Origin of the sequence: Burkholderia sp. 22PA0106 (assembly GCF_047497155.1) — a bacterium.
Taxonomy (GTDB): domain Bacteria; phylum Pseudomonadota; class Gammaproteobacteria; order Burkholderiales; family Burkholderiaceae; genus Burkholderia.
Map to the genome: position 1 here is coordinate 4,106,710 of NZ_CP163163.1, position 223,404 is coordinate 4,330,113.

The 223,404-nt window shown below is 65.6% G+C and carries 214 protein-coding genes, 7 tRNA genes, 3 rRNA genes, 1 pseudogene and 1 riboswitch (1 of these 226 only partly in view); of the genes and pseudogenes, 164 read left to right on the forward strand and 61 right to left on the reverse strand.

From position 1 onward, the window contains the following. The 5 genes from AB4850_RS33325 to AB4850_RS33345 form a co-directional block, all read left to right on the forward strand. Positions 1–504 carry the 3' end of an OFA family MFS transporter gene (locus AB4850_RS33325; RefSeq protein ID WP_414443642.1) on the forward strand. It extends 900 nt beyond the left edge of the window, so the window shows 504 of its 1,404 coding nt (coding positions 901–1,404); its start codon lies beyond the left edge, outside the window; it ends in the stop codon at positions 502–504. Positions 505–517: 13 nt separating this feature from the next. After that, positions 518–658: an MFS transporter small subunit gene (locus tag AB4850_RS33330; RefSeq protein WP_414443643.1), complete on the forward strand. Its 141-nt coding sequence runs from the start codon at positions 518–520 to the stop codon at positions 656–658. A gap of 149 nt (positions 659–807) precedes the next feature. After that, positions 808–1,023, forward strand: coding sequence for a hypothetical protein (locus AB4850_RS33335; protein WP_414443644.1), 216 nt, complete (start codon positions 808–810; stop codon positions 1,021–1,023). Positions 1,024–1,171: 148 nt separating this feature from the next. Continuing rightward, positions 1,172–2,041 (forward strand): NAD(P)-dependent oxidoreductase, encoded by an 870-nt coding sequence (locus AB4850_RS33340; RefSeq protein WP_414443645.1) that lies wholly within the window; start codon positions 1,172–1,174, stop codon positions 2,039–2,041. A gap of 109 nt (positions 2,042–2,150) precedes the next feature. Continuing rightward, entirely contained in the window at positions 2,151–2,795 is a 645-nt protein-coding gene (locus AB4850_RS33345; protein ID WP_414443646.1) for a LysE family translocator, read from the forward strand. Positions 2,796–3,229: 434 nt separating this feature from the next. Here AB4850_RS33345 and AB4850_RS33350 read toward each other — a convergent pair whose 3' ends face one another. The 5 genes from AB4850_RS33350 to AB4850_RS33370 form a co-directional block, all read right to left on the reverse strand. Continuing rightward, the gene (locus AB4850_RS33350) at positions 3,230–4,066 is read right to left on the reverse strand and encodes an OmpW/AlkL family protein (RefSeq protein ID WP_414443647.1); all 837 of its coding nucleotides are present in this window, start codon (positions 4,064–4,066) and stop codon (positions 3,230–3,232) included. Between the two features lie 16 nt (positions 4,067–4,082). Continuing rightward, positions 4,083–5,339 carry a DUF2957 domain-containing protein gene (locus AB4850_RS33355; protein WP_414443648.1) on the reverse strand — a complete coding sequence of 419 codons (1,257 nt, stop codon included), beginning with the start codon at positions 5,337–5,339 and terminating at the stop codon, positions 4,083–4,085. Positions 5,340–6,347: 1,008 nt separating this feature from the next. Then, complete coding sequence (gene argC / locus AB4850_RS33360; RefSeq protein ID WP_414443649.1) at positions 6,348–7,295, reverse strand: N-acetyl-gamma-glutamyl-phosphate reductase; 948 nt, start codon at positions 7,293–7,295, stop codon at positions 6,348–6,350. A gap of 180 nt (positions 7,296–7,475) precedes the next feature. Then, positions 7,476–8,087, reverse strand: coding sequence for a YbhB/YbcL family Raf kinase inhibitor-like protein (locus tag AB4850_RS33365; protein WP_414443650.1), 612 nt, complete (start codon positions 8,085–8,087; stop codon positions 7,476–7,478). Positions 8,088–8,273: 186 nt separating this feature from the next. Next, positions 8,274–8,960, reverse strand: coding sequence for an orotate phosphoribosyltransferase (locus tag AB4850_RS33370; protein ID WP_206126309.1), 687 nt, complete (start codon positions 8,958–8,960; stop codon positions 8,274–8,276). A gap of 504 nt (positions 8,961–9,464) precedes the next feature. Between AB4850_RS33370 and AB4850_RS33375 the strand changes: the two genes are divergently transcribed. Continuing rightward, complete coding sequence (locus tag AB4850_RS33375) at positions 9,465–11,741, forward strand: NADP-dependent malic enzyme (protein ID WP_414443651.1); 2,277 nt, start codon at positions 9,465–9,467, stop codon at positions 11,739–11,741. 126 nt (positions 11,742–11,867) lie between these two features. Here the strand turns inward: AB4850_RS33375 and AB4850_RS33380 are convergent, their stop codons facing one another. Then, positions 11,868–15,455 carry an indolepyruvate ferredoxin oxidoreductase family protein gene (locus AB4850_RS33380; protein WP_414443652.1) on the reverse strand — a complete coding sequence of 1,196 codons (3,588 nt, stop codon included), beginning with the start codon at positions 15,453–15,455 and terminating at the stop codon, positions 11,868–11,870. Positions 15,456–15,768: 313 nt separating this feature from the next. Here AB4850_RS33380 and AB4850_RS33385 point away from each other — a divergent pair, with 313 nt between their 5' ends. Beyond that, positions 15,769–15,966, forward strand: coding sequence for a hypothetical protein (locus AB4850_RS33385; RefSeq protein ID WP_414443653.1), 198 nt, complete (start codon positions 15,769–15,771; stop codon positions 15,964–15,966). A 137-nt stretch (positions 15,967–16,103) separates the two neighbouring features. Here the strand turns inward: AB4850_RS33385 and hppD are convergent, their stop codons facing one another. After that, positions 16,104–17,201: a 4-hydroxyphenylpyruvate dioxygenase gene (hppD, locus tag AB4850_RS33390; RefSeq protein WP_414443654.1), complete on the reverse strand. Its 1,098-nt coding sequence runs from the start codon at positions 17,199–17,201 to the stop codon at positions 16,104–16,106. A gap of 160 nt (positions 17,202–17,361) precedes the next feature. Between hppD and AB4850_RS33395 the strand changes: the two genes are divergently transcribed. Beyond that, positions 17,362–17,859 carry an Lrp/AsnC family transcriptional regulator gene (locus AB4850_RS33395; RefSeq protein WP_414443655.1) on the forward strand — a complete coding sequence of 166 codons (498 nt, stop codon included), beginning with the start codon at positions 17,362–17,364 and terminating at the stop codon, positions 17,857–17,859. 93 nt (positions 17,860–17,952) lie between these two features. Here AB4850_RS33395 and AB4850_RS33400 read toward each other — a convergent pair whose 3' ends face one another. The 8 genes from AB4850_RS33400 to paaA all read right to left on the reverse strand — a co-directional run bounded on the left by AB4850_RS33400 (position 17,953) and on the right by paaA (position 24,315). Continuing rightward, positions 17,953–18,600 carry a GNAT family N-acetyltransferase gene (locus AB4850_RS33400; RefSeq protein WP_414443656.1) on the reverse strand — a complete coding sequence of 216 codons (648 nt, stop codon included), beginning with the start codon at positions 18,598–18,600 and terminating at the stop codon, positions 17,953–17,955. Between the two features lie 218 nt (positions 18,601–18,818). Further along, on the reverse strand, positions 18,819–19,424 hold the full coding sequence (locus AB4850_RS33405; protein ID WP_414443657.1) for a TetR/AcrR family transcriptional regulator: 606 nt from the start codon (positions 19,422–19,424) through the stop codon (positions 18,819–18,821). Between the two features lie 82 nt (positions 19,425–19,506). Beyond that, positions 19,507–20,352 (reverse strand): DUF1835 domain-containing protein, encoded by an 846-nt coding sequence (locus tag AB4850_RS33410; RefSeq protein ID WP_414443658.1) that lies wholly within the window; start codon positions 20,350–20,352, stop codon positions 19,507–19,509. 155 nt (positions 20,353–20,507) lie between these two features. Continuing rightward, a complete protein-coding gene (gene paaE, locus AB4850_RS33415) occupies positions 20,508–21,596 on the reverse strand; it encodes a 1,2-phenylacetyl-CoA epoxidase subunit PaaE (RefSeq protein WP_414443659.1) in 1,089 nt (362 codons plus the stop codon). A 2-nt stretch (positions 21,597–21,598) separates the two neighbouring features. Continuing rightward, positions 21,599–22,174, reverse strand: a complete 576-nt coding sequence (gene paaD / locus AB4850_RS33420) for a 1,2-phenylacetyl-CoA epoxidase subunit PaaD (protein WP_414443660.1) — start codon at positions 22,172–22,174, stop codon at positions 21,599–21,601. 2 nt (positions 22,175–22,176) lie between these two features. Beyond that, positions 22,177–22,983, reverse strand: a complete 807-nt coding sequence (gene paaC / locus AB4850_RS33425) for a 1,2-phenylacetyl-CoA epoxidase subunit PaaC (RefSeq protein WP_414443661.1) — start codon at positions 22,981–22,983, stop codon at positions 22,177–22,179. A 5-nt stretch (positions 22,984–22,988) separates the two neighbouring features. Further along, positions 22,989–23,273, reverse strand: a complete 285-nt coding sequence (gene paaB / locus AB4850_RS33430; protein ID WP_414443662.1) for a 1,2-phenylacetyl-CoA epoxidase subunit PaaB — start codon at positions 23,271–23,273, stop codon at positions 22,989–22,991. A 37-nt stretch (positions 23,274–23,310) separates the two neighbouring features. Further along, positions 23,311–24,315, reverse strand: a complete 1,005-nt coding sequence (paaA, locus tag AB4850_RS33435) for a 1,2-phenylacetyl-CoA epoxidase subunit PaaA (RefSeq protein WP_414443663.1) — start codon at positions 24,313–24,315, stop codon at positions 23,311–23,313. A 167-nt stretch (positions 24,316–24,482) separates the two neighbouring features. On the opposite strand from paaA, the gene AB4850_RS33440 reads away from it, so the two are divergent. From AB4850_RS33440 to rpoC, 20 genes are all read left to right on the forward strand, one after another. Further along, positions 24,483–25,763, forward strand: a complete 1,281-nt coding sequence (locus AB4850_RS33440) for an SGNH/GDSL hydrolase family protein (RefSeq protein ID WP_414443664.1) — start codon at positions 24,483–24,485, stop codon at positions 25,761–25,763. 210 nt (positions 25,764–25,973) lie between these two features. Then, positions 25,974–26,126, forward strand: a complete 153-nt coding sequence (locus AB4850_RS33445) for a hypothetical protein (protein WP_414440956.1) — start codon at positions 25,974–25,976, stop codon at positions 26,124–26,126. Between the two features lie 147 nt (positions 26,127–26,273). After that, positions 26,274–27,804, forward strand: a 16S ribosomal RNA gene (locus tag AB4850_RS33450). A 64-nt stretch (positions 27,805–27,868) separates the two neighbouring features. Then, a tRNA-Ile gene (locus tag AB4850_RS33455) sits at positions 27,869–27,945 on the forward strand. Positions 27,946–27,981: 36 nt separating this feature from the next. Next, positions 27,982–28,057: transfer RNA gene (locus AB4850_RS33460), tRNA-Ala, on the forward strand. A gap of 308 nt (positions 28,058–28,365) precedes the next feature. Further along, a 23S ribosomal RNA gene (locus AB4850_RS33465) occupies positions 28,366–31,245 on the forward strand. Positions 31,246–31,438: 193 nt separating this feature from the next. Beyond that, positions 31,439–31,552: ribosomal RNA gene (gene rrf, locus AB4850_RS33470) — 5S ribosomal RNA — on the forward strand. Together the 16S, 23S and 5S rRNA genes with 2 tRNA genes alongside form the textbook arrangement of a ribosomal RNA operon. Before the next feature lie 641 nt (positions 31,553–32,193). Then, a tRNA-Tyr gene (locus tag AB4850_RS33475) sits at positions 32,194–32,279 on the forward strand. A 38-nt stretch (positions 32,280–32,317) separates the two neighbouring features. Continuing rightward, positions 32,318–32,391 (forward strand) — tRNA-Gly (locus tag AB4850_RS33480). A gap of 26 nt (positions 32,392–32,417) precedes the next feature. Continuing rightward, a tRNA-Thr gene (locus AB4850_RS33485) sits at positions 32,418–32,492 on the forward strand. Between the two features lie 62 nt (positions 32,493–32,554). Next, positions 32,555–33,745 carry an elongation factor Tu gene (gene tuf / locus AB4850_RS33490; protein WP_414443665.1) on the forward strand — a complete coding sequence of 397 codons (1,191 nt, stop codon included), beginning with the start codon at positions 32,555–32,557 and terminating at the stop codon, positions 33,743–33,745. Positions 33,746–33,802: 57 nt separating this feature from the next. Continuing rightward, positions 33,803–33,878 (forward strand) — tRNA-Trp (locus AB4850_RS33495). Between the two features lie 39 nt (positions 33,879–33,917). Further along, a complete protein-coding gene (gene secE / locus AB4850_RS33500) occupies positions 33,918–34,298 on the forward strand; it encodes a preprotein translocase subunit SecE (protein WP_414443666.1) in 381 nt (126 codons plus the stop codon). A gap of 1 nt (position 34,299) precedes the next feature. Further along, on the forward strand, positions 34,300–34,857 hold the full coding sequence (gene nusG / locus AB4850_RS33505; RefSeq protein WP_414443667.1) for a transcription termination/antitermination protein NusG: 558 nt from the start codon (positions 34,300–34,302) through the stop codon (positions 34,855–34,857). Between the two features lie 144 nt (positions 34,858–35,001). Then, positions 35,002–35,433 (forward strand): 50S ribosomal protein L11, encoded by a 432-nt coding sequence (gene rplK / locus AB4850_RS33510; RefSeq protein ID WP_414443668.1) that lies wholly within the window; start codon positions 35,002–35,004, stop codon positions 35,431–35,433. Continuing rightward, on the forward strand, positions 35,434–36,135 hold the full coding sequence (rplA, locus tag AB4850_RS33515) for a 50S ribosomal protein L1 (RefSeq protein WP_414443669.1): 702 nt from the start codon (positions 35,434–35,436) through the stop codon (positions 36,133–36,135). 296 nt (positions 36,136–36,431) lie between these two features. Beyond that, positions 36,432–36,929, forward strand: coding sequence for a 50S ribosomal protein L10 (gene rplJ, locus AB4850_RS33520; RefSeq protein ID WP_414443670.1), 498 nt, complete (start codon positions 36,432–36,434; stop codon positions 36,927–36,929). 54 nt (positions 36,930–36,983) lie between these two features. After that, positions 36,984–37,355 carry a 50S ribosomal protein L7/L12 gene (gene rplL, locus AB4850_RS33525; protein WP_414443671.1) on the forward strand — a complete coding sequence of 124 codons (372 nt, stop codon included), beginning with the start codon at positions 36,984–36,986 and terminating at the stop codon, positions 37,353–37,355. A 375-nt stretch (positions 37,356–37,730) separates the two neighbouring features. Continuing rightward, positions 37,731–41,840 carry a DNA-directed RNA polymerase subunit beta gene (gene rpoB, locus AB4850_RS33530; protein ID WP_414443672.1) on the forward strand — a complete coding sequence of 1,370 codons (4,110 nt, stop codon included), beginning with the start codon at positions 37,731–37,733 and terminating at the stop codon, positions 41,838–41,840. A gap of 21 nt (positions 41,841–41,861) precedes the next feature. After that, positions 41,862–46,124, forward strand: a complete 4,263-nt coding sequence (gene rpoC, locus AB4850_RS33535; protein WP_414443673.1) for a DNA-directed RNA polymerase subunit beta' — start codon at positions 41,862–41,864, stop codon at positions 46,122–46,124. 103 nt (positions 46,125–46,227) lie between these two features. On the opposite strand, the gene AB4850_RS33540 is transcribed toward rpoC, so the two are convergent. Beyond that, a complete protein-coding gene (locus AB4850_RS33540) occupies positions 46,228–47,187 on the reverse strand; it encodes a LysR family transcriptional regulator (protein WP_414443674.1) in 960 nt (319 codons plus the stop codon). 191 nt (positions 47,188–47,378) lie between these two features. Here AB4850_RS33540 and AB4850_RS33545 point away from each other — a divergent pair, with 191 nt between their 5' ends. The 7 genes from AB4850_RS33545 to AB4850_RS33575 all read left to right on the forward strand — a co-directional run bounded on the left by AB4850_RS33545 (position 47,379) and on the right by AB4850_RS33575 (position 55,728). Further along, on the forward strand, positions 47,379–48,692 hold the full coding sequence (locus AB4850_RS33545) for an MFS transporter (protein ID WP_414443675.1): 1,314 nt from the start codon (positions 47,379–47,381) through the stop codon (positions 48,690–48,692). Between the two features lie 77 nt (positions 48,693–48,769). After that, positions 48,770–50,002, forward strand: a complete 1,233-nt coding sequence (locus AB4850_RS33550) for a Zn-dependent hydrolase (protein ID WP_414443676.1) — start codon at positions 48,770–48,772, stop codon at positions 50,000–50,002. 37 nt (positions 50,003–50,039) lie between these two features. Beyond that, on the forward strand, positions 50,040–51,065 hold the full coding sequence (locus tag AB4850_RS33555; protein ID WP_414443677.1) for a histone deacetylase family protein: 1,026 nt from the start codon (positions 50,040–50,042) through the stop codon (positions 51,063–51,065). A gap of 286 nt (positions 51,066–51,351) precedes the next feature. After that, complete coding sequence (locus AB4850_RS33560) at positions 51,352–52,530, forward strand: porin (RefSeq protein ID WP_414443678.1); 1,179 nt, start codon at positions 51,352–51,354, stop codon at positions 52,528–52,530. Positions 52,531–52,678: 148 nt separating this feature from the next. Beyond that, positions 52,679–54,007: an MFS transporter gene (locus tag AB4850_RS33565; RefSeq protein ID WP_414443679.1), complete on the forward strand. Its 1,329-nt coding sequence runs from the start codon at positions 52,679–52,681 to the stop codon at positions 54,005–54,007. Between the two features lie 28 nt (positions 54,008–54,035). Beyond that, a complete protein-coding gene (locus AB4850_RS33570) occupies positions 54,036–54,806 on the forward strand; it encodes a class II aldolase/adducin family protein (protein WP_414443680.1) in 771 nt (256 codons plus the stop codon). 1 nt (position 54,807) lies between these two features. After that, positions 54,808–55,728, forward strand: coding sequence for a 2-hydroxyacid dehydrogenase (locus AB4850_RS33575; protein WP_414443681.1), 921 nt, complete (start codon positions 54,808–54,810; stop codon positions 55,726–55,728). A gap of 32 nt (positions 55,729–55,760) precedes the next feature. On the opposite strand, the gene AB4850_RS33580 is transcribed toward AB4850_RS33575, so the two are convergent. After that, on the reverse strand, positions 55,761–56,720 hold the full coding sequence (locus tag AB4850_RS33580; protein ID WP_414443682.1) for a LysR family transcriptional regulator: 960 nt from the start codon (positions 56,718–56,720) through the stop codon (positions 55,761–55,763). A 204-nt stretch (positions 56,721–56,924) separates the two neighbouring features. Here AB4850_RS33580 and AB4850_RS33585 point away from each other — a divergent pair, with 204 nt between their 5' ends. The 37 genes from AB4850_RS33585 (at position 56,925) to dsbD (ending at position 81,260) form a co-directional block, all read left to right on the forward strand. Next, positions 56,925–57,488 (forward strand): hypothetical protein, encoded by a 564-nt coding sequence (locus AB4850_RS33585; RefSeq protein ID WP_414443683.1) that lies wholly within the window; start codon positions 56,925–56,927, stop codon positions 57,486–57,488. Positions 57,489–57,513: 25 nt separating this feature from the next. Further along, entirely contained in the window at positions 57,514–59,361 is a 1,848-nt protein-coding gene (gene recQ, locus AB4850_RS33590) for a DNA helicase RecQ (RefSeq protein WP_414443684.1), read from the forward strand. Between the two features lie 291 nt (positions 59,362–59,652). Beyond that, entirely contained in the window at positions 59,653–60,036 is a 384-nt protein-coding gene (rpsL, locus tag AB4850_RS33595; RefSeq protein ID WP_206125750.1) for a 30S ribosomal protein S12, read from the forward strand. A gap of 173 nt (positions 60,037–60,209) precedes the next feature. Beyond that, complete coding sequence (gene rpsG / locus AB4850_RS33600; RefSeq protein ID WP_006477195.1) at positions 60,210–60,680, forward strand: 30S ribosomal protein S7; 471 nt, start codon at positions 60,210–60,212, stop codon at positions 60,678–60,680. Positions 60,681–60,797: 117 nt separating this feature from the next. Then, a complete protein-coding gene (fusA, locus tag AB4850_RS33605; protein ID WP_414443685.1) occupies positions 60,798–62,900 on the forward strand; it encodes an elongation factor G in 2,103 nt (700 codons plus the stop codon). A 40-nt stretch (positions 62,901–62,940) separates the two neighbouring features. Beyond that, positions 62,941–64,131 (forward strand): elongation factor Tu, encoded by a 1,191-nt coding sequence (gene tuf, locus AB4850_RS33610; protein WP_414443665.1) that lies wholly within the window; start codon positions 62,941–62,943, stop codon positions 64,129–64,131. 132 nt (positions 64,132–64,263) lie between these two features. Beyond that, positions 64,264–64,575 carry a 30S ribosomal protein S10 gene (gene rpsJ / locus AB4850_RS33615; protein ID WP_206125752.1) on the forward strand — a complete coding sequence of 104 codons (312 nt, stop codon included), beginning with the start codon at positions 64,264–64,266 and terminating at the stop codon, positions 64,573–64,575. 186 nt (positions 64,576–64,761) lie between these two features. Beyond that, the gene (gene rplC / locus AB4850_RS33620) at positions 64,762–65,412 is read left to right on the forward strand and encodes a 50S ribosomal protein L3 (RefSeq protein WP_414443686.1); all 651 of its coding nucleotides are present in this window, start codon (positions 64,762–64,764) and stop codon (positions 65,410–65,412) included. Then, positions 65,412–66,032 carry a 50S ribosomal protein L4 gene (gene rplD / locus AB4850_RS33625; RefSeq protein WP_206125754.1) on the forward strand — a complete coding sequence of 207 codons (621 nt, stop codon included), beginning with the start codon at positions 65,412–65,414 and terminating at the stop codon, positions 66,030–66,032. The genes rplC and rplD overlap by 1 nt, the downstream gene beginning before the upstream one ends. Then, on the forward strand, positions 66,029–66,343 hold the full coding sequence (rplW, locus tag AB4850_RS33630) for a 50S ribosomal protein L23 (RefSeq protein ID WP_206125755.1): 315 nt from the start codon (positions 66,029–66,031) through the stop codon (positions 66,341–66,343). Before rplD ends, rplW begins: the two co-directional genes overlap by 4 nt. Positions 66,344–66,345: 2 nt before the next feature. Further along, a complete protein-coding gene (gene rplB / locus AB4850_RS33635; RefSeq protein WP_414443687.1) occupies positions 66,346–67,173 on the forward strand; it encodes a 50S ribosomal protein L2 in 828 nt (275 codons plus the stop codon). A 10-nt stretch (positions 67,174–67,183) separates the two neighbouring features. Continuing rightward, positions 67,184–67,459 (forward strand): 30S ribosomal protein S19, encoded by a 276-nt coding sequence (gene rpsS, locus AB4850_RS33640; RefSeq protein WP_042623627.1) that lies wholly within the window; start codon positions 67,184–67,186, stop codon positions 67,457–67,459. 12 nt (positions 67,460–67,471) lie between these two features. Then, entirely contained in the window at positions 67,472–67,801 is a 330-nt protein-coding gene (gene rplV, locus AB4850_RS33645) for a 50S ribosomal protein L22 (RefSeq protein WP_206125757.1), read from the forward strand. A gap of 11 nt (positions 67,802–67,812) precedes the next feature. Beyond that, positions 67,813–68,613, forward strand: coding sequence for a 30S ribosomal protein S3 (rpsC, locus tag AB4850_RS33650; RefSeq protein ID WP_414443688.1), 801 nt, complete (start codon positions 67,813–67,815; stop codon positions 68,611–68,613). Positions 68,614–68,615: 2 nt separating this feature from the next. Next, a complete protein-coding gene (gene rplP / locus AB4850_RS33655; protein WP_013696371.1) occupies positions 68,616–69,032 on the forward strand; it encodes a 50S ribosomal protein L16 in 417 nt (138 codons plus the stop codon). A 9-nt stretch (positions 69,033–69,041) separates the two neighbouring features. Further along, on the forward strand, positions 69,042–69,236 hold the full coding sequence (gene rpmC, locus AB4850_RS33660) for a 50S ribosomal protein L29 (RefSeq protein ID WP_004199856.1): 195 nt from the start codon (positions 69,042–69,044) through the stop codon (positions 69,234–69,236). Then, entirely contained in the window at positions 69,233–69,505 is a 273-nt protein-coding gene (gene rpsQ, locus AB4850_RS33665; protein WP_414443689.1) for a 30S ribosomal protein S17, read from the forward strand. The genes rpmC and rpsQ overlap by 4 nt, the downstream gene beginning before the upstream one ends. 304 nt (positions 69,506–69,809) lie before the next feature. Further along, complete coding sequence (rplN, locus tag AB4850_RS33670) at positions 69,810–70,178, forward strand: 50S ribosomal protein L14 (RefSeq protein WP_206125760.1); 369 nt, start codon at positions 69,810–69,812, stop codon at positions 70,176–70,178. Positions 70,179–70,187: 9 nt separating this feature from the next. After that, entirely contained in the window at positions 70,188–70,493 is a 306-nt protein-coding gene (gene rplX, locus AB4850_RS33675; RefSeq protein ID WP_414443690.1) for a 50S ribosomal protein L24, read from the forward strand. Positions 70,494–70,506: 13 nt separating this feature from the next. Further along, positions 70,507–71,046, forward strand: a complete 540-nt coding sequence (gene rplE, locus AB4850_RS33680) for a 50S ribosomal protein L5 (protein WP_206125762.1) — start codon at positions 70,507–70,509, stop codon at positions 71,044–71,046. A 7-nt stretch (positions 71,047–71,053) separates the two neighbouring features. Then, positions 71,054–71,359: a 30S ribosomal protein S14 gene (rpsN, locus tag AB4850_RS33685; protein WP_414443691.1), complete on the forward strand. Its 306-nt coding sequence runs from the start codon at positions 71,054–71,056 to the stop codon at positions 71,357–71,359. A 14-nt stretch (positions 71,360–71,373) separates the two neighbouring features. Further along, a complete protein-coding gene (gene rpsH / locus AB4850_RS33690) occupies positions 71,374–71,769 on the forward strand; it encodes a 30S ribosomal protein S8 (RefSeq protein ID WP_206125764.1) in 396 nt (131 codons plus the stop codon). 15 nt (positions 71,770–71,784) lie between these two features. Then, positions 71,785–72,315 (forward strand): 50S ribosomal protein L6, encoded by a 531-nt coding sequence (gene rplF / locus AB4850_RS33695; RefSeq protein ID WP_414443692.1) that lies wholly within the window; start codon positions 71,785–71,787, stop codon positions 72,313–72,315. A gap of 12 nt (positions 72,316–72,327) precedes the next feature. After that, positions 72,328–72,693, forward strand: coding sequence for a 50S ribosomal protein L18 (gene rplR / locus AB4850_RS33700; RefSeq protein WP_206125766.1), 366 nt, complete (start codon positions 72,328–72,330; stop codon positions 72,691–72,693). A gap of 13 nt (positions 72,694–72,706) precedes the next feature. Continuing rightward, entirely contained in the window at positions 72,707–73,225 is a 519-nt protein-coding gene (gene rpsE / locus AB4850_RS33705; protein ID WP_206125780.1) for a 30S ribosomal protein S5, read from the forward strand. Positions 73,226–73,237: 12 nt separating this feature from the next. After that, complete coding sequence (rpmD, locus tag AB4850_RS33710) at positions 73,238–73,420, forward strand: 50S ribosomal protein L30 (RefSeq protein WP_028199571.1); 183 nt, start codon at positions 73,238–73,240, stop codon at positions 73,418–73,420. A 27-nt stretch (positions 73,421–73,447) separates the two neighbouring features. Continuing rightward, positions 73,448–73,882: a 50S ribosomal protein L15 gene (gene rplO / locus AB4850_RS33715; protein WP_206125767.1), complete on the forward strand. Its 435-nt coding sequence runs from the start codon at positions 73,448–73,450 to the stop codon at positions 73,880–73,882. A 43-nt stretch (positions 73,883–73,925) separates the two neighbouring features. Next, positions 73,926–75,272: a preprotein translocase subunit SecY gene (gene secY / locus AB4850_RS33720; RefSeq protein WP_414443693.1), complete on the forward strand. Its 1,347-nt coding sequence runs from the start codon at positions 73,926–73,928 to the stop codon at positions 75,270–75,272. A gap of 6 nt (positions 75,273–75,278) precedes the next feature. Next, positions 75,279–75,497: a translation initiation factor IF-1 gene (gene infA / locus AB4850_RS33725; RefSeq protein ID WP_012734373.1), complete on the forward strand. Its 219-nt coding sequence runs from the start codon at positions 75,279–75,281 to the stop codon at positions 75,495–75,497. 20 nt (positions 75,498–75,517) lie between these two features. After that, the gene (gene rpmJ, locus AB4850_RS33730; RefSeq protein ID WP_004199844.1) at positions 75,518–75,634 is read left to right on the forward strand and encodes a 50S ribosomal protein L36; all 117 of its coding nucleotides are present in this window, start codon (positions 75,518–75,520) and stop codon (positions 75,632–75,634) included. A 36-nt stretch (positions 75,635–75,670) separates the two neighbouring features. Then, positions 75,671–76,036, forward strand: a complete 366-nt coding sequence (gene rpsM, locus AB4850_RS33735; RefSeq protein ID WP_013696382.1) for a 30S ribosomal protein S13 — start codon at positions 75,671–75,673, stop codon at positions 76,034–76,036. 23 nt (positions 76,037–76,059) lie between these two features. Next, positions 76,060–76,461 (forward strand): 30S ribosomal protein S11, encoded by a 402-nt coding sequence (gene rpsK, locus AB4850_RS33740; RefSeq protein ID WP_012734376.1) that lies wholly within the window; start codon positions 76,060–76,062, stop codon positions 76,459–76,461. A 148-nt stretch (positions 76,462–76,609) separates the two neighbouring features. Beyond that, entirely contained in the window at positions 76,610–77,233 is a 624-nt protein-coding gene (gene rpsD, locus AB4850_RS33745; protein WP_414443694.1) for a 30S ribosomal protein S4, read from the forward strand. A 122-nt stretch (positions 77,234–77,355) separates the two neighbouring features. Continuing rightward, the gene (locus AB4850_RS33750) at positions 77,356–78,333 is read left to right on the forward strand and encodes a DNA-directed RNA polymerase subunit alpha (RefSeq protein ID WP_414443695.1); all 978 of its coding nucleotides are present in this window, start codon (positions 77,356–77,358) and stop codon (positions 78,331–78,333) included. A 143-nt stretch (positions 78,334–78,476) separates the two neighbouring features. Then, positions 78,477–78,869, forward strand: a complete 393-nt coding sequence (gene rplQ, locus AB4850_RS33755) for a 50S ribosomal protein L17 (RefSeq protein WP_414443696.1) — start codon at positions 78,477–78,479, stop codon at positions 78,867–78,869. 143 nt (positions 78,870–79,012) lie between these two features. Beyond that, complete coding sequence (gene cutA / locus AB4850_RS33760; protein ID WP_414443697.1) at positions 79,013–79,339, forward strand: divalent-cation tolerance protein CutA; 327 nt, start codon at positions 79,013–79,015, stop codon at positions 79,337–79,339. Then, positions 79,332–81,260, forward strand: coding sequence for a protein-disulfide reductase DsbD (dsbD, locus tag AB4850_RS33765; protein WP_414443698.1), 1,929 nt, complete (start codon positions 79,332–79,334; stop codon positions 81,258–81,260). The genes cutA and dsbD overlap by 8 nt, the downstream gene beginning before the upstream one ends. 103 nt (positions 81,261–81,363) lie before the next feature. On the opposite strand, the gene hemB is transcribed toward dsbD, so the two are convergent. Together hemB and yihA are read right to left on the reverse strand one after the other, a co-directional pair. Next, on the reverse strand, positions 81,364–82,362 hold the full coding sequence (hemB, locus tag AB4850_RS33770; RefSeq protein WP_414443699.1) for a porphobilinogen synthase: 999 nt from the start codon (positions 82,360–82,362) through the stop codon (positions 81,364–81,366). Positions 82,363–82,605: 243 nt separating this feature from the next. Beyond that, positions 82,606–83,265 (reverse strand): ribosome biogenesis GTP-binding protein YihA/YsxC, encoded by a 660-nt coding sequence (yihA, locus tag AB4850_RS33775; protein ID WP_414445685.1) that lies wholly within the window; start codon positions 83,263–83,265, stop codon positions 82,606–82,608. A 249-nt stretch (positions 83,266–83,514) separates the two neighbouring features. Here yihA and AB4850_RS33780 point away from each other — a divergent pair, with 249 nt between their 5' ends. The 5 genes and pseudogenes from AB4850_RS33780 (at position 83,515) to msrQ (ending at position 89,525) form a co-directional block, all read left to right on the forward strand. Beyond that, entirely contained in the window at positions 83,515–84,162 is a 648-nt protein-coding gene (locus tag AB4850_RS33780) for a c-type cytochrome (RefSeq protein WP_414443700.1), read from the forward strand. Positions 84,163–84,285: 123 nt separating this feature from the next. Beyond that, positions 84,286–86,466, forward strand: coding sequence for a cytochrome c biogenesis protein ResB (locus tag AB4850_RS33785; RefSeq protein WP_414443701.1), 2,181 nt, complete (start codon positions 84,286–84,288; stop codon positions 86,464–86,466). Positions 86,467–86,470: 4 nt separating this feature from the next. Then, a pseudogene (ccsB, locus tag AB4850_RS33790) lies at positions 86,471–87,663 on the forward strand (c-type cytochrome biogenesis protein CcsB). A 160-nt stretch (positions 87,664–87,823) separates the two neighbouring features. Continuing rightward, positions 87,824–88,825 (forward strand): protein-methionine-sulfoxide reductase catalytic subunit MsrP, encoded by a 1,002-nt coding sequence (gene msrP / locus AB4850_RS33795; protein WP_414443702.1) that lies wholly within the window; start codon positions 87,824–87,826, stop codon positions 88,823–88,825. A gap of 10 nt (positions 88,826–88,835) precedes the next feature. Continuing rightward, complete coding sequence (msrQ, locus tag AB4850_RS33800) at positions 88,836–89,525, forward strand: protein-methionine-sulfoxide reductase heme-binding subunit MsrQ (protein WP_414443703.1); 690 nt, start codon at positions 88,836–88,838, stop codon at positions 89,523–89,525. A gap of 130 nt (positions 89,526–89,655) precedes the next feature. Here msrQ and lysA read toward each other — a convergent pair whose 3' ends face one another. Next, positions 89,656–90,927 carry a diaminopimelate decarboxylase gene (gene lysA / locus AB4850_RS33805; RefSeq protein ID WP_414443704.1) on the reverse strand — a complete coding sequence of 424 codons (1,272 nt, stop codon included), beginning with the start codon at positions 90,925–90,927 and terminating at the stop codon, positions 89,656–89,658. 6 nt (positions 90,928–90,933) lie between these two features. Continuing rightward, positions 90,934–91,194 carry an LPS translocon maturation chaperone LptM gene (lptM, locus tag AB4850_RS33810; RefSeq protein WP_414443705.1) on the reverse strand — a complete coding sequence of 87 codons (261 nt, stop codon included), beginning with the start codon at positions 91,192–91,194 and terminating at the stop codon, positions 90,934–90,936. A 36-nt stretch (positions 91,195–91,230) separates the two neighbouring features. Between lptM and cyaY the strand changes: the two genes are divergently transcribed. After that, a complete protein-coding gene (gene cyaY, locus AB4850_RS33815; protein WP_414443706.1) occupies positions 91,231–91,557 on the forward strand; it encodes an iron donor protein CyaY in 327 nt (108 codons plus the stop codon). 104 nt (positions 91,558–91,661) lie between these two features. On the opposite strand, the gene AB4850_RS33820 is transcribed toward cyaY, so the two are convergent. Beyond that, entirely contained in the window at positions 91,662–94,154 is a 2,493-nt protein-coding gene (locus AB4850_RS33820) for a penicillin-binding protein 1A (protein ID WP_414443707.1), read from the reverse strand. Positions 94,155–94,337: 183 nt separating this feature from the next. Here AB4850_RS33820 and pilM point away from each other — a divergent pair, with 183 nt between their 5' ends. From pilM to ugpQ, 12 genes are all read left to right on the forward strand, one after another. Then, positions 94,338–95,288, forward strand: a complete 951-nt coding sequence (gene pilM / locus AB4850_RS33825) for a pilus assembly protein PilM (protein WP_414443708.1) — start codon at positions 94,338–94,340, stop codon at positions 95,286–95,288. Next, on the forward strand, positions 95,285–95,974 hold the full coding sequence (locus AB4850_RS33830; protein ID WP_414443709.1) for a pilus assembly protein PilN: 690 nt from the start codon (positions 95,285–95,287) through the stop codon (positions 95,972–95,974). The genes pilM and AB4850_RS33830 overlap by 4 nt, the downstream gene beginning before the upstream one ends. 104 nt (positions 95,975–96,078) lie before the next feature. After that, the gene (locus tag AB4850_RS33835; RefSeq protein ID WP_414443710.1) at positions 96,079–96,846 is read left to right on the forward strand and encodes a hypothetical protein; all 768 of its coding nucleotides are present in this window, start codon (positions 96,079–96,081) and stop codon (positions 96,844–96,846) included. Continuing rightward, complete coding sequence (locus AB4850_RS33840; protein WP_414443711.1) at positions 96,843–98,651, forward strand: type IV pilus secretin PilQ; 1,809 nt, start codon at positions 96,843–96,845, stop codon at positions 98,649–98,651. The genes AB4850_RS33835 and AB4850_RS33840 overlap by 4 nt, the downstream gene beginning before the upstream one ends. Positions 98,652–98,665: 14 nt before the next feature. After that, positions 98,666–99,220, forward strand: a complete 555-nt coding sequence (locus AB4850_RS33845) for a shikimate kinase (protein WP_414445686.1) — start codon at positions 98,666–98,668, stop codon at positions 99,218–99,220. Next, positions 99,217–100,296 carry a 3-dehydroquinate synthase gene (aroB, locus tag AB4850_RS33850; protein WP_414443712.1) on the forward strand — a complete coding sequence of 360 codons (1,080 nt, stop codon included), beginning with the start codon at positions 99,217–99,219 and terminating at the stop codon, positions 100,294–100,296. Before AB4850_RS33845 ends, aroB begins: the two co-directional genes overlap by 4 nt. A gap of 42 nt (positions 100,297–100,338) precedes the next feature. Further along, on the forward strand, positions 100,339–101,562 hold the full coding sequence (locus tag AB4850_RS33855) for a deoxyguanosinetriphosphate triphosphohydrolase (protein ID WP_414443713.1): 1,224 nt from the start codon (positions 100,339–100,341) through the stop codon (positions 101,560–101,562). Positions 101,563–101,639: 77 nt separating this feature from the next. Continuing rightward, positions 101,640–102,965, forward strand: coding sequence for a sn-glycerol-3-phosphate ABC transporter substrate-binding protein UgpB (gene ugpB / locus AB4850_RS33860; protein ID WP_414443714.1), 1,326 nt, complete (start codon positions 101,640–101,642; stop codon positions 102,963–102,965). Between the two features lie 85 nt (positions 102,966–103,050). After that, positions 103,051–103,935: a sn-glycerol-3-phosphate ABC transporter permease UgpA gene (ugpA, locus tag AB4850_RS33865; RefSeq protein WP_414443715.1), complete on the forward strand. Its 885-nt coding sequence runs from the start codon at positions 103,051–103,053 to the stop codon at positions 103,933–103,935. Then, the gene (gene ugpE, locus AB4850_RS33870; protein WP_414443716.1) at positions 103,932–104,777 is read left to right on the forward strand and encodes a sn-glycerol-3-phosphate ABC transporter permease UgpE; all 846 of its coding nucleotides are present in this window, start codon (positions 103,932–103,934) and stop codon (positions 104,775–104,777) included. The genes ugpA and ugpE overlap by 4 nt, the downstream gene beginning before the upstream one ends. A 25-nt stretch (positions 104,778–104,802) precedes the next feature. Beyond that, complete coding sequence (locus tag AB4850_RS33875) at positions 104,803–105,888, forward strand: sn-glycerol-3-phosphate import ATP-binding protein UgpC (RefSeq protein WP_414443717.1); 1,086 nt, start codon at positions 104,803–104,805, stop codon at positions 105,886–105,888. Between the two features lie 38 nt (positions 105,889–105,926). Then, positions 105,927–106,703: a glycerophosphodiester phosphodiesterase gene (gene ugpQ / locus AB4850_RS33880; protein WP_414443718.1), complete on the forward strand. Its 777-nt coding sequence runs from the start codon at positions 105,927–105,929 to the stop codon at positions 106,701–106,703. Positions 106,704–106,960: 257 nt separating this feature from the next. On the opposite strand, the gene AB4850_RS33885 is transcribed toward ugpQ, so the two are convergent. Next, positions 106,961–107,692: an OmpW/AlkL family protein gene (locus AB4850_RS33885; RefSeq protein WP_414443719.1), complete on the reverse strand. Its 732-nt coding sequence runs from the start codon at positions 107,690–107,692 to the stop codon at positions 106,961–106,963. A gap of 194 nt (positions 107,693–107,886) precedes the next feature. Between AB4850_RS33885 and AB4850_RS33890 the strand changes: the two genes are divergently transcribed. The 3 genes from AB4850_RS33890 (at position 107,887) to AB4850_RS33900 (ending at position 115,157) form a co-directional block, all read left to right on the forward strand. Further along, positions 107,887–108,612 (forward strand): transposase, encoded by a 726-nt coding sequence (locus AB4850_RS33890; RefSeq protein WP_414443720.1) that lies wholly within the window; start codon positions 107,887–107,889, stop codon positions 108,610–108,612. A 282-nt stretch (positions 108,613–108,894) separates the two neighbouring features. Then, positions 108,895–113,598, forward strand: coding sequence for a glutamate synthase-related protein (locus AB4850_RS33895; RefSeq protein WP_414443721.1), 4,704 nt, complete (start codon positions 108,895–108,897; stop codon positions 113,596–113,598). Between the two features lie 92 nt (positions 113,599–113,690). Then, positions 113,691–115,157 carry a glutamate synthase subunit beta gene (locus AB4850_RS33900; protein ID WP_414443722.1) on the forward strand — a complete coding sequence of 489 codons (1,467 nt, stop codon included), beginning with the start codon at positions 113,691–113,693 and terminating at the stop codon, positions 115,155–115,157. A 96-nt stretch (positions 115,158–115,253) separates the two neighbouring features. Here the strand turns inward: AB4850_RS33900 and AB4850_RS33905 are convergent, their stop codons facing one another. Continuing rightward, on the reverse strand, positions 115,254–117,005 hold the full coding sequence (locus tag AB4850_RS33905) for an ABC transporter ATP-binding protein/permease (RefSeq protein WP_414443723.1): 1,752 nt from the start codon (positions 117,003–117,005) through the stop codon (positions 115,254–115,256). A gap of 281 nt (positions 117,006–117,286) precedes the next feature. Further along, positions 117,287–117,419: riboswitch (TPP riboswitch) on the forward strand. 244 nt (positions 117,420–117,663) lie between these two features. Between AB4850_RS33905 and AB4850_RS33910 the strand changes: the two genes are divergently transcribed. The 25 genes from AB4850_RS33910 to AB4850_RS34030 all read left to right on the forward strand — a co-directional run bounded on the left by AB4850_RS33910 (position 117,664) and on the right by AB4850_RS34030 (position 137,344). Next, positions 117,664–118,806 (forward strand): FAD-dependent oxidoreductase, encoded by a 1,143-nt coding sequence (locus AB4850_RS33910; RefSeq protein WP_414443724.1) that lies wholly within the window; start codon positions 117,664–117,666, stop codon positions 118,804–118,806. Positions 118,807–118,836: 30 nt separating this feature from the next. Then, entirely contained in the window at positions 118,837–119,034 is a 198-nt protein-coding gene (gene thiS / locus AB4850_RS33915; protein WP_206131798.1) for a sulfur carrier protein ThiS, read from the forward strand. 26 nt (positions 119,035–119,060) lie between these two features. Beyond that, positions 119,061–119,876 (forward strand): thiazole synthase, encoded by an 816-nt coding sequence (locus tag AB4850_RS33920; RefSeq protein WP_414443725.1) that lies wholly within the window; start codon positions 119,061–119,063, stop codon positions 119,874–119,876. Continuing rightward, complete coding sequence (gene thiE / locus AB4850_RS33925; RefSeq protein ID WP_414443726.1) at positions 119,873–120,997, forward strand: thiamine phosphate synthase; 1,125 nt, start codon at positions 119,873–119,875, stop codon at positions 120,995–120,997. Before AB4850_RS33920 ends, thiE begins: the two co-directional genes overlap by 4 nt. A 299-nt stretch (positions 120,998–121,296) precedes the next feature. After that, the gene (locus tag AB4850_RS33930; RefSeq protein ID WP_414443727.1) at positions 121,297–122,115 is read left to right on the forward strand and encodes an ABC transporter ATP-binding protein; all 819 of its coding nucleotides are present in this window, start codon (positions 121,297–121,299) and stop codon (positions 122,113–122,115) included. Continuing rightward, a complete protein-coding gene (gene mlaE / locus AB4850_RS33935) occupies positions 122,112–122,879 on the forward strand; it encodes a lipid asymmetry maintenance ABC transporter permease subunit MlaE (protein WP_414443728.1) in 768 nt (255 codons plus the stop codon). The genes AB4850_RS33930 and mlaE overlap by 4 nt, the downstream gene beginning before the upstream one ends. Before the next feature lie 16 nt (positions 122,880–122,895). Continuing rightward, positions 122,896–123,411, forward strand: a complete 516-nt coding sequence (gene mlaD, locus AB4850_RS33940) for an outer membrane lipid asymmetry maintenance protein MlaD (RefSeq protein ID WP_414443729.1) — start codon at positions 122,896–122,898, stop codon at positions 123,409–123,411. A 55-nt stretch (positions 123,412–123,466) separates the two neighbouring features. Continuing rightward, the gene (locus tag AB4850_RS33945; protein WP_414443730.1) at positions 123,467–124,477 is read left to right on the forward strand and encodes a VacJ family lipoprotein; all 1,011 of its coding nucleotides are present in this window, start codon (positions 123,467–123,469) and stop codon (positions 124,475–124,477) included. A 108-nt stretch (positions 124,478–124,585) separates the two neighbouring features. Beyond that, complete coding sequence (locus tag AB4850_RS33950; protein ID WP_414443731.1) at positions 124,586–125,212, forward strand: phospholipid-binding protein MlaC; 627 nt, start codon at positions 124,586–124,588, stop codon at positions 125,210–125,212. Next, positions 125,209–125,478: a lipid asymmetry maintenance protein MlaB gene (locus AB4850_RS33955; RefSeq protein WP_414443732.1), complete on the forward strand. Its 270-nt coding sequence runs from the start codon at positions 125,209–125,211 to the stop codon at positions 125,476–125,478. Before AB4850_RS33950 ends, AB4850_RS33955 begins: the two co-directional genes overlap by 4 nt. A gap of 195 nt (positions 125,479–125,673) precedes the next feature. Further along, complete coding sequence (locus AB4850_RS33960) at positions 125,674–126,600, forward strand: ABC transporter ATP-binding protein (RefSeq protein WP_414443733.1); 927 nt, start codon at positions 125,674–125,676, stop codon at positions 126,598–126,600. After that, entirely contained in the window at positions 126,597–127,352 is a 756-nt protein-coding gene (locus AB4850_RS33965) for an ABC transporter permease (RefSeq protein ID WP_414443734.1), read from the forward strand. Before AB4850_RS33960 ends, AB4850_RS33965 begins: the two co-directional genes overlap by 4 nt. Positions 127,353–127,372: 20 nt before the next feature. Then, positions 127,373–127,612 carry a BolA family protein gene (locus AB4850_RS33970; RefSeq protein WP_206126242.1) on the forward strand — a complete coding sequence of 80 codons (240 nt, stop codon included), beginning with the start codon at positions 127,373–127,375 and terminating at the stop codon, positions 127,610–127,612. Positions 127,613–127,628: 16 nt separating this feature from the next. Continuing rightward, on the forward strand, positions 127,629–128,975 hold the full coding sequence (gene murA, locus AB4850_RS33975) for a UDP-N-acetylglucosamine 1-carboxyvinyltransferase (RefSeq protein ID WP_414443735.1): 1,347 nt from the start codon (positions 127,629–127,631) through the stop codon (positions 128,973–128,975). Further along, complete coding sequence (gene hisG / locus AB4850_RS33980; protein WP_414443736.1) at positions 128,972–129,628, forward strand: ATP phosphoribosyltransferase; 657 nt, start codon at positions 128,972–128,974, stop codon at positions 129,626–129,628. Before murA ends, hisG begins: the two co-directional genes overlap by 4 nt. A gap of 41 nt (positions 129,629–129,669) precedes the next feature. Continuing rightward, complete coding sequence (gene hisD / locus AB4850_RS33985; protein ID WP_414443737.1) at positions 129,670–130,998, forward strand: histidinol dehydrogenase; 1,329 nt, start codon at positions 129,670–129,672, stop codon at positions 130,996–130,998. Positions 130,999–131,222: 224 nt separating this feature from the next. Further along, the gene (hisC, locus tag AB4850_RS33990) at positions 131,223–132,293 is read left to right on the forward strand and encodes a histidinol-phosphate transaminase (protein ID WP_414443738.1); all 1,071 of its coding nucleotides are present in this window, start codon (positions 131,223–131,225) and stop codon (positions 132,291–132,293) included. A gap of 61 nt (positions 132,294–132,354) precedes the next feature. Beyond that, positions 132,355–132,942 carry an imidazoleglycerol-phosphate dehydratase HisB gene (hisB, locus tag AB4850_RS33995; RefSeq protein WP_414443739.1) on the forward strand — a complete coding sequence of 196 codons (588 nt, stop codon included), beginning with the start codon at positions 132,355–132,357 and terminating at the stop codon, positions 132,940–132,942. A 98-nt stretch (positions 132,943–133,040) separates the two neighbouring features. Then, positions 133,041–133,661 (forward strand): MarC family protein, encoded by a 621-nt coding sequence (locus AB4850_RS34000; protein WP_414443740.1) that lies wholly within the window; start codon positions 133,041–133,043, stop codon positions 133,659–133,661. Continuing rightward, positions 133,658–134,299, forward strand: coding sequence for an imidazole glycerol phosphate synthase subunit HisH (gene hisH, locus AB4850_RS34005; protein ID WP_414443741.1), 642 nt, complete (start codon positions 133,658–133,660; stop codon positions 134,297–134,299). Before AB4850_RS34000 ends, hisH begins: the two co-directional genes overlap by 4 nt. Before the next feature lie 172 nt (positions 134,300–134,471). Further along, the gene (gene hisA, locus AB4850_RS34010; protein WP_414443742.1) at positions 134,472–135,227 is read left to right on the forward strand and encodes a 1-(5-phosphoribosyl)-5-[(5-phosphoribosylamino)methylideneamino]imidazole-4-carboxamide isomerase; all 756 of its coding nucleotides are present in this window, start codon (positions 134,472–134,474) and stop codon (positions 135,225–135,227) included. A gap of 100 nt (positions 135,228–135,327) precedes the next feature. After that, positions 135,328–136,104 (forward strand): imidazole glycerol phosphate synthase subunit HisF, encoded by a 777-nt coding sequence (gene hisF, locus AB4850_RS34015; protein WP_414443743.1) that lies wholly within the window; start codon positions 135,328–135,330, stop codon positions 136,102–136,104. After that, on the forward strand, positions 136,101–136,523 hold the full coding sequence (gene hisI / locus AB4850_RS34020; RefSeq protein WP_414443744.1) for a phosphoribosyl-AMP cyclohydrolase: 423 nt from the start codon (positions 136,101–136,103) through the stop codon (positions 136,521–136,523). Before hisF ends, hisI begins: the two co-directional genes overlap by 4 nt. Next, entirely contained in the window at positions 136,520–136,888 is a 369-nt protein-coding gene (locus AB4850_RS34025; RefSeq protein ID WP_206126231.1) for a phosphoribosyl-ATP diphosphatase, read from the forward strand. Before hisI ends, AB4850_RS34025 begins: the two co-directional genes overlap by 4 nt. A gap of 48 nt (positions 136,889–136,936) precedes the next feature. Then, positions 136,937–137,344 carry a DUF4870 family protein gene (locus AB4850_RS34030; RefSeq protein WP_414443745.1) on the forward strand — a complete coding sequence of 136 codons (408 nt, stop codon included), beginning with the start codon at positions 136,937–136,939 and terminating at the stop codon, positions 137,342–137,344. A 67-nt stretch (positions 137,345–137,411) separates the two neighbouring features. Here the strand turns inward: AB4850_RS34030 and AB4850_RS34035 are convergent, their stop codons facing one another. Next, a complete protein-coding gene (locus AB4850_RS34035) occupies positions 137,412–137,660 on the reverse strand; it encodes a hypothetical protein (protein ID WP_414443746.1) in 249 nt (82 codons plus the stop codon). Between AB4850_RS34035 and tatA the strand changes: the two genes are divergently transcribed. Genes tatA through tatC form a run of 3 tightly spaced genes read left to right on the forward strand, consistent with a single transcriptional unit; the run spans position 137,659 to position 139,277 of the window. Beyond that, complete coding sequence (gene tatA, locus AB4850_RS34040; protein WP_414443747.1) at positions 137,659–137,892, forward strand: Sec-independent protein translocase subunit TatA; 234 nt, start codon at positions 137,659–137,661, stop codon at positions 137,890–137,892. The genes AB4850_RS34035 and tatA overlap by 2 nt on opposite strands. A gap of 24 nt (positions 137,893–137,916) precedes the next feature. Next, complete coding sequence (gene tatB, locus AB4850_RS34045; RefSeq protein WP_414443748.1) at positions 137,917–138,450, forward strand: Sec-independent protein translocase protein TatB; 534 nt, start codon at positions 137,917–137,919, stop codon at positions 138,448–138,450. A gap of 44 nt (positions 138,451–138,494) precedes the next feature. Beyond that, positions 138,495–139,277: a twin-arginine translocase subunit TatC gene (tatC, locus tag AB4850_RS34050; RefSeq protein WP_414443749.1), complete on the forward strand. Its 783-nt coding sequence runs from the start codon at positions 138,495–138,497 to the stop codon at positions 139,275–139,277. Between the two features lie 64 nt (positions 139,278–139,341). Here tatC and AB4850_RS34055 read toward each other — a convergent pair whose 3' ends face one another. Further along, the gene (locus tag AB4850_RS34055) at positions 139,342–140,550 is read right to left on the reverse strand and encodes a Do family serine endopeptidase (protein WP_414443750.1); all 1,209 of its coding nucleotides are present in this window, start codon (positions 140,548–140,550) and stop codon (positions 139,342–139,344) included. Between the two features lie 22 nt (positions 140,551–140,572). Here AB4850_RS34055 and AB4850_RS34060 point away from each other — a divergent pair, with 22 nt between their 5' ends. The 14 genes from AB4850_RS34060 (at position 140,573) to AB4850_RS34125 (ending at position 153,277) form a co-directional block, all read left to right on the forward strand. Next, positions 140,573–141,319, forward strand: coding sequence for a Nif3-like dinuclear metal center hexameric protein (locus AB4850_RS34060; protein WP_414443751.1), 747 nt, complete (start codon positions 140,573–140,575; stop codon positions 141,317–141,319). A 218-nt stretch (positions 141,320–141,537) separates the two neighbouring features. Then, positions 141,538–142,158, forward strand: a complete 621-nt coding sequence (gene petA / locus AB4850_RS34065) for a ubiquinol-cytochrome c reductase iron-sulfur subunit (protein WP_414443752.1) — start codon at positions 141,538–141,540, stop codon at positions 142,156–142,158. Further along, complete coding sequence (locus tag AB4850_RS34070; RefSeq protein WP_414443753.1) at positions 142,158–143,540, forward strand: cytochrome b; 1,383 nt, start codon at positions 142,158–142,160, stop codon at positions 143,538–143,540. Before petA ends, AB4850_RS34070 begins: the two co-directional genes overlap by 1 nt. A 31-nt stretch (positions 143,541–143,571) precedes the next feature. Continuing rightward, the gene (locus AB4850_RS34075; protein ID WP_414445687.1) at positions 143,572–144,321 is read left to right on the forward strand and encodes a cytochrome c1; all 750 of its coding nucleotides are present in this window, start codon (positions 143,572–143,574) and stop codon (positions 144,319–144,321) included. A gap of 95 nt (positions 144,322–144,416) precedes the next feature. After that, on the forward strand, positions 144,417–145,028 hold the full coding sequence (locus AB4850_RS34080; RefSeq protein ID WP_012734444.1) for a glutathione S-transferase N-terminal domain-containing protein: 612 nt from the start codon (positions 144,417–144,419) through the stop codon (positions 145,026–145,028). Between the two features lie 75 nt (positions 145,029–145,103). After that, a complete protein-coding gene (locus AB4850_RS34085) occupies positions 145,104–145,616 on the forward strand; it encodes a ClpXP protease specificity-enhancing factor (RefSeq protein WP_414443754.1) in 513 nt (170 codons plus the stop codon). 18 nt (positions 145,617–145,634) lie between these two features. Continuing rightward, positions 145,635–145,710 (forward strand) — tRNA-Thr (locus AB4850_RS34090). Between the two features lie 398 nt (positions 145,711–146,108). Continuing rightward, on the forward strand, positions 146,109–147,215 hold the full coding sequence (locus AB4850_RS34095; RefSeq protein WP_414443755.1) for a toxic anion resistance protein: 1,107 nt from the start codon (positions 146,109–146,111) through the stop codon (positions 147,213–147,215). Between the two features lie 10 nt (positions 147,216–147,225). Beyond that, on the forward strand, positions 147,226–147,969 hold the full coding sequence (locus AB4850_RS34100; protein ID WP_414443756.1) for a VWA domain-containing protein: 744 nt from the start codon (positions 147,226–147,228) through the stop codon (positions 147,967–147,969). 45 nt (positions 147,970–148,014) lie between these two features. After that, positions 148,015–149,028: a DUF475 domain-containing protein gene (locus AB4850_RS34105; protein ID WP_414443757.1), complete on the forward strand. Its 1,014-nt coding sequence runs from the start codon at positions 148,015–148,017 to the stop codon at positions 149,026–149,028. Positions 149,029–149,109: 81 nt separating this feature from the next. After that, positions 149,110–149,766 (forward strand): TerD family protein, encoded by a 657-nt coding sequence (locus AB4850_RS34110; RefSeq protein ID WP_414443758.1) that lies wholly within the window; start codon positions 149,110–149,112, stop codon positions 149,764–149,766. Positions 149,767–149,817: 51 nt separating this feature from the next. Beyond that, positions 149,818–150,879: a hypothetical protein gene (locus AB4850_RS34115; RefSeq protein WP_414443759.1), complete on the forward strand. Its 1,062-nt coding sequence runs from the start codon at positions 149,818–149,820 to the stop codon at positions 150,877–150,879. 390 nt (positions 150,880–151,269) lie between these two features. Beyond that, positions 151,270–151,713: an inner membrane protein YiaA gene (gene yiaA / locus AB4850_RS34120; protein ID WP_414443760.1), complete on the forward strand. Its 444-nt coding sequence runs from the start codon at positions 151,270–151,272 to the stop codon at positions 151,711–151,713. Between the two features lie 355 nt (positions 151,714–152,068). Continuing rightward, positions 152,069–153,277, forward strand: coding sequence for a GGDEF domain-containing protein (locus tag AB4850_RS34125; protein ID WP_414443761.1), 1,209 nt, complete (start codon positions 152,069–152,071; stop codon positions 153,275–153,277). Between the two features lie 35 nt (positions 153,278–153,312). Here the strand turns inward: AB4850_RS34125 and icmH are convergent, their stop codons facing one another. The 3 genes from icmH to tssJ all read right to left on the reverse strand — a co-directional run bounded on the left by icmH (position 153,313) and on the right by tssJ (position 156,161). After that, a complete protein-coding gene (icmH, locus tag AB4850_RS34130) occupies positions 153,313–154,098 on the reverse strand; it encodes a type IVB secretion system protein IcmH/DotU (protein ID WP_414443762.1) in 786 nt (261 codons plus the stop codon). Continuing rightward, complete coding sequence (gene tssK, locus AB4850_RS34135) at positions 154,095–155,441, reverse strand: type VI secretion system baseplate subunit TssK (protein ID WP_414443763.1); 1,347 nt, start codon at positions 155,439–155,441, stop codon at positions 154,095–154,097. Before tssK ends, icmH begins: the two co-directional genes overlap by 4 nt. A 102-nt stretch (positions 155,442–155,543) precedes the next feature. Then, positions 155,544–156,161 (reverse strand): type VI secretion system lipoprotein TssJ, encoded by a 618-nt coding sequence (gene tssJ, locus AB4850_RS34140; protein ID WP_414443764.1) that lies wholly within the window; start codon positions 156,159–156,161, stop codon positions 155,544–155,546. Between the two features lie 376 nt (positions 156,162–156,537). Here tssJ and AB4850_RS34145 point away from each other — a divergent pair, with 376 nt between their 5' ends. The 9 genes from AB4850_RS34145 to tssA all read left to right on the forward strand — a co-directional run bounded on the left by AB4850_RS34145 (position 156,538) and on the right by tssA (position 167,383). Then, positions 156,538–157,182, forward strand: a complete 645-nt coding sequence (locus tag AB4850_RS34145; RefSeq protein ID WP_414443765.1) for a tetratricopeptide repeat protein — start codon at positions 156,538–156,540, stop codon at positions 157,180–157,182. Positions 157,183–157,218: 36 nt separating this feature from the next. After that, the gene (gene tssB / locus AB4850_RS34150; RefSeq protein ID WP_414443766.1) at positions 157,219–157,740 is read left to right on the forward strand and encodes a type VI secretion system contractile sheath small subunit; all 522 of its coding nucleotides are present in this window, start codon (positions 157,219–157,221) and stop codon (positions 157,738–157,740) included. Between the two features lie 15 nt (positions 157,741–157,755). After that, a complete protein-coding gene (gene tssC / locus AB4850_RS34155; protein ID WP_414443767.1) occupies positions 157,756–159,243 on the forward strand; it encodes a type VI secretion system contractile sheath large subunit in 1,488 nt (495 codons plus the stop codon). A gap of 78 nt (positions 159,244–159,321) precedes the next feature. Then, positions 159,322–159,825: an Hcp family type VI secretion system effector gene (locus AB4850_RS34160; RefSeq protein ID WP_206126209.1), complete on the forward strand. Its 504-nt coding sequence runs from the start codon at positions 159,322–159,324 to the stop codon at positions 159,823–159,825. A 69-nt stretch (positions 159,826–159,894) separates the two neighbouring features. Next, complete coding sequence (tssE, locus tag AB4850_RS34165; protein ID WP_414443768.1) at positions 159,895–160,377, forward strand: type VI secretion system baseplate subunit TssE; 483 nt, start codon at positions 159,895–159,897, stop codon at positions 160,375–160,377. 110 nt (positions 160,378–160,487) lie between these two features. After that, positions 160,488–162,326 (forward strand): type VI secretion system baseplate subunit TssF, encoded by a 1,839-nt coding sequence (tssF, locus tag AB4850_RS34170; RefSeq protein ID WP_414443769.1) that lies wholly within the window; start codon positions 160,488–160,490, stop codon positions 162,324–162,326. Beyond that, complete coding sequence (tssG, locus tag AB4850_RS34175; RefSeq protein WP_414443770.1) at positions 162,290–163,387, forward strand: type VI secretion system baseplate subunit TssG; 1,098 nt, start codon at positions 162,290–162,292, stop codon at positions 163,385–163,387. The genes tssF and tssG overlap by 37 nt, the downstream gene beginning before the upstream one ends. A gap of 73 nt (positions 163,388–163,460) precedes the next feature. After that, a complete protein-coding gene (gene tssH / locus AB4850_RS34180; protein ID WP_414443771.1) occupies positions 163,461–166,148 on the forward strand; it encodes a type VI secretion system ATPase TssH in 2,688 nt (895 codons plus the stop codon). A gap of 92 nt (positions 166,149–166,240) precedes the next feature. Further along, positions 166,241–167,383, forward strand: coding sequence for a type VI secretion system protein TssA (tssA, locus tag AB4850_RS34185; protein WP_414443772.1), 1,143 nt, complete (start codon positions 166,241–166,243; stop codon positions 167,381–167,383). 104 nt (positions 167,384–167,487) lie between these two features. On the opposite strand, the gene AB4850_RS34190 is transcribed toward tssA, so the two are convergent. From AB4850_RS34190 to AB4850_RS34205, 4 genes are all read right to left on the reverse strand, one after another. Continuing rightward, positions 167,488–168,528, reverse strand: a complete 1,041-nt coding sequence (locus tag AB4850_RS34190; RefSeq protein ID WP_414443773.1) for an OmpA family protein — start codon at positions 168,526–168,528, stop codon at positions 167,488–167,490. Between the two features lie 4 nt (positions 168,529–168,532). After that, a complete protein-coding gene (gene tagF, locus AB4850_RS34195) occupies positions 168,533–169,525 on the reverse strand; it encodes a type VI secretion system-associated protein TagF (RefSeq protein WP_414443774.1) in 993 nt (330 codons plus the stop codon). Continuing rightward, entirely contained in the window at positions 169,522–173,394 is a 3,873-nt protein-coding gene (gene tssM / locus AB4850_RS34200) for a type VI secretion system membrane subunit TssM (protein WP_414443775.1), read from the reverse strand. The genes tagF and tssM overlap by 4 nt, the downstream gene beginning before the upstream one ends. A 267-nt stretch (positions 173,395–173,661) precedes the next feature. Then, positions 173,662–174,513 carry a M15 family metallopeptidase gene (locus AB4850_RS34205; protein WP_414443776.1) on the reverse strand — a complete coding sequence of 284 codons (852 nt, stop codon included), beginning with the start codon at positions 174,511–174,513 and terminating at the stop codon, positions 173,662–173,664. Between the two features lie 123 nt (positions 174,514–174,636). Between AB4850_RS34205 and AB4850_RS34210 the strand changes: the two genes are divergently transcribed. Then, positions 174,637–175,704 carry a phage tail protein gene (locus AB4850_RS34210; RefSeq protein ID WP_414443777.1) on the forward strand — a complete coding sequence of 356 codons (1,068 nt, stop codon included), beginning with the start codon at positions 174,637–174,639 and terminating at the stop codon, positions 175,702–175,704. A gap of 536 nt (positions 175,705–176,240) precedes the next feature. Further along, positions 176,241–177,272: a transporter gene (locus AB4850_RS34215; protein ID WP_414443778.1), complete on the forward strand. Its 1,032-nt coding sequence runs from the start codon at positions 176,241–176,243 to the stop codon at positions 177,270–177,272. Between the two features lie 255 nt (positions 177,273–177,527). On the opposite strand, the gene AB4850_RS34220 is transcribed toward AB4850_RS34215, so the two are convergent. Then, on the reverse strand, positions 177,528–177,680 hold the full coding sequence (locus AB4850_RS34220) for a DUF1427 family protein (RefSeq protein WP_206128650.1): 153 nt from the start codon (positions 177,678–177,680) through the stop codon (positions 177,528–177,530). A gap of 32 nt (positions 177,681–177,712) precedes the next feature. Next, a complete protein-coding gene (locus AB4850_RS34225; RefSeq protein WP_414443779.1) occupies positions 177,713–178,690 on the reverse strand; it encodes a quinone oxidoreductase family protein in 978 nt (325 codons plus the stop codon). A gap of 181 nt (positions 178,691–178,871) precedes the next feature. On the opposite strand from AB4850_RS34225, the gene AB4850_RS34230 reads away from it, so the two are divergent. The 4 genes from AB4850_RS34230 (at position 178,872) to AB4850_RS34245 (ending at position 182,787) form a co-directional block, all read left to right on the forward strand. Further along, a complete protein-coding gene (locus tag AB4850_RS34230) occupies positions 178,872–179,801 on the forward strand; it encodes a LysR family transcriptional regulator (RefSeq protein ID WP_414443780.1) in 930 nt (309 codons plus the stop codon). 297 nt (positions 179,802–180,098) lie between these two features. Then, positions 180,099–180,590, forward strand: coding sequence for an LEA type 2 family protein (locus AB4850_RS34235; protein WP_414443781.1), 492 nt, complete (start codon positions 180,099–180,101; stop codon positions 180,588–180,590). 129 nt (positions 180,591–180,719) lie between these two features. Next, the gene (locus tag AB4850_RS34240) at positions 180,720–181,847 is read left to right on the forward strand and encodes a methyltransferase (protein ID WP_414443782.1); all 1,128 of its coding nucleotides are present in this window, start codon (positions 180,720–180,722) and stop codon (positions 181,845–181,847) included. A gap of 94 nt (positions 181,848–181,941) precedes the next feature. Then, complete coding sequence (locus AB4850_RS34245; protein ID WP_414443783.1) at positions 181,942–182,787, forward strand: class I SAM-dependent methyltransferase; 846 nt, start codon at positions 181,942–181,944, stop codon at positions 182,785–182,787. A 221-nt stretch (positions 182,788–183,008) separates the two neighbouring features. Here AB4850_RS34245 and AB4850_RS34250 read toward each other — a convergent pair whose 3' ends face one another. After that, complete coding sequence (locus tag AB4850_RS34250) at positions 183,009–183,584, reverse strand: DUF1415 domain-containing protein (RefSeq protein ID WP_414443784.1); 576 nt, start codon at positions 183,582–183,584, stop codon at positions 183,009–183,011. Between the two features lie 291 nt (positions 183,585–183,875). Further along, positions 183,876–184,493: a TetR/AcrR family transcriptional regulator gene (locus AB4850_RS34255; RefSeq protein ID WP_414443785.1), complete on the reverse strand. Its 618-nt coding sequence runs from the start codon at positions 184,491–184,493 to the stop codon at positions 183,876–183,878. A 167-nt stretch (positions 184,494–184,660) separates the two neighbouring features. On the opposite strand from AB4850_RS34255, the gene AB4850_RS34260 reads away from it, so the two are divergent. From AB4850_RS34260 to AB4850_RS34270, 3 genes are all read left to right on the forward strand, one after another. Next, positions 184,661–185,944 (forward strand): MFS transporter, encoded by a 1,284-nt coding sequence (locus AB4850_RS34260; RefSeq protein WP_414443786.1) that lies wholly within the window; start codon positions 184,661–184,663, stop codon positions 185,942–185,944. 173 nt (positions 185,945–186,117) lie between these two features. After that, the gene (locus AB4850_RS34265; protein ID WP_414443787.1) at positions 186,118–186,720 is read left to right on the forward strand and encodes a nitroreductase family protein; all 603 of its coding nucleotides are present in this window, start codon (positions 186,118–186,120) and stop codon (positions 186,718–186,720) included. A 243-nt stretch (positions 186,721–186,963) separates the two neighbouring features. Then, on the forward strand, positions 186,964–188,223 hold the full coding sequence (locus AB4850_RS34270; protein ID WP_414443788.1) for an Hsp70 family protein: 1,260 nt from the start codon (positions 186,964–186,966) through the stop codon (positions 188,221–188,223). A gap of 256 nt (positions 188,224–188,479) precedes the next feature. On the opposite strand, the gene AB4850_RS34275 is transcribed toward AB4850_RS34270, so the two are convergent. Beyond that, positions 188,480–188,683, reverse strand: a complete 204-nt coding sequence (locus tag AB4850_RS34275) for a cold-shock protein (protein WP_206128639.1) — start codon at positions 188,681–188,683, stop codon at positions 188,480–188,482. Positions 188,684–189,116: 433 nt separating this feature from the next. Here AB4850_RS34275 and AB4850_RS34280 point away from each other — a divergent pair, with 433 nt between their 5' ends. Continuing rightward, on the forward strand, positions 189,117–190,715 hold the full coding sequence (locus tag AB4850_RS34280) for an APC family permease (protein ID WP_414443789.1): 1,599 nt from the start codon (positions 189,117–189,119) through the stop codon (positions 190,713–190,715). Between the two features lie 110 nt (positions 190,716–190,825). Here the strand turns inward: AB4850_RS34280 and AB4850_RS34285 are convergent, their stop codons facing one another. The 6 genes from AB4850_RS34285 to hemA form a co-directional block, all read right to left on the reverse strand. Beyond that, positions 190,826–191,617, reverse strand: coding sequence for a DODA-type extradiol aromatic ring-opening family dioxygenase (locus tag AB4850_RS34285; RefSeq protein WP_414443790.1), 792 nt, complete (start codon positions 191,615–191,617; stop codon positions 190,826–190,828). A gap of 170 nt (positions 191,618–191,787) precedes the next feature. Continuing rightward, positions 191,788–192,384: a UbiX family flavin prenyltransferase gene (locus AB4850_RS34290; RefSeq protein ID WP_414443791.1), complete on the reverse strand. Its 597-nt coding sequence runs from the start codon at positions 192,382–192,384 to the stop codon at positions 191,788–191,790. Positions 192,385–192,394: 10 nt separating this feature from the next. Beyond that, positions 192,395–192,706, reverse strand: coding sequence for a Grx4 family monothiol glutaredoxin (gene grxD, locus AB4850_RS34295; RefSeq protein ID WP_414443792.1), 312 nt, complete (start codon positions 192,704–192,706; stop codon positions 192,395–192,397). Positions 192,707–192,807: 101 nt separating this feature from the next. Then, positions 192,808–193,656 carry a peptide chain release factor N(5)-glutamine methyltransferase gene (prmC, locus tag AB4850_RS34300; protein ID WP_414443793.1) on the reverse strand — a complete coding sequence of 283 codons (849 nt, stop codon included), beginning with the start codon at positions 193,654–193,656 and terminating at the stop codon, positions 192,808–192,810. Between the two features lie 20 nt (positions 193,657–193,676). Beyond that, on the reverse strand, positions 193,677–194,759 hold the full coding sequence (prfA, locus tag AB4850_RS34305; RefSeq protein WP_414443794.1) for a peptide chain release factor 1: 1,083 nt from the start codon (positions 194,757–194,759) through the stop codon (positions 193,677–193,679). 94 nt (positions 194,760–194,853) lie between these two features. After that, complete coding sequence (gene hemA, locus AB4850_RS34310) at positions 194,854–196,140, reverse strand: glutamyl-tRNA reductase (protein ID WP_414443795.1); 1,287 nt, start codon at positions 196,138–196,140, stop codon at positions 194,854–194,856. A 595-nt stretch (positions 196,141–196,735) separates the two neighbouring features. Between hemA and AB4850_RS34315 the strand changes: the two genes are divergently transcribed. The 3 genes from AB4850_RS34315 to AB4850_RS34325 are packed head-to-tail and all read left to right on the forward strand — an operon-like array spanning position 196,736 to position 199,461. Next, positions 196,736–196,987 (forward strand): hypothetical protein, encoded by a 252-nt coding sequence (locus AB4850_RS34315; protein WP_414443796.1) that lies wholly within the window; start codon positions 196,736–196,738, stop codon positions 196,985–196,987. 22 nt (positions 196,988–197,009) lie between these two features. Then, positions 197,010–198,824, forward strand: coding sequence for an aminopeptidase P family protein (locus AB4850_RS34320; protein WP_414443797.1), 1,815 nt, complete (start codon positions 197,010–197,012; stop codon positions 198,822–198,824). Between the two features lie 13 nt (positions 198,825–198,837). Further along, positions 198,838–199,461 (forward strand): HAD family hydrolase, encoded by a 624-nt coding sequence (locus AB4850_RS34325; RefSeq protein ID WP_414443798.1) that lies wholly within the window; start codon positions 198,838–198,840, stop codon positions 199,459–199,461. Positions 199,462–199,555: 94 nt separating this feature from the next. Here AB4850_RS34325 and ettA read toward each other — a convergent pair whose 3' ends face one another. The 4 genes from ettA to AB4850_RS34345 form a co-directional block, all read right to left on the reverse strand. Then, a complete protein-coding gene (ettA, locus tag AB4850_RS34330) occupies positions 199,556–201,223 on the reverse strand; it encodes an energy-dependent translational throttle protein EttA (protein WP_414443799.1) in 1,668 nt (555 codons plus the stop codon). A gap of 373 nt (positions 201,224–201,596) precedes the next feature. Beyond that, positions 201,597–202,691, reverse strand: a complete 1,095-nt coding sequence (gene ychF / locus AB4850_RS34335; protein WP_414443800.1) for a redox-regulated ATPase YchF — start codon at positions 202,689–202,691, stop codon at positions 201,597–201,599. A 270-nt stretch (positions 202,692–202,961) separates the two neighbouring features. Then, entirely contained in the window at positions 202,962–203,327 is a 366-nt protein-coding gene (locus AB4850_RS34340) for a hypothetical protein (protein ID WP_414443801.1), read from the reverse strand. A 129-nt stretch (positions 203,328–203,456) separates the two neighbouring features. Beyond that, positions 203,457–203,582 (reverse strand): hypothetical protein, encoded by a 126-nt coding sequence (locus AB4850_RS34345; protein WP_414443802.1) that lies wholly within the window; start codon positions 203,580–203,582, stop codon positions 203,457–203,459. 320 nt (positions 203,583–203,902) lie between these two features. On the opposite strand from AB4850_RS34345, the gene AB4850_RS34350 reads away from it, so the two are divergent. The 4 genes from AB4850_RS34350 to AB4850_RS34365 all read left to right on the forward strand — a co-directional run bounded on the left by AB4850_RS34350 (position 203,903) and on the right by AB4850_RS34365 (position 208,619). Next, on the forward strand, positions 203,903–205,084 hold the full coding sequence (locus AB4850_RS34350) for a UbiH/UbiF family hydroxylase (RefSeq protein WP_414443803.1): 1,182 nt from the start codon (positions 203,903–203,905) through the stop codon (positions 205,082–205,084). A 173-nt stretch (positions 205,085–205,257) separates the two neighbouring features. Beyond that, entirely contained in the window at positions 205,258–205,983 is a 726-nt protein-coding gene (locus tag AB4850_RS34355; RefSeq protein WP_414443804.1) for a DsbC family protein, read from the forward strand. A 105-nt stretch (positions 205,984–206,088) separates the two neighbouring features. Further along, on the forward strand, positions 206,089–207,879 hold the full coding sequence (locus tag AB4850_RS34360; protein ID WP_414443805.1) for a M61 family metallopeptidase: 1,791 nt from the start codon (positions 206,089–206,091) through the stop codon (positions 207,877–207,879). 143 nt (positions 207,880–208,022) lie between these two features. Beyond that, the gene (locus AB4850_RS34365) at positions 208,023–208,619 is read left to right on the forward strand and encodes an FMN-dependent NADH-azoreductase (protein WP_414443806.1); all 597 of its coding nucleotides are present in this window, start codon (positions 208,023–208,025) and stop codon (positions 208,617–208,619) included. Between the two features lie 124 nt (positions 208,620–208,743). Here the strand turns inward: AB4850_RS34365 and AB4850_RS34370 are convergent, their stop codons facing one another. The 9 genes from AB4850_RS34370 to AB4850_RS34410 form a co-directional block, all read right to left on the reverse strand. Further along, the gene (locus tag AB4850_RS34370) at positions 208,744–209,601 is read right to left on the reverse strand and encodes a uracil-DNA glycosylase (protein ID WP_414443807.1); all 858 of its coding nucleotides are present in this window, start codon (positions 209,599–209,601) and stop codon (positions 208,744–208,746) included. 13 nt (positions 209,602–209,614) lie between these two features. Then, positions 209,615–210,253, reverse strand: a complete 639-nt coding sequence (locus tag AB4850_RS34375) for a CYTH domain-containing protein (protein WP_414443808.1) — start codon at positions 210,251–210,253, stop codon at positions 209,615–209,617. 11 nt (positions 210,254–210,264) lie between these two features. Then, positions 210,265–211,050, reverse strand: a complete 786-nt coding sequence (gene trpC / locus AB4850_RS34380) for an indole-3-glycerol phosphate synthase TrpC (RefSeq protein ID WP_414443809.1) — start codon at positions 211,048–211,050, stop codon at positions 210,265–210,267. A gap of 76 nt (positions 211,051–211,126) precedes the next feature. Then, positions 211,127–212,158, reverse strand: a complete 1,032-nt coding sequence (trpD, locus tag AB4850_RS34385) for an anthranilate phosphoribosyltransferase (protein ID WP_414443810.1) — start codon at positions 212,156–212,158, stop codon at positions 211,127–211,129. Positions 212,159–212,169: 11 nt separating this feature from the next. Beyond that, a complete protein-coding gene (locus AB4850_RS34390) occupies positions 212,170–212,760 on the reverse strand; it encodes an anthranilate synthase component II (RefSeq protein ID WP_414443811.1) in 591 nt (196 codons plus the stop codon). Positions 212,761–212,773: 13 nt separating this feature from the next. Beyond that, on the reverse strand, positions 212,774–214,267 hold the full coding sequence (gene trpE, locus AB4850_RS34395; RefSeq protein WP_414443812.1) for an anthranilate synthase component I: 1,494 nt from the start codon (positions 214,265–214,267) through the stop codon (positions 212,774–212,776). 350 nt (positions 214,268–214,617) lie between these two features. Continuing rightward, positions 214,618–215,331, reverse strand: a complete 714-nt coding sequence (locus AB4850_RS34400) for a phosphoglycolate phosphatase (RefSeq protein ID WP_414443813.1) — start codon at positions 215,329–215,331, stop codon at positions 214,618–214,620. A gap of 11 nt (positions 215,332–215,342) precedes the next feature. Beyond that, positions 215,343–216,029, reverse strand: coding sequence for a ribulose-phosphate 3-epimerase (gene rpe / locus AB4850_RS34405; RefSeq protein WP_414443814.1), 687 nt, complete (start codon positions 216,027–216,029; stop codon positions 215,343–215,345). 39 nt (positions 216,030–216,068) lie between these two features. Next, a complete protein-coding gene (locus tag AB4850_RS34410; protein WP_414443815.1) occupies positions 216,069–216,296 on the reverse strand; it encodes a hypothetical protein in 228 nt (75 codons plus the stop codon). Between AB4850_RS34410 and apaG the strand changes: the two genes are divergently transcribed. Both apaG and AB4850_RS34420 read left to right on the forward strand, forming a co-directional pair. Next, a complete protein-coding gene (gene apaG, locus AB4850_RS34415; RefSeq protein ID WP_414443816.1) occupies positions 216,222–216,596 on the forward strand; it encodes a Co2+/Mg2+ efflux protein ApaG in 375 nt (124 codons plus the stop codon). The genes AB4850_RS34410 and apaG overlap by 75 nt on opposite strands. Positions 216,597–216,666: 70 nt before the next feature. Continuing rightward, a complete protein-coding gene (locus tag AB4850_RS34420) occupies positions 216,667–217,896 on the forward strand; it encodes a murein transglycosylase A (RefSeq protein WP_414443817.1) in 1,230 nt (409 codons plus the stop codon). A gap of 60 nt (positions 217,897–217,956) precedes the next feature. On the opposite strand, the gene paaK is transcribed toward AB4850_RS34420, so the two are convergent. From paaK to paaN, 4 genes are all read right to left on the reverse strand, one after another. Further along, a complete protein-coding gene (gene paaK / locus AB4850_RS34425; protein ID WP_414443818.1) occupies positions 217,957–219,252 on the reverse strand; it encodes a phenylacetate--CoA ligase PaaK in 1,296 nt (431 codons plus the stop codon). Positions 219,253–219,301: 49 nt separating this feature from the next. After that, a complete protein-coding gene (gene paaI / locus AB4850_RS34430) occupies positions 219,302–219,769 on the reverse strand; it encodes a hydroxyphenylacetyl-CoA thioesterase PaaI (RefSeq protein WP_414443819.1) in 468 nt (155 codons plus the stop codon). Between the two features lies 1 nt (position 219,770). Further along, the gene (paaG, locus tag AB4850_RS34435) at positions 219,771–220,562 is read right to left on the reverse strand and encodes a 2-(1,2-epoxy-1,2-dihydrophenyl)acetyl-CoA isomerase PaaG (RefSeq protein WP_414443820.1); all 792 of its coding nucleotides are present in this window, start codon (positions 220,560–220,562) and stop codon (positions 219,771–219,773) included. 94 nt (positions 220,563–220,656) lie between these two features. Further along, on the reverse strand, positions 220,657–222,357 hold the full coding sequence (gene paaN, locus AB4850_RS34440; protein ID WP_414443821.1) for a phenylacetic acid degradation protein PaaN: 1,701 nt from the start codon (positions 222,355–222,357) through the stop codon (positions 220,657–220,659). Between the two features lie 134 nt (positions 222,358–222,491). Between paaN and AB4850_RS34445 the strand changes: the two genes are divergently transcribed. Beyond that, positions 222,492–223,268 carry an enoyl-CoA hydratase gene (locus tag AB4850_RS34445; RefSeq protein ID WP_414443822.1) on the forward strand — a complete coding sequence of 259 codons (777 nt, stop codon included), beginning with the start codon at positions 222,492–222,494 and terminating at the stop codon, positions 223,266–223,268. Positions 223,269–223,404: the final 136 nt, after the last annotated feature.

Genomic DNA, 223,404 nt, shown 5'->3' on the forward strand with positions numbered 1-223,404 from the left:
GCCGGCTTCGTCGGCCTGCTGTCGCTGTTCAACATGGGCGGGCGGTTCGTGTGGGCGTCGGCGTCCGACTGGGTCGGCCGCAAGAACACCTACTTCATCTTCTTCGTGCTCGGCGCGGTGCTGTACTACTGCGTGCCGCGTTTCGCGGCGAGCGGCAACATCGCCCTGTTCGTGCTGGCGTATGGCGTGATCCTGTCGATGTACGGCGGCGGCTTCTCGACCGTGCCGGCCTACCTGGCCGACATGTTCGGCACGGCGTTCGTGGGCGGCATCCACGGCCGCCTGCTGACGGCCTGGGCCGCGGCCGGCGTGGCCGGCCCGGTGCTGGTCAACTACATCCGCGCGTACCAGGTGGGCCATGGCGTCGCCAAGGCCGACGCCTACACGATGACGGTGCACCTGATGGCGATCCTGCTGATCGTCGGCTTCTTCTGCAACCTGCTCGTGCGCCGCGTCGCCGATCACCACTACATGACCGACGCGCAGCTCGCGGGCGGCAAATAACGGAAGACCCACGATGACCGATCTCTCGACCCGCAACGACGCCGCGCATGCCACCAACAAGGGGCTGCTCGTGGTGTTCTGGCTGTACGTGCTGGTGCCGCTCGTGTGGGGCGTCGTCAACACGCTGGCGCAGGCGATGAAGCTGTTCCACTGACGCCTGCACGAACGGAAACGACGGCTGCCGAATCAGGGTTTTCGACAGTCAACGCGGCGTGCCGCGCGCACGTTGAACAGACAGCGACGGCGAGGTTTCGGATGCGATCCGCGCCGTTCGTTTCCATTCATTCACGCAGGGGTAGAACCATGAAGAAGCTTCTCGTTTCGCTGGCCGCCGCCACGCTCGCCTTCGGTTCGGCATCGGTGTTCGCGCAGGACGCATCGGCCCCGGCGGCCGCACCGGCCAAGCACGACAAGAGCAAGCCGAAGCACACGCTGAAGAAGCACGGCAGCGCGAAGGGCAAGGCGAAGGCCGCCGCCGCTTCGAGCGCCGGCACCAACGACAAGGGCGCGCAGCAGTAAGCGCTCGCGCCGCGCGCGTAGCGCGGCGGTGGTTCTTCTCACAAGCAGTCCCGTCCGTTCGCGCGGCCGGGACTGTTTCATTTTCGGCGCCGGCAAGGATCGCGCGGCTGTGCTTTACTTCGACGCTCCAGCCACCAAGGAGCGAAGCATGGATATCGGATTTGTCGGTCTCGGCGAGATGGGCGGCGCGATCGCGCTGAACCTGTTGAAGGCGGGGCATCGCGTACGCGTCTGGAACCGTTCGCCGGAGAAGGTCGCGCCGCTGGTCGAGGCGGGCGCCGAACACGCCGGCTCGATCGTGGAGGCGTTCCAGGGCGACGCCGTGTTCTCGATGCTGGCCGACGACGCGGCCGTGCGCGGCGTGTTCGAGGCGAGCCTGCTCGAACATGCGCCGCGCGGCCTGGTGCACGTCAACATGGCCACCATTTCGGTGGCGCTGGCCGAAACGCTGGCGCATGCGCACGCCGAGCGCGGCCTGCATTACGTGGCCGCGCCGGTGCTCGGCCGCCCGAACGTCGCGGCGCTCGGGCAACTGACCATCGTGGCCGCCGGCCCCGCCGAGGCGATCGATCGCGTGCAGCCGGCGTTCGACGTGATCGGCAAGAAGACCTGGCGGCTCGGTTCGCTGCCGCAGCAGGCCAACGCCGTGAAGCTGGCCGCCAATTTCGCGCTGGCCTCGGCGATCGAGACGATGGGCGAGGCCGCGGCGCTGCTGACGGGGCACGGCGTGGCGTTCAGCGACTACCTCGACGTGATCACCAACAGCATCCTGCCGGGGCCGATCTACCAGGGCTACGGCGCGATGATCGCCGAGCGCCGCTACGAGCCGGCGCTGTTCAAGGCCCGGCTCGGCCTGAAGGACGTGCGGCTGGTGATCGAGGCGGCGGAAGCCGTGTCGGTGCCGATGCCGGTGGCCAGCGTGCTGCGCGACAACCTGCTCGACGTGGTCGCGCACGGCGAAGGCGAGCGCGATTTCGCGGTGCTCGGCGAAGTCGCGGCGCGTCGCGCGGGCCGCTGAACATCACGGATCGTCACGGAACGTCACCGCTCGAGCCGGTTCGCCGCGCCCGAAAACCCCGGCATAATGCTGGCCGGTTTTCCTTCAGGCATTTCGGATCGAGGCAACGATGAATTGGCATACGTGGGAGTTGTTCCTGGCGACGATGTTCGTGGTGTCGGCGATTCCCGGCCCGAACATGATGCTGGTGATGTCGCACGGCGCGCGCCACGGCATGCGCCGCACGACGGCGACGATGGCCGGCGCGCTGCTCGCGCTGGTGCTGATGTTCTTCGTCTCGGCGGCCGGGCTCGGCGTGTTCCTGACGGCGTGGCCGCGCATGTTCGATGCGCTGCGCCTGATCGGCGCGGGCTATCTGATCTGGCTCGGCATCAAGGCCTGGCGCGCGCGCGTGGAAGACGCCGCGAACGATCCGGCCGCCGAGGCGGCGCCGCTCACGATCGGCGTGGCCGCCACGCCGGGCGCGCTGTTTCGCAACGGCTTTCTCGTGTCGGGCAGCAATCCGAAGGCGCTGCTGTTCGCGGTGGCGCTGACGCCGCAGTTCATCGACCCGGCCGCGCCGAAGCTGCCGCAGTTCGCGGTGCTGGTGGTCACGCTGGCGGTGTGCGAGGTGGGCTGGTATGTCGTCTATTGCGCGTTCGGCACGCGGATCGGCGCGTCGCTGCGCAGCGCGCGCGTGGTGCGGATCTTCAATCGGCTGACGGGCGGCGTGTTTGTCGGCTTCGGTGCGGCGATGGCGTTGGTGCGTCACTGACGAGGCCGGTGCGGTGCGCGGCAGTCTGCCGCACTGCGTGACGCATCCGGAGGCGTCCCGCCTTCGGGCTCACCGTAAAAACAACAACCCCGGCGTGTGTCGCAAGCCGGGGTTTTTTCTTGCATGCCTTGCCGGGCGTGCATTTCGAGGCATCGAGCCGCATCGGAAACTGCCTCGAAACGCGCCGCGCGCCGGGCGGAGCGCCTGTCGCGACTCCGCAACAACCCGCAAGGGAAAGTCCTTATTTTCTACAAGGAAATGTTGCGATGCCACATCCGCTCGGGTATAGTCGGACCTGTCTCCTCCATGTCTCCTCTGATATGGATTCAGCCCGCCTCTTAGGCGGGCTTTTTTTCGTCCATACGATTCGCCACGGCGGCCCGCTGCCTCCGACGCCCTGCTTCTTCCCGGCTTCCCTTCGATCCGGCCGGCGATCAGAACTTGTACGACACCGCCAGGTAGCTGATGATCGGATTGGCCTTCAGGTCGCTCTTCGATTCCGCCAGCGTGGAGCCGTCGGCCGCCTTGATCGTGACCGTCGAGGTCGTCTTCAACGGGATGTAGGTGACCGATGCGATGAGCCCCCAGTGGTCGTTGATCGCATAGGTCACGCCCGCGTTGAACACCGGCTGCCACGACGACGACGCCTTGGCCGACACCTGCGTGGTGCCCGGCTTGCCCGCGCCCGCGGCGAGAACCGCGCCGAGGTTGTCCTGCGTCTGCTTGATGAAGTTGTTGCTCAGTTGCAGATCGCTGAACCAGTTGTACGACACGCCCACGCCGAGGAACGGCCGGACCTTCGCATTCGCATTCGCGAAGTAGTACTGAAGAATCACGGCCGGGCTCCACTGCCGCACGCTCTTGACGATCGGGTTCACCGCGCCGAGCCCGATGTTCTGCGTGCCGAGCGCGCCGGCCGGCCCGGGCGGCGTGATGGTGCCGTTGCCGCGCACCTTGAACACCGGCGGCACGCCGGCCACCGAGGTCACCGCGATGTGATCGGTCAGGAAGTGGCTGATCGTCAGGCCGACCGTGTCCGCGGTGCTGGTGCGCAGCCCGGTGCCCGGCGAATCGAACTGCGACGGCAGCCGCAGCGGCGTGTTGATCGGCGTCGGCGCGACGCTGGTGTTCAGCGACGTGCTGCTCTGGACCGGCTGGACATGAAACCAGCCCAGCCCGATCACGTTGCTGCCGGCGCTCTGCGCATGGGCCGCGCACGGCCCCAGCGCGGCGGCGCTCGCGGCCGCCGCGCAAAGGAAGGTCTTTTTCACGGCTGGGTCCCCTCGGTTATTGGACGAATGCGCCGATCGTGAAATACGGCGTCGTCGGGTTGTTGTTGTCGAGGAAGCCGAACACGCCGCCCGTGAAGATGAACTTGCCGGTGGCCGTGGTGCTGGTGGCGTCCGTGTGCACCGAGGTGACCGTGCCCGGCGTGGCCTGGCCGAAGTTCAGGTTCAGCGCCGTTGCGAGCGAGGCCTGCGAGGCGTTGAACGGATCGAGCAGCGTGGCCTGGGCGTTGATCAGCGCGGTGGTGCGGTAGTTGAACTGGCTGTCCACGCCGATGTATTCGCCGTTCTGCGAGCCGAGCACGATGTTCGACTGCGGCGACATGATCGAGATGCCCGATTCGTCGTCGGCGGTCAGGCCCGGGATGCCGTTCGCGTCGGGCAGCGGGTTCGGGTTCGCCACGCCGGTGCGGATCATGATCGGCACCAGCTGGTTGCGCAGCTTGCCGACGATGATGTAGCCCTTCGCCTGCGGGCCGGACGGCGCCAGCGTCGGCTTCACCTGCCCCTGGTAGTTGCTGGTCACGAACGCGCCCGAGCCGTCCGGCGCGGCCGTCAGGTTGCCGCCCGGCTGACGGCAGGTGCCGGCGAACTGGCCGGTGGTGTCGCAGCGGGTCCAGGTGCCGTCGGCGTTGATCGTCACCTTGGCGTCGATGGTGGTCGGCGCGAAGTTCTGCGACGGCACTTGCCCGTAGCCGAGCTGGCTGTAGGTGCCGGCCAGGTTCGCGAGATTGGTTTCGATCGCCGAGAAGCCGATGAACGGGTAGTACGGGAACGTCGTATCCGGCACCGCGCCCACGCCGATCACGCCGGCGTACGAGATGCGCGCGCCGGGAATCGTGCCGCCCGCCACGCCGAAGCCCACGAATACGCGGGCCGGACGCGTCGGATCGAGCGTCGCGCCGTTCAACTGGAACGCGCAGTTGTTGAGCTTCTGGGTCGGCAGGCCGGTTTCCTGGGTCAGCGTGCCGGTGGCGGTGCTGCCCGCGCGGGTCGGCGTGACGGTGCCGGTGGTCACCGGAATCGGCGATTCGACATAGGTGATCTGCCAGGTCTTCTTGGTCGTATCGAGTTGCAGCTTGACGAGCTCGCCGTCGCCGCCGCCGCCCGTGTAGACGGTGCTGTAGTCGAGCGTCGACGGGCACAGGCCCGGCTCGGTCGCGGCGAGCGCGGCGGGCGGCTGTTCGTCCCCGCCCCCGCAGGCCGACAACAGCAAAGGCACGGCAAGGGCCGCGGCCAGTACGATATTCCGCTTCATGTTGCTCCTCCAGGATTGTCTTGTTTGGTGGCGGCCAGCTCCCTGTCGGCCGCTTCTTTGCTTGCCCTACCCGTGCGTGTTGCCCCCTGGCCGTGGGTCGGCCGATGGCGTCACGCCCCCGTTGATCCTGTGTGTCGCAGCCGGCCCCTGGGGCCGGCATGCGTGGTGAGCCGCCGCCGTGCGATCGGCGGTCGGCGTGCCGGCTTGCACCGGCGTGATGGGTGCGTCGAGGCGACGGGGCGCGGATCTCGCGCGAAGGTGCGTCGTCGGGAAGCGGGAGAGGCGAGACAGGGCGGCGTGGTCGGCCGGCCGGCGCTCGAAGCGGAGCGACGCGATGCCGGCGCGGCGGTGTGCGCACTGGCGCGGCGCGAGGCAGGCTCGCGCACGTGACGCGCCGTCACCCGCGATCGGGTGCCGTGCGCCGGCCGAGGCCGACGATCGGTCGATCGTCGCGCCCATGGCGGCCGCCAAAGGGGCCGGCACGATGGCCATGGCCGTCCCCTTCCACAAGGCGTGTGACATGCCTGCGTCTCCGGTGTAATTGTGCGATGTAATTTCGCCGCGCCACCTTCGGCTGTCAATTGATGGAATCGTCTAAAAAAGGCGATTGAAACGGGACGCATGCCAAAATCGCCAGTAAAACCAGGCATGTCGAGAGCAATTAAAACGTAAATGGCGTTTGAAAACTCCCTCCAGAGTGCGCGAAATGGCGCATTCGCCGATCGCGGCGATACGTCGTCAGGCTTGCGGCACAAGGCTCGCGCGCGCGAACTCGGGAGTATCCCTATTCGGGATATTCATGATTGGGAAGCAGCGGAAAATCGGCCGATTTTTCAGTGTTTCGAAAGAATGTGAATTCTCGTGAATAGCGGCAGCGCGCGATTCGGGAATGCAATCCGCGATATCCGCCGCATGCGAGAAAATCGCGGACAAGAAAAAACCGGCCGCGCGGGCCGGTTTGTCGAAATGCGGCGGAAATCGCCGCATTGCCTTCGGGCAAGGAGTGCGTCAGCGGTTCAGGCCGGCATCCTCGGCGGTGCCGATGGCCAGGTTCATGCACTGGATCGCCGCGCCCGATGCGCCCTTGCCGAGGTTGTCGAGGCGCGCGACCGTGACGAAGCGCTCGGCGTTGCCGAACACGAACAGATCGACGCGGTTGGTGTCGTTGTTCGCCTGCACGTCGAAGAAGCCGTCGTCGAGGTTCTCGGCCGCATCGTACGGCGCGACGCGCACGAACGCCTCGCCCGCGTAGTACTCGGCGAAGATCCGCTGCACGTCCTGCGGGCCCACGCGCTTGGCCAACTGGCTCGGCGTGAAGTAGGTGGTGACGGCCAGGCCCTTGAAGAACGGGCCGACGATCGGCGTGAAGATCGGCGCGTCGGCCAGGCCCGTGTGGGCGGCCATTTCCGGCAGATGCTTGTGGCCGAGCGCCAGCGCGTAGGCGCGCGGGCTGGCCAGGCGGTCGTTACCGCCGGCCTCGTAGTCGGCGATCATCTTCTTGCCGCCGCCGCTGTAGCCGGTGATCGAATAGCTGTGCGCCGCGAAATCGGCCGCCACCACGCCGGCCTCGACCAGCGGGCGCATCGCCAGCACGAACGCCGAAGCGTGGCAGCCCGGCACCGCGATGCGCTTCGCGCCGCGAATCCGCTCGCGCTGGGCGCGGGTCAGCTCGGGCAGGCCGTAGGCCCAGTCGGCGCTGGTGCGAAACGCCGTGCTGGCGTCGATCAGCACCGTGCGGTCGTTGTCGACCAGCGAGGCCGATTCGCGCGAGGCGACGTCGGGCAGGCACAGGAACGTGACGTCCGAGGCGTTGATCAGGCGCCGGCGCTCCTCCACATCCTTGCGTTTCGCATCGTCGATGCGAAGGATGTCGATATCGCTGCGGGCGGACAGGTATTCGAAGATCTTCAGGCCGGTCGTGCCTTCCTGGCCGTCGACAAAAACTTTCGTGGTCATCTTGCTCTCACGGAATGGGGCGGCCGGCGCGAACGCCGGAAAGCCGCCATTTTAAGACTTCACGGACAGGGCCGTAACCGGTTGCGCCGAAAAAAGCGGCGGCGTTCATCGTGCCTGCGCGGCGTGACGGATTGTTGACGGCGGTGTTCGATGATCGGGCCCTGGCCCGAACGGCCGGCTTCAGCGCTCGTCGGTGACGGTGAGCCGCGCCCAGCCGAGCGTGGAGACGCCGATCTCGTGGTCGAACAGTTGCGCGGGGCGGCCCTGCACGGTGCGCAGGCGGTCGGTGTCGAGCGCGTAGACGGTGATCACGTAGCGGTGCGGCTTGCCGGGCGGCGGGCAGGGGCCGTCGTAGCCGTCGTTGCCGTAGTCGTTGCGGGCTTCGGCCGCGCCGAGCCGGCGCAGTGCGCCGGAGGCGCTGGCGTTGGCGGGCAGGCTGGTGACCGAGGCGGGGATGCCGATCACCGCCCAGTGCCACCAGCCGCGGCCTGGCGCGTCGGGATCGAAGACGGTGATGGCGTAGGCGCGGGTGCCGGGCGGCGGGTTCTGCCAACTGAGTTCGGGGGAGCGGTTCTCGCCGTGGCAGGCGCCCTTGGCGTAGCGCTGCGCGGCGCCGACCCGGCCGCCGTCGCGCAGATCGGTGCTCGACACCGTGAACGGAAGTTGCGCGCCGGGTTGTGCACTGCAGGCCAGCGCGGCGGCCGCCACTGCCAGCGCGCGCAGCGCGTGGCGCTGCCGCCGGTGCCGCTTCTGCCGTTGTTCCAGGCGCTGATGCTGCCGAGCGTCGAGCATGCCGCGATCCTCCCCTCACGTCGGCCGGCGGCGTGCGCCGGCACGTATTGGTGTTGCGACCCTGTGTCAAGGATGAGAGGGAGTCTACCTCGCGGCCGCCTGCGTGCGCATGAAAAAACGCCCGTCACGGGCTAGCGTGACGGGCGTTTCCGGGGGCGAGGCGCGCCGTGCGTGCGGCGCGTTCGCTCAGTCCTTCGGCGAGGTGGCGCCGCCGTGCGCGGCCGACCATTCGGCCGGCGCGTGCAGGAATTTCTCGACCTCGTCGAGCGTCTTGGTTTCGAAGTAGCCCGAGTTCTTCGCGACGCGCAGCACGTCCCACCAGGTGGCGAGCGCGTGCAGGTCGACGTCGATGTCCTTCAGGACCGAGACGCTTTCCTTGAAGATGTTGTAGTGGAACAGCACGAAGCAATGGTTCACTTCGGCGCCGGCGGTGCGCAGCGCGTTGATGAAGTTGATCTTGCTGCGGCTGTCGGTGGTCAGGTCTTCCACCAGCAGGACGCGCGAGCCTTCCTCGAGATGGCCTTCGATCTGCGCGTTGCGGCCGAAACCCTTCGGCTTTTTGCGCACGTACTGCATCGGCAGCATCATGCGGTCGGCGATCCAGGCGGCGAACGGAATGCCGGCGGTTTCACCGCCCGCGACCGCGTCGATCTGCTCGAAGCCGACGTCGCGCAGGATCGTCGCTTCCGCCATCTCCATCAGGCCACGGCGCACGCGCGGATACGAGATCAGCTTGCGGCAGTCGATGTAGACGGGGCTCGCCCAGCCGGACGTGAAGATGAACGGCTTTTCGGCGTTGAAGTGCACCGCCTGCACTTCGAGCAGGATTTTGGCGGTCGTGTCGGAGATCGTTTGACGATCGAAGCCTGTCATGGGCATTCCTTGGGTGTTGAGCGGGAGGGCGGGCGCGGGGCACCGTGGCGCGGCGACGGGTCCGGCCGGGCCAAGCCGGAGAACCGGCAGGCGGCGGAATTTCGCTGCGCGCGTGGGCCGCTATTTTACCCGAATCGGCGGGCCGCCGGACGGCCCGAACGGGGGGCCGAGGCGGGCGCCTGCCGGCGCGCTCGCCAACGTGTCGCCGGGCCTTGCTGCGGCCGTGCGTCGCGCTATGAGGAGTATCCCGGGGGGCAGCCACACACGTGTCGGGCCAGGTGTACACTTAGCGCCCACCAGAATTTGCCGGCACCTTGGTCTCCTTGCCCATCCCGCAAACAGCAGGTTCCACGGCGCGCCGATCCGGCGCGCGACCGCTGACGCCATCGACCATCCCCCTCGATCGTTCCATCCCGGCGCATGCCTGCTGCCGGGTGCCGGCGCAACGTTTCGCACTTCCCATCCTCAACCGTTCCGCCTTTCTCGCACATCAGACGACCCATCATGGATGAACAACTGAAGCAGAGCGCGCTCGCGTATCACCAGAATCCCAAGCCCGGCAAGATCTCGGTCACGCCGACCAAGCCGCTGTCGAACCAGTACGACCTGTCGCTGGCGTATTCGCCGGGCGTCGCGGCCGCCTGCATGGCGATCCACGCCGATCCGCTCGACGCGCAGAAGTACACCTCGCGCGGCAACCTCGTCGGCGTGGTCACCAACGGCACCGCCGTGCTGGGCCTCGGCAACATCGGCCCGCTGGCGTCCAAGCCGGTGATGGAAGGCAAGGGCTGCCTGTTCAAGAAATTCGCCGGCATCGACGTGTTCGACATCGAACTGGCCGAAACCGATCCGGACAAGCTCGTCGAGGCCATCGCGATGCTCGAGCCCACGCTCGGCGGCATCAACCTCGAGGACATCAAGGCGCCCGAGTGCTTCTACATCGAGCAGAAGCTGCGCGAGCGCATGAAGATCCCCGTATTCCACGACGACCAGCACGGCACCGCGATCATCGCCTCGGCCGCGATCCTGAACGGCCTGAAGGTGGTCGGCAAGGATCTGGCGAGCGTCAAGCTGGTGTGCTCGGGCGCGGGTGCGGCGGCGATCGCCTGCCTGGATCTGCTGGTGCACCTCGGCCTGAGCAAGGCCAACGTGCTGGTGACCGATTCGAAGGGCGTGATCTACGAAGGCCGCGGCCAGCTCGATCCGTCCAAGCAGCGCTACGCCGCCACCACCGAGGCCCGCACGCTGGCCGACGCCATCGACGGCGCCGACGTGTTCCTCGGCTGCTCCAGCGCCGGCGTGCTGAAGCCGGAAATGGTGCAGACCATGGGCAGCCAGCCGCTGATCCTGGCGCTGGCCAACCCGGAGCCGGAAATCCGCCCGGAAGCGGCCAAGGCCGTGCGTCCCGATGCCATCGTCGCGACCGGCCGTTCGGATTATCCGAACCAGGTCAACAATGTGCTGTGCTTCCCGTTCATCTTCCGCGGCGCGCTCGACGTCGGCGCCACCACCATCACGGAAGAGATGAAGCTGGCCTGCGTGCGCGCGATCGCCGACCTGGCGCAGGAAACCGATCAAAGCGAGGAAGTCGCCAAGGCCTATGAAGGCCACTCGCTCGAATTCGGTCCGGACTACCTGATTCCGAAGCCGTTCGACCCGCGCCTGATCATCAAGATCGCGCCGGCCGTCGCGCAGGCCGCGATGGATTCGGGCGTGGCCACGCGCCCGATCGCCGACATGGATGCCTACCGCGAGGAACTGGGCACCACCGTCTACCGCACCGGCATGGTCATGCGCCCGGTGTTCACGGCGGCCAAGGCCAAGCAGGCCCGCATCGTGTTCGCCGAGGGCGAGGACGAGCGCGTGCTGCGCGCCGCGCAGGTGGTGCTGCAGGAAAGGATCGCCACGCCGATCATCATCGGCCGTCCGGCCGTGGTGGAAATGCGCCTGAAGAAGATCGGCTCGAAGCTGCGCGCCGGCACCGATTTCGAGATCGTCGATCCCGAGGACGACCCGCGCTACCAGCAGTGCTGGCAGGCCTATCACGAGCTGTGCGCGCGCGAAGGCGTCACGCCGGAGCTCGCGAAGGCCGCGCTGCGCAAGGCGAACACGCTGATCGGCGCGATCCTCGTGCACCTCGGCGACGCCGACGGCATGATCTGCGGCATGATCGACACGTACCACAGCCACCTGAAGTACGTCGATCAGGTGCTGGGTCGCGCGCCGGGCAGCGCGCATCTGGCCGCGATGAACCTGCTGATGCTGCCGGGCCGCAACCTGTTCCTGTGCGATACCTACGTCAACGAGCTGCCGAGCGCCGAGCAACTGGCCGACATGACGATCCAGGCCGCCGCCGAGATCGAGCGCTTCGGCATCACGCCGAAGGCCGCGCTGCTGTCGAGCTCGAACTTCGGCAGCGCCCCGTCGGCCTCGTCGCGCCGCATGGCCGAAGCTCGCCAGCTGATCGCCGAGCGCGCGCCGCAACTGGAAGTGGACGGCGAAATGCACGGCGACGCCGCGCTCTCGGAAGTGATCCGCAAGGCCGCGTTCCCCGGCACCACGCTGACGGGCGAAGCGAACCTGCTGATCATGCCGAACGTGGAAGCCGCCAACATCGCCTACAACCTGCTGAAGATGATCGGCGGCGACGGCGTGACGGTCGGCCCGTTCCTGCTCGGCGCGGCCAAGCCGGTGCACATCCTGACGCCGGCCGCCACCGTGCGCCGTATCGTCAACATGACGGCGGTGGCTGCGGCCAACGTGAACAGCGTCGCGCGTTGAGCTGTGTTTGACCGATGCGCTTGCCGCCTGCAAGGGCGGCAAGCACGATGAAAAACGCCACGGGCCGCAAGGCGCCGTGGCGTTCTTTCATGCCCGCCGCCGTTCAGGCCGGCTTCCGAGCGCCGCTCAGGCGACGTGCCGCGTCGCCGCCTCCGGCCCGTTCCACTGCGCGACCAGCGCCAGCCACTTGCTGCGCACGGCGGCCAGGTTGTGCTCCTTCACGTGGCCGTAGCCGCGAATCCCGTCCGGCAGGTTCGCCAGGTCGAGCGCGAGCGGCAGCCGCTCGGCCGTCAGCTTCGCCAGCACCACGTCGATCAGCGTGACGTACTCGCCGATCAGCGCGCGCTCGGTGCGGCGCTCCTCGGTGCGGCCGAACGGATCGAACGCGGTGCCGCGCAGGCCCTTGCACTTGGCCAGCAGGCGGAACGCCGACAGCATCCACGGCCCGAACGTGCGCTTCACGAGGTGGCCGTGGGCGTCGCGCTTGGCGAGGATCGGCGGCGCGAGGTGGTAGCGCAGCTTCATCGCGCCGTCGAACTGCGCGGCCAGCCGAGCGAGGAACGCCGGGTCCGATTGCAGCCGCGCGACCTCGTATTCGTCCTTGTACGCCATCAGCTTGTAGAGGTTGCGCGCGACCGCTTCGGTCAGCGGCTCCTGCCCCGACGCGCTGCCGTCGAGTGCGCGTTCTGCTGCACGCACGCGTTCGACCACCACCGTATAACGCGCCGCATACGCCGCGTTCTGATAGGCGCTCAGTTGCTCCACGCGCGTCGCGATCAGCGTATCGACGGCCTTCTTCGTGTGCAGCGCGATCACCGTCGCGCCGTTCGGCACGCCGGCGCGCGAGCCGGCCGCGGCCTGGCGCACGCTGGCCAGGTCATGCGCGGCGCGGCGGCCCCAGTCGAACGCGGCGAGGTTTTTCTCGACCTGCACGCCGTTCAGTTCGATCGCGCGCGTGAGCGACGCCAGCGTCAGCGGCAGGCCGCCGCGTTGCCACGCGTAGCCGAGCACGAACGGGTTGGTGTAGATCGTGTCGCCGAGCAGCGCCGCCGCGAACTGGTCCGCATCGACCAGATCGACGCCGTCGCCGGCCGCCGCGCGAATATCCTGCTCCGCGCTCGCGCCCGGGAACGCCCATTTCGGATTCTTGATGAAGTCGGCGGTCGGCGTCTTCGCGCTGTTGACGACCACGCGCGTCGTGCCGTGACGCATGCGCGACGTGCATTCGTCGCTGGCCGTGACGAGCGCGTCGCCGCCGATCACCAGGTCGGCTTCGCCCATCGCGATCCGCGTCGCGTGGATGTCGCCGGGCGCGTGCGCGATCTGCACGTGGCTCATCACGGCGCCGCCCTTCTGCGCGAGGCCGGTCACGTCGAGCACCGTCACGCCCTTGTTCTCGAGGTGCGCGGCCATGCCGATCAGCGCGCCGATCGTCACCACGCCGGTGCCGCCCACGCCGGTCACGAGCACGCCCCAGGCGCGCTCGATGCCGGGCAGCGCCGGTTCCGGCACCGGCGGCAGTGCGTCGGCGTCCACCGTCACGGCCTTCGGCTTCTTCAACTGCGCGCCCTCGACGGTCACGAAGCTCGGGCAGAAGCCCTTGGTGCACGAGAAATCCTTGTTGCAGGTGGATTGGTTGATCTGCCGCTTGGTGCCGAATTCGGTGTCGAGCGGCTCGACCGACAGGCAGTTCGACTGCACCGAGCAATCGCCGCAGCCTTCGCACACGGCTTCGTTGATCACCACCCGCTTGGCCGGATCGGGATACGCGCCGCGCTTGCGGCGGCGGCGCTTCTCGGTGGCGCAGGTCTGGTCGTAGATCAGGATCGAGGTGCCGGCGATCTCGCGCAGTTCGCGCTGCACGGCGTCGAGCTGGTCACGGTGATGGATCGTCACGCCGGGCGCGAGCAGCGAGGTCTTGCCGTCGTATTTCTCGGGCTCGTCGGTGACGATGACGATCTTCGACGCGCCTTCCGCCGCGACCTGATGGGTGATCTGCGGCACCGTCAGCGTGCCGTCCACGGGCTGGCCGCCCGTCATCGCCACCGCGTCGTTGTAGAGGATCTTGTAGGTGATGTTCGCCTTCGACGAGATCGCCGCGCGCACCGCCAGCAGGCCCGAGTGGAAGTAGGTGCCGTCGCCGAGGTTGGCGAATACGTGCTTTTCCTCGGTGAACGGCGCCTGGCCGACCCACGGCACGCCTTCGCCGCCCATCTGGCTGAAGGTGCTGGTGTTGCGGTCCATCCAGACCGTCATGTAGTGGCAGCCGATGCCGGCGATCGCGCGCGAGCCTTCGGGCACCACCGTCGAGGTGTTGTGCGGGCAGCCCGAGCAGAACCACGGCTTGCGTTCGGTGGTCACGTGCGGGCGAGCCAGCGCGGCTTCCTTGGCCTGGATCACGGCGATGCGGGCGGCGATGCGCGCACGCACGTCGGACGGCAGCTCGAACTTGTCGAGCCGCGTGGCGATCGCCTTCGCGATGATGGCCGGCGACAGTTCGTAATGCGCCGGCAGCAGCCAGTTGCCCATCGGCACCGACCATTCGCCGCCCGCGCCGTCCTTCTCGTCGAACTTGCCGAAGATGCGCGGGCGCCGGCTGTCCGGCCAGTTGTACAGCTCTTCCTTGATCTGGTATTCGAGGATCTGGCGCTTTTCCTCGACCACCAGGATTTCGTCGAGGCCCTGCGCGAACTGCTGCACGCCTTGCGCTTCGAGCGGCCAGACGCAGCCGACCTTGTAGAGGCGGATGCCGATCCGCGCGCAGGTCGCGTCGTCGAGGCCGAGGTCGGTCAGCGCCTGGCGCACGTCCAGGTAAGCCTTGCCGGCGGTCATGATGCCGAAGCGCGCCTGCGGCGATTCGATCTCGATGCGGTCGAGCCGGTTGGCGCGCACGTAGGCGAGCGCGGCGTACCACTTGTAGTCGATCATCCGCGCTTCCTGCACCAGCGGCGGATCGGGCCAGCGGATGTTGAGGCCGCCGTCGGGCATGGCGAAATCGTCGGGCAGCACGATGCGCGCGCGATGCGGATCGATATCGACCGAGGCCGACGATTCCACCACGTCGGTCACGCATTTCAGCGACACCCACAGCCCCGAATAGCGGCTCATCGCCCAGCCGTGCAGGCCAAAATCGAGATATTCCTGGACGTTAGAGGGGAACAGCACCGGCAGCCCGCAAGCCTTCAGCAAGTGTTCCGATTGATGCGCGAGGGTGGACGACTTGGCCGCGTGATCGTCGCCGGCCAGCACCAGCACGCCGCCGTGCGGGGCGGAGCCGGCCGAATTGGCGTGCTTGAGCACGTCGCCCGAGCGGTCGACGCCGGGGCCTTTGCCGTACCACATGCCGAACACGCCGTCGTACTTCGCGCCGGGGTACAGGTTGACCTGCTGCGAGCCCCATACGGCGGTCGCGGCGAGATCCTCGTTGAGGCCGGGCTGGAAGACGATGCGGTGGGCGGCCAGGTGCTTCTGGGCTTTCCAGAGCGATTGATCGAGGCCGCCGAGCGGCGAGCCGCGATAGCCGGAAATGAAGCCGGCGGTGTTGAGGCCGGCGGCGCGGTCGCGTTCCTGCTGCAGCATCGGCAGCCGAACGAGCGCCTGGATGCCGCTCATATAGGCGCGGCCACGTTCGAGCGTGTATTTGTCGTCGAGCGTGACCGATTGGAGCGCGGCTTCGAGCGTCGCGCGTTGGCCTGCGTCTAGCGGGGCATTCATATTTGTCTCCTCCACCCGTTTGGGATCACCAAAACTTGTCGGCATCGGCGTCTTGTGGACGCGCTTGCCGGGGCGCCATATTGGCGGGTTTCCGATGATGGTAGCACTGGTGGAAACCCGCCGTTTGTTGCGTGAACTGTTATAAACACACGGCAGAAAGCGCCGCTCGTGCGCGTTACATCATGTAAAAGCATGTAAAGAAGCGGGGCGCGACCGGTCTTTACGTTTAGTCTCTTGCGCTGTCGGCAATGGTCGGGCGCGAACGATCGCCCTGGAATGGAGAGAGCCAGCCGACGATGAACAAGGAGGTTCAATGAACACGCGACATATCCAGAATTTTCTGATGGTGTCCACCGCGTTCTTCGCCATGACGGGGCCGGTGCGCTCGCAGGGTGCAAGTGCGTTGGCTGCGGCAGGCACCCAGATGCTGCAAATCACGCCCGCGGGCGACGCGATCGCGCCAGCCGGCGTGACGGCGACGACGCAGGTGACCGGTGCGCCGAAGGCCTGAGAGAGCGATGGCGCACCGGCGCGCGGCCTGAGCGCTCGTTCGGCAAGGTGCACCGGGCAGCCATCCAGCCATGAAAAAGGGCGGAAATCACATGATTTCCGCCCTTTTTCGTCATGTCGTCGCCTTCTCGCGCGCGATCACGCCTTGTCCTTCACCACGCCGCGGCGGATCTGATCGAGCTCGATCGATTCGAACAGCGCCTTGAAGTTGCCTTCCCCGAAGCCCTGATTGCCCTTGCGCTGGATGATCTCGAAGAAGATCGGGCCGATCTGGTTCTCGGTGAAGATCTGCAGCAGCAGGTCGTCGTGCGCGCCGTCGATCAGGATCTTGCGCCGGCGCAGTTCGTCGAGCGGCTCGCCATGATCCGGCACGCGGCGGTTGACCAGCTCGTAGTACGTATCGATCGTGTCGAGCAGCGTGACTTTGCGGCCGCGCAGCGCGTCCACCGTGCCGTAGATGTCGCCGGTGCCGAGCGCGATGTGCTGAATCCCTTCGCCGCGGTACGCGTCGAGATATTCCTGGATCTGCCCCGGCGTGTCCGAGCCTTCCTCGTTGATCGGAATGCGGATCTTGCCGCACGGCGAGGTCATTGCCTTCGATTTGACGCCCGTTACCTTCCCTTCGATGTCGAAGTAGCGCACTTCGCGGAAGTTGAACAGGCGTTCGTAGAATTCCGCCCATTCGGCCATGCGGCCGCGATGCACGTTGTGCGTCAGGTGATCGATATAGGTCAGGCCGTGGCCGGGCGGGTTCGGCTCCGCACCGGCGATCGGCTCGAAATCGACGTCGTAGATGCCGATATCGCCGATGCTGCCCGGCGTTGCGCCATTCTTGCCGCGCCAGCGATCGACGAAATAGATCAGCGAATCGCCAACGCCCTTGATGGCCGGAATGTTCAGCTCCATCGGCCCGGTCTTGTTGTCGAAGCCCCAGGCGCCGAGGTCGAGCGCGCGGCGGTAAGCCTGTGCGGCGTCCTGCACGCGGAACGCGATCGCGCAGATCGACGGCCCGTGCAGCCGCGCGAAGCGCTGCGCGAACGAATCGGGTTCGGCGTTGACGATGAAGTTGATCTCGCCCTGGCGGTACAGCGTCACGTCCTTGTGGCGATGGCGCGCCACCGCCGTGAAGCCCATCCGCTCGAACAGCTCGCCGAGCGCCTTCGGATCGGGGGCGGTGTACTCGATGAATTCGAAGCCGTCGGTGCCGACGGGGTTCTCCCAGGTTTGGATTTGCACGGTGTCTCCTGATGGCGGATCGCATCGATCGTGGGGCGCGGCAGGACGCCGCATGCAAACCAGTGTAGGCAAGCACGGCGGGCAGTTGCTTGCGAAACAAATCGCGTGTGGCTACGATGGCGCAACTTTCCGGCAATCCATGCCGAAATGGAGGCATGAAATGGCGCGTGTCGAACTGGATGCCATCGATCGGCGCATCCTGGCGATCCTGCAGGAGAACGGCCGGCTATCGAACCAGGAGATCGCCGAGCGCGTGAACCTGTCGCCGAGCCCGTGCCTGCGGCGCATCCGCCGGCTGGAGGAGAGCGGCGTGATTACCGGCTACGTGGCCTTGCTCGATCCAAAGCGGCTCGGCCTCGATCTGCTCGCCTACGTCAGCGTGCGGCTCGAAAAGCGCGGCGGCGTGGCCGCGGCCGGCGATGGCGCCGCCACCCATGCGGATCGTTTCCGCGCGGCGGTGCAGGTGTGGCCGGAGGTGGTGGCCTGCCACGCGATGACGGGCGATCTCGACTATCTGCTGCGCGTGCAGGTGGAGGACATGGCGCATTTCTCGCGCTTCGTGCAGGAGCAGTTGCTGCACCATCCGTCGGTGATCGACGTGAAGACGAGCTTCGCGCTGGAGAGCTTCAAGGAGACGACGGCGCTGCCGATCCGTTGATTGCGCGCCGGCGGCGCCCAAGCGAAACGGGCGGCCCCGGCAATGGGGCCGCCCGTTTTCATGAGGCGATGCGAGCGGACGCTGCCGCGACGTTCAGGCGGCGATCCCGGCCGGCAGCATCGATTCGAAGATTTGCGTCGCACGGCGGGCCTGACGCTTCATCGCGTAATCGAACACGGCGGCCTGCTCCTGCAGCATCTCGGCGATGATCGTCGAGTGATCGGCCGGCGGCAGCGACAGATAGGCATCGGCTTCGCCATACGCATATTCGATGCGCATGCCCGACTTCTTCGCGATATGCATCATCGTCGCGTTGCGCGACAAACAGTGCATGTAGAGCGTGGATACGTGCGTGTTGCGGCTGCGGATCGAGGCGCGCTCGAACAGCTTGGTGCCGACGCCCCGGCCGCGCGCCGATTCGAGCACCGACACGCCGAACTCGGCGGTACGCTTGCCGCCTTCATCGGGCAGATAGGCCAGATGACCGACGCCGACCAGCGCCAGCGTTTGATCGAACACGCCGAACACGGTGTCGCGGCCGAAATCGATGGTGCGCACGTAGTTTTCGAGCACGTGATCCGGCACGATCTGGCCGAAACGCAGCAGGCGATCGTCGCCTTCGAGCAACTTGAAGTGCGTGAGCATCTGCTCACGATCGGTAGAAGCCAGTTCCCGGACGAGAACCGGTGCCTGCCCGACCTGGCCGATCGGGGCGGCGGGGCGGAGAGGGAGCGTATTCATCGTGGGTTCCTCAGAGACCATACAGCCGGTTGTGCAATGCAACAGCATTCTAACCGAACGGTACATATCGATTAAGGGAAAACCCGTATCTCCGCCGAGGGTGACTTCTAAAAATCCTCAACAATCACGCAAAGTGTTTGATTTTGAAGCGATAACGATATGACCCGATCATCTATGCGCCGAATTGGCGCATGTGACCGGGGTGCAACACCGCATGCTCAGGCTTCGCCGCCGAGCCCGCGCTCGATCAGGTCGATCGCCTGCGCGGCGAAATCGCGATAGCCGAGGCGGCCGCCGGGCTTAAGCCACGTGAAGGTCCAGTTGATCATGCCGAACACCATCATCGTCACCGGCGTCTGGTTGTCCTTCGAGACGCGGCCCGGGTAGGCGCGCTCGATCTGGCGCGTGAACGCGGCGACGATGTCGCGCTGGCGGTCGAGCACGATCTGCCGCTGCGTGATTTCGAGGTATTTGACGTCGTTGAGCAGGGCGACGTGGCGGCTGTGCGAGGTTTCGTACTCGGCCAGGAACGCGTGGATCAGCTCGGCGAACGCCTCGCGCTCGGTCAGCCCTCGGCGCTGGCTCGCGCCTTCCACCTCCGCGATGATCAGCATCAGCCGCTTGGTGTAGCGGTCGAGCAGATCGAACAGGATCGCTTCCTTGCTCTCGTAGTAGTGATACAGGCGCGCCTTTGAGGTGCCGCTCGCGGTGGCGAGATCGGTCATCGAGGTGCTCGGGTAGCTCGTTTGCGCGAACTTTTCGGCTGCGAGATCGAGGATCTGCTCGCGTTGGGATTCGTGGTCGGGCGCTCGGGTGCGGGCCATGAGGTCGGTCGGAGAATCTGTGTGAATCGGAGTCGGCCGGGCGAGCGCGTGGCGGGACTGGCGCGCGGCTCGCGGGCGGCCCTCAGCGCGTCAGCGCGGCGGGCGCGGTGGCGCGCAGCGAAAACGAGGCGAGGCGATCGACCTGCGGGGCGTCGGTCGCGGCGTCGCCCGCCAGGTCGCCCAGCTCGATGCGCCCGGCGGCGGCCAGTTCGCGGCAACGCCAGAACGCGACGCTGTCGCTGACGGCCAGGTGGCCGCGGTCGGCGTGGCCGATCACCGCGCCCACCACGCGCGCGGCCGGCTGCCAGTGCTCGGTGGCGTGATCGAACACCAGCGCGTCGATGTCGCTGAAAAGGCCGCTTTTGAACGTGTTGTCGATCCAGTAGCGCAATTCGGCGTTGGCCTGCTTGGCTTCCTGCCATTCGAGCGCGAGCCGGCTGATGCGCAGCACCGAGATCGGCGCGGCCTCGGGCAGCCTGGCGCCGAGCGCCTCGGCCGGGAACAGGCCGGTCGACACGGCGGCTTCGCGGCCGCGCGGATGGGCCGGCGGCGGGAGGTCGTCGGCGCTGAGTCGCACTTCGTTCAGACGCTGCGGCGCGTTGCGCAGATGGTAGGCCACGCGGCGCAGCATCAATTGATCGGCGGCGCTCTGCGCGTGCCAGACCACCACCTGCCCGGCGCCGGCCGCGAGTTCCGACAGCTTGGTCAGTTCGCCTGCCAGCAGCACGGGCCAGTCGAACGCCGGGCCGGGCAGCAGCGCTTCCCAGAACGCGGCGCGTGTTTCGGGGGCATCGTCGATGCCGCGCAGCGGGCCGACGGCCAGATCGTCGAGGAGTTCGACGACGGTATCGTCGCGGCCGGCGGCCGCCAGCGCGGCGCGCAGCGAGTCGGCGGCGGAACCGCCGATGGTGACGTGGAGAGGGCTCATCTGCGTGTGATCAACGAAAAAGGGCCGCTTCCGGAGCGGGTTCGTCGACCCGTCACGAAAAGCGGCCCCTAGTGTAAGCGAGATGCCATGTCGCGAGATACCGCGCCGCGTACGGTATTGCGGCCGGTTCCCAGGCTGCGTTCGTGCGGCCGGCGTCAGCGTTCGTCGAAGCTGACCACCACCTTGTCGCTGACGGGGTGGCACTGGCACGTCAGCACGAAACCGTCGCGCACCTCGTGTTCCTCCAGCGTGTAGTTCTTGTCCATCCGCACCTCGCCCTCGATCACGCGCGCGCGGCAGGTGCAGCAGACGCCGCCCTTGCAGGCATACGGCAGCGCGAGGCCGGCGCGCAGGCCCACGTCCAGCAGGCTCGCGCCCGCGTAGGGCAGGCGCAGCTTGCGGGTCTTGCCGTCGATCACGATCTCGAGCGCGGCGGCCGGCGTGGCGTCGGTGATCTCGACGGCCGGCGCGCCCGCTTGCGGCAATGGCGTGCCGAAGCGCTCCACGTGAATCCGCTCGCGCGCCACGCCGGCCGCGCCGAGCGCCGCCTCGGCTGCGTCCATCATCGGCGCCGGGCCGCAAATGAACGCCTCGTCGATCGACGCGGCCGGCACCAGCGTATCGAGGAACGCCGCGCATCGGGCCTGATCGAGCACGCCATGGAACAGCTCGACGTCCTGCTGCTCGTCGGACAGCACGTGATGCAGCGCGAAGCGCGCCATGAAGCGGTTCTTCAGGTCTTCCAGCGCCTCCGCGAACATGATCGAATCGGCGCTGCGGTTGCCGTAGATCAGCGTAAAGCGGCTGCGCGGCTCCAGTTCGAGCGTCGTGCCGATGATCGCGAGCACCGGCGTGATGCCCGAGCCGCCCGCGAACGCCACGTAATGCCGGCGCTGTTCGGCGTTCAAGTGCGTGAAGAAACGGCCGTCCGGCGTCATCACGTCGAGGGTGTGGCCGGGCTTCAGCGTGTCGAACGCGAAATTCGAAAAGCGCCCGCCGCGCACGCGCTTGATGCCGATGCGCAGCTCGCCGTCGCGCTCGTAATCGGTGGTGCCGACGCAGATCGAATACGAGCGGCGCGTTTCCTCGCCGTCGACCTGCGCCTTCAGCGTGACGAACTGGCCCTGCGTGAAGCGGTAGTGCTCGCGCAGCTCGGGCGGCACCTCGAACGCAACGGTGAGCGCGTCGGCCGTCTCGGGCTGCACGTCGCGGATGCGCAGCGAATGGAATTGCGGAGTCGCCATGTTCAATAGGGCTTGAAGTAGTCGAAGGGTTCGCGGCAATCGAGGCAGCGATACAACGCCTTGCAGGCCGTGGAGCCGAATTGCGCGAGACGGGCGGTGCGGGGCGAGCCGCAGCGGGGGCAGGCGGGTGGCGCGGCCGGCTTCGGCGAGAAGCGGATCACGCGCGCGGCGGGTTGGCTGCCGGGCTCGCCGGAGCCGAAGCCCGCGCTGGTGTTGGCGCTGGTGTTGGCGCCGGCCGGCGGCGCGATGCCGTAGGCGCGCAGCTTGTCGCGCGCTTCGGCGGTGATCCAGTCGGTGGTCCAGGCCGGCGACAGCACCGTGACGATGCGGTGCGGCGGCGCGCCGATCGCGTCGAGCGCCACGCCGATATCCTCGGCGATCTGCGACATCGCCGGGCAGCCCGAGTAGGTCGGCGTGATGACGATCTCGAGCACGCCGTCCGTCGCGCGGCGCACGTCGCGCAGGATGCCGAGTTCGCGGATCGATACCACCGGGATCTCCGGGTCGGGCACGGTGTCGAGCGCGGCGCGGATCGCGGCGAGACCCGCGTCGATCGTCGGGGAAGTCGCGGTGGCCATCGTTACCAGCTCGCGCCCGGATGCTGGCGCGCAAGGCTCTGCATCTGCGCGAGCAGGAAGCCCATGTGTTCGGAGTGCTCGCCGAACTTGCCGGTGGTGACGTGCGCCACCGGCGGTGGCGCGACCAGCGTGGCCTCGGCCAGCGCGGCGTTCACGTCGGCGCGCCAGGCGGCTTCGAGCGTATCGGCCGACGGTGCGATGCCGGCTGCGGCCACGTCGCACTCGACCGGGTCGGTCACGAAGCACTCGTGCGTGTAGGGCAGCAGGTAATCGAGCGCGGCCTGCGCGCGGCGGTGCGATTCGTCGATGCCGTCGCCGAACCGGATCAGCCATTCGCGCGCGTGATGCTCGTGATAGCGCGTTTCCTTGACCGACTTCGCCGCGATCGCGGCCAGTTGCGGATCGGCCGAGCCTTCCAGCGCGGTCCACAGGTGCAGCATCAGCGTCGCATACAGGAAGTTGCGCACGATCGTCACCGCGTAATCGTTGACGGCGTGCGCGGTGCCGGCCAGCGGACCGTAATGCGGCAGTTCCACCAGCGTCAGGTTGGTGAATTCGCGCTCGGCGCGGAAAAACGCGTAATCATCCTCGGTCCGGGTCGTGCCGTTCAGCGCATGTTCGAGATCGGCCGCGTGTGCGTAGAGCAGCCGCGCCTGGCCGATCAGGTCGAGGCTCATGTTGGTCAGCGCGATGTCCTCTTCGAGGATCGGGCCGTGCCCGCACCATTCGGCGTTGCGCTGGCCGAGGATCAGCGCGCTGTCGGCGAGGCGCAGCACGTAGGCGAGGTGGGAAACCGGGTAGGTCGTCATGGCCATTACATGTGGTCGACTTCGTCGGGCAGCGTGTAGAACGTCGGATGGCGGTAGATCTTGTCGCCGGCCGGCTCGAACAGCTCCGCCTTCTGTTTCGGATCGGACGCCGTGATCGCGGCCGACGGCACTACCCAGATGCTCACGCCCTCCTGCCGGCGCGTGTAGACGTCGCGCGCCATGCGCAGCGCCATCGGCGCGTCGGCCGCGTGCAGGCTGCCGCAATGCTTGTGGTCGAGGCCCTGCTTGCTGCGCACGAACACTTCCCAGATCGGCCATTCGGCTTGCATGTCTGTCTCCTCGTTGCTGAATTCGATTGGGGGCGGATCAGGCCGCTTGCCGTTCGGCGCGCCGCGCAACCTTCTCGGCGTGCGCCATCGCCGCTTCGCGCACCCATGCGCCGTCTTCGTGCGCCTTCACGCGCGTGGCGAGGCGTTCGCGGTTGCAGGGGCCGTCGCCGTTGACGACGCGCCAGAACGCATCCCAGTCGATCGCGCCGTAATCGTGATGGCCGCGATCGGCGTTCCATCGGAGGTCGGGATCGGGAAAGCTCACGCCGAGCACGCGCGCCTGCTCGACCGCAGCGTCGACGAACTTCTGACGCAGGTCGTCGTTCGAGATCCGCTTGATCCCCCATTTCGCCGACTGGCTGCTGTGCACCGAATCGGCGTCGCTCGGGCCGAACATCATCAGCACCGGCCACCACCAGCGGTTCACGGCTTGCTGCACCATCTCGCGTTGCGCGTCGGTGCCGGCCATCATCGCGAGCAGGGCGTCGAAGCCCTGGCGCTGATGGAACGACTCCTCCTTGCAGATGCGGATCATGGCGCGCGCGTAGGGGCCGTAGGTGCAGCGGCACAGCGGGATCTGGTTCATGATCGCCGCGCCGTCAACCAGCCAGCCGATCACGCCGACGTCGGCCCAGCTCGGCGTGGGGTAATTGAAGATGCTCGAATATTTGGCCTTGCCCGTGTGCAGCGCGTCGACCAGCGCGTCGCGCGAGACGCCCAGCGTTTCGGCCGCGCTATATAAATAGAGGCCGTGGCCCGCTTCGTCCTGAACCTTCGCCAGCAGGATCGCCTTGCGCTTGAGGCTTGGCGCGCGCGTGATCCAGTTGCCCTCCGGCAACATCCCGACGATCTCGGAGTGCGCGTGTTGAGAGATCTGGCGCACCAGCGTTTTGCGGTAGGCGTCGGGCATCCAGTCTTGCGGCTCGATCTTGCCGTCGGCGGCCATGACCGCGTCGAAGCGGACCTGTTCTGGCGTGACGGCGTCGGCGGGGGGCGCGCCCGGTGATGGCTGGCCGGGGAGGTCGAGGGATTGCGTATACATGGCAAGCGTCTCGTGCAGGGACAAGGTAGGCGAAGTATAAATCAACCGTCCGGTCGGTTAATTAATTTTTTCGGAAGAAGAGACGGCACGGGCCGGTAGGTGGCTTGCGTGTGGCGGCGGCGTTATCGGGCACAATCGGCATCTTTCCTGTCGGGCCTGATCGAATCATGAGTTTTCGTCGCAGTGGGGTGGGGCGTTGTGTGTCGGCCGCAGCTGTCGGTCTTGTATTGGGATGGGCCGGCGCGGCCAACGCGGCCGGCGAGCCTTGGGTGGCGGCCTGGGCCAGCGCCTTGCAGCCGATTCCCGATCTCGCATCGCCGCCGCCGCTCTACAAGACCCCCGACCTCGCGGATCGCACGTTGCGCGAGATCGTCTATCCGAGCGTGAGCGGCAATCAGGTGCGGGTGCGGATCAGCAATGCCTACGGGCGCATGCCGTTGGCGCTCGGCGCGGTACGGATCGCGCGCTCGGCGGGCGGTGCGGCGGTGCGCGAGGCGATGTCGGCCGAGCTGAGTTTCGGCGGGCGGCGCGATCTGGTGCTGGCGCCGGGCGAGGAGCGCGACAGCGATCCTGTCTCGTTGAGCGTCGAGGCCGGCGCGCCTTACGCGATCAGCCTCTACACGCGCGGCGAGCAGAAGATGACGGCCTGGCATCGCATCTCTAACCAGATCAACTATGTGTCCGTGCCTGGGGATCACACTGCAGATGGCAGTGGCGACGCGTTCAAGGTTCATCTGACGCAATCGGCCTGGGTGTCGGAGCTGGCGGTCCTGGGCAACCCGGCGGCGCGGGGCACGATCGTCGCCGTGGGCGATTCCATCACCGACGGCATGCGCTCCAGCCTCAATCGCAACCAGCGCTGGCCGGACGATTTCGTGCGCCGGCTCGGCACGGCGGGTGCGGGCGAGTGGGGTGTCGTCAATCTGGGGATCAGCGGCAACCGGCTGCTCAGCGATTCCGCCTGTTATGGCGTGGCGCTCGAGCGGCGTTTCGAGCGCGACGTGCTCGCGCGCTCCGGCGCGAAGGCGGCGGTGCTGCTGGTCGGCATCAACGACATCAACTTCCAGGCGATGCCGCCGCGTAAGGTGCTCGACTGTGACGCGCCGCATACCAAGGTGGATGCGAGGATGCTGATCGACGGCTACCGCCGCCTGATCGCCAGCGCGCATGCGCGCGGCATCGCGCTGTTCGGCGCGACGCTGACGCCGGCCGCGCTGCCGCCCGAGCGCGAAGCGATCCGCACCGAGGTCAATCATTGGATTCGCACGTCGGGTGCGTTCGATGGCGTGGTGGATTTCGATGCCGCGCTGCGCGACCCGGCCCATCCGCAAGTGCTGCTGCGCCGCTATAACAGTGGCGACGATGTGCACCCGAGCGATGCGGGTTATGCGGCGATGGCCGACGCTGTGCCGATCGACCGCCTGTTGGCTGCCGCGAAGCGGCGTTGAACGACATTCGGGTGCCGTTTTTCATCGCGCCCGAATTTTTTTGCCGGGTTCTTAAAAAAGACTTGCTCGCCTGCCAAAGCTTGCTTAGAATTCGGCCTCTCTCGCGATGACGGAAACGCAGAACGGGAGGGGAAGCCAGGCAGGACAAGGAGAGCGCCGGAATTTGGGCCGCTTCTTTGAACTGGTGAGGAACTCGATCGATGCAGTTTGTTGATCGAAGCGCTGAAAAAAGTAGTTGACGCGCTTCAAAATGTTCTTCATAATCTCGCTTCTCTGCTGCTGAAAACGCAGCGCCGAAACGAAGCCAAGCTTCTCTCGGAAACGCTCTTTAACAATCTACAGCCGATAAGTGTGGACGCTTGATGGAAGCGGTCCTGGTCTCAGGATCAGGTCAGCAAAAGTATCAAGAGTCTCACACAAAAGTAAGTCAGGTTTATGAAGTAATTCGTAATCCTGTCAGCTTTGAGTGAGCGACCGGTTCGAAAGAACCGAAAAACAGTAACAGGTATTGAACTGAAGAGTTTGATCCTGGCTCAGATTGAACGCTGGCGGCATGCCTTACACATGCAAGTCGAACGGCAGCACGGACTTCGGTCTGGTGGCGAGTGGCGAACGGGTGAGTAATACATCGGAACATGTCCTGTAGTGGGGGATAGCCCGGCGAAAGCCGGATTAATACCGCATACGATCTACGGATGAAAGCGGGGGACCTTCGGGCCTCGCGCTATAGGGTTGGCCGATGGCTGATTAGCTAGTTGGTGGGGTAAAGGCCCACCAAGGCGACGATCAGTAGCTGGTCTGAGAGGACGACCAGCCACACTGGGACTGAGACACGGCCCAGACTCCTACGGGAGGCAGCAGTGGGGAATTTTGGACAATGGGCGAAAGCCTGATCCAGCAATGCCGCGTGTGTGAAGAAGGCCTTCGGGTTGTAAAGCACTTTTGTCCGGAAAGAAATCCTTGACTCTAATAAAGCCGAGGGATGACGGTACCGGAAGAATAAGCACCGGCTAACTACGTGCCAGCAGCCGCGGTAATACGTAGGGTGCAAGCGTTAATCGGAATTACTGGGCGTAAAGCGTGCGCAGGCGGTTTGTTAAGACCGATGTGAAATCCCCGGGCTCAACCTGGGAACTGCATTGGTGACTGGCAAGCTAGAGTATGGCAGAGGGGGGTAGAATTCCACGTGTAGCAGTGAAATGCGTAGAGATGTGGAGGAATACCGATGGCGAAGGCAGCCCCCTGGGCCAATACTGACGCTCATGCACGAAAGCGTGGGGAGCAAACAGGATTAGATACCCTGGTAGTCCACGCCCTAAACGATGTCAACTAGTTGTTGGGGATTCATTTCCTTAGTAACGAAGCTAACGCGTGAAGTTGACCGCCTGGGGAGTACGGTCGCAAGATTAAAACTCAAAGGAATTGACGGGGACCCGCACAAGCGGTGGATGATGTGGATTAATTCGATGCAACGCGAAAAACCTTACCTACCCTTGACATGGTCGGAATCCTGGAGAGATCTGGGAGTGCTCGAAAGAGAACCGATACACAGGTGCTGCATGGCTGTCGTCAGCTCGTGTCGTGAGATGTTGGGTTAAGTCCCGCAACGAGCGCAACCCTTGTCCTTAGTTGCTACGCAAGAGCACTCTAAGGAGACTGCCGGTGACAAACCGGAGGAAGGTGGGGATGACGTCAAGTCCTCATGGCCCTTATGGGTAGGGCTTCACACGTCATACAATGGTCGGAACAGAGGGTCGCCAACCCGCGAGGGGGAGCTAATCCCAGAAAACCGATCGTAGTCCGGATCGCACTCTGCAACTCGAGTGCGTGAAGCTGGAATCGCTAGTAATCGCGGATCAGCATGCCGCGGTGAATACGTTCCCGGGTCTTGTACACACCGCCCGTCACACCATGGGAGTGGGTTTTACCAGAAGTGGCTAGTCTAACCGCAAGGAGGACGGTCACCACGGTAGGATTCATGACTGGGGTGAAGTCGTAACAAGGTAGCCGTATCGGAAGGTGCGGCTGGATCACCTCCTTTCTCGAGCTAATACCGCGAAAGTTGAGCGTTCACGCTTATCGGCTGTAAATCAAGACAGACTCAGGGGTCTGTAGCTCAGTTGGTTAGAGCACCGTCTTGATAAGGCGGGGGTCGTTGGTTCGAATCCAACCAGACCCACCACTTAGTCTGGACAGTATCCTTGAGAAGTCTCTGTATGGGGGCATAGCTCAGCTGGGAGAGCACCTGCTTTGCAAGCAGGGGGTCGTCGGTTCGATCCCGTCTGCCTCCACCAATCTTCAATGACAAGCGTTCAGGTCAGCATGACCTGAGGATTTGTCATTGGCGATTGAGCCAGTCAGAGCGATCGGTACACCTTGTGTACTTATCGGCTGTCGTTCTTTAACAATCTAGAAGAAGTAGTAATTTGAATAACGGAAGCGTCTATTTGAGATGGGCGTGAAAGTTATTCGGGTTGTGATTGTATCGATGTATCTCAAGAAGATTCGAACTTAAATGTTCGGCTCAAATTGGAATACGGCACAAATGCGAGAACTCAACCTGTAACGACTGTCAAGCGCAAGCAAGACGGACTCGTTATAGGGTCAAGCGAACAAGTGCATGTGGTGGATGCCTTGGCGATCACAGGCGATGAAGGACGCGGTAGCCTGCGAAAAGCTACGGGGAGCTGGCAAACAAGCTTTGATCCGTAGATGTCCGAATGGGGAAACCCACTCCTTTTGGAGTATCCATAGCTGAATACATAGGCTATGTGAAGCGAACGCGGTGAACTGAAACATCTAAGTAACCGCAGGAAAAGAAATCAACCGAGATTCCCAAAGTAGTGGCGAGCGAAATGGGAAGAGCCTGTACTCTTTATTTGTATTGTTAGTCGAACGCTCTGGAAAGTGCGGCCATAGCAGGTGATAGCCCTGTAGACGAAAACAGTATGAAAGAACTAGGTGTACGACAAGTAGGGCGGGACACGTGAAATCCTGTCTGAAGATGGGGGGACCATCCTCCAAGGCTAAATACTCGTGATCGACCGATAGTGAACCAGTACCGTGAGGGAAAGGCGAAAAGAACCCCGGGAGGGGAGTGAAATAGATCCTGAAACCGCATGCATACAAACAGTCGGAGCCTCGTAAGGGGTGACGGCGTACCTTTTGTATAATGGGTCAGCGACTTACGTTCAGTAGCAAGCTTAACCGAATAGGGCAGGCGTAGCGAAAGCGAGTCCGAATAGGGCGTTCAGTTGCTGGGCGTAGACCCGAAACCAAGTGATCTATCCATGGCCAGGATGAAGGTGCGGTAACACGTACTGGAGGTCCGAACCCACTAACGTTGAAAAGTTAGGGGATGAGCTGTGGATAGGGGTGAAAGGCTAAACAAACTTGGAAATAGCTGGTTCTCTCCGAAAACTATTTAGGTAGTGCCTCGCGTCTCACCTTCGGGGGTAGAGCACTGTCATGGTTGAGGGGTCCATTGCGGATTACCTCGCCATAGCAAACTCCGAATACCGAAGAGTGCAATCGCGGGAGACAGACATCGGGTGCTAACGTCCGGTGTCAAGAGGGAAACAACCCAGACCGCCAGCTAAGGTCCCCAAATATAGCTAAGTGGGAAACGAAGTGGGAAGGCTAAAACAGTCAGGAGGTTGGCTTAGAAGCAGCCATCCTTTAAAGAAAGCGTAATAGCTCACTGATCGAGTCGTCCTGCGCGGAAGATGTAACGGGGCTAAGCTATATACCGAAGCTGCGGATGCACATTTATGTGCATGGTAGGAGAGCGTTCCGTAAGCCTGCGAAGGTGCACTGTAAAGTGTGCTGGAGGTATCGGAAGTGCGAATGCTGACATGAGTAGCGATAAAGGGGGTGAAAGGCCCCCTCGCCGTAAGCCCAAGGTTTCCTACGCAACGTTCATCGGCGTAGGGTGAGTCGGCCCCTAAGGCGAGGCAGAAATGCGTAGCTGATGGGAAGCAGGTCAATATTCCTGCACCATTGTTAAATGCGATGGGGGGACGGATCGCGGAAGGTTGTCCGGGTGTTGGAAGTCCCGGTCGCTGCATTGGAGAAGGTGCTTAGGCAAATCCGGGCACAGAATTCAAGGGTGTGGCGCGAGCTTCTTAGGAAGCGAAGCAATTGGAAGTGGTTCCAAGAAAAGCCTCTAAGCTTCAGTTTAACAGTGACCGTACCGCAAACCGACACAGGTGGGCGAGATGAGTATTCTAAGGCGCTTGAGAGAACTCGGGAGAAGGAACTCGGCAAATTGGTACCGTAACTTCGGGATAAGGTACGCCCTTGTAGCTTGACTGGCCTGCGCCAGAAGGGTGAAAGGGTTGCAATAAACTGGTGGCTGCGACTGTTTAATAAAAACACAGCACTCTGCAAACACGAAAGTGGACGTATAGGGTGTGACGCCTGCCCGGTGCCGGAAGATTAAATGATGGGGTGCAAGCTCTTGATTGAAGTCCCGGTAAACGGCGGCCGTAACTATAACGGTCCTAAGGTAGCGAAATTCCTTGTCGGGTAAGTTCCGACCTGCACGAATGGCGTAACGATGGCCACACTGTCTCCTCCCGAGACTCAGCGAAGTTGAAGTGTTTGTGATGATGCAATCTCCCCGCGGCTAGACGGAAAGACCCCATGAACCTTTACTGTAGCTTTGCATTGGACTTTGAACCGATCTGTGTAGGATAGGTGGGAGGCTATGAAACCGGAACGCTAGTTTCGGTGGAGCCGTCCTTGAAATACCACCCTGGTTTGTTTGAGGTTCTAACCTTGGCCCGTGATCCGGGTCGGGGACAGTGCATGGTAGGCAGTTTGACTGGGGCGGTCTCCTCCCAAAGTGTAACGGAGGAGTACGAAGGTACGCTAGGTACGGTCGGAAATCGTGCTGATAGTGCAATGGCATAAGCGTGCTTAACTGCGAGACCGACAAGTCGAGCAGGTGCGAAAGCAGGTCATAGTGATCCGGTGGTTCTGTATGGAAAGGCCATCGCTCAACGGATAAAAGGTACTCTGGGGATAACAGGCTGATACCGCCCAAGAGTTCATATCGACGGCGGTGTTTGGCACCTCGATGTCGGCTCATCTCATCCTGGGGCTGTAGCCGGTCCCAAGGGTATGGCTGTTCGCCATTTAAAGAGGTACGTGAGCTGGGTTTAAAACGTCGTGAGACAGTTTGGTCCCTATCTGCCGTGGGCGTTGGATATTTGAAGGGGGCTGCTCCTAGTACGAGAGGACCGGAGTGGACGAACCTCTGGTGTACCGGTTGTCACGCCAGTGGCATCGCCGGGTAGCTATGTTCGGAAGAGATAACCGCTGAAAGCATCTAAGCGGGAAACTCGCCTTAAGATGAGATATCCCTGGAGGCTTGACCTCCTTGAAGGGTCGTTCGAGACCAGGACGTTGATAGGTCAGGTGTGTAAGCGCAGTAATGCGTTCAGCTAACTGATACTAATTGCCCGTAAGGCTTGATCCTATAACAAGTCTGCGTCGATAGCTGTGAGTGCTTCAGCACTTACAGATATCCCGTCCTGAACCGCAGGTTCAGGATCTTAAACAGCGCGACAAGTTATACAGCATTGAGTCCTCGTGTGCCGATACACACAACTCATTACTACTTCTTCCAGATTGGATGTGGCGCTCATGCAGCGACGCATCAACCCCTTTAGCCTGATGACCATAGCGAGTCGGTACCACCCCTTCCCATCCCGAACAGGACCGTGAAACGACTCTACGCCGATGATAGTGCGGATTGCCCGTGTGAAAGTAGGTAATCGTCAGGCTTCCCTCTTCAGAACCCCCGCTGCGTATGCAGTGGGGGTTTTGTCTTTTCGGCCGCGGAATGTCGTCCGTATCGCGCGCCTGTCGAGATCCGACTTCTTCGTCGGCAGGTCCCGTAGACCGTACCCTCATGCTCTGCAGCCAGGCCGCTTACCAGGTTCGGAGAGGCCTGGCGGCCACCAACGTTGTGCTTGAGTTGGGACGCCCGCTGGGGCCCGCTGTACGCCATTCAGAACGTCTACGTTGCCCACGGAGCTGCACCCCAGATCTCCGTAATCTCGCGTTCACCGTTTCAATCAGCCTCCGCGCCTTAAACTTTCCGCCAGAACGCATCAGCATCAAAAAAACTTTCGAAAAACACGGTTTACCGCTTGGCTTATTCGTCGTGACCCCTTATGATTCACGTCTTTCCAATTTTCTGCGAAGCTTTCCAGGGATTGGAATGACGGTCTGGGCGGGTTGATTTCCGCTCCGGTCGCCAGGTTTGATGAATCGCGACGCTTTTACAGGGTGTCGAATCACGAAGCGTCAAGCAGGCGGTCGGCATGATATGTCGAGCGCAAGTGCTGCCAACGAGATAAAAAAATCTCCTCAGAGTACTTGACACAAGATCGGCATAGAACCATAATCGTCAGTTCTCTACGGAGGGGTGCCCGAGTGGCTAAAGGGGGCAGACTGTAAATCTGTTGGCTTACGCCTACGTTGGTTCGAATCCAACCTCCTCCACCAGACAAATAGAGCGGTAAAGGGATCGTTAAGTGGCCCGTGCGGGTGTAGCTCAATGGTAGAGCAGAAGCCTTCCAAGCTTACGACGAGGGTTCGATTCCCTTCACCCGCTCCAAGTTCTACGCAGTAAGTACTTGTTTCGCCCATGTGGCTCAGTGGTAGAGCACTCCCTTGGTAAGGGAGAGGTCGGCAGTTCGATCCTGCCCATGGGCACCAGCAGGTTGTCAGTGTCTGTTTGCGCGCCGCGCAATATGTGAAATTCCTTACGGGAGTTGAAAATGGCCAAGGGAAAGTTTGAGCGGACCAAGCCGCACGTCAACGTTGGTACGATCGGTCACGTTGACCACGGCAAGACGACGCTGACGGCAGCAATCACGACGGTGCTGACGAAGAAGTTCGGCGGCGAAGCGAAGGCCTATGACCAGATCGACGCGGCACCGGAAGAAAAGGCGCGCGGCATCACGATCAACACGGCACACGTCGAGTACGAAACGGCTAACCGCCACTACGCACACGTCGACTGCCCCGGCCACGCTGACTATGTGAAGAACATGATCACGGGCGCCGCACAGATGGACGGCGCGATCCTGGTTTGCTCGGCAGCAGATGGCCCGATGCCGCAAACGCGCGAGCACATCCTGCTGGCCCGTCAGGTTGGCGTTCCGTACATCATCGTGTTCCTGAACAAGTGCGACATGGTGGACGACGCAGAACTGCTCGAACTAGTCGAGATGGAAGTTCGCGAACTCCTGTCGAAGTACGACTTCCCGGGCGACGACACGCCGATCGTGAAGGGTTCGGCCAAGCTGGCGCTGGAAGGCGACACGGGCGAGCTGGGCGAAGTGGCGATCATGAACCTGGCCGACGCACTGGACACGTACATTCCGACGCCGGAACGCGCAGTTGACGGCCTGTTCCTGATGCCGGTGGAAGACGTGTTCTCGATCTCGGGTCGCGGCACGGTGGTGACGGGTCGTATCGAACGCGGCATCGTGAAGGTCGGCGAAGAACTCGAAATCGTCGGCATCAAGGACACCGTGAAGACGACCTGCACGGGCGTCGAAATGTTCCGCAAGCTGCTGGACCAAGGTCAAGCAGGCGACAACGTCGGTATCCTGCTGCGCGGCACGAAGCGTGAAGACGTGGAGCGTGGTCAAGTTCTGGCGAAGCCGGGCTCGATCAAGCCGCACACGCACTTCACGGCTGAAGTGTACGTGCTGAGCAAGGACGAAGGCGGCCGTCACACGCCGTTCTTCAACAACTACCGTCCGCAGTTCTACTTCCGTACGACGGACGTGACGGGCTCGATCGAACTGCCGAAGGACAAGGAAATGGTCATGCCGGGCGACAACGTGTCGATCACGGTGAAGCTGATCGCTCCGATCGCCATGGAAGAAGGTCTGCGCTTCGCAATCCGCGAAGGCGGCCGTACCGTCGGCGCCGGCGTCGTTGCAAAGATCCTCGCCTAAGCCAGTTAGTCGTTGATCAATCGCTTTGGGGCTGGAATTGTCCAGCCTCATTGATACAGGGGCATAGCTCAACTGGCAGAGCGTCGGTCTCCAAAACCGAAGGTTGGGGGTTCGATTCCCTCTGCCCCTGCCAAATCGCCACGTTCATACGTGGCATTTGTTTTAAGGTGTTATGGCGAATCCATCCGTCGAAACTGTAAATACCTCCGGCGATAAGCTGATGCTGGGCCTGGGCGTATTGTTGGTCTTGGCCGGATTTGCGGGCTTCTTCCTGCTTGGCGGCAAGGAGTGGTACATCCGCGGCGTCGCGCTGGCAGTGGGAGTCATCGCTGGTGTCGCGGTCGCCCTGATGTCGCTTCCGGGCAAGAATTTCATCGCCTTCGCTAAAGATTCCTACCGGGAAGTGCGCAAGGTCGTTTGGCCGACGCGCAAGGAAGCCACACAAACCACGCTGGTCGTGTTCGGGTTTGTGCTGATCATGGCACTCTTCCTTTGGCTTAGCGATAAGTCGATCGAATGGGTAATTTTCTCGGCCATTCTGGGATGGAAATGATATGAGTGATACTCCGGCATCCCCGAGCGGAAAACGTTGGTACGTCGTGCACGCCTACTCCGGCATGGAGAAGAGCGTGCAGCGCGCGCTTCAAGAGCGTGTTGACCGTGCCGGCATGCAAGACAAGTTTGGCCAGATCCTGGTGCCGACCGAAGAGGTCGTCGAAGTCCGGGGTGGCCACAAGGCAGTGACAGAACGTCGTTTCTTCCCCGGCTACGTGCTGGTGGAAATGGAAATGACGGACGAAACGTGGCACCTCGTCAAGAACACGGCGAAAGTGACCGGTTTTGTCGGTGGTGCACGTAACCGCCCGAGCCCGATTTCCCCGCGCGAAGTCGAAAAGATCATGTCGCAAATGCAGGAAGGCGTGGAAAAGCCGCGCCCGAAGACCCTGTTCGAAGTAGGCGAGATGGTCCGGGTCAAGGAAGGCCCGTTCACCGACTTCAACGGCACCGTCGAAGAAGTGAACTACGAGAAATCGAGAGTGCGCGTGTCGGTCACGATTTTCGGTCGTGCAACGCCGGTCGAGCTCGAGTTCGGTCAGGTCGAAAAAGTTTGAGTTTCAAGTGGGCGGCCTTCGGGCTGCCCACCGTCGCGATTACGGTCCGCATCATTGGCCGTTGAGGAGCGCCAGTAGTCCGCACGGACGAACCCGCGTTATCACTCACCGGACGCCAGCCTGGCGTTCCAACGAGGTTTTCAAATGGCAAAGAAGATTATCGGCTTTATCAAGCTGCAGATCCCTGCAGGTAAAGCCAACCCGTCGCCGCCGGTCGGTCCGGCACTGGGCCAACGCGGCCTGAACATCATGGAGTTCTGCAAGTCGTTCAACGCGCAGACCCAAGGCATGGAACCGGGCCTGCCGGTTCCGGTCGTGATCACGGCATTCGCGGACAAGAGCTTCACGTTCGTGATGAAGACGCCGCCGGCGACCGTCCTGATCAAGAAGGCAGCGAAGATCGACAAGGGTTCGGCCAAGCCGCACACCGACAAGGTCGGTTCGATCACGCGCGCTCAAGCTGAAGAAATCGCAAAGACCAAGATGCCTGACCTCACGGCAGCGGATCTGGACGCAGCAGTTCGCACCATCGCAGGCAGCGCACGCTCGATGGGCATCACCGTGGAGGGCGTGTAAATGGCCAAGATATCGAAGCGCCGTCAGGCATTTGCCGCTAAGGTCGACCGTGAAAAGCTGTACGCGATCGAAGACGCACTGGCACTCGTGAAGGAATGCGCGAGCGCCAAGTTCAACGAATCGATCGACGTGGCAGTCCAGCTCGGCATCGACGCGAAGAAGTCGGACCAAGTGGTCCGCGGTTCGGTCGTGTTGCCGGCAGGTACCGGCAAGTCGGTGCGTGTCGCCGTGTTCGCTCAAGGCGAAAAGGCTGAACAAGCACGTGCCGCCGGCGCTGAAATCGTCGGTATGGAAGACCTGGCAGAGCAGATCAAGGCTGGCCAGATGGATTTCGACATCGTGATCGCTTCGCCGGACACGATGCGTATCGTCGGTACGCTCGGCCAGATCCTCGGCCCGCGCGGCCTGATGCCGAACCCGAAGGTCGGTACGGTTACGCCGGACGTCGCCACCGCGGTGAAGAACGCGAAGGCGGGTCAGGTCCAGTTCCGTGTGGACAAGGGCGGTATCATCCACGCAACGATCGGCCGTGCGTCGTTCGAATCGGCAGCACTGCGCAGCAACCTGTCGGCGCTGATCGAAGCGCTGCAAAAGGCCAAGCCGGCGACCAGCAAGGGTGTGTACCTGCGCAAGGTCGCTCTGTCGAGCACGATGGGCGTCGGCGTTCGCGTCGACCAAGGCTCGATCGCAGCGCAGCAGTAATCGAAGTATTTGGGTCGCTTCGCAGGTGCGAGGCGGCCTGACAAGGGCTTTGGGCGGTTGCCGGGCGCGTGAGCGTCAGGTGACCGGTTATCAAAGACCGTTGGTGGGAGGCAGCAGTCAGGCATCCCTTAATTCAAGCCAACGCAGATGGCGAACCCGAACAAGTTTTGTAGTGGTGAAGCCGATGGTGCGGAGCGATCCGGGCCGGCGGCGGAAATACTCCTGACGACTCGGACGCCGTTGTTGAACGAGGTACGAAAGGCTCGCGCCGATCGTATCGTTTCTGGAGGCTGACCGTGCCGCTTAATAGAGAAGACAAGCAAGCCGTCGTGGCTGAGGTTTCCGCGCAAGTCGCGAAGGCCCAGACCGTTGTGCTGGCTGAGTATCGTGGAATTGCGGTTGGCGATCTGACCAAGCTGCGCGCGCAAGCGCGTGAAAAGCAGGTGTACCTGCGCGTGCTGAAGAACACCCTGGCACGCCGCGCAGTTGAAGGTACGCCGTTTGCTCCGCTGGCAGAGCAGATGACTGGCCCGCTGATCTACGGCATCTCGGAAGATGCAATTGCTGCTGCGAAGGTCGTGAACGACTTCGCCAAGAGCAATGACAAGTTGATCATCAAGGCTGGTTCGTTCGATGGCAAGGTGATGGACAAGGCCGCTGTGCAAGCGCTGGCCACCATCCCGAGCCGCGAAGAACTGCTCTCGAAGCTGCTGTTCGTCATGCAGTCGCCTGTTGCTGGCTTTGCGCGTGCCCTGGCCGCGCTGGCAGAAAAGAAGCAGGCCGAAGCTGCATAACGTCCGCGTCACAGATCGCTGGCTGTATTCGCATTCAATTTAGGAGTATTTCACATGGCAATCGCAAAAGAAGACATCCTGGCAGCAGTCGAAGGCATGACTGTTCTGGAACTGAACGAGCTGGTCAAGGCGTTCGAAGAGAAGTTTGGCGTGTCGGCAGCTGCAGTGGCAGTTGCAGGCCCGGCAGGCGGCGCAGCTGCTGCAGTCGAAGAGAAGACCGAGTTCTCGGTTATCCTGGCTGAAGTCGGCGCCAACAAGGTTTCCGTGATTAAGGCTGTTCGCGAACTGACGGGCCTGGGCCTGAAGGAAGCGAAGGACCTGGTCGACGGCGCACCGAAGCCGGTCAAGGAAGGCGTTGACAAGGCTGCTGCTGACGAAGCCAAGAAGAAGCTGGAAGAAGCAGGCGCAAAGGTCGAAATCAAGTAAGTTTCGATTTGCTGCGCGAAGGCTGGCGGTTTTATACCGCCGGCCTTTTTGTGCTTTGTGGGGACGGTGTTTTGACACTCAATTTCTGTGTCAAGATGGATGGCCCCAGAGGTCAAAGAAAACCGCCGTTACGACATGAGATGCGTGACAGCCGGCGATTTTCTTTGTCTTCTGAAGCGACTGCAGAAGGCAAGTTTGGTCGGGTAGCGGGCAACACAGGCATCCGCTGCCGTCAGCCAGCGGTTGGTAGCGGCCAACCACCAAGCTTCTAGGCTCGAGCCGCCGCACGGCATTCGAGTCTCAGTCGGTGAACACTCGGGTTTGACACGTCCAGGTATCCCGCCTCGATAGCGCCCGTCGTGATTCGGAGATCGTATGCAATATTCCTTCACCGAGAAGAAGCGTATTCGCAAGAGTTTCGCGAAACGCTCCATCGTTCACCAAGTTCCTTTCCTGCTGGCTACTCAGCTTGAATCATTCAGCACGTTTCTGCAAGCCGAAGTGTCTGCAGCACAACGCAAGTCTGAAGGTCTGCAGGCTGCCTTTACGTCGGTCTTTCCGATCGTTTCCCACAACGGTTTCGCACGTCTCGAATTCGTGAGCTATGCGTTGTCGTCGCCGGCATTCAACATCAAGGAATGTCAGCAACGTGGTCTCACCTATTGTTCGGCCCTGCGCGCGAAGGTTCGCCTCGTGCTGCTCGACAAGGAATCGCCGAACAAGCCCGTCGTCAAGGAAGTGAAGGAGCAGGAAGTGTACATGGGCGAAATTCCGCTCATGACGCCGACCGGCTCGTTCGTCATCAACGGTACCGAGCGCGTGATCGTCTCGCAGCTCCACCGTTCGCCCGGCGTGTTCTTCGAACACGACAAGGGCAAGACCCACAGCTCGGGCAAGCTGCTGTTCTCGGCACGGATCATTCCGTACCGCGGCTCGTGGCTCGACTTCGAATTCGACCCGAAGGACATCCTGTACTTCCGCGTCGACCGTCGTCGCAAGATGCCGGTGTCGATCCTGCTGAAGGCCATCGGCCTGACGCCGGAACAGATCCTCGCGAACTTCTTCGTGTTCGACAACTTCACGCTGATGGCCGAAGGCGCACAGATGGAGTTCGTGCCGGAGCGTCTGCGCGGTGAAGTCGCGCGCTTCGACATCTCGGATCGCGAAGGCAAGGTCATCGTCCAGAAGGACAAGCGAATCAACGCGAAGCACATTCGCGATCTCGAAGCCGCCAAGACCACCTTCATCTCGGTGCCGGAAGACTATCTGATCGGCCGCGTGCTGGCGAAGAACGTCGTCGACGGCGATACCGGTGAAGTCATCGCGAACGCGAACGACGAGATCACCGAAACCGTGCTGGACAAGCTGCGCGACGCGAAGATCAAGGACATCCAGACGATCTACACGAACGATCTGGATCAAGGTCCGTACATCTCGTCGACGCTGCGTGTCGACGAAACGGCTGACAGAACGGCCGCGCGTATCGCGATCTACCGCATGATGCGTCCGGGCGAGCCGCCGACGGAAGAAGCCGTCGAGGCGCTGTTCAACCGTCTGTTCTACAGCGAAGACGCCTACGATCTGTCGAAGGTCGGCCGCATGAAGTTCAACCGCCGTGTCGGCCGCGACGAAATCGTCGGCCCGATGACGCTGCTGGACGACGACATCCTCGCGACGATCAAGATCCTGGTCGAGCTGCGCAACGGCAAGGGCGAAGTGGACGATATCGACCACTTGGGCAACCGTCGCGTGCGTTGCGTCGGCGAACTGGCCGAAAACCAGTTCCGCGCCGGCCTCGTGCGTGTCGAACGCGCCGTCAAGGAACGCCTCGGCCAGGCCGAAAGCGAAAACCTGATGCCGCACGACCTGATCAACTCGAAGCCGATTTCGTCGGCAATCCGCGAGTTCTTCGGTTCGTCGCAGCTGTCGCAGTTCATGGACCAGACCAACCCGCTGTCGGAAATCACCCACAAGCGCCGTGTTTCCGCACTGGGCCCGGGCGGTTTGACGCGTGAGCGCGCAGGCTTCGAAGTGCGTGACGTGCACCCGACCCACTATGGCCGTGTGTGCCCGATCGAAACGCCGGAAGGTCCGAACATCGGCCTGATCAACTCGCTGGCGCTGTATGCCCACCTGAACGAATACGGCTTCCTCGAGACGCCGTACCGCAAGGTGACGGACAGCAAGGTGACCGACCAGATCGATTACCTGTCGGCGATCGAAGAAGGCCGTTACGTGATCGCGCAGGCGAACGCATCGGTGGACGAAGTGTCGGGCGAACTGACCGACGAACTCGTCTCGGCGCGTGAAGCCGGCGAAACCATGATGGTCACGCCGGACCGCATCCAGTACATGGACGTGGCGCCGTCGCAGATCGTCTCGGTGGCGGCCTCGCTGATTCCGTTCCTCGAACACGATGACGCGAACCGTGCATTGATGGGTTCGAACATGCAGCGTCAGGCCGTGCCGTGTCTGCGTCCGGAAAAGCCGGTCGTCGGTACGGGCATCGAGCGTACCTGCGCGGTCGACTCGGGCACGACGGTTCAGGCCGAACGCGGCGGTGTGGTCGACTACGTCGACGCAGGCCGTATCGTGATTCGCGTGAACGACGACGAAGCGGTGGCGGGTGAGGTCGGTGTCGACATCTACAACCTCATCAAGTACACGCGTTCGAACCAGAACACGAACATCAACCAGCGTCCGATCGTGAAGATGGGCGACAAGGTTGCGCGTGGCGACGTGGTGGCCGATGGCGCCTCCACCGATCTGGGCGAGCTCGCGCTCGGCCAGAACATGCTGATCGCGTTCATGCCGTGGAACGGCTACAACTTCGAGGATTCGATCCTGATCTCGGAGAAGGTCGTGGCGGACGATCGCTACACGTCGATCCACATCGAAGAGCTGAACGTGGTCGCTCGCGACACCAAGCTCGGACCTGAGGAAATCACGCGCGACATCTCGAACCTGGCGGAAGTCCAGCTGGGTCGTCTCGACGAATCGGGCATCGTCTACATCGGCGCGGAAGTCGAAGCAGGCGACGTGCTGGTCGGCAAGGTCACGCCGAAGGGCGAAACCCAGCTGACGCCGGAAGAAAAGCTGCTGCGCGCGATCTTCGGCGAGAAGGCTTCGGACGTGAAGGATACGTCGCTGCGCGTGCCGTCGGGCATGAGCGGCACGGTGATCGACGTGCAGGTGTTCACGCGCGAAGGCATCGTGCGCGACAAGCGTGCGCAACAGATCATCGACGATGAACTGAAGCGCTATCGCCTCGACCTGAACGACCAGCTGCGCATCGTGGAAGGCGACGCGTTCCAGCGTCTGGCGCGGATGCTCGACGGCAAGGTCGCCAACGGCGGCCCGAAGAAGCTCGTCAAGGGCACCAAGCTCGACCAGGCCTACCTGTCGGATCTCGACCACTATCACTGGTTCGATATTCGTCTGGCCGACGAGGAAGCGGCGGCACAGCTCGAAGCGATCAAGAACTCGATCGAAGAAAAGCGCCACCAGTTCGACCTCGCGTTCGAAGAGAAGCGCAAGAAGCTCACGCAAGGCGACGAACTGCAGCCTGGCGTGCTGAAGATGGTCAAGGTGTACCTGGCGGTCAAGCGTCGCCTGCAGCCTGGCGACAAGATGGCCGGTCGTCACGGTAACAAGGGCGTGGTCTCGAAGATCGTGCCGGTGGAAGACATGCCGTACATGGCGGACGGTCGTCCGGCAGACGTCGTGCTGAACCCGCTGGGCGTGCCGTCGCGGATGAACGTGGGTCAGGTGCTCGAAGTGCATCTGGGCTGGGCCGCGAAGGGTCTCGGCTGGCGAATCGGCGAAATGCTGGCGCGTCAGGCGAAGATCGAAGAGCTGCGTGTGTTCCTGACCAAGATCTACAACGAGTCGGGCCGCGCGGAAGACCTCGAAAGCTTCAGCGACGACGAAATCGTCGAACTGGCGAAGAACCTGCGCGAAGGCGTGCCGTTCGCCACGCCGGTGTTCGACGGTGCGACCGAAGAAGAAATGTCGAAGATGCTCGATCTGGCATACCCGGACGACATCGCGCAGAACCTCGGCATGACGCCTTCGAAGAACCAGGTGCGCCTGTACGACGGCCGCACGGGCGAGGCATTCGAGCGGACCGTGACGGTCGGCTACATGCACTACCTGAAGCTGCACCACTTGGTCGACGACAAGATGCACGCGCGTTCGACCGGCCCGTACTCGCTCGTCACGCAGCAGCCGCTGGGTGGTAAGGCGCAGTTCGGTGGCCAGCGCTTCGGTGAAATGGAAGTGTGGGCACTCGAAGCCTACGGCGCGTCGTACGTGCTGCAGGAAATGCTGACGGTGAAGTCGGACGACGTGAACGGCCGGACGAAGGTGTACGAAAACCTCGTCAAGGGCGACCACGTGATCGACGCGGGCATGCCGGAATCCTTCAACGTGTTGGTGAAGGAAATCCGCTCGCTCGGTATCGACATCGACCTCGACCGCAACTAATCGGACTACGGAGAGAAAGCAATGAAAGCTCTGCTCGATCTATTCAAGCAAGTCCAACAGGAAGAAGTTTTCGACGCGATCAAGATCGGTCTGGCTTCGCCGGACAAGATCCGTTCGTGGTCGTTCGGCGAGGTCAAGAAGCCGGAAACGATCAACTACCGCACGTTCAAGCCGGAGCGGGATGGTCTGTTCTGCGCGAAGATCTTCGGGCCGATCCGCGACTACGAATGCCTGTGCGGCAAGTACAAGCGTCTGAAGCACCGCGGCGTGATCTGCGAGAAGTGCGGCGTCGAAGTGACGCTGGCCAAGGTGCGTCGCGAACGCATGGGCCACATCGAACTGGCCTCGCCGGTCGCGCACATCTGGTTCCTGAAGTCGCTGCCGTCGCGTCTGGGCATGGTGCTCGACATGACGCTGCGCGACATCGAACGCGTGCTGTACTTCGAAGCCTACGTAGTCATCGAACCGGGCATGACGCCGCTGAAGGCGCGGCAGATCATGACCGAAGAGGATTACTACAACAAGGTCGAGGAATACGGTGACGAATTCCGCGCCGAGATGGGCGCGGAAGGCGTGCGCGAACTGCTGCGCGCGATCAACATCGACGAACAGGTCGAGACGCTGCGCACCGAACTGAAGAACACCGGCTCGGAAGCGAAGATCAAGAAGTATGCGAAGCGCCTGAAGGTGCTCGAGGCATTCCAGCGTTCGGGCATCAAGCCCGAGTGGATGATTCTCGAAGTGCTGCCGGTGCTGCCGCCGGAACTGCGTCCGCTGGTGCCGCTGGACGGCGGCCGTTTCGCGACGTCGGACCTGAACGATCTGTATCGCCGCGTGATCAACCGGAACAACCGTCTGAAGCGTCTGCTCGAGCTGAAGGCGCCGGAGATCATCGTCCGCAACGAAAAGCGGATGCTGCAGGAAGCCGTCGATTCGCTGCTCGACAACGGTCGCCGCGGCAAGGCGATGACGGGCGCCAACAAGCGTCCGCTGAAGTCGCTCGCCGACATGATCAAGGGCAAGGGCGGCCGGTTCCGTCAGAACTTGCTGGGCAAGCGCGTCGACTACTCGGGCCGTTCGGTCATCGTGGTCGGCCCGACGCTGAAGCTGCACCAGTGCGGTCTGCCGAAGCTGATGGCGCTCGAACTGTTCAAGCCGTTCATCTTCAACAAGCTCGAAGTGATGGGTGTCGCTACCACCATCAAGGCTGCGAAGAAGGAAGTCGAGAACCAGACGGCCGTGGTGTGGGACATCCTCGAAGAGGTGATCCGCGAACACCCGGTGATGCTGAACCGCGCGCCGACGCTGCACCGTCTGGGCATCCAGGCGTTCGAGCCGGTGCTGATCGAAGGCAAGGCAATCCAGCTGCACCCGCTCGTCTGCGCGGCGTTCAACGCCGACTTCGACGGTGACCAGATGGCCGTGCACGTGCCGCTGTCGCTCGAAGCGCAGATGGAAGCGCGCACGCTGATGCTGGCGTCGAACAACGTCCTGTTCCCGGCCAACGGCGATCCGTCGATCGTGCCGTCGCAGGATATCGTGCTCGGCCTGTATTACGCGACGCGTGAAGCCGTCAACGCCAAGGGCGAAGGCATGACCTTCACGGGCGTGTCGGAAGCGCTGCTGGCGTACGAGAACAAGGAAGTCGAGCTGGCTTCGCGCGTGAACGTGCGGATCACGGAAATGGTCCACAACGAGGACAAGTCGGAAGGCGCACCGCAGTTCGTGCCGAAGATCTCGTTGTACGCCACCACCGTCGGCCGCGCGATCCTGTCGGAAATCCTGCCGGCCGGCCTGCCGTTCTCGGTGCTGAACAAGCCGCTGAAGAAGAAGGAAATCTCGCGACTGATCAACACCGCGTTCCGCAAGTGCGGCCTGCGCGCGACCGTCGTGTTCGCCGATCAACTGATGCAATCGGGCTTCCGTCTCGCGACGCGCGCCGGCATCTCGATCTGCGTGGACGACATGCTCGTGCCGACGCAGAAGGAAGTGATCGTCGGCGACGCCGCGAAGAAGGTGAAGGAATACGACCGTCAGTACATGTCGGGTCTCGTCACCGCGCAGGAACGCTACAACAACGTGGTCGACATCTGGTCGGCGACGTCGGAAGCGGTCGGCAAGGCGATGATGGAGCAGCTCTCGACGGAGCCGGTGGTCGATCGCGACGGCAAGGAAACGCGCCAGGAATCGTTCAACTCGATCTACATGATGGCCGACTCGGGCGCGCGGGGTTCCGCGGTGCAGATTCGTCAGCTGGCCGGTATGCGTGGCCTGATGGCGAAGCCGGACGGCTCGATCATCGAGACGCCGATCACGGCGAACTTCCGCGAAGGCCTGAACGTGTTGCAGTACTTCATCTCGACCCACGGTGCACGTAAGGGTCTGGCCGATACGGCACTGAAGACGGCAAACTCGGGTTACCTGACGCGTCGTCTGGTCGACGTCACGCAGGATCTGGTGGTGGTCGAGAACGACTGCGGCACGTCGAACGGCGTGGCGATGAAGGCGCTGGTGGAAGGCGGTGAAGTGGTCGAGGCGCTGCGCGACCGGATTCTCGGCCGCGTCGCGGTGGCTGACGTCGTCAACCCGGAAACGCAGGAAACGCTGTACGAGAACGGCACGCTGCTCGATGAAACGGCGGTCGAGGAAATCGAACGCCTCGGCATCGACGAAGTGCGCGTGCGCACGCCGCTGACCTGCGAAACGCGTTACGGCCTGTGCGCAGCCTGCTACGGCCGCGACCTGGGCCGCGGCTCGGCGGTGAACGTCGGCGAAGCGGTCGGCGTGATCGCGGCGCAGTCGATCGGCGAACCGGGCACCCAGCTGACCATGCGTACGTTCCACATCGGTGGTGCGGCATCGCGTGCGGCCGTCGCCTCGTCGGTCGAAGCGAAGAGCAACGGTACGGTCCGCTTCACGGCGACCATGCGTTACGTCACCAACGCGAAGGGCGAGCAGATCGTCATTTCGCGTTCGGGCGAAGCCATGATCACCGACGATCTGGGCCGCGAGCGTGAACGTCACAAGATCCCGTACGGCGCGACGCTGCTGCGTCTCGACGGCGACGTGATCAAGGCCGGCACGCAACTGGCTACGTGGGATCCGCTGACGCGTCCGATCATCACCGAGTACGGCGGTACGGTGAAGTTCGAAAACGTCGAGGAAGGCGTGACGGTCGCCAAGCAGATCGACGACGTGACGGGCCTCTCGACGCTCGTCGTGATCGACGTGAAGCGCCGCGGTTCGCAAGCGGCGAAGAGCGTGCGTCCGCAGGTCAAGCTGCTCGACGCGGCTGGCGAGGAAGTGAAGATCCCGAACACCGAGCACTCGGTGCAGATCGGCTTCCAGGTCGGCGCGCTGATCACGGTGAAGGATGGCCAGCAGGTGCAGGTGGGTGAAGTGCTCGCACGTATCCCGACCGAAGCGCAGAAAACGCGTGACATTACCGGCGGTCTGCCGCGTGTCGCGGAACTGTTCGAAGCGCGTTCGCCGAAGGACGCCGGCATTCTGGCGGAAGTCACCGGCACGACGTCGTTCGGCAAGGACACGAAGGGCAAGCAGCGTCTCGTCATCACGGATCTCGAAGGCAATCAGCACGAGTTCCTGATCGCGAAGGAAAAGCAGGTGCTGGTCCACGATGCTCAGGTCGTCAACAAGGGCGAAATGATCGTGGACGGCCCGGCCGATCCGCACGACATCCTGCGTCTGCAGGGTATCGAGGCGCTGTCGCGCTACATCGTCGACGAAGTGCAGGACGTGTACCGTCTGCAGGGTGTGAAGATCAACGACAAGCACATCGAGGTGATCGTTCGCCAGATGCTGCGTCGTGTGCAGATCACCGACAACGGCGATACGCGCTTCATCCTGGGTGAACAGGTCGAGCGTTCGGACATGCTGGACGAAAACGATCGCATGATCGCGGAAGGCAAGCGTCCGGCGTCGTACGACAACATCCTGCTGGGTATCACGAAGGCGTCGCTGTCGACGGATTCGTTCATCTCGGCGGCATCGTTCCAGGAAACGACGCGCGTGCTGACGGAAGCGGCGATCATGGGCAAGCGCGACGATCTGCGTGGCCTGAAGGAAAACGTGATCGTCGGTCGTCTGATCCCGGCCGGTACTGGTCTTGCGTTCCACAAGGCGCGCAAGAACAAGGAAGTGTCGGATCGCGAGCGTTTCGACCAGATCGCGGCGGAAGAAGCCTTCGACTTCGGCATCCCGGAAACCCCGGCTGCCGAAACGCCCGACGCAGTCGAGTCGCAGCAGCACCCGAGCGCGGAGTAAGCGGGAGCGGCACCAAGCCGCTTTCGATGGTCCCCCCATCAGAACCGCCCGGTTTCGACCGGGCGGTTTTTTTTCGCCCGTCGCTTTTGCAACCCGGCCGGCGCTATTTCGCGCCGAGCCGCTCCGCGAACGAATAGCGCCGCATATGGCGCTCCATGCTTTCGAGAAACGCGAGATCGGCCGCGTTCATCTTGCGTTCGCGCTGCCACAGCAGGAACACGTCCACGTCGACCAGCCCCTCGTCGGGCGGCAGCCGCCAGAGCCGTTGCTGGGCCAGGTCGTCGCGCACGATGTGCTCGGGCAGGCAGCCGATGCCGTAGCCCGCGAAGATCAGCCGGCGCACCTCGTCGAGGCTCGGCGAGGACGCGACGATGCGGCCCGTGAAGCCCTTCTGGTCGCGGAACACCGTGAGCGGCGAGAGGCTGTCGCCGAGCTGGTCGCTCGTAAACGACACGAAGTTCTCCGCGAGCAGGTCGTTCATCGTCAGTTGCGACTTGCCGAACAGGCGGTGGTGGCGGCCGCAGAAGATCGCGTAACGCTGCCGCAGGAACGGCCGCATCTCGAGCTTGTCGTGCGGGTTGCGGCACAGGCCGAGGCCGGCCGTCGCCGTCTTCTGCAGCAGCGAGGAAATGATGTCGGACGAGCGCATGACCTCGATCTGCAAATCGATGCGCGGGTAGGTGCGATGGAACTCGGCGAGGAATTCGTCGTAGACGGGCGATTCGATGCGGCTGATGGTCAGCAGGCGGATCGAGCCGGTGATGTCGGCGGTGCGGTCGTCGAGCTCGGAATCGAGCCGCGAGATCGTGCCGTACAGGTCGCCGGCGATCCGGTAGACGGCCTCGCCGGCGGCGGTGGGCGCGAAATACGGGCCGCGGCGCTCGATCAGGCGGTGTTCGAGCGCGTCCTCCAGCCGCTTCAGCGCCTGGCTCACGGCCGGCTGCGTGACGTGCAGGCGCGCGGCGGCGCGGCTCAGGCTGCGCTCCTGCATGATCACGAGGAAGGTGCGCAGCAGGTTCCAGTCGAGACGGTCGTTCAGGAAGCGGGTGAAGTCGGTGCGCATCGCGGTTCCGGGATGGTTGCGATCAAACTATAAGTTTGATTTATGCGCTGAATAATAACTTGAAATTTGACTAATGATTTCTGGCTATCGATAAAGGCGGCGTGCGCGGTGCATCGAACCGCCGCGCACGCCGACCCGTGACAAGCGCGCCCGGGGCCTTCCGGGCCGCCGCCGGCGCATCAGGAGCCAGCATGACCCCCCAATCCGCCAGCACCCGCCAGCCCGCCCGCGCGGCGACCGCCGCGTTCATCGGCACGATGATCGAGTGGTACGACTTCTATATCTACGCCACGGCCGCCGCGCTCGTGTTCGGCGAACTGTATTTCCCGTCGGGAGACCGCTTCGTCAGCACCATGGCGTCGTTCGCGACGTTCGCGGTGGGCTTCTTCGCACGCCCGATCGGCGGCATCATCTTCGGCCATCTCGGCGACCGCATCGGCCGCAAGAAAGCGCTGATGACCACGCTGATGATGATGGGCGCGGCCACCGTGTGCGTCGGGCTGCTGCCCGATTACGCCACGGTCGGCGTGCTCGCGCCGGTACTGCTGGTGTTGCTGCGCGTGGTGCAGGGCATCGCCGTGGGCGGCGAGTGGGGCGGCGCGGTGCTGATGGCCGGCGAACATGCGCCCGAAGGCCGGCGCACGTTTTTCGCGTCGTTCGCGCAACTGGGCAGCCCGGCCGGCCTGATCCTGTCGCTGATCGCGTTTCGCGCCGTCACCTCGATGGACAAGGCCGCGTTCCTGTCCTGGGGCTGGCGCCTGCCGTTCCTCGCCAGCGCGGCGCTGCTGATCGTCGGCATCCTGATCCGGCTCGGCGTGAACGAGTCGCCCGAATTCGCGCGGCTGCGCGAGGCCAAGCGCACCGCCAAGCTGCCGATCGCCGAGGTGTTCCGCTCGGCGTGGGGCCTGGTGCTGCTCGGCATCGGCGCGAACACCATCGGCATCGCCGGCGTGTATTTCACCAACACGTTCATGATCGCGTACACCACGCAGTACGTCGGCGTGACGCGCTCGATGATCCTCGACTGCCTGTTCGTGGTGGCGGTGATCCAGTTGCTGTCGCAGCCGTGCGCGGCGTGGCTCGCCGAGCGCATCGGCGGCGCGCGCTTCCTCAAGCTGGCGGCGTTGCTCGCGATGGCCTCGCCGTATCCGATGTTCGTGCTGGTGCAGCACGGCACGACGGTGTCGATGGTGATCGGCATTGCGCTGGCGGTGATCTGCATGGCCAGCTTCTACTCGGTGATCGCCGGCTTCATCAGCGGCATCTTCCCCACCCATATCCGCTATTCGGCGATCTCGCTCGCCTACCAGGTGTGCGGCGCGATCGCCGGCGGCCTGACGCCGCTGGTCGGCACCTGGCTCGCGCATCGCTATACCGGCCAATGGTGGCCGCTGGCGGTGTTCTACACCTGCCTGGCCGGAATCTCGCTGCTTTGCATCGTCGCGCTCGACGCGCGGCGCGCCGTGAGCCGCGATGCGGCCGAGGCGCTGACGAGCCGCGGCTGACCGGTCCGGCTCGATTTTCCGGGGCTTCCCCGCACCTTCCCGCACGATAAGCAATCCGTGATTGCTCAGGAACACGAATGGAATCGCAACTGAATGTGGACGGCGCCCGCCTCTGGCGCAGCCTGATGGAGATGGCAAAGATCGGCGCGACCGCACGCGGCGGCGTGCGCCGGCTGGCATTGACCGACGAAGACCGGCGCGGGCGCGAGCTGTTCGCGCAATGGTGCCGCGAGGCCGGCATGACGGTGAGCACCGACGCGGTCGGCAACTTGTTCGCGCGGCGCGCCGGTCGCGATCCGGAAGCGGCGCCGGTGCTGGTCGGCAGCCATCTCGACACGCAGCCCGAGGGCGGCCGCTTCGACGGCGTGTACGGCGTGCTGGCCGGCCTCGAACTGGTGCGCGCGCTGAACGACGCGAAGATCGACACGCTTCGCTCGATCGAGATCGTCTCGTGGACCAACGAGGAAGGCGCGCGCTTCACGCCCGCGATGCTCGGCTCGGCCGTGTTCACGGGCGCCACGGCGCTCGATGCGGCGCTGGCCACGCGCGATGCCGACGGCATCGTGCTCGGCGACGCGCTCGACGCCTGCGGCAGCCGCGGCACGCGCGAGCGCGGCGCGGTGGACGCCTACTTCGAGGCGCACATCGAGCAAGGCCCGGTGCTGGAGGCGAACGGCACGACGATCGGCGTGGTGACGGGCGGCCAGGCGATCCGCTGGCTCGACGTGACGGTGACGGGCGTGGCCGCCCACGCCGGCACGACGCCGATGCCGTATCGCAAGGACGCGCTGTTCGCGAGCGCGCAGATGGCGCTCGAACTCGAACGGATCATCGCCGGCTACGCGCCGCGCGGCCTCGCCACGATCGGCCAGACCGCCATCCCGAACGCTTCGCGCAACACCATCGCGGGGCAGGTCGGCTTCACCGTCGACCTGCGCCATCACGACGACACCGAGGTCGATGCGATCGAGCGCGACCTGCGCACGGCGTTCGAGCGTATCGCGGCGCAACGCGGCCTGCGCGTCGAGATCGCCACCTATTGGCGCAGCCCGGCCACGCCGTTCGACGCCGCGTGCGTGGCGCTCGTGCAGCAGGCCACCGATGCGCTCGGCTATTCGAACGAGCGGATCGTCAGCGGCGCGGGGCACGACGCGATCCTGATGGCGCGTCATTACCCCACCGCGATGGTGTTCATTCCCTGCGTCGACGGCCTCTCGCACAACGAAGCCGAAGACGCCTTGCCCGACGACGTGACCGCCGGCGCCAACGTGCTGCTGCACGCCGTGCTCGCGCGCGCCCTGGCGCGCTGATGCGTCACGCGAAGCGGCCCGATATTACGGAGAACCGATGAAAACCTATTTCCATCCCGAACAGTCGCTGCACCATCCGCGCACCTATCTGTCGCGTGGCCAGATGCGCGAGCCGCAGGAAGTGCCCGAGCGCGCGGCGCGGCTCGTCGCGGCCGCCCGCTCGCTCGATTTCGACGTGCTCGAACCGGCCGACCACGGCACCGCGCCGATCGCCGCCGTGCACGACATGAACTACCTGCGTTTCCTCGAAGAGGCGCACCGCAACTGGACCCGCATGCCCGACGATTGGGGCAACGAAGTGATGTCGAACATCTACGTGCGCGAGGGCAATCCGCTGCGCGGCGTGCTGGCCCAGGCGGCGCGCTATCTGGCCGACGGCAGTTGCCCGGTCGGCGAGCATACGTGGCGCTCGGCGTACTGGTCGGCGCAGAGCGCGCTGGCCGCGGCCGACACGGTGAACGGTGGCGCGCGCGAGAGCTGGGCGCTGTGCCGGCCGCCCGGCCATCATGCGCGGCGCGATGCGGCCGGCGGCTTCTGCTATCTGAACAACGCCGCGATCGCCGCGCAATCGCTGCGCGAGCGCTTCGGCCGCGTCGCGATCCTCGATACCGACATGCACCACGGCCAGGGCGTGCAGGAAATCTTCTATGGCCGCGACGACGTGCTCTACATCTCGATCCACGGCGATCCGACCAACTTCTATCCGGTCGTCGCCGGCTACGAGGACGAAGCCGGCAGCGGCGACGGCTACGGCTACAACGTGAACCTGCCGATGCCGCACGGCGCTTCCGAGGCGGTGTTCTTCGAGCGCGTGGACGACGCGCTGCGCGTGCTCAAGCGCTTCCAGCCCGACGCGATCGTGCTGGCGCTCGGCTTCGACATCTATCGCGACGATCCGCAATCGAAGGTGGCCGTCACCACCGAGGGCTTTGGCCGGCTCGGCGGCGCGGTCGGCGCGTTGCAGTTGCCCACCGTGATCGTGCAGGAAGGCGGCTATCACATCGAGAGCCTCGAAGCGAACGCGCGTGCGTTCTTCGGCGGCTTCGGCGAGGCGCGCCGCTGATGGTCGGATAGCAGAACGAAACGTTCACGCACGCTCGGGCGCGGCGCCGGAGGCAGGCTTCTGCTTCCGGCGCCGCGCTTTTTTTGTGCTTGCCGTTTCGCGAGCGCCGTCTTGGCAAGGATGAACGCCATTAATACTGACGATGAGTAAACGGCATTGTACGTAGCGTTATTGGCGCTCGATAACTGACACCCGTGCCGCCGATGCCCGCATCGTCCGTCATGAACTTCGCACTCCCAATCGAATTTCAAATCGAATCTCAACCACACGCGCCATGCGACCCACCATGAAACTCAACAAGCCTTTTTGCCTCGGCGTCGCCCTGCTGGGCGCGACCGCCGCTCACGCGCAAAACTCGGTCACGCTGTACGGGATCGTCGATCAGGGCATCGCCATCAATACCAACGCGGGCGGCGGCCGCCAGTTCGCGCTGACCAGCGGCAACGCGTCGGGCAGCCGCTGGGGCCTGCGCGGTCGCGAGGAGCTGGGCGGCGGGCTGGTTTCGCTGTTCGTGCTCGAAGGCGGCTTCAACGGCTCGACCGGCGCGCTCGGCCAGAACGGCGACCTGTTCGGCCGGCAGCTCTACGTCGGGCTCGGCTCGGCGCGGTTCGGCACCGTGACGGCCGGCCGCCAGTATCTGCCGAACGCCGATATGGTCGGCATCTACACGGCCGGCGAGGATTGGGCGCTGTCGGGCGCGGGCTACGGCGCCCACCCGGGCGATCTCGACGATCTCGACGGATCGTTCCGTGTCAACAACGCGCTGAAGTACGTGTCGCCGGTATGGGCCGGCTTCAATGTGGAAGCGCTCTACAGCTTCGGCGGCGTGGCGGGCAGCACCGCGCGCAACCAGATCTACGGCGTGGGTGTGGGTTACCAGGGCGGCCCGCTGAAGGCCGCCGCCGCCTACACGCTGGCGCGCAACCCGAACTTCTCGCTGTTCGGCAACAAGGCCAACGACAGCGCCACCGGCAGCAACATGGCCAGCCCCGTCTACAGCGGCTATGCGAGCGCTGGCACGCAGCAGATCGTCAATGCGGGCGGCGCCTACACGTTCGGCGCGGCCACCTTCGGCGCGGTGTACAGCAACACGCGCTTCAACAACCTCGGCGCTACCGCCGTGGCCGGCTCCACCACGCAGATGCCGGGCGGCAGCGTGGCGTTCAACACGTTCGAGCTGAATACCAAATACCTGATCACGCCGGCCCTGCAGGTGGCCGCGTCGTACGCGTTCACGCGCAGCAGCAGCGTGAACGGCCACGAGGGTGCGAAGTACGGCCAGCTCGACGTCGGCGTGGATTACTCGCTGTCCAAGCGCACCGACCTGTACGCCGTCGGCATCTATCAGTTGGCGACGGGCACCGATTCGACGGGCCGCAAGGCCGTGGCGGCGGTGGCGTTCGCGACGCCGTCGTCGAACAGCCATCAGCTCGTCACGGTGGCCGGAATCCGGCACCGCTTCTGATGCGGCGCGGAGCATGAACGCGATTCATGCTCCGCATAAGAAATCAGCATTTTACGTAGCGATATTGGCCACCGATAAATGCGCAAAGCCGCGTGGCTTCGGTGCTCCGATGCCCGATGCCATGCGGCGCTCCGACCAAGGATTCCCGATGACTTCCCCCGTTGCTCAACGCCAGCCGGTCCGCGCCGCACTCGCCGCGTTTTTCGGCACGACGATCGAGTTCTACGATTTCTACACCTACGCGACGGCCGCCGCGCTCGTGCTCGGCGACGTGTTCTTCCCGACCCGCGACCCGTTCGTCAGCACGCTGGCGTCGTTCGCGACGTTCGCCGTGGGCTTCGTCGCGCGCCCCTTGAGCGGCGCCGTGTTCGGCCATTGGGGCGATCGCCTCGGCCGCAAGAAGATGCTGATTCTCACGATGTTCCTGATGGGCGTGGCGACCACCGGCATCGGCCTGCTGCCGTCGTACGCTTCGATCGGCGTGGCGGCGCCGGTGATCCTGATCCTGCTGCGCATCCTGCAGGGCATCGCCGTGGGCGGCGAGTGGGGCGGCGCGGTGCTGATGTCGAGCGAGCACGCCGCGCCGGGGCGCAAGACGCTGTTCGCGTCGATTCCGCAGATGGGCAGCCCGGCCGGGCTGTTGCTGTCGCTGATCTCGTTCCGCCTGGTGTCGTCGCTCGATCACGACGCGTTCGTGTCGTGGGGCTGGCGCCTGCCGTTCCTGGCCAGCTTCGTGTTGCTGGTGGTGGGCGTGGTGGTGCGCATGGGCGTGAACGAATCGCCCGAATTCGAGCAGGCCAAACGCGAGAACCGGCGCGTGAAGGCGCCCGTGACCGAAGTGCTGCGCGGCTACTGGAAGCCGATCCTGTACGCGGCCGCGGCCACCACCATCGGCTCGGCCGGCTTTTTCTTCACGAACACGTTCATGATTTCGTACGTCACGAGCTTCCTGAAGATGCCGAAGCCGCTGATCCTCGATTGCCTGTTCGCGGTGACGCTCATCCAGCTCGCTTCGCAACCGGTGTCGGCGCTGCTCGCGCAACGCTTCGGCGACGCCCGCTTCCTGGCCTGCGCCGCGCTGCTGTCGATCTTCACGCCGTACCCGATGTTCGTGCTCGTCAACAGCCAGCAGCCGGTGCTGATCGTGGCCGGCATCGCGCTCGCGGTGGTGGTGCTGTCGGCCGTGTATGCGGTGATCGCCGGCTTCATGACGCGCGCGTTCCCGACCCATCTGCGCTATTCGGGCATCTCGATCGCCTATCAGCTGTGCGCCACCGTGGCCGGCGGCACCACGCCGCTGATCGGCACGGTGGTGGCGCAGCATTACCGCGGCCAGTGGCTGCCGCTGGCGCTGTTCTTCTCGCTGCTGTCGGCCATCTCGCTGGCCGGGATCGTCGCGCTGGCGCGCTATCAGCGGCGCTTCCCGCCGACGCAGCCGGTCCATCCGGCCGCCGCCGGAACCGTTCAGGTTTCCTGATTGTTTTTCTCTTCCTGCAAGCGATTTCATGCACACCGCACCCCATCACATTCCGGACTCCGAATGGACGGCGCGCGTCGAACTGGCCGCGCTGTACCGGCTCGTCGCGCATTTCGGCATGACCGACATGATCGACACGCACATCACCGCGCGCGTGCCCGGCCCCGAGCATCATTTCCTGATCAACCGCTACGGCGTGCTGTTCCATGAAATGCGCGCCTCCGATCTGATCAAGATCGACGGGCAGGGGCGCGTCGTCGAGCCGATCGTCGAGGACGATCCGGCGCGCTATCGCGTCAACGCGGCCGGCTTCACGATCCATTCGGCGATCCATCAGGCGCGGCCCGACTTGCAGTGCGTGATCCACACGCATACGGCGGCCGGCTCGGCCGTGTCGGCGCAGCAGCAAGGCCTGCTGCCGATCAGCCAGCACGCGCTGAAGTTCTACGAGCGGCTTGCGTATCACGACTACGAGGGCATCGCGCTCGATCTGGGCGAGCGCGAGCGGTTGATTTGCGACCTCGGCCCGCACAGCGCGATGATCCTGCGCAATCACGGGCTGCTGGTGGCCGGCCGCTCGGTGCCGGCCGCGTTCCAGAACATCTATTTCCTCGAACTCGCGTGCCAGATCCAGGTGCGCGCGATGGCCGGCGGCGCGGCGTTGAGCCGGCCGTCCGAGGCCGTGTGCCGGCTGGCCGCCGAGCAATTCGACCGCGACGAGGCCGAGGCGATCATCGCGCTGCAATGGCAGGCGGCGTTGCGGCTGATCGACGGCGGCGCCACCGACTACCGAAGCTGACATGACGCGCATCGCCTTTCTCAGCGACGGCTTCGACCTGTCGCCGTTGTTCGCGCCGCTGCGCGAACGCTTGCCGGGGCTGCGCATCGCGGGCGTCGACACCGATCCGCACGACGCCGACATCGCCGTGTGCTGGCGGCCGCCGTCCGCCGCGCTGGCGCGGCTGCCGTCGCTGCGGCTCGTGCACAGCATCGCGGCCGGCGTCGATCACATCCTGGCCGACCCGGCCTTGCCCGCCGTGCCGGTGTGCCGCGTGGTCGATCCGACGCACGCGCAGGGCATGGGCGAATTCGTGATGTGGGCCGTGCTGCATTTTCATCGCGGGCTCGATCGCGTGCTGGCCAACCAGCGCGAGCGCCGCTGGCTGCGCTATCCGCAAGTGGCGGCCGGCGAGCGCAGCGTGGGCGTGATGGGGCTCGGCGTGCTCGGCCAGCATGTGGCGCGACAGCTTGCCGATGCCGGGTTTCGGATGCACGGCTGGTCGCGCGAGCGCAAGACGATCGACGGCGTGGAAACGTTCGGCGCCGATGGGTTCGACGCGTTCCTGGCCGGCAGCGAGTTGCTCGTCTGCCTGTTGCCGCTGACGCCCGAGACGCGCGGCATCGTCGATCGCCGCCTGCTGGCCCGGTTGCCGCGCGGCGCGAAGCTGATCCACGTGGGGCGCGGCGAGCATCTGGTGCCGGCCGACGTGCTGGCCGCGTTGCAGGACGGCACGCTCGGCGGCGCGGTGATCGACGTGTTCGAGCGCGAGCCGCTGCCCGAGGACGATCCGTTCTGGTTTGCGCCGAACCTGATCGTGACGCCGCACATGGCGTCGGTGGCGAGCTTCGAGCGGATCGCAGAGCAGGTCGCCGCCAACGTGCGGCGCTTGCGCGATGGCGCGCCGCTGGCGAATCAGGTGGACGTGCTGCGCGGATATTGAGCGGAGCGTGCGTTGCCGAGGGCGCGCCGGGCTTACTGCGCTGCGTCGTCGGTCTTGCCGCCGCCCTGCGCGAACGCGCGGATTCGCTCGAGAAACACGGCCTCCGCCGCGCGCGGCTTGCGATCGGCCGCCCACAGCAGCATCACGTCGAGGTCGGCCACGCCGTCGGCGGGCGGCAGCCGCATCATGCGGCCTGCTTCCACCTGCGCTTGCCCGACGTGCTCGGGCAGGCTGCCGATGCCGAATCCGGCCACGATCAGTCTCACCATTTCGGCCATGCTGGCCGAGGTCGCCACGATGCGCCCGGCCAGCCCGTGTTGGTCGCGGAACACACTCAGCACCGACAATGACGCGCCAAGCTGATCTCCCGCAAACGATACGAAATTCTCTTCGCGCAGGTCGTCGACGCCCAGCCCCGACTGCCCGAACAGACGATGGCGCCGCCCGCAGAACAGCGCGTAGCGCTGCGGCATGAACAACTGCTGCGCGATCTTCCCGTCGACGTGCCGGTTCAGGCTCAGCGCGGCCGTGGCCGTGTGCTGGAGCAGGGCGCTCGGCACGTCGGCGCTGCGCATCACCTGCACGTCGAGATCGACGTCGGGGTAGTCGCGATGGAAGTCGCCGAGGAAATCGTCGTAGGCCCCCGACTGCACACCGCTGACAGTGATCAGGCGCACCAGCCCCGACACGTAGTGATCGGCCACGCCTTCGTCGCTGGCGAGACGCGAGATGCTGCCGTAGATTTCCTCGGCGATTTCGCGCACCTCGTGGCCGGCGCGCGTGATGTCGATGCGCGGGCCGCTGCGCTGCACGAGCTTGCGGCCGAGCTGCTCCTCGAGCCGCCGCAACGCATGGCTGACGGCCGGTTGCGTGATGTGCAGGTGCGCCGCGGCGCGGCTCACGCTCTGTTCGCGCGCGATCACGAGGAAGGTCCGGAGCAGGTTCCAGTCGAGCCGGTCGTTGAGCAATGCGGCGCGTACGCTGCGAGTCATCGCGGCCTCCGGAAGCGAAAAAATGCCGAATTATAGGGGCGCCGTTTTTGCCTGTGCATCCGTTGTTTCGAGATGGACCGGATGCTATGGTCGCTGCTCGACATCTTTCTGATTCAGGCCGGCGCGCTTGAACCGGCGCCCGCTGGATGATCTTCTGCCTTCACGATCGCGCTCCGGCTGCGCGACTAACCGAGGTAAGTGATCATGCGAAACGATGCGGCGGTCAATCGCGGGATCGGCGTGGCCGGTCTCGTGCTCTGCGTGTTGCTGGCGGTGATGGCCGTGCCGGGCTGGTGGTATCTGCGTCACCACGGTGTTTCCCACGACGCGGTCGTGCGCACGCGCGTGCTGCGCCCCGGGCTGCGGCTCTACGTGGTGCGGCGGCTCGGCCAAGGAGCGTCATCGCCTTTCCTCTACGACTACTACCTGTCCGGGCGCGACCTTGCCCAAGCCGCACTTGGTAGCCTGATGGACCGCCGCGCGCCGTTCCTGATCTCCGACAGCGAGATGGCCGAGATCGGCGTCGATGGCGACGATTCGCTCTGCGTGTCGCTGCGCGGGCATGTCTACGGCTTTGTGAACAAGGTCTCGCTCGATGCTGGCGGCCAGCGCATGGCGATCTCGATTTCGCTGGCCGCACGGCCGCCCGCCGATTCGGCACACGGCGGCGCAACCAGCGCGCCGGCGGTCGAGCAATCCCGTCCGAATGGCCAATCCGGACAAGAAGGCGAGGTCGGGGCGGCTTCTGTCTGTAAAATGCAGCCTTGATTTTTCAAACGATCCCACCTGCCTCATGTCGCGCGCGCTCGAAATCCTGAACGAAGTTTTCGGTTATCCGGCCTTTCGCGGCCAACAGGGCGAGATCGTCGAGCATGTCGCGGGCGGCGGCGACTGCCTCGTGCTGATGCCCACCGGCGGCGGCAAGTCGCTCTGCTACCAGATCCCGGCGCTGGTTCGCCACGAGTCGGGGCAAGGCCCCGGCATCGTCGTCTCGCCGCTGATCGCGCTGATGCACGATCAGGTCGCCGCGCTGACCGAAGTGGGCGTGCGCGCCGCTTACCTGAATTCCACGCTGTCGGGCGCCGAGGCGGCCGCCACCGAGCGCGCGCTGCGCGAGGGCGAACTCGATCTGCTCTACGTGGCGCCCGAGCGGCTGATGACGCCGCGCTTCCTCGATCTGCTCGAACGCACGCGCATCGGCCTGTTCGCGATCGACGAGGCGCATTGCGTATCGCAGTGGGGGCACGATTTCCGGCCCGAATACATCAAGCTGTCGATCCTGCACGAGCGCTTCCCGTACGTGCCGCGCATCGCGCTGACGGCCACCGCCGACGAAATCACGCGCGACGAGATCGTCCAGCGCCTCGCGCTCGACGATGCGCGCGTGTTCGTGTCGAGCTTCGATCGCCCGAACATTCGCTACCGGATCGTCGAAAAGGACAACGCGCGCTCGCAACTGCTCGATTTCATTCGCGCCGAACACACCAATGCCGACGGCACCACCGATGCCGGCGTGGTGTATTGCCTGTCGCGTCGCAAGGTCGAGGAAACGGCCGAGTGGCTCAAGACGCAGGGCGTGCGCGCGCTGCCGTATCACGCCGGCATGGAATTCGAGGTGCGCCAGCGCCATCAGGAGATGTTCCAGCGCGAGGAGGGCATCGTGATGTGCGCGACCATCGCGTTCGGCATGGGCATCGACAAGCCCGATGTGCGCTTCGTGGCCCACCTCGACCTGCCCAAGAGCGTCGAGGGCTATTACCAGGAAACCGGCCGCGCGGGCCGCGATGGCCTGCCCGCGAATGCCTGGATGGCGTATGGCCTGGGCGACGTCGTGCAGCAGCGCAAGATGATCGATGAATCCGAAGCCGACGACGCCCACAAGCGCGTGCAGACGTCCAAGCTCGACGCGCTGCTCGGCCTGTGCGAAACCGCGTCGTGCCGCCGCGTGCGCCTGCTCGGCTATTTCGGCGAAGCGAGCCAGCCCTGCGGCAACTGCGACACCTGCCTCGAGCCGCCCAACACCTGGGACGCCACGCGCGAAGCGCGCATGGCCCTGTCCTGCGTGTTCCGCGCGCAGCGCGCGAGCGGCTTCAACTTCGGCGCGAGCCACCTGATCGAAGTCCTGCGCGGCGCGAAAACGGAAAAAATCCAGCAGCGCGGCCACGATTCGTTGAGCACGTTCGGCATCGGCGCCGAGCTGTCCGAGCCCGAATGGCGCGCGATCTTCCGCCAGCTCGTGGCGTTCGGTTACCTGGCCATCGATCACGGCGGCTTCGGCGCGCTGGTGCTGACCGAGGCGAGCAAGCCGGTGCTCAAGGGCGAGGAAACCGTCACGCTGCGCCGCTACGTCAAGCCCAAGAGCTCGCGCAATGCATCGACGCGCAGCGGCGCGCGCGCCGATCCCACCGCCGGCATGTCCGCGCGCGAACGCGCCTGCTGGGAGCGGCTGCGCACCTGGCGCGCCGAAACCGCCAAGAGCGACGGCGTGCCCGCCTACGTGATCTTTCACGATGCCACCCTGGCCGAGATCGCGCGCAACGCGCCCGAATCCGTCGAGGATCTGCGCCATATCCCCGGCATCGGCGCCCGCAAGCTCGAACGGTTCGGCGACGAGCTCATCGACGTGGTCGAATCTGCGTAAATGCATCGAGCCGAGCCGGTTGCGGTGAGGCGCGATGCTGCATTGCGATCACCGCAGCCGGCCGTCACTGATTCGTCACTTATTGTTGCGTCGGCAAATCACGCAAGCTGTTGACCCGCTTGGGATTTTTGGCTTAAGATGGCGGGTTCCGATTCCCGGTAGGTAAACTCGCGGGCCGACAAGAAGTGGCGGCGGGCGGGGTGTCAGCGGGGCGTCGGATCACCACAGGCATGCCTGCGTCGCTTTGCCCGATGCGAGTGTGCCGGTTTTTGTCATTTTCAGGAATACACAATGCCAACCATCAACCAACTGGTTCGCAAAGGCCGTGAGTCGGAAACGACCAAGAGCAAGAGCCCGGCCTTGCAGAACTGCCCCCAGCGTCGCGGCGTGTGCACTCGCGTGTACACCACGACGCCGAAGAAGCCGAACTCGGCACTCCGTAAGGTCGCCAAGGTTCGTCTGACGAACGGCTTCGAAGTGATTTCGTACATCGGCGGTGAAGGCCACAACCTGCAGGAACACTCGGTTGTGCTGATCCGCGGCGGCCGTGTGAAGGATTTGCCGGGTGTGCGTTACCACATGGTTCGCGGCTCGCTGGATACCCAGGGCGTCAAGGATCGTAAGCAAGCGCGCTCGAAGTACGGCGCGAAGCGTGCAAAGGCCACGAAGAAGTAAGTTGCCTCTGAAAGGTGATCGCCGTCAGGCGGTTAATGCGGTAGTGCCGGATAGCCGGTGCTGTCGAGTAAGTGGTCACCCGGCCAAGCTGGTTAGTCGAACGAGATGAATCGGGTTTGTTGGTGGCCGCGGGGCTGGATTTCAGCTCCAACTGAAAAGTCAAAGGAAGAAACATGCCGCGTCGTCGCGAAGTCCCCAAGCGGGAAGTGTTGCCGGATCCGAAGTTCGGTAACGTTGATGTTGCAAAATTCATGAACATGCTGATGTTGTCCGGCAAGAAGTCGGTCGCGGAACGCATCGTTTATGGCGCTTTCGAACAGATCCAGACCAAGGGTGGCAAGGACCCGCTGGAAGTGTTCACTGTCGCGCTGAACAACGTGAAGCCGGTGGTCGAAGTGAAGAGCCGTCGCGTTGGTGGTGCGAACTATCAGGTTCCGGTCGAAGTGCGCCCGTCGCGTCGTATGGCATTGGCGATGCGTTGGCTGCGTGAGGCTGCGAAGAAGCGTAGCGAGAAGTCGATGGCACTGCGCCTGGCAGGTGAACTCTCCGAAGCGGCCGAAGGCCGCGGCGGCGCGATGAAGAAGCGCGACGAAGTTCACCGGATGGCAGAAGCCAACCGCGCGTTCTCGCACTTCCGCTTCTAAGCGAGAGCGAGACTCAAGCGGTAAAAATCCGGGCGGGTGCGCTGTTTCAGGCGCCTCGCCCGTTTGTGTTGAGGCGTAACGCAACCTTGCGTTGCGTTAACCCATAGAGGATTCAAAGTGGCTCGCAAGACTCCTATCGAGCGCTACCGCAATATCGGTATTAGCGCCCACATCGACGCCGGCAAGACGACGACGACCGAGCGCATCCTGTTTTACACCGGCGTGAACCACAAGATCGGTGAAGTTCACGACGGCGCTGCCACGATGGACTGGATGGAACAGGAACAGGAACGTGGCATCACGATCACGTCCGCTGCTACCACCGCCTTCTGGAAGGGCATGGGCGGCAACTATCCGGAACACCGCATCAACATCATCGACACCCCGGGTCACGTCGACTTCACGATTGAAGTCGAGCGCTCGATGCGCGTGCTCGACGGTGCGTGCATGGTGTACTGCGCGGTGGGTGGCGTTCAGCCGCAGTCGGAAACCGTGTGGCGTCAGGCCAACAAGTACAAGGTTCCGCGTCTGGCGTTCGTCAACAAGATGGACCGTACCGGCGCGAACTTCTTCAAGGTCTACGACCAGCTCCGTCTGCGCCTGAAGGCGAACCCGGTTCCGGTCGTGGTGCCGATCGGCGCGGAAGAAGGCTTCAAGGGCGTGGTCGATCTGCTGAAGATGAAGGCGATCGTTTGGGACGAAGCGTCCCAGGGCACGAAGTTCGACTACGTCGACATCCCGGCTGAACTTGCTGAAACGTGCAAGGAATGGCGCGAAAAGATGGTCGAAGCGGCTGCCGAAGCCAATGAAGACCTGATGAACAAGTACCTGGAAGAAGGCGATCTGCCGGAAGCCGACATCGTCAAGGCGCTGCGCGACCGTACGATCGCCTGCGAAATCCAGCCGATGCTGTGCGGTACCGCGTTCAAGAACAAGGGCGTGCAGCGCATGCTCGACGCCGTGATCGATTTCCTGCCGTCGCCGATCGACATTCCCCCGGTCACGGGCGAACTCGACAATGGCGACAAGGTCGAACGCGTGGCGTCGGACGAAGAGAAGTTCTCGTCGCTGGCATTCAAGATCATGACCGACCCGTTCGTCGGCCAGCTGATCTTCTTCCGTGTGTACTCGGGCATCGTGAATTCGGGCGACACGCTGCTGAACTCGACCAAGGGAAAGAAGGAACGCCTGGGCCGGATTCTGCAGATGCACGCGAACCAGCGCGAGGAAATCAAGGAAGTCCGTGCAGGCGACATCGCTGCAGCGGTCGGCCTGAAGGACGCGACCACGGGCGACACGCTGTGCGATCCGCAGCACCCGATCATCCTGGAACGCATGGTGTTCCCGGAGCCGGTGATCTCGCAGGCCGTCGAGCCGAAGACGAAGCCGGACCAGGAAAAGATGGGCCTGGCGCTGAACCGCCTGGCACAGGAAGATCCGTCGTTCCGCGTCCAGACGGACGAAGAATCGGGCCAAACCATCATTTCGGGCATGGGCGAGCTCCACCTCGAAATTCTGGTGGACCGCATGCGTCGTGAATTCGGCGTGGAAGCCACGGTCGGCAAGCCGCAAGTTGCCTACCGCGAAACCATCCGTGCAACGGCGAAGGACGTCGACGGCAAGTTCGTCAAGCAGTCGGGTGGTCGCGGCCAGTACGGTCACGCAACCATCACGCTCGAGCCGAACGAGCAGGGCAAGGGCTACGAGTTCTTCGACGAGATCAAGGGTGGTGTGATTCCGCGTGAATACATCCCGGCGGTCGACAAGGGTATCCAGGACACGCTGAAGGCCGGCGTGCTGGCTGGCTTCCCGGTCGTCGACGTGAAGGTGCACCTGACGTTCGGTTCGTACCACGATGTTGACTCGAACGAAAACGCGTTCCGCATGGCCGGTTCGATGGCGTTCAAGGAAGCAATGCGCCGTGCGAGCCCGGTCGTGCTGGAGCCGATGATGGCGGTTGAAGTCGAAACGCCGGAAGACTACATGGGCAACGTGATGGGCGACCTGTCGGGCCGTCGCGGTATCGTCCAGGGCATGGAAGACATGGTGGGCGGCGGCAAGATCGTGCGCGCCGAAGTGCCGCTGTCGGAAATGTTCGGCTACTCGACGTCGCTGCGTTCGCTGACCCAAGGTCGCGCCACGTACACGATGGAGTTCAAGCACTACTCCGAAGCGCCGCGCAACGTCGCCGAAGCGATCATCAGCGCAAAGTCGAAGTAAGTCGTCTCCTCCAAACATTCATTTTTGAAAGAAGAGAATCATGGCAAAAGGTAAATTTGAGCGGACCAAGCCGCACGTCAACGTTGGTACGATCGGTCACGTCGACCACGGCAAGACGACGCTGACGGCAGCAATCACGACGGTGCTGACGAAGAAGTTCGGCGGCGAAGCGAAGGCCTACGACCAGATCGACGCGGCACCGGAAGAAAAGGCGCGCGGCATCACGATCAACACGGCACACGTCGAGTACGAAACGGCTAACCGCCACTACGCACACGTCGACTGCCCGGGCCACGCTGACTATGTGAAGAACATGATCACGGGCGCCGCACAGATGGACGGCGCGATCCTGGTTTGCTCGGCAGCAGACGGCCCGATGCCGCAAACGCGCGAGCACATCCTGCTGGCCCGTCAGGTTGGCGTTCCGTACATCATCGTGTTCCTGAACAAGTGCGACATGGTGGACGACGCAGAACTGCTCGAACTGGTCGAGATGGAAGTTCGCGAACTCCTGTCGAAGTACGACTTCCCGGGCGACGACACGCCGATCGTGAAGGGTTCGGCCAAGCTGGCGCTGGAAGGCGACACGGGCGAGCTGGGCGAAGTGGCGATCATGAACCTGGCCGACGCACTGGACACGTACATCCCGACGCCGGAACGCGCAGTTGACGGCCTGTTCCTGATGCCGGTGGAAGACGTGTTCTCGATCTCGGGCCGCGGCACGGTGGTGACGGGTCGTATCGAACGCGGCATCGTGAAGGTCGGCGAAGAACTCGAAATCGTCGGCATCAAGGACACCGTGAAGACGACCTGCACGGGCGTCGAAATGTTCCGCAAGCTGCTGGACCAAGGTCAAGCAGGCGACAACGTCGGTATCCTGCTGCGCGGCACGAAGCGTGAAGACGTGGAGCGTGGTCAAGTTCTGGCGAAGCCGGGCTCGATCAAGCCGCACACGCACTTCACGGCTGAAGTGTACGTGCTGAGCAAGGACGAAGGCGGCCGTCACACGCCGTTCTTCAACAACTACCGTCCGCAGTTCTACTTCCGTACGACGGACGTGACGGGCTCGATCGAACTGCCGAAGGATAAGGAAATGGTCATGCCGGGCGACAACGTGTCGATCACGGTGAAGCTGATCGCTCCGATCGCCATGGAAGAAGGTCTGCGCTTCGCAATCCGCGAAGGCGGCCGTACCGTCGGCGCCGGCGTCGTTGCAAAGATCCTCGCCTAAACGCGTCGGTCTGGTTTTGGTGTAATATGCAGCGCCCGGGAACGGGTGCTCCCTCTCCGGGAGCACCCGTTCCTACGTTCTTTTTTGTGATCTGGCGATGCAACATCGCCTCGCTCTTTTCAAGGAATTGTCATGGCTCAACAAAAAATCCGCATTCGCCTGAAGGCTTTCGACTATCGCTTGATCGATCAGTCGGCTGCCGAAATCGTCGACACCGCGAAGCGGACCGGCGCAATCGTCCGTGGCCCGGTGCCGCTGCCGACGCGCATTCAGCGTTTCGACATCCTCCGCTCGCCGCACGTCAACAAGACGTCGCGTGACCAGCTCGAAATCCGTACGCACCAGCGCCTGATGGACATCGTCGATCCGACCGACAAGACGGTTGACGCGCTGATGAAGCTCGACCTGCCGGCAGGCGTCGACGTCGAAATCAAGCTGCAGTAAGGCTTTCGGCGGATCCGGCCCCGGCCGGAAGCGCTAAGTCATTGATTGCTTGCGAAAAACGAAAAGCTTGGCTATAATGCTTGGCTTTTCGCGCATTTGCGTAAAAGCCTGCGTACCTGCCGTTCCGGCAAGCGCGGCGTTTTGTAAATTAGCCCCGACCAATCGCAGTCGGGAATGGAGAAAACGATGAGCCTTGGACTCGTAGGTCGCAAGGTTGGCATGACCCGTATTTTCACGGCTGAAGGGGATTCGATTCCCGTCACCGTGCTGGACGTGTCGGACAACCGCGTGACGCAGATCAAGACTGTTGAAACCGACGGCTACACGGCTGTTCAGGTTGCATTCGGCTCCCGTCGTGCATCGCGCGTGACGAAGCCGCTGGCAGGTCATCTCGCCAAAGCTGGCGTAGAAGCTGGTGAAGTTCTCAAGGAATTCCGTATCGATGCGACCAAGGCAGCCGAGCTGTCGAACGGCGCCATCGTCGGTCCCGATCTCTTCGAAGTAGGCCAGAAGGTCGACGTGCAAGGCGTGTCGATCGGTAAGGGCTACGCCGGTACGATCAAGCGTTATAACTTCGCTTCGGGTCGCGCATCCCACGGTAACTCGCGTTCGCACAACGTTCCGGGTTCCATCGGTATGGCGCAGGATCCGGGTCGTGTGTTCCCGGGCAAGCGCATGACGGGCCACATGGGTGACGACACGGTTACGGTTCAAAACCTCGAAATCGCACGTATCGACGCAGAGCGCAAGCTGCTGCTCGTGAAGGGTGCCATTCCGGGTGCGAAGGGCGGCAAAGTCTTCGTGACGCCGGCCGTCAAGGCCAAGGGAGCGAAATAATGGAACTCAAGCTCCTGAATGAAAATGGTCAGGAAGGTGCAGTCGTCAACGCATCGGACGCAGTGTTCGGTCGTGACTACAACGAAGCACTGATCCACCAGGTCGTCGTTGCTTACCAGGCGAACGCTCGCCAGGGTAACCGCGCGCAGAAGGATCGTGAGCAAGTCAAGCACACGACCAAGAAGCCGTGGCGCCAGAAGGGTACGGGCCGTGCTCGTGCCGGTATGTCGTCGAGCCCGCTGTGGCGCGGCGGTGGCCGTATTTTCCCGAATTCGCCGGAAGAAAACTTCTCGCACAAGGTCAACAAGAAGATGCACCGCGCAGGTCTGCGCTCCATCTTCTCGCAACTTGCCCGCGAAGGCCGTCTGTCGGTCGTTGAAGAGTTCACGCTCGAAGCGCCGAAGACCAAGCTGCTGGCCGAGAAGTTCAAGGCCATGGGCCTGGAGTCCGTGCTCGTGATCACGGACACCGTCGAAGAAAACCTGTACCTCGCGTCGCGCAACCTGCCGAATGTGGCAGTTGTCGAGCCGCGTTACGCCGACCCGCTGTCGCTGATCTACTTCAAGAAGATCCTGGTCACGAAGGCTGCGGTCGCCCAGATCGAGGAGTTGCTGTCATGAGCGAGATTCGCAAAAACGATCATCGTTTGATGCAGGTCCTGCTCGCGCCGGTAGTCTCGGAAAAGGCGACGCTGGTTGCAGACAAGAACGAGCAAGTTGTGTTCGAAGTCGCACCGGATGCCACGAAGCAGGAAGTGAAGGCCGCGGTCGAGCTGCTGTTCAAGGTGGAAGTCAATTCCGTCAACATGCTGGTCCAGAAGGGCAAGCAGAAGCGTTTCGGCCGTTCGATGGGCCGTCGCAAAGACGTGAAGAAGGCGTATGTCTGCCTGAAGCCCGGCCAGGAAATCAACTTTGAAGCGGAGGCCAAGTAATCATGGCAATCGTTAAAGTTAAGCCGACTTCGCCGGGTCGCCGTGCGATGGTCAAGGTGGTCAACAAGGATCTGCACAAGGGTAAGCCGTTCGCGGCCCTGCTCGACTCGCAGAGCGTGACCGCTGGCCGTAACAACAACGGCCGCATCACCACCCGCCACAAGGGCGGTGGTCATAAGCAACAGTACCGTATCGTCGATTTCCGTCGCAACAAGGACGGCATCCCGGCGAAGGTCGAACGTCTCGAGTATGACCCGAACCGTAGCGCGAACATCGCGCTGGTTCTGTACGCAGACGGCGAGCGTCGCTACATCATCGCGCCGAAGGGCGTGACGGTTGGCCAGCAGCTCCTGTCGGGTTCGGAAGCGCCGATCCGTGCAGGCAACACGCTGCCGATCCGCAACATTCCGGTCGGTACGACGATCCACTGCATCGAGATGCTGCCGGGCAAGGGTGCGCAAATCGCGCGTTCGGCCGGCACGTCGGCCATGCTGCTGGCGCGCGAAGGCGTCTACGCGCAGGTTCGTCTGCGTTCGGGCGAAATCCGCCGCGTGCACATCGAGTGCCGCGCAACGATCGGTGAAGTGGGCAACGAAGAACATAGCCTGCGTCAGATCGGTAAGGCCGGTGCAAATCGTTGGCGCGGTATCCGCCCGACGGTCCGTGGTGTCGCGATGAACCCGATCGATCACCCGCACGGTGGTGGTGAAGGCAAGACCGCGGCAGGCCGCGATCCGGTTAGCCCGTGGGGCACGCCGGCGAAGGGCTTCCGTACGCGTAGCAACAAGCGCACGACGACGATGATCGTCCAGCGCCGTCATAAGCGCTAAGGAGTAGGCAATGGCACGTTCTGTTAAAAAAGGTCCGTTCTGCGACGCCCATTTGCTGAAGAAAGTTGAGGCAGCTGCAGCTACGCGCGACAAGAAGCCGATCAAGACCTGGTCGCGTCGCTCGACGATTCTCCCGGATTTCATTGGTCTGACGATCGCCGTGCATAACGGCCGTCAACACGTACCGGTGTACATCTCGGAAAACATGGTCGGCCACAAGCTTGGCGAGTTCGCACTGACCCGGACGTTCAAGGGTCACGCGGCCGACAAGAAGGCCAAGAAATAAGGGGCAATCAAGATGGAAGTGAAAGCAATTCATCGCGGTGCCCGCATTTCGGCGCAGAAGACGCGCCTGGTGGCTGACCAGATCCGCGGTTTGCCGGTGGACAAGGCACTGAACGTTCTGACGTTCTCGCCGAAGAAAGCCGCCGGCATCGTGAAGAAGGTCGTTTTGTCGGCCATCGCCAATGCGGAGCACAACGAAGGCGCGGATATCGACGAGCTCAAGATCAAGAGCATCCTCGTCGACAAGGCAGCGTCGCTGAAGCGTTTTACCGCGCGCGCCAAAGGCCGCGGTAACCGCATCGAGAAGCAATCCTGTCACATCACTGTGACGGTCGGGAATTAAGGGGTCGCACGATGGGACAGAAAATTCATCCGACTGGCTTCCGTTTGGCCGTCAGCCGCAATTGGGCTTCGCGTTGGTACGCGAACAACAACAATTTCGCGGCGATGCTGCAGGAAGACATCGGCGTCCGTGAGTATCTGAAGAAGAAGCTGAAGAACGCTTCGGTCGGTCGCGTCGTCATCGAGCGCCCGGCGAAGAACGCACGGATCACGATTTACAGCTCGCGTCCGGGCGTCGTCATCGGCAAGAAGGGTGAGGACATCGAGCAACTGAAGGCAGAACTGCAACGCCGCATGGGCGTTCCGGTTCACGTCAACATCGAGGAAATCCGCAAGCCGGAAACCGATGCTCAGTTGATCGCCGACTCGATCACGCAACAGCTCGAGCGTCGGATCATGTTCCGCCGCGCGATGAAGCGTGCGATGCAAAACGCCATGCGTCTGGGTGCCCAAGGCATCAAGATCATGAGCGCGGGCCGTTTGAACGGCATCGAAATCGCACGTACGGAGTGGTACCGCGAAGGCCGCGTGCCCCTGCACACGCTGCGTGCCGACATCGACTACGCGACCTCGGAAGCGAAGACGACCTACGGCATCATCGGCGTCAAGGTGTGGGTGTACAAGGGCGATACGCTGGGCCGCAACGACGCGCCGGTGGTCGAGGAAGTGACGGAAGACAAGCGTCCGCGCCGTAACGCGCGTCCGGGCGATCGTCGTCCGCGCCGTGACGGTGAAGGCGGTGGTCCGGGTGCCCGTCGTGGCGCTCCGCGTCGCGCTGCAGGCAAGCCGGAAGACGGCAAGACTGGAGAATAACGATGCTGCAACCGAAACGCAGAAAGTATCGTAAAGAGCAGAAGGGTCGCAACACCGGTATCGCGACGCGCGGCAACGCCGTCTCGTTCGGTGAATTCGGCCTGAAGGCTATCGGTCGCGGCCGTCTGACCGCGCGTCAGATCGAAGCGGCGCGTCGTGCCATGACGCGTCACATCAAGCGTGGCGGCCGTATCTGGATTCGCATTTTCCCGGACAAGCCGATTTCGCAGAAGCCGGCCGAAGTACGGATGGGTAACGGTAAGGGTAACCCTGAGTACTACGTCGCCGAGATTCAGCCGGGCAAGATGCTGTATGAAATGGATGGCGTAACCGAAGAACTGGCACGCGAAGCGTTCCGTCTGGCTGCAGCGAAGCTGCCGCTGAAGACGGCGTTCATCGTTCGTCAGCTCGGCGCCTAAGGAGAAAATATGAAGGCTTCCGAACTTCTCCAGAAAGATCAGGCAGCGCTCAACAAGGAGCTGTCGGATCTGCTTAAGGCGCAATTCGGCCTGCGCATGCAACTCGCGACCCAGCAGCTCACGAACACGAGCCAGCTGAAGAAGGTGCGTCGCGACATCGCTCGTGTGCGGACCGTCCTGACTCAGAAGGCGAACCAGAAATGAACGATAGCGTAAAAACCTCGCTCAAGCGGACGCTCGTCGGTCGGGTTGTCAGCAACAAGATGGATAAAACCGTCACGGTGCTGATCGAAAACCGCGTCAAGCATCCGATCTACGGCAAGTACGTTGTGCGCTCGAAGAAGTATCACGCGCACGACGAGGCTAACACCTACAACGAAGGCGATCTCGTCGAGATCCAGGAAACGCGTCCTCTCTCGAAGACGAAGGCCTGGACGGTGTCGCGCCTGGTCGAAGCAGCCCGCGTCATCTAAGCGGGAGGGCCGAAAGGCCCACAAGCAGTAGCAGTGCTTGAAGTCGCAAAGTTTTTGCTTGCGTGGCCGGGATTATTTGTTATAATCCCGGTCTTCCCTCTGTATGGGAGCCCCGTCGCGGGCAAAGTCTCGGTGGGGGAAGCGGGCTGACGTCCTGTCAGTTCGATAGATTCACCGATTTGCGATGGCGGGTTTCGTTTGCCGTCGCTGCTGTTCAAACCCAAGCAGCCGATTGGCTGACGGGACCAAGACTGACCGTATGCCTCATGGTGGGGTATCCGGATTAAGTTGGGAAAGATAAACCATGATCCAGACCGAATCTCGGCTTGAAGTGGCCGACAACACGGGTGCACGCGAAGTTCTGTGCATCAAGGTGCTCGGCGGCTCGAAGCGTCGTTATGCCAGCATTGGCGACATCATCAAGGTGACCGTCAAGGAAGCAACGCCGCGCGGGCGCGTGAAGAAAGGCGAAATCTACAACGCCGTGGTGGTTCGCACCGCCAAGGGCGTACGTCGTCAAGACGGTTCGCTGATCAAGTTCGACGGCAACGCCGCTGTGCTTTTGAACAACAAGCTCGAGCCGATCGGCACCCGTATTTTCGGGCCGGTCACGCGTGAGCTGCGTAGCGAACGATTCATGAAGATCGTTTCGCTGGCGCCGGAAGTGCTGTAAGGAGTCGCGATGAATAAGATTCGCAAGGGTGACGAAATCATCGTCATCACCGGCAAGGACAAGGGCAAGCGCGGTGTCGTGCTGGCCGTCGGTGCCGAACATGTCACTGTCGAAGGTATCAACCTCGTCAAGAAGCATGTGAAGCCGAACCCGATGAAGGGTACGACGGGTGGCGTGGAAGCGAAGACGATGCCGCTGAACATTTCGAACGTCGCATTGGTCGACGCGAACGGCAAGGCTTCGCGTGTTGGCATCAAGGTCGAAGAAGGCAAGAAGGTCCGCTTTCTGAAGACGACTGGTGCCGTGCTGGCCTGACCGGAGTATAGAAATGGCACGTTTTCAAGAGTTTTACAAAGAAACGGTAGTTCCCGGCCTGGTCGAGAAGTTCGGCTACAAGTCGATCATGGAAGTGCCGCGCATCACCAAGATCACCCTGAACATGGGCCTTGGCGAAGCGATCGCTGACAAGAAGATCATCGAGAACGCCGTTGGCGATCTGACGAAGATCGCTGGTCAGAAGCCCGTTGTGACGAAGGCTCGCAAGGCAATTGCGGGCTTCAAGATCCGTCAAGGCTATCCGATCGGTGCGATGGTGACGCTGCGTGGTCGTGCGATGTACGAATTCCTCGATCGTTTCGTGACGGTTGCCCTGCCCCGCGTGCGCGATTTCCGCGGCGTGTCGGGTCGTGCATTCGACGGCCGTGGCAATTACAACATCGGTGTGAAAGAGCAGATCATTTTCCCCGAAATCGATTACGACAAGATCGACGCGCTGCGTGGGCTGAACATCAGCATCACGACGACCGCGAAGACCGACGACGAAGCGAAGGCACTGCTCGCCAGCTTCAAGTTCCCGTTCAGAAACTGAGGTTACCGTGGCTAAACTGGCACTGATCGAACGTGAAAAGAAGCGTGCTCGCCTGGCAGCAAAGTTCGCACCGAAGCGTGCGGCACTGAAGGCAGTCATCGACGACGCGAGCAAGTCGGACGAAGAGCGCTACACCGCACGTCTCGAACTGCAACAACTGCCCCGCAATTCGAACCCGACCCGCAAGCGTAACCGCTGTGCGATTACGGGCCGTCCGCGTGGCACGTTCCGTAAATTCGGCCTCGCGCGTAACAAGATTCGTGAAATCGCTTTCCGCGGCGAGATTCCTGGCCTGACCAAGGCGAGCTGGTAATAGGAGAAACGTAAATGAGCATGAGTGATCCTATCGCCGATATGCTGACTCGCATCCGCAACGCGCAGATGGTCGAGAAGGTGTCGGTGGCAATGCCCTCGTCGAAAGTCAAGATCGCGATCGCCCAAGTCCTGAAGGACGAAGGCTATATCGATGATTTCGCGATCAAGACCGAAGGCGCGAAGGCAGAACTGAATATTGCACTGAAGTACTACGCTGGCCGCCCGGTCATCGAACGCCTTGAGCGCGTTTCGAAGCCTGGCCTGCGCGTGTACCGCGGTCGCAATGACATCCCTCAGGTCATGAATGGCCTGGGTGTGGCAATCGTGTCGACGCCCAAGGGCGTGATGACTGATCGCAAGGCGCGCGCTACTGGCGTCGGCGGCGAAGTCATCTGCTACGTCGCTTAATCGAGGAGAAAGAATATGTCTCGAGTAGGTAAAAGCCCGATCGCGCTGCAAGGCGCCGAGGTGACGTTGGCAAACGGCTCCATCACCGTGAAGGGTCCGTTGGGCACGATCGCGCAAGTGGTGAATCCGCTTGTGACGGTGGTGAACAACGACGGCACGCTGAACCTGGCGCCGGTCGACGAAAGCCGCGAAGCAAATGCACTGTCGGGCACGATGCGCGCGATTATCGCGAACATGGTGCAAGGCGTGACCAAGGGTTTCGAGCGCAAGCTGACGCTGGTTGGCGTTGGTTATCGTGCGCAGGCGCAAGGCGACAAGCTGAACCTGTCGCTGGGTTTCTCGCACCCGGTGGTGCACCAGATGCCGGAAGGCATCAAGGCTGAAACCCCGACGCAAACCGAAATCGTGATCAAGGGGATCAACAAGCAACAAGTCGGTCAAGTAGCTGCGGAAGTTCGCGGTTACCGTCCGCCGGAGCCCTACAAGGGCAAGGGCGTGCGCTATTCCGACGAGGTTGTGATCCTCAAAGAAACGAAGAAGAAGTAAGGGTGCGCAATCATGGATAAGACTCAATCTCGCCTGCGCCGCGCTCGCCAGACGCGTATCAAGATCGCTGAGCTGCAGGTCGCGCGTCTCGCCGTGCATCGCACGAATTCGCACATCTACGCTCAAGTGTTCTCGCCGTGCGGCACCAAGGTGGTTGCCAGTGCGTCGACGCTCGAAGCCGAAGTGCGTGCGCAGCTGGCTGATCTGTCGGGCAAGGGCGGCAACGTCAATGCAGCGACTCTGATCGGTCAGCGTATCGCCGAGAAGGCCAAGGCCGCCGGCATCGAATCCGTCGCCTTTGACCGCTCGGGCTTCCGCTACCATGGCCGCGTGAAGGCGCTGGCTGATGCAGCTCGCGAAGCTGGGCTCAAGTTCTAAGGAAGAATTCGTCATGGCAAAGATGCAAGCGAAAGTTCAGGCCGACGAGCGCGACGACGGCCTTCGCGAAAAAATGATTTCGGTCAATCGCGTGACCAAGGTTGTGAAGGGTGGCCGTATTCTCGGCTTCGCCGCACTGACCGTGGTTGGCGACGGTGATGGCCGCGTCGGCATGGGCAAGGGCAAGGCGAAGGAAGTGCCGGTTGCTGTCCAGAAGGCAATGGAGCAGGCTCGCCGCAACATGTTCAAGGTGCCGTTGAAGAACGGTACGCTGCAACATGAAGTGCACGGCAAGCACGGCGCATCCGCTGTCCTCCTCGCTCCGGCGAAGGATGGTACGGGCGTGATCGCTGGTGGTCCGATGCGTGCCGTGTTCGACGTGATGGGCGTGCAAAACGTCGTCGCGAAGAGCCATGGCTCGACGAACCCGTACAACCTGGTTCGTGCAACGCTCGACGGCCTGCGCAAGCAGTCGACGCCGGCTGACATTGCTGCCAAGCGCGGCAAGTCCGTCGAAGAAATTTTGGGCTAAGCGGTGGTCACCATGTCTGATAAAACTGTCAAGGTTCAGCTCGTCAAGAGCCTGATTGGGACCCGCGAAACTCACCGTGCCACCGTGCGTGGCCTGGGTCTGCGTCGCCTCAACTCGGTCAGCGAGCTGCAGGATACGCCGGCGGTGCGCGGCATGATCAACAAGGTTTCGTACCTTGTTAAGGTCATCGGCTAAGCGCCGACTACCGATCTAGGAGTTGATATGGAATTGAATAACCTGAAGCCGGCAGAAGGCGCGAAGCATGCTAAGCGTCGCGTCGGCCGCGGCATCGGTTCCGGCCTCGGTAAGACGGCCGGCCGTGGTCACAAGGGTCAGAAATCGCGTTCGGGCGGTTTCCACAAGGTTGGCTTCGAAGGCGGTCAAATGCCGCTGCAACGTCGTCTGCCGAAGCGCGGCTTCACGTCGCTGACGAAGGAATTCGTCGGTGAAGTGCGTCTGGGCGACCTCGAGAAGCTGCCGGTCGACGAGATCGATCTGCTCGCACTGAAGCAAGCCGGCCTGGTCGGCGAGCTGACGAAGAGCGCAAAGATCATCGCCACGGGCGAACTGAAGCGCAAGATTGTCGTGAAGGGTCTCGGTGCGACGAAGTCGGCGCGCGCAGCGATCGAAGCGGCTGGCGGTTCGTTTGCCGAGTAACGCACTCACGTGCCGTTACTAGCATCTGCATCGGAGAAGATACTTGGCTAACAGCCCGAGTCTCGCAAAACCCGGTCGTAGCACGGCGAAGTTCGGCGATCTGCGCCGGCGAGCAATGTTCTTGCTCCTGGCGTTGCTCGTCTATCGCGTCGGCGCGCACATCCCGGTTCCGGGTATCGATCCGGATCAACTGGCGAAGCTGTTCCAGAGCCAGTCAGGCGGCATCCTGGGCATGTTCAACATGTTCTCGGGTGGTGCGTTGTCCCGCTTTACGATCTTCGCGCTGGGGATCATGCCGTACATCTCCGCGTCGATCATCATGCAGTTGCTGGCGATCGTCTCGCCGCAGCTCGAGGCGCTGAAGAAGGAAGGGCAGGCGGGGCAACGGAAGATCACGCAGTACACGCGTGTCTTTACCGTCGTTCTGGCTACGTTCCAGGCCTTCGGCATCGCGGCTGCGCTGGGCAATCAGCCGGGGCTCGTGATCGATCCGGGCGTGTTGTTCCGTCTCACGACGGTCGTCACGCTGGTGACCGGCACGATGTTCCTGATGTGGCTCGGTGAGCAGATCACGGAACGCGGTCTGGGCAACGGTATTTCGATCATCATCTTCGGCGGTATCGCATCGGGGCTTCCGAACTCGGTGGGTTCGCTGTTCGATCTGGTGAGCACGGGCGCAATGGGTTATGCGTCGGCGATCATCATCGTCGTGCTGATCGCTGCGGTGACTTACCTGGTCGTGTTCATCGAACGCGGTCAGCGCAAGATCCTCGTGAATTACGCGAAGCGTCAGGTAGGCAACAAGATTTACGGTGGGCAGTCGTCGCACCTGCCGCTGAAGTTGAACATGTCGGGCGTGATTCCGCCGATCTTCGCATCGTCGATCATCCTGTTCCCGGCAACGATCCTGAGCTGGTTCAGTTCGGGTGAGCACAAGGGCTGGCTTTCCGACACGCTGCATAATGTGGCGGAAGCGCTGAAGCCGGGTCAGCCGGTGTATGTGCTGTTGTACACGCTGGCGATCGTGTTTTTCTGCTTCTTCTACACCGCACTGGTGTTCAACAGCAGGGAAACGGCGGATAACCTGAAGAAAAGCGGCGCGTTTGTTCCGGGTATCCGTCCGGGCGACCAAACCGCGCGATATATCGACCGCATCCTCACGCGTCTGACGCTGGCCGGTGCGATCTACATCGTCTTCGTGTGTCTGCTCCCGGAATTTCTGGTGCTGCGTTGGAATGTACCGTTTTATTTTGGTGGAACGTCGCTGCTGATCATTGTCGTCGTCACGATGGACTTCATGGCGCAGGTGCAGTCGTACGTTATGTCGCAACAGTATGAGTCGCTGCTCAAGAAAGCCAATTTCAAGGGCGGCAACATTCCAGTGCGTTGAACGATCATGGCCAAAGACGATGTGATCCAGATGCAGGGTGAGGTGGTTGAAAACCTTCCCAATGCTACCTTCCGTGTGAAGCTGGAAAACGGCCATGTCGTACTGGGGCATATCTCGGGCAAGATGCGGATGCATTACATCCGTATCCTTCCGGGCGACAAGGTGACGGTTGAATTGACGCCTTACGATCTGTCGCGTGCGCGGATCGTGTTCCGGGCGAAGTGATTTGTAAAAAGGGTAATATCATGAAAGTGATGGCATCGGTTAAGCGCATTTGCCGCAATTGCAAGATCATCAAGCGTAAAGGCGTTGTTCGCGTGATCTGCAGCTCGGACCCGCGCCATAAACAGCGTCAAGGCTGATTGCGCTTGTTTGCGCTTTTTGTTTGAGGAAAAACAATGGCTCGTATCGCAGGGGTTAACATCCCGAATCACCAGCATACCGAGATCGGCCTGACGGCGATTTTCGGTGTCGGCCGCACGCGCGCTCGCAGCATTTGCGTCGCAGCAGGCGTCGAATTCTCGAAGAAGGTCAAAGACCTGAACGACGCAGACCTCGAAAAGCTGCGTGAAGAAGTGGGCAAGTTTGTCGTCGAAGGCGATCTGCGCCGTGAAGTGACGATGAACATCAAGCGCCTGATGGACCTCGGTTGCTACCGCGGCGTCCGCCATCGCAAGGGTCTGCCGATGCGTGGCCAGCGTACGCGTACGAATGCACGTACCCGTAAGGGTCCGCGCCGCGCCGCTCAAGCGCTGAAGAAATAAGCTGACAGTTACAGGAAAACGTCATGGCTAAGGCTTCCAATAACGCGGCTCAACGCGTTCGCAAGAAGGTTAAGAAGAACGTCGCGGAAGGTGTGGTTCACGTCCACGCTTCGTTCAACAACACGATCATCACGATCACCGATCGTCAGGGCAACGCCCTGGCGTGGGCGACGTCGGGCGGCCAAGGCTTCAAGGGCTCGCGCAAGTCGACCCCCTTCGCAGCGCAGGTTGCCGCCGAGTCGGCAGGCCGTGTCGCGATGGAATACGGCGTGAAGAACCTCGAAGTGCGTATCAAGGGCCCGGGCCCGGGTCGTGAGTCGGCAGTGCGTGCACTGCATGGCCTCGGCATCAAGATCACGGCGATTTCCGACGTGACCCCGATCCCGCACAACGGCTGCCGTCCGCCGAAGCGCCGCCGCATCTAAGGATGCCAGGTGCAGCCTGTCGTCGCCTCAGGGCGGCTACGGGCAACGTAGTTGATTGCGTTGATTGACTAAGTCCACCGTTCGGCCCAAAGGGCACGAACTAGCGCGGTTGTTGCAGCCGCGTGAAGCTAGATAGAGGAAACACAAAGTGGCACGTTATACCGGCCCCAAGGCCAAGCTGTCCCGCCGCGAAGGCACCGATCTGTTCCTGAAGAGCGCGCGCCGCTCGCTCGCCGACAAGTGCAAGCTTGACAGCAAGCCGGGTCAGCACGGCCGCACCTCGGGTGCGCGTACGTCCGACTACGGTACGCAGCTGCGTGAAAAGCAGAAGGTCAAGCGCATTTACGGTGTGCTGGAGCGCCAGTTCCGCCGTTACTTCGCCGATGCCGATCGTCGCAAGGGCAACACGGGTGAAAACCTGCTGCAACTGCTCGAATCGCGCCTGGACAACGTCGTGTACCGCATGGGCTTCGGCTCGACTCGCGCAGAAGCACGCCAGCTCGTGGGCCACAAGGCCATCACGGTGAACGGCGTCGTGTCGAACATTCCGTCGCTGCAAGTCAAGGCTGGCGACGTCATCTCGATCCGCGAAAAGTCGAAGAAGCAAGCGCGTATCGTCGAAGCGCTGTCGCTGGCTGAACAAGGCGGCATGCCGAGCTGGGTCGCGGTCGACGCGAAGAAGTTCGAAGGCACGTTCAAGCAAGTGCCGGAACGCGCTGAAATTGCAGGCGACATCAACGAAAGCCTGATCGTCGAATTGTATTCGCGTTAATCGGATTGATAGCCGAGGTACCCTGCTTGCGAAGCGCCGGCAGGGCCTCGGCTCTTCATTTTCAGGTGTTACCGGTCAGCCTTATCGGTGTAACGAGCCGAGGGTATTGAAAAGGAAAACCTATGCAAACCAGTTTGTTGAAACCCAAGATCATCGCCGTGGAATCGCTTGGCGAGAACCATGCGAGAGTGGTCATGGAGCCGTTCGAACGCGGCTATGGCCATACCTTGGGCAATGCGCTCCGTCGCGTGCTGCTGTCATCGATGATCGGCTATGCGCCGACCGAGGTGACGATCGCCGGCGTGGTGCACGAGTATTCGACGCTTGATGGTGTGCAAGAGGATGTCGTCAACCTGCTGCTGAACCTGAAGGGCGTGGTGTTCAAGCTGCACAACCGCGACGAAGTCACGGTGACGCTGCGCAAGGATGGCGAAGGGATCGTGACGGCCGGCGACATCGAACTCGCGCATGACTGCGAGATCATCAACCCGGAACACGTGATCGCTCACTTGACGAAGGGCGGCAAGCTCGACGTTCAGATCAAGATCGAGAAGGGCCGCGGCTATGTGCCGGGCAACGTGCGTCGTTATGGCGAAGACTCCGCGAAGATCATCGGCCGCATCGTGCTCGACGCATCGTTCTCGCCGGTTCGCCGCGTCAGCTACTCGGTCGAAAGCGCCCGTGTCGAACAGCGTACCGACCTCGACAAGCTCGTGATGAACATCGAAACGAGCGGCGTGATCACCCCGGAAGAAGCGATCCGCCAGTCGGCTCGCATCCTGGTCGATCAGCTGTCGGTGTTCGCTGCACTGGAAGGCACGGAAACGGCAGCGGAAGCACCGTCGCGTGCGCCGCAGATCGATCCGATCCTGCTGCGTCCGGTGGACGATCTCGAACTGACGGTTCGTTCCGCGAACTGCCTGAAGGCCGAGAACATCTACTACATCGGCGACCTGATCCAGCGTACGGAAAACGAGCTGCTGAAGACGCCGAACCTGGGCCGCAAGTCGCTGAACGAGATCAAGGAAGTCCTCGCTTCGCGTGGCCTGACGCTCGGCATGAAGCTCGAAAACTGGCCGCCGGCTGGTCTCGACAAGTAATCGCACGACAGTCATAGCGTCGTCATCTAGTCAAGACGCGGATTTTCCTTTAGAATCCGCGTCTTGCTTTTTTCTACCGGCCCGTGCGCCCTTGAGGCGCGATAGAAGAGCTGGATCAAAACTTTGAATCAAGGAAACTGAAAATGCGTCACCGTCATGGTTTGCGGAAACTGAACCGCACGAGCAGCCACCGTCTGGCAATGCTCCGTAACATGTCCAATTCGCTGATCGAGCACGAAGTCATCAAGACCACGCTGCCGAAGGCCAAGGAACTGCGCAAGGTTGTCGAGCCCCTCATCACGCTGGGCAAGAAGCCGTCGCTGGCAAACCGTCGTCTGGCGTTCAACCGCCTGCGCGATCGTGACTCGGTCACGAAGCTGTTCGAAGTGCTGGGCCCGCGTTTCTCGACCCGCCCGGGCGGCTACCTGCGTATCCTGAAGTTCGGCTTCCGCGTTGGCGATAACGCGCCGATGGCACTGGTCGAATTGCTCGACCGTCCGGAAGTCTCGGAAGAGAACATCCAGGAAACGGAATAAGTTTTATCCGTTGTCCCAAAAAGCCAGGCCGATGCCTGGCTTTTTTGTTGCCTGGCGCTTTGTAAGTCGCGCAGCGCACCGAGCGCGCAATGCCTGGGCCTGCGTTAGGATAGGGCGTTTTGCGAATGCCGCAGGAGACGTCGATGGTGATCGTTCTGATGATGACGACCGTGCCCGATGAGGCCACGGCCCGCTCGCTCGCCGATGGCGCGCTGGGCGGCCGGCTCGCGGCCTGCGTGTCGGAACTCGGCACGATCCGCTCGAGTTACCACTGGCAGGGCAAGATCGAATCCGCGGAGGAGATCCAGTTGTTGTTCAAGACGAGTGCCCAGCGCTCGCTCGAGCTCGAACGCTTCATCGCGTCCCATCATCCCTACGAGACGCCCGAAATCGTCTCGTGGCAGGCCACCGCATCCGACGCCTATGGCGCCTGGGTGGCGGCCGAAACTCAACGTCTGTTCCATGTCTGATCGTCAATTTACGGCCACCGGGTGGCGCCTGCTGCTCGCCGGTTTTGCCCTGTTTGCGGCGCTGTTCGGCCTGTCGTCGGCCGCGCGCGCCGATGCCGATTTCCTCGATCCTTCGGTCGCGTTCCGCTTCAGTTCGAGCGAAGCGCCGGGGCAGGTCGATCTGCACTTCAAGATCGCGGACGGCTACTACATGTACCGCGAGCGCTTCGTGTTCGCGGTGAAGAGCGGCAATGCGACGCTCGGCGACGCGCAGATGCCGGCCGGACATGTGAAGTACGACGAGACGTTCGCCAAGAACGTCGAAACCTATCGCGGCGACCTGGTCGTGCATCTGCCGGTGACGAAGGCGTCCGGGCCGTTCGACCTGTCGGTGACGTCCCAGGGTTGCGCCGACGGCGGGATCTGCTATCCGCCGGCCGAGCATGTGGTGCACGTCGATGGCGCGGCGCTGACGGCGGCGGCCGCGCAATCGGTGGCGCCGCAATCCTCCGCAGCGCCTGCCTCCCCGGCGGCCCCGTCCATATCCGCTCCGGCTGCTGCTGCCCCCACCGCCGCTGCAACCGACGGTAGCTGGTACGAGCGCGTGACGAGCGCCGATTACGCTCAATCGCTGCTCGAAGGCCATGGCTTCGTGACGATCCTCGCGCTGTTCTTCGTCGCCGGCATGGTGTTGAGCCTCCTGCCCTGCTCCTATCCGATGATCCCGATCCTCTCGGCGATCATCATCGGCGAAGGCACGCAGGCCACGCGCACGCGCAGTTTCCTGCTGTCGCTGACCTACGTGGTGGGGATGGCGCTGGTCTATACGGTGCTCGGGATTGCTGCGGCGCTGGTCGGGCAGAGCCTCGGCGCATGGCTGCAGAACCCGTGGATGCTCGGCGCGTTCGGCCTGCTGCTGACGGTGTTCGCGCTGACGCTGATCGGCGGCATCGACATCTCGCTGCCGCAACGCTGGCAGGACGGCGCCGCGCAGGCGTCGAGCCGCCGTTCCGGCGGCCGTTTCCTGGCGGTCGCGACGATGGGCGCGCTGTCGGCGCTGGTGGTCGGTGCCTGCATGACGGCGCCGCTGTTCGCCGTGCTGGCGTTCATCGCGCACACCGGAAACGCGTTGCTGGGCGGCGCCGCGCTGTTCGCGATGGGGCTCGGCCTCGGTGTGCCGTTGCTGATCATCGGCCTGGGCGCCGGCACGCTGCTGCCGCGCGCGGGCGCCTGGATGGATGGCGTGAAGGTGTTCTTCGGCGTGGTGCTGCTTGCAGCCGCGCTCTGGATCGTCTGGCCGGTGCTCGGCGCGTCGCTGCAGATCGGCCTGGCCGCGCTCTGGCTGCTGATTGCCGCCGCCGCGACCGGCTTGTTTACGCCGGCCGCGGGCGGCACCTCGATCTGGCGCCGTCTGGGCCGGGGCGTGGGCGCGGCGTTCGCGATCTGGGCCGCGGTGCTGCTGGTGGGCCTCGCCGCCGGTTCGACCGATCCGCTGCGTCCGCTGTCGGTGTTTGCCTCGCGAGGCGGCGCAGCCGCTGCGCCCGGCGCGGCGGTGGCGGCCGCGCACGAAGGCCCGGTGTTCGCGCCGGTGCGCTCCAGCGCGGAGTTGGATCAGGTGGTCAAGACCGCCGGCCGCCCCATGATGCTCGATTTCTATGCCGACTGGTGCGTGTCGTGCAAGGAGATGGAGCACCTGACCTTCACCGATCCGCGCGTGCAGGCGCGCCTGGCGCAACTGCATCTGGTGCGCGCCGACGTCACGGCCAATAACGCCGACGATCAGGCACTGCTGAAGCGCTTCGGCCTGTTCGGGCCGCCGGGCATCATCGTGTTCGGCGCCGACGGGCACGAGCTGGGCCGCGTGGTCGGCTATCAGGCGGCCGACCGCTTCCTGCGCAGCCTCGATCGCGCCGGTGCGCCGGCGACCTCGCCCGCGGCTTGAGCAGGGGCAGCGAGCCTCGTCGCCGCCGCATGAAAAAACGGCGAAGCGCTGAACACGCTTCGCCGTTTTTGCATTTCGCAGCGCGCCGTCGGGCGCGCGCGGCTTACTTCTGGTCGCGCAGCAACCGGGCCGCGTCGAGCGCGAAATAGGTCAGCACGCCGTCCGCGCCCGCGCGCTTGAACGCGAGCAGCGATTCGAGCACCACCTTGTCGTGGTCGAGCCAGCCGTTTTGCGCGGCGGCCTTCAGCATCGCGTACTCGCCGCTGACCTGATAGACGTAGGTCGGGAAGCGGAACTCGTCCTTCACGCGGCGCACGATATCGAGGTAGGGCATGCCCGGCTTCACCATCACCATGTCCGCGCCTTCCTCGATGTCGAGCCGGACTTCACGCAGCGCCTCGTCGGAATTCGACGGATCCATCTGGTACGTCATCTTGTTGCTCTTGCCGAGGTTCGAGGCCGAGCCGACCGCATCGCGGAACGGGCCGTAGAACGCCGACGCGAACTTGGCCGAGTAGGCCATGATGCGCGTGTGGATATGGCCGTCGCTTTCGAGCGCTTCGCGGATCGAGCCGATCCGGCCGTCCATCATGTCCGACGGCGCGACGATGTCGACGCCGGCTTCGGCCTGCGCGAGCGCCTGCTCGACCAGGATCTCGATCGTGTCGTCGTTGATCACGTAGCCGTTGGCGTCGAGCACGCCGTCCTGGCCATGGCTCGTGTACGGATCGAGTGCCACATCGGTCAGCACGCCGAGGTCCGGGAAATGCTTTTTCAGCTCGCGCACGGCGCGCGGGATCAGGCCGGCCGGGTTGGTCGCCTCGCGACCGTCGGGCGTCTTCAGCGACGGCTCGATGGCCGGAAACAGGGACAGCACGGGCACGCCGAGCGCAACGCATTGTTCGGCCACACCCATCAGCAGATCGACCGAGACGCGCTCGACGCCGGGCATCGACGGCACCGCCTGGCGCACGTTGGTGCCTTCGACGACGAAGACGGGCAGGATCAGATCGTTGGTGGTGAGGATGTTTTCACGCATCAGGCGACGCGAGAAATCGTCGCGGCGCATTCTGCGCGGGCGATGCAAGGGATGGAGGCTCATGACGGAATCGCTGGAATCAGTCTGAAGGTTGGCTTACGGCAGCCTTCGGTGAAATTTCGAGACAATGGTATATGATAGCGATCGAGTTCCGCGTAAGCGCGGCACTCCCCGCTTCTCCTCCCTGAGCGGGTGCCTGTCGTAGTTTGATTAGGCTGTTTGACCCGCCGTTTCACGGCGGGTTTTTTTATGCGCTAACCGACGGCAAGCCTCCGTTCGGGGCCGCGCCTCTACGGCGCGGAGCGGTCATTCTGCTACAGCTGCGTCATTTTCGCCGGCGACCGACGGACGCAGCCAGCCTTCGATCTGCGTGTGCGCGTCGTCGATCCCCACGCGCTTGAGCGCCGAAAACAACTGGCAGGTCAGCTCGCCTTCATAGCCGGCTTCGCGATAGGCCTTCAGCTCGTTCTGTGTGCCGCGCAGCGCGAGGATGCTTTCCTGGCGAGTCAATTTGTCGCATTTCGTCAGCAGCGTGTGGATCGGCTTGCCGGTCGGCGCGAACCACTCGATCATGCGGCGGTCCAGGTCGGTCAGCGGCCGGCGCGAATCCATCATCAGGATCATGCCGCGCAATTGGGACCGGGTCTTCAGATAGGCCGACAGCAGCGCTTCCCAATGCGCCTTGGCCGCGTTGGGTACCTCCGCGTAGCCGTAGCCGGGCAGGTCGACCAGATTGGCGATCGGTTCGGCTTCGGGGCCGACCGAGAAATAGTTGATGTGCTGGGTGCGGCCGGGCGTTTTCGACGCGAAGGCAAGCCGTTTCTGATTGCACAGGATGTTGATTGCCGTCGATTTGCCCGCGTTGGACCGGCCGGCAAACGCGATTTCCGGGATCACCGTGGGCGGCAAATCGCGCAGATGATTGACGGTCGTATAGAAACGGGCTTGATGGAGCAGGAAGGCCATGGGAGCGGAGGGGGCGAGGGCGCGCTGGAGCGCGCGTGAAGGCGGGATGCCCCGCAATGATCCGCTCGGTTGGATACACGGAAATCCGCGCAATAACCCTGATAGCCGGAACGGGGCTTTAAACACCATATTGTACAATACGGCGGTTTCCGCGAAGCCCTGCGGGCGGGTTGCAGAGGTTTTCTGCTGTAGACTGGCTACCGTCGTTTGCAAAACTCAAATTCCCACAAGACGAAACAGGGTGTGCGAATGAATCGACTGTGCAAGTCTCTGATCACGCTTCAGGTTGCGGCAGCGTTCACGGGTTTCGCGACACAGGCGTATGCAGCGGATCCGGCCAAGCCGGATCTCGAGCGCGGCAAGGCGATCGCCACGGCGGTCTGCGCGTCGTGTCATGGCGCGGACGGCAACAGCGCAACGGCGGCGTTTCCCAAGCTGGCGGGCCAGCATCCCGAATATCTGCTCAAGCAACTGCACGATTTCAAGACGCAGCCGGGTGCGAAAGCACCGGCGCGCAGCAGTGCGGTGATGGCCGGGTTTGCCGGCGCGTTGAGCGAGGCGGATGCGCGTAATGTGGCCGCCTATTATGGTTCGCAAACGGCAAAACCGGGTGTCGCGCGCGACGCGGCCACGGTCGCGCTGGGCCAGAAGATCTACCGTGGCGGGATCGCCGAGAAGGGCGTGCCGGCGTGTGCCAGCTGTCACGGCCCGACCGGGCAGGGCATCCCGGCGCAGTATCCGCGCCTGTCGGGGCAGTGGGCCGATTACACGGTCGCGCAACTCACGGCCTTCCAGCAGGGCGCACGCAACAACAACGAGCCGATGCATCAGATCGCATCGCGCCTGTCGGACAGCGAAGTGAAGGCGGTGGCCGATTACGTGGCCGGCCTGCACTGAGCGCGACGGGCAACGGATGGTCCGCCTGTCATCGCGGGTGACGGGTACAAGAACGAAAGAAAGGGTGGGGCGCTTGCCGGCAGGTGTGCGCCTTGCCCTTTTTTGTTGTCAGTCGGAGTGTGAATGAGCGTCACCACGTCGGGAATCGAGACGAAAACGCGCCGCGGCGCGCTGAACACCGCGATCGAGCTGATCAGTTCGATGCGCTTCGCCATCGCGCTGCTCGTCGTATTGGCGATCGCGAGCATCATCGGCACCGTCCTCACGCAGGACGATCCCTATCCGAACTACGTGAACCAGTTCGGCCCGTTCTGGGCCGACATCTTCCGCTCGATCGGCCTGTACACGGTCTACAGCGCCTGGTGGTTCATGTTGATCCTGCTGTTCCTGGTGGTGTCGCTGTCGCTGTGCGTGATCCGCAACGGCCCGAAGATGCTGGCCGACGCCCGCAACTGGAAGGACAAGGTGCGCGAAGGCAGCCTGCGCGCGTTCCATCACAAGGCCGAGTACACCGTCGAGGGCGATCGTGCGGGGGTGACTGCGGCGCTGTCGGCGTTCGTCGCCAAGGCCGGCTACAAGCAGGTGGTGCGCGAATCGGACGGCGCGACGCTGATCGCGGCCAAGCGCGGTGCGCTGACCAAGTACGGCTACATTTCGGCCCACCTCGCGATCGTCGTGATCTGCATCGGCGGCCTGCTCGACAGCAACCTGCCGATCCACTTCCAGATGTGGCTGTTCGGCAAGTCGCCCGTCAACACCAGCGCCGCGATCAGCGAGATCGGGCCGGAACACCGGTTGTCGGCGTCGAACCCCACGTTCCGCGGCTATGCCTGGGTGCCCGAGGGGCAGTACGTGTCCACCGCGATCCTGAACCAGCCGAGCGGCTCGCTGATCCAGGATCTGCCGTTCTCGATCCAGCTCGACAAGTTCATCGTCGATTACTACTCGACCGGCATGCCGAAGCTGTTCGCGAGCGATATCGTCGTGATCGACCGCGCCACCGGCAAGCGGATCCCGGCGCGCGTCGAGGTCAACAAGCCGTTCACCTACAAGGGCGTGTCGATCTATCAGTCGAGCTTCCAGGACGGCGGCTCGCAGATGCAGATGACGGCGTTCCCGATGACGGGCGGCAGCGACAAGACCTTCCCGGTGAACGGCGTGATCGGCAACGCCGCGCCGCTGGCCGGCCACGACGGCGATACGATCGAATTCGCCGATTTCCGCGCGATCAACGTCGAGAACATCACCGACGCGAACGGCAAGACCGACGTGCGCGGCGTGGGCGCGTCGCATTCGCTCAAGGAGGCGTTCGACGAGCGGCTCGGCTCGGGCGCGAAGACGTCGAACCCGGTGAACCTGCACAACGTCGGCCCGTCGATCCAGTACAAGGTGCGCGGCAAGGACGGCCAGGCGCGCGAATTCAACAACTACATGCTGCCGGTCGAGGTCGGCGGCGACCGGATGTTCCTGGCCGGCATGCGCGTGAGCCCGAACGATCCGTTCCGCTATCTGCGGATTCCGGCCGATGCCGACGATTCGATCGCCGAATGGATGCGAATTCGCGCGGCGCTGGAAGATCCGGCGGTGCGCACCGAAGCCGCCGCGCGCTTCGCGCAGGCGTCCCTGCCGAGTGCCGACGCGGGCCTGCGCACGCGGCTCGACGACAGCGCGCTGCGTGTCCTGACCCTGTTCGCTGGCGCCGACGCGAGCGCGGGCCATCAGCCGGACGGCGCGCCGATGGGCGGTTTCCAGGCGGTGGCCGGCTTCATCGATCAATCGGTGCCGAAGGCCGAGCAGGAGAAGGCCGCCGGCTTGCTGCTGCGCATGCTGGAAGGCGCGATGTGGCAGGTCTGGGCGGTCGCGCGCGAGCACGCGGGGCTGCAACCGGTCGCGCAATCGGCCGACACGGCGCGTTTCGTGCAGAACGCCATCAACGCGCTGTCGGACAGCTTTCTGTACGGCGCGCCGGTGTATTTGCGGCTGGATTCATATAAGCAGGTGCAGGCTTCGGTATTCCAGTTGACACGCGCGCCTGGTAAAAATCTGGTGTATCTTGGCAGCCTGCTGCTGGTGTTCGGCATCTTTTCGATGTTCTACGTGCGCGAACGCCGGCTCTGGTTCTGGCTCAAGGATACTCAGGCGGGAGTGGCTGTCGTGATGGCGATGTCCACGGCCCGCAGGACCTTCGATTTCGAGAGGGAATTCGCGCAGACGCGCGATGCGGCGGGCGCGGTGCTGGGCGCCGAGCCGCAAACCGCGGCTCCGGCCGCGCGCGACGCCGAGCTCCCCGACTCCCCACGGTAACGTCATGGCTCTCATCCAGGCTTCTTCGTCCTCCACGCCGCGCGGCCGCGCCGATGCGTCGGCCCTGCCGCTGTTCGACGATCGCCCGTTCTGGCGCCGCTTGTCGCTGGTCGATTGGCTGTTCGCGCTGGCGATGGTTGCCGGCGCCGGTTTCGCCCTGGTGCACTACCAGGCGCACATGGATTACTACGATCAGGTCGTCATGACGGGCGCGACCGTCGCGCTGGTCGGGCTGGGCTGGCGTTGGAAGCCGGCGCGGCTGCTGATGGCGCTGATCGCCTGCACGTCGCTGCTGTCGCTGCAGATTTATCACGGCGATCTCTCTCGCGCCGATTCGGCGTTCTTCCTCAAGTACTTCCTGTCGAGCCAGTCGGCGATCCTCTGGATGAGCGCGCTGTTCGTGTTCGCCACGGTGTTCTACTGGATCGGCCTGCTGAGCCGCTCGCCCACGGGCGCGGCGATCGGCCAGAAAATGACCTGGGCCGCCGTGCTGATGGGCTTCACGGGCCTGATGGTGCGCTGGTACGAGTCCTACCTGATCGGTGCGGATGTCGGCCATATCCCGGTGTCGAACCTTTACGAAGTGTTCGTGCTGTTCAGCCTGATCACGGCGCTGCTCTATCTGTACTACGAAGGACATTACGGCACGCGCGCGCTCGGCGCGTTCGTGCTGCTGGTGATCAGCGCGGCCGTCGGCTTCCTGATGTGGTACTCGATCGCGCGCGACGCGCAGCAGATCCAGCCGCTGGTGCCCGCGCTGCAAAGCTGGTGGATGAAGATCCACGTGCCGGCCAACTTCATCGGCTATGGCAGCTTCGCGTTGTCGGCGATGGTCAGCGTGGCCTATCTGCTCAAGTCGCGCGGCGTGCTGGCCGATCGCCTCCCCCCCTCGAAGTGCTCGACGACGTGATGTACAAGTCGATCGCGGTGGGCTTCGCGTTCTTCACGATCGCGACGATCCTCGGCGCGTTGTGGGCGGCCGAAGCGTGGGGCGGCTACTGGAGCTGGGACCCGAAGGAAACCTGGGCGCTGATCGTCTGGCTGAACTACGCGGCCTGGCTGCACATGCGGCTCATGAAGGGCTTGCGCGGCAGCGTGGCGGCCTGGTGGGCGCTGACGGGCCTGCTCGTCACCACGTTCGCGTTCCTCGGCGTGAACATGTTCCTGTCGGGGCTGCATAGCTACGGCAAGCTGTAGGCCAGGGTGCCGAAGGCTGCCTGAAACGGATTCGAAAACCGCCGCCGCGTCGTTCGCGAGCGGCGGTTTTTTGTTGCACCGCCCGCCGGGCTGCCCGGCACGGCGGAACTTGTCGGTTCACTGCTCGATCGCTGGCGGGAAGGCCGGCGCGGAGATGCCCATGTTGATAAGAACCACGCGTCGGCAGTTGCTTGCCGGCGACGACATTCCGCGCGGCGAGATCACGCCGTCGTCGGTGTTCGCGGCGCGCCGCGGCCTGTTGCGCGCGGCCGGCGCCGGCGCGGCGCTGGCGGGCGGCCTTGGCGGCTTGCCCGGCGCGGCGTTCGCGGCCTATCGCTCACCGAACCCGTCGGCGCATCCGCTCGCGGCGACCACCAACGCGAAGTTCGTGGTGCCCGACAAGGTCACGCCGTACCAGGACGTCACCACCTACAACAACTTCTACGAATTCGGCACCGACAAGGGCGATCCCGCGCAGAACGCCGGCTCGCTGCGGCCGCGGCCGTGGCGCGTCAGCGTCGAGGGCGCGGTGAAGACGCCGAAGGTCTACGACATCGACGAGCTGTTGAAGCTCGCGCCGCTCGAAGAACGCGTCTACCGGCACCGCTGCGTCGAGGGCTGGTCGATGGTGATTCCGTGGATCGGCATTCCGCTGGCCGAGCTGATCCGGCGCGTGCAGCCGAGCCCGGGCGCGAAATACGTGCAGTTCGTCACGCTGGCCGACCCGTCGCAGATGCCGGGGCTGTCGGCGCCGGTGCTCGACTGGCCCTATTCGGAAGGGCTGCGGCTCGACGAGGCGATGAACCCGCTCGCGCTGCTGACGATGGGCGTCTACGGCCAGGTGCTGCCGAACCAGAACGGCGCGCCGGTGCGGCTCGTGGTGCCCTGGAAATACGGCTTCAAGAGCGCCAAGTCGATCGTCAGGATCCGCTTCGTCGAACAGCAGCCGAAGACGAGCTGGAACACCTACGCGCCCACCGAATACGGTTTCTATTCGAACGTGAACCCCGAGGTCGATCATCCGCGCTGGAGCCAGGCGACCGAGCGGCGCATCGGCGAGGACGGCTTCTTCACGCCGAAGCGCAAGACGCTGATGTTCAACGGCTACGGCGATCTGGTCGCGTCGATGTATCGCGGCATGGATCTGCGCAAGAACTTCTAGGCGGCGCGGCGTGGACGACAATCTGCAGACGCCGGCCGGCGGCGCGGGAACGGTGCCGCCGCGCGGCGCGAGCCGCCGGGTGGCGCCGCCGGCCGGGCCGCGCTGGGTGCGCATCGCCAAGCCGCTGGTGTTCCTCGCCGGGCTGTTTCCGCTCGCGCGGCTCGTGGCGCTCGGCTTCACCGGGGGGCTCGGCGCGAACCCGGTGGAATTCGTCACGCGCTCGACCGGGCTCTGGACGCTCGTGATCCTCTGCGTGACGCTGGCCGTTACGCCGCTGCGGCGCATCGCCGGGCTGAACGCGCTGCTGCGCCTGCGGCGCATGATCGGCCTGTTCGCGTTCTTCTACGCCGCGCTGCACTTCACGACGTACTTCTGGTTCGACAAGTGGTTCGACGTGGCGGCGATCCTGCGCGACGTGGTCAAGCGGCCGTTCATCACGGTCGGCTTCGCGGCGTTCGTGCTGCTGATTCCGCTCGCGCTGACCTCGCCGCGCGCGATGGTGCGCCGGCTCGGCCGGCATTGGCAGCGGCTGCACCGGCTGATCTACGCGATCGCGTTGCTCGCGATCCTGCATTTCTGGTGGATGCGGGCCGGCAAGCACGATCTCGCGCTGCCGAAGCTCTATGGCGCGATCGTGCTGGTACTGCTCGGTTGGCGCGTGGCCACCGCGTTGCTCGGGCCGCGCCGCGAGGCACCCTGAAGCCGGAATGCAAGGAGGCTGGCGCGACCGGTCGATCGCACCGGCGGGCATGAAAAAAGCGACGCGAGCCGGAGGGCCTGCGTCGCTTTTTTCATAGGGCGGAGCGGATGCCGGGCGAGGCCCGGCAGGCTTATTCCGCGTCGGGCAGGATCGCTTCGCTGCCGAACAGGTCTTCCATCGTCTCGCGCGGGCGCACGAGGTACGCGTTCACGCCGTCGACCATCACCTCGGCCGCGCGCGGGCGCGTGTTGTAGTTCGAGCTCATGACGAAGCCGTAGGCGCCGGCCGAGCGGATCGCCAGCAGATCGCCGGGCGCGATCGCCAGCGTGCGCTCGCGGCCGAGCCAGTCGCCGCTTTCGCAGACGGGGCCGACCACGTCGTACACGGCGCTCGGGTGAGCGCTGGTTTCCTTGACGGGCACGATCGCGTGGTACGCCTCGTACATCGCCGGGCGCGCGAGGTCGTTCATCGCCGCGTCGACGATGGCGAAGTTCTTCTCCTCGCCCGGCTTCAGGAATTCGACGCGCGTGAGCAGGATGCCGGCGTTGCCCGTCAGCGAGCGGCCCGGCTCGAAATACACTTCGCGCTGGCCGTGGCCGCGCGCGTCGAGCTTCTCGAACAGCGCCGCGACGAACACGCCGATTTCGGGCGGCGTTTCGTCCGAATAGGTGATGCCGAGGCCGCCGCCGATATCGATGTGATGGATCGCCGTGCCGTCGGCCTCGATCTGTTCGACGAGATCGAGCACCTTGTCGAGCGCGTCGAGATACGGGCTCAGTTCGGTGATCTGCGAGCCGATGTGGCAATCGATGCCGACCACCGAGAGGTTCGGCAGCCCGGCTGCTGTGCGGTACGTCTCGCGCGCGTCGGCGAACGCGACGCCGAACTTGTTGGCCTTCAGGCCCGTCGAGATGTACGGATGCGTTTTCGGATCGACGTCGGGGTTCACGCGCAGCGAAACCGGCGCGCGCTTGCCGAGCGAGCCGGCCACTTCGTTGAGGCGGTCGAGCTCGGGAATCGATTCGACGTTGAAGCATTTGACGCCGGCTTCGAGCGCGATGCGCATTTCGTCGGCGTTCTTGCCCACGCCCGAGAACACCACGTTCTCTGCCTTGCCGCCCGCCGCCAGCACGCGCGCCAGTTCGCCGCCCGACACGATGTCGAAGCCCGCGCCGAGCCGCGCGAACACGTTCAGCACGCCGAGGTTGCTGTTCGATTTCACGGCGACGTGGACCGCCGCGCGGCGGCCCTCGCAGGCTTTCGCGTAGGCCTGATAGGCGGCCGTCAGCGCGGCGCGCGAATAGACGTAGAGCGGGGTATCGAAGTGTTCGGCGAGCTTGTCGACGGGGATGCTTTCGGCGTGCAGCGTGCCGTTGGCGTAATCAAATGCGGGGTGAGTCATCCGGAATCATCGAGTGGGATTGGCGGCGGACGCCGGGGCCGGCGCGGAGAGCGCGGGCGAAAGCTGCAGGGACGTGCCCGAGGTGCCGGCATCGGACGCGGCGCTCGGGGCCGTATCGAATGCGTCGGGTTGCAGGCCGGGTTGCGTCTCGAGGACGGGCTTCGGGGGCAACGGCGGCACGACGGGCAGATAGAGCGCGCCGCGTTGACCGCAGCCGGCCAGCGCCAAAGCCGCTACAATCGCGCTCATCTGGAAAACGACACGCATGATCGTCCCTAAACAATTGAATCGACAGAGTTTAGCATGAGCGATACTGAATACCTGACCCGCGCCGAGGCTGTTCTGGCGGCCGTCGAGCGCTGCGTGGACACCGCCAACGAAGGCGATCTCGACATCGATCTGGGCCGCAACGGCAGCGTCATCACGCTGAGTTTCGAGAACGGCACGAAGATCATCATTAACCTGCAGCCGCCGATGAAGGAAGTGTGGATCGCCGCGAAATCGGGCGGCTTCCATTACCGCTTCGTCGACGGCGCCTGGCGCGACACGCGCTCGGGCGACGAGTTCTTCGAGGCGCTGACGCGCTACGCGAGCGAACAGGCCGGCGAGCCGGTGCCGTTCAGCGCCTGAGCGTCGATCACGCTGCCCGCCCGGTTCGAAAATCGGGCGGCATCAAGCAAAAGAGCGACCCATGGGTCGCTCTTTTGCGTTGCGGGGCATGAACGCGAGCCGCGTCAGTTGCCGCCCTCGAACAGGTTCATGATGTCCTGCCGCTCCTGCGAATCGACGTGCGGGATCGAGGCATCGGTCGGCGCGGCCGCCTGCGCGACGCCGACGGTCGGCACGAAGCCGTGGCCCGGCGTGAAATCGCTGAAGAACAGCTCGCCGCCGATCACGGTGACGTCGTCCGGCTTCGGCATCGTGTATTCGGGCACATTTTTCAGCGACGGCCCCATGTAATCGATCCACACCGGCAGCGAGAGGCCGCCGCCGGTTTCGCGATCGCCGAGGCTGCGCGGGCTGTCGTAGCCGATCCAGGCAATCGCGGCCAGCGTGTGCTGGAAGCCCGCGAACCACGCATCGCGCGAATCGTTGGTGGTGCCGGTCTTGCCGCCGAGATCGGTGCGCTTGAGCACGTTGGTCTTCGCGCCGGTGCCGTGCTGCGCCACGCTTTGCAGCAGGCTGTTCATCACGTAGGCGTTGCGCGCGTCGATCGCTCGCGGCGCGTTCTGCTCGGCCACCAGCGGCTGCGCGCGGGCCACCACGTTGCCGTTCGCGTCGGTGATCTCGGCGATCAGGTATGGATTGACACGATAGCCGCCGTTGGCGAACACCGAGTACGCGCCCGCCATCTGCAGCGGCGTGACGAGGCCGGCGCCGAGCGCCATCGGCAGGTAGGCCGGGTGACGATCGGCGTCGAAGCCGAAGCGTGTGATGTATTGCTGCCCGTACTTGGTGCCGATGAAGTTCAGGATCCGGATCGACACCAGGTTGCGCGAGCGCATCAGCGCCGTGCGCATCGGCTCGGGGCCGTCGAAGCCGCCGCCGTAGTTCTTCGGTTCCCACGGCTGGCCGCCCGTTTCGGCGGCGCTGAAGTAGAGCGGGCCGTCGTTGATGATGGTCGACGGTGCCAGGCCCTTGTCGAGCGAGGCCGAATAGATGAACGGCTTGAAGCTCGAACCGGGTTGCCGCCACGCCTGCGTGACGTGGTTGAACTTGTTCTTGTTGAAATCGAAGCCGCCCACCAGCGAACGGATCGCGCCGTTCTGCGGCACGATCGAGATGAACGCGCCTTCGACCTGCGGCAGTTGCGTGATCGCCCAGTCGCCGCTGTCGGTCTTGACCACGCGCACGATCGCGCCGGGCCGGATCTTGCGGTTCGGCTGGGCGTTGGCGGCCAGCGCGGCCGAGGCGAAGCGCAGGTTGGTGCCGCCGACGGTGGCGCTGTTGCCGTCCATGAAACTGACCTGGATCTGCTTCGGATCGACGCTGGTGACGACGGCGGCGATCAGTTCGCCGTTGTCGGGATGGTCGAGCAGCGCGTCGTCGATCGCCTGTTCGCGCTGCGAGGCATCGGCCGGCAATTCGATGAACGCTTCCGGGCCGCGATAGCCGTGACGGCGCTCGTAGTCCATCAGGCCGCGGCGCAGCGCCTGATAGGCGAGCGTCTGGTCGGCCGAATCGACCGTGGTGACCACGTTGAACCCGCGCGTGTAGGTTTCATCCTTGTATTGCGCGTACATCATCTGCCGGACCATTTCCGCGATGTATTCGGCGTGCACGCTGTATTCGCGCGTCGCGCTCTTGACCACCAGCGGCTGCGCAACCGCTTCGTCGTACTGATCGCGCGTGATGAAGTTCAGCTCCAGCATGCGTTGCAGGATGTACTGCTGGCGCACCTTCGCGCGCTTCGGATTGACCACCGGGTTGTAGGCCGACGGTGCCTTCGGCAGCCCGGCCAGCATCGCGGCCTCGGCCAGCGTCAGATCCTTGAGGTCCTTGCCGAAATATACGCGCGCGGCGCTCGCGAAGCCGTATGCGCGCTGGCCGAGATAGATCTGATTCATGTACACCTCGAGAATCTGATCTTTCGTCAGCGCACGTTCGATGCGGTACGCGAGCAGCATCTCGTAGATCTTGCGCGTGTAGGTTTTCTCGCTCGACAGGAAGAAGTTGCGCGCGACCTGCATCGTGATCGTGCTGGCGCCCTGCGTGGCGTGGCCGTTGGTCAGCGCCACCACGCCGGCACGCGCGATGCCGGTCAGGTCGACCCCGCCGTGTTCGTAGAAGCGCGCGTCCTCGATGGCGAGGATCGCCTTCTTCAGCGAATCGGGCACGTCCTGGATATGGACGATGTCGCGGCGCTCCTCGCCGAATTCGCCGATCAGCACGTGATCGGACGTGTAGATGCGCAGCGGCACCTTGGGCCGGTAGTCGGTCAGCGCGTCGAGCGACGGCATGTTGGGCCACGCGACCACGAGCGCATAGCCGAGCACGAGGCCCGCGCACACCACGGCCGCCACGCACAGCCCGACCAGGGCGAGCAGCAGCTTCAGCCACCACGGCCGCTTGCGGGGCGGCGGCGGGGGCGGCGGTGGTTCCGCCGCCGGGGGGAGCGGAGGCGGCGGCTGCGGCGGCTCGCCGGCCGACGGCGTCTCGCCGGCACGGGGCCAGGTCGGTTCGCTCGCCTGCGGCGGCGTCGAGGGATTCGTGGGTTGCATAGGCATACCGGAAAACGGACACGCGATTATAAACGCCCGGTATGCACGTTCATGGTGCCTGTCCGAACGGATAAGACGACGGGAAATTTCGCCGCTTTGCTGGCCATCCGGCCGACTGTCGGCGGTGCGGGCCGCTCGCGAGAATGGTCGTCGAGCCGCGCCCCTGCCGCGCGGCGCCGGGGAGGACCGATGGCGAGATATCGACGATGGATGGCCGGGTGGCGCGTTGCCGCCGGGATCGACGTGGGACACGACGCGGTGCGCGTGGCATTCGTGAGCCGGCGCGGCAATACGCCGACGATCGAAGCGCTGGACGCGCAGCCGTATGCGCAGCGGTGCGATCTGGCGGGGGGCGACTGGTCGTGCGTGACGCAGGCGCTCGGCGCGATCGTCGAGCGCATGGCGGGGCGCTTGCCGGTGCGCGGGATGTCGGCCGTGATGGCGTTGCCGTCGCGCGAGGTGACGATGTCCGCGCTCGATCCGCGCATTGCCGCGCAGGGGCCGGTGGAGCCGGCCGTGCATGCCGAGGCCGAGCGCGTGACCGGGCTGTCGCGCGAGGCGCTGGCGATCGACTGGTGCGTCAACGACATCCTCTATCCGGGCCGTTTGCTGGTGGCCTCGGCCGAGCGCGCGCGGGTCGAATTGCGGCTCGAAGCGGTGGCGGCCGCGGGCTTCCTGCTGACCGGCATCGACGGCGAGCCCTATGCGGCGCTGCGCGCGATCCGGCAGATCGCCTATGGAGAAATCGCCCCGACGCAGGCCTATGCGGCGCTCTGGATCGGCGAGGGCAGCGTGGATGCCTGGCGCGTCGAGGGGCTGGCCGTCACCGCGCATCTGCGCATGCCGTCGCCCGAATACGCCGATCTGTCCGACCTGTTGCGCGACCTGGCGAGTCGGGGCGAGCTGCACTACGCCTATGTGGGCGCGGCCGGCGAATCGAGCGCGATCGACGGTGCGTCGTCGCCCGTGTTCGCGGAGATCGCCGATCTGCTGGGCTGCCTCGTGCTGCCGTTCGATTGCGCTACTTATTGCTCCACGTATTGTGCGGGCGGCGGTGAGCGCTTCGAGGTGCAGCAAGGCCGCACGGGCGGCCGGTTCGCGGTGGCGTTCGGCCTGGGCCTGCGCGGGGTGTGCGAATGAGCGCACGGCGGGGGTTGCCTGCGCAGGCGCTGGCGCGCGATGCGGCGCAGCGGCGTGCGTGGCTCGGCGGCTTCAATCTGCTGCCTTACCGGCAGCGCGACGCGAGGCTGGCGCGGCGGCGAGGGGTGGCGGAGTTTGCCGGGGCGGTCGGGTTCGGTTTTGTCTGTGCCGCGCTGGTTTGTGCCGTGCAGACGGCCGAGCGTGTGCGGCTCGACGGGCAGCGCGCGGCGATCGAAACACGGCTTGCCGCGTGGGCGCCGCGCGTGCGTTTGGCAGAGGCGGCGGTGCAGGCGCGCGAGGCGCGGCGCACCCGCGAGCGGGCCGCCATCGAGCGCGCCAGGCCACTCGCCCGGCTCGTCGCGTTGCTCGACGTGTTGCGTGCGCTCGACTACCGCACGGTGATGCTGCTGGCGTTGCGTCACGCCGGCGATCGGGCCGAACTCGAGGTGCGGGCGCACGATCCGGCTGCGGCGCGCCGGTGGCTCGAACGCTTGCGCGAGCGGCGGCCCGAGTGGCGGATCGAGATGTCGGGCGTGAAGGCCGCCGCCGAAGCGCCGCTTGCGGCCGGGGCACCGAAGGGCGCGGCGGCATTGCGTTTCGCGGTGCGCATTCGTTGGCCGGAGCCGGCTACTCAGCGGCAGACCGCGCAAATCGGCGGCGCGCATGAACCGGGAGGCCGAGGATGAACACGCGGAGCGGCAATCAGACAAGCGATGGGCGTCATGCCGGTGCGCGCCGGCTGGCCGTACTCGTGGCGGCAGCCGTGGCAGCGTTTCTGGTGCTATGCGTCATGTCGAACGAGCGTGACTGGAGCGGCGTGACGCGAGCGCGTGCCATGCATGAAACGGCGAGTGCGAAGCGGGCCGACGTCGAGCAACGGATCGAGCGCCAGCCTCATGCGGCCGACGTCGAACCGGACGCGGCAGCCGGCCCGCGTCTCGCCAAGGTTCGCGAATCGAGCGATGGAGCCGGTTCGCCCGACTCGCAGGATCCGCTATGGCAGCTCGCGCTCGCCGCCCACGAGCAGGGCCTGCACATCCGGCATCTCGCGCCGGCCCCCGGTGGTGTGCAAGGTGCGGGAAACGAGGCCGAGCCGCGCTACGACATTGCCGGCGATGGCCGTATCGGCGCGATCGCGGGCTGGGTCCGCGCGTTGGCGGCGTTGCCGCTGAACGTTGCGCCGGTCCGGCTCGACATCGAACGGCAGGCGGCGGGCGCGACGTTTTCGGCGCGGTTGGCGGTGTCGCCGGGGGCGGCGGCGCGGGGCCAAGGCGCGCTGATGTTGCCCGATCCGTTCGACATCCTGACGGTCGGTTTGCCCGCCGATGCCGATTTCGGTGGCCGCGAAGCGGCGCCGTCGCCACGGCTGGCCGGGATCGTCGGGAACGCGCGGCACGCGTTGGCCGTATTCGATGCCGAGAGCGGGCCTTGGTGCGCCGCGCCCGGTGAGCGTATCGGAGGCGAACGCATCGCACGTATCGATGGCGGCGGGGTGTGGTTCGGCTCGGGCGACGGCCGCGAGCATCGCGTTGTGCTGGCCGGGGAAGGGCAATCATGAACGGCGCTCGTCGAGATATCGCGAGGCTGGCGATGGCGCTCGCCCTGATGTGCTACGGGGCGTTGCCCGCAGCGGCCAGGTTGCCGCCGCCGCTGCCGCTCGTCATGCCCATCGCGGCCCGGCTGGGCACGGGCATGGCGGGATCGGCCCCGGTTGCGGGCGGTGGCGGGCCGGGGTTCTTCGATGGCGATGCCGGCCGGATCGCCGGAACGAGCGCGCTGGCAGTCGGTAGTGGGACGCCGTTCCCACCCTCTGCCGATGCCTCGCAATCCGCTGCCGGCGGTGAGGAGGAGAAAACACCGGAAGCACCGGCCGCCATCTCGCCCCAGCCCGCGCTGGAAGGTCCCCCCACGCCGTTGCCGCCCCCCGTGCGCCTGTCCGGCCTGCCGTCGAAACCGGGCGCTGCTGCCGACGGCCGCCGGATCTCCCTCGATCTGCGGCAAGCCCCGCTCGCGGCGGCCTTCGATGCGTTCGCGCGCTTCACCGGCAAGAGCGTGGTTCTGAGCGGCCGGGTGCAGGGCAGCGTCACGCTGCGCATCCACGACGTGCGCTGGCGCGACGCGTTCGACGCGCTGCTCGACGCGAACGGCCTGGCGATGGCCACGCGTGGCGAGGTGATCTGGGTCGCGCCGGTCGCCGAGCTGGCCGCGCGCGAGCGGGAACGTTTCGAGGCCCATGCGCGTGCCGCCGACCTGGAGCCGCTGGCGAGCCGCACCTTCGTGCTGCGCTACCCGCGCGCCAACGACGTCGCGCGTTTGCTGGCGGGCGGCGCGGGGCAGCGTGTGCTGTCCCGACGCGGCTCGGTGCTGGCCGATCCGCGCACCAACCTGTTGTTCGTCACCGATCTCGCCGGCCGTCTCGCGCAGATCGCCGCGCTGGTCGCGCAGCTCGACCGGCCGGCCCGCCAGGTTCTGATCGAGGCGCGGATCGTGGAGGGCGAGCGCGGTTTCTCGCGTGAACTGGGCGCGCGGCTGGCCTTGCGCACACGCAACCTGGGCAAGGAGGGCAAAGGCGGCGCGGCAAGCGGCGACGGCACGGGCGGCCCGTCCGACGCGGCGGGTGGCGGCAATCCGCTTGCCACCGGCCTGGTCGGCGGCCCGGGCGGGCGTCTCGTCGATCTGTCCGCGCGTCCGCTGTCCGGTTTCGAGGCCGCCACGGCCGGCCTCACGCTGTTCGTCGCCGGCGCCACGCGCTTGCTCGATATCGAGTTGAGTGCACTCGAATCGGAAGGGCGGGGCCAGATCCTGTCGCGGCCGAGCGTGGTCACGGCCGATCGCGCGCCGGCGCTGGTCGAGCAGGGCACCGAGCTGCCGTATCAGGCCAAGGTCGGGCGTGGCGTGTCGGGCGTGCAGTTCCGCCGCGCCACGCTCAAGCTCGAAGTCGAGCCGCAGATCACGCCCGACGGGCAGGTGGTGCTCGACCTCGATATCGCCAAGGACAGCGTGGGCGAGGAAACCGACGCCGGGCCGGCGATTCACACCAAACACGTGCGCACGCGCGTCGAGGTCGAAAATGGGGGGACGGTCTCGATCGGTGGAATTTACGAGCGAAACGAGTGGGACGATGTGACTCGGGTGCCGGTCTTGGGCAAAATACCGGTTTTGGGGGCGTTGTTCCGCCACAAGGCGCGGCGCGAGAAGTCGAGCGAGCTGGTCGTCTACATCACGCCGCGCGTGGTCGGCGAGCCGGCCGGGGCAGGCGGGCCGGCCCGCACGGCGCCGCAGCCGCCGGCCGAGTGCCGGCCGGCCACGCTCGACAAGGCCGGCGCTTTGCCAGTAAGCTGCGCCACACACCAGCAAGATTGAAGCAGAGGAAGCCGTTGCAAGCGCGGGACCCACACGCAAGCGTATTTTTCGTCGGACTCATGGGGGCGGGTAAAACCACCGTGGGTCGTGCGGTCGCGCGCCGTCTCGACCGGCCGTTCTTCGATTCCGATCACGAAATCGAGGCCAGCACCGGCTCGCGCATCCCGGTCATCTTCGAACTCGAAGGCGAGGCAGGCTTTCGCGACCGCGAGGAAAAGATGATTGCCGAGTTGAGCCAGCGCAGTAATGTGGTGCTGGCTACCGGCGGCGGTGCCGTGATCCGCCCCGAAAATCGCAACGCCCTGAATTCACGCGGTATCGTCATCTATCTGCGCGCCAATCCGCACGATCTCTGGCTGCGTACCCGCAAGGACAAGAACCGCCCGCTGTTGCAGACGGAAGATCCCAAGGCCCGGCTCGAAGCGCTTTACGAAGTGCGCGATCCGCTCTATCGCGAATGCGCGCATTTCGTGATCGAAACCGGCCGTCCGTCCGTCAATGGTCTCGTCAACATGGTGCTGATGCAGCTCGAACTGGCCGGCATCGTCGCCAAGCCGCTACAAGCATGATTACCGTCAATGTCGACCTGGGCGATCGCGCCTACCCGATTCATATCGGCGATGGCCTGATCGGCCGCACCGAACTGTTCGCGCCGCATATCAAGGGCGCTTCCGTCACCATCGTCACCAACACCACGGTCGATCCGCTCTACGGCGATGCGCTGCGCGCCGCGCTCGCGCCGCTCGGCAAGCAGGTCGAGACGGTGGTGCTGCCCGATGGCGAAGCCTACAAGCACTGGGAAACGCTGAACCTGATCTTCGACGGGCTGCTCGGCTCGCGCGCCGACCGCAAGACCACGCTGATCGCGCTCGGCGGCGGCGTGGTGGGCGACATGACCGGTTTCGCGGCTGCCTGCTACATGCGCGGCGTGCCGTTCATCCAGGTGCCCACCACGCTGCTGTCGCAGGTCGATTCGTCGGTCGGCGGCAAGACCGGCATCAACCACCCGCTCGGCAAGAACATGATTGGCGCGTTCTACCAGCCGCAAGCGGTGATCGCCGATATCGGCGCGCTGCGCACGCTGCCCGAGCGCGAGTTGGCGGCCGGCATCGCCGAAGTCGTCAAGACCGGCGCGATCGCCGACCCCGCGTTCTTCGACTGGATCGAGGCCGACATCGAGGCGCTGAACCGCCGCGAGCCGGCCGCGCTGACCGAAGCCGTCAAGCGCTCGTGCGAGATCAAGGCCGGCGTGGTGGCGGCCGACGAGCGCGAGGGCGGGCTGCGCGCGATCCTCAATTTCGGCCACACGTTCGGCCATGCGATCGAGGCCGGCCTCGGCTACGGCGAATGGCTGCACGGCGAGGCGGTCGGTTGCGGCATGGTGATGGCGGCCGATCTGTCGGTGCGGCTCGGCCGTCTCGACGACGCGTCGCGCCAGCGCCTGAACCGCGTGATCGCCGCCGCGCACCTGCCGGTGCGTGCGCCCGATCTCGGCGCGGCCCGCTATGTCGAAATGATGCAGGTCGACAAGAAGGCCGAAGCCGGCGCGATCAAGTTCATCGTGCTCGAGCGGCTCGGCGCCGCCTCGATCACCTCGGCGCCCGACGACCTGGTCCAGGCCACGCTCGCCGCCGCAATCCGGTAACGTGGCGCCGGATCGTCCGGCGCCCCAGCAGTGGAGGAGACAGTGAGCGAAACACCCCGCGAGTTGCCACACCCCACCGACGCGTCGCAGGCGCGGCCCGGCCGAACCGGCGGGCCTGTCGCCGCGCCGACCGTCGCCGCGCTCGAAGCGCACCTCGCGCCCTACGCGGCCCATTCGATCGGCACGCGAGGCCGCCGGCACCATGAAACGCCGCCCGCCGCGCGCACCGAATTCCAGCGCGACCGCGACCGCATCGTCCATTCGACGGCATTCCGCCGCCTCGAATACAAAACCCAGGTCTTCGTGAATCATGAAGGCGACCTGTTCCGCACCCGCCTCACGCACAGCCTCGAAGTTGCGCAGATCGCGCGCTCGGTGGCGCGCAACCTGCGCCTGAACGAGGATCTGGTCGAGGCGATCTCGCTGGCCCACGATCTCGGCCATACGCCGTTCGGCCATGCCGGGCAGGATGCGCTGAACGCATGCATGCGCGAGCACGGCGGCTTCGAGCACAACCTGCAGAGCCTCGCGGTGGTCGACGAGCTGGAAGAGCACTACGGCGCGTTCGATGGCCTGAACCTCTGCTTCGAGACGCGCGAGGGCATCCTCAAGCACTGCTCGCGCGAGAATGCGCGCAAGCTCGGCGAACTCGGCGAGCGCTTCCTCGAAGGCGGCCGGCCGTCGCTGGAAGCGCAGATCGCCAACATCGCCGACGAGATCGCCTACAACAACCACGATGTGGACGACGGCCTGCGCTCCGGCCTGATCACGATCCCGCAACTGGCCGGCATCGCGCTCTGGCGCCGCCATTACGACGCGGCGCTCGGCGATTTCCCGTCGCTCGAAGGCCGCCGGCTGGTGCACGAAACGGTGCGCCGCATCATCAATACGCTGGTCGTCGATTTGATCGACGCCACCACGCGCAACCTCGCCGAATACGCGCCGGCCTCGCTCGACGACGTGCGGCGCTGCCCGCAACTGGTGGCGCACAGCCCGGTGATCGCCGAGGAGGCCGCCGAGCTCAAGCGCTTCCTGTTCCACAACCTCTATCGCCACTACAAGGTGATGCGCATGGCGAACAAGGCGCAGCGCGTCGTGACGGGGCTGTACGACGCCTTCACCGGCGACCCGCGCCTGCTGCCGCCCGCCTATCAGAGCGCCGAGCCGGCGGCCCAGCCGCGGCTCGTCGCGCACTACATCGCCGGCATGACGGACCGCTTCGCGCTGAAGGAATATCAACGCCTGTTTGTCATGGACGAGAACTAGACTGCGCTGCCGCCCGCCACGGGCAAACACAAGCGGCCGGCCATGGGAGCCAGGCCGCACAACATGGAGATGCGTCGATGAGAGTCAACACCCTGGTTCGTTCGCTGGCTGCGGGCGGCATGATCTGGTTCGGCATGCAGGGCAGCGCGTTCGCCGCGACCGAAATCCAGTTCTGGCACGCGATGGAAGCCGCGCTGGGCGACAAGGTCAATGCGATCGCCGAGCAGTTCAACGCATCGCAGAGCGACTACAAGATCGTGCCGGTGTTCAAGGGCACCTACGACCAGGCGCTGGCCGCCGGCATCTCGGCCTATCGCAGCGGCAACGCGCCGGCGATTCTCCAGGTGTACGAAGTCGGCACGGCCACCATGATCCAGGCGAAGAAGGCGGTGTTGCCAGTGTCCGACGTGTTCCGCCAGGCCGGCGTGCCGCTCGACGAAAAGTCCTTCGTGCCGACCGTGGCCAGCTACTACAGCGACGCGAAAACGGGCCACCTCGTCTCGATGCCGTTCAACAGCTCGACGCCGGTGCTGTACTACAACAAGGATCTGTTCAAGAAGGCCGGGCTCGATCCGAACCAGCCGCCGAAAACCTGGGCCGAGGTGAAGACCGACGCCGAGAAGCTGCGCAAGGCCGGCTCGACCTGCGGCTACACCACCGGCTGGCAGGGCTGGATTCAGCTCGAGAACTACAGCGCGTGGCACGGCCTGCCGTTCGCGACGCGCAACAACGGCTTCGACGGCACCGACGCCGTGCTCGAATTCAACAAGCCGCAGCAGGTCGCCCACATCGCGTTCCTGCAGGACATGGCCAAGGAAGGCACGTTCAGCTACGCCGGCCGCAAGGACGAAGCCACCGCCAAGTTCTACAGCGGCGACTGCGCGATCATGACGACCTCGTCGGGCGCGCTGGCCACCATCCGCAAGTACGCGAAGTTCGATTTCGGCACCGGCATGATGCCGTACGACGCCGGCGTGAAGGGCGCGCCGCAGAACGCGATCATCGGCGGCGCGAGCCTGTGGGTGCTGAACGGCAAGGATGCGAACACCTACAAGGGCGTCGCCAAGTTCCTGGCTTATCTGAGCTCCGCACCGGTGGCCGCGAAGTGGCACCAGGACACCGGTTACCTGCCCGTCACCACGGCCGCCTACGACCTGACGCGCGAGCAGGGCTTCTACGCGAAGAACCCGGGTGCCGACACGGCCACCAAGCAGATGCTGAACAAGCCGCCGCTGCCGTTCACGAAGGGGCTGCGCCTGGGCAACATGCCGCAGATCCGCACCGTCGTCGACGAGGAGCTGGAACAGGTCTGGGCGCAGAAGAAGACGCCGCAAGCCGCGCTCGACGAAGCCGTGGCGCGCGGCAACGAACTGCTGCGCCGTTTCGAGAAGCAAGGCTCCTGAGCGCGGTTCCGCCGCGCCGTTGCGCCGCCGTGGCAGCAACACGGCGGCGCGGCGAAGCGGCTTCTTTGTCGACGGAATTCCACCGATGTCATCCCGTTCCCGATTCGGCACGAGCGTGTTGCCGTATCTGCTGGTCGCGCCGCAACTGGCGATCACCGCGATCTTCTTTCTTTGGCCGGCCGGCGTTGCGCTCTGGCAGTCGACCCAATCGCAGGACGCGTTCGGCACCACCAGCGAGTTCGTCGGCCTGGCCAACTTCGCGCACCTGTTCGGCGATCCGCTGTACCTCGACTCGTTCAAGACCACGCTGCTGTTCAGCGCGCTTGTGACGGTCGGCGGGCTGGTCGTGTCGCTGCTGCTGGCCGCCTGCGCCGATCGCGTGATGCGCGGCTCGCGCGTCTACCGCACGCTGCTGATCTGGCCGTACGCGGTCGCGCCGACCATCGCCGCGGTGTTGTGGGCGTTCCTGTTCAACCCGAGCATCGGCATCGTCACCTATGCGCTGGCGAAGCTCGGCATCGTCTGGAATCACGCGCTGTATCCGGGCCAGGCGATGACGCTGGTCGTGATCGCCTCGATCTGGAAGCAGGTCAGCTACAACTTCCTGTTCTTCTACGCCGGCCTGCAGGCGATCCCGCGCTCGCTGATCGAGGCGGCCGCGATCGACGGCGCCGGCCCGGTGCGGCGCTTCTTCAACATCGCGCTGCCGCTGCTGTCGCCAACCAGCTTCTTCCTGCTGGTCGTGAACCTGGTGTACGCGTTCTTCGACACCTTCCCGGTGATCGACGCGGCCACCGCGGGCGGCCCCGGCCAGAGCACCAAGACGCTGATCTACAAGATCTACACCGAGGGCTTCCAGGGGCTCGACATCGGCAGCTCCGGCGCGCAGTCGGTGGTGCTGATGACGATCGTGGTGGCGCTCACCGTGGTGCAGTTCCGTTTCGTCGAACGCAGGGTGCAATACGTATGATCGAGAATCGCAAGGGCTTCGACCGGTTCTGCCACGCGGTGCTGATCGCCGGCGTGGTGATGCTGCTGTTTCCGGTGTACGTGGGCTTCTGCGCCGCCACCATGAGCGCGCAGGAAGTGTTCACGGTGCCGCTGTCGCTGATCCCCAGCACCCACCTGTTCGAGAACATCGCCACCATCTGGCATCGCGGCAGCGGCGCGACCGTCACGCCGTTCGGCGTCCTGCTGATCAACAGCCTCGTGATGGCGCTGGTGATCGCGTTCGGCAAGATCGCCGTGTCGATCCTGTCGGCCTACGCGATCGTGTATTTCCGCTTTCCGTTCCGCAACACGGCGTTCTGGCTGATCTTCGTCACGTTGATGCTGCCGGTCGAGGTGCGGATCTTCCCGACCGTGCAGGTGGTGTCCAGCCTCGGCATGACCAACAGCTACGCGGGCCTGACTTTGCCGCTGATCGCCTCGGCCACCGCCACCTTCCTGTTCCGGCAGTTCTTCATGACGCTGCCCGACGAGCTGATGGACGCCGCGCGCATCGATGGCGCCGGGCCGTTGCGCTTCTTCTGGGACGTGGTGCTGCCGCTCTCGCGCACCAGCATCGCGGCGCTGTTCGTGATCACCTTCATCTACGGCTGGAACCAGTATTTGTGGCCGATCCTGATCACCACCGACGGCGCGCTGTCGACCGCCGTGGTCGGCATCAAGACCATGATCGCCAGCGGCGACGCGGCCACCGAGTGGCATCTCGTGATGGCCGCGACGTTGCTGACCATGCTGCCGCCGCTGGTGGTGGTGCTGGCCATGCAGCGCTGGTTCGTGCGCGGCCTGGTGGATACCGAAAAATAAGCATCTGTCTGGAGAGTGTCGAAGCATGGCTGCACTGAGCTTGAACGGCGTCCGCAAGAGTTACGACGGCAAACACACCGTCCTGCATGGCATCGACGCCGAAATCGCCGACGGCGAATTCATCGTGCTGGTTGGGCCGTCCGGCTGCGGGAAGTCGACGCTGCTGCGGATGATCGCCGGGCTGGAGAGCGTGACGGAAGGCGAGATCGCGATCGGCGGCACGGTGGTCAACGCGCTGGAGCCGAAGGATCGCGATATCGCGATGGTGTTCCAGAACTACGCGCTGTACCCGCACATGACGGTCGCGCAGAACATGGGCTACGGCCTGAAGATCCGCGGCCTTCCCCGCACGGAAATCGACGCGCGGGTGGCGGCCGCCGCGAAGATTCTCGAACTCGAGGCGCTGCTCGCGCGGCGGCCGCGCGAGCTGTCGGGCGGGCAGCGTCAGCGCGTGGCGATGGGGCGTGCGATCGTGCGCGAGCCGGCGGTGTTCCTGTTCGACGAGCCGCTGTCGAACCTCGACGCCAAGCTGCGTGTGCAGATGCGGCTGGAGATCCAGCGCCTGCATGCACGGCTCGGCACCACGAGCGTGTACGTCACGCACGACCAGATCGAGGCGATGACGCTGGCGCAGCGCGTGATCGTCATGAACCGCGGGCGGGCCGAGCAGATCGGCGCGCCCGTCGACGTCTACGAAAAGCCGGCCACCACCTTCGTGGCCGGCTTCATCGGCTCGCCGGCCATGAACCTGCTGCGCGGGCGGCTCTCGGCCGACGGCACGCTGTTCGAGGTGGCGGGCGGCGGGCCGCGCCTGCCGGTGGCCGGCGCGCCCGGAATCGGCCGCGAGGTGGCGCCGGGCCGCGAGTGGGTGCTCGGCATGCGGCCCGAACACATGACGCCGCAGCCCGGCATGCCGGCCGCCACCTTGCCGGTGGATTCGTGCGAGCTGCTCGGCGCCGACAATCTCGCGCACGGCCGCTGGGGCGACTACGACGTGGCGGTGCGGCTGCCCTACGCCGAGCGCCCGCCGACCGGCTCGGCGCTGCAGGTGTCGCTGCCCGCGCACCGGCTGCATTTCTTCGATCCGGACACGGGCCATCGCGCCAACTGATCTCCGACTCCACCCCGCAGTCGAACGAGGACACCGTCATGCCCGAGCACGATCCGCAATCCTGGCCGTATGCGCCTGTCGCGCGCATCGTCGCGCATCGCGGCGGCGGCAAGCTGGCGCCCGAAAACACGCTGGCCGGCCTCGAGGAAGGTGCGCGGCGCGGGCACCGGATGGTGGAGTTCGATGCAAAGTTGTCGGCCGACGGCATCAGTTTCCTGCTGCACGACGATACGGTCGCGCGCACCTCGAACGGCGAGGGTGCGGCGGCCGGCATGGATTACGCCGCGCTGGCCGCGCTCGATGCGGGAAGCTGGTTCGACGCGCGCTTCGCCGGCGAACGGATGCCGACGCTGGAGCAAGCCGCCGCGCGCTGCCTCGCGCTCGGCCTGGCGGCCAACGTGGAGATCAAGCCGTGCCCGGGGCGCGAGGCCGAAACCGGCGAGCGGGTGGCGCGCGACACGGCGCGCTATTGGCGCGGCGCGGCGGTGCCGCCGCTGCTGTCGTCGTTTTCGGTGGACGCGCTGGCGGCCGCGCAGCGCGCGGTGCCGGCGCTGCCGCGCGGGTTGCTGCTCGACACGCTGCCGGACGACTGGCAGGCGCTCACCGCCCGGCTCGGCTGCGTCGCGCTGCATGCGAACCATCGCGAGTTCGACGCGGCGCGCGTGGCCGCGATCCGCGCGGCCGGGCTGCGCACGCTGGCCTATACGGTCAACGATCCGGCGCGGGCGCGCGAACTGATCGGATGGGGTGTGGATCTGATCTGTACCGATCGTATCGATTTGATCGGCCCCGATTTCGCGACAGCGCAAGTCTGACACGCGCGATTGACCTCGCGTTCGGCGGTTGTCGCCTTCGAGGATCACCTCGAAAGAGAATGTTTTTCGGGCCGGAACCCAATCAAGCGGAAAATAAAAATATCGAATTCCCGCGGTTGGCGATGAAAATGCTCCGTACGATGCGGGATGTAAAGCAAGTTCACATCCCGCTTTCGTTACGTCAGGAAAAAATCGCTACAAATTGCTGCGAGATTAACCATTCCCCAAATATTCGACTACGCTTAGAAGCACGTCGTTCAGAAGCGGTAGCCGACGTTCACGTAGCTCACGATCGGATTCAGCTTGATGTGGGCTTGAGAGGTCTGGGTGAGCGTGCCGACCTGGCTGGCGCGTTGGGTGGTCAGGGTGGCGGTCAGGCTGACCGGGATGTACGAGATCGACAGGCCGGCGAACCAGTGCTTGTTGAAGTTGTAGTTGAAGCCGGCGTTGAACACGGGCGCCCACTGGTTGCTGGTCGTGGCGCTGGTCGGCCCGCCCAGGGCGCCGTTCTCGAAGGCGCTGTTGGTGATCTTCGCACCGGTGAAGTAGATGTAGGTCGCGCCGACGCCCACGTACGGACGGAATTTCGCCTCGGCGCTGTTGAAGTAGTACTTGAGCAGCAGGGCCGGGCTCCACTGGTAGGCACGGCCGATCGTGCCGAACCGCGACAACGATCCTTCGCCTTCAATATTGAACTTTGGCGGCACCCCGTAGACGAATTCGGTAGCGATGTGGTCGGTCACGAAATAGCCGGCGGTGAAGCCGAACGTGTCGGCGTCTGAAATGCCGGCGCCGGTATTCGGTACCGATTGATTCACAGGGGTTCCACCCACGCTCATGATTTTCAGTGGGTCGCTCGAATCCTGAGGGGCGAGATGAAACCAGCCCGTGGTGACATAGAAGCTTCCAGCCGATTGCGCTTGCGCGGGGGAGCCCGCAGTCATGAGTGCAAGTGCAACGGTCCCCGTAATGGCCAATTGTTGTTTCATCGGTTTGTCTCCTCCTTGATAAAAGGCGTGCTCATTATGACCACGGCGTTTCAAACGGAACAGGCTTGTAAGCTAGAGCAATCTCCCTAGGATTCGCACGAACGTACGAATCCTCCCTGCCGCGCGGGGCTCTGCGCGGATGCAGTCTTTCGGGCCTTCGGGTATTTCCTAACGCGATCAAACGGACATTCAGCATGGCACGGCTAGCACGACTCTACGTTCCCGATCAGCCGCAGCACGTCATCCTGCGCGGCCTGGATCAGCAACCTGCGTTCGTCGACGATCAGGATTACGAGCTTTTCATCGATTGTCTGAAGGCGGCGGCGCGCGATCATCAACTGGCAGTGCATGCCTATGTGCTGCTGCCGCGACAAGTTCAGCTGCTCGTCACGCCCAGCGACGAGGCAAGCCTGCCGAAGGCGATGCAGGCGGTCGGCCGACGCTATGTTGCGCATTTCAACCGCCGCTATTCGCGACGCGGCACGTTGTGGGAAGGCCGCTATCGCGCCACCGTGATCGAGGGCGAACGCTACTTCCTGCTGGCGAGCCGGGTGGTGGAATTGAGCCCGGTGCGTGCGCAGCTCGCGCAGGCCCCCGAGGCCTACCGCTGGGCGAGCTACCGCCACCATATCGGCCTGACCGTCGACAGTCTGATCACCGATCACCCGTTGTACTGGGCGCTCGGCAACACGCCGTTCGAACGGCAGCGTGCCTACAAGGAGCTGTGCGAACAGCCGCTCGACGAGCGCCAGACCGACCAGCTTCAGCAGGCCACGCTCAAGGGCTGGGTGCTCGGCAGCGAAACGTATCGTGAGTGGGCGGCCCGCACCGCGAACCGTCGCGTCTCGCCGCTGCCCCGCGGACGGCCGCGTAAGGTACGTGAAAACAATGGTCCGCACAACCCATCCGCCCATCAGTAACAACGGCAGCGGGGGGACCACGGCGGCATCTTCGGGTGCCGCCCTTTTTTTGCACCAAATCGATACGTCCCCAATAAAAAGGCACCAATCCGAAACATCCAAATAATTGGTGTCAGACCAAACGGTTTTTGTTGCTATTCCGTTGATTCGTCGCGTATATTCCGATTTCCGGCATGCCGGGCGAAAGTGCGCCCGGCGCCAGCCCGCCACGCCGCCGCCGAAGCGGCGGGCGACAAGTACATGTTTCAACGGCCGCAAGGCCCCTACTCAGACGGTGTCCCCATGAACGACCACCAAGAGCCGCAGGGCGCGGTTCCCGCCGCGCAAGGTCTTTACGATCCGCAGAACGAGCACGACGCTTGCGGCGTCGGCTTCGTTGCGCACATCAAGGGCAAGAAAAGCCACGAGATCGTCGAGCAGGGCCTGAAGATTCTCGAAAACCTCGATCACCGCGGCGCGGTGGGCGCCGATCCGCTGATGGGCGACGGCGCGGGCATCTTGATCCAGATCCCGGACGCGTTCTATCGCGAGGACATGGCCAAGCAGGGCGTGACGCTGCCGCCGGAAGGGGAATATGGGGTCGGCATGGTGTTCCTGCCGAAGGAAAGCGCCTCGCGCATCGCCTGCGAACAGGAGCTGGAGCGCACCGTCAAGGCCGAAGGCCAGGTGGTGCTCGGCTGGCGCGACGTGCCGGTCGATTCGACCATGCCGATTTCGCCCACGGTCAAGGCGTCCGAGCCGCTGATCCGCCAGATCTTCATCGGCCGCGGCAAGGACGTGATCGTCACCGACGCGCTCGAACGCAAGCTGTACGTGATCCGCAAGACGGCGAGCCACCGCATCCAGGCGCTCAAGCTGCAGCACGGCAAGGAATACTTCGTGCCGTCGATGTCGGCGCGCACCATCGTCTACAAGGGCCTGCTGCTGGCCGGGCAAGTGGGCGTGTACTACCGCGACCTGCAGGACGCGCGTGTGGTGTCGGCGCTGGCGCTGGTCCACCAGCGTTTCTCGACCAACACGTTCCCGGCCTGGGAGCTGGCCCACCCGTACCGGATGATTGCCCACAACGGCGAAATCAACACGGTGAAGGGCAACGTCAACTGGCTGAACGCCCGCACCGGCGCGATCGCCTCGCACGTGCTCGGCGACGACCTGCCGAAGCTCTGGCCGCTGATCTACCCGGGCCAGTCGGACACCGCATCGTTCGACAACTGCCTCGAACTGCTCGTGATGGCCGGCTATCCGCTCGTCCACGCGATGATGATGATGATTCCGGAAGCGTGGGAACAGCACACGCTGATGGACGACAACCGCCGCGCGTTCTACGAATACCACGCCGCCATGATGGAGCCGTGGGACGGCCCCGCCGCGATCGCCTTCACGGACGGCCGCCAGATCGGCGCGACGCTCGACCGTAACGGCCTGCGTCCGGCGCGCTACATCGTCACCGACGACGACCTCGTGATCATGGCCTCGGAAGCCGGCACGCTGCTGATCCCCGAATCGAAGATCGTCAAGAAGTGGCGCCTGCAGCCGGGCAAGATGTTCCTGATCGACATGGAACACGGCCGCATCATCGACGACAAGGAACTGAAGGACAACCTCGCGAACGCGAAGCCGTACAAGAGCTGGATCGATGCGGTGCGCATCAAGCTCGACGAGATCGACGCGAAGGACGAGGAAGTCGCCGCGGAACGCCGTTCGGCGTCGACGCTGCTCGACCGTCAGCAGGCGTTCGGCTACACCCAGGAAGACCTCAAGTTCCTGATGGCGCCGATGGCCGTCGGCGGCGAGGAAGGCATCGGCTCGATGGGCAACGATTCGCCGCTCGCGGTGATGTCGAACAAGAACAAGACGCTCTACAACTACTTCAAGCAGTTGTTCGCGCAGGTCACCAACCCGCCGATCGATCCGATCCGCGAAAACATGGTGATGTCGCTCGTGTCGTTCATCGGCCCGAAGCCGAACCTGCTCGACACGCAGAACGTCAACCCGCCGATGCGGCTCGAAGTGTCCCAGCCGGTGCTGGACTTCAAGGACATCGCGAAGATCCGCTCGATCGATCAGTACACGGGCGGCAAGTTCAGCGCGTACGAACTGAGCATCTGCTACCCGGCCGCCTGGGGCAAGGAAGGCATCGAGGCGCGCCTGGCCTCGCTTTGCGCCGAAGCCGTCGATGCGGTCAAGTCGGGCTACAACATCCTGATCGTGTCGGATCGCAAGACCGATGCGGATACGGTCGCGATCCCGGCGCTGCTGGCCACCTCGGCGATCCACTCGCACCTGGTCGACCAGGGCCTGCGCACCAGCACGGGCCTCGTCGTCGAAACCGGCTCGGCGCGTGAAACGCACCACTTCGCGCTGCTCGCGGGCTACGGCGCGGAAGCCGTGCACCCGTACCTCGCGATGGAAACGCTCGCCAAGATGGCCGAAGGCCTGCCGGGCGACCTGTCGGCCGAGAAGGCGATCTACAACTTCACGAAGGCGGTCGGCAAGGGCCTGTACAAGGTCATGTCGAAGATGGGCATCTCGACGTACATGTCGTACACGGGCGCGCAGATCTTCGAAGCGGTGGGCCTCGCGAGCAGCCTCGTCAACAAGTACTTCAAGGGCACGGCCTCGAAGGTCGGCGGCATCGGCCTGTTCGAAGTGGCCGAGGAAGCGCTGCGCCTGCACCTCGACGCGTTCGGCGACAACCCGATCCTGCGCGACATGCTCGACGCCGGCGGCGAGTACGCGTTCCGGATTCGCGGCGAAGACCACATGTGGACGCCCGATTCGATCGCCAAGCTGCAACACGCGACGCGCAGCAACTCGTACCAGACGTACAAGGAATACGCGCACCTGATCAACGACCAGACCCGCCGTCACATGACGTTCCGCGGCCTGTTCGAGTTCAAGGTCGATCCGTCCAAGGCGATCCCGATCGACGACGTCGAATCGGCCAAGGAGATCGTCAAGCGCTTCGCCACCGGCGCGATGTCGCTCGGCTCGATCAGCACCGAGGCGCACGCCACGCTGGCCGTCGCGATGAACCGCATCGGCGGCAAGTCGAACACCGGCGAAGGCGGCGAGGACGTGAACCGCTACCGCAACGAACTGCGCGGCATCCCGATCAAGAACGGCGATTCGCTGCGCTCGGTGATCGGCGAGGAAGTCGTGCGCGACACCCCGCTGAAGGATGGCGATTCGCTGCGCTCGAAGATCAAGCAGGTCGCGTCGGGCCGCTTCGGCGTCAATGCCGAATACCTGTCGTCGGCCGACCAGATCCAGATCAAGATGGCGCAGGGCGCGAAGCCGGGCGAAGGCGGCCAGTTGCCGGGCCACAAGATCTCGGAATACATCGGCAAGCTGCGTTACGCGGTGCCGGGCGTGGGCCTGATCTCGCCGCCGCCGCACCACGACATCTACTCGATCGAGGATCTGGCACAACTGATCCACGACCTGAAGAACGTCAACCCGGTCGCGAGCATCTCGGTGAAGCTCGTGTCGGAAGTGGGCGTGGGCACGGTCGCGGCCGGTGTGGCCAAGGCCAAGGCCGATCACGTCGTGATCGCCGGCCATGACGGCGGCACGGGCGCCTCGCCGCTGTCGTCGCTGAAGCACGCCGGCACGCCGTGGGAACTGGGCCTCGCCGAAACGCAGCAAACGCTCGTGCTGAACGGCCTGCGCGGCCGCATCCGGGTGCAGGCCGACGGCCAGATGAAGACCGGCCGCGACGTCGCGATCGGCGCGATGCTCGGCGCGGACGAATTCGGCTTCGCGACGGCGCCGCTCGTCGTGCAGGGCTGCATCATGATGCGCAAGTGCCATCTGAACACCTGCCCGGTCGGCGTGGCGACGCAGGACCCGGTGCTGCGTGCGAAGTTCTCGGGCCAGCCCGAACACGTCGTCAACTACTTCTTCTTCGTGGCCGAGGAAGTGCGCGAAATCATGGCGCAACTCGGCATCGCGAAGTTCGACGACCTGATCGGCCGTGCCGAGCTGCTCGACACGCGCAAGGGCGTCGAGCACTGGAAGGCGAAGGGCCTCGACTTCACGCGCGTGTTCTACCAGCCGCAAGTCGAGAACGCCTCGACGCGTCACCTCGACGTGCAGGATCACGGCCTGGAGCGCGCGCTCGACCACACGCTGATCGAGAAGGCGAAGGGCGCGATCGAGAACGGCGAGCACGTGTCGTTCATCCAGCCGGTGCGCAACGTCAACCGTACGGTCGGCGCGATGCTGTCGGGCGTGATCGCCAAGAAGTACGGCCGTGACGGCCTCGACGACGACGCGATCCACATCCAGTTGAAGGGCACCGCGGGCCAGAGCTTCGGCGCGTTCCTCGCGAAGGGCGTCACGCTCGATCTGGTCGGCGACGGCAACGACTACGTCGGCAAGGGCCTGTCGGGTGGCCGCATCATCATCCGTCCGACCAACGATTTCCGCGGCAAGTCGGAAGAGAACATCATCTGCGGCAACACGGTGATGTACGGCGCGCTGGAAGGCGAGGCGTTCTTCCGCGGCGTGGCTGGCGAGCGCTTCTGCGTGCGCAACTCGGGCGCCACGGCGGTCGTCGAGGGCACGGGCGACCACGGCTGCGAATACATGACGGGCGGCGTGGTGGTGGTGCTCGGCGAAACCGGCCGCAACTTCGCGGCCGGCATGTCGGGCGGCCTGGCCTATGTCTACGATCCGGACGGCATGTTCGCGGCCAAGTGCAACAAGGCGATGGTCGCGCTCGATCCGGTGCTGCAACAGGCCGAACAGGAACGCACCGTCGACCGTGGCCTCTGGCACACCGGTCAGACCGACGAAGCGCTGCTGAAGGGGCTGATCGAGCGTCACTTCCAGTTCACCGGCTCGCCGCGTGCGAAGTCGCTGCTGGAAAACTGGGATGCGGCGCGCCGCCAGTTCGTGAAGGTGTTCCCGCACGAATACAAGCGCGCACTCGGCGAAATGGCCGCGGCGAAGGCCGCCAAGCAAGCCGCCGTCGCAGCCTGACGCAACCGATCGATACCAACTAGCGAACGCGCCCGCCGCCAGCGGCGGGCGCGGGTCCCCTCCCGAACCACCCAGATTCAGACGAGAACCTTATGGGCAAGGCAACCGGTTTTCTCGAGTTCGAACGCCGCCACGAGGCGTACGAGGCTCCGCTCACCCGCGTAAAGCATTACAAGGAATTCGTCGCGGCGCTGTCCGACGAAGACGCGAAGATCCAGGGCGCACGCTGCATGGATTGCGGCATTCCGTTCTGCAACAACGGCTGTCCGGTCAACAACATCATTCCGGACTTCAACGATCTCGTGTATCGCCAGGATTGGCAGCACGCGATCGAGGTCCTGCACTCGACCAACAATTTCCCCGAGTTCACGGGCCGCATCTGCCCGGCGCCGTGCGAAGCGGCCTGCACGCTCGGCATCAACAACGATCCGGTCGGCATCAAGTCGATCGAGCACGCGATCATCGACAAGGCCTGGGCCGAAGGCTGGGTCAAGCCGCTGCCGGCCGCGCACAAGACGGGCAAGAAGGTGGCCGTGGTCGGTTCCGGCCCCGCCGGCCTGGCCACCGCGCAGCAACTGGCGCGCGCCGGCCACGATGTCACCGTGTTCGAGAAGAACGACCGCGTGGGCGGCCTGCTGCGCTACGGCATCCCCGATTTCAAGCTGGAAAAGTGGCTGATCGACCGCCGCATGCGCCAGATGGAAGCCGAAGGCGTGACGTTCCGCACCGGCGTGTTCATCGGCAAGGACCCGCTGCCCGAATCGATCGGCAGCCTGGCCAAGGAAACCATCTCGCCCGATACGCTGCAGGACGAGTTCGACGCGATCGTGATCGCGGGCGGCTCCGAAACGCCGCGTGACCTGCCGGTGCCGGGCCGCGACCTCGCGGGCGTGCACTACGCGATGGATTTCCTGCCGCTGCAGAACCGCGTCAACGCCGGCGACAGCCTGCCCGACCAGCTGGTCGCCAAGGGCAAGCACGTGATCGTGATCGGCGGCGGCGATACCGGCTCGGATTGCGTCGGCACCTCGAACCGTCACGGCGCGGAATCGGTCATGCAGTTCGAACTGCTGCCGCAGCCGCCCGAGCAGGAAAACAAGCCGATGGTGTGGCCATACTGGCCGATCAAGCTGCGCACCTCGTCGTCGCACGACGAAGGCTGCGAGCGCGATTGGGCGGTCGCCACCAAGCGCCTCGAAGGCTCGAACGGCAAGGTCGAGAAGCTGATCGCCGCGCGCGTCGAATGGAAGGACGGCAAGATGACCGAAGTGCCGGGCTCCGAGTTCGAGCTGAAGGCCGATCTCGTGCTGCTGGCGATGGGCTTCACGCAACCGGCCGCGCCGGTGCTCGACGCGTTCGGCGTCGCCAAGGATGCGCGCGGCAACGCGCGTGCGGCCACCGAAGGCGAGCGCGCCTACTCGACCTCGGTCGACAAGGTGTTCGCGGCCGGCGACATGCGCCGTGGCCAGTCGCTCGTGGTGTGGGCGATTCGCGAAGGCCGCCAGTGCGCGCGTGCGGTCGACGCGTTCCTGATGGGCCATTCGGAACTGCCGCGCTGATCGAGCGGCAAGCGCGGCGCGCGATGCCGGATTCGCGCCGCGCGCCATGAAAAAAGAGCACGCCTTGGCGTGCTCTTTTGCTTTGCGGAGCCGGGATTACGCGGCGTCGCGCTGCACGTCGAACGTGCGATCGTGGAACGCCGTCAGCGATTCGCGGTGCGCGATGCTGACGATCGCCGCGCCGGGCAGCCGCGCGGCCAGCAGGCCGTAGAGCAGCGCTTCGTTGTCGGCGTCGAGCGCGCTGGTCGCTTCATCGAGGAACAGATAGTCGGGCTTGTGCAGCAGCGCGCGCGCGCCGGCCAGGCGCTGCTGTTCGCCCGGCGAGAGCACCTGGGTCCAGTGGTTCGACTCGTCGAGCCGCGTCGCGTAATCGTCCAGGCCGAAATCGCGCAGCACGGCGCGGCATTCGTCGTCGCCGAACCGCTCGGCCGCCGACGGGTAGGCCAGCGCCGCCTTCAGCGTGCCGATCGGCAGGTAGCTGCGCTGCGGCACGAACATCATCTTCGCGCCCACCGGCGCGTCGATCGCGCCGTCGCCGAACGGCCAGAGGCCGGCCATCGCGCGCAGCAGCGTGCTCTTGCCCGCGCCCGATGCGCCGCGCACCAGCCAGCGCGAACCGGGCTCGATCGTCAGGTCGCCGATCGTTGACAGCGGCCGGCCGTCGGGCAGCGCGAGGCGCAGGCCCGAGGTGCTCAGCGCTTCGGTATCCGCCAGATGCAGGTTGATGCCGCCGTGCTCGGTGGCCGGCGACATCGTTTCCTTCAGGTGCGAGGCGCGCGTGATGCGCTTGAATTCGCACAGACGATTGACGGTCGCGCGCCATTCCACCAGCGTCGAGTAGCTGTTGATGAACCACGAGAACGAATCGCTGACGGTGCCGAACGCACTGCTGATCTGCATCAGCACGCCGAACGAATAGGCGCCCGCGAAGTAGCGCGGCGAGGCCACCGCGATCGGGAAGATGATCGCGAGCTGGCCGTAGAAGCTCAACACGAAGTTCATGCGCCGCGTGTAGGCCATCAGGCGCCACCAGTTGTCGCGAATCCGCTCGAACAGGCCGAGCGCGTTCTGCTTTTCGCGCGAGGTGCCGTCGAAGAACGCGATCTGCTCGGCGTTTTCGCGGATCCGGATCAGGCCGAAACGGAAATCGGCCTCGACGCGCTGCTGCTGGTAGTTGATCGACACGAGCGGATGGCCCGCCTTGTGCGTCAGGTAGGAGCCGATCATCGCGTACAGCGCGGCGGCCCACACCATGTAGCCCGGGATCGTGATCTGCGAGCCGCCGAACGGAATCGACAGCGCGCCGGCGATCGACCAGAGAATCACCACGAACGAGCACAGCGTGACGACCGTGGAGATCAGGTCGAGCGTCAGCGCGAGCGTGGAGGTGGACAGCGAGTTCAGATCGTCGGTGATCCGCTGGTCCGGGTTGTCGGTCAGGCGGTCGCGCTCGATGCGGTAGAACGCGCGATCGTTGAACCAGTCGTCGAGCGCCCGGTTGGTGATCCACTGCCGCCACCGGAAGCCGAGCATCTGCCGCAGGTAGGTGCGGTAAATGGCCAGGATGATGAACGCGAACGCGTAGCCGGAGAACACCAGCAGCAGGTGCGGCACCTGCGCGGCGTCCTTCTGCTGCAGCGCGTTGTAGAACCCCGCGTTCCAGCTGTTGAGCCGGACGTTGATCCAGACGATCACGAGGTTCATCGCGATGATCGAGACGAGCAGGCCCCATGCGGTCTTCCATTCCGAAGACACCCAATAGGGCTTGATGAGGCTCCACGCGGAGATGCGGGCGTCGCCTGGCGGCGCGTCGTTCGCGGGGCGGGCGACGGGGGACGAGGGAGTCATGGGCTTCCTGCGGTGGGCGGCGCGATGCCGGGGTGGGTCGGAACGAGGCGCGCGGCGGCGCGCCTCAAATCGTGCCATATGACGGCGGCTCGCCGCGGATTGTGCGGCGCATCGCTTAAACGGTTCTTAACTGCGGCGGGCGCGGTGTCGCAAGCGCTTTGTCAGCAAGGCCGGCCGGGCATTGGCGGCTATTGTGCCAGCACCGCGCCGCCGCGCGCACCGGCGCTTCGGCCGCAGGCCGAGGTTTGCGGCCGTTTCGGCTTCTGTGGTCTAATGACCGCCTGACGAAACAGGGGTGCTTTGCTGCCAGCTTGGTCCGGTAACGGATCGTACGGCGTGCGGCGGCAAGGCTGAGAGAGACCCTTCGCACCCGATCCGGGTAATACCGGCGCGGGAAGTTTCCGATTCCACCGGGTCGCGCCCGCCGCCATCGTTTGGGATGTGCCGGCATGTGTCGTCCGGTCGGCTCCGGCCGCTGGTTTCGTCCGTTCGATTGCGCCCTCGCGCGTTACGGAAGGAAGCCCATGTCTGTTCTGCCTGTCCTGTTGTGTCCCCCCGGTTTCGATGCTGCGTGCCGCCCGTTGTGGTCGGCCGCCGATGCGCGCGCGTTGGCCGCGTGCGTTGCGGCTGCGTTTTGCGCGCGTGCCGAGGTGGTGCGATGAGCGGCGCATCCGCCGCACGCGCCGACGTCGCCGTGCTCGGCGGCGGCCTGGTCGGCCGGCTGATCGCGTGGCGGCTCGCCGGCACAGGGCTGCGCGTGTCGCTGTACGAACGCGGCGACGCGGCCGGCTCGGGGGCTGCCGCGTGGGTGGCGGCCGCGATGCTCGCGCCGCTGGCCGAGGCCGCGAGCGCCGAACTGTTGATCACCGAACTGGGCGCGGCCTCGCTCGAACGCTGGCCCGGCTGGCTCGCCGAGTTGCCCGAGCCGGTGTTTTTCCAGCGCAACGGCACGCTGGTGGTGTGGCATCAGGCCGACCGCGCCGAGGCGCCGCTGTTCGAACGGCGCGTGCGCGCCAATGCGCCGGCCGCGCTCGTCGAGGGCGGCTTCGTCGCGCTGGCGGGCGCGCAGGTGGACGCGGCCGAGCCGGCGCTGGCCGGCCGTTTCGGGCGCGGCTGGCTGCTGCCGGGCGAAGGCCAGCTCGACAACCGCCAGACGCTCGCCGCACTGGCCGCGGGCCTGGCCGAGCGCGGCGTCGACACCCACTGGCACACCGCCGTCGATGCCGCGCCCGAACCGCGCGCGCACCTGACGATCGATTGCCGCGGCCTCGGCGCGAAACCGGTGCTGCCGGCGCTGCGCGGGATTCGCGGCGAAGTCGCGCGCGTGCATGCGCCCGGCATCGGCCTGACACGGCCGGTGCGGCTGCTGCATCCGCGCTATCCGCTCTACATCGCGCCGAAGCAGAACGATCTGTACGTGATCGGCGCGACCGAGGTGGAAGGCGAGGACATGTCGCCTGTGAGCGTGCGCTCGGCGCTCGAATTGCTCAGTGCCGCGTTTTCCGTGCATCCGGCGTTCGGCGAGGCGCGCATCCTCGAACTCGGCTCGCAATGCCGGCCGACGCTGCCCGATCACCGCCCGGCGATCGTCCGTTGCGGTGAGGCGACGCTGGCCGTCAACGGCCTCTACCGGCACGGCTTCATGATCGCGCCCGAGGTGGCGCAAGCCGCCATCGAGTGGGTGCAGGCGTGGTTCGGCGGCGCGCCGGGCCTGCATCGCGCCGATGCCGATGCCTTCGCCGCCTGGCGTGCCGCCGCGCGCTGGCCGGACCTGTTCCAGACCGACGCGGCGCATGCGTAAGGCGCCGCCCCCGACCTACCGAATCCCGCCATGGACATCCAGATCAATCAACAGACGCTGACGCTCCCCGACGGCGCGACCGTCGCCGACGCGCTCGCCGCCTACGAGGCCCGCCCGCCGTTCGCGGTGGCCGTCAACGGTGCGTTCGTCGCGCGCACGCGCCACGCCCAGCACGCGCTGGCGGCCGGCGACCGGCTCGACGTCGTGCATCCCGTCGCGGGCGGCTGAGCCGCGCGCCATTACAGGACTTCCTCATGACGCTCCTTGCTCCCCCCGATTCGCTGACGCTGTACGGCACCACGTTCCAGAGCCGCGTGCTGCTCGGCACCTCCCGCTATCCGTCGCTGCAATCGCTGTCCGATTCGATCGCCGCCTCGAAGCCCGGCATGGTCACGGTCGCGCTGCGCCGGCAGATGACCGCCGGCACCGCCGAGGCCGGCTTCTTCGATCTGCTCAAGCGTCACGACGTGCCGCTGCTGCCGAACACGGCCGGCTGCCAGACGGTGGCCGAGGCGGTCAACACCGCGCAGATGGCGCGCGAGGTGTTCGAGACCGACTGGATCAAGCTCGAACTGATCGGCGACGACTACACGCTGCAGCCGGACCCGGTCGGCCTGATCGAGGCGGCGGCGTTGCTCGTCAAGGACGGTTTCAAGGTGCTGCCGTATTGCACCGAGGATCTCGTGATCGGCCGCCGGCTGCTCGACGCGGGCTGCGAGGCGCTGATGCCGTGGGGGGCGCCGATCGGCACCGGCAAGGGCGTGATCAACCCGTACGGGCTGCGCGTGCTGCGCGAGCGGCTGCCGGACGTGCCGCTGATCGTCGATGCCGGGCTCGGCGTGCCCTCGCATGCGTGCCAGGTGATGGAGTGGGGTTTCGACGGCGTGCTGCTGAACACGGCCGTGTCGCAGGCGACGCATCCCGAGATCATGGCGCGCGCGTTCGCGCAGGGCGTCGAGGCGGGGCGTGCCGCGTATCTGGCCGGCCCGATGGATGCGCGCGAAACCGCGCATGCGAGCACGCCGGTGGTCGGCATGCCGTTCTGGCACCACGACGGAGGCGCGCAATGACGGCCACGCCAGCTTCACGCTTTGCTGCGCTGTTCTGGCCGCCGGCCGACGAACTCGCCGCAGCCGCCGAGCGGATTCGCGCGCGGCTCGGCGAGTGGCCGGCGCGCAGCGAGCCGGCGCGAATCTGTGTCGCGGCGCCCGAACACTCGCAGGCGGGCGACCTGCTCGTGACGACAGCGCGCGATGCCGAAGCCGAGGCCGCGCGCGCGGCCGCGCTGATCGCGGGGGGCGGTGCGGTGATCGAGATCGACGAGCGGCACGCCACGCTCAGGACCGCGCAGGCGCGCTACGCGCTGACTGCCGCCGCGCCGCTGGCCGACGACTGGATCGCCGCGCTGGCCGCGTTCGTCGATTGCGGCTTCGCGCCGCACGACGCGCTGGTGCTGGCGCTCGCCTGGCGCGACGGGGACGAGAACGGCCCGGCGGGCGAGGGCGCTTCGTGGCCGGTCGATCCGGCCCGTTTTCCGTCGATCGCCGGCGCGCCGGCCGCGCCCGAACCGGCGTTCGCGCCGTGTCCGGCCCGGCTCGGGCTGTATCCAGTGGTGCCGTCGGCCGAATGGGTCGAGCGCGTGCTCGATTACGGCGCGCGCACCGTGCAATTGCGCGTGAAGGGCGCCACGCCCGATCAGCTGGCCGCGGAAATCGCGCGCGCCGTGGCGGCCGGCCGCCGTTACCCGGATGCCCGCGTGTTCATCAACGACCACTGGCGGCTGGCGATCGAGGCGGGTGCGTACGGCGTGCATCTCGGCCAGGAAGACTTGGAGACGGCCGATCTCGGCGCGATCGCCGCGGCCGGGCTGCGGCTCGGGCTGTCGAGTCACGGCTATTACGAGATGCTGGTGGCGCTGCGCATGCGGCCCAGCTATCTGGCGCTCGGCCCGGTGTATGCCACCGCGACCAAGGCCGTCGCCGCGCCGCCGCAAGGCCTCGCGCGGATCGCGCGCTATGCGCGCTTCGCCGGCCGGCGCGCGCCGCTGGTGGCGATCGGCGGCGTCAGCGCCGAGCGGCTGCCGGGCGTGATCGCCACCGGCGTGGGCAGCGTCGCGGTGGTCAGCGCGATCACCGCGGCCGACGATCCGCGCGCGGCCGTGGCGGCGCTCGACGCCTGCTTCCCGCGCTGATCGGCAACGGGGCGCGATCGTCGGTGGGCGGCGCGCCTTTTCTTCTGATGATTGCCGTGATTGCCGCAACGCAGCGTTGCGGGCCGGTACTGCCGGGCGCCCCGGAATCCGCGCCCGGCAAGGCTTTCGGCCGCCCGTCCAGCCGTGCTGGGCGTCGCAGCGGCCGCCGCCGAGCGCCGCGACGTTACATCGAGTAACGATTACCCAGACGCGGAAATTGCCGCGCTGCACACCTTGCACGCATCAATCCAAGGCAGGCCCTATAATTCGGCGTTCTGTGTAACAGGATTGACAGCTCCGTGAGCTCCCCTTCCGAGTCCCTGCTGGAACTTCGCGATGTCGATTTCGGCTACGGCGATCGGCTCGTGCTGTCGAATCTGAACCTGCGCTTCGGGCGCGGCCAAGTGGTCGCGGTGATGGGCGGGTCCGGGTGCGGCAAGACGACCGTGCTGCGGCTGATCGGCGGCCTGGTGCGCGCGCGGCGCGGCCAGGTGCTGTTCGACGGCGCCGATCTCGGCGCGCAATCGCGTGACGGCCTTTACGCGCTGCGCCGCAAGATGGGCATGCTGTTCCAGTTCGGCGCGCTGTTTACCGACATGTCGGTGTTCGACAACGTCGCGTTCGCGCTGCGCGAACATACCGACCTGCCCGAGCCGCTGATCCGCGATCTGGTGTTGATGAAGCTCAACGCGGTGGGCCTGCGCGGCGCGCGCGACCTGATGCCGTCCGAGGTATCGGGCGGCATGGCGCGCCGCATCGCGCTGGCCCGTGCAATTGCGCTCGATCCGCAACTGATCATGTACGACGAGCCGTTCGCCGGCCTCGATCCGATCTCGCTCGGCATCACCGCGAACCTGATCCGCACGCTGAACGAGGCGCTCGGCGCGACCTCGATCCTGGTCACGCACGACGTGCCGGAATCGTTCGCGATCGCCGATTACGTCTACTTCCTCGGCAACGGCGGCGTGCTGGCCGAAGGCACGCCCGATCAGTTGCGCGCCTCGACCGAGCCGAGCGTGCGCCAGTTCATCGACGGCGTGCCCGACGGCCCGTTCCGGTTTCACTACACGAGTCCGCCGCTCGACGCGGATTTCGGCCTTGGCGGAGGGCGCCGATGATCAGCGCGATCGGTCGTTACGTGATCGGCGGTTTCGAACGCACGGGCTATGCGTCCCGGCTGTTCGTGCGCCTCGTGTTCGAATTCTTCGCCCTGCTGCGCCGGCCGCGGCTCGTCACGAAACAGATCCACTTCCTCGGCAATTATTCGTTCGTGATCATTGCCGTGTCGGGCCTGTTCGTCGGCTTCGTGCTGGGTCTGCAGGGCTACTACACGCTGAACCGTTACGGCGCGGAGCAGTCGCTCGGCCTGCTGGTGGCGCTTTCGCTGGTGCGCGAGCTCGGGCCGGTGGTCACCGCGCTGCTGTTCGCGGGCCGCGCCGGCACCTCGCTGACGGCCGAAATCGGCCTGATGAAGGCCGGCGAGCAGCTCACCGCGCTCGAAATGATGGCGATCGATCCAATCAAGACGGTGATCGCGCCGCGCCTGTGGGCCGGCATCATCGCGATGCCGCTGCTGTCGGCGATTTTTTGCGCGGTCGGCGTGCTCGGCGGCTACGTGGTGGGCGTGATCCTGATCGGCGTCGATCCGGGCGCGTTCTGGTCGCAGATGCAGGGTGGCGTGGACGTCTGGTCCGACGTCGGCAACGGCGTGCTCAAGAGCGTGGTGTTCGGCTTCGCCGTCACCTTCACGGCGCTCTACCAGGGTTACGAAGCGAAGCCGACGCCGGAAGGCGTGTCGCGCGCGACCACCCGAACCGTCGTGTACGCGTCGCTCGCGGTACTCGGCCTCGATTTCCTGCTGACTGCGCTGATGTTCAGCTGAGTCGGCCATTTCAGAGATGACGATGAAAAAGACTGCTCTCGACTTCTGGGTCGGCCTGTTCGTGGTGGTGGGCTTCCTGGCCCTGCTGTTCCTTGCGCTGAAGGTCGGCAACATGAGCTCGCTGTCGTTCCAGCAAACCTACCCGGTCAAGATGAAGTTCGACAATATCGGCGGCCTCAAGCCGCGCGCCGCGGTCAAGAGCGCGGGCGTGGTGGTCGGCCGGGTCGGCGCGATCGGCTTCGACACCAATACCTATCAGGCCGTCGTCACGATCGACGTGGACAAGCAGTACGAATTCCCGAAGGATTCGTCCGCGAAAATCCTGACCTCCGGCCTGCTCGGCGAGCAGTACATCGGGCTCGAGCCGGGCGGCGACACGGAAATGCTGAAAGCAGGCGATACGATCACGATGACGCAATCCGCGATCGTGCTGGAAAACCTGATCGGACAATTTTTGTACAGCAAGGCGGCGGATGCGGGCGGTGCGAAGCCGCCGGCGGCGGCCGCGGCCTCGGGGGCGAGCGCGCAGTAGGCGGCGCCATCCTCCCCACGACGAAACAAGACAAAAGAGAAGAGGGAACTTAACCATGCAGACCATGCGCCTCAGGAACGCGGCATTGGCCGCCGCGGTCTTCGCCGCGATGAGCGGTTGCGCCACCGTCCAGACGCCCACCAAGGGCGATCCGATGGAAGGCTTCAACCGCACGATGTACAAGTTCAACGACACGATCGACACCTATGCGCTGAAGCCCGCCGCGAAGGGCTACCAGTGGGTGGTGCCGGGGCCGGTCCGCGACAGCGTGACGAATTTCTTCTCGAACATCGGCGACGTGTATATCGCCGCCAACAACCTCGCGCAGTTGCGCATCGCCGACGGCGTGGGCGACATCATGCGCGTGGTGATCAACACGGTGTTCGGTGTCGGCGGCCTGTTCGACGTGGCGACCGTCGCGAAGCTGCCCAAGCACTCGAGCGACTTCGGCATCACGCTCGGCCACTACGGCGTGCCGGCCGGCCCGTACGTCGTGCTGCCGTTCCTCGGACCGAGCACGGTGCGCGATACGGCGGGCTTGGCCGTCGACTACGTCGGCAATCCGCTCACCTACGTGAACCCCGATTCGCTGAGCTGGGGCCTGTTCGGCGTGAATCTGCTGAACACGCGCGCCAACCTGCTCGGCGCGGGCGACGTGCTCGACGCGGCCGCGATCGACAAGTATTCGTTCGTGCGCAACGCCTACCTGCAACGCCGCCAGTCGCTGATCTCCGCCTCGGGCGGCCCTGGCGGCCGGGCGGCGGCAGCGGCCGTGCCCGACTACAGCGGCGATTCGCTGCCGAAGTACGACGTGCCGGACGACGGCGCGGCGCCGGCGGGCGGTGCCGCAGCGGGTGCAGCGGGTGCGGCAGCCGGAGCGGCGGTTTCGCCGGCCGGCGCGACGCCGGCCTCGGGCGCTTCGGCGGTGGCCGCCGCGCCTGCGTCGAATGCCTCGGACGCCACGGCGGAGCAGCCGAATCCGGCCAGCGCCACCCACGTGCCGGCCCAGAACGTGGTGCCGCCGTCGCCGAACGGCTTCCGTTGGCCGAGCCTGCGCCTCCACTGATCCGGCCCCGGTTCGTTACAGCCAGAAACGTTTGTGACGGCGACGGATGCAACGTGCAGCCCGTTGCCGGTGCAAAATGACGCACCGTTCACTTCGCAGGACACGCTCATGAAAAAGTTTTTTCTGATCCCCGTCGCCGCCGCCTTTCTTGCGTTCGGCAGCGCGGCCCACGCCGAGGTCGACCAGTCGAACCCGCAGGCGCTCATCAAGACCGCGACCGAGCAAGTGCTCAACGAGGTTCGCACGCAATCGATCAAGCCCGGCGACATCGGCAAGATCACCGCCATCGTCAACCAGGACATCCTGCCGTACGTCGATTTCCGCCGCACCACGCAGATCGTGATGGGCCGCAACTGGCGCGCCGCCACGCCGGATCAGCAGGCCAAGGTGATGGAGCAGTTCAAGATGCTGCTGATCCGCACCTATGCCGGCGCGATCGCGCAGTTGAAGGCCGATCAGCAGATCCAGTACCCGCCGTTCCGTGCCGACCCGGGCGCGACCGACGTGGTGGTCCGCACGCTGGCCCAGACCAACGGCCAGCCGGCGCAGATCGATTACCGTCTGTACAAGTCGCAGCAAGGCTGGCGTGTCTATGACCTGAACGTGCTCGGCGCCTGGCTGATCCAGACGTACCAGCAGCAGTTCAACGAGAAGATCCAGCAAAGCGGCATCGACGGACTGATTCAGTTCCTGACGCAGCGCAACCAGCAACTGGCCGGCGGCAAGGCATCGTGAGCCAGTTCGCCACCGGCGCCACGCTGACCCACGCGAGCGCGAAGGCCGCGCTCGACGACGGGCTCGGCCGGATCGCCTCGGGCGCCACCGTGGTCGACTGCGCGGCCCTCGCGCAGTTCGACTCGGCCGCGCTGGCGGTGCTGCTCGCCTGGCAGCGCGCCGTGCAGGCGCGCGGGGCGAATCTCGACATCCTCAATCTGCCGCCGAAGCTCGCCAGCCTCGCGCACGCCTACGGCATCGACACCCTCCTGACCGGGCGACATTGACGCTCGCCCGAGCCACGCCCCGCCGCAGCGATGCGCGCGGTGGCGCCGGTCCGCTGCGGGTTCGCCGCCCCGGACCGCCCTGCCGGTTTGCCCTATAATCAACCGTTTTGCGGGGCATCCAACCGGCCCCCGTTTTTCCCCATCCGTTTTACGACCAGAATCAGGCATCGCGGCGCTCGTTCGTCGCGCTCAGTCATGTCAGCCATAGAAATCCGTAACGTCAAGAAGCGCTACCAGTCGCTTCAGGCGCTCAAGGGCGTCAGCCTGTCCGTCGAGGAGGGCGAATTCTTCGGCCTGCTCGGTCCGAACGGCGCCGGCAAGACCACGCTCATCAGCATCCTGGCCGGGCTTGCCCGCGCCGACGAAGGCAGCATCTCGGTGCGCGGCCACGATGTCGTCACCGATTTCCGCGGGGCGCGCCGCGCGCTCGGCGTGGTGCCGCAGGAGCTGGTGTTCGATCCGTTCTTCTCCGTGCGCGAAACGCTGCGTATCCAGTCCGGCTATTTCGGCCTGCGCCGCAACGACGACTGGATCGACGAGATCATGGCCAATCTCGATCTCACCGAAAAGGCCGACACCAACATGCGCGCGCTGTCGGGCGGCATGAAGCGCCGCGTGCTGGTCGCGCAGGCGCTGGTGCACCGGCCGCCGGTGATCGTGCTCGACGAGCCCACCGCCGGGGTCGACGTCGAACTGCGCCAGACGCTCTGGAAGTTCATCTCGCGCCTGAATCGCGAAGGTCACACGATCGTGCTGACCACCCATTACCTCGAGGAAGCCGAATCGCTGTGCGACCGCATCGCCATGCTGCGGCGCGGCGAGGTGGTGGCGCTCGAACGCACCGATGCCCTGCTGCGCCGCTTCGCCGGCCTGCAGCTCTACCTGCGGCTGTCGCAGGGCGAGCTGCCGGCCGAGTTGCGTACGCTTGCGAGCGAGCCGGCGCCGTCCGGTGCGCGCGAGCATCTGCTGCGGCTCAACAACTACGACGAGGTCGAACGCATTCTGTCGGCCTGCCGCGCGGCGGGCTGCGGGTTCGACGAGATCGAGGTGCGCAAGGCCGACCTCGAGGACGTGTTCGTCCAGGTGATGAACGGAGCCGATGTGGTCGAGGGGTTGGCATGAGCGGGTTTCGCACGCTGTTCTACAAGGAAATGCTGCGGTTCTGGAAGGTGTCGTTCCAGACCGTGCTCGCGCCGGTCGTGACGGCGCTGCTGTATCTGACGATCTTCGGCCATGCGCTGTCGGGCCGCGTCAACGTGTATCCGGGCGTCGAGTACGTGAGCTTCCTGGTGCCGGGCCTGGTGATGATGAGCGTGTTGCAGAACGCGTTCGCCAACAGCTCGTCGTCGCTGATCCAATCGAAGATCACCGGCAACCTGGTGTTCATGCTGCTGCCGCCGCTGTCCTACGCCGATATCTTCGGCGCCTACGTGCTGGCGGCCGTGGTGCGCGGGCTGGCGGTGGGCCTCGGGGTGTTCGTGGTGACGGTGTGGTTCATCCCGATCGGCTTCGCCTCGCCGCTGTTCATCGTGCTGTTCGCGCTGTTCGGCTCGGCCATTCTCGGCACGCTCGGCCTGATCGCCGGCATCGTCGCCGAGAAGTTCGATCAACTGGCCGCGTTCCAGAACTTCCTGATCATGCCGCTCACGTTCCTGTCGGGTGTGTTCTATTCGACGCATTCGCTGCCGCCCCTGTGGCGCGAGATCTCGCGTCTCAATCCGTTTTTCTACATGATCGACGGCTTCCGCTACGGGTTCTTCGGCATCGCCGACATCAACCCGTTCGAAAGCCTCGCGATTGTGGCCGGCTTCTTCGTGCTGCTCGCGCTGATCGCGATGCGGCTCCTCGCCTCCGGCTACAAGCTGCGCCACTGATATCGACTGGAGCTTTTCTCATGTTGCCGACTCCCGAACAGGTCAAGCAATACATCGCGGGTGGTCTCGTCTGCTCGCATCTGGAAGTCGAAGGCGACGGCCAGCATTTCTTCGCGACCATCGTGTCGGCCGAATTCGACGGCAAGCGGCTGATCCAGCGCCATCAGCTCGTCTATGCGGCGCTCGGCGACCGCATGAAGCAGGAAATCCACGCGCTCAGCATGAAGACGCTGACGCCCGCCGAATGGCAGAACGCATAAAGAACGGACGAACTTCGTGCAAGTTTCAGTAAACGAACGCGACGCGGTCAGACACGTCGCGACCGCGAGCCCGGCCGTGGCCCGGATCGGGCAGGCGCACGGCGAACAGCTCGTGATGACCGGCGGCCGGCGGCTGGTCGGCGAAATCCAGGTGTCGGGGGCGAAGAACGCCGCGCTGCCCATCCTTTGTGCAAGCCTGCTCAGCGCCGAGCCGCTCGTGCTCGACAACGTGCCGGATCTGCAGGACGTGCGCACCATGCTCGCGCTGCTGGCCGGCATGGGCGTGAAGAGCGAGGTGGACGGCGCGCGCGTGGTGCTCGACGCCGCCGACGTGACCGAGCCGGTCGCGCCGTACGAGCTGGTCAAGACCATGCGCGCCTCGATCCTGGTGCTCGGCCCGCTGGTGGCGCGCTTCGGCTACGCCAAGGTGTCGCTGCCGGGCGGCTGCGCGATCGGTGCGCGGCCGGTGGACCAGCACATCAAGGGCCTGCAGGCGATGGGCGCCGAGATCACCATCGAGCATGGTTACATCGAGGCCCGCGCGACGCGCCTGAAGGGCGCGCGCATCGTCACCGACATGATCACCGTGACGGGCACCGAGAACCTGCTGATGGCCGCGGCGCTGGCCGACGGCGAAACCGTCATCGAGAACGCCGCGCGCGAACCCGAAGTGACCGACCTCGCGAACCTGCTGGTGGCGATGGGCGCGAAGATCGGCGGCATCGGCACCGATTGCCTGACGATCCAGGGCGTCGAGCGCCTGCATGGCGCGAGCCACGCCGTGGTGCCCGACCGCATCGAGGCCGGCACGTTCCTGTGCGCGGTGGCGGCGGCCGGCGGCGATGTCACGCTGCGCGGCATGCGCGCGCACCTGCTCGACGCGGTGCTCGGCAAGTTGCGCGACACCGGCGCCGTGCTCGACGAGCGCGCCGACACGCTGCGCGTGACCATGGACGGCCGCCCTAGCGCGGTCGCGATCCGCACCTCGGAATACCCCGCGTTCCCGACCGACATGCAGGCGCAGTTCATGACGCTGAACGCGGTCGCCTCGGGCACCGCGCACGTGGTCGAAACCATCTTCGAGAACCGTTTCATGCACGTGCAGGAGCTGAACCGGCTCGGCGCGGACATCGTGGTGGACGGCAACACCGCGCTCGTGACCGGCGTGCCGCGCCTGTCCGGCGCGAACGTGATGGCCACCGACCTGCGCGCCTCCGCGAGCCTCGTGATCGCCGGCCTGTGCGCCGACGGCGAGACCGTGATCGACCGCATTTACCATCTCGATCGCGGCTATGATCGGATGGAAACCAAGCTGAACGCAGTGGGCGCCGACGTGCGCCGCCTCACCGGGAGTCCCGCATGAACGCACCGCTGACCCTCGCGCTGTCGAAAGGGCGCATCTTCGAGGAAACCGTGCCGCTGCTGGCGGCCGCGGGCATCGAAGTGACCGAGGATCCGGAATCGTCGCGCAAGCTGATTCTGCCGACCAACGATCCGAACGTGCGCGTGATCATCGTGCGCGCCACCGACGTGCCCACCTATGTCGAATACGGCGCGGCCGATTTCGGCGTGGCGGGCAAGGACGTGCTGATCGAGCACGGCGGCGGCGGGCTCTATCAGCCGATCGACCTGAACATCGCGCGCTGCCGCATGTCGGTGGCGGTGCAGGCCGGCTTCGACTACGTCAACGCGGTGCGCCAGGGCGCGCGGCTGCGCGTGGCGACCAAGTACACCCAGGTGGCGCGCGAGCATTTCGCCGCGAAGGGCGTGCACGTCGACCTGATCAAGCTGTACGGCTCGATGGAGCTGGCGCCGCTGGTCGGCCTGGCCGACGCGATCGTCGACCTGGTCAGCTCGGGCGGCACGCTGCGAGCCAACAATCTGGTCGAGGTCGAGGAAATCATGCCGATTTCGTCGCGCCTCGTGGTGAATCAGGCCGCGCTCAAACTGAAGCGCGCCGCGCTGAAGCCGATTCTCGACGCGTTCGAACGCGCGTCAAAGCAGGTCGCGGCCTGACGCGTTCAGGCCCCCGGCGCATTACCCGAACGGAAAGCATCATGTCCATCAAGATTCGCAAGCTCGATTCCAGCAACGACGGCTTCCACGCCGACCTGCGCGCGGTGCTCGCCTTCGAGGCGGGCGAGGACGAGGCGATCGAACGCTCGGTCGCCGGCATCCTGGCCGACGTGAAGGCGCGCGGCGACGCCGCGGTGCTCGATTACACGAACCGCTTCGATCGCCTGAACGCCACCAGCGTGGCCGCGCTCGAGCTGCGCCAAGACATGCTGGAAGCGGCGCTCGAAGGGCTCGAGCCGAAGCGCCGCGCGGCGCTCGAGGCGGCCGCCGCCCGCGTGCGCGGCTATCACGAGAAGCAGAAGATCGAGTGCGGCAGCCATAGCTGGCAATACACCGAATCCGATGGCACGGTGCTCGGCCAGAAGGTCCTGCCGCTCGACCGCGTCGGCCTCTACGTGCCGGGCGGCAAGGCGGCCTATCCGTCGTCGGTGCTGATGAACGCGATTCCGGCGCGGGTGGCCGGCGTGGGTGAAATCGTCATGGTGGTGCCGACCCCGGACGGCGTGGTCAACGACCTGGTGCTGGCTGCGGCGTATCTCGGCGGCGTCGATCGCGTGTTTACGATCGGCGGCGCGCAGGCCGTGGCCGCGATGGCCTACGGCACCGCCACGGTGCCGGCCGTCGACAAGATCTGCGGCCCCGGCAACGCCTACGTGGCGTCGGCCAAGCGCCGCGTGTTCGGCACGGTCGGCATCGACATGATCGCCGGCCCGTCCGAAATCCTCGTGATTTGCGACGGCACCACCGATCCGCACTGGGTCGCGATGGACCTGTTCTCGCAGGCCGAGCACGACGAACTCGCGCAGTCGATCCTGTTGTGTCCCGATGCCGCCTTCATCGAGCGTGTCGAGAAGGCGATCGTCGAACTGCTGCCGACCATGCCGCGCGAGGCCGTGATTCGCGCCTCGCTGGAAGGCCGCGGCGCGCTGATCAAGGTGCGCGACATGGCGGAGGCCTGCCGTATCGCCAACGATATCGCGCCCGAGCACCTGGAGATTTCGGCGCTCGAACCGCAGCAGTGGGGCAAGCATATCCGCCACGCCGGCGCGATCTTCCTGGGCCGCTACACCAGCGAAAGTCTCGGCGATTACTGCGCCGGCCCGAACCACGTGCTGCCGACCTCGCGCACGGCGCGCTTCTCGTCGCCGCTCGGCGTCTACGATTTCATCAAGCGTTCGAGCCTGATCGAAGTCAGCGCCGATGGCGCGCAGACGCTCGGCGAGATCGCCTCGGAACTCGCCTACGGCGAAGGCCTGCAGGCCCACGCCCGCGCGGCCGAATACCGGATGCGCAACCACGGCAACCACTGACGCCGTTGCGCAGTCGCGCCGGCCGGCCCGGCGGCGCGGCGCTCGCCGTGCTCGATGCGCCGGCGCCGACGGGCCGAGGCCGGTGAGCGATTCGCCCGTCCCGTCCGATCGGCAACAACCGCAATCACCGCAATCACCACAAGATCCGCAACCCCCCCGGAACGCGCGCCGATTCCCGCGCGGCCCCAGGCAGACAGGGCGGCGCGCCGCACGCCGCGCACATCATGACGACGCCACAAGACATCATTCGCCCCGACGTGCTCGCGATGACGAGCTATCCGGTGCCGGACGCCACCGGCTTCGTGAAGCTCGACGCGATGGAGAACCCGTACACGTTGCCGGCGCCGCTGGCGGCCGGGCTCGGCGCGCATCTGGCGCAGGTCGCGCTGAACCGCTATCCGGCCCCGCGGCCGGCCGCGCTGCTCGACAAGCTGCGCGCCGCGATGGCCGTGCCGGCCGGTTGCGAACTGATGCTCGGCAACGGCTCCGACGAATTGATCAACATTCTCTGCGTGGCCTGCGCCAAGCCGGGCGCTTCGGTGCTGATGCCGGTGCCGGGTTTCGTGATGGTCGAGCAGTACGCGCGTTTCGCCGGGCTCGATTTCGTCGGCGTGCCGCTGCGCGAGGATATGTCCCTCGATATCGACGCGATGCTCGCGGCGATCGCCGCGCACCGTCCCGCGCTGATCCACCTCGCGTTCCCGAACAACCCTACCGGCACGCTGTTCGCCGACGCGGACATCGAGCGGATCGTCGCCGCCGCCACCGGCAGCCTGGTCGTGATCGACGAGGCCTACCAGCCGTTCGCCGGCCGCAGTTGGCTCGCGCGGGTACCGGCGTTCGACAACGTGGTGGTCATGCGCACGCTGTCGAAGCTGGGCCTGGCGGGTGTCCGGCTCGGCTATCTGGCCGGCGCGCCGCGCTGGCTGGCGGAATTCGACAAGGTCCGCCCGCCTTACAACGTCAACGTGCTGACCCAGGCGGCCGTCGATTACCTGCTCGATCACCTCGATGTGCTCGACGCGCAGGCCGCCGAATTGCGTGCCGCCCGCGAGCAATTGATGGCGGCGGTGGCCGCGCTGCCCGGCACGACCGTGTTCCCGAGCGCCGGCAATTTCGTGCTGGTGCGGGTGCCGGACGCCGCCGCCGTGTTCGATACGCTGCTGACCGAGCGGGTCTTGATTAAAAACGTGAGTAAAATGCATCCGTTGCTCGCCAATTGCGTACGGCTGACGGTTGGTTCTCCTGACGAGAACCGCGCGCTGCTCGCGGCGTTGCAACAGGTGCTGTGCTGAGCGGACCGCCCGCCGCCGGTACCTTCCAGCCCCCTTTACCCAGCCATTTCAAGGAATCACCATGCGTGTGGCGGAAGTCGTTCGCAATACGAGCGAAACGCAGATCCGTGCGTCGATCAATCTCGACGGCACCGGCCAGCAGAAGCTGGCGACCGGCGTGCCGTTCCTCGACCATATGCTCGACCAGATCGCGCGCCATGGTCTTATCGATCTCGACATCGAAGCGCACGGCGACACGCATATCGACGACCACCACACGGTGGAAGACGTCGGCATCACGCTCGGCCAGGCGATCGCCAAGGCCGTCGGCGACAAGAAGGGCATCCGCCGCTACGGCCATGCCTACGTGCCGCTCGACGAGGCGCTGTCGCGCGTCGTGATCGATTTCTCGGGCCGTCCGGGCCTCGAATTCCACGTGCCGTTCACGCGCGCACGGATCGGCACGTTCGATGTCGATCTGTCGATCGAATTCTTCCGCGGCTTCGTGAACCACGCCGGCGTCACGCTCCATATCGACAATCTGCGCGGCATCAACGCGCACCATCAGCTCGAGACCGTGTTCAAGGCGTTCGGTCGCGCGCTGCGGATGGCGACCGAGCTCGATGCGCGCGCGGCCGGCCAGATTCCGTCGACCAAGGGCAGCCTCTGATCGAGAACCCGCCCGGTGCGCGGCGGCGCGGCTGAAGCAGGGGCGCCCCGCGTGCCGGCACGCCGCCGACGAGGCTGCACGTCCCGCACGACCCGCACATGGATCTGCTCAAATCGTTCATCTCGCTGCTCGCGCTGATCAACCCGCTCGGCGCGGTGCCGTTCTTCCTGAGCCTGACGGCGTCGCAAAGCGACGACGAACGGCGCCGGACGGTGCGCGTGGCGGCGGTTTCGGTGTTCTGCGTGATCGTGGTGACCACGCTGCTCGGGCAGCAGATCATCCACTTCTTCGGGATTTCGGTCGGCTCGCTCGAAGTGGGCGGCGGCATCATCATGCTGCTGATGGCGATCAACATGCTGAACGCGCAGATGGGCAACGCCCGCTCCACGCCCGAGGAGCGCGACGAGGCGGAATCGAAGAACAGCATCGCCGTGGTGCCGCTCGCGATTCCGCTGCTGACCGGCCCCGGCTCGATCAGCACGGTGATCATCTATTCGGCCAACGCCGCGCACTGGTACGAGCGGCTCTGGCTGATCGCGATCGGCGCGGTGATCGCGGGCCTCTGTTTCGTCGCGATGCGGCTCGCCGAGCCGATCGCGAACTGGATCGGCCGCACCGGCATTAATATTGCGACGCGGCTGATGGGATTGATGCTGTCGGCGCTGGCGGTGGAATTCATCGTCGACGGACTGAAGGCGTTACTGCCTGCACTGAAATGAAAACTTCGATTGCGATTGTGGATTATGGGATGGGCAACCTGCGTTCGGTGGCCCAGGCGCTGATGAAGGCGGAGCCGCTGGCCGAGGTAGCGATCGTCGATCGCCCCGAGCAGATCCGCGCGGCCGACAGGGTGGTGTTGCCGGGCCAGGGCGCGATGCCCGACTGCATGCGCTGCCTCGGTGAATCGGGCCTGCAGGAGGCCGTGATCGAGGCCTCGCGCAGCAAGCCGCTGCTCGGCGTGTGCGTGGGCGAGCAGATGCTGTTCGACTGGAGCGCCGAGGGCGACACGCCGGGCCTCGGCCTGCTGCCGGGCAAGGTGCTGCGCTTCGATCTGGCCGGCCAGCTGCAGGACGACGGCTCGCGCTACAAGGTCCCGCAGATGGGCTGGAACCGCGTGCGCCAGACGCTCGCGCATCCGCTCTGGAGCGGCGTGCCCGACGAGGCGTTCTTCTACTTCGTGCACAGCTACTACGTGGTGCCGGCCGACCGCGCGCATGCGGCCGGCGAAACACCCTACGGCGAGCCGTTCGTGTCGGCGGTGGCGCGCGACAATATCTTCGCGACCCAATTTCACCCGGAGAAGAGCGCCGAGGTGGGCCTGCGCCTGTATCGCAATTTCGTCCACTGGAAACCGTGAACGTCGCGCCGAAGCCACGCCGGCGGGGCCTCGAATGCCTGTCGCGCGGGGCGTTGGCGTCAAAACCCTGAAAGACTTGTACTAAACTAGCAAGCGTCGCCGTCCGGCCCGGCTCACCCGGCCCGGTTACGGCGCGCCAACCCTCCATTTTTTCAGACGACTCCCGATAGCTATGCTGCTGATTCCGGCCATCGATCTTAAAGACGGTCAGTGTGTGCGCCTCAAACAGGGCGATATGGACCAGGCGACGATTTTCTCCGAGGACCCCGCGGCGATGGCCCGCAAATGGGTGGATCTCGGGGCGAGACGTCTGCATCTGGTCGACCTGAACGGTGCCTTCGCGGGCAAGCCGAAGAACCTCGAGGCGATCGAGGCGATCCTCGCCGAAGTCGGCGACGAGATCCCCGTTCAGCTCGGCGGCGGCATCCGCAGCCTCGAGACGATCGAGAAGTACCTCGACGCGGGCCTGTCCTACGTGATCATCGGCACCGCCGCCGTGAAGGATCCGGGCTTCCTGCAGGATGCCTGCACCGCGTTTGCCGGCAGCATCATCGTCGGTCTCGACGCGAAGGACGGCAAGGTTGCCACCGATGGCTGGAGCAAGCTGACCGGCCATGAAGTGATCGACCTCGCGCAGAAATTCGAGGATTACGGCGTCGAATCGATCATCTACACCGACATCGGCCGCGACGGCATGCTCCAGGGCATCAACATCGAAGCCACCGTGAAGCTCGCGCAAGCGGTCGGCATTCCGGTGATCGCCAGCGGCGGCCTGTCGAACCTGAACGACATCGAGCAGCTTTGCGACGTGGAGAGCGAGGGCATCGAGGGCGTGATCTGCGGCCGCGCGATCTACTCCGGCGATCTCGATTTCTCGGTGGCGCAAAAGCGTGCCGACGAACTGAACGGCGAACTCGACGACGCCTGACTCGCGAGCGCGGGCGGCGTGCCGCCGGCCGCCGCGCTGCGTCCTCGCCCGAGCCGCCCGCCTGCGCGGGCGGCCTTACCAGCGGCAATCGTGCACCATCATGGCTCTAGCTAAACGCATCATCCCCTGTCTCGACGTCACCGCCGGGCGCGTCGTGAAGGGCGTCAATTTCGTCGAACTGCGCGACGCGGGCGACCCCGTCGAAATCGCGCGGCGCTACGACGATCAAGGCGCGGACGAACTGACGTTCCTCGACATCACGGCCACCTCCGACCAGCGCGACCTGATCCTGCCGATCATCGAAGCGGTGGCCTCGCAGGTGTTCATTCCGCTGACGGTCGGCGGCGGCGTGCGCGCCGTCGAGGACGTGCGGCGCCTGCTGAACGCCGGCGCGGACAAGGTCAGCATGAACTCGTCGGCCGTGGCCAATCCGCAGCTCGTGGCCGACGCGGCGAACAAGTACGGCTCGCAGTGCATCGTGGTCGCGATCGACGCCAAGCGCGTGTCGGCCGACGGCGAAACGCCGCGCTGGGAAGTGTTCACGCACGGCGGGCGCAAGGCCACCGGCCTCGACGCGATCGAATGGGCGCGCAAGATGGCCGAACTCGGCGCGGGCGAGATCCTGCTGACCAGCATGGATCGCGACGGCACCAAGTCCGGTTTCGACCTGGCGCTCACGCGCGGCGTGTCCGACGCCGTGCCGGTGCCGGTGATCGCCTCGGGCGGCGTGGGCGGCCTCCAGCATCTGGCCGACGGCATCGTCGAAGGCCATGCCGACGCAGTGCTCGCGGCGAGCATCTTCCATTACGGCGAACACACGGTCGGCGAAGCCAAGCGCTTCATGGCCGATCGCGGCATTCCGGTGAGACTGTCATGACGACGAAATCCCAAGCGGCGGCGCTGCCCGCCTGGCTCGACAAGGTGCGCTGGGACGACAACGGCCTGGTGCCGGTGATCGCCCAGGAAGTGGGCAGCAACGACGTGATGATGTTCGCGTGGATGAACCGAGAAGCGCTCGCGAAGACGGTCGAAACCGGCCGCGCCGTGTATTACTCGCGCTCGCGCAAGCGTCTGTGGTTCAAGGGCGAGGAATCGGGGCACGTGCAGCACGTGCACGAAGTGCGCCTCGATTGCGACGAAGATGTCGTGCTGCTGAAGATCGACCAGGTGTCGGGCATCGCCTGCCACACCGGCCGTCATTCCTGCTTCTTCCAGAAATTCGAAGGCACGGCGGAGGCCGGCGACTGGGTCGCCGTCGAGCCGGTGCTGAAAGATCCCGAGCACATCTACAAATGACGCAAACCACCAACGACACGCTGCTGCGCCTCGCGGCCGTGATCGACAGCCGCAAGGGCGGCGATCCCGAGCAATCCTATGTGTCGCGTCTGTTCCACAAGGGCGATGATGCGGTGCTCAAGAAGATCGGCGAGGAGGCGACCGAAGTGGTGCTGGCCGCCAAGGACGTGCGTCAAGGTGGCGCACCCACCGCGCTGGTGGGCGAAGTGGCCGATCTCTGGTTCCATTGCCTCGTGGCGCTGTCGCATTTCGACCTGAGCCCGGCCGACGTGCTGGCCGAGCTGGAGCGTCGCGAAGGGTTGTCCGGCCTCGAGGAAAAGGCGCTGCGCAAGCGCCGCGAACGCGAGGAAAACGACGGCGGCTGAACGGGCTTGCCGCATGCATCAGTCATGTCATCTGAGAGGGGTAGCATCATGACCGAACCATCAGTCCAGCCGGGCGGCGTACCGGCGCCGGTGAATTTTCCGGGTGGCCGGTCCGCCGGAGAACGCGAGCGTTCGCTGAAGACCCTGACGCATGTGCTGTACGCTCTCTATGCGCTGCAGGGTTTCACGGGCGGATTCACGGCGCTGGTGGCGATCATCATCAATTACGTGAAGCGCGAGGATGTGGTCGGCACGCATTATCAGGCGCACTTCGAGTGGCAGATCCGCACGTTCTGGCGCGCGTTGATCCTGGCGGCGATCGGGTTCCTGCTGGTGTTCGTGGTGGTCGGTTTTTTCATTCTTGGTGCGGCGGGAATCTGGTGCCTGTACCGTATCATCAAGGGCTGGCTGTACCTGTACGACGAGAAACCGCTCGATCCGAAGGCGTGGTTCTGAGCCCTGGTGGCGAAACCGGGTTCCGGACCGGATTCATTCTCGGGCCGGTGAGCGGTTTGGCGGTCTATCATCGGCATGCGCGCCGGTTCGCCGGGCCGGGTTCCTGGAAGCGGGCCGGCTCAAAGCGGGTCGTCACGCAGTGAAGGCAGTCAAAAGCAGCAGAAGGCAGCAGCGCGGTAACACAACAAGAGTCGACGGAACGCATCAGCAGATCGGAGTGGCGGCGCATCGTGTGCCGCCGCGCTTCGGGAAAGAGGCCGGCGCCGCCGGCAGTTGACGCCGCCATTGGCGGCGAGGTTGAGGAGAGTTGCATCATGGGCGGATTGAGTATTTGGCACTGGCTGATCGTTTTGCTGATCGTCGTGATGGTGTTCGGCACCAAGAAGCTGCGTAATCTGGGCGGCGATCTGGGCGGTGCGGTCAAGGGCTTCAAGGACGGCATGAAGGAAGGCGAACCGTCGGCCGACGGCCAGCAATTGCCGCGCAACGGTTCAGTCGACGTCGACGCGAAGGAAGCATCGCGCTCGTCCGATTCGCACAAGGCGTAAGCCACGACCTGACGAAACGGCACGATGCTCGATCTCGGTATTTCGAAGATGGCGCTGATCGGCGTCGTCGCGCTGGTGGTGCTCGGCCCCGAGCGCTTGCCGCGCGTCGCGCGCACGGCAGGCGCCCTGTTCGGGCGCGCGCAGCGCTATATCAACGAAGTGAAGGCCGAGGTGACGCGCGAGATCGAACTCGATGCGCTGCGCACCATGAAGACGGACTTCGAAAGCGCGGCGCGCAACGTCGAAAACACCATTCACGACAACCTGCGGCAGCACGAGCAGGATCTCAACGAAGCGTGGAGCACGGCGGTTTCCGGTGATGCCGGCACCTCGTCGGAGCCGGTTTCGGTCCAGCCGGACGGCGCCGCGCCGTTCTGGCAGGGCAGCTCGGTCAGCACCACGTTCACGCCGAAGCGCCGCAACTGGCGCGTCAAGCAGACGGCGACGCCCGCCTGGTACAAGCGCGCCACCACGCGCCGCACCCACGTGCAGTCGGGCGCCGCGCGCGTCGCGCGTCATCAGCCCGACAGCCTGCGCCGTCCCACGCGTTTCTTCTGATTCAGCACAATGAAGCGCGCCCATCACTCGAACCGAGGGCCGGTGTGAGCGACCCCCTGCACAACCCGGAAGAAGCCCGGGAAGAAACCTTCATTTCCCATCTCGTCGAATTGCGCACCCGCCTGGTCCGGGCGGGCGCCGCCGTGTTCGTGGTGTTCGTCGGGCTGGTGTATTGGGCCCCGGACATCTTCCGGCTGCTCGCGCGGCCGCTGATGCAGAACCTGCCGGCCGACGGCAAGATGATCGTCACCGACGTGACCGGCTCGTTCTTCGTGCCGATGAAGGTCACGATGCTCGTCGCGCTGGTGATCGCGCTGCCGGTGGTGCTGTACCAGATCTGGGCCTTCGTGGCGCCGGGGCTGTACCAGCACGAGAAGCGGCTCGTCATGCCGCTCGTCGGCAGCAGCTATTTCCTGTTCCTGTGCGGCATGGCGTTCGCGTACTTCGTGGTGTTTCCCACCATCTTCCGCGTGATGGCGCACTACAACGCGCCGCTCGGCGCGGAGATGACCACCGACATCGATAATTACGTGAGCTTCGTGCTCGGCATGTTCCTCGCGTTCGGCGTGACGTTCGAGGTACCGGTGGTGGTGGTGCTGCTGGTGCGCATGGGCGTGCTGTCGATCAAGAAGCTCAAGGAAATCCGGCCTTACGTGATCGTCGGCGCGTTCGTCGTGTCGGCCGTGGTGACGCCGCCGGACGTGTTCTCGCAGTTGATGCTGGCGCTGCCGCTGATCGTGCTCTACGAAGTCGGCCTGATCGCGGCGCGCATCTTCATCGGCGACAAGCGCGTCGTGAAGGACGAAGGATCGGAAGCGGCGGGTTGAACCGGGGCAGCCCGGCCCGGCCGGGCGCGTACGTAAAAAAGGCAGCCTCGCGGGCTGCCTTTTTTTATTCCTCTTCCTCGTTGTTCTGATCGTCCGAGGCCTGTTTCGGCGGTGGTGGGCGCTTGCCGATCACTACCGTCACATCGAAGCTGCGCGTCTTGCGCACCACGCTCACCTTGGTCGGCGTGCCCGGTTTGATTTGCGCGACCGTGTTGAGCAGCTTGGTGGTGTCGGTGATCGGCTCGTCGTTGACGGTGGTCAGGATGTCGCCGGGCTTGATGCCGGCCTTGTCGGCCGGGCCGCCTTGCAGCACGCCGGCCACGATCGCGCCCGACTTTTGCGCGAGGCCGAACGAATCGGCGATCTCGGGCGTGAGATCCTGCGGCTCGACGCCGATCCAGCCGCGCGTGACCGCGCCGCTGGTGATGATGCTTTCGAGCACCGTGCGCGCCGTGGACACCGGAATCGCGAAGCCGATGCCGAGCGAGCCGCCCGAGCGCGAGTAGATCGCGGTGTTGATGCCGAGCAGGTTGCCGCTCACGTCCACCAGCGCGCCGCCCGAATTGCCGGGGTTGATCGGCGCGTCGGTCTGGATGAAGTTCTCGAACGTGTTGATGCCGAGGTGATTGCGCCCCAGCGCGCTGATGATCCCCATCGTAACCGTCTGGCCCACCCCGAACGGGTTGCCGATCGCCAGCACCACGTCGCCGACGCGCGCCCTGTCCGAGCGGCCGAGCGTGATGGTCGGCAGGTTGGTCAGGTTGATCTTGAGGACGGCGAGATCGGTTTCGGGATCGTTGCCGATGACCTTGGCCGTCGAGGTGCGGCCGTCGGCCAGCGCCACTTCGATCTGATCGGCGCCTTCGACGACGTGCTGGTTAGTTAGAATGTAACCTTCCGGGCTCACGATAACGCCGGAGCCCAGGTTCGACGCCGGTTCTTCACGTTGGTGGCGCGGGTTGCGATCGCCGAAGAAATACCGGAACAGCGGGTCTTTCGCGCGCGGGTCGGGCGGCAGCGAACCATCCTTGCTCGAAAACACGTTGACCACGGCCGGCATCGCCTTTTGCGCCGCATCGGCATACGAGGCTTGCGCGGGCGCACCGCCCACGCCGGGTGCGACTTCGCGCAGGGCCACGATCGGCGCGGCGAGCTGCTTGCCGAGTTGCCCCTGGCGCTGCAACCACTGAGGCTTGAGGGTCGCGACGATGAACATCAGCGCGAGCAGAACCGTCACAGCCTGAGCGAAGAACAGCCAGAAGCGTCTAAGCATTTGAAGAGATTAGGGGAAATATATGGACCGGATCGAACTCGAATTGTACTTGAACAATACCCTGGACATTGCGCGGTTCAAGGACTACTGCCCGAACGGCCTGCAGGTCGAGGGGCGCCGCCGCATCGAACGGATCGCCACCGGCGTGACCGCTTCGGTGGCCCTGCTCGAACGCGCGCTCGAATGGGGCGCCGATGCCGTGCTCGTGCACCACGGCTATTTCTGGCGCAACGAAGCGCCCCAGATTACCGGCCGCAAGTATCAACGCCTGAAGCTGCTGCTCGCCAACGACCTGAACCTGTTCGCGTTCCATCTGCCGCTCGACGCGCATCCCGAACTCGGCAACAACGCGCAGCTCGGCGAGCGCCTCGGCCTGATCGCCGATACGCGCTTCGGCGATCACGACCTCGGCTGGCTGGCCACGCTGCCGATGGACGTTTCGCTCGAACACTTCGCGGCCAAGGTCGAGCAGACGCTCGGCCGCGTGCCGCTCGTGCTCGGCGACATGGATCAGCGGCTGCGCCGGGTGGCCTGGTGCACGGGCGGCGCGCAGAGCTATTTCGACGCGGCCATCGACGCCGGCGCCGACGTGTTCCTGACCGGCGAAGCCTCCGAATTCGTCACGCACGCGGCCGCCGAAAGCGGCGTGGCCTTCGTTGCGGCGGGGCATCATGCCACCGAGCGCTACGGCATCCAGGCGCTCGGCCGCCATCTGGCGGAACACTTCGGCCTCGAGCACACGTTCATCGACGTGCCGAACCCGGTCTGAGGCCGCCGAATTGCGGCGGCGCACCGTTTCCACTTATGAAGCATCCGCTTAATAACTGATTGAAAAACACCGTTCGGCGATGGGTGAAAACCCTTGCCGATCAATGACTTCTGCGCAATATCGGGTTTCAGGCCTTGAAAATGCCGAGCCCGAACGCGCACACTATCGGCGATATGCGAAGTCATGACGGTGAATCCAACTCAGAAGTGGGGCGTGAGATGCGAGATAAAGAAGAGAAACGCGTCGACAGCGGCCGCCGTACCTGGCTGATTGCGACCTCCGTGGCGAGCGGAGTGGGGGGTGTCGCCACGGTCATCCCGTTCGCGGCTTCGCTGGCGCCATCCACCAAGGCCAAGGCCGCCGGTGCGCCGGTCGAGGTCGACATCTCCGGCCTCAAGCCGGGCGATCTGGTCACCGTGGCGTGGCGCGGCAAGCCGGTCTGGATCCTGAACCGCACCGATGCGATGCTGGCCGACGTCAAGAAGGCCGACCCGGAGCTGGCCGATCCGCAAAGCCGGGCCACGTACTCGATGCCGATGCCCGAGTACTGCGAGAACGAATACCGCTCGCGCGCCGATCACAAGAACATCCTCGTCGTGATGGCCGTGTGCACCCACCTCGGCTGCACGCCCACCTCGCGCTTCAACCCCGGCCCGCAACCGAACCTGCCCGACGACTGGCCGGGCGGTTTCCTCTGCCCCTGTCACGGCTCGACCTACGATCTTGCCGGGCGCGTCTTCAAGAACAAGCCCGCGCCGCAGAACCTCGATATTCCGCCTTACATGTTCACCTCGGCCAACACGGTCTTGATCGGCAAGGACGAGAAAGGAGAAGCGTGATGGCGACCGACAACAAGAATGTCTCCACGACAGGGTTCATCGGCTGGATCGACGCGCGCTTCCCGTTCACCTCGACGCTGCGCAAACATGTGACCGAGTACTACGCGCCGAAGAACTTCAACTTCTGGTATTTCTTCGGCTCGCTCGCGTTGCTGGTGCTCGTCAACCAGATCGTCACCGGTATCTTCCTGACGATGAACTACAAGCCCGATGCAACGCTCGCGTTCGCCTCGGTCGAGTACATCATGCGCGAGGTGCCGTGGGGCTGGCTGATCCGCTACCTGCATTCGACCGGCGCGTCGATGTTCTTCGTGGTGGTGTATTTGCACATGTTCCGCGGGCTGCTGTACGGCTCGTACCGCAAGCCGCGCGAGCTGGTGTGGATCTTCGGCTGCGCGATTTTCCTGTGCCTGATGGCCGAGGCGTTCTTCGGCTACCTGCTGCCGTGGGGGCAGATGTCGTTCTGGGGCGCGCAGGTGATCGTCAACCTGTTCTCGGCGATCCCGTTCATCGGCCCCGATTTGTCGCTGTGGATTCGCGGCGATTACGTGGTGTCCGACGTCACGCTGAACCGCTTCTTCGCGTTCCACGTGATCGCGATCCCGCTGGTGCTGGTCGGGCTGGTGGTCGCGCACCTGGTGGCGCTGCACGAGGTCGGCTCGAACAACCCCGACGGCGTCGAGATCAAGGAGCACAAGGACGAGCGCGGCATCCCGCTCGACGGCATCCCGTTCCATCCCTACTACTCGGTGCACGATTTCTTCGGCGTGTGCGTGTTCCTGATGATCTTCGCGCTGATCGTGTTCTTCGCGCCGGAGATGGGCGGCTATTTCCTCGAAGCCAACAACTTCGTGCCGGCCAACCCGCTGCAGACGCCGCCCGAGATCGCCCCGGTGTGGTACTTCACGGCGTTCTACGCGATGCTGCGCGCTACCACCGACCCGTTCAAGATCGTGCTGATGGTGGTGATCGCGCTGCTAGGCGTAACCGCGCTGTGGCGCGCGCGCGGCAAATGGCGGCTCGGGCTGCCGGTGCTGGCCGCCGCCGTGGTGGTGTTCATGGGGCTGACCGAATCGAAGTTCTGGGGCGTGGTGGTGATGGGCGCGGCGGTGGTGTCGCTGTTCTTCCTGCCCTGGCTCGACCGCAGCCCGGTCAAGTCGATCCGCTACCGGCCGACGTTCCACAAGGTGTTCCTCGGCATCTTCGTGCTGGCGTTCCTGACGCTCGCGTTCCTCGGCACGCAGCCGCCGTCGCCGGCGCGCACGCTGATCGCGCAGGGCTGCGCGCTGATCTACTTCGCATTCTTCCTCGGCATGCCGCTCTGGACCCCGCTCGGCACGTTCAAACGTCCACCCGAGCGCATCACTTTCCGGCCCCATTAATGCGAGCGAGGAGAACACCATGATCAGGATGATGTGGAAGGCCTTGCTGCTGATCGGCGCCGCGTGGCTGGTGCTGGGCGGTGCGGCGGCGCGGGCCGACGAGGCCAATATTCCGCTCGACCGGGCGCCCGATAACGCGGAAAATCTCGTTGCCCTGCAACATGGCGCGCAATTGTTTGTAAACTACTGCCTGAATTGCCATAGCGCGAACCTGATGCGCTACAACCGTCTGACGGATCTGGGTATTTCCCAGAAGGAGATCGAGGCGAATCTCCTGTTCACGACGGACAAGGTCGGCAATACGATGGGCGTCGCGATGCGCCCCGACGACGCCAAACGCTGGTTTGGCGTAACCCCGCCCGATCTCTCGGTCGAGGCGCGGGCTCGGGGCCGCGATTGGCTCTATACGTACTTGCGCAGCTTTTACCGCGACGACACGCGGCCGACCGGCTGGAACAATGCGGTGTTCGAGAACGTCAGCATGCCTCACGTGCTCTGGCAGTTGCAGGGTCAGCGCACGCCGAAATACGAGGAAACGACCGACATGGAGAGTGGCGAGAAGGTTCGCAAGCTCGTCGGTTATACGCAGGTCACGCAAGGAACGCTCTCGCCGGTGGATTATGATGCTGCCGTGGCCGACCTCGTCGCGTACCTGGGATGGATGGCCGAACCCGAACAGCAAACGCGCAAACGCATCGGCGTCTGGGTGCTGCTGTTCCTGGGCATCCTGACCTTTTTCGCGTGGCGGCTTAACGCCGCGTATTGGAAAGATATCAAGTAAACACGCCAAGACCGGCGTGGGGCCGGTGCAAGGGCAAACCTGCTGGCAGGTTTGTCTGCGTGCCGGCCCTCGGCTTTTATTAGGAAACGTTAATCATGATGGTTCTGTATTCGGGCACGACGTGTCCTTTCTCCCAGCGCTGCCGGCTGGTGCTGTTTGAAAAGGGCATGGACTTCGAGATTCGCGATGTGGACTTGTTCAACAAGCCCGAAGATATCGCCGTGATGAATCCGTACGGTCAGGTGCCGATTCTGGTCGAACGCGACCTGATCCTGTACGAGTCGAACATCATCAACGAGTACATCGACGAGCGCTTCCCGCACCCGCAACTGATGCCGGCCGACCCGGTGCAGCGCGCGCGTGCGCGCCTGTTCCTGCTCAATTTCGAGAAGGAGCTGTTCGTTCACGTCAGCACGCTCGAAAACGAGAAGGGCAAGGCCGCCGAGAAGAACCACGAGAAGGCACGCCTCGCGATCCGCGACCGCCTGACGCAACTCGCGCCGATCTTCGTCAAGAACAAGTACATGCTGGGCGAGGAATTCTCGATGCTCGACGTCGCGATCGCGCCGCTGCTGTGGCGCCTGGATCACTACGGCATCGAATTGTCGAAGAACGCCGCGCCGCTGATGAAGTACGCCGAGCGTATTTTCAGCCGTCCGGCCTATATCGAAGCGCTGACGCCGTCGGAAAAGGTGATGCGTCGTTAATAACGGCTGACGGCCAGCGGCCATCGGCATGCGCCCGGCAGTGCCGCCGCGCGCATGCCTTGTACGAGGACTGTGATGCAAGAGACTTCCACGAAGCCGTATCTGCTGCGCGCGCTGTACGAATGGTGCACGGACAACGGTTACACGCCGCACATCGCGGTGCGCGTCGACAATTCCACGCGCGTGCCGCGGCAGTATGTGCGCGACGGCGAGATCGTGTTGAACATCAGCTTCGAGGCGACCACCGCGCTGCAGATGGGCAACGAATGGATCGAATTCACCGCGCGATTCTCGGGCAAGGCGCACAAGCTCGAGGTGCCGGTTGCCAACGTGCTGGCGATCTATGCGCGCGAGAACGGGCAGGGCATGGCGTTCCAGGTGGATTTGACGGCCGACGAGCCGGGCGAGACGACGGTAGAGGATGATGCCGACGAAGCGGTGCCGGCTGCCACCGCGCCGGTGATCGCCGAAGTGGTGCGCGATTCGGACGAGCCGTCGGAAGGCGCGGACGTGCCTGCGTCGTCGCCGGACGATGAAGGCGGGGCTGCGGGAAAGAGCAATCGACCCCGCCTCAAGATCGTGAAATGAGGTAGAATCTGCGGCTACGCCGGCTTAGCTCATCTGGTAGAGCAGTTGATTTGTAATCATCAGGTGGCGGGTTCGAGTCCTGCAGCCGGCACCAGTTCAGAAGTAAAAAGCGGCCTCCAGCAATGGAGGCCGCTTTTTTTATTCGGCATTTTCAATGGCGAATAACGAATGACGGAATAGAGAAAACCATCCGTTTCGAATCCCGCCTCATTATCGAGACAAGCATCCGCAATCGCGCGCCTCCCCACCAGCCGCCGCGCCCCACCCGCCCACCGTCACGCCCCCTTCACCCTTCTCCCCGACAATCCGCCTCCAAATCCATTGGAAAACCGAAAGCCTGGCCTTGACGGCAGCCTTTCAGGCCTTTATCGTCCGCATTCCACCGCCGCGAGAGAGCGCGAGCGGGCGTCGCGGAATTCGATGATTTGCACGAGGCATGCTGCCGAAATCGGGCAGCCATGAAGCACGACACGGGAAACGGGGAACCAGAAAATGAAGCCGCTGTTCGAAGACAAGCCGTCCACCACCGTCAGCCCGCGCCTTTCCCCGTCGTCGTCTCCAGCCACTGCGATCACACCCGCGCCTGCCCAAGCCGTGGTGCCCGCGCAGCCGGCCACACCGCTCGTCGATCTCGACCGCCTGATGTCGATCGAGGAAATCGATCAGCTCGGCGCCGCGCAAGGCACGCGCATCGCCGGGTTCTCGCAGCAGATCCTCGCCAGCGTGCGCGCCTCCGACGCCGATCAATTCGGCGACAAGCTCAACGAACTGATCTCCACCGCCAAGGGCCTCGACCCGCGCAGCATGGATAAAGGCGGCCTGCTGTCGAAGGTCTCGCATCTGTTTCGTTCGACGAAGGAAAAGCTGTTCGCGCAATATGAATCGGTCAGCAAGCGCATGGATACGCTGACGTCCGAACTCGAACGCCACGCACAGCAGCAGAAGGCCGGCATCGACGGCCTCGAGCACATGTACAACGACAACTACGCGCTGCACCAGGAGCTCGCGCAGGCCAGGGCGCACGGCGCGGCGGCGCTCGAAGCGCTGCGCGCGCACCTCGCGGCCGGCCAGCAACAGGCCGACGACGCGTTCGGCGCGCAGCGCCTGCTCGACGTGAAGCGCAAGGTCGACGCGCTCGAAGTGAAGCTCGACGATCTCGATCGCGCGATGCTGATGTCGAAGCAGCTCGCGCCGCAGATCCGCATGGAGCAGGATCAGAAGCGCTCGCTCACCTCCAAGTTCGCCACCATCAAGACGGTGCTGATCCCGGCCTGGACCAACGCCTTCGCGCTCTACCTCGAACAACTGAGCACCAAGCGCGCGGCCGAATTGGCGAACGCCACCTACGATGCCGCCGACGAGGCGATCCGCGCGCAGGCGGACCTCAACCGCCAGAACGCGCAGGAAGTCGCGAAGCTGTCGCAGCGTCCGGTGATTTCGACCGACACGTTCGAATACGCGCAGCAGCAACTGTTCGGCGCGTTCGACGACGTCACCAAGATCATCGCCGAGGGCAAGCGCCAGCGCGAACAGGATGCGCCGCGCCTGCGCCAGCTCGAACAGGACCTGATCACCCGTTTCGCACCGAAGCACAACTGAGGCCCATCGCATGATCACGTTGGAAAAACGCGCGGCCAAGGTCGCGATCGTTCTGGAAAAACGTCGTCTCCTGACGCCTCCCGTGGTGCGCGTGGGCGCTGCGCTCGACATGTCGGGCTCGGCGGCGCCACTGTACGAATCGGGCATCATCCAGGAAACGCACGACCGTATTCTCGGCATCGCGCTGAAGTTCGACGACAACGGCGAAGTGGACACCTGGACCTTCACCGAAGGCTTCGACCGCCTGCCGACCGCCACGCCGGACAACTACGGCTCGTACATCGGCGAGCACGTGCTGAACGGCCCGATCAAGAAGTGGGGCGGCACGCGCTACGCGCCGGTAATGGGCGATATCGTCGATTTCTTCTTCCGCACCCCGCAACCGAGGAGCGAGCCGAAACGCGGCGGTTTCCTGAGCCGGCTGTTCGGCGGTGGAGACACCATGCCAGCTGCGCCCGCCGCATCGCCCGAAGGCGCGCACCTGCCGGCCTGGGTGCTGTTCATCACCGACGGCCAGAACCCGTCGCAGGATCGCGACCGCGTGCGCCGCCTGCTGGCCGATTCGCAGCATTTCCCGCTCTACTGGTCGCTGATCGGCGTGGGCGATCCGGACGAATTCGGCTTCCTGGCAGAGATCGCCGACGAAATGCCGAACGTGGGCTTCCTTCATCTCGAATCGCTCGACGTGCCCGACGAGCAGATCTACGAGCACCTGATCACGCCGGAATTCTGCGAGTGGGTGCGCGCGAAGTAAGCGCATCCCGCCGGCCACTTCTCCTTCGGACCCCTACCTTCCATCATGTTGAAAGATTTCAAGATCCCGCTGTCGCTGACGGTACTGGCGCTGATCGCGGCGTACCTGCTCGGCGGCTTCAAGGACATGCTGATCGTCGCCGTCCTGTGCGTGCTCGAGATTTCGCTCTCGCTCGATAACGCGGTGGTCAACGCCTCGGTGCTCAAGGGCTGGTCCGAGAAGTGGCGTCAGCGCTTCATGCTGTTCGGCCTGCCGGTGGCCGTGTTCGGCATGCGGCTGGTGTTCCCGCTGCTGATCGTGGCGGTGATCGGCCATATCGGCCTGATCGACGCGCTGAAGCTGGCGATCGAATCGCCCGACAGCTATGCGGCGGTGCTGGTCTCGGCGCACCACGAGGTGTCGGCGTTCGGCGGCGCGTTCCTGCTGATGGTGTTCTTCAAGTTCATGCTCGATGCCGGCAAGGACGAGCACTGGATCGGCTTCCTCGAAGGCCCGATGCGCCACCTGGGCCGCATCACGGCGATCGAGGTCGCGCTCACGCTGGCGATCGTGATCATCGCGTCGTTCTACGTGCCGGCCGCCGAGCAGGTGAGCTTCCTGCTGGCGGGCGCGTTCGGCGTGATCGGCTTCGTGATCGCGCACGGCATCGGCGACCTGGTGGGCGGCGAGAATACCGGCACGCGCGTGGTGCGCGAAGGCATGGCCGGCTTCTTCTATCTCGAAGTGCTCGATTCGTCGTTCAGCTTCGACGGCGTGATCGGCGCGTTCGCGCTGTCCAACAACATCTTCCTGATCGCGCTCGGCCTCGGCGTGGGCGCGGCCTACATCCGGGAAATGACGCTCGTGCTGCTCAAGAAGGGCACGCTCGCGCAATACCGCTTCCTCGAACACGGCGCGTTCTGGGCGATCGGCGCACTGGCGGCGATCATGTTCGTCGGTGTGAAGTACGAGGTGCCGGAAGTCGTGACGGGGCTGGTGGGCGCGGCCATGATCGGCGCGGCGGTGTGGTCGTCGATCATCGTGCAGCGCCGCGAGGCGCGCACGGGCAGCGCGGACTGACACAAGCCATTCCTTGGCCCGCGCGCTGCGCGGCGCCGCATTGCCGCCGGTGTTGCGGCGGGTTCCACAAACGAGGTTCAGATGATCAATTTGTCGAAAGGCGGCCGGGTCAACCTGTCGAAGGAAGCGCCGGGCACGCAGAAGTTTCACGTCGGCCTGGGTTGGGATGCGAACGCGACGGATACCGGCGCCGATTTCGATCTCGACGTGTCGGTGTTCCTCTGCAAGTACGACGAGCAGAACAGCCCGCGTCTGATCTCCGATCAGCATTTCGTGTTCTACAACGCCGAAGTGCGCACGACGGACCGCAAGGAAACCTTCATCCAGCCCGGCGACGATTTCCCGAAGCGCGGCATGCCGGCCTCGAAGTGCCTGGGCGTGGTGCATAGCGGCGACAACCGCACGGGCAGCGGTAGCGGCGACGACGAAGTGATCTTCATCGACGTCACCAAGCTGGCCCAGGACATCGAGGAAATCTCGGTCGTGGTGACGATCGACCAGGCGGAAGCGCGCCGCCAGAACTTCGGCCAGGTGCGCAACAGCTACATCCAGATTTCCGACGAAGTGACGGGCGCGGTGATCGCCAAGTACGCGCTGGAAGAGGATTTCTCGATGGAAACCTCGGTGCAGGTCGGCAGCTTCTACCGCCGCGACGGCCAGTTCATGTTCAAGGCGGTCGGCGCGGGCTACAACCGGGGCCTCGGCGATTTCGTCAAGGCTTACGGCGGCTCGGTCTGACTGGCGGCAGCCCGGCGCGCGGCGATGCCGCCAGCCGGGCAGGGCGTAGCGATGACCCTCCCTCCCGAGGAGCCGAAACGGCTCGATTTCGATACCGAACCGGCGCGCCAGCCGGGCCGGCCGCTGTTCGATGCGGCGCCGGCGCCGGCTGCGGCTGCGCCGGCGTCGCGCGCGCCTGAAAACCGCGTGCGGCCGATCGAATTGCCGCGAGCGGCGCAATCAGATCAAGCGGTCCGGCCGACGCAATCGGCGCAAGCGACTCAAGCAGCGCAATCAGATCAAGCAGCCCGACCGGCGCAATCGGCACCAGCGACTCAATCAGCCCAAGCGCCACAACCGGCTCCCCCCGCACGCACCGACCGGCCCGCACCGGCGGCGCTCGATCTCGGCCCATCGCCGTCGCCGCGCGCCGAATCGCGTTCGCCTGCCGCCGAAACGGTCGGCAGGAGCCTGTTCGGCGACGCCGAGCATCCGCAGTTGCAGGCCTGTTTCGACGCGGCGCGGGCGGCCTATCCGAATCTCTATCCCGAGCACGGCGCGCGCGTCGAGCGCCACATCCGCCAATTGCTGCCGCCGCGTCTGGCCACGGTGGCGACGATCGGCGACACCGCGCTCGTGGCATCGGGCGATCTGGTCGAGGCGATCGCCGACACCACGCGCGAGTTCGGCGAACTGAACGCGGCCGACCTGATGGCGGGCCTGCTCGCCCAGGTCACGCGCAAGGACGGCATGCTCGAGCGCTGGTTCCGGCCGGCCACGACCACGCCGGTCGATTACCGCGCGGCGCTCGGCGCGCTGAAGCAATCGCTCGGCTTCTTCCCGCGCCGCACGGCGATGCTGGCCGACAAGCTGCGACACGCCGACGAGGGCCTGGTGGTGGTGCTGGCGGCGCTGAGCGCGGTGGCCGACGTGGTGCGCATCCCCGACGACGCCGGGCTGGAACGCACGCTGCACGACCGCCGCAGCATCTTCGCGCAGGCGCTCCAGCAGTTGCGCATGCAGCCGATGCAGTTGAGCGGGCTCGACGAGCGCGCGACCGATCTGATGTCGCGCGCCGATCACCTGATGAACGTGGTGCTGCCCGCCGCGCATGCGGCGCGATTGCGCGGTTGATTCCGTCGGGGCAGAGGCGGCCCGATTTTTCGATCCGCTGCGCCGGCCCGCACGAGATTGCCGAATTTCGCGATGACGGCGCCCCCATTCATTTTGATTTTCCCGGCGAAAGATCGAGTGAAACGCAGTGCCCGCCTGAGGTGTGCTCGTCATGCCGAATTTATTTTGGCGGGTTTGGAAAATAGGATTAATCCGGTTTTGTGGAATTGACGCCGTAAATCGAATGATTCGAGCGTGATTATCGGCATTCAATCGATTGCCTTTTCCCGTATTTTGATTATGATTGGCGCCTGGTTTGCCGCAACGGCTTTCAAACCGCGTCGGCCGGCCGACGCGAGGTGCCGGGCTCTGCGCCGTCGCACGTCAATAACAACTCAGGAACCTCGAACGATGAATCAAACCGCTCCGCAGCAACCGTCCTTCGCATTCATCGCCGCATCCTGGGCCGCCTTGCTGGCCGGCATCGTCGCCTACCTGCTCGGGCTCTGGAACGCGGGCATGCAGCTCAACGAAAAGGGCTACTACTTCACGGTGCTGATGTTCGGCCTGTTCGCCGCGGTGTCGCTGCAGAAAAGCGTGCGCGACCGCGTCGAAGGGCTGCCCGTGACGGGCATCTACTACGGCCTGTGCTGGTTCTCCACGCTGCTGGCCGTGCTGCTGCTGGCGGTCGGCCTGTTCAACGCCACGCTGGCGCTGAGCGAAAAGGGCTTCTACGGCATGGCGTTCCTGCTGTCGCTGTTCGGCGCGATCGCGGTGCAGAAGAACACGCGTGACATTCAGGCCGCGCGCCCCGATTTTCGCGACGCCGAACCGGCCTCGCCGCTTCAGGAATAAGCGTTCACGGCGCGATTGCGCGGCGGCCAATTCGATATCGGCGTATTGACGTATTGCCCCCGCCGCGATTTTTCAGGAGAATGCGCCGCATCTCATGCGATGGAATGTCGGGGCGTGATTGAAACGCCCGTGGGTTAAACGTTTACATATCCATCGCATGCGCACTGCGCGCGCCGCTTCGAATTCCGTTCCAGATCGATGTGAAGGCACTATTCCTTGATGGCTGTCGCCGTCAATGCGTCTGCCATCCTATTTCACATTTTGCTTTTCCCGGAACTGATAAATTCCGAACTACGCCTGTTGAAACGCATGCGCGTCGCGAGCCTCATCGACGCGCTGAATCCACGCCCCTGTCATGTCCGCCATCACCGTTGCTCTGGCCACTACCGCGATGTTCGGGCTTCTGATGCTCGTTCTGCTCGGCTCGCTGATTCGCACCCAGGCGGACGGCGTGCGCGAGTGGTTCGGCGCGAACCTGCTGTTGTCGGCGTCGCTCGCGCTGGTGCTGGCGCACGGGATGGTGCCCGACCTGATGTCGGTGGTGGTGGCCAACGGCATGTGGGTGCTGTCGGGCGTGATGCTGTATGCCGGCTTCGCACGCTTCCTGCGGCTGCCGGTGCGCTGGCTCTGGCTGGCCGTGCCGGTGGCGCTCACGCTGCCGGCGCTGACCTACTGGCGCTACGCGGTCGACAGCATTCCGATGCGCGTGGTGATCTCCACCCTGTTTACCGCCGGGGTCTGCATCGCGATCGCCGCGATCGTGATCCTGCGCCGCCGCGCCGGCCAGTCGCGCTACCCGTATTTCGCCACGGCCACGCTGGCGATCGCGTTCGCACTGAGCCAGCTCGTGCGCGGCATCCATTTCATGATGCTGCCCGGCCCGTCGAGCGTGACGATGCTGGGCACCACGGTCAACGTGATCCTGCTCTGCATCGGCGCGGCGATCATGCCGGTGATGACGATGTGCGCGATCCTGCTGGTGCACGATTCGCTGCAACGCGAGGCCCGGCACGTGATCGATCACGATTTCCTGACGGGGGCGCTGTCGCGGCAGCGCTTCGAGTTCGTGGCGCGCGCGCGCGTGGAGGAGGCCGAGCGCAACGGCACGCCGCTGTCGCTGCTGCTGGTGGATCTCGATCACTTCAAGGCGATCAACGATACCTACGGACACGCGGGCGGCGATTGCGTGCTGCGCGAATTCACCGAGCTGATGCGCAACCGGCTGCGCGGCGGCGATGCGCTCGGGCGGCTCGGCGGGGAGGAGTTCGCGATTCTGCTGCCGAACACGACGATGGCCGATGCGTACCGGATCGCCGAACGGCTGCGCGACGAAGTGAGTCGCCACGAGGTGGCGACCGCCACCGGCTTGTGTTCGTACCGCACCAGCGGCGGGGTGGCGGGCCGGCAGCCCGGCGAGACGCTCGAGCAACTGGCCGGGCGCGCCGATCAGGCGCTGTACGACGCTAAGGTCACGGGCCGCAACCGGGTGTGCATGCATGGCGGCAGCCTGACGATGGCCACGTCCACGCCCGCACCCGCGCTGAAGCTGGTGGGGCAGGACTGACGGCACGCGCCGCCCGTCCGTTCGAGCGCCGGGCGTTACGGCAGCGAGATCGTCAGGTTGGCCGATTCGGGGCCGACCTTGATGATCTGCGAATACGGCGCGAGCGCCTTCAGCGTGTGATCGCGCAGGTAGGCGTTCAGGCCGATGAAGGCCAGCAGCCCCACCAGCGCGAACACCGCGCCGATCGACCACAGCGGCACTTCGCGCTTGAGGCGGTGCGCGATCTGGTCCGGCAGCGGCCAGTGCGGCGCGAACGGCGCGCGCTTGCCTTTTATTTGCGCGATTTCGTCGCCGATCCGCGCGGTCAGGTAGGCGAGCTTCTCCGGCCCTTCCAGCAGGTATTTGCCCTGGAAGCCGAGCAGCAGGCACATGTGGAACACCTCGAGCGATTGCAGGCGCGCCGCGCCGCGCGCCCGGCATTCCTCCAGAGACTGGAAGAACTTCTCGCCGGCCAGTTGCTCGCCGAACAGCACGAGTTGCAGCGGGCGGCGCTCCCATTCGGCACGCACCTTGAACTGCGAGGACAGCACGGCCTCGTCGATCGCCGCGCAGAACGCGAACTTGGCGGCGTACACGTCGTCCGCGCCGGCGTTCAGCTTCTTCGCGCCGCGCTCGAAATCGGCCAGGAATTCCTGGATGCGCGTGCGGAATTCGTTCGCCTCGCCCGGCTCGCGGCCGTTCTTCAGCAGGAACATCATGAAGAAGCCGTCGTACAGCAGGTCGAGCAGCGAGCGCGCCTGGAAGCTGGCGTCGGTCGAGGCGGCCGAATGCGGCGCGGGGGGCGGCGTGTTGCCGCCGAACAGGGAAGGCGCGTAGCTCATGAGGTGACGGCGATCAGTTCGAATTTGAGGTCGTTGATGCCCGAGGGCGCATAGATCATCGCGGATTGCGATTGCAGCATCCGTTCATGCAGCGGGCTGCGGCCGTCGAGCGCGAAATAGCAGGCGCCCGGGCGCACCGGAATCGCCGGCGGCACCTGCGGCGTGTACGACAGGCGCACGCCCGGCATCGCGGACAGCACCAGCTTGTCGACGTCGTCGGGCGCGCCGACCTTGAAGCGCGCCGGCACCGCATCGACCAGCTCGACCGACGGCATGTCGGCCGACACCGCCAGATAGAACTCGGTCTTGTCGTCGATCTTGCCGGAATCGAGGCGGCCGATATGGAACGACGGCCGCACTTCTTCCAGCGTGATCGCGAAGTAGCGCGTGGAGATCACGGTTTCGAGCAACTCGCGCAGCATCGTGTCGAGGCGCGCGAACGGCGGGCCGGGATCGTCGTGACGATAGGCCGGCAGATCGGCGAGCGCGTAGCCCTTCGAGAACGTCATCAACTGGCCGGCCAGGCGCAGCAGCTCCTGGAACAGCCGTTCGGGATGCAGGGCCGAGTGCTGATACAGGTGCGCGAGCGAGGCGAACGCGGCGTTGGCCGTGTGCAGCAGCCAGAACGAGGCGATGTCGCCCGAGCGGAACTCGATGATGTTCTTGGTCGGTTCGCGGTGGAACCCGTACAGCGCGTTGACCTTGGCCTGCAGCGCGTCGATCAGTTGGCGCAGCCGCTGCATCAGCACACCCGAGGCCTCGATCGCGAGGCACGGCGGCACGAACGAATCGTCGAACTCGAAGCCCGAGGTGGCCGTGCGCCGCACGCGCACCAGCGGGATCGCGAGCAACTGGTCGCGCGGCTCGCTGTGCGCGATCAGCTTGACGTGGGTTTTCAGGAACGCGATGTCGGCCTCGGCCGCATCGGTGAACTGGTCGGCGATCGGGCCGTTCTCGCTCGTGAAGCGGCTGGAAAAGCCGGCATCGGCATCTTCCACGTAGTTCGAGCCGGCTTCGCGCAGCGGATGCAGCGCCAGGTAGAACGTGAATTCGTTGATGCCTTCGGGCAGCGTGTCGAGCGCGACGGGGCGTGGAAGATCGTCGGCCTGCGGCGCGGAAAACAGCGCGCCGTCGGGGAAGATCAGCGACAGTTCGGACAGGCGCAGCACGTTGCTGCTGATCGCGTCGCGATCGAGTTTCAACGAACGCAGGCCCCAGTTATATGGCTGGATCGCCTGGATCGACTCGAACAGGCGGGCCTCGTGATAAGCGTCCTGCCGCTGAAAGTGCTGAGGCCGCAAAAACAGGCCTTCACCCCATAGCACCTTGGCCGAATAACTCATGACAAACCTTGTAGGTGATTGGGATGCCGCTTTTGCATAATCGCACCCCGATTCATATCGTCGTCAAACTTTGTTAATTGACTTGGAAACGTCATCGAATCGTTAATTACCGCAACTGACCGACGACAGCATATTCAGTTGCTGTGCCGGCAGGCCCTGTTGCGATGCGATCACGGTGCCGTCGGTTACGGTCATCGCGCAGTTGTGCAGGCCGATGATTATGCCGGATTTCTCCGATTTGGCCGGATCGAACACCAGTTTCCAGCGCTGTATCGCGGGGCTGCGAAATAACGCGACGATGCCGAAGGCCTGCGCTTCACGAGAAACTTTTTCCGTTGCGGCGTAGCGCTGGCCCGGAATCAGCGTCACTTCGCGCACGCTCAACAGGTCGGCGCCGAGCGCCGCTTTTTCCTTGGCCGGATCGGTGAAGGCGTCGAACGGCGCCTGCTGGAACGAGGTCGGGTCCTTCAGCGTGTAGAGCCGCACCACCAGCGCCAGCGGCTTGTTGTCGGTGGCGGCGTTCAGGTTGGGCGCGGCATAGAGGGTAATGCCTAAATTGCGCGGCGGCTTCTGCGCGTCGGGCACCTCGGGCTTGCCGATGCCGACCATCTGCAGCGCTGCGCTGCCGGCCGAGCCGAGCAGCGGGACGGCCGCCGCGCAGCCTGCGAGAAGGGCGCAGGCCATCAGCGGCAGCGCGAATCGGGACAAAGACGAAATCATCGTGAATCGAGGACGACGGTCAGTCGTTTCCTGTCAGAAATGCCTGGCGTGGCGCGGGTTTTATCGGGCAAAGGCGGCTTGCAAGTCCGGGGTTCCTGGTACTTCTGCGAGGTCGCCTGATTCGATCGGAAATTTTTTCTTCAATTTCATCGCATTTACGGTTATTCAAGTAAATGTTGCCAATTATATTGCTATCCCCCAAGTCGCCCGGATTGTGTAAAGCCGCGCCCGGCGGGTGGTTTCGGTCGTTTAAATCGAATCTCGATGCACGGGAGATTGAATTATGAAAAATTGATCGGTACTATACCCGCGCACTCGCTGCAAAGCAAAACACTGAAACTCAACGATTTAAAAACTCCGCGCCGGTGATAAAACGATGAAAGACCGACTGTTCGCAAAATTTTCCGCAGTAGTAATGGCATGTGCCGTGATTGCCGGTTGCGCAACGCAGCCGCCGGCACCGCCCACGCCCGAAGCATTCAACAAGCAGCTCGACGATGCGGATACCGTCGCGAAGGCCGGGGATCAGGACAAGGCAATCGGCCTGTATCAGCAATTGGCGAAGGCCGACCCGACGCGTGAAGAGCCGTGGGCCCGGATCGCCCAGATCCAGTTCCAGCAGGGCCATTACGGCCAGGCGATCGTGGCGGCGCAGGAAGCCCTGCAACGCGACAACACCGATCGCCAGTCGAAGAGCGTGCTGGCCGTGTCCGGCCTGCGCATCGCCACTGAATCGCTGGCCGAGCTGCGTCAGGACGCCTCGCTGGCCGGCGACGCGCATGCCGATGCGCTGGTGCTGGCCAAGCAGTTGCGCGATTCGCTCGGCGAGGACGCGCTGTTCGCGCCCGAACAGCAAGCCCAGAAGCCGGCCGTCAAGCGCCGCAAGATCTACCGCAAGCGCGTCGCAGGGCCGGCCGCCTCCGCGCCGGAAGCGGCCAAGCCCGCCGCAGCCGCACCGTCGGCGCCGGCTCCGGCGGCCCCGGCCAAGAGCGGCGCGGATCCGTTCGGCGCGCTGCGTTAAGCGCGCACCCACCACCCCACGCTATCGGGAGCCGTCATGGCCAAAAAAGAAAGTATTCAGAAGCGCCTGCAAAAGGTACGGCCGCCCCGTGTGCAGCTGACCTATGAAGTCGAGCGCGGCGACGCGATCGAACAGAAGGAACTGCCGTTCGTGGTGGGGGTGGTCGGCGATCTGGCCGGCCAGTCCGAAGTCGAGATGCCGAAGCTGCGCGACCGCAAGTTCGTCAATATCGACCGCGACAACTTCGACGACGTCATGAAGGCGATCGAGCCGCGCGCGGCGTTTCAGGTCGAGAACAAGCTCAGCGAGACCGGCGGCAAGTTCGGCGTCGACCTGAAGTTCCGCTCGCTCGACGATTTCACGCCGGATCAGGTCGTCAATCAGATCGAACCGCTGCGCCGCCTGATCGAGGCGCGCTCGAAGCTGGCCGACCTGCGCAACAAGATGGCGGGCAACGACAAGCTGGAAGATCTGCTCAGTGAAGTCCTGAGCAACACGCAGCAATTGCAGGCGCTCGCGAAGCAGTCGGGCGATGGCGGTCAGGACGGCGGCGAATAAGCTACGGGGTACGAGATGAATCAGCAAACGGCAGCGGCCCAACCGGCCGGCGCGCTCGAAGGCGCGGAAACCTCGCTGCTCGACGACATCGTCGAGAAGAGCAAGGTGGCGAAATCGCAATCGGAACACGCACGCGCGAAGGACCTGATCGGCGAGCTCGTCCATCAGGTGCTCGACGGCACGGTGATCGTGTCGGACAACCTGTCGGCCACCATCGACGCGCGCGTCGCGGAGCTCGACCGGCTGATTTCCGCGCAGATGAGCGCGGTCATGCATGCGCCGGAATTCCAGAAGCTCGAAGGCACCTGGCGCGGCCTCGACTACCTGGTGTCGGAAAGCAATACCGGCTCGACCATCAAGATCAAGGCGCTCCACGCGCCCAAGCGCGAACTGGTGCGCGACTTCAAGGCCGCCACGGAGTTCGACCAGAGCGCGCTGTTCAAGAAGGTCTACGAAGAAGAGTTCGGCACGTTCGGCGGTGCGCCGTTCGGCGCGCTGATCGGCGACTACGAAGTGTCGCGCCAGCCGGAAGACATGTACTTCATCGAACAGATGTCGCATGTCGCGGCCGCCGCGCACGCGCCGTTCATCGCCTCGGCCGCGCCGGAGCTGATCGGCCTCGAATCGTTCGCCGACCTGGGCAAGCCGCGCGACCTCGGCAAGGTGTTCGACACGGTGGAATACGCGAAGTGGAAGTCGTTCCGCGATTCGGAAGATTCGCGCTACGTCGGCCTCACGCTGCCGCGCTTCCTGGGCCGCCTGCCGTTCCACCCGAAGGACGGCCAGACCGCCGAGAGCTTCAACTTCGTGGAAGACGTGGACGGCACCGATCACTCGAAGTACCTCTGGTGCAACGCCGCGTGGGCGTTCGCGGCGCGCCTGACGGCCGCGTTCGACGACTTCGGCTGGTGCGCGGCCATTCGTGGCGTGGAAGGCGGCGGGCTGGTGGAAGACCTGCCCACCCATACGTTCAAGACGGACGACGGCGAGATCGCGTTGAAGTGCCCGACCGAAATCGCCATTACCGACCGCCGCGAGAAGGAGCTGAGCGACCTCGGCTTCATCCCGCTGGTCCACTGCAAGAACTCCGATTACGCGGCGTTCTTTGCGGCCCAGTCGGTGCAAAAACCCAAGAAATACAACACCGACAGCGCCAACGCGAATGCCGTGCTGTCCGCTCAGCTCCAGTACATCTTCTCGGTATCGCGCATTGCGCACTACCTCAAGGCGATGATGCGGGACAAGATCGGCAGCTTCGCGTCGGCGCAAAACGTGGAGTCTTTCCTGAATCGCTGGATCTCCCAGTACGTGCTGCTGGACGATAACGCGTCTCAGGAACAGAAAGCGCAGTTCCCGCTGCGCGAAGCATCCGTCCAGGTGTCGGAGATTCCGGGCAAGCCGGGCTCGTATCGTTCGGTCGCGTTCCTGCGTCCGCACTTCCAGCTCGACGAACTCTCGATCTCCCTGCGCCTGGTGGCGGATCTGCCCAAATCGGCAAATTGATAAGCGATTGAGTCAACGTCGCCTGAGCGGGCCGCTCGGGTAGGAATTGAAAACCACCTCTTTGGGGAGTAATGCGTCATGTTGGACATCTATCTGAATTTCGGCAATCCGTCGATCAAGGGTGAGTCGCAGGACAAGGACCACGCGAACTGGATCGAACTGAAGTCGTGGGACTGGTCGGTCACGCAACCGCGTTCGGCCACCTCGTCGACCTCGGGCGGCCACACCGCCGAGCGCTGCGAACACAGCGACATGGTGTTCACGAAGGAACTCGACATGGCCAGCCCGCTGCTGTATCAGCACGCGTCGGGCGGCACGACGTTCGACGAAGTCTCGATCGACTTCATGCGTTCGGACGGCGAAGGCAAGCGCGTCAAGTACCTCGAGATCAAGCTCAAGTACGTGATCATCTCGAGCGTCACGCCGAGCGTGCAGACCGAAGGCCTGCCGGTCGAACAGTTCTCGCTGAAGTACGCTGCCGTGCAGTGGAAGCAGACCAAGCAGAACATCGGCGGCAACCAGGGCGGCAACACGCAGGGCGCCTGGAGCCTGACGAAGAACGACAAGACCTACGCGGTCTAAGCTCGTGATTCGGGACGGGGCACGCGGTGCCCCGTCCTGCGTGGTGCATCACCCGTTGCCTGCCGTTCCATGAAACGCTTCGAACCGAGTTTTCTCGACAAGCTGTTCGACGACGAACCGCATCAGCCGGCCTCGCCCGCGATGCGGCAACTGTCGTTGGACGAACTGAAGAACACCGTCGCACGCGACGTCGAATCGATCCTCAACACGCGCATCGCGCTGACCGACGACGATCTCGCGGCGCTGCCGGAGTGCCAGCAATCGGTGCTGACCTACGGCCTCAACGATTTCGCGGGCCTGAGCCTGGCGAGCCACTACGATCGCGCGTTCATCTGCAAGTCGATCCAGCAGGCGATCGATCGTCACGAGCCGCGGCTGCAACAGGTCGCGGTGTCGTTCGAACTGAACGAGCAGTCCACCAATTCGCTGAATTTCTCGATTCGCGCGTTGCTCGTCGTGCATCCGGCGCAGGAGCCCGTCAATTTCGACGCGATGCTGCAGCCGTCCACCTTGCAATACTCGGTGTCGCGCGGTCGCGCCGCCAAGCCTTGACATGAATCCGGATCGCCGCGCGCCAGACGACGCGGCGACCATCCGCCCTGCCCGCAGGGCGTTACGGCCCGCTCACGACCTGAGCGGGCTCTGAGTTTCGGGGACCCTCGATGGAAGAGTTGCTGCCGTACTACGAGCGCGAATTATCGTTTTTACGGCGGTACTCGCATGAATTCGCGCGGCGTTATCCGAAGATCGCCGCGCGCCTGGCCATGACCGGTGAGCATTGCGACGATCCGCACGTCGAACGGATGATCGAATCGTTCGCACTGCTCGGCGCGCGCATCAACAAGAAGCTCGACGACGATTACCCGGAATTCACCGAGGCGCTCGTCGACGTGCTCTATCCGCATTACCTGCGGCCGTTCCCGTCCTGCTCGATCGCGCAGTTCACGCCTTCCGCCAACGTCTCGCAGCAGACCGCGCCGCATCGCGTGGCGCGCGGCACCGAGCTGAAGAGCCGGGCGATCCGCGGCGTGCAGTGCCAGTTCCGCACCGCCTACGACGTGACGATTGCGCCGATCCGCATTTCGGAGGCGCGCTACGCGTCGATCGCCGCCGCGCCGGCCGCCACCGTGCTGCCCGGCAACGCCACCGGCGTGATCTCGATCACGTTCGAATCGTTGGCGCCGCAGTTCGATCTGGCGGGCCTGAAGCTGCCGTCGCTGCGCGCGCACCTGCACGGCGAGCAATCGTTCGTCGCGGCGCTGGCCGACTGCCTGTTCGTCAATACGCTCGCCACCTACGTGGAGCCCGAGCGCAACGGCCGCTGGACCCCGCTGCGCGTGTCGCCCGTCACGCAGGCCGGCTTCGACGAGCAGGACGCGCTGATCGACTACCCGGCGCGCTCGCATCCGGCCTACCGGCTGCTGACCGAATATTTCGCGTTCCCGGACAAATTCGATTTCGTCGATTTCGACCTGGCCGCGATGACGCGCCGCGCCGGCCCGTGCCACCGCCTGACGCTGCATATCGTGCTGGCCGACGTGCGCAGCGATTCGCACGTCGCGCGGCTGCTCGACATGTTGAGTGCGACGCACCTGCGGCTGTTCTGCACGCCGGTGGTCAACCTGTTCAAGCAGAACGGCGAGCCGATCCGCATCGATCACCAGAGCGTGTCGTACCCGGTGATCGCCGAGTCGCGCCGCGCGTTCGCCTACGAGGTGTATTCGATCGATTCGGTGCACCTGGTGCGGCAGACGGCGCACGAGGAATCGGTGGTCGAGTTCCGGCCGTTCTACTCGCTGCATCACGGCGAGGCCGGCCACGTGGGCCATTACTGGTTCGCGCGCCGCAACGACTGGGTGGCGCAGCACAGCCCCGGCTACGAGACGGAAATCTCGATCGTCGACATCGATTTCGAGCCGGCCGCGCCGCAGACGGACACCCTGAGCCTGCGCCTGACCTGCACCAACCGCGACCTGCCGGCGGGGCTCGCCACGGGGCTGGCGGGCGGCGACCTGTTCGCCGACGGCGGCGCCGATTTCGGCGACATCACGATGCTGCGCCGGCCGTCGCCGAGCGTGCGCTTCGCGCGCGGGCGCGCGGCGCACTGGCGGCTGATCTCGCACCTGGCGCTGAACCACGTCTCGCTCGCCAACGACGGCCTCGCGCCGCTCAAGGAACTGCTGACGCTGTACGACCTGCGCCGCTCGGCCGTCTCGACGCGCCATATCGACGGGCTGGTGGCGATCGAACAGCGCGGCGCGGTGCAATGGCTGCCCGGCAAGCCGTTCGCGACGTTCGTGCGCGGCATCGAGATCCGCCTGACGATCGACGAGGAGCATTTCGTCGGCACCAGCCTGGCCGCGTTCGCGCGCATGCTGGACGCGTTCTTCGGGCTGTATGTCCATCTCAACAGCTTTGTTCAACTGATCGTCGTGTCCAAGCGCACCGGCGAGGAGATCATCCGATGCAAACCGCGAAGCGGCGAATCGATCCTGGCGTAGTCGACCAGTTCCTCGACGAGCCGTATCGCTTCGAATTCTTCCAGGCGGTGCGGCTGCTCGAAACCTGGTTCGCCAAGCGCGACCCGGAGAAGCCCGACGCGCTGCGGCCCGGCGAGCTGGTCGAGCGGCGCGTGGCGTTCCGCAATTCGCTGTCGCTCGGGTTTCCTCCGAGCGAGATCGAGCACGCGCAATCGTTCGATGCGGCCGGCGACAAGGTGGACGAGGCGCAGCGCGGCGCGGCCGTGCGCGACGAGGCGATCGACCGGGTGGAGATCGTGCCGGCGTTCTTCGGGCTGCTGGGCGGGCAGGGTGCGCTGCCGCACCACTACACCGAGCAGATCATCTCGCGCGAGCAACTGAAGCGCGACCACGCGGCGCGCGCGTTCTTCGACGTGTTCTCGAACCGCGCCACCGCGCTGTTCTATTCGGCGTGGAAGAAATACCGGCTGCCGCTGCATTACGAACTCGATCGCGACGAACGCTACCTGCCGCTGCTGCTGTCGCTGGCCGGCGTGTCGAACCCGGAAGCGCGGCGCGCGATGCAGGACGGCAGCGGCGCGGTGATCGACGAGGCGATCGCCGGCTATGCGCTGGCGGCGCGGCATCGGCCGGTGTCGGCGGCGTACTTGCAACGCACGCTGTCCGATTACTTCCGGGTGTCGATCCGCGTCGATCAGTTCATCGGCAAGTGGTACGACGTGCCGCGCGACCAGTTGAGCGTGCTCGGCGAGGTCAACGCCACGCTGGGCGCCACGGCGCTGGTGGGCGAGCGCGTGTGGCAGCGCGACATGCGCGCGCGGCTGGTGGTCGGCCCGCTGAGCAAGCGCGACTACGAGGCGTTCCTGCCCGGCGGCGATCGCGCGATCGCGCTGGAGCGGATGCTGACGCTGCTGGCCGGCGTGACGCTGGAGTACGAGGTGTCGCTGGTGCTCAAGCAGGAGGAGGTCGGCCCGACCATGCTCGGCATGGGCGGGCGGCTCGGCTGGGACGCCTTCCTCTGCACCCAGGACGCCACGCAGGATCGCGCCGACGCGCGTTACGAGCTGCATGTGATTCATTGAGCGCCGGCCGGCCCGGCGCCAGCCATACCGACAAACCGAACGATACCGAAAGAACCCGAGAGCGACCGACTTCATGAGCACGCCACTGAAGACCCTGATTGCGAAACTGAACCCCACCTGCCGCAAGGCCGCCGAGCGCGCCGCGAGCCTGTGCTTCGCGCGCGGCCATTACGAGGTCGATCTGGAGCACCTGTTCGTCGCGCTGCTGGAGGAGAGCACCGGCGACACGCCGATCGTGCTGCGCACGAGCGGCATCGATCCGCACGCGCTGCGCAGCGATCTCGAACGCGAACTCGACGGCCTGAAGAACGGCAACACGCGCACGCCGGTGTTCTCGATCCACCTGAGCGAGCTGTTCGAGCAGGCCTGGCTGATCGCCTCGCTCGACGCGCAGATCGGCCGGATTCGTTCGGGCCACCTGCTGCTCGCGCTGTTGAGCGCGCCCGACCTGGCGCAGTTCGCGCAGCGCATGTCGCCGCAGTTCGCGCGGGTGCGCGTGACCGACCTCAAGCACAAGTTCGACGAGGTGACGGCCGGCTCGAACGAGGCCGAGCCGCGCGAAGCGGGCGCGGCGGGCGAGGCGGGAGCGGCCGACGTGGAAGCGGCCGCGGCCGGCGGCGCGGCAGCGGGCGCGGGCGGCCCGTCGAAGACGCCCGCGCTCGACACCTACACCACCAACCTCACGCAGCGCGCGCGCGAAGGCCGGATCGACCCGGTGATCGGCCGCGACGCCGAGATCCGCCAGGCCATCGACATCCTGATGCGCCGCCGTCAGAACAATCCGATCATGACCGGCGAGGCCGGCGTCGGGAAGACCGCGGTGGTCGAGGGGCTGGCGCTGCGCATTGCCGCCGCCGACGTGCCGCCGCCGCTGGCGGGCGTCGCGCTGCACGTGCTCGACATGGGGCTGCTGCAGGCCGGCGCGAGCGTGAAGGGCGAGTTCGAGAACCGCCTGAAAAGCGTGATCGACGAGGTCAAGAAGAGCGCGCATCCGATCATCCTGTTCATCGACGAGGCGCACACCATCATCGGCGCGGGCGGCCAGGCCGGCCAGAACGATGCGGCCAACCTGCTCAAGCCGGCGCTCGCGCGCGGCGAGCTGCGCACCATCGCGGCCACCACCTGGAGCGAGTACAAGAAGTACTTCGAGAAGGATGCGGCGCTGGCGCGGCGCTTCCAGGTGGTCAAGATCGAGGAGCCGACCGAGCCGCTCGCGGCCGCGATGCTGCGCGGCATGGCCGGGCTCATGGAGCGCCACTTCAACGTGCGCGTGCTCGACGACGCGATCACCGAGGCGGTGCGGCTCTCGCATCGCTACATCAGCGGCCGCCAGCTGCCGGACAAGGCGATCAGCGTGCTCGACACCGCCTGCGCGAAGGTGGCGCTGGCGCAGAGCGCCACCCCGGCCCTGATCGACGACACGAAGAAGCGCCTCGAACGCACCGACGCCGAAATCGCCTCGCTCGAACGCGAGGTGGCCGGCGGCGCGTCGCACGGCGAACGGCTGGCCGTGCTGCGCGAGTCACGCGAGGCCGACCTGGCCGCGCTCGCGGCGGCCGACCGGCGCTACGCCGAGGAGCGGGCGATCGTCGGCGAGATCGTCGCGCTGCGCGCGCAGATCGACGCGGCCCGCGAAGGCTCGGCCGACGGCGAGCGCATCGACGAGGACGCGGTGCGCGCGCAACTGGCCGAACGGATCGCCGCGTTGCAGGCGGTGCAGGGCGTGGAGCCGATGGTGCCCTTGCAGGTGGACGGCCACGTGGTGGCCGAGATCGTCGCGGCCTGGACGGGCATCCCGCTCGGCCGCATGGTGAAGGACGAGATCGAGACGGTCATGAACCTGAAGCCGCTGCTCGGCGCGCGCGTGATCGGCCAGGACCACGCGCTCGACGCGGTCGCGCAGCGCGTGCGCACCGCCACGGCCGGGCTGGAGGATCCGAACAAGCCGCGCGGCGTGTTCCTGTTCGTCGGCCCGTCGGGGGTGGGCAAGACCGAAACCGCGCTGGCGCTGGCCGACGTGCTGTACGGCGGCGAGCGCAAGATGGTCACCATCAACATGAGCGAGTACCAGGAAGCGCACAGCGTGTCGGGCCTGAAGGGCTCGCCGCCGGGCTACGTCGGTTACGGCGAGGGCGGCGTGCTGACCGAGGCGGTGCGCCGCAATCCGTACTCGGTGGTGCTGCTCGACGAGATCGAGAAGGCCCACCCGGACGTGCTCGAAATGTTCTTCCAGGTGTTCGACAAGGGCGCGATGGACGACGCCGAGGGCCGCGAGATCGACTTCCGCAACACGCTGATCATCCTCACCTCGAACGTCGGCTCGAACCTCGTCATGCAGGCCTGCCTGAACAAGCCCGAGGAAGAGCGGCCCGATCCCGACGCGCTCGCCGAAACGCTGCGCCCGGCGCTCTACAAGGCGTTCAAGCCGGCGTTCCTCGGCCGCATGAAGGTGGTGCCGTTCTACCCGATCTCGGACGACGTGCTGGCCGAGATCATCGAGCTGAAGCTCGAGCGCATTCGCCGCCGCATCGAGGCCAACCACAAGGCCCGCTTCGAGTGGGACGAATCGCTGGTCGAGGCGGTGCTGGCGCGCTGCACCGAGGTGGATTCGGGCGCGCGCAACGTCGACCACATCCTCAACGGCACGCTGCTGCCCGAGATCGCCGGGCATGTGCTCGAACGGCTCGCGGACGGCACGGCGATCGAATCGATCGCGGTGCGCGCCAGCGAGGCCGGCGAGTTCGAGTACACGGTTCAGTAAGCGTTTTTTCGCCGCGCGCGGCGGCGTGGGTTTTTCCCGTTGGCCGTCGCGCGCCGTTTCATCGTTTCTCCAGTGTCACTGTCACGACGATCATGCCGATTCACGTCAATGCGCTCCTCGCGCCCCTCAGCGATGCCTCGCCCTGCGGCGAGGACATGCTGTTCTCGTCCGAATTCGATGCGATCCAGCACGCGCGCAAGTTCGACGATCCGTCGCTCGACCAGGGCGAATGGATCACCGAAATCAAGGAAGCCGACTGGGGCTTCGTGGTCGATCGGTCGGTCGAACTGCTCGGCACGCAGACCAAGGATTTGCGGCTGGCTGTCTGGCTGACCGAGGCGCTGGCGATCCAGGACGGCGTGGCCGGGCTGACGCAGGGCTACGAACTGCTGACCGGGCTGTGCAACACCTGGTGGGAGCAGGTCCACCCGTTGCCGGAAGGCGACGACACCGAATACCGGCTCGGCAACGTGGGCTGGCTGTCGGGCCGCACCGCCGAGCTGCTGCGCGCGATTCCGCTCACCGACGGTTCGGGCAGCGCCTACACGGCGCTCGACTGGGACGTGGCGCAGCACGTCGCGCAGGCGGTGCGGCGCGACCCCGACAACGCGCACGAGATCGCCCGCAACAAGCCGTCAGTCGATCAGATCGAGGCGTCCAAGCGGATGACCTCGGTGGCGTTCTACGCGTCGCTGCTGGCCGGCCTGAGCGCGTTCGCGGTAGCGCTCGGCGCGCTCGACGACGAACTGGAACGGCGCGCCGGCAATGCCGCGCCGAGCTTCCGCCAGGCGCGCGACGCCTACGAATCGGTGCGCATGTTGGCCGAGCGCTTCGCGCGCGAGCAGGGCTACGCGCCCGACGCGCAGCCCACCGCACCCGTGGCCCCGGCCGCCCCGCAGGCCGAGCGCGCCGAACCGTCCTTCAAGACCCCGCTCACCCCGGAGCTGACCGCACCGATGACCCACGCCGCCCCGCCCGTGTCCCCCGTCGCGGTTCCCGTGCCCACCGTGATCGCCGGCATCCAGAATCGCGCGCAGGCCGTCGAGCAACTGCGCGCGGTGGCCAAGTATTTCCGTGCCACCGAGCCGCACAGCCCGGTCGCCTACCTGGCCGACAAGGCCGCCGAATGGGCCGACATGCCGCTGCACCAGTGGCTGGCCTCGGTCGTCAAGGACGACGGCTCGCTCGCGCATATCCGCGAACTGCTCGGGCTGAAGCCGGACGAGAACAACTGACGGGACCACCCGAAGCCGGGCGCGGCGGTGCGCCCGAATGAAAAAACGGCGCCGGCGGGGATTCCCGCCGGCGCCGTTTTGCCTGGCGCGTGGCCGCCGTGCCGTTACTGGCTCACGCGGAACTCGATGCGGCGGTTGCGGGCGCGCCCGTCGGCGGTGTCGTTCGAGGCGATCGGCTGGTCGGGGCCGACGCCGGTGGTGGTCAACTGCTGCGAGGCCACGCCCTTGGCGATCAGGTAGCCCTTCACGGCATCGGCGCGCGCCTGGCTCAACGCGATGTTCGAATCGCGGTTGCCGGAATTGTCCGTGTGGCCGATCACCGTGACCTGCCGGTTGCCGAGCTTGGCCATCGCGACGGCCATCTGGTCGAGGATCAGGCGGCCCTGCGGCGTCAGCGTCGCGCTGCCGGTCTCGAACTCGATGGTGCGGTTGGCGAGCGTCTGGTCGAGGATGCCCTGTTCGGACGCGCTCACGCGCAGCGCGTTGCGGATCGTGTAGGTCGGGTTGAGCTGGTTCGCCATGTCGCTCGCGACCTGCTGGCGCTGCGCCTCGTTGTGCACCTCGCCCTTCACGTCGATCGCGGTGCCGTTGATCTTCAACTGGCCCTTGCTGATCTGCTTGAGTTGCGGGCCGATCAGCTTCTGCACGTTGGCGGCCCAGTTCGGCGGGGTGGTGACGTCGCCCACCTCGATCTGGTCGACCACGCTGCCGGCCCCGTAGGTGTCGCGCAGCTTTTGCAGCACGGCGGCCTTGGTGGCCTCGTCGGGCACCTTGCCGCCCACCACCACCTGGCCCGGCACGTTGTTGGCCGGCGCCGGGGCCGACACGGTCGCGCCGGTGCCGTTGCCGGTGGTCGCGCCGGCGCCCGCGCCGTTCGACACGTTGGTGCCGGTCAGCACCGTGCCGTTGCCCTGGGCCGGCACGGCGGGCAGGCCGCCGGCCGCCGCGGCGGCGCCCGCCGGCGGAATCAGCGTGGTGCGCACCGTCACGCCGCTCGTGTCGACGGGCGTGACGGTGGCCGGGCCGGCGTTGTCGGCGCGGGCCGCGAGCGGGGCGGCCAGCAGCATCGCCAGCAGGGCGGGCGCGCCGAGCGCCGCCAAACCAGGCTGCCGCGTGCGGCTTCGCGGGAACACGGAGTTCGTCATGGCGTCAGGCCCCTCCGACGAACGCTTCGCGGAACGTGTCGATGGCCACGCGCAGCGACAGTTGCGGTTGTTCGAGGTAACTGACGAGCTTGCTGATCGAGGGGTCTTGTTGCGCATGGGCGTCGATCCATTCGGGATCGTCGATGTCGATGTTGTGTTGCGAGTACGTTTGCGGGTCGACCACGCTGTGCAGCGTGCGCGCCGACGCGCCGTTGAAGCCGATGATCAGGCGTTCGCGCTCGGCGATCGTGCCGATGAAGATCGCCAGTTCGAAATCGGCCTGCGAGACGAACGGGGCCAGCAGCTCCATCCAGAACCCCGCGACCAGCGTGCGGTAGAACGGGTCCACCGGCAGCGGCAGCGTCAGGCCGCGCTCGATGTGCGACGAGCCGCTCTGCATGACCGGGCGCAGCAGCGAGCCGAGCGCCAGCATCGCGCCGCGCAGCTTCACCGGGTGGCCGCTCGCCAGCAGCATCTGTTCGAGGCCGAACAGCGACTGGTGCTCGACGAAATCGTTGAACGTGCCGTCGTGCGCGGTGCCGGGGCCGCCCGTGTCGATCGGCACGGTGGCGTCGCCGAGCGCCTGCAGCGCGCCGGGCGGCTCGTCCTTGCCGAGCACGGGCTTCATCAGCGCGGCGGCGCGCTGCCAGAGCCGCGCGAACGCGAGCGGGCTGCGCGCGATGAACGTCAGCGGCCGGTCCACCTCCAGCGCGGTGGCCGCGAGGAACGGGAAGCGGCGGTTCGAGGCGTCGTGGCTGGCGACCATGTGGCCGGCGATCGCGAGCTTGCTGCGCGAGCCGATGAACGCGAAGTGCATCGGCCGCGCGTTCTCGTACACGAGCTTCCAGCGCGGGTCGTCCGCCAGCAGTTCCATCGCCTGCGCGATCCAGCGGTCGAGCGTTTGCAGCAGTTGCGGGTTGTGCGCGCTTTTGACGAAATCGCCGCGCGACGGAATCTTGCCGAAGTAGGCGATCTGCGCCTGGACCGTTTGCGTCATTGCGCCCCCTGTGCATTCGATGCGTTGACGGCCGCGCCCGCGGCGGCCGGTGCGACGCCGGACGTGCCGGCCGGTGCCAGCGCCGTCGCGTTGACGGCGCCGCTGGCGCTCGTGTTGGCGATCGACGAAGGCAGGTGCAGGCCGCGCAGGCTCTGCTGCTGCGGGGCGTCGTTGCCGCCGCCGCCGCTGCCGCCGGTCGGCTGCGAGGTGCTGATGATGCGCATCGTCACCGCCACGTTCACGCCGCCCTGCGCCCAGGTCAGGTCGAAGGTGCCGTCCGGGCGGCGCGTGCGCTGCGCCGAGTTGATCAGCTTCTCGAGGCCGTAGCGGCCCGGTTCGTTGACCAGCGTGATGGTGCGGCCGTCGAAGGTGGTCGCGTTCAGCGTCGCGCCCGGCGAGCCGGCCGGGTTCGGCCACACGAAGTTGGTCCACTGCGGCGGCGTGTTGCGGTAGCGCAGTTGCTGGCCGTCGATCGCGAGCGTCCATTCGGTGGTGCCGCTGCTCGGCTGCGGCAGGACCTGGAACACGGTCTGCGGTTCGGAGGCCGCCGCGCCGCCGCCGGCCGCGCCGCCCGCGAGCGGGGCCACCCAGCTCGCGAAGCCGCTGGTGAAATCCGGCGTCAGCGAGAGGCCCATGTCGCCCCAGGTGCGGGCCGTCAGCGTGTCGCCACGGCGCACCGCGAGCGGCCCGAGCGTGGTGCCGACGAACTTCGAGATCGAGCCGTCCGGGCCGAACACCTGCGCGATCTCGCTCGCGCCGGCCTCGATCTTCGCGCCGGCCGAGAACGGATACTTGTTCGCGAGCGAGGCCTGGAACGTCTGGTAGACCTGCGCGTTCCACACCTTGTTGACCTCGACCGTGGCCGGCTGGATCACCACCTGGAACGCCTGCAGCAGCGGGCGCACCAGCAGCGGACGCAGCGACTTGCGTTGCGAATCGGTCAGGCCCGTGAGCATCTGCTCGTCCACGTACTTCAGCGAATCGGCCAGTTCCGAGCCGTTGCCGTCGAGCGTCTGCTGCATCAACTGGCGCGCGCCGGGGCCGGGGTCGCCCTGGTTCTTGATCACGTTGAAGCGGGTGCGGACCTTCGACAGCGTGTCCATGTAGCCCTTCAGCATCGACTGGCCGCCGTCGTGCGGCTGGACGATCCGGCCGAGGCCGACGAACTCCTGGCCGATCGGCCCCATCGGCGCTTCCACCGGGTTGCCGTTGATGTCGATGTTGGCCGTGAGCTGGCCGCCCGGCTTGCGCGCGAACCACTGCTTGACCCAGTTCACGACGCCCGTCTGCGCCTTCTTGATGGTGACGTTGGCGAGCGACGGGTTATCCCACGAGGTCTGCTCGTAGGCGGTGTCGAGCACCTTGCGGATCGGCGAATCCTGCGGGTCGCCGAGCTTGTTCATCGCGTCGACGGCCTGCCCGAAGCTGCCGAAGTTCTGCACGGCGATGCCCTGCATGAACTTCTGCCAGTGCTGTGCGTATTCCGTCTTGTACATGCCCACCAGCACCTTCTGGATCTGCTCGGGGCTGCCTTCCAGCGTCAGGTCGTCCTGCGAGGCGACGTTGAGCACCCAGTCCTTGGCCTGCAGCTCCTTGGTGGCCGCGTCGCGGATCGCCGGCTGCACGTAGTCGAACCACGCGTCGCGCGTGAACGTGCCGGGGATCGCGTAGCTGCCGGCGACGAGGGCGGTGTTGTCCTCGCCGACGATGCGCGCGACGGTCATCGGCGCGTAGCGCGTCGAGGCGCGCGCCTTGATTTCCTCGTACACGCGCTGGCGGGCCGGCATGCCGCGCACCACGTGGCGCAGGTTCTCGCGGGTCTGGTCGACCAGCGCGAGGTTCGCGTCGATCATCGGCCAGTCGTTGTCCTGCACGCGCGACAGATAGAACGTGATCATGCGCTCGGCGCTGCGGATCATCTCGTCGCGCGGCATGGTTCCACGGTTGGTTTCCAGCCAGCCGCGCCAGAAGCGGGCGATCTGGTCGGTCAGGTGAGCCTGCTCGACGTGCCGCTTGTCCGACAGCATCAGGTAGGTTTTGAGCGCGTTGTAGGCGTCCTCGACGTTGGTCGGCGACGCGTCGTTGTACAGGCCGCCCTGCGATTGCGGCTGCATCGGCGATTTGTCCGACACCGGCACCGCGCCCGATTCCGGCGCGCGCGTCATCGGCGCGAGCTGGTCGGGGTGCGCGTCCACGTCCTTCAGGAACGCGGCCAGGTTGTCGGCCACCGGCGTCAGCATGATCTGGCGCACGCCGTTGTAGTACTCGGTCAGCAGGCGTTCTTCGAGGCGGTCGCCCTGGTACAGGCCGAGCGACACCGAGATCGGCTTGTCGTGGCGGAACTGCTCGAGCTGCTCGATGCGATCTTCCAGGATGTCCATCGCCTGCAGGCGCGATTGCAGATCGTTGCGGTTCTGTTCGAGCTTGGCGATGTTGTCGAGATCGGCCTGCACGTTCGACACCAGCTGCTGGTTGCCGATGGTCGACCAGGTCCAGCCGCCGAGCGCCAGCGCGAGCACGGCGACGAAGCCGAAGAACGTCGCGTAGCGCATCCGCGTCTTGGCGGGGCTGGCGAACTGGCGCACGGTCTTGCGGTCCTCGAAGATCACCTTCGAGAACAGGTCGCGCAGGAAGAAGCCGTTCTTCGAGAACGCGCTGGGCGGCTTGGGCAGCGTGTCGCCGTCGAGCGCGAAGCGCGTGGCGATGCGTTGCGCGGCGGCGCTGTTGGTTTCGCCTTCCTGCAGCGCGCTGGTGAAATAGAAGCCGCGGAAGATCGGCTTGTACTGGAACGGGTTGTTCTCGAACAGCGTGGCCAGGAACGCGCGCAGCGTCGGCTTGATCGACGCGAATTCGAGCGGGAAGCTCAACTGGCCCGGCGACAGCATGTCGCCGCGGTTGATCGACAACTGCGCGACGCTGATTTCCTTGAGGCCGTCGTACAGCTCCTCGAAGCGCTCGTCGAACAGGGCCACCACGTCGCGCTTCTCGTCCGGCTCGTAGGGCAGCGTCGCGCCCCACACGCGGTCGTATTCCTGGCGGTCGCTGCTGCTGAAGAATTCGGTGAAGCCGGTGATCAGGTCGGCCTTGGTGAACATCACGTACACCGGCGCGAACACTTCGAGCTTCTCGGTCAGTTCCTGCACGCGCTGGCGCAGGTTCTTCGCCAGGTTGATGGCGAATTCGGGGCGGCTGCCGGTGAGCTCGGCGATGCTGGCGGTGACGATGATGCCGTTGATCGGCGCCTTCGGGCGGTGCTTCTTGAGCAGGCCCAGGAAGCCGAGCCATTCGCTGCGATCTTCCTCGTGCACCGAATAGCGGCCGGCGGTGTCGAGCAGGATGCCTTCGGTCGTGAAGAACCAGTCGCAGTTGCGCGTGCCGCCGATGCCGTGGATCACGGCGCTGTTCTTGTCCGCGAACGGGAATTGCAGCCCCGAGTTGATCACCGCGCTGCTCTTGCCGGCCGCCGGGTTGCCGATCACGATGTACCACGGCAGTTCGTAGAGCGCCTGACCGCCCGACACCTGGCCGATCTTCGAGGTCTTGATGGTCTTGACGGTATCCACCAGCCGCGCGCGCAGCGTGTCGATCTCGGCGGCCTTGGCCGGCTCGACCGAGGCGGTCGCGGCCTTGTCGACCCCGGCCTGCTCCTCGAGCATGTCGCCGAGCTTGCGATTCGCGCGGCGCACGCGCAGGCGCTTGATCAGCTGGACGATCAGCCACAGCGCGAGGATCACGCCGAGGATCGCGAGCGGATAGCCGAAGCCGATCTGCAGGGCGTCCGCCGCGATGAACAGGATGGCGGCGAGCGCGACGAACCCGAAAATCGAAAGCGTGCGCGGGTGAGTCAACACGTTGAGGATGCGTTGCATAGGACGGTCAGGTTCCGGTGCGAATCAATGGGGTGAGGCGATGGCGAGCGTGCGCCGACAGCGTGAGGGCCGAACGTGACGTCACGCTGAATATTCTTCGCAAGGGGAGAGGAGGGGGCGGGAACGGCCGGGGCGTGCCCGTTCCGATGCGTCGTGGCGAGCGGCGGCGGCGCGCATGGTGCGGCGCCCCCCGTGATGCGGATGGCCGGCTTGCAGCCCGGCCTTGTCGTTCATCTGCCCCATACCGCCCTCAGGTGTCCCGCGCCCTCATTGGGGCGGCGGATGTCCCAGTTTGAAACCGGGTTTATGGTATTCGACGTGGCCGAGGTCCATCATTTTCCACCGGCCACCCCAGGTCAAGCCAACCTGCTCGGCGACTTGTCCGTATAACTGATAACCGCGCATCGCCCACGGATCCTTTTCGGAGATCACCAGCTTGCCGTCGCGCAGGAATGCGTTGTCGGCGGCCAGCCCGAACTGGTGATAACTCTGATACGCGGCCGCATTGGTCACGTTGGAGCCGATCGCCGCGAGCCGGTTCTGCCGTTCCGGGCTTCGATAACCTTCGAGCAGCGCCATTTCATACCCGTATTGCTCGTGCATGATCTTGTAGACCAGCAGCAAGCGCGTGCGGAAATCCGGATCGAGCAAATTCCAATCGCGACTCGCATCCTTCAACGCAGGCCGGATCTGCTCCACTTCGCGCGTGGCGAATACTTCGGGAGGCAGCGGCGGCGGCGGGACGAGCTGTTCGCCTTGCAAAAGCGCGGCGATCTTTTCGTCGGGAACGCGAATGGTGTCATCGTATTGGAATAATTGCCGACCTCGTAACGCAATCGCGATCAACGGAGGCGTCGCAAGAATACCCGTCGCGCAGATAATCAGCAAGCGGCGCCGAATCAGTAATTTTTGCAGTTGATTTAATGAGCTCTGCGAAATTTTTGCCGATTTAACGATGTGGCCGCGAGTTCGTGTCGCGCGATCGAAAACCCGACGGCTTAATCGGCCGTGAAATTGCGTGACCGTGGAAAAAACGTGGGATCTCACGCCCGGTAATAACAGCATGGCGGCAATCAGCACGGCGATGGCGAAATACACGATCAGTACGACGGCAATCACAGAAAACCCCGGTTTTTACAATCGATTGTCTTTTAGAAGGCTTGCTCTTAGAATCAGGCCTGCTTCGAATCGGCCGGACGATATTATTGCGGCGAATTAACCCAGGATTCAACGAGACATTGAATGAGTGCGCCGGAAGATTCAAATCGCAAAGCCCCACCGAGTCTGCTATCCGAACCGGGCAAGTCGGGCGGGCAGAACGATTCACGTATTCTCGCCAATCTCGAAGGGCGGGTTTCTCAGCAATCGGCCGGTGAAAATGCGTCGGGCGGCCGTTCGCGCAAGGGGCTGTTCGCGTTGATCGCGCTGGCGCTGGTCGCGGTGGCGGGCTGGGGCGCATGGCGGGTGCAGTCGCAATCGGCCGGTGCGCCGGCCACCGTCACGGCGAGCGCGGCGTCGTCGGCTTCGGCCGCTGCAGCAGCCAAGGTCGCGGCCGCTTCGGGCGGCGCGGCCAGCGGCGTGCAGCTCGCGCAGGCGGCGTCGGGTTCGGCTTCGGCCAATGCCTCGGCTTCCGATGTCGCGCCGCAAACCGCCACCATCGTCAACGACGATTCCGCATCGAACGCGCAGGCCGCCACCGTGGCGGGCGCTTCGGGTGCGTCGGGCGACCGGCTCTCGCAGGCGCTGGCCAACGGCGCGTCGAACGCCAATTCGAATTCCAGCACGACGCTCGCCGCCGGCGCGGCCGCCACGGTGGCCGCGACAGCCGTGGGCGGCAAGGTCGCCGGCAGCAAGGACAAGCACGGTCACGACGAGGCCAAGGCCGGTGTGAAGTCCGACCCGAAGTCCGAATCGAAGGCCGAGGCGCGGCTCGCCGCCGCCGAGGCGAAGCGGCAGGCCGCGCACGACCGGCAGGAACTGGCCGCCAAGAAGCGCCACGATCGCCAGCTCGAAGCGGCCGCGAAGCGCGGCAAGAACGACGACCCCGATGTGGACCTGCTGGCCGCGCTCGTCTCGCGCACCAAGCCGGCCGATCCGGGGCCGCCCGCGCCGCCCAGGCACAAGGGCAAGGACGGCGGCGTCACCAAGGTCGCCTCGGCCGACACCGGCGGCTCGCTCGCGGCGCGCGTCAAGGAATGCGGCCAGCGTGGCTTCTTCGAGGATCAACTGTGCCGTTGGCGGGTGTGCGACGGCCACTGGGGCAAGGACGCCGCCTGCCCGAGTTCGGCGAACACCAGCCACCAGCCCTGATCGCGGGGCGGCGCGTAGCTTGGGCCGCTTACCGCAGGCGGCCGGGGGCTTGCCCGTTACTTCCGGTGGTTCTTGCGGGCCGCTGTTTCCTCGCTTGATCGCCTCGCGGCCTTCCGGCGCGCCCACCAGTTCCGACGGTTCTTGCTGGCCGCTGCCTACTTGCTTGATCGCCTCGCGGCCGTCCGGTGCGCGCGCCACTTCCGAAGGTTCTTCCTGGCTGCTGCCTCCTTGCTTCATCGTCCGGTGTGCGCGCCACTTCCGACGGCTCTCCTCGCCGCTGCGTCCCCGCGTCATCGCCTCGCCGCCGTCAGGCGCCCGTCCGATCGATTCGCGGTTCCTCCCGTCTTTCGCTATGCTTCGTGGCCGGCGCGCTTCGCCGGGTGCGACGCGCTTTCAAGAGGCTTTCGCATGCCGAATCCTGTCGTGCCGATGCGACGCGTTCATGGCGATTCCATGACGCGCCATCACGCTGACATGCACATCGGCGACACATGGGTGCGATGCAAGCCGAAGACGGAATCCCCGCAGGACAGTCGATGAAACCAGAGATGATCATTCCCACCTACGGCGCCGATACGAGCGGCATGGTGTGTGCGTTCCGGTTCACGCCGGATTCGGCCGGCGTACCGGTCGATGCCGGCGCGGGCGGTGTCGAGCTGCGGGAGATGCCGGCCCCCGGCGCCGCGAACGGCGATTTCCAGTGGCTGCATTTCAACCTCGCGCACGGCGCGAGCGAGCGCTGGATGCGGGCCAATCTCGACCTGCCCGAAACCTATTACGAGTTCCTGCGGGAAGGGTCGCACTCCACGCGCATCGAGCAGCAGGACGGCGTGCTGCGCGCGGTGGTCAACGACGTGATGTTCAGCCTCGACATGGAGGCGGTGGAAGTGGCGACGCTGTGGGTCTATATCGACCGCCGCATGATGGTGACGGCGCGGCTCAAGCCGCTGCGCTCGGTCGATACGCTGCGCGAAAGCGTGCGGCAGGGCGAGCGCTTTCGCTCCCCGACCGAACTGCTGATCCACCTGCTGCGCGATCAGGCCGACGTGATGCAGCACATCGTGCGGCGCGCGAGCGTCGACATCGACCGCATCGAGGATCGGTTCCTGTCGCAGCGCCCGACCGCGAACCGCGATCAGCTCGGCTCGATGCGACGGCGGCTGACGCGCCTGCAACGGATGCTGGCGCCGGAGCCGGGTTCGATCTTCCGGTTGCTGGCCAAGCCGCCCGCCTGGCTGCTCGGCGAGGACGTGCAGGAGCTGCGCGAATCGACCGAAGAGTCCTCGCTGGTGTTGGCCGACCTGGCCGGCCTCATCGAGCGGATCAAGCTGTTGCAGGAAGAGATCACCTCGCGGCTCGACGAACAGAACAACCGCACGCTGTTTACGCTGACGATCGTTACCGTGATCGCGTTGCCGATCAACATCGTGGCCGGCTTTTTCGGCATGAACGTGGGCGGCGTGCCGCTCGCCGAGAACAAGCACGGCTTCTGGCTGATGGTGCTGTTCGTCGCGATGTTCACGGCGCTCACCGCGTGGTGGGCGTTTCGGCGGCGTGGGGATCGCTGAACCGGTGCGAATGGCCGATGCAAGCTTCCGACGCTGGCGGTCATGTAAACCGCTGGCGCAAACGGCGGACGCGAACCGCCGACGCAAGCCGCTGGCACAACCGCTGGTGCGACCGCCGACGCAAACGGTCAGCACAAACGGCCGACGCAAATCGCTGGCGCGACCGCCGGCGCAAACGGTCGACCCAACGGCTGACCCAACCGCCGAGCCAACCGCCAATCGAACCAGCCAACCGGCCGGTCACCGCACGACCCCTCACCGCAACCAGCGAACTGCCGTCTCGCCGATCACCATGCCGAGCAGCCCGATCAGGGCAATCAGCGGCGGGGCCGGCGAGCGCACGTTCAACACGCCGTACAGCACGCCCACCCCCAGTCCCACTCCCATCGACACCGCGTAGTCAATCATCTTGCGTCTCCCCTTGACTGCCGCCGCGCCGCTCACGGACGGATCAGCACGCGTTCGCGCGCGCCGGCCAGCACCGCGCGATAGGCGTCGTGCGCGCCGTCGAGCGGGTAGACGTGATCCGCCGTGATCGGGAACGGCCGCAGCGTGCCGGTTTCGAAATCGGGCGCCAGTTCGTCGAGGATGCGCGCGCAGGCCACCCCGTCGAGCGCCAGCGAATCGACGCCGACGAACGTGTGCTGGCCGCGATAGAACGCGAAGATGTCGAACGGCACGCTGCGCTCCAGCGTCGAGATGAAGATCTGGCGCGCGCCGATCGCCATCGAGGCATTGGCGGCCGCGAAGTAGGGGCTGCCGACCGTGTTGTAGACGATGTCCGCGCCGTGGCCGCCGGTCATCTCGCGCACCGTGGCGGCGATGTCCTGGCTCGAGGCGTCGAGCACCGTCACCGCGCCGCAGGCATGGCCGCGATATGCGCCCGCCGTGCGTTCCACGCCGATCACGCGCGCGCCGCGCGCACTGGCCAATTGGATCGTCGCTTGCCCGACCTTGCCGTTCGCGCCGAACACCAGCACCACCTCGCCCGCCTGCGGCATGCCCGCGCGGCGCAGGCCCTCGTAGGCGGTGATGAACGGCACGCCCACGCCGGCCGCCTCGTCGAGCGACATCGCGGCCGGCTTGCGGCGCACCTGGGCGGCCTCGACCAGCATTTGCTGCGCATGCGAGCCGTCGCGGCGGATGCCGAGCTCGCCGCCCGAGCCCCAGACCTGCGCGCCGACCCAGTCGGCGGGGCCGAGCCGCACCACGCCCGCCCAGTCGCGGCCCGGCGTGCGCGGCCAGACGGCGTGCGGCATGTTGCCGAGCGCGGCCTTGACGTCGCTCGGGTTGACGCCGGCGGCGTGGATGTCGATCAGCATCTGGCCGTCGGTGACGACGGGCGAGGGGGCGTCCTGGATCGGGGCGACCAGCGATTCGATGTCGCGGGCGGCGGTGTCGAGCACGATGCGTTGCATGGCGGAACTCCTGGGTGGTCAGTGAATGGATGCCAGTCTAGGCACGCCGCGTTGACACGGAAATATGCAAAGGCGCATCATCGCTTTGCTTGAAACGCAAAGGCACGCAAAGGCACGCAAAGGCACGCAAAGGCATGCGAAGGTCACGCCAGGCCTCGAACCGTTTCCGGACGATCTCTTCATGGAATCCATTCTTTCCCCGCATCTGGCCGTGTTCGTCGACGTGATCGAGTTGCAGAGCTTTTCGGCGGCGGCGCGGCGGCACGACGTGGCCACCTCGTCGGTCGCGCGGCGCATCGATCAACTGGAGGCGCAGCTCGGCGTGCGCGTGCTGCACCGGAGCACCCACGCGATGCGGCCGACCGAGGCCGGCCAGTTGCTGTACGAGCGCGCCAAGGCGCTGCTGGCCGGCATGCGCGGCCTGCAGGCCGAATTGCACCGGCAGCGCGACGAGCCGGGCGGCCTGGTGCGGATCGACTGCCCGGCGCCGTTCGGGCGGCTGCATTTGATGCCGGCCGTGTCGGCGTTCATGCGGCGTCATCCGGCGATCGTGGTGGAGCTCGTGCTGACCGACAGCATGGTCGACCTGCCCGGTGACCGGCTCGGCTCGGACGTCGATCTGGCGTTGCGGATCGGGCCGGTGGCGGCCTCCCGCTTCGTCGCCACCACGCTCGCGCCGCAGGTGCGCGTGCTGTGCGCGAGTCCGGCCTACCTGGCCGCGCGCGGCGCGCCGGCTTCGCTCGACGAACTGGCGCGTCACGATTGCCTCGCCTGGCACGGCTCGCCGCCGCCCGGCGCGTGGCGGTTCGGCGCGCGGCGCGTGGCGCCCGACGCGCCGCGATTCCGCAGCAACCATTCCGAGGCCTTGCTGGCGGCCGCGATCGAGGGCATCGGCATCGCGCATTTGCCGACCTGGCTGGCTGGCGCCGCGCTGCGCAACGGCTTGCTGGTCGCGCTGGAAATCGACGGCGCGGCGCCCGTGACGGAAGACGCGACGATCCATCTGCTGCGCCAGCAATCGGGCGGCAGCGCAAGCACGCTCGCGCTGGTCGAATTCCTGCGCGTCTGGTTCGCCGAGCCGGCCTGGCGGCATGCGGCGTCGAACGGGTGAGGCCGGGGCGAACGGCCGATGGCCCGTCACTCCACGACGGCGTGCGGGCGCGGCGGCAAATAGGCGAGGTCGGGTTGAACGGCCGGTGCCCTGGAATTGCGAGCCGGCGCGTTGGTGCGGCTGCAAATGGATGAGTTCTGACCGAACGGCCGGTGCCCCGGAATGCCGAGCCGGCGCGTGGATGCGGCGGCAAATGAGCGAGGTCCGGTCGAACCCCCGGCAACCCGGAACTCCAGGGCGGTGCGCGGGTCCAGTGCGGGTACGGTTCGAACGGTTCACAACGACGGAGGACGGACGATGCGGCGTCGCGATGCGGTGCGTTGGCTTGGAATGATTGGCGTCGGGGTGGGTGCGTTGCTGCTCGGCGGTTGCGCGACGCTGGGCGGCGATCCGCTGCGGGTCGGCGTGGTGGGCCTCGATCCGCTGCCGGGGCAGGGGCTGGAGATGCGCTTCGCGCTGCGGCTGCGCGTGCAGAACCCGAACGGCACGCCGGTGGATTACGACGGCATCGCGCTCGATCTCGACCTCAACGATCGTGCGTTCGCAAGCGGCGTCAGCGACGCGCGCGGCACCGTGCCGCGCTTCGGCGAGGTCGTGGTCAGCGTGCCGATCACGGTGACGGCGTTCGCCGCGGCCCGCCAGGCGTTCGCGTTCGCCGACGCGGCCTCGGCCGGGCGGATTCCATACCGGTTGCGCGGCAAGCTGTCGTCGGGCGTGTTCGGCGGCATGCGCTTTACCGACGCCGGCTCGCTGAAATGGCCGGTCGCACCGGCTTACGGCGGTTACTGAAGTAGCGGGCGGCGGCGCGTCGTCTTGCTGCGCTGCATCGTGTCGCTTGGGCCAACGGCTCGCGGCGAGCGATAATCCGGCGTGCGCGCCGCGCACCTTCGTTTTACCCGATTGCTTTTGCCGACTGCCGTGACCGACTATCCGACCCTTCATTTCATCGACGCGAACGGCGCCGAGCGCACGCTGCGCTGGCGCTCCGAGGCCGGCTCGCCGCCGCCCAAGCGCGTCGCCATCGCCGACGACACGACCACGGCCGACGCCGCGTACCGGCTCGCCTGCGAAGGGACGGCGCTGCTCTGGCAGGGCGATTTCCAGAACGCGCGGCAGTTGCTGCAAGCGATGGCGCGCCGCATCGACCGCCGGCCGAAGAAGGCGGCCGATTCGTCGGTGGACGCGTTCAACCTGCACCGGCTCGGCCAGTCGCAGCGTGCGCGCACGCTCGGCATGCTGCTGATCCCGCTCGACGCCGATTACACCATTGCGCTGCGCCGCGCGCCCGATTTGCACGAGGCCTGCGTCGAAGCGTATGGCACGGGTGGCGAGCCGTCGGTGGCGTCGTTGCGCGAATTGCTCGGCCTGATCGGCGCGCACGAGTGGCGCAAGAAGGGCGTGGAGATTCCGGCGCTCGGCGGGCGCATCCATCCGCATTACGGCGTGTTCTCGCCGGTGCGCGGCGAATATGTCGAACTGATCGCACGCGCGGCGCTGCCGTCCACCGCGTTGGCTTTCGATATCGGCACCGGTACCGGCGTGCTCGCGGCGCTGCTGGCACAGCGCGGCGTGGCCCGCGTGGTGGCCACCGATCTCGATCCGCGCGCGCTGGCTTGCGCGGCCGAGAACCTCGACCGGCTCGGCCTGGCCGCGCGCGTCGAGCTGGTCGAGGCCGACCTGTTCCCCGAGGGCCGCGCGCCGCTGGTGGTCTGCAACCCGCCGTGGGTGCCGGCGCGGCCCAGTTCGCCGATCGAATATGCCGTCTACGATCCGGACAGCCGCATGCTGAAGGGTTTTCTGGCCGGGCTGGCCGATCACCTCGAAGCGGGCGGCGAGGGCTGGCTGGTGCTGTCCGATTTCGCCGAGCATCTGGGCCTGCGCACGCGCGAGGCGCTGCTCGGCTGGATCGACGCGGCGGGCCTGACCGTGCTGGGCCGCGAGGACATCAAGCCGGTCCATCCGAAAGCCGCCGACGCCGACGATCCGCTGCACCGCGCCCGCTCGGCCGAAATCACCTCGCTCTGGCGGCTCGGCGCACGCGCCTGAGGCCGGTCGCGCGAATTTCGGTAAACTGCGCCCATTCCATCCGTATTCCGCCGGGTTCGGGCCGCTTTCGCGGCGCGGGCCGGCCGCCTGCACCATGTCGAACAAGACCTACGAAATCCGTCCCGAGCAATCGGTCGAGCTGCTCAAGGAGCTCCATATCCTGACGCGCGACGGCAAGATGAACCAGGACAGCCGTCGCAAGCTCAAGCAGGTCTATCACCTGTACCAGTTCATCGAGCCGTTGCTGGAGAACGTCGCCGCCGACAAGGGCGGCGTGAGCCTGGTCGATCACGGCGCGGGCAAGTCCTATCTGGGCTTCATTCTGTACGACCTGTTCTTCAAGTCGCGCCCGGCCGACGGTTCGCATATCTACGGTATCGAGACGCGCGAGGAGCTGGTCGAGCGCTCGACCGCGCTGGCGAAGCGGCTCGGTTTCGGCGGGATGTCGTTCGAGAATCTGTCGGTGGCCGATTCGATCACGTCGCCGAAGCTGCCCGAGTCGATCGACGTGGTGACCGCGCTGCACGCCTGCGACACCGCCACCGACGACGCGATCCGCTTCGCGCTGGCCAAGCAGGCGCGCCATATCGTGCTGGTGCCGTGCTGCCAGGCCGAGGTGGCCGGCGTGCTGCGCAAGAACAAGGGCAAATCGCTCGCCAACGCGCTGACCGAAGTCTGGCGCCATCCGCTGCATACGCGCGAATTCGGCAGCCAGATCACCAACGTGCTGCGCTGCCTGCAACTCGAGGCGCACGGCTACCAGGTCAGCGTGACGGAACTGGTCGGCTGGGAGCACTCGATGAAGAACGAACTGATCGTCGCGCAGTATAAAAACCTGCCGCGCCGCAAGGCCGGCGAGCGCCTGGGCGAGATCCTCGCGATGTTCGGGCTGGCCGAGCTCGATGCGCGCTTTTTCGCGCCCGAGGCGGCCGACGCCTGAACGCTGGGCGCTTGAAAGCCCGAAAGCCGAAAGCCCGAAAGCCGAAAGCCGAAAGCCGAAAGCCGAAAGCCGAAAGCCGAAAGCCGAAAGCCGAAAGCCGAAAGCCGAAAGCCGAAACGCCGAAACGCCGAAACGCCGAAACGCCGAACCCCGGGCGCGCTCGCCTGCCGCGTCGTTTCTCCTACCTTCGCTGCTTCTCTATCCGCTTCCCGCGCCGGCGCTTAGTCGCCGGCCTTCTCCGGGTCGCCATCGCTGCCGGCCATCCACGTCTGCCAGCCCGCATGTCCGAGCCGCCGCAAGGTCGCCTGATTCCGTTCGTAGATGTCGGCCGCGTCCGGGAACGCTTCCACGGCGCGGTCGAGGCTTGCCTCGCGCAGCAGATGCAGGATCGGATACGGCGCGCGGTTCGTGAAGTTCTCGATGTCGTCCGGCTCGCTGCCGTCGAACCGGTAATGCGGATGGAAGCTCGCGATCTGCAGCACGCCGTCGAGCCGCAATTGCTGGAGCAGGCGGTCGGCGAAATGGATTGCGTCGTTGAATTCGTCGAAATCGGCCAGCGCGGCCGGGTAGATCACGAGCGTGGTATCCACCTCGTCCGGGTCCGCTTCGGCCAGTTCGCGCAGTGCCGGTTCGAGATCGGCGAGCGCGTCCTCGAACGAGGTGGCCTCGCTGATCGTGTAGCGGATCTGATCCTTGACGTGGACGGCCTTGGCGAACGGGCACAGGTTCAGGCCGATCACGGCGCGCGTGAGCCAGTGGCGCGTGGTGTCGAGGACGGTTTGGCGGGGATCGGTCATGACGTGATGGCGGAGCGGGCGGAGCAGCCGGCATTGTAGCGGGTGGGATGCGGCGGTTTCGCGGGGCGCGCGGCCGGCTGCGGCATCGCGGCCGATGCGCGGCCGAGCGCTCGATGCTCGATCCGATCGCGGCCGATGCGCGTCTCGACCCGGTTTCGAAACGCGGCCAGTGGTTTCCCGGCGGAATCCGCCGCGCCCCGATCCATGCATTCCCGCCGGCCGCCACCCGTCGCCCGCCTCGAGTCGCCCGCCTCAAACGCAGGCCTCAAACGCAGGCCTCAAACGCAGGCCTCAAACACAAGCCGCGTCGATCAGGGCGCGCACCAGCCGCGGCGCGCTGCCGACCGGGCTGTCGTCGGCGCGATAGCTCTGGCTCGCCGTGTAGATGCCCTCGATCACGAGCGCGATGCTGTCGGCCAGCAGCAGCGGGTCGCGCGCGCCGGCGCCGGTGGCCAGCGCGATCAGGCGGCGCTTCAGCTCCGATTTGTTGTCGGCCACCGACACGCGCGCCGGATGCGCGGCGTCGGGAAACTCCACCGCCACGTTGACGAACGGGCAGCCGCGGTAATCGGGCGCCGCGCTGCGCCGCGTGAGATCGTCGACGAACTTCAGCAGTTGCCCCTTCGGATCGCCGGGCAATTGCTCGGCCAATTGGTCGAAGCGGTCGAAGTAGTTGCAGTTCTTGCGCTCGATATAGGCGAGCACCAGTTCGTCCTTCGACGAAAACTGCCGGTACAGGCTCATCTTGTTGACGCCGGCCCGCTCGACCACCGCATCGATGCCGACCGCCCGCACGCCTTCCCGATAGAACAGTTGCTCGGCCGCGTCGATCAGTTGCGTGTGCGCGCTCGCGCCCGAGGTGGGCGAGCGGCGCGACGCGGCGGCGGATTTGGTGGAGGATGCGCTCATCGGCAATGACCTTGGCAGAAGCGGGTGAATTTTGAACGGCGCTTGACATGTTACTGGTCGGTAACTACGATCGCAAGCTCTTGTGACCGGCCGGTAACGCGCCGGTTTCGCATCAACGCATCGGAATGCCGGCGATCGCCGCGCGGCCGCAACGGGAGTGGTTCGGGATGAAGTGGATAGCAGCGAGCGCCCGCGGGCGCTTCCATTACGGCTGGGTGGCGGCGGCCGTGGTGTTCCTGGTCCTGCTTGCGTCGGCCGGCACGCGGGCCACGCCGAGCGTGCTGATGGTGCCGCTCGAACACGAGCTCGGCTGGAGCCGTGCGACGATTTCGCTGGCGATCTCGATCAACATCGCGCTGTACGGCCTGACCGGCCCGTTCGCGGCGGCTGCGATGCAGCGCTTCGGGTTGCGCCCGACCATTCTCACCGCGCTGGTGGTGATGGCGGCCGGCGTGGCGCTGTCGTCGATGATGACGGCCACCTGGCAGATGATGCTGATCTGGGGCGTGATGGTGGGCAGCGCCACCGGCGTGGCCGCGCTGACTTTGTCGGCCACGTTCGTGAACCGCTGGTTCGTGGCGCGCCGCGGCCTGGTAATGGGGATGCTGACGGCCAGTTCGGCCACTGGCCAGATGGTGTTCCTGCCGATGCTGGCCGCGATCGCGCAGGCGCACGGCTGGCGCCCGGTGGTGCTGGTGGTGGCGCTGGCGCTGGCGATCGTGGTGCCGCTCGTGATCCTGCTGGTGCCCGAGCGGCCCGCCGACGTGCAACTGCGCCCCTACGGCGAACCGGACGACGCACCGCCCGCGCCGGCCGCCTCCAGGCAGAACCCGCTCGCCACCGCGTTCAGCACGCTGTTCAGCGCCGCCCGGCGTCGCGATTTCTGGCTGCTGTTCTTCAGCTTCTTCATTTGCGGCGCGAGCACCAACGGCTATATCGGCTCGCACCTGATCGCGATGTGCAGCGACTACGGCATGAGCGAGGTGCAGGGCGCGTCGCTGCTGGCCGCGATGGGCATCTTCGATCTGTTCGGCACGACGATGTCGGGCTGGCTGTCGGATCGTTATGACAGCCGCGTGCTGCTGTTCTGGTATTACGGGCTGCGCGGGCTGTCGTTGATCTACCTGCCGCACGCGTTCGGCATCGATTTCTTCGGGCTGCCGCTGTTCGCCGTGTTCTACGGCCTCGACTGGATCGCCACCGTGCCGCCCACCGTGCGGCTCGCCACCGACATCTGGGGCAAGGACAAGGCGCCGATCGTGTTCGGCTGGATCGTGGCCGGCCATCAGCTCGGCGCGGCGTTCGCCACGCTCGGCGCGGGCCTGCTGCGCGCGAGCCTCGGCACCTACACGCTCGCGTCGATGATCTCGGGCGGCCTGTGCATCGTCGGCGCGCTGATCGTGCTGCGCATCAAGCGCGGCAAGGTGAGCCATTTGCCGCAGGCGGCCTGAACGATCGCCGGGCAGCCGTGCGCGCGCCCGGCCGGGCGGCGCGTGCGGCGCCGGCACACGATTTCTCGCGCGGCGATTTGCAATCCCGAAGCCCGACGTACGCGCGATGCAACGAACGGTTATCCTTGCGGTTCTTCGGGGCCTGTGCCCCTTTTTCGACTACGAGGAATCGCATGTCCGTCAAACCTGCACCCACCGCTGTGTCGATCCACGATCTGCTCGCGGGGCGCTGGAGCCCGCGCGCCTATTCGAACGAACCGATCAGCAGCGAGCACCTGCACGCGTTGCTGGAAGCCGCGCGCTGGGCGCCGTCGGCCTACAACGCGCAGCCCTGGCGTTTCGTGGTGTTCGACCGCACGCACGACGAGGCTGCGTTCAAGAAGGCGTTCGCCACGCTGGTGCCGTTCAACCAGGCCTGGAACGCGCCGGCCCCGGTGCTGATCGCCGTGACGGCGCACACGCTGACCTCGAAGGGCGAGCCGAGCACGACGGCGCTCTACGACACGGGCGCCGCCGCGATGGCGCTGGTGCTGCAGGCGCATGCGCTCGGCCTGGCCGCGCACCAGATGAGCGGCTTCGACCCGAAGGCGTTCCGCGCGGCGTTCGAGGTGCCGGCCGACGTCGAGATCGTCGCGCTGATCTCGATCGGTCATTACGGCGACGCCGACAAGCTCGACCCGGTGCTGCGCGACCGCGAGCGCGCGCCGCGCACGCGCAATGCGATCGGCGACGTGGTGTATCGCGACGGCTGGAAGGTGCCCTACACGGGTGCCTGAGCCCGAGCGGCCGAACGCCGCGCCCGCTTGCGGCGGCTCCTTTTGCGGGCCGCGCCGCGAGGGGCATTTCCGCCGCGCGCGCCGTGCCGTCATCCCGAACGGCGGCGCGCGTTTTTCATGGCGGGACAGGCTGACCGACCCGGCCCCGATTTCCTGCCCGCGCGCCCGTTGTAGCGGCCCGCGCTCTGTGATAAAAACCCCCCCTTTCCGCTTCATGCCCGCCCCGGCGGCGCCTCTGCCTCCATGACCTATTGCGCGATCGATTTCGGCACCTCCAATTCGGCCGTTGCGTTGCCCGACCCGGCGAACGCGGGGGCGATGCGGCTTGCGCCCGTCGAAGGCGAGTACCGGACGCTGCCGACCTCCATTTTCTTCAACAACGACGAAGGCACGCGCGAGTTCGGCCGGGCCGCGCTGGCGTCCTATATCGACGGTTTCGACGGCCGCCTGATGCGCTCGATGAAGAGCATCCTCGGCTCGCCGCTCGCCGAAACCACCACCGATCTCGGCGACGGCAGCGGCATCGTCTATACCGAGGTGATCGCGATCTTCCTGCAGCACCTGAAGCTGAAGGCGCAGGCGTGTGCGGGCAGCGCGATCGATCGCGCGGTGCTGGGCCGGCCGGTGTTCTTCGTCGACGAGGATCCGCGCGCCGACCGTCTGGCCGAGCAGCAACTGGCGGCGGCGGCGCGCTCGGTCGGCCTCAAGGATGTGCATTTCCAGTACGAGCCGATCGCCGCGGCGTTCGACTACGAGTCGCGCCAGCCGGCCGAATCGCTGGTGCTGGTGGCCGACATCGGCGGCGGTACGTCGGATTTCTCGCTGGTGCGCGTCGGCCCGCAGCGCATGATGCGGCTCGAACGCAAGGACGACGTGCTCGGCCACCACGGCGTGCACGTGGCCGGCACCGATTACGACCGCCGCGTCGAACTGGCGTCGATCATGCCGGCCTTCGGCTACCGCTCGCTCGACCCGGAAGGGCGCGAGTTGCCGAACCGGATCTATTTCGATCTGGCCACCTGGCATCTGATCAACACGGTCTACACGCCGAAGCGGCTGGCCGAGCTGAAGCTGATGAAGCATCTGTACGTGGAGATCCGCCAGTTCGAGCGGCTGGTGCGGGTGGTCGAGCAGCGTTTCGGCCATGCGCTGATGGCGCGTGCCGAAGAGGCGAAGATCGGCGTGTCGGCGGGCGGGGAGACCATGATCGACCTGCACGATGTCGAGGAGCACCTGCAGCTCGCGTTCGATTCGGCCAGCCTGGTCGCCGCGAGCGTGGACGACACGGCGCGCATCGTCGAGGCGGCGCGCGAAACCGTGCGCCTGGCGGGCATCGCGCCGCGTGACGTGGGTGCGCTGTATTTCACCGGTGGTTCGACCGGCCTGGCGTTCCTGTCCAGCGCCTTGGCGGCAGCGTTCCCCGATGCCGAGCCGGTGTTCGGCGACCGTCTCGCCAGCGTGGCGACGGGCCTCGGGATTCACGCGCGCCGGCTGTTCGGCTGATCCGCCGGCCGGGCCGACAGAGGCCCGGGCGGGAGCGCGAATTGCGACTGACGGGCGCTGCGGCGCCCGTTCGCATGCCATGCCCACTGACACGATTCGATGTCATCGGCCATCGCGCTGCACTGCGGGCGGCCGTTCCGACGCGAAGCGATGTTCGCCGATCGGAACTTGCTTTTCCTGAAGCGAATTCGGGCCGTATAAAACGAAAACCCCGCCGAGGCGGGGTTTTTTATTCAGGCGAAGATATCGCGCGAACTTAGACCGGCTTGATGTTCGCAGCTTGCAGACCCTTCGGGCCCGTCTTCACTTCGAATTCAACCTTCTGGTTTTCTTGCAGCGTCTTGAAACCGTCGACACGGATTTCCGAGAAGTGCGCGAACAGATCGTCGCCGCCGCCTTCCGGCGTGATGAAACCAAAACCCTTTGCGTCGTTGAACCACTTGACGGTGCCGGTTGCCATAACTTGTTCCTAAAAATGTGAGACAGGGCGAAACGCCCGGGAGGTGCATGAAAATCAAGGAAGGGGGTAATGGGGCCGACCGGAGTACCGTTGATGGGCGAACTACGAAAGAACCTGTTCACTCGCCGCTTGAAATCCTGCTTGGGCTTTATACGTCGATTCGCAGCCCAGGTCAACTGTATATCCCGTTTTCCTGGGGAAACCCTGAGAAATACCACGAATCACGCTTACAAAGCTTGCGGAGACGTTCATTTTTTTGTAGGGGCTGATCGATTTTGCCGCCATGAGGGAGGTGCAACCGTATTACACTACGCGCCGCACGGGCGGGTTGTCCCGGGCAGGGCAACCGCCTACCAAATATGCCGGCGCGGCGCCTGTCGAACGATCTTCGGCAGGGTCATGACAAGGCTTTTTGAGAGACATAGGAGAAGTTGTGAATAGTTCTATTCAACGGAACATCGGCCCGATCGCGCTCATGCTGACGGGTCTGGGGTCGATCATCGGCTCCGGCTGGCTGTTCGGGGCCTGGAAAGCCTCGAAGATCGCCGGTCCCGCCGCGATTTGCGCCTGGATCATCGGCGCGGTCGTAATTCTGGCGATTGCACTTGCGTACGCCGAACTCGGCGCGATGTTCCCCGAGTCGGGCGGCATGGTGCGTTACGCGCGCTACTCGCACGGCTCGCTGGTCGGCTTCATCAGCGCCTGGGCGAACTGGATCGCGATCGTCTCGGTGATCCCGATCGAGGCCGAGGCATCGATCCAGTACATGAGCACCTGGCCGTATGAATGGGCGCACAGCCTGTTCGTCGACGGGTCGCTCACCACACCAGGCTTGTTGCTGTCCGCGGTGCTGGTGATCGTGTACTTCATGCTGAACTTCTGGGGCGTGAAGCTGTTCGCGCGCGCCAACTCGGCGATCACCGTGTTCAAGTTCCTGATCCCGGGCCTGACGATTCTCGGCCTGATGCTGACGAGCTTCCACTCCGAGAACCTCGGCATGGCCACCAGCGGCGCGTTCGCGCCCTACGGCTGGTCGGCGGTGCTGACGGCCGTGTCGACCAGCGGCATCGTGTTCGCGTTCAACGGCTTCCAGAGCCCGGTGAACCTGGCCGGTGAGGCCCGGAACCCGGCGCGCAGCGTGCCGTTCGCGGTGATCACCTCGATCCTGCTCGCGTTGGTGATCTACGTGCTGCTGCAGATCGCCTATATCGGCTCGGTCGATCCGGCCGAAGTCGCGAAGGGCTGGAAGCAGTTCAACTTCGCCTCGCCGTTCGCAGAACTGGCGATCGCGCTGAACCTGAACTGGCTGGCCGTGCTGCTGTACGTCGACGCGTTCATCAGCCCGAGCGGCACCGGCACGACCTACATGGCCACCACCACGCGGATGATCTACGCGATGGAGCGCAACAACACGATGCCGAAGATGTTCGGCAACGTGCACCCGCTGTACGGCGTGCCGCGCAACGCGATGTGGTTCAACCTGCTCGTGTCGTTCGTGTTCCTGTTCTTCTTCCGCGGCTGGAGCTCGCTGGCGGCGGTGATCTCGGTCGCGACCGTGATCTCGTACCTGACGGGCCCGATCAGCCTGATGTCGCTGCGCCGCGCCGCAACCGATCTCGATCGTCCGCTGAAGATCCCCGGCATGAGCCTGATCGCGCCGTTCGCGTTCGTGTGCGCCTCGCTGATCCTGTACTGGGCGAAGTGGCCGCTGACGGGCGAGATCATCCTGCTGATGGTCGTCGCGTTGCCGGTGTACTTCTACTTCCAGGCCAAGTCGGGCTGGGGCGGCTGGGGCGCCGATCTGAAGGCGGCCTGGTGGCTGGTGGCCTACCTGCCGACGATGGCCGTGCTGTCGCTGATCGGCAGCAAGGAGTTCGGCGGTTCGGGCGTCCTGCCTTACGGCTGGGACATGCTGATCGTCGCGGCGATCTCGCTGGCGTTCTACTTCTGGGGCGTCAACACGGGTTACCGCACGCAATACCTCGACGAGCGCGCATCGCACGACGAGATCCTCGACAACGTCGGCGCGTAAGCGTCACCGTTCTCGCGGTACCAAGCAAAACCCCGCCCGGTGCGAACCGGGCGGGGTTTTTTCATGGCGTGGCGTGCGGGCCTCGCCCGCCTCGCTTCAGGCTTCAGGCTTCAGGCCGAGCCGGGCGCGAACACGTAGTTCGTCATCGCCAGCACGCGCTGGTAGGTGCCGAGCGACTGGATGCCGAGCTGGTAGTCGTCGTCGGCCGCGCCGAGCGCCGCGAACACCGGCAGCAGATGCTCGTCGGTCGGGTGCATGCGCACCGCGTGCGGCGCCTGCGCACGGTAGTCGAGCAGCGCATCGATGTCGCGCCGCACGAGCTTGTCCTCGAACCAGCCGGTGAACTCCGTCACGCGCGGGTCGGCGTCCTCGGGCGTGGCGCCGAAATCGGCTTCGCGCAGGTTGTGCGTGATCTGGCCCGAACCGATCACCATCACGCCCTCGTCGCGCAGCGCGCGCAGCGCACGGCCGACGCGGAAGTGATGCGCGGCATCGGCACGCGGCTGGATCGACAACTGCGCGACCGGGATGTCCGCTTCCGGGAACATCAGCAGCATCGGCACCCAGGCGCCGTGGTCGAGGCCGTATTCGGTGGTGGCGGTGGCGATGCCGGCCGCATCCAGCAGGCCGGCCGCGCGCGTGGCCACCTCGGGTGCGCCCGGCGCCGGGTAGCGCAGTTCGTAGAGCGCGCGCGGGAAGCCGTAGAAATCGTGGATCGTTTCGGGCCGTTGGGTGACGCTGACGGCCGGCGCGAGCGTATTCCAGTGCGCCGACAGCATCAGCACCGCGCTCGGGCGCGGCAGCTCGCCGCCGAGATGCGCGAACGCGGTGGAGGGCAGGGCGGGATCGATCGGCAGCGTGGGCGCGCCGTGGGACAGGTAGAGCGACGGAAGGCGGTTCATGGTGGGGACCTCGATGTCGGATTGGTTTCGACTATAGAGAGATCCGGCCATTTGATAAATCGGCGTGGAAGGATTTGATTGATTCTCGATGGTTGTCAATCGACGCGCGCCGAATTCGGCCCGATCCAGGGCCGATCAGGTCGATATCGCGTGGAGAGCGGAGGGCCGATTCAGTCCGGCGTGCGGATGCCGTTCCACGGCGCGGTGCGCGGCGCGGCGAGGCCGAACAGGTCGATCACGCGCGTGACGGTGTGATCGACGAGTTCGTCGATCGAGGCGGGCATGGCGTAGAAGGCCGGCAGCGGCGGAAACACGATGCCGCCCATTTCGGTCACGGCCGTCATGTTGCGCAGATGCGCGAGGTTGAACGGCGTTTCGCGCACCATCAGCACGAGCCGGCGGCGCTCCTTGAGCGCGACGTCGGCCGCACGCGTGATCAGGCTGTCGGACAGCCCGTGCGCGACGCTCGCGAGCGTCTTCATCGAACAGGGCGCGATCACCATGCCGTCGGTCGAGAACGAACCCGACGCGATGCTCGCGCCCACGTCGCGCACCGAATGGACGACGTCCGCCCGCGCATGGACCTCGTCCTTCGACAGCTTCAGTTCGTGCTGGATGTTGAGCCAGCCGGCGGCCGACACGAGCAGATGGGTTTCGACGCCGCCCGACGCGCGCAGCAGGTCGAGCAGGCGGATGCCATAGATCGCGCCCGTCGCGCCGGTGATCGCGACGATCAGGCGCCGCGGCGGCGCGGGGCGTGCTTCCATGCGGAAAGGGTCAGGCAGCCGCGAACAGTTGCTGCAGTTCGCCGGACTGATACATCTCCATCATGATGTCCGAGCCGCCGACGAATTCGCCGTTCACGTAGAGCTGCGGGATGGTCGGCCAGTTCGAGAATGCCTTGATGCCCTGGCGGACCTGCTCGTCTTCGAGCACGTTGACGGTCTTGATGGTGTCGACGCCGCAGGCCTTGAGGATCTGGATGGCGCGGCCCGAAAAGCCGCACATCGGGAACTGCGCGGTGCCCTTCATGAAGAGCACGACCTGGTTTTCGTCGACGATTTGCTTGATGTGTTGTTGGGTATCCATGATGACCTTGCTGATGCGGGGCTGAGAACGGAAATGATACTGGATTTCGGCGGGGGCCATCGGCGCTCGCGGTGGCTCCGGCAGCGGCCTGGCGCGCGCCGTCAGGCGGGCAACCGGCCGCCGGTGGCGCGTTCGATCCCGGCGAGATCGGCGAGCGAGACGACTTCGCCGAAACCGGCCGCGGTGACGATCTCGCGCACCGCGCCGGCCTGGTCGTAGCCATGCTCGATCCACAGCGCGCCGCGCGGCAGCAGGAACGCCGGCGCGCCGGCCGCGATCAGGTGGATCGCGCTGAGGCCGTCGTCGTCGTCGGTCAGCGCACCGCGCGGCTCGAAGCGCAGGTCGCCCTGGTCGAGATGCGGATCGTGCTGAGCGATATACGGCGGATTGCTGACGATCGCGTGGAAGCGCGCGGCGGGGTCGAGCGCGCCGTACCAGTCGCTGTCGAGGAATTGCAGCGGGCCGCCGGGGCGGGCCGGGTCGAGCAGCTTGTGCGCGTTGCCGCGCGCCACGGCCAGCGCGGCCGGCGAGCGGTCGAGCGCCCAGACGCGCGCGTCGGGCCGCGCCGAGGCGATCGCCACGGCCACCGCGCCGCTGCCGGTGCCCAGATCGAGCACGGCCGGCATGGCGATGCCGTCGAGCGCGTCGAGCGCGGCTTCCACCAGCACTTCGGTGTCGGGGCGCGGGATCAGCACGTCGGGCGTGACGTCGAAGGCCAGGCCGAAGAATTCGCGTGAGCCGACCAGTTGCGCGACCGGTTCGCCGGCCAGCCGGCGGGCTTCAAGCGCCTGATAGCGCGCGGCGGCATCGGCGTCGAGCGGCGCGTCGGCGCGCGTGATCAGTTGCGTGCGGGTCCAGCCGAGCGCATGGCCGAGCAGGATGCGCGCATCCACCGCGTCGAGCGGCGAGGCGCGCAGCAGCGCGGCGGCGGTGAGGGCGGGGGCATTCATGGCGGGGCGGCCGGTGCGCGTCAGTCGGTGTCGCCGAGCGAGGCCAGCAGTTCGGCCTGATGCTCGCTGACGAGCGTGGCGATCATCTCGTAGAGATCGCCGTCCAGCAGCGCTTCGAGCTTGTAGAGCGTCAGGTTGATGCGGTGATCGGTCATCCGGCCCTGCGGGAAGTTGTAGGTGCGGATTCGTTCCGAACGGTCGCCCGAGCCGATCAGGCTCTTGCGGGTGGCCGCTTCCTTCGCGTGCTGCTCCTGGTACTGCTTGTCCTTGATGCGCGCGGCCAGCACCTTCAGCGCGCGCTCCTTGTTCTTGTGCTGCGAACGATCGTCCTGGCACTCCACCACGATGCCGGTCGGCAGGTGCGTGACGCGCACCGCGGAATCGGTCTTGTTGATGTGCTGGCCGCCCGCGCCGGACGCGCGGAACGTGTCGATGCGCAGGTCGGCCGGGTTGATCGCGACCTCGGCGATCTCGTCGGCCTCGGGCATCACGGCCACGGTACAGGCCGAGGTGTGGATGCGGCCCTGCGTTTCGGTGGCGGGCACGCGCTGCACGCGGTGGCCGCCCGATTCGAACTTCAGGCGCGAATAGGCGCCCTGGCCCGCGATCCGCACGATCACTTCCTTGTAGCCGCCGAGGTCCGACGGGCTTTCCGACATCATCTCGACCTGCCAGCGCTGGCGCTCCGCGAAGCGCAGGTACATGCGCAGCAGGTCGCCCGCGAACAGCGCCGATTCGTCGCCGCCCGCGCCGGCGCGGATTTCGAGGAAGATGTTGCGCTCGTCGTTCGGGTCCTTCGGCAGCAGCATGGTTTGCAGATCGGTTTCGAGCTGCGTCATGCGTTCGCGCGCGTCGCGAATCTCGTCCTCGGCGAAGTCGCGCATCGAGGCGTCGGCCAGCAGTTCCTGCGCGGTCGCTTCGTCGCCGCGCGCGAGCCGCCATTGCGCGTATTGCTCGACGACCGGGCCGATTTCCGCGTGTTCGCGCGTCAGCTTCCGGTATTGGTCGAGGTCGGCCGTGACGTTTTCGCGACTCAGCATTTCGTTCAATTCGGCCAGCCGGCTGGTGAGCTGGTCGAGCTTGCTTTGCATGCTCGTTTTCATGATGTGGAGCGACGCTCCCGGGCAGGAATCGAAAAGGGAAAGAAAAAGGGGATGGCGGCCGGCGTGCGGCCGCGATGTGCGCGGGAGGGCGGCGCTAACGGTCGGTGCGGGGGCCGTGCGCGTAGAAGCCGCGCATCAGGTCGATCAGTTGCTCGCGTTCGGTGCCGCTGGTGCGGTTCAGCGCCGAGGTCGGGCCGTGGATCAGCTTGTTGGTCAGCGCCTGCGACAGCGCGTCGAGCACGGCGGCCGGATCGTCTCCGCGCGCGAGCATCTTCTGGGCGCGTTCGACTTCGGCACGGCGCAGCGCGTCGGCCTGGGTGTGCATGTGGCGGATGATCGGCACGACGCTGCGCGAATCGAGCCACTGCATGAAGTTCTGCACGCGGGTTTCGATGATCGCCTCGGCCTGTGCGACGGCGGCTTGCCGCGACGCATTGCCTTCGCGCACGATCGCGCCGAGATCGTCGACGGTGTAGAGGAACACGTCCTTCAGTTCGCCGACTTCCTGCTCGATGTCACGCGGCACGGCCAGGTCGACCATGAAGATCGGCCGGTGGCGGCGGGCCTTCACCGCGCGCTCGACCGCGCCGAGGCCGATGATCGGCAGCGTGGAGGCCGTGCACGAGACGATGATGTCGAACTCGTGCATGCGCGTGGGCAGCTCGGAGAGCGGCATGGCGCGACCGCCGAAGCGCTCGGCCAGCTTTGCGCCGCGCTCGGCGGTGCGGTTCGCGATGACCAGCTCGCGCGGCGATTGCGCGGCGAAGTGCGTCGCGCACAGCTCGATCATTTCGCCGGCGCCGATGAACAGCACCTTCTGGTCGGCGACGCTTTCGAAAATACGTTGCGCGAGCCGCACGGCAGCTGCCGCCATCGATACCGACTGCGCGCCGATCTCGGTGGTGGTGCGCACTTCCTTGGCCACCGCGAAGGTGCGCTGGAACAACTGGTTCAGATAGGTGCCGAGCGCGCCGGCCTCGGAGGCCGTGCGCACCGCGTTCTTCATCTGGCCGACGATCTGCGTTTCGCCGAGCACCATCGAATCGAGGCCCGACGCGACGCGGAACGCATGGCGCACCGCTTCCGATTGCGGCAACGAATAGACGTGCGGCGCGAGGTCGTCGGGCGCGAGGCCGTGGAACTCGGCGAGCCAGCGCACGGCGGCATCGCGCGCCGCGCGGTCGTCGGTTGCGCAGTACAGCTCGGTGCGGTTGCAGGTGGAGAGAATCGCGGCTTCGGGCGTGTTCGGCGCCTGGCGCCCCATGAAGACGCTGGTGAGCGTGGACAGTGCAGGCTGGATCTGTTCGAGCGGAAACGCTACGCGTTCGCGCAGGGCGACGGGCGCAGTGTGATGATTGATTCCGATCGTGAGGAGCTGCATATCCAGGGGCTATCGTTTAGGTGCGCATTATAGCGTCTTGCCGGTTTTGTCACTGGCAGCGCCACCGGGCGGGCGTCGCCCGGGCGCTGCGGCCCGCGCCGAACCACGGCAAACCGGCGCGATTCCCGACGTGCGGTGCAATCCGGCGGGGTCGAAACGGGCGCTGGAGGCCGGTCGCGCGCCGGATTTGCCGCCAAAACCCTGTTCGCCGTGGGGATGCGCGACGCCAAGTCGCAGCAAGGCGCGTGCAAATATCGGCGGTACGATGCGCCCGAAATGCCCCATTGGCAACCGTTCGGCGCCCGATTTTCGGTCTTTTTTCAAGATAGCCGGGATTCGTGCGTGCGTATGGCACATGTCTGGCACACGTATGGCAAGCCGACGACGCGCGCCGGTGGCCGGTCCGGCACTTCTGTCGGCTTGCGTTGCGATTGATCGACCCCTTACACTCGACCGACGCCCGGGGCAAGCCTGCGGGCCGTCGCACTCTTATAATTCCGTCACCGGAGACCACCGATGCCGGCCGCGCGGCGGCAGGCGTTTCGTTCGGGCCGGGCGGCGCATCGGCGATGCGAAACGACACACAGGGCGCGGGATGAACGGGTTGGGCATTGTCGTATTGGGGCTTGCCGTGGGCGGGCTGGGCTGGTGGCTGCATCCGGCGCGCGCCTCGCGGCGCGGCCTGCGCGCGGCGCTCGCGGTCGGCCTGGCCGGCGCGGTGGTCGCCAAGCTCGTCGGCAATCTCACCGGCCTGTTTTACGACGGCGGCACGCTCGAATGGCCCGTCTGCGCCTTGGTGGCGCTCGTTGCCGTCTCCCTGACCACCGGCGCGATGGCGCGCCGCTGATCCCACCTCACTGGAATTCATCATGAACGCCCGTCATCCCGAGCTGTCCCCCATTCCTGCCCGCATCGCCCTGCTGCGCGGCGCGATGGCGCGCGAAGGCGTGGCTGCCTGCCTCGTCCCGTCCGCCGATCCGCATCTGTCCGAATATCTGCCCGAGCATTGGCAGGCGCGCCGCTGGCTGTCGGGTTTCAACGGCTCGGTCGGCACGCTGGTCGTGACGCCCGAATTCGCGGGCCTGTGGGTCGACAGCCGTTACTGGGTGCAGGCCGCCGCGGAACTGGCCGGCACCGGCATCGAGCTGATGAAGATGACGGGCGGCCAGCAAACCCAGCCGCATGTCGAATGGCTGGCCGAGCATGTGCCGGCCGGCGCGACGGTGGGCGTGGACGGCGCGGTGCTCGGCGTCGGCGCTGCGCGGGCGCTGTCGGCCGCGCTGGCCGCGCGCGGCGTGGCGCTGCGCACCGATCTCGACCTGCTTGACGCGATCTGGCCCGAGCGGCCGGCGCTGCCGGTCGAACCGGTGTTCGAACACGTCGCGCCGCATGCGCACACCCGCCGTGCCGACAAGCTCGCGCAGGTGCGCGAGGCGATGCGCGCCAGCGGCGCGAACGCCCATCTGATCTCGACGCTCGACGACATCGCCTGGCTGTTCAACCTGCGCGGCGCCGACGTCAACTACAACCCGGTGTTCGTCGCCCACGCGCTGATCGGCCCGGACGCGGCCACGCTGTTCGTGGTGGACGGCAAGCTCGACGCCGCGTTGCGCGCCGCGCTCGCGGCCGACGGCGTGACGGTGCGCCCGTACCAACAGGCCGCCGCCGCGCTGGCCGCGCTGCCGGCCGGCAGCGCGCTGCTGATCGACCCGCGCCGCGTGACGTTCGGCACGCTGGAGGCGGTGCCTGAGGCGGTGCGCCGCGTCGAGGCCGTCAACCCGTCGACGTTCGCGAAGTCGCGCAAGACGCCCGCCGAGATCGAGCACGTGCGTGCGACGATGGCGCAGGACGGCGCGGCGCTGGCCGAATTCTTCGCGTGGTTCGAGGCCGCGCTCGGGCACGAAACCCTGACCGAGTTGACGATCGACGAGCAACTGACGGCCGCCCGCGCGCGCCGGCCCGGCTTCGTCTCGCCGAGCTTCGCGACGATCGCCGGCTTCAACGCGAACGGCGCGATGCCGCATTACCGCGCGACGCCCGAATCGCACGCGACCATCGAAGGCGACGGCCTGCTGCTGATCGATTCGGGCGGCCAGTTCGTCGGCGGCACCACCGACATCACGCGCGTCGTGCCGGTGGGCACGCCGAGCGAGGCGCAGCGCCGCGATTTCACGATCGTGCTGAAGGCGATGATCGCGTTGTCGCGGGCCAAGTTTCCGCGCGGCATCCGTTCGCCGATGCTCGATGCGATCGCGCGCGCGCCGATGTGGGCGGCCGGGCTCGATTACGGCCACGGCACCGGCCACGGCGTGGGCTACTTCCTGAACGTGCACGAAGGCCCGCAGGTGATCTCGCACTACGCCGCCGCCGATCCGCATACGGCGATGGAAGAGGGCATGATCACCTCGAACGAGCCGGGTGTGTACCGCCAGGGCCAGTGGGGCGTGCGCATCGAGAACCTGGTCGTGAACCGCGCGGCCGGGCAGACCGAATTCGGCGATTTCCTCGATTTCGAGACGCTGACGCTGTGCCCGATCGACACGCGCTGCGTGCTGGCCGAGTTGCTCGACGCCGGTGAGCGCGCCTGGCTCGACGCGTATCACGCGACGGTACGCGAACGGGTCGGCCCGCTGGTGACGGGCGCCGCCCGCGCGTGGCTCGACGCGCGCACCCAGCCGCTGTAAGGCCGCGCCAGCCATGACGATCCGGGCGGTGGTGTTCGATTTCGGCGGCGTGCTGATCGATTGGAGTCCCGATTACCTGTATCGCCAACTGATCGCCGATCCGGTGGAACGGCGGCGTTTCCTGACCGACGTGTGCGGGATGGATTGGGTGGTCCGGCAGGACGCCGGCCAGACGATCGCGGCGGGCACGGCCGAGAAGGTGGCCGCGTTTCCCGAGCACGCGGCGCTGATCGAGGCCTTCTATGCGCGCTGGCCCGAGATGATCGCGGGCGCGTTCGACGACGGCGTGGCGCTGGTCGAGCGGCTGGAGGCCGCCGGCGTGCCGCTGTTCGGGCTGACCAACTGGTCGGCCGAAACCTTCCCGTATGCGTGGGAGCGCTACGCGGTGCTGCGGCGCTTTCGCGACGTGGTGGTGTCGGGCCGGGTGGGGCTCGCCAAGCCCGATCCGGCGATCTATCGCGAGATGTTCGCGCGCATCGCGGCGCAGTTGCCCGACATCGCGCCGGAACAACTCGTGTTCATCGACGACAATCCGCACAACGCGGCCGCCGCGAGCGCGCTTGGCTGGCACGGCATCCATCACACCGGCGTGGCCTCGACCGAGGCGCGCCTGCGCGAACTGGGCGTACCGGCCTGAACGAGCTTGACCCGGCCGAGCGCATGAAAAAAGCGGGCAAGATGCCCGCTTTTTTCGTCCGCCGCTTGCTATGGCGCAGCGGCGCAGTGCGCGATCAGCGGCTGATCGGCTTGAAGCGGATCCGCTTCGGCTTGGCGCCTTCCTCGCCGAGGCGCGCGCGCTTGTCGGCTTCGTATTCCTGATAGTTGCCGTCGAAGAACACCGCTTGCGAATCGCCTTCGAACGCGAGGATGTGCGTCGCGATCCGGTCGAGGAACCAGCGATCGTGCGAGATCACCATGACCGAGCCGGCGAATTCGAGCAGCGCGTCTTCGAGCGCGCGCAGCGTTTCGACGTCGAGGTCGTTCGACGGTTCGTCCAGCAGCAGCACGTTGCCGCCCGCGATCAGCGTCTTGGCCAGATGCAGCCGGCCGCGCTCGCCGCCCGACAGGTTGCCGACGATCTTCTGCTGGTCGCCGCCCTTGAAGTTGAAGCGGCCGATGTAGGCGCGCGACGGCGTTTCGTAGCGGCCCACCGTCAGCACGTCGGCGCCGCCCGAGATTTCCTCGAACACGGTCTTGTCGCTGGCCAGCGCGTCGCGGCTTTGATCGACATAGGCGAGCTTGACGGTCGGGCCGTGCACGATTTCGCCCGAATCCGGCGTTTCCTTGCCCGTCAGCATGCGGAACAGCGTGGACTTGCCGGCGCCGTTCGGGCCGATGATGCCGACGATCGCGCCGGCCGGGATCTTGAAGCTCAGGTCGTCGATCAGCAGGCGATCGCCATAGGCCTTGCTGACGTTCTTGAACTCGATCACTTCATTGCCGAGCCGCTCGCCGGCCGGGATGAAGATTTCCTGCGTTTCGTTGCGCTTCTGGTATTCCTGGCTGCTCAGTTCCTCGAAGCGGGCGATACGCGCCTTCGATTTCGCCTGACGGCCCTTCGGGTTCTGGCGCACCCACTCCAGTTCCTTCTTGATCGCCTTCTGGCGCGCCGATTCGGTCGCTTCTTCCTGCTTCAGGCGGTCTTCCTTCTGGTCGAGCCAGCTCGAATAGTTGCCCTTCCAGGGGATGCCGTGGCCGCGGTCGAGTTCGAGAATCCACTCGGCGGCGTTGTCGAGGAAATAGCGATCGTGGGTGACGGCCACCACGGTGCCCGGGAAGCGCGTCAGGAATTGTTCGAGCCACTCGACCGATTCGGCGTCCAGGTGGTTGGTCGGTTCGTCGAGCAGCAGCATGTCCGGCTTTTCGAGCAGCAGCTTGCACAGCGCGACGCGGCGCTTTTCACCGCCCGACAGGTGTTCGATCTTCGCGTCCCAGGCCGGCAGGCGCAGCGCGTCGGCCGCGATTTCGATCTGCTGCTCGGGGCTGCCGCCATCGGCCGTGGCGAGGATCGCTTCGTACTTGGCCTGTTCGGCGGCCAGCGCGTCGAAGTCGGCGTCCGCTTCGGCGTAGGCCGCGTAGATCTCGTCGAGCTTCTTCTGCGCGCTGAACACGTCGCCGAGGCCTTCTTCCACCGCCTCGCGCACCGTCTTGCTCGGATCGAGCTGCGGTTCCTGCGACAGGTAGCCGATGTTCAGGTTCGGCATCGGCGTGGCTTCGCCTTCGATGTCCTTGTCGACGCCCGCCATGATGCGGATCAGCGTCGATTTGCCCGAGCCGTTCAGGCCGAGCAGGCCGATCTTCGCGCCGGGGAAGAACGACAGCGAGATGTCTTTGAGGATCTGGCGCTTGGGCGGCACGATCTTGCCGACCCGGTTCATCGTGAATACGTATTGGGCCATTTGCGTCGATGGAACTCTTGAAGGTTGAGGCGCCGCCGGCCGCGCTGCGCGCGAGGCGGGCGACGGAGGGGCCGATCGGGACTGGGCGCCGCGCGCATTGCCGCGGCGTGGCCGCGCGCGTGCGCGGCGAGACCGCGTATTGTACTTCGCGAGGCGCGGCCGCCGCGAGCGCGCCGAAGCGGGGGGCGAACGCCGTGTGTCTGCGTGGCCGACGCGGCTCGCGATCGTGTTCATCTGCGCGGTTTTTCATGCCGGAGCAGGCACTTGAGTGCATGCCATCGTCGGAAACAAAAAACCCGCGAGCGGCGTGCACCGGTCGCGGGTTTGAAGCGGCTTGCGCGAGCCGTCGAGGCCCGGCGCGCCTGATCCAGACTCAGACGTTGAACAAAAAGTTCATCACGTCGCCGTCGTGGACGATGTATTCCTTGCCTTCCGCGCGCATCTTGCCGGCTTCCTTCGCGCCTTGTTCGCCCTTGAACGCGACGTAGTCGTCGAAGCCGATGGTCTGCGCGCGAATGAAGCCGCGCTCGAAATCGGTGTGGATTGCGCCGGCCGCCTGCGGGGCGGTGTCGCCGACGTGGATCGTCCAGGCGCGCACTTCCTTCACGCCGGCCGTGAAATACGTCTGCAGGCCGAGCAGCTTGAAGCCCGCGCGGATCACGCGGTCGAGGCCCGGTTCGTTCATGCCCATGTCGGCGAGGAACGCTTCCTTGTCCTCGTCGTCGAGATCGGCGATTTCCGCCTCGATCGCCGCGCACACCGCGACCACCGGCGCCTTCTCGGCTTCCGCGTACTTGCGCACGGCGTCGAGGTGCGGGTTGTTCTCGAAACCGTCGTCCTTGACGTTCGCCACGTACATCGCCGGCTTCGCGGTGATCAGGCAGAACGGTTTCAGGATCGCCTGCTCGTCGTCCGACAGGTCGAGGCCGCGCACGGCCTTGCCCTGGTCGAGCTGCGCGCGAACCTTCTCCATCACGGCCGCGAGCTTCGCCGCGTCCTTGTCGTTGCCCGACTTCGCGGCCTTCGAGTAGCGGTTCAGCGCCTTCTCGACGGTGGCCAGGTCGGCCAGCGCGAGTTCGGTGTTGATGACTTCGATGTCGTCGAGCGGGCTCACGCGGCCGGCCACGTGGATCACGTTTTCGTCTTCGAAGCAGCGCACGACGTGCGTGATCGCGTCGGTTTCGCGGATGTTCGCGAGGAACTGGTTGCCCAGGCCTTCGCCCTTGCTGGCGCCCGCCACCAAGCCCGCGATGTCGACGAACTCGACCACGGCCGGCACGATCCGCTCGGGCTTCACGATGGCCGCGATCGCCTTCAGGCGGCCGTCCGGCACTTCGACCACGCCGACGTTCGGCTCGATCGTGCAGAACGGGTAGTTCTCGGCGGCGATGCCGGCCTTGGTCAGCGCGTTGAACAGGGTGGACTTGCCGACGTTCGGCAGGCCGACGATGCCGCATTTGAGGCTCATGGAAAACCTTTCTGGATCAGATGTTGGGTGCTTGCGCGGGGTGCGGCTGGCGGCATGACGCGGCGCTCGGGCCGGCGGTCTGGCGCGGAGGCTGCCCGCGAAAACGGCAATTGTATCGCGTTCGGATCACGGGATTTCAAGCGGGCGCGCGGAACGGCGGCGCGGCGGGCGCCCGATGCACGGCGGGAGGGAGGATCGGCAAGGACCGAAACGCCGACGGCGGCCAGGCGCCGCCGGCAACGCAACCGGGCCGCAGCGGCCCGGCGCAGGTCAGTCGGCGATCCGGCGATCGGCCAGCGCGGCGCGGCAGTCGCCCATCACGAGCGAGACCAGCCGCGACTTCGCGTCGAGATCTTCGGTATCGATGATTTCCTCGACGGCGTCGCGTGCCCACGGCGTTTCGACGAAATCGGCATGCCGCTTCGCGATGTCGAGCGCCGTGGCGGCGAGCTTCGCGATGCAGAGCCAGTCGGCGTCGCGCAGATGGCGGTCGAGCCACTTGTGCGCTGCTTGAACTTGGAAGGTGGCGGACGGCCAGGATTCGTTCAGATAGAACGCGCCGAGATTGCCGACCGTGAGCCAGCACAGCAGCTCGACACGATCATGTTGGGTGAGGCTGGGATGTAGGTCGCTCATGGCCATGCTCGAGATGGGGTTGAGACTCGCTTTCCGTCACCGGTGCAACGCGGGGCCGACGAATCAACAATAGCACGCCATGAACGGCTTCACGCAAGCCGGGAATCGCCCGACCCGCGTGAACCCTGATCAATACCGGTAGTAATCGTGATGGTGGTGATAGCCGCCGCCGTCCGGCACAACGATGCAGCCGCTCAGGGTGGTGCCGAGCAGGACGGCGAGCGAGGCAAGAATCGCGATGCGCTTGAGCTTCATGGTGGATCTCCTTCGGTGTTCGTTCATCGATGGAGCCGACTGTAGCGGCGCAGGGCATGACAAGCGGTATGCGTTTGTAAGGAAACGTGTGGCCTGTAATGGTCGTGCCCCGTTCGAGCGGGCAGCGTCGCGCAGGCGGTTACGGATGAAATGGTTCCGGATCGGAGAAGGGCGGTGATGGGCCGATTCGGGCGGCGATGCGTGCGTTCGGGCAGGGTTTGTCCGTGTCGGAGCAGCGCGACAGTGCGTGCCTGGCATGCGTTGCCGGGCTGATCTTCCGCAAGCCGGCGTCGCATGGCGAACCCGGCCCCGCAGCTATAATGCGCGCCATGACAGCCCATCCTCAGACCTTCGACGTCGCCGTGGTCGGCGGCGGCCTTGTCGGCAAGACCGCCGCGCTCGCGATGACGCAAGCGGGCCTCAAGACGGCGCTGCTCGCGCAGCCCGCCGCGCCGCGCGCGGCCGGTACGCCGTTCGACGCGCGCGTCTACGCGCTGTCGTCGAGCTCGCAGGCGCTGCTCGAACGGCTGCGCGTCTGGCAGGCGCTCGATCCGGCCCGGCTCGCGCCCGTCCACGACATGCGCGTGTACGGCGACGCACAGGCCGAACTCCATTTCTCCGCCTTCCAGGCCGCCGTGCCGCAACTGGCGTGGATCGGCGAGTCGTCGGTGGTCGAGCGCGCGCTCGACGCCGCGCTGCGCTTCCAGCCGAACCTGAGCTGGATCGACACGCGCGCGCAGGGGCTCGACGTGAAGCCTGACGCGGCGGTGCTGTCGCTGGCCGACGGCAGCGTGATCTCGGCCGATCTGCTGGTCGGGGCGGACGGCGCGCATTCGTGGGTGCGCTCGCAGATGGGCGCGAACGTGCAGCGCCGCGACTATCGCCAGACCGGCGTGGTCGCCAACTTCAAGGCGTCCGAGCCGCACCGCGAAACGGCTTGCCAGTGGTTCCGCGACGGCGAGATCGTCGCGCTGCTGCCGCTGCCGGACGGCCATGTGTCGCTGGTCTGGTCGGCGCACACGGCCCATGCCGATGAACTGCTGGCACTCGATCCGGCGCAACTGGCGGCCGAGGTCGAACGCGTCACGCACTGCCAGCTCGGTACGCTCGATTGCGTGACGCCGGCCCAGGGCTTCCCGCTCGCGCTGCAGACGGTGGACAAGCTGATCGCCCCGCGCGTCGCGCTGGTCGGCGACGCCGCGCACCTGATTCACCCGCTCGCCGGCCAGGGCATGAACCTCGGCCTGCGCGACGTGGCCGCGCTGGCCGACGCGATCGGCTCGCGCGAGGCGTTCCGCGATCTCGGCGATACGGTGCTGCTGCGCCGCTACGAACGCTCGCGCCGCGAGGACATCCGCGCGTTGATGGTCGCCACCGACGGCCTGCAGCGGCTGTTCGCGTTGCCCGGCTCGGTGGCGCGCGTGGTGCGCAACACCGGCATGGCGCTGGTCGGCGCGCAGCCGTTCGTCAAACGCTGGCTGGTGGCCTCGGCGCTCGGTTGAGCGCGGGCGCCGCTGCCGCCACGAATGCCACGGATGCCACGAATGCCACGCTCTCCGGCTTCGCCCCGCATGCGGCTTTCTCCGCGAAAGCCACCGGCAAAGGCAGCCGGACACGGTCCGGCCGTCGTCGTACACTACCGGTCATGCTTTGACCGCTTCCCAAGGATCACTGAATGAAAACCACCGTCCGTATCGCCGCGCTGCTGTTGGCGACCGCCGCCGCCACGCTGGGATGCACCGCGCAGGCCGATCAGACCACCGACAAGCTGAAGGCCACGCTGCAGTCGCGCCTCGGTGACGCCACCGTCAAGGGCATCGCGAAGTCGCCGATCCCGGGCCTTTACGAGGTGAATCTCGGCTCGCAGATCGTCTATAGCGATGCCGCCGGCGATTACGTCGTGCTCGGCGAGATGGTCGACACCAAAACGCGCCGCAACCTGACCGAAGCGCGCATGTCGGAAATCAACAAGGTCGATTTCGCGAGCCTGCCGCTCAACAACGCGATCAAGTACGTGAAGGGCAACGGCGCGCGCAAGATCGCCGTGTTCTCGGATCCGAACTGCCCGTACTGCAAGCGCTTCGAATCGACGCTGCGCTCGATGGACAACATCACCGTCTACACGTTCCTGTACCCGGTCCTGACGCCCGATTCGACGGTTAAGTCGAAGGCGATCTGGTGCGCCTCCGATCGCGCCAAGAGCTGGGAAAACTGGATGGTCGGCCATCAGGCGCCGACCGGCCCGGGCAACTGCGACACCTCGGCGCTCGACAAGAACCTGGCGCTGGGCCGCGGCCTGAACGTCACCGGCACGCCGACCATCATCCTGGCAGACGGCACGCGCCTGCCGGGCGCCGTGTCCGCCGACGACCTCAACGGCGCGCTCGCCAACGTCAAGTAATGCGCGCACGCACGGCCTGACCGCCCTCCGCGACGAGGCGCCGGCATCTGTCTGGCGCCTTTTTCACATGTCGAACCGTTTGCCGATTTTTTGCCGACCCCGCCGATGAAGCCGATTCGCTATTCGATCGTCCCGAAAGACCCCGCCGCCCACCTGTTCGAAGTCACGCTGACCGTTGCCGAGCCCGATCCGGCCGGCCAGCGCTTCATGCTGCCGGTGTGGATTCCGGGCAGCTACATGGTGCGCGAATTCGCGCGCAACATCGTCACGCTGCGCGCGTTCAACGAAGCCGGCCGCAAGGTCCGCATCGCCAAGGCCGACAAGCACAGCTGGCAGGCCGCGCCCGTCGCGGGGCCGCTGACGCTGCGCTATGACGTCTACGCGTGGGATCTGTCGGTGCGCGCCGCGCATCTGGACGACACCGGCGGCTTCTTCAACGGCACCAGCGTGTTCCTCGCCGTGCAGGGGCAGGAGGCCTCGCCGTGCGTGGTCGAGATCGCCAAGCCGGCCGGCGACACGGGCCGCCGCTGGCGCGTGGCCACGGCGCTGCGCGAGGCGCGCGGCACGCGCCGTCACGGCTTCGGCGAGTATCAGGCCGACGATTACGACGAGTTGATCGACCACCCGGTCACGCTCGGCGAATTCGCGCTGGCGACGTTCGAGGCTCACGGCGTGCCGCACGACGTGGTGATCGCGGGCCGCGTCGCGCGGCTCGACATGGAACGGCTCTGCGCCGACCTGAAGCGGATCTGCGAGGCGCAGATCGCGCTGTTCGAACCGCGCACCAAAAAGGCCCCGGTGGAGCGCTACGTGTTCATGACGCAGGCCGTCAGCGACGGCTACGGCGGCCTCGAACACCGCGCGTCCACGGCGCTGATCTGCAACCGCACCGACCTGCCCGTGAAGGGGCGGCCCGAGAAGACCGACGGCTACCGCACCTATCTGGGCTTGTGCAGCCACGAGTATTTCCACACCTGGAACGTCAAGCGGATCAAGCCGGCCGCGTTCGTGCCGTACGACCTGACGCAGGAGAACTACACGTCGCTGCTGTGGCTGTTCGAAGGCTTCACGTCCTATTACGACGACCTGATGCTGGTGCGCAGTGGCCTGATGAGCCGCGACGAGTATTTCACCGCACTCGGCCGCACGGTCGGCGGAGTGTTGCGCGGCGCGGGGCGCCTCAAGCAGAGCGTGGCGGAAAGCTCGTTCGACGCCTGGGTCAAGTATTACCGGCAGGATGAAAACGCCTCGAACGCGATCGTCAGCTATTACACCAAGGGTTCGCTGGTGGCGCTGGCGTTCGATCTGGCGATTCGCGCCGCCACCCGCAACCGCAAGTCGCTCGACGACGTGATGCGCCTGCTATGGGCGCGCTACGGCCGCGGCTTCTATCAGGGCAAGCCGAAGGGCGTGGGCGAGGACGAGGTGGCCGCGTTGATCACCGAGGCGACCGGCGTGGAACTCGGCCGCCTGTTCGACGACGCCGTGTCGGGCACGCGCGACCTGCCGCTGGCCGACCTGCTCGCGCCGTTCGGCGTGAACCTGACCCCGGATGCCGGCCCGCACCCGAAGCCGTCGATCGGCGCGCGTGCCCGTGCCGGCGGCGCGGATTGCACGCTGGCGGTGGTTCACGAAGGCGGCGCGGCGCATCGCGCGGGGCTGTCGGCCGGCGACGTGCTGATCGCGATCGACGGCCTGCGCGTGACCGGCTCGAACCTCGAAGCGTTGCTGGCGCGCTTCCAGCCTGGCGATCGCGTGGAGGCGCATGCCTTCCGCCGCGACGAGCTGCGCGCCACCACGCTGCGGCTCGACGCGCCCGACGTGGTGCGCTACCGGCTGCAGGCCGCCGACAAGCCGGCTGCGCATGCCTGGCAGAAGGGCTGGCTCGGCCTCTAACACGTTCGGTCGCGTTTCATTCGGTGCGGATTGTCCCGCTGTTGCAACAATCCGTCGCCGGATGCCCGCTTTTTCGGGATGGCTTGCATCCGCACAATGGCTCCACTCGCGCTGCCTGCAGCGCAAACCCAACGGAGCCCGACATGACGACCATCCTGCAAATCAAATCCGCCGCCCGCTCGCAAGGCGCGCGCTCGACGCAACTGTCCGACGAACTGACCGCCAAGCTGTCGCAATCGAACCCCGGTGCGAAGGTCGTGGTTCGCGACCTGCAGGCCAACGCTCAGCCGCACCTCGACGACGCCGTGCTCGGCGCGTTCTTCACGCCGGCCGAACAGCGCAGCGCCGAACAGAACGCGCTGGTCGCCCAGAGCGACGCGCTGGTGGCCGAACTGCAGGCCGCCGACATCATCGTGATCGCCGCACCGCTGTACAACTTCGGCATCTCCTCGCAACTGAAGACCTACTTCGACTGGATCTCCCGCGCCGGCGTGACGTTCCGCTACACCGCGAACGGCCCGGAAGGCCTGGTCACGGGCAAGAAGGTGTATGTGGTGTCGGCACGCGGCGGCAAGTACCTCGGCACGCCGAACGATACGCAAACGCCGTATCTGACCACCTTCCTCGGTTTCCTCGGCATGAAGGACGTGACGTTCATCTACGCCGAAGGCCTGAACATGGGCCCGGACGCGGAAGCAGCCGCGCTGGCTTCGGCTCGCGAAGCGATCGCAGCGGCCTGACGCCGTTTTTGGCAGGCGGGTGCCCGAGCGGCGCCGGCCTGCTCGAATGAAAACAGCCCGATCGGCTTAGGCCGGTCGGGCTGTTTCGTTTTGGGCGCAGTGTCGGGACGGCGGGCCGGAAGCGTCAGGCCAGCGTGACGGCCTCGTCGGGCAGTTGCCAGTCGATCGGCGGATTGCCGTGCTCGCCGAGGTACGCGTTCGCCAGCGCGAAATGGCGATTGCCGAGAAAGCCGCGGTGCGCCGACAGCGGCGACGGATGCGGCGATTCGAGCACGCAGTGCGCGCCGGCATCGAACAGCGCGCGCTTGGCTTGCGCATGGGCGCCCCACAGCATGAACACCAGCCCGCGATGGCGGCGCGCCAGTTCGCGGATCAGCGTGTCGGTGCAGGCTTCCCAACCGCGCTTGGCGTGGCTCGCGGCGGCGGCCTGCTCGACCGTCAGCACGGTGTTGAGCAGCAGTACGCCCTGACGCGCCCATGAATCGAGGCAGCCGTGCTTCGGGATGTCATGCCCGAAATTCGCGGCGATTTCCTTGAAGATGTTGCGCAGCGACGGCGGCGGCCGCACGCCGGGCGGCACCGAGAACGCGAGCCCGTGCGCTTGCGGCGTGCCGCGGTCGTCGCCGTGATACGGATCCTGGCCGAGGATTACCACCTTGACCTCGTCGGGCGAGGTCAGGCGCAGCGCGCGGAACACGTCGGCCGGGTAGACGGTTTTGCCGGCCGCGCGCTCGGCATCGACGAAGCGGCACAGCGGCGCGTAGGCGTCGCTCGCGACGAACGGCGCGAGCACCTCGCGCCAGGCGGCGGGCAGCGCGTCGAATTGCGCGGCCAGCGGCTGGATCGAGGCGGCGGTGGCGTTCGGTGCGGCGGGCGGTTGTGCGGCGGTGGTGGAGGCCGCCGTGTCGGGCGTGGCCTCGCCCATATCGAACAGCGAAGCCTGAGCGGCCGGCGCCGTGCGGGAGGAAGAACGGGTTGCCATGCGATATCGGGCCTCAGGCGGCGCGCAGCCGGTAGCCGCGCTGCGCCTTGCTCTGGTTGTCGGGCGCGAGGCCCGGCACGGCCGCGACGAGTTCCTCGGCCAGCGTGTGCAGCACGGCTTCGTCGCCGTCGATCAGTTCGAGCTCGATCTCGCGGATCGGCGCGCGGCGCGTCTCCACGCCGTTTTCACCCTCGGCTTCGGCGACGATCTCGCCCAGATCGAGCGCGGCCTCGACGGTCGTGCCGCCGCGGCTGACGCGCCAGATCGTGCGCGCGAAATCGGTGCGGAACAGCGCGGCCAGCGACGGCGCGGCGGCGCGCAGCGCATCGGCGGCGGCCGGCACGTCGCAGGCGGCCAGCAGCGCGTCGATTTCGAGCGCGTCGCCGACTACCGGTAGTTCCCACTCGTGGCGCGTGTGCAGGCCGTTCTCGGCCGAGCCGACCGTCTTGAAGGTCTGCAGCCAGCCCTGCGGCGCGAGCCGCACGCGGATCGCGCTCTTGGCGCGCGCCAAGGCCAGGTCGGGCGTGTCGTAATAGACGTTGGCGAGCTGGATCTCGCGGCCCGCCGTGCCGGCGCAGGCGTCGAGCGCGCGGCGCGCGGCCGCTTCGCCGCCTTCGGGCAGCGCGAGCTTGATTTCGGTTTCGATGGCCATGGGCGTGCGCGTCAGAAGAACATCCGGGCGAGTTCCTCGCCCGGCTGATCGGCGCGCATGAACGCCTCGCCCACCAGGAACGTGTGCACGTCGGCCGCCTGCATGCGTTCGACGTCGGCGCGCGAGAGGATCGCCGATTCGGTCACGACGATGCGATCGGCCGGCACCATGTCGAGCATGCCGAGCGTGGTTTCGAGGGTGGTTTCGAAGGTGCGCAGGTTGCGGTTGTTGATGCCGAGCAGCGGCGTCTTGAGCGTCAGCGCCTCGGTCAGTTCCTCGCGGCTGTGCACTTCCACCAGCACCGCCAGCCCCAGCGAATGCGCGTAGGCTTCGAGATCCTGCATCAGCGGCGTGTCGAGCGCGGCGGCGATCAGCAGGATCGCATCGGCGCCCATCGCGCGCGCTTCGAGGATCTGATACGGATCGACCATGAAATCCTTGCGCAGCACCGGCAGCGCGCAGGCCGCCCGCGCCTGCTCGAGATAGCGCGCGCTGCCCTGGAAGAACTGCTCGTCGGTCAGCACCGACAGGCAGGCCGCGCCGTGTTGCGCGTACGAAGCGGCGATCTCGGCCGGCACGAAGTGCTCGCGGATCACGCCCTTCGACGGGCTGGCCTTCTTGACCTCGGCGATCACGGCCGGCTGGCCGGCCGCATGCTTGGCGCGCAGCGCGCCGACGAAATCGCGCAGGTCGCGCGTTTCGGCTTCGAGTTTCAGCGCTTCGAGCGGCGTGCTGCGCAGGGCAGCGGCCACTTCCTGGCGCTTGACGTCGATGATTCGGTTGAGGATGTCGCTCATGGAACTCTGACGGCGGGCCGTCCGGTAGGTTGGCCGACCGGCAGGCCGGTCGGCGGGCAAGAGGGCAGCGCTCGGTTCAGCGCTTGAATTGCTGCGTGAAGCGTACCAGTTCGTCGACCTTGGCGCGGGCCGCGCCGCTCGCGATCACTTCGCGAGCCAGCACGATGCCGTCGGCGATCGACGGCGCGACGTTCGCCGAATACAGCGCCGTGCCGGCGTTCAGCGTGACGATCTCGCGCGCCACGCCCGGCGTGTTGCCGAGCGCGTCGAGCAGCATCACGCGAGATTCGTCGGCGTTTTCGACCTTCAGCGAGCGGTTCGACACCATTTGCAGGCCGAAATCTTCCGGATGGATCTCGTACTCGGTGACCTTGCCGTCGCGCAGTTCGCCCACCAGCGTGGCCGCGCCGAGCGACACTTCATCCATGCCGTCCTTGCCGTACACCACCAGCACGTGCTCGGCGCCGAGCCGTTGCATCACGCGTACCTGGATGCCGACCAGATCGGGGTGGAACACGCCCATCAACTGGTTCGGCGCGCCGGCCGGGTTGGTCAGCGGGCCGAGGATGTTGAAGATGGTCCGCACGCCGAGTTCGCGGCGCACCGCCGCGATGTTCTTCATCGCCGGATGGTGGTTCGGCGCATACATGAAGCCCATGCCGGTCGCCTCGATCGAGGCGGCCACCTGCTCGGGTTCCAGGTCGATGTTCACGCCGAGCGCGTCGAGCACGTCTGCGCTGCCCGACTTGCTCGACACGCTGCGGTTGCCGTGCTTGGCCACCTTCGCGCCGGCCGCGGCCGACACGAACATGGTCGCGGTGGAGATGTTGAAGGTATTCGAGCCGTCGCCGCCGGTGCCGACGATGTCGACGAAGTTCGAGTTGTCCTCCACCTCCACGTGGCGGGCGAATTCGCGCATTACCGTGGCCGCCGCGGCGATCTCGCCGATCGTTTCCTTCTTCACGCGCAGGCCGGTGATGATCGCGGCGGCCATCACGGGCGACATGTCGCCGCGCATGATCATCCGCATCAGGTGCAGCATTTCGTCGTGGAAGATCTCGCGATGCTCGATCGTGCGTTGCAGCGCTTCCTGCGGCGTAATCGTCATGTCGCCCCCGCTCATGCCGGTTGGGCCGCGTGCGCGCGTGCCTGTTTCAGGAAGTTCTGCAGCAGCGCGTGGCCGTGCTCGGACAGGATCGATTCGGGGTGGAACTGCACGCCCTCGATCGGCAGCGTCTTGTGGCGCACGCCCATGATTTCACCGTCCTCGGTCCAGGCCGAGATTTCGAGGCAGTCGGGCAGCGATTCGCGCTCGATCGCCAGCGAGTGGTAGCGCGTCACGTCGAATTGCTTCGGCAGGTCGGCGAACACGCCGCGGCCGTCGGTTTCGATGCGGCTCACCTTGCCGTGCATGATGGTCTTGGCGCGGATCACGCGGCCGCCGAACGCCTCGCCGATCGCCTGATGGCCGAGACACACGCCGAGAATCGGCTTCTTACCGGCGAATTCGCGCAGCACGTCGAGCGTGATGCCCGCGTGCTGCGGGTTGCTCGGGCCGGGCGACAGGCAGATCGCCTCGGGATCGAGCGCGGCGATCGCGTCGAGCGTGATCTCGTCGTTGCGGTGGGTCTGGACGTCTTCGCCGAGTTCGCCGAAGTACTGGACCAGGTTGTAGGTAAACGAATCGTAGTTGTCGATCATCAGAAGCATGGTCAGTCTCCGTTCAGAAGTCGCTGTCGAGGCCGTCCTGCACCTGTTCCGCCGCGCGCAGCACGGCGCGCGCCTTGTTTTCCGTTTCCTGCCATTCCGACTCGGGCACCGAATCGGCCACCACGCCGGCGGCAGCCTGCACGTACAGGTTGCCGTTGTGGATCAGGCCGGTGCGGATCGCGATCGCGAGATCCATCTCGCCGGAGAACGACAGGTAGCCGACGGCGCCGCCGTACAGGCCGCGCTTGACCGGCTCCAGCTCGTCGATCAGCTCCATCGCGCGCACCTTCGGCGCACCCGACAGCGTGCCGGCCGGGAACGTCGCGCGCAGCACGTCGTAGTTGGTCATGCCGGGCTTCAGCGTGCCTTCCACCGAACTGACGATGTGCTGCACGTGCGAATACTTCTCGATGACCATCTTGTCGGTCACGACCACCGAGCCGGTGGTGGCGATGCGGCCGACGTCGTTGCGCGCCAGGTCGATCAGCATGACGTGCTCGGCCACTTCCTTCGGATCGTTGAGCAGCTCGGTGGCGAGCGCGGCGTCGCGTTCCGGCGTGTTGCCGCGCGGGCGGGTGCCGGCCAGCGGGCGAATCGTGACGATCCGGTCCTCGCCGCGCTGTTCCTGACGCACCAGGATTTCCGGCGATGCGCCCACCACGTGGCAATCGCCGAAGTTGTAGTAGTACATGTACGGCGACGGGTTCAGCGAGCGCAGCGCGCGGTACAGCGACAGCGGGTTGTCGCGATACGGCTTGGACAGGCGCTGGCCGACCTGGATCTGCATCAGCTCGCCCTCGGCGATGTATTCCTTCGCCTTCAGCACGGCCGCCAGGTAGTCGTCCTTCTTGAATTCGCGGAACGTTTCGGTGCGCACGCTCGGCGAGGTGACGGGCGGCTGCACCGTTGCATGCAGGCGCTGCTTCAGCTCGCGCAGGCGCTGCTTGGCCTTCGAGAACGCCTCGGGGCGCGTCGGATCGGCATAGATGATCAGGTAGAGCTTGCCGGCCAGGTTGTCGATGACGGCCACTTCCTCGGTCAGCAGCAACTGGATGTCGGGCAGTTGCAGATCGTCGTGCGGGGCCGAGTCGGCGAGCTTCTTCTCGATGTAGCGCACCGCGTCGTAGCCGAAGTAGCCGGCCAGGCCGCCGCAAAAGCGCGGCAGGCCCGGCAGCAGCGCCACCTTGTAGCGCGCCTGGAACTGCTCGATGAAGGCGAACGGATCGCTGTCGTGGGTTTCGACCACCTGGCCGTCGGTCACCACTTCCGACACGCCGTTGCGGGTGCGCAGCAGCGTGCGCGCCGGCAAGCCGATGAACGAGTAGCGGCCGAAGCGTTCGCCGCCGACCACCGATTCGAGCAGGAACGAATTGGCGCCGCCGCGCTCGGTTTGCGCAAGCTTCAGGTACAGCGAAAGCGGGGTTTCGAGGTCGGCGAGCGCCTCCGCGATCAGCGGAATGCGGTTATAGCCTTGATTCGCGAGCGATTGGAATTCGAGTTCGGTCATGTTCCGGTCCTGTGGGGACGAGCGGCAATGCGTGCCAGTGGAAACGCGGGCGCTGCGCGGCGGGCCGGAGGGCGGGGTGCGGTCAGTGCCTGACCGGCTTGCGCTGCCGCCGGGCGATGTGCCGATACACGTTCCCGGCGCCCGGACGCGAGGCGTGCGGAGCGGGGGGACAGCAGGCACATCGATTGACGGAGCGCGGATCGCGCAGCAAAACAAAAAACGGATGCCGAAGACAGGCTTCGGCGAACCTCGACGAGGTTAGCGCGACCAGCGACGCCAGGGCCAGGCTCCCCGGTCGATGCTGCTCAGACTCCGTTTTTTGTTCAGAAACATGCGGATGGAAGATTAAATCAGAGGGTTTGCTCGGTCGCATTGTGCGCGGTGATGACCTGCGCCGCGACGAGCAGCGAGCCGACTATACCATCCGAATTTATCGTTTGTATAGCGTTGCCGTGGTTGTAGCCGTAAGGCACCGTCAGCGTCGCGAGGCCCGCCGCGCGGCCCGCCAGCGCATCGTTTTCGGAGTCGCCGATGGCCACCGCCAGCGCCGGTTCGACGCCGAGCCGCTCGCAGGCGGTCAGCATCGGCAGCGGGTCCGGCTTCTTGCGCGGCAGGCTGTCGCCGCCGAGCACCACGCCGAAATGGCCGTCGAGCCGGTATTGCGCGAGCAGTTCCACCGCGAAGCGATACGGCTTGTTGGTCACGCAGGCGAGCGCCAGGCCCGCTTCGCGCATCGCCAGCAGGCCGGTTTCGACGTCGGGATAGAGCTGCGTGTGACGGCCGTTGATGGTTGCGTATTCGGCCTGGTAGAGCTCCAGCGCTTCCTCGAAGCGGGCCTGCGCCTCGGCTTCGCCGAAGCGCGGCTTGAGCACCTGCGCGATCAGGTTCTCGGAACCCTTGCCGACGTAGTTCATGACCTCGTCGCGCTGCGTGGCGCGCGCGCCGATCCGCGTCAGCATCGCGTTGAGGGCCGCCGTGAAATCGTCGGCGGTGTCGATCATGGTGCCGTCGAGGTCGATCAGCGCGGCGGCCAGCCGCGGCGAGGCGAAGCGGATCGTCGTCATCGCCGTGCGCCTCAGGCCTTGACCGTGCCGGCGAGCTGCGTGCGCATCTCGTCGATCACCGCCTTGTAGTCGGGCTTGCCGAAGATCGCCGAGCCGGCCACGAAGGTGTCCGCGCCGGCGGCGGCGATTTCCGCGATGTTGTCGACCTTCACGCCGCCGTCCACTTCGAGGTGGATCTCGCGGCCGGTGCGTTCGTGGTAGGCGTTGATCTTGGCGCGCGCCTCGCGGATCTTGCGCAGCGATTCGGGGATGAACGACTGGCCGCCGAAGCCCGGGTTCACCGACATGATCAGCACCAGGTCGAGCCGATCCATCACGTGGTCGAGATAGTTGAGCGGCGTGGCGGGGTTGAACACCAGGCCGGCCTTGCAGCCGTGATCCTTGATCAGCGACAGCGTGCGGTCGATGTGGTCCGAGCCTTCCGGGTGGAAGCTGATCACGTTCGCGCCGGCCTTGGCGAAGTCGGGCACGATCCGGTCGACCGGGCGCACCATCAGGTGCACGTCGATCGGCACGTCCACGTGCGGGCGGATCGCCTCGCAGACAAGCGGGCCGATCGTCAGGTTCGGCACGTAATGGTTGTCCATCACGTCGAAGTGGATCCAGTCGGCGCCGGCGGCGACGACGTTGCGGACTTCCTCGCCGAGGCGGGCGAAGTCGGCCGAGAGAATGCTGGGAGCGATGCGGAATTGCGTCATGGCGGTAGGGGGACGTGCGTTTTATGCGAAACCGCCATTCTACCGCCGCCGGCCGGGGCCGCCGCCCGCCCGCGGCCCCGCTGTTGCGGCCGTGGGCCGCATCAAGCAGAATGCCGAACCAGTGCGGGCCGGCTGGCGGCGGCCTGGCGCGGCGCCGTGCCGGCGTCGCTCGACCTTCGAAGCGGGATAGCCATGAGCCAGTATGAATTCAGCGTGACGGTGAAGACCGCCTATTTGACGGAACAATCCGACCCCGAGCGTCGTCAATATGCATTTGCCTACACGCTGACGATCGTCAATTCCGGCCAGGTGCCGGCGCAATTGATCGCGCGTCACTGGGTGATCACGGACAGCGATCAGAAAGTGCAGGAAGTGAAGGGGCTCGGCGTGGTCGGCCATCAGCCGCTCTTGAAACCGGGCGAGCAATTCGAATACACGAGCTGGGCGGTCATCGAAACGCCGGTCGGCACGATGCGCGGCGCGTATTTCTGCGTGGCGGAGGACGGCGAGCGCTTCGAGGCGCCGGTTGCGGAGTTCGCGCTGCACATGCCGCGCACGCTGCATTGAGCCTCAGCGCTGGCGCGGCTCGTCGTTGCGCGAGCGGGCTTTCTTCTTGCCGGACGCGGTCCAGAGCACGATGAAAATCAGCAAACCGAGCGCCAGCAGCGATTCCAGCGCAAAAACCAGCATCGGGTATTCGTCGAACAGATCAGACATGGCGGCTTCCATCAAGTACGAGCATTGTAGGTGGTTCGGGCCGCGGCTTGCCGGTTGGGCAGCCGCGATTGCAACGGCGGCCCTGCTGGCCGCGTGCGGCAGCGCGCCCGTGCGTCATGCGCGGCCGCCCGCCACCGGCGCGGCGATCGTGCCGGGGCAGACGGCCTCCGAGCGGCTCACGCCGGTGGCGTGGCAGCAGGTGCCGGGCTGGGACGATGATGCGCTGATCGGCGCGACCATCGCCCTGCGGCAGAATTGCACCCGGCTCGCGCGGGCCGCGAACTGGCGCCGTGCCTGCGACGCCGCGAACCGGCTCGACGATCTCGATCTCACCGGCGCGCGCAGCTTCTTCGAAACGTATTTCACGCCTTATCAGTTCGCCAATGGCGACGGCACGCTCGACGGCCTCGTGACCGGCTATTACGAGCCGCTGCTGCACGGCTCGCGCGTGCGGCGCGGCCCGTATCAGACCGCCCTGTACCGCTGGCCGAGCAGCTATCGCGCCGGAACGCCGCTGCCGGCGCGCGCGCAGCTCGAACGCGCGGGCGTGCTGAACGGCAACGAACTGGTGTGGGTCGACGATCCGATCGAAGCATTTTTCCTGCAAGTGCAGGGCTCGGGCCGCGTGATTCTCGACGACGGCACCGTGATGCGGGTCGGCTTCGGCGGCACCAACAACCAGCCGTATCGCTCGATCGGCAAGTGGCTGCTCGATCACGGCGAACTGACGCCGGGGCAAGCCACCATGCAGGGCATCAAGGCCTGGGCGCGCGCCAATCCCACGCGCCTCGACGCGCTGCTCGATACCAACCCGCGCTTCGTGTTCTTCCGCGACATGGCGTCGGCCGAAGGCGCGCCGAACGGCGGCGCGGACGGCCCGATCGGCGCGCTCGGCGTGCCGTTGACGGCCGAGCGTTCGATCGCCGTCGATCCGTCGTTCATCCCGCTCGGCACGCCGGTGTTCCTGCAGACCACCCGCCCGCTGACCAATACGCCGATGAATCGCCTCGTGTTCGCGCAGGACACCGGCTCGGCGATCAAGGGCGGCGTGCGCGCCGATTACTTCTGGGGCCTCGGCGACGACGCGGGCGATCTGGCCGGCCGCATGAAGCAGGTCGGGCGGATGTGGCTGCTGCTGCCGAATTCGTGATGTCCGGCCGGGGCGCCGCGGCAAACGGCGCCCCGTGTTGCCTTCCTTTCGCGCCGCTGTTCATCGGCGCTTGTCCACCACCCGCCGCGCCTTGCCGACCGATCGCTCGATGCCGTCGACCGGCAGCACGTTGACGATCGCGCTCACCCCGATCAACGCCTTGATGTCGTAGGCCAGCGCCTGCCGTGCCGTATCGAGCAAGGCGGCCTCGGCCCGGGCGAGCGGGCAGGGCTCGACGTTCAGCGTCATCACGTCGAGCGGGCCGTCGCGCGTCAGCACGATCTGGTAATGCGGCGCGAGCACGCGCTGCTTCAGAAGCTGCTCCTCGATCTGCGTCGGGAACACGTTCACGCCGCGGATGATCATCATGTCGTCCGAGCGGCCGGTGATCTTTTCCATGCGCCGCATCGTGCGCGCCGTGCCCGGCAGCAACCGCGACAGGTCGCGCGTGCGATAGCGCACGATCGGCAGCGCTTCCTTGGTCAGCGAGGTGAACACCAGTTCGCCGAGCTCGCCGTCGGACAACACCTCACCGGTCAGCGGATCGACGATCTCCGGGTAGAAGTGGTCCTCCCAGATCGTCGGCCCATCCTTGGTTTGCACGCATTCCGACGCCACGCCGGGGCCGATCACCTCCGACAGCCCGTAGATGTCCACCGCATCGATACCGGCGCGCTGCTCGATCGCCGTGCGCATTTCGTTGGTCCACGGCTCCGCGCCGAAGATGCCGATCCGCAGCGACGCGTCGCGCGGGTCCAGCCCCTGGCGTTCCATCTCGTCGGCGATCGACAGCATGTAACTCGGCGTGACCATGATGATGTCGGGCCGGAAATCGCGGATCAACTGCACCTGTTTTTCGGTCTGGCCGCCGCCGAACGGAATCACCGTCAGGCCCGCGCGCTCCGCGCCGTAATGCGCGCCGAGGCCGCCCGTGAACAGGCCGTAGCCGTAGCTCACGTGCACCTTGTCGCCGGTGCGCGCGCCGGCCGCGCGGATCGAGCGGGCCACCAGGTTGGCCCAGGTGTCGATGTCGCGCGCCGTGTAGCCGACCACGGTCGGCTTGCCGGTCGTGCCCGACGACGCGTGAATGCGCGCGACGCGCTCCTGGGGCACCGCGAACATGCCGAACGGGTAGTTGTCGCGCAGGTCGCTCTTGGTCGTGAACGGGAAGCGCGCGAGGTCGGCCAGCGTGCGCAGGTCGTCCGGATGCGCGCCCGCTTCGTCGAACTTGCGCCGATAGACCGGCGAATTCGCGTAGGCGTGTGCGAGCGACCAGCGCAGGCGGTCGAGCTGCAGCGCCTGCAATTCGTCGCGGCTGGCGGTTTCGATGGGTTCGAGCGGAAGCGGGGCGTTCATCGATGTCTCCGGATCGGATTCTGGCAGCGGTCGGTCGGTGCCGCCGCGCTCAATGTTCTGCGTTGTCGTCGGTCGGAATCACGTTGCCGGCGATCCGCGCCGACTTGCCGCGAAACATCGCCACCGTTTCGCCGGCGCGGTTCGTCACGCGGATATCGTAGATGCCATGCCGCCCGGCCAGCGTCTGCTCGACGGCCTCGGCCGTCAGCACGTCGCCTTCCGGCACCGGGCGCAGGAACTCGATCGCGCAGCCGGGCGCGACCGTATTGAGGTTGTGCGAGTTGCAGGCGAACGCGAACGCCGAATCGGCCAGCGTGAAGATCAGGCCGCCGTGGCAGGTGCGATGGCCGTTCAGGAACGCGGGGCGCACCGTCATGCGCATGCGCGCACGGCCCGGCCCGATGTCGAGCAATTCGATGCCGAGCGCGCGCGTGCAGGCATCGGCCGCGTACATCGCGTCGGCGGCGGCGCGCGCGAGCGCATCGGGGTCGGCGGGTGAAGTTTGCGTCGTGCTCATCTCAACGCCCCTCGAAACGCGGCGCGCGCCGGGCCATGAACGCCGCGACGCCTTCCGCATAGTCGTGCGATTGCCCCAGCTCGCGTTGCAGGTCGCGCTCCAGATCGAGTTGCCGATCGAGCGGGTTCGTCATGCCGGCGCGCATCGCCTGCTTGATCGCGGCGATCGCGCGCGTCGGCTGGCGGGCCAGCTCGGCGGCCAGTGTGGCGGCAGTGGCGGCGAGCGCGTCGTCGTCGACGGCGCGCCAGATCATTCCCCAGTCGGCCGCCTGTTCGGCGCCGAGCTTGTCGCCTGTCAGCGCCAGCCCGAGCGCGCGTGCGAAACCGACGCGCTGCGGCAGGAACCAGGTTCCGCCCGAATCGGGCACCAGGCCGATCTTCACGAACGACTGGATGAAGCTGGCCGATTTCGCGGCCAGCACGAGGTCGCAGGCCAGCGCGAGATTCGCGCCGGCGCCGGCCGCCGTGCCGTTGACGGCCGCGATCACCGGCAGCGGCAACGCCTGAAGGCGGCGCACGAGCGGGTTGAAATGCGCGTCGATCAGCGCGCCGAGATCGGTCGACGCGCCCGGCGTGAAATCGAGGTCGGCCAGATCCTGGCCCGCGCAGAAGCCGCGGCCGGTGCCGGTCAGCACCAGCGCGCGCGCGTGGCTCGCCTCCGTGGCGTCGAGCGCCGCGGCCAGTTCGGCGTGCATCGCGCGGGTGAAGCTGTTGAGCTTGTCGGGGCGGTCGAGCGTGATCGTCGCAACCTGCGTCGCGTCATCGAGCGCGAACCGGATCGTGTCGTACGGCATCGAGTGTCTCCTCCACGTCGTGGATGGCCGGCGGCGTGCGTCGGCCCGGATGCGTCTGGTTTCCTGAAAAAACGATTCGGCTTGCGGTGGGTGCTCAGGCGGCGCTTGTGGTGCTTTCGGCGCGCGGCTCCACATGACGGCGGCTCTGCACCACGCGGAAGCGGTTCGCGACGAAGGCCGCGTCGGCCAGCGCCGCATTCGCGGCCGGGTTTGCGCCGGTGCCGTGGAAATCCGAGAACGCCGCCGACTGGTTGACGAATACGCCCCCCGTCAGATTGATCGACAACGCGACGCCGCCGCGGATCGCCGCGTCGTGGGCGCGGTCGAGCACGGCTTCGTCGGTGCTGTACACCGACAGCGTCAGCGCGCCGCACTCGGCTGCGATGCCGCCGGCCAGTTCGAGCGAGTGCGCCGTCGAATCGGTGGCGATCACGAACGAGATCGGGCCGAACCATTCGCGCGTGTAGGTGCCGCGTTCGCTGGCGTCCAGTTGCAGTACCAGCGGCGTGCGCACGCGCGCCTTTGGGTGGGCGGGGTGGTCGAGCGGCTCGCTGTCGGCCAGCACCTTGCCGAGCGCGCGGGCTTCGTCGATGCGCGCCGTCACGCCGTCGTTCTGGATCGCGCCGAGCAGTTCGACGGCGCGGGCCGGATCCGCCACGAGCTTCTGCACCGCGGCGCCGATCGCCTGCGCGACCTCGTCGAAGCCGACCCGGCCGTCCGGCGTGCGGATTCCGTCGCGCGGCACATAGATGTTCTGCGGCGCCGTGCACATCTGGCCCGAGTAGAGCGCAAGCGAGAACGCGATGTTGCGCGCGGCGGCTTTCAGGTCGTCCACCGAGTCGATCACGATCTGGTTGACGCCGGCCTTCTCCGTATACACATGAGCCTGATGCGCATGGCGTTCGAGCCAGTCGCCGTGCTGCGTGCTGCCGGTGAAGTCGATCAGACGGATCTCGGGGCGTACCGCCAGTGCTTCGACCAGCGCGCCGTCGTCGGGGGCGGTGGCCAGCAGCGTGATGACGTTCGGATCGAAGCCGGCCTCGCGCAACACCTCGCGTGCGATGCGCACGGTCAGCGCGAGCGGCAGGATCGCACCCGGATGCGGCTTGACGATCGCCGTATTGCCGGTGGCCAGGTCGGCGAACAGGCCGGGGTAGCCGTTCCAGGTGGGGAACGTGCAGCAGCCGAGCACGAGGCCAGTGCCGCGCGGGACGATCGCGTAGCGCTTGTGCATCGCGAGCGGCGGGTTCTTGCCTTGCGGTTTTTCCCAGTGCGCGTCGGCCGGGATCTTGCGCAGCGCGTCCCAGGCGTAGGCCACCGCTTCGAGCGCGCGGTCCTGGGCGTGCGGCCCGCCCGCCTGGAACGCCATCATGAACGCCTGGCCGGTGGTGTGCATCACCGCGTGGGCGATCTCGAAGCTGGCCCGGTTGAGCCGCGCGAGGATTTCGAGGCTCACGCCCACCCAGGCACTCGGGCCGGCCGCACGCCAGCCCGGCTGCGCGGCGGCGGCCGCCGCGATCAGTTCGTCGGGCGAGGATTGCGGGTAGCGGATGCCGAGCGGAAAGCCGAACGGCGACACTTCCGCGCCGACCTGTCCGCCCGACGCCGGCTGGTCGAGCGTGAAGGGTTTGTCGAGCTGGGCCTGGAAGGCCGCCTCGCCCTCGGCCGCGGCGCTTTCCCCGTACACTTTGGGACTGGGCATTTCGGCGAACGGGCTCCAGTAGGCGCGAGTCTCGATGGCCGACAGCGCGTGTTGCAGCGTGGCTTCATGCTTCGTGAACAAAGGATGGGTCATGGCGGCAGCCTGATGGAAGTGGGAAGCCGGTCGCCCGAAAGCAATTAATTAACCGACCGGTTGGTCGGCAAATGTTAGCATTGTTCTCCGCGTGTGTGCGCGGAGCCTGGCGTTTCTTTAATGAGGAGACATCGATGGATTACGAGAACATCCTGGTGGAGACGCGCGGCCGCGTCGGCCTGATCACGCTGCACCGCCCGAAGGCGCTGAACGCGCTGAACGATGCGCTGATGGACGAGCTCGGCGCGGCGCTGAAGGCCTTCGACGCCGACGACGAGGTCGGCGCAATCGTGCTGACCGGCAGCGAAAAGGCGTTCGCTGCGGGCGCCGATATCGGGATGATGGCCAAGTATTCCTATATGGATGTCTACAAGGGCGACTACATCACGCGCAATTGGGAGACGATCCGCCAGATCCGCAAGCCGGTGATTGCGGCGGTGGCCGGTTTCGCGCTGGGCGGCGGCTGCGAGCTGGCGATGATGTGCGACATCATCATCGCGGCCGACACGGCGAAGTTCGGTCAGCCGGAAATCCGCCTGGGCGTGATGCCGGGCGCGGGCGGCACGCAGCGCCTGCCGCGTGCGGTGTCGAAGGCCAAGGCGATGGACATGTGCCTGACCGCGCGCTTCATGGAAGCCGACGAAGCCGAGCGCGCCGGGCTGGTGTCGCGCGTGGTGCCGGCGGCGTCGTTGCTCGACGACGCGTTGGCGGCGGCCACCACCATCTCGGAGTTCTCGCTGCCGGCCGTCATGATGATCAAGGAATCGGTGAACCGCGCCTACGAGACGACGCTGGCCGAGGGCGTGCAATTCGAGCGCCGCGTGTTCCATTCGCTGTTCGCGACCGAGGATCAGAAGGAAGGGATGGCCGCGTTCGTCGAGAAGCGCAAGCCGGCGTTCAAGCATCGTTGAGCGCCGGGCGACCGATTTTCGGTCGCATTTTTTGACGTTTTCTTTTGAGATCAAAGGCTTGGCATGAAGGGCGCCGCGCGAGCGGCGCCCTTCATGCATTTTCTTTGCGAAAACGCTTGCACGAAGCGGGATGGGT

Bases quoted from the DNA above. Each gene is read 5' to 3' on its own strand.
- paaC (WP_414443661.1), bottom strand. From the start codon at position 22,983: ATGACGACCTACCCGGTTTCCCACCTCGCCTACGTGCTGCGCCTCGCC.
- AB4850_RS34370 (WP_414443807.1), bottom strand. From the start codon at position 209,601: ATGGCAACCCGTTCTTCCTCCCGCACGGCGCCGGCCGCTCAGGCTTCG.
- AB4850_RS34445 (WP_414443822.1), top strand. From the start codon at position 222,492: ATGGATTACGAGAACATCCTGGTGGAGACGCGCGGCCGCGTCGGCCTG.
- rpoB (WP_414443672.1), top strand. From the start codon at position 37,731: ATGCAATATTCCTTCACCGAGAAGAAGCGTATTCGCAAGAGTTTCGCG.
- AB4850_RS34115 (WP_414443759.1), top strand. From the start codon at position 149,818: ATGACCCTCCCTCCCGAGGAGCCGAAACGGCTCGATTTCGATACCGAA.
- AB4850_RS34230 (WP_414443780.1), top strand. From the start codon at position 178,872: ATGGAATCCATTCTTTCCCCGCATCTGGCCGTGTTCGTCGACGTGATC.
- tatB (WP_414443748.1), top strand. From the start codon at position 137,917: ATGCTCGATCTCGGTATTTCGAAGATGGCGCTGATCGGCGTCGTCGCG.
- ugpQ (WP_414443718.1), top strand. From the start codon at position 105,927: ATGCCCGAGCACGATCCGCAATCCTGGCCGTATGCGCCTGTCGCGCGC.
- rpoC (WP_414443673.1), top strand. From the start codon at position 41,862: ATGAAAGCTCTGCTCGATCTATTCAAGCAAGTCCAACAGGAAGAAGTT.
- yiaA (WP_414443760.1), top strand. From the start codon at position 151,270: ATGAATCAAACCGCTCCGCAGCAACCGTCCTTCGCATTCATCGCCGCA.
- tssK (WP_414443763.1), bottom strand. From the start codon at position 155,441: ATGAGTTATTCGGCCAAGGTGCTATGGGGTGAAGGCCTGTTTTTGCGG.
- prmC (WP_414443793.1), bottom strand. From the start codon at position 193,656: ATGAATGCCCCCGCCCTCACCGCCGCCGCGCTGCTGCGCGCCTCGCCG.
- rplB (WP_414443687.1), top strand. From the start codon at position 66,346: ATGGCAATCGTTAAAGTTAAGCCGACTTCGCCGGGTCGCCGTGCGATG.
- rpmC (WP_004199856.1), top strand. From the start codon at position 69,042: ATGAAGGCTTCCGAACTTCTCCAGAAAGATCAGGCAGCGCTCAACAAG.
- tssE (WP_414443768.1), top strand. From the start codon at position 159,895: ATGAAACGCTTCGAACCGAGTTTTCTCGACAAGCTGTTCGACGACGAA.
- mlaE (WP_414443728.1), top strand. From the start codon at position 122,112: ATGATCAGCGCGATCGGTCGTTACGTGATCGGCGGTTTCGAACGCACG.
- AB4850_RS33750 (WP_414443695.1), top strand. From the start codon at position 77,356: ATGCAAACCAGTTTGTTGAAACCCAAGATCATCGCCGTGGAATCGCTT.
- tssF (WP_414443769.1), top strand. From the start codon at position 160,488: ATGGAAGAGTTGCTGCCGTACTACGAGCGCGAATTATCGTTTTTACGG.
- rplN (WP_206125760.1), top strand. From the start codon at position 69,810: ATGATCCAGACCGAATCTCGGCTTGAAGTGGCCGACAACACGGGTGCA.
- AB4850_RS33575 (WP_414443681.1), top strand. From the start codon at position 54,808: ATGACGCGCATCGCCTTTCTCAGCGACGGCTTCGACCTGTCGCCGTTG.
- AB4850_RS34060 (WP_414443751.1), top strand. From the start codon at position 140,573: ATGGACCGGATCGAACTCGAATTGTACTTGAACAATACCCTGGACATT.
- AB4850_RS34250 (WP_414443784.1), bottom strand. From the start codon at position 183,584: ATGACCGATCCCCGCCAAACCGTCCTCGACACCACGCGCCACTGGCTC.
- paaB (WP_414443662.1), bottom strand. From the start codon at position 23,273: ATGCAAGCCGAATGGCCGATCTGGGAAGTGTTCGTGCGCAGCAAGCAG.
- AB4850_RS33335 (WP_414443644.1), top strand. From the start codon at position 808: ATGAAGAAGCTTCTCGTTTCGCTGGCCGCCGCCACGCTCGCCTTCGGT.
- thiE (WP_414443726.1), top strand. From the start codon at position 119,873: ATGACGGCCACGCCAGCTTCACGCTTTGCTGCGCTGTTCTGGCCGCCG.
- AB4850_RS33370 (WP_206126309.1), bottom strand. From the start codon at position 8,960: ATGACAGGCTTCGATCGTCAAACGATCTCCGACACGACCGCCAAAATC.
- tssJ (WP_414443764.1), bottom strand. From the start codon at position 156,161: ATGATTTCGTCTTTGTCCCGATTCGCGCTGCCGCTGATGGCCTGCGCC.
- rpsG (WP_006477195.1), top strand. From the start codon at position 60,210: ATGCCGCGTCGTCGCGAAGTCCCCAAGCGGGAAGTGTTGCCGGATCCG.
- AB4850_RS34350 (WP_414443803.1), top strand. From the start codon at position 203,903: ATGCGCGCCATGACAGCCCATCCTCAGACCTTCGACGTCGCCGTGGTC.
- rplP (WP_013696371.1), top strand. From the start codon at position 68,616: ATGCTGCAACCGAAACGCAGAAAGTATCGTAAAGAGCAGAAGGGTCGC.
- secE (WP_414443666.1), top strand. From the start codon at position 33,918: ATGGCGAATCCATCCGTCGAAACTGTAAATACCTCCGGCGATAAGCTG.
- pilM (WP_414443708.1), top strand. From the start codon at position 94,338: ATGGCGAGATATCGACGATGGATGGCCGGGTGGCGCGTTGCCGCCGGG.
- AB4850_RS34360 (WP_414443805.1), top strand. From the start codon at position 206,089: ATGAAGCCGATTCGCTATTCGATCGTCCCGAAAGACCCCGCCGCCCAC.
- recQ (WP_414443684.1), top strand. From the start codon at position 57,514: ATGTCGCGCGCGCTCGAAATCCTGAACGAAGTTTTCGGTTATCCGGCC.
- AB4850_RS33570 (WP_414443680.1), top strand. From the start codon at position 54,036: ATGCACACCGCACCCCATCACATTCCGGACTCCGAATGGACGGCGCGC.
- ettA (WP_414443799.1), bottom strand. From the start codon at position 201,223: ATGGCCCAATACGTATTCACGATGAACCGGGTCGGCAAGATCGTGCCG.
- AB4850_RS34325 (WP_414443798.1), top strand. From the start codon at position 198,838: ATGACGATCCGGGCGGTGGTGTTCGATTTCGGCGGCGTGCTGATCGAT.
- rplW (WP_206125755.1), top strand. From the start codon at position 66,029: ATGAGCGAGATTCGCAAAAACGATCATCGTTTGATGCAGGTCCTGCTC.
- AB4850_RS33580 (WP_414443682.1), bottom strand. From the start codon at position 56,720: ATGACTCGCAGCGTACGCGCCGCATTGCTCAACGACCGGCTCGACTGG.
- grxD (WP_414443792.1), bottom strand. From the start codon at position 192,706: ATGGATACCCAACAACACATCAAGCAAATCGTCGACGAAAACCAGGTC.
- AB4850_RS33405 (WP_414443657.1), bottom strand. From the start codon at position 19,424: ATGGCCCGCACCCGAGCGCCCGACCACGAATCCCAACGCGAGCAGATC.
- AB4850_RS34080 (WP_012734444.1), top strand. From the start codon at position 144,417: ATGATGGTTCTGTATTCGGGCACGACGTGTCCTTTCTCCCAGCGCTGC.
- rpsJ (WP_206125752.1), top strand. From the start codon at position 64,264: ATGGCTCAACAAAAAATCCGCATTCGCCTGAAGGCTTTCGACTATCGC.
- AB4850_RS33340 (WP_414443645.1), top strand. From the start codon at position 1,172: ATGGATATCGGATTTGTCGGTCTCGGCGAGATGGGCGGCGCGATCGCG.
- tuf (WP_414443665.1), top strand. From the start codon at position 62,941: ATGGCAAAAGGTAAATTTGAGCGGACCAAGCCGCACGTCAACGTTGGT.
- AB4850_RS33835 (WP_414443710.1), top strand. From the start codon at position 96,079: ATGTCGAACGAGCGTGACTGGAGCGGCGTGACGCGAGCGCGTGCCATG.
- AB4850_RS34285 (WP_414443790.1), bottom strand. From the start codon at position 191,617: ATGAACCGCCTTCCGTCGCTCTACCTGTCCCACGGCGCGCCCACGCTG.
- AB4850_RS33375 (WP_414443651.1), top strand. From the start codon at position 9,465: ATGGATGAACAACTGAAGCAGAGCGCGCTCGCGTATCACCAGAATCCC.
- paaA (WP_414443663.1), bottom strand. From the start codon at position 24,315: ATGTATACGCAATCCCTCGACCTCCCCGGCCAGCCATCACCGGGCGCG.
- AB4850_RS33365 (WP_414443650.1), bottom strand. From the start codon at position 8,087: ATGCTCGACGCTCGGCAGCATCAGCGCCTGGAACAACGGCAGAAGCGG.
- msrP (WP_414443702.1), top strand. From the start codon at position 87,824: ATGTTGATAAGAACCACGCGTCGGCAGTTGCTTGCCGGCGACGACATT.
- tssA (WP_414443772.1), top strand. From the start codon at position 166,241: ATGCCGATTCACGTCAATGCGCTCCTCGCGCCCCTCAGCGATGCCTCG.
- infA (WP_012734373.1), top strand. From the start codon at position 75,279: ATGGCCAAAGACGATGTGATCCAGATGCAGGGTGAGGTGGTTGAAAAC.
- AB4850_RS34160 (WP_206126209.1), top strand. From the start codon at position 159,322: ATGTTGGACATCTATCTGAATTTCGGCAATCCGTCGATCAAGGGTGAG.
- AB4850_RS34260 (WP_414443786.1), top strand. From the start codon at position 184,661: ATGAAGTGGATAGCAGCGAGCGCCCGCGGGCGCTTCCATTACGGCTGG.
- paaE (WP_414443659.1), bottom strand. From the start codon at position 21,596: ATGGCGACTCCGCAATTCCATTCGCTGCGCATCCGCGACGTGCAGCCC.
- paaN (WP_414443821.1), bottom strand. From the start codon at position 222,357: ATGACCCATCCTTTGTTCACGAAGCATGAAGCCACGCTGCAACACGCG.
- AB4850_RS34075 (WP_414445687.1), top strand. From the start codon at position 143,572: ATGTGGAAGGCCTTGCTGCTGATCGGCGCCGCGTGGCTGGTGCTGGGC.
- rpsL (WP_206125750.1), top strand. From the start codon at position 59,653: ATGCCAACCATCAACCAACTGGTTCGCAAAGGCCGTGAGTCGGAAACG.
- AB4850_RS34055 (WP_414443750.1), bottom strand. From the start codon at position 140,550: ATGCTTAGACGCTTCTGGCTGTTCTTCGCTCAGGCTGTGACGGTTCTG.
- AB4850_RS33965 (WP_414443734.1), top strand. From the start codon at position 126,597: ATGAGCGGGTTTCGCACGCTGTTCTACAAGGAAATGCTGCGGTTCTGG.
- AB4850_RS33345 (WP_414443646.1), top strand. From the start codon at position 2,151: ATGAATTGGCATACGTGGGAGTTGTTCCTGGCGACGATGTTCGTGGTG.
- tssH (WP_414443771.1), top strand. From the start codon at position 163,461: ATGAGCACGCCACTGAAGACCCTGATTGCGAAACTGAACCCCACCTGC.
- ugpA (WP_414443715.1), top strand. From the start codon at position 103,051: ATGTCATCCCGTTCCCGATTCGGCACGAGCGTGTTGCCGTATCTGCTG.
- AB4850_RS34110 (WP_414443758.1), top strand. From the start codon at position 149,110: ATGATCAATTTGTCGAAAGGCGGCCGGGTCAACCTGTCGAAGGAAGCG.
- AB4850_RS34245 (WP_414443783.1), top strand. From the start codon at position 181,942: ATGTCGAACAAGACCTACGAAATCCGTCCCGAGCAATCGGTCGAGCTG.
- tatA (WP_414443747.1), top strand. From the start codon at position 137,659: ATGGGCGGATTGAGTATTTGGCACTGGCTGATCGTTTTGCTGATCGTC.
- paaD (WP_414443660.1), bottom strand. From the start codon at position 22,174: ATGGCCACCGCGACTTCCCCGACGATCGACGCGGGTCTCGCCGCGATC.
- AB4850_RS34210 (WP_414443777.1), top strand. From the start codon at position 174,637: ATGAGTGCGCCGGAAGATTCAAATCGCAAAGCCCCACCGAGTCTGCTA.
- AB4850_RS34025 (WP_206126231.1), top strand. From the start codon at position 136,520: ATGACGCAAACCACCAACGACACGCTGCTGCGCCTCGCGGCCGTGATC.
- AB4850_RS34290 (WP_414443791.1), bottom strand. From the start codon at position 192,384: ATGGAAGCACGCCCCGCGCCGCCGCGGCGCCTGATCGTCGCGATCACC.
- rpsS (WP_042623627.1), top strand. From the start codon at position 67,184: ATGGCACGTTCTGTTAAAAAAGGTCCGTTCTGCGACGCCCATTTGCTG.
- AB4850_RS34085 (WP_414443754.1), top strand. From the start codon at position 145,104: ATGCAAGAGACTTCCACGAAGCCGTATCTGCTGCGCGCGCTGTACGAA.
- dsbD (WP_414443698.1), top strand. From the start codon at position 79,332: ATGTCTGATCGTCAATTTACGGCCACCGGGTGGCGCCTGCTGCTCGCC.
- AB4850_RS34375 (WP_414443808.1), bottom strand. From the start codon at position 210,253: ATGGCCATCGAAACCGAAATCAAGCTCGCGCTGCCCGAAGGCGGCGAA.
- rpsQ (WP_414443689.1), top strand. From the start codon at position 69,233: ATGAACGATAGCGTAAAAACCTCGCTCAAGCGGACGCTCGTCGGTCGG.
- AB4850_RS33840 (WP_414443711.1), top strand. From the start codon at position 96,843: ATGAACGGCGCTCGTCGAGATATCGCGAGGCTGGCGATGGCGCTCGCC.
- AB4850_RS33545 (WP_414443675.1), top strand. From the start codon at position 47,379: ATGACCCCCCAATCCGCCAGCACCCGCCAGCCCGCCCGCGCGGCGACC.
- rpsC (WP_414443688.1), top strand. From the start codon at position 67,813: ATGGGACAGAAAATTCATCCGACTGGCTTCCGTTTGGCCGTCAGCCGC.
- tagF (WP_414443774.1), bottom strand. From the start codon at position 169,525: ATGACGCAAACGGTCCAGGCGCAGATCGCCTACTTCGGCAAGATTCCG.
- petA (WP_414443752.1), top strand. From the start codon at position 141,538: ATGCGAGATAAAGAAGAGAAACGCGTCGACAGCGGCCGCCGTACCTGG.
- AB4850_RS33410 (WP_414443658.1), bottom strand. From the start codon at position 20,352: ATGAGCCCTCTCCACGTCACCATCGGCGGTTCCGCCGCCGACTCGCTG.
- cyaY (WP_414443706.1), top strand. From the start codon at position 91,231: ATGAGCGATACTGAATACCTGACCCGCGCCGAGGCTGTTCTGGCGGCC.
- AB4850_RS33905 (WP_414443723.1), bottom strand. From the start codon at position 117,005: ATGACTCCCTCGTCCCCCGTCGCCCGCCCCGCGAACGACGCGCCGCCA.
- AB4850_RS33330 (WP_414443643.1), top strand. From the start codon at position 518: ATGACCGATCTCTCGACCCGCAACGACGCCGCGCATGCCACCAACAAG.
- AB4850_RS33555 (WP_414443677.1), top strand. From the start codon at position 50,040: ATGAAAACCTATTTCCATCCCGAACAGTCGCTGCACCATCCGCGCACC.
- AB4850_RS33585 (WP_414443683.1), top strand. From the start codon at position 56,925: ATGCGAAACGATGCGGCGGTCAATCGCGGGATCGGCGTGGCCGGTCTC.
- AB4850_RS34070 (WP_414443753.1), top strand. From the start codon at position 142,158: ATGGCGACCGACAACAAGAATGTCTCCACGACAGGGTTCATCGGCTGG.
- rplK (WP_414443668.1), top strand. From the start codon at position 35,002: ATGGCAAAGAAGATTATCGGCTTTATCAAGCTGCAGATCCCTGCAGGT.
- AB4850_RS33910 (WP_414443724.1), top strand. From the start codon at position 117,664: ATGAGCGGCGCATCCGCCGCACGCGCCGACGTCGCCGTGCTCGGCGGC.
- AB4850_RS34190 (WP_414443773.1), bottom strand. From the start codon at position 168,528: ATGACGAACTCCGTGTTCCCGCGAAGCCGCACGCGGCAGCCTGGTTTG.
- AB4850_RS34275 (WP_206128639.1), bottom strand. From the start codon at position 188,683: ATGGCAACCGGCACCGTCAAGTGGTTCAACGACGCAAAGGGTTTTGGT.
- AB4850_RS34355 (WP_414443804.1), top strand. From the start codon at position 205,258: ATGAAAACCACCGTCCGTATCGCCGCGCTGCTGTTGGCGACCGCCGCC.
- tssM (WP_414443775.1), bottom strand. From the start codon at position 173,394: ATGCAACGCATCCTCAACGTGTTGACTCACCCGCGCACGCTTTCGATT.
- AB4850_RS33920 (WP_414443725.1), top strand. From the start codon at position 119,061: ATGACGCTCCTTGCTCCCCCCGATTCGCTGACGCTGTACGGCACCACG.
- hisC (WP_414443738.1), top strand. From the start codon at position 131,223: ATGACGACGCCACAAGACATCATTCGCCCCGACGTGCTCGCGATGACG.
- tssG (WP_414443770.1), top strand. From the start codon at position 162,290: ATGCAAACCGCGAAGCGGCGAATCGATCCTGGCGTAGTCGACCAGTTC.
- AB4850_RS34095 (WP_414443755.1), top strand. From the start codon at position 146,109: ATGAAGCCGCTGTTCGAAGACAAGCCGTCCACCACCGTCAGCCCGCGC.
- rpsM (WP_013696382.1), top strand. From the start codon at position 75,671: ATGGCTCGTATCGCAGGGGTTAACATCCCGAATCACCAGCATACCGAG.
- AB4850_RS33355 (WP_414443648.1), bottom strand. From the start codon at position 5,339: ATGAAGCGGAATATCGTACTGGCCGCGGCCCTTGCCGTGCCTTTGCTG.
- AB4850_RS33440 (WP_414443664.1), top strand. From the start codon at position 24,483: ATGAGTTTTCGTCGCAGTGGGGTGGGGCGTTGTGTGTCGGCCGCAGCT.
- ychF (WP_414443800.1), bottom strand. From the start codon at position 202,691: ATGAGCCTCAAATGCGGCATCGTCGGCCTGCCGAACGTCGGCAAGTCC.
- icmH (WP_414443762.1), bottom strand. From the start codon at position 154,098: ATGAGCTACGCGCCTTCCCTGTTCGGCGGCAACACGCCGCCCCCCGCG.
- AB4850_RS33560 (WP_414443678.1), top strand. From the start codon at position 51,352: ATGAAACTCAACAAGCCTTTTTGCCTCGGCGTCGCCCTGCTGGGCGCG.
- rplL (WP_414443671.1), top strand. From the start codon at position 36,984: ATGGCAATCGCAAAAGAAGACATCCTGGCAGCAGTCGAAGGCATGACT.
- AB4850_RS34390 (WP_414443811.1), bottom strand. From the start codon at position 212,760: ATGCTTCTGATGATCGACAACTACGATTCGTTTACCTACAACCTGGTC.
- rplC (WP_414443686.1), top strand. From the start codon at position 64,762: ATGAGCCTTGGACTCGTAGGTCGCAAGGTTGGCATGACCCGTATTTTC.
- AB4850_RS33785 (WP_414443701.1), top strand. From the start codon at position 84,286: ATGAGCGTCACCACGTCGGGAATCGAGACGAAAACGCGCCGCGGCGCG.
- AB4850_RS34365 (WP_414443806.1), top strand. From the start codon at position 208,023: ATGACGACCATCCTGCAAATCAAATCCGCCGCCCGCTCGCAAGGCGCG.
- trpE (WP_414443812.1), bottom strand. From the start codon at position 214,267: ATGACCGAACTCGAATTCCAATCGCTCGCGAATCAAGGCTATAACCGC.
- AB4850_RS33890 (WP_414443720.1), top strand. From the start codon at position 107,887: ATGGCACGGCTAGCACGACTCTACGTTCCCGATCAGCCGCAGCACGTC.
- AB4850_RS33895 (WP_414443721.1), top strand. From the start codon at position 108,895: ATGAACGACCACCAAGAGCCGCAGGGCGCGGTTCCCGCCGCGCAAGGT.
- aroB (WP_414443712.1), top strand. From the start codon at position 99,217: ATGATTACCGTCAATGTCGACCTGGGCGATCGCGCCTACCCGATTCAT.
- ugpB (WP_414443714.1), top strand. From the start codon at position 101,640: ATGAGAGTCAACACCCTGGTTCGTTCGCTGGCTGCGGGCGGCATGATC.
- hisA (WP_414443742.1), top strand. From the start codon at position 134,472: ATGCTGCTGATTCCGGCCATCGATCTTAAAGACGGTCAGTGTGTGCGC.
- AB4850_RS34105 (WP_414443757.1), top strand. From the start codon at position 148,015: ATGTTGAAAGATTTCAAGATCCCGCTGTCGCTGACGGTACTGGCGCTG.
- trpC (WP_414443809.1), bottom strand. From the start codon at position 211,050: ATGAGCGACATCCTCAACCGAATCATCGACGTCAAGCGCCAGGAAGTG.
- AB4850_RS33875 (WP_414443717.1), top strand. From the start codon at position 104,803: ATGGCTGCACTGAGCTTGAACGGCGTCCGCAAGAGTTACGACGGCAAA.
- hisH (WP_414443741.1), top strand. From the start codon at position 133,658: ATGAAAACTTCGATTGCGATTGTGGATTATGGGATGGGCAACCTGCGT.
- rpsH (WP_206125764.1), top strand. From the start codon at position 71,374: ATGAGCATGAGTGATCCTATCGCCGATATGCTGACTCGCATCCGCAAC.
- rplF (WP_414443692.1), top strand. From the start codon at position 71,785: ATGTCTCGAGTAGGTAAAAGCCCGATCGCGCTGCAAGGCGCCGAGGTG.
- AB4850_RS33950 (WP_414443731.1), top strand. From the start codon at position 124,586: ATGAAAAAGTTTTTTCTGATCCCCGTCGCCGCCGCCTTTCTTGCGTTC.
- AB4850_RS34420 (WP_414443817.1), top strand. From the start codon at position 216,667: ATGAAAATCAGCAAACCGAGCGCCAGCAGCGATTCCAGCGCAAAAACC.
- AB4850_RS34400 (WP_414443813.1), bottom strand. From the start codon at position 215,331: ATGACGACGATCCGCTTCGCCTCGCCGCGGCTGGCCGCCGCGCTGATC.
- AB4850_RS34035 (WP_414443746.1), bottom strand. From the start codon at position 137,660: ATGATGCAACTCTCCTCAACCTCGCCGCCAATGGCGGCGTCAACTGCC.
- AB4850_RS33385 (WP_414443653.1), top strand. From the start codon at position 15,769: ATGAACACGCGACATATCCAGAATTTTCTGATGGTGTCCACCGCGTTC.
- rplA (WP_414443669.1), top strand. From the start codon at position 35,434: ATGGCCAAGATATCGAAGCGCCGTCAGGCATTTGCCGCTAAGGTCGAC.
- AB4850_RS34320 (WP_414443797.1), top strand. From the start codon at position 197,010: ATGAACGCCCGTCATCCCGAGCTGTCCCCCATTCCTGCCCGCATCGCC.
- hisF (WP_414443743.1), top strand. From the start codon at position 135,328: ATGGCTCTAGCTAAACGCATCATCCCCTGTCTCGACGTCACCGCCGGG.
- AB4850_RS34315 (WP_414443796.1), top strand. From the start codon at position 196,736: ATGAACGGGTTGGGCATTGTCGTATTGGGGCTTGCCGTGGGCGGGCTG.
- AB4850_RS34345 (WP_414443802.1), bottom strand. From the start codon at position 203,582: ATGAAGCTCAAGCGCATCGCGATTCTTGCCTCGCTCGCCGTCCTGCTC.
- yihA (WP_414445685.1), bottom strand. From the start codon at position 83,265: ATGGCCTTCCTGCTCCATCAAGCCCGTTTCTATACGACCGTCAATCAT.
- paaG (WP_414443820.1), bottom strand. From the start codon at position 220,562: ATGCCGTACGACACGATCCGGTTCGCGCTCGATGACGCGACGCAGGTT.
- AB4850_RS33540 (WP_414443674.1), bottom strand. From the start codon at position 47,187: ATGCGCACCGACTTCACCCGCTTCCTGAACGACCGTCTCGACTGGAAC.
- AB4850_RS34235 (WP_414443781.1), top strand. From the start codon at position 180,099: ATGCGGCGTCGCGATGCGGTGCGTTGGCTTGGAATGATTGGCGTCGGG.
- rpmD (WP_028199571.1), top strand. From the start codon at position 73,238: ATGTCTGATAAAACTGTCAAGGTTCAGCTCGTCAAGAGCCTGATTGGG.
- rplE (WP_206125762.1), top strand. From the start codon at position 70,507: ATGGCACGTTTTCAAGAGTTTTACAAAGAAACGGTAGTTCCCGGCCTG.
- AB4850_RS33380 (WP_414443652.1), bottom strand. From the start codon at position 15,455: ATGAATGCCCCGCTAGACGCAGGCCAACGCGCGACGCTCGAAGCCGCG.
- AB4850_RS33960 (WP_414443733.1), top strand. From the start codon at position 125,674: ATGTCAGCCATAGAAATCCGTAACGTCAAGAAGCGCTACCAGTCGCTT.
- AB4850_RS33820 (WP_414443707.1), bottom strand. From the start codon at position 94,154: ATGCCTATGCAACCCACGAATCCCTCGACGCCGCCGCAGGCGAGCGAA.
- mlaD (WP_414443729.1), top strand. From the start codon at position 122,896: ATGACGATGAAAAAGACTGCTCTCGACTTCTGGGTCGGCCTGTTCGTG.
- AB4850_RS33945 (WP_414443730.1), top strand. From the start codon at position 123,467: ATGCAGACCATGCGCCTCAGGAACGCGGCATTGGCCGCCGCGGTCTTC.
- AB4850_RS34000 (WP_414443740.1), top strand. From the start codon at position 133,041: ATGGATCTGCTCAAATCGTTCATCTCGCTGCTCGCGCTGATCAACCCG.
- AB4850_RS33885 (WP_414443719.1), bottom strand. From the start codon at position 107,692: ATGAAACAACAATTGGCCATTACGGGGACCGTTGCACTTGCACTCATG.
- lptM (WP_414443705.1), bottom strand. From the start codon at position 91,194: ATGCGTGTCGTTTTCCAGATGAGCGCGATTGTAGCGGCTTTGGCGCTG.
- AB4850_RS33830 (WP_414443709.1), top strand. From the start codon at position 95,285: ATGAGCGCACGGCGGGGGTTGCCTGCGCAGGCGCTGGCGCGCGATGCG.
- argC (WP_414443649.1), bottom strand. From the start codon at position 7,295: ATGACCACGAAAGTTTTTGTCGACGGCCAGGAAGGCACGACCGGCCTG.
- tssC (WP_414443767.1), top strand. From the start codon at position 157,756: ATGAATCAGCAAACGGCAGCGGCCCAACCGGCCGGCGCGCTCGAAGGC.
- apaG (WP_414443816.1), top strand. From the start codon at position 216,222: ATGAGCCAGTATGAATTCAGCGTGACGGTGAAGACCGCCTATTTGACG.
- AB4850_RS34225 (WP_414443779.1), bottom strand. From the start codon at position 178,690: ATGCAACGCATCGTGCTCGACACCGCCGCCCGCGACATCGAATCGCTG.
- nusG (WP_414443667.1), top strand. From the start codon at position 34,300: ATGAGTGATACTCCGGCATCCCCGAGCGGAAAACGTTGGTACGTCGTG.
- hisG (WP_414443736.1), top strand. From the start codon at position 128,972: ATGAACGCACCGCTGACCCTCGCGCTGTCGAAAGGGCGCATCTTCGAG.
- lysA (WP_414443704.1), bottom strand. From the start codon at position 90,927: ATGACTCACCCCGCATTTGATTACGCCAACGGCACGCTGCACGCCGAA.
- ugpE (WP_414443716.1), top strand. From the start codon at position 103,932: ATGATCGAGAATCGCAAGGGCTTCGACCGGTTCTGCCACGCGGTGCTG.
- AB4850_RS33565 (WP_414443679.1), top strand. From the start codon at position 52,679: ATGACTTCCCCCGTTGCTCAACGCCAGCCGGTCCGCGCCGCACTCGCC.
- hisB (WP_414443739.1), top strand. From the start codon at position 132,355: ATGCGTGTGGCGGAAGTCGTTCGCAATACGAGCGAAACGCAGATCCGT.
- AB4850_RS34255 (WP_414443785.1), bottom strand. From the start codon at position 184,493: ATGAGCGCATCCTCCACCAAATCCGCCGCCGCGTCGCGCCGCTCGCCC.
- hisI (WP_414443744.1), top strand. From the start codon at position 136,101: ATGACGACGAAATCCCAAGCGGCGGCGCTGCCCGCCTGGCTCGACAAG.
- AB4850_RS33970 (WP_206126242.1), top strand. From the start codon at position 127,373: ATGTTGCCGACTCCCGAACAGGTCAAGCAATACATCGCGGGTGGTCTC.
- tssB (WP_414443766.1), top strand. From the start codon at position 157,219: ATGGCCAAAAAAGAAAGTATTCAGAAGCGCCTGCAAAAGGTACGGCCG.
- hisD (WP_414443737.1), top strand. From the start codon at position 129,670: ATGTCCATCAAGATTCGCAAGCTCGATTCCAGCAACGACGGCTTCCAC.
- rpsK (WP_012734376.1), top strand. From the start codon at position 76,060: ATGGCTAAGGCTTCCAATAACGCGGCTCAACGCGTTCGCAAGAAGGTT.
- AB4850_RS34215 (WP_414443778.1), top strand. From the start codon at position 176,241: ATGAAACCAGAGATGATCATTCCCACCTACGGCGCCGATACGAGCGGC.
- AB4850_RS34030 (WP_414443745.1), top strand. From the start codon at position 136,937: ATGACCGAACCATCAGTCCAGCCGGGCGGCGTACCGGCGCCGGTGAAT.
- rplQ (WP_414443696.1), top strand. From the start codon at position 78,477: ATGCGTCACCGTCATGGTTTGCGGAAACTGAACCGCACGAGCAGCCAC.
- AB4850_RS34125 (WP_414443761.1), top strand. From the start codon at position 152,069: ATGTCCGCCATCACCGTTGCTCTGGCCACTACCGCGATGTTCGGGCTT.
- hemB (WP_414443699.1), bottom strand. From the start codon at position 82,362: ATGAGCCTCCATCCCTTGCATCGCCCGCGCAGAATGCGCCGCGACGAT.
- hemA (WP_414443795.1), bottom strand. From the start codon at position 196,140: ATGCAGCTCCTCACGATCGGAATCAATCATCACACTGCGCCCGTCGCC.
- rplX (WP_414443690.1), top strand. From the start codon at position 70,188: ATGAATAAGATTCGCAAGGGTGACGAAATCATCGTCATCACCGGCAAG.
- AB4850_RS34145 (WP_414443765.1), top strand. From the start codon at position 156,538: ATGAAAGACCGACTGTTCGCAAAATTTTCCGCAGTAGTAATGGCATGT.
- prfA (WP_414443794.1), bottom strand. From the start codon at position 194,759: ATGAAAACGAGCATGCAAAGCAAGCTCGACCAGCTCACCAGCCGGCTG.
- AB4850_RS33550 (WP_414443676.1), top strand. From the start codon at position 48,770: ATGGAATCGCAACTGAATGTGGACGGCGCCCGCCTCTGGCGCAGCCTG.
- AB4850_RS33780 (WP_414443700.1), top strand. From the start codon at position 83,515: ATGAATCGACTGTGCAAGTCTCTGATCACGCTTCAGGTTGCGGCAGCG.
- AB4850_RS34270 (WP_414443788.1), top strand. From the start codon at position 186,964: ATGACCTATTGCGCGATCGATTTCGGCACCTCCAATTCGGCCGTTGCG.
- AB4850_RS33400 (WP_414443656.1), bottom strand. From the start codon at position 18,600: ATGAATACGCTCCCTCTCCGCCCCGCCGCCCCGATCGGCCAGGTCGGG.
- paaI (WP_414443819.1), bottom strand. From the start codon at position 219,769: ATGAGCACGACGCAAACTTCACCCGCCGACCCCGATGCGCTCGCGCGC.
- AB4850_RS34220 (WP_206128650.1), bottom strand. From the start codon at position 177,680: ATGATTGACTACGCGGTGTCGATGGGAGTGGGACTGGGGGTGGGCGTG.
- AB4850_RS33395 (WP_414443655.1), top strand. From the start codon at position 17,362: ATGGCGCGTGTCGAACTGGATGCCATCGATCGGCGCATCCTGGCGATC.
- rplR (WP_206125766.1), top strand. From the start codon at position 72,328: ATGGATAAGACTCAATCTCGCCTGCGCCGCGCTCGCCAGACGCGTATC.
- paaK (WP_414443818.1), bottom strand. From the start codon at position 219,252: ATGAACGCCCCGCTTCCGCTCGAACCCATCGAAACCGCCAGCCGCGAC.
- AB4850_RS34265 (WP_414443787.1), top strand. From the start codon at position 186,118: ATGTCCGTCAAACCTGCACCCACCGCTGTGTCGATCCACGATCTGCTC.
- cutA (WP_414443697.1), top strand. From the start codon at position 79,013: ATGGTGATCGTTCTGATGATGACGACCGTGCCCGATGAGGCCACGGCC.
- rplD (WP_206125754.1), top strand. From the start codon at position 65,412: ATGGAACTCAAGCTCCTGAATGAAAATGGTCAGGAAGGTGCAGTCGTC.
- rpmJ (WP_004199844.1), top strand. From the start codon at position 75,518: ATGAAAGTGATGGCATCGGTTAAGCGCATTTGCCGCAATTGCAAGATC.
- rplV (WP_206125757.1), top strand. From the start codon at position 67,472: ATGGAAGTGAAAGCAATTCATCGCGGTGCCCGCATTTCGGCGCAGAAG.
- rpe (WP_414443814.1), bottom strand. From the start codon at position 216,029: ATGACGCAATTCCGCATCGCTCCCAGCATTCTCTCGGCCGACTTCGCC.
- tuf (WP_414443665.1), top strand. From the start codon at position 32,555: ATGGCCAAGGGAAAGTTTGAGCGGACCAAGCCGCACGTCAACGTTGGT.
- rpsE (WP_206125780.1), top strand. From the start codon at position 72,707: ATGGCAAAGATGCAAGCGAAAGTTCAGGCCGACGAGCGCGACGACGGC.
- thiS (WP_206131798.1), top strand. From the start codon at position 118,837: ATGGACATCCAGATCAATCAACAGACGCTGACGCTCCCCGACGGCGCG.
- AB4850_RS33900 (WP_414443722.1), top strand. From the start codon at position 113,691: ATGGGCAAGGCAACCGGTTTTCTCGAGTTCGAACGCCGCCACGAGGCG.
- AB4850_RS34100 (WP_414443756.1), top strand. From the start codon at position 147,226: ATGATCACGTTGGAAAAACGCGCGGCCAAGGTCGCGATCGTTCTGGAA.
- rplO (WP_206125767.1), top strand. From the start codon at position 73,448: ATGGAATTGAATAACCTGAAGCCGGCAGAAGGCGCGAAGCATGCTAAG.
- AB4850_RS34340 (WP_414443801.1), bottom strand. From the start codon at position 203,327: ATGAGCGACCTACATCCCAGCCTCACCCAACATGATCGTGTCGAGCTG.
- trpD (WP_414443810.1), bottom strand. From the start codon at position 212,158: ATGACGATTACGCCGCAGGAAGCGCTGCAACGCACGATCGAGCATCGC.